The sequence below is a fragment of the Aeromonas sp. MTB genome (genome assembly GCF_056632455.1).
Genome location: NZ_CP147026.1, coordinates 287,672 through 500,000, shown reverse-complemented (window position 1 = coordinate 500,000; position 212,329 = coordinate 287,672). Strand labels below are relative to the sequence as shown.

At 59.4% G+C, this 212,329-nt stretch carries 195 protein-coding genes, 5 tRNA genes, 1 other RNA gene and 2 pseudogenes (1 of these 203 only partly in view); 96 read left to right on the top strand and 107 right to left on the bottom strand.

The window, feature by feature from the left end; all coding sequences use genetic code 11:
* The first annotated feature begins 180 nt into the window (after positions 1-180).
* Positions 181-1,377, top strand: coding sequence for an NnrS family protein (locus WBR25_RS02375; RefSeq protein WP_479749342.1), 1,197 nt, complete (start codon positions 181-183; stop codon positions 1,375-1,377).
* Between the two features lie 16 nt (positions 1,378-1,393).
* Here WBR25_RS02375 and WBR25_RS02370 read toward each other — a convergent pair whose 3' ends face one another.
* Entirely contained in the window at positions 1,394-1,963 is a 570-nt protein-coding gene (locus tag WBR25_RS02370) for a helix-turn-helix domain-containing protein (RefSeq protein WP_005356457.1), read from the bottom strand.
* 119 nt (positions 1,964-2,082) lie between these two features.
* On the opposite strand from WBR25_RS02370, the gene WBR25_RS02365 reads away from it, so the two are divergent.
* Entirely contained in the window at positions 2,083-3,258 is a 1,176-nt protein-coding gene (locus WBR25_RS02365) for a benzoate/H(+) symporter BenE family transporter (RefSeq protein ID WP_479749341.1), read from the top strand.
* A gap of 122 nt (positions 3,259-3,380) precedes the next feature.
* Positions 3,381-4,445, top strand: a complete 1,065-nt coding sequence (locus tag WBR25_RS02360) for a DUF3103 family protein (RefSeq protein ID WP_479749340.1) — start codon at positions 3,381-3,383, stop codon at positions 4,443-4,445.
* Between the two features lie 69 nt (positions 4,446-4,514).
* On the opposite strand, the gene metF is transcribed toward WBR25_RS02360, so the two are convergent.
* Positions 4,515-5,405, bottom strand: coding sequence for a methylenetetrahydrofolate reductase (gene metF, locus WBR25_RS02355; protein WP_005340191.1), 891 nt, complete (start codon positions 5,403-5,405; stop codon positions 4,515-4,517).
* Positions 5,406-5,734: 329 nt separating this feature from the next.
* Between metF and WBR25_RS02350 the strand changes: the two genes are divergently transcribed.
* A complete protein-coding gene (locus WBR25_RS02350; protein WP_479749339.1) occupies positions 5,735-6,535 on the top strand; it encodes a GNAT family N-acetyltransferase in 801 nt (266 codons plus the stop codon).
* Positions 6,536-6,608: 73 nt separating this feature from the next.
* Here the strand turns inward: WBR25_RS02350 and WBR25_RS02345 are convergent, their stop codons facing one another.
* The 3 genes from WBR25_RS02345 to WBR25_RS02335 all read right to left on the bottom strand — a co-directional run bounded on the left by WBR25_RS02345 (position 6,609) and on the right by WBR25_RS02335 (position 10,885).
* Complete coding sequence (locus WBR25_RS02345) at positions 6,609-8,078, bottom strand: ABC transporter substrate-binding protein (protein WP_479749338.1); 1,470 nt, start codon at positions 8,076-8,078, stop codon at positions 6,609-6,611.
* Positions 8,079-8,086: 8 nt separating this feature from the next.
* Complete coding sequence (locus tag WBR25_RS02340) at positions 8,087-10,066, bottom strand: HAMP domain-containing methyl-accepting chemotaxis protein (RefSeq protein WP_479749337.1); 1,980 nt, start codon at positions 10,064-10,066, stop codon at positions 8,087-8,089.
* 222 nt (positions 10,067-10,288) lie between these two features.
* On the bottom strand, positions 10,289-10,885 hold the full coding sequence (locus tag WBR25_RS02335) for an OmpW family outer membrane protein (protein ID WP_005340187.1): 597 nt from the start codon (positions 10,883-10,885) through the stop codon (positions 10,289-10,291).
* 330 nt (positions 10,886-11,215) lie between these two features.
* Between WBR25_RS02335 and WBR25_RS02330 the strand changes: the two genes are divergently transcribed.
* Positions 11,216-11,347 (top strand): hypothetical protein, encoded by a 132-nt coding sequence (locus WBR25_RS02330; protein WP_019445201.1) that lies wholly within the window; start codon positions 11,216-11,218, stop codon positions 11,345-11,347.
* Here WBR25_RS02330 and WBR25_RS02325 read toward each other — a convergent pair.
* The 9 genes from WBR25_RS02325 to WBR25_RS02285 all read right to left on the bottom strand — a co-directional run bounded on the left by WBR25_RS02325 (position 11,344) and on the right by WBR25_RS02285 (position 21,027).
* On the bottom strand, positions 11,344-13,017 hold the full coding sequence (locus tag WBR25_RS02325; RefSeq protein WP_421336077.1) for a diguanylate cyclase: 1,674 nt from the start codon (positions 13,015-13,017) through the stop codon (positions 11,344-11,346). The genes WBR25_RS02330 and WBR25_RS02325 overlap by 4 nt on opposite strands.
* A gap of 121 nt (positions 13,018-13,138) precedes the next feature.
* Positions 13,139-15,967, bottom strand: coding sequence for an excinuclease ABC subunit UvrA (uvrA, locus tag WBR25_RS02320; RefSeq protein WP_064341415.1), 2,829 nt, complete (start codon positions 15,965-15,967; stop codon positions 13,139-13,141).
* An 89-nt stretch (positions 15,968-16,056) separates the two neighbouring features.
* Positions 16,057-16,347 (bottom strand): curli-like amyloid fiber formation chaperone CsgH, encoded by a 291-nt coding sequence (gene csgH / locus WBR25_RS02315; protein ID WP_235630053.1) that lies wholly within the window; start codon positions 16,345-16,347, stop codon positions 16,057-16,059.
* 134 nt (positions 16,348-16,481) lie between these two features.
* Positions 16,482-17,933, bottom strand: a complete 1,452-nt coding sequence (locus WBR25_RS02310) for a curlin (RefSeq protein ID WP_416035289.1) — start codon at positions 17,931-17,933, stop codon at positions 16,482-16,484.
* A 34-nt stretch (positions 17,934-17,967) separates the two neighbouring features.
* Complete coding sequence (locus WBR25_RS02305) at positions 17,968-18,489, bottom strand: curlin (RefSeq protein WP_479749336.1); 522 nt, start codon at positions 18,487-18,489, stop codon at positions 17,968-17,970.
* 187 nt (positions 18,490-18,676) lie between these two features.
* The gene (locus WBR25_RS02300) at positions 18,677-19,516 is read right to left on the bottom strand and encodes a CsgG/HfaB family protein (RefSeq protein WP_005355003.1); all 840 of its coding nucleotides are present in this window, start codon (positions 19,514-19,516) and stop codon (positions 18,677-18,679) included.
* A 7-nt stretch (positions 19,517-19,523) separates the two neighbouring features.
* On the bottom strand, positions 19,524-19,925 hold the full coding sequence (locus tag WBR25_RS02295; protein WP_019445195.1) for a curli assembly protein CsgF: 402 nt from the start codon (positions 19,923-19,925) through the stop codon (positions 19,524-19,526).
* Positions 19,926-19,936: 11 nt separating this feature from the next.
* Positions 19,937-20,380: a curli production assembly/transport protein CsgE gene (locus WBR25_RS02290; RefSeq protein WP_108539376.1), complete on the bottom strand. Its 444-nt coding sequence runs from the start codon at positions 20,378-20,380 to the stop codon at positions 19,937-19,939.
* Positions 20,380-21,027: a LuxR C-terminal-related transcriptional regulator gene (locus tag WBR25_RS02285; protein ID WP_042080923.1), complete on the bottom strand. Its 648-nt coding sequence runs from the start codon at positions 21,025-21,027 to the stop codon at positions 20,380-20,382. Before WBR25_RS02285 ends, WBR25_RS02290 begins: the two co-directional genes overlap by 1 nt.
* Before the next feature lie 426 nt (positions 21,028-21,453).
* Between WBR25_RS02285 and WBR25_RS02280 the strand changes: the two genes are divergently transcribed.
* The gene (locus WBR25_RS02280) at positions 21,454-22,041 is read left to right on the top strand and encodes a single-stranded DNA-binding protein (RefSeq protein WP_005340181.1); all 588 of its coding nucleotides are present in this window, start codon (positions 21,454-21,456) and stop codon (positions 22,039-22,041) included.
* Positions 22,042-22,177: 136 nt separating this feature from the next.
* Positions 22,178-22,921 carry a substrate-binding periplasmic protein gene (locus tag WBR25_RS02275; RefSeq protein WP_236356141.1) on the top strand — a complete coding sequence of 248 codons (744 nt, stop codon included), beginning with the start codon at positions 22,178-22,180 and terminating at the stop codon, positions 22,919-22,921.
* 72 nt (positions 22,922-22,993) lie between these two features.
* Here WBR25_RS02275 and WBR25_RS02270 read toward each other — a convergent pair whose 3' ends face one another.
* Positions 22,994-23,119, bottom strand: coding sequence for a hypothetical protein (locus WBR25_RS02270; protein WP_019445191.1), 126 nt, complete (start codon positions 23,117-23,119; stop codon positions 22,994-22,996).
* 461 nt (positions 23,120-23,580) lie between these two features.
* Here WBR25_RS02270 and WBR25_RS02265 point away from each other — a divergent pair, with 461 nt between their 5' ends.
* Positions 23,581-24,483, top strand: a complete 903-nt coding sequence (locus WBR25_RS02265) for a cation diffusion facilitator family transporter (protein ID WP_479749335.1) — start codon at positions 23,581-23,583, stop codon at positions 24,481-24,483.
* 146 nt (positions 24,484-24,629) lie between these two features.
* Complete coding sequence (gene yjbD, locus WBR25_RS02260) at positions 24,630-24,914, top strand: DUF3811 domain-containing protein (RefSeq protein ID WP_005340165.1); 285 nt, start codon at positions 24,630-24,632, stop codon at positions 24,912-24,914.
* Positions 24,915-25,092: 178 nt separating this feature from the next.
* On the opposite strand, the gene WBR25_RS02255 is transcribed toward yjbD, so the two are convergent.
* A protein-coding gene (locus WBR25_RS02255) for an IS3 family transposase (protein ID WP_479749276.1) occupies positions 25,093-26,255 on the bottom strand; the annotation gives its coding sequence in 2 pieces (ribosomal slippage) (positions 25,093-26,000 and positions 26,000-26,255; 1,164 coding nt in all).
* Between the two features lie 495 nt (positions 26,256-26,750).
* Here WBR25_RS02255 and cspE point away from each other — a divergent pair.
* The 6 genes from cspE to WBR25_RS02225 all read left to right on the top strand — a co-directional run bounded on the left by cspE (position 26,751) and on the right by WBR25_RS02225 (position 32,500).
* Positions 26,751-26,963 carry a transcription antiterminator/RNA stability regulator CspE gene (cspE, locus tag WBR25_RS02250; RefSeq protein ID WP_005316548.1) on the top strand — a complete coding sequence of 71 codons (213 nt, stop codon included), beginning with the start codon at positions 26,751-26,753 and terminating at the stop codon, positions 26,961-26,963.
* 305 nt (positions 26,964-27,268) lie between these two features.
* A complete protein-coding gene (locus WBR25_RS02245) occupies positions 27,269-28,627 on the top strand; it encodes an NCS2 family permease (RefSeq protein WP_005356503.1) in 1,359 nt (452 codons plus the stop codon).
* Between the two features lie 238 nt (positions 28,628-28,865).
* The gene (gene dhaK, locus WBR25_RS02240) at positions 28,866-29,936 is read left to right on the top strand and encodes a dihydroxyacetone kinase subunit DhaK (RefSeq protein ID WP_479749334.1); all 1,071 of its coding nucleotides are present in this window, start codon (positions 28,866-28,868) and stop codon (positions 29,934-29,936) included.
* Between the two features lie 9 nt (positions 29,937-29,945).
* A complete protein-coding gene (dhaL, locus tag WBR25_RS02235; protein WP_005355013.1) occupies positions 29,946-30,575 on the top strand; it encodes a dihydroxyacetone kinase subunit DhaL in 630 nt (209 codons plus the stop codon).
* Position 30,576: 1 nt separating this feature from the next.
* Positions 30,577-31,293 (top strand): dihydroxyacetone kinase phosphoryl donor subunit DhaM, encoded by a 717-nt coding sequence (dhaM, locus tag WBR25_RS02230; RefSeq protein WP_479749333.1) that lies wholly within the window; start codon positions 30,577-30,579, stop codon positions 31,291-31,293.
* Between the two features lie 124 nt (positions 31,294-31,417).
* Complete coding sequence (locus WBR25_RS02225; protein WP_270820879.1) at positions 31,418-32,500, top strand: glycerol dehydrogenase; 1,083 nt, start codon at positions 31,418-31,420, stop codon at positions 32,498-32,500.
* 94 nt (positions 32,501-32,594) lie between these two features.
* On the opposite strand, the gene dhaR is transcribed toward WBR25_RS02225, so the two are convergent.
* The gene (gene dhaR / locus WBR25_RS02220; RefSeq protein WP_479749332.1) at positions 32,595-34,496 is read right to left on the bottom strand and encodes a dihydroxyacetone kinase operon transcriptional regulator DhaR; all 1,902 of its coding nucleotides are present in this window, start codon (positions 34,494-34,496) and stop codon (positions 32,595-32,597) included.
* A 432-nt stretch (positions 34,497-34,928) separates the two neighbouring features.
* Between dhaR and WBR25_RS02215 the strand changes: the two genes are divergently transcribed.
* Together WBR25_RS02215 and WBR25_RS02210 are read left to right on the top strand one after the other, a co-directional pair.
* The gene (locus tag WBR25_RS02215) at positions 34,929-35,345 is read left to right on the top strand and encodes a nucleotidyltransferase domain-containing protein (RefSeq protein ID WP_180993767.1); all 417 of its coding nucleotides are present in this window, start codon (positions 34,929-34,931) and stop codon (positions 35,343-35,345) included.
* A gap of 89 nt (positions 35,346-35,434) precedes the next feature.
* Positions 35,435-36,217: a hypothetical protein gene (locus tag WBR25_RS02210; protein ID WP_479749331.1), complete on the top strand. Its 783-nt coding sequence runs from the start codon at positions 35,435-35,437 to the stop codon at positions 36,215-36,217.
* A 379-nt stretch (positions 36,218-36,596) separates the two neighbouring features.
* Here WBR25_RS02210 and ydiK read toward each other — a convergent pair whose 3' ends face one another.
* Together ydiK and WBR25_RS02200 are read right to left on the bottom strand one after the other, a co-directional pair.
* Positions 36,597-37,682 carry an AI-2E family transporter YdiK gene (gene ydiK / locus WBR25_RS02205; RefSeq protein ID WP_479749330.1) on the bottom strand — a complete coding sequence of 362 codons (1,086 nt, stop codon included), beginning with the start codon at positions 37,680-37,682 and terminating at the stop codon, positions 36,597-36,599.
* Positions 37,679-39,067, bottom strand: a complete 1,389-nt coding sequence (locus tag WBR25_RS02200) for a bifunctional NUDIX hydrolase/phosphatase PAP2 family protein (RefSeq protein WP_479749329.1) — start codon at positions 39,065-39,067, stop codon at positions 37,679-37,681. Before WBR25_RS02200 ends, ydiK begins: the two co-directional genes overlap by 4 nt.
* A 185-nt stretch (positions 39,068-39,252) precedes the next feature.
* Between WBR25_RS02200 and WBR25_RS02195 the strand changes: the two genes are divergently transcribed.
* From WBR25_RS02195 to WBR25_RS02155, 9 genes are all read left to right on the top strand, one after another.
* On the top strand, positions 39,253-39,633 hold the full coding sequence (locus WBR25_RS02195; protein ID WP_005340143.1) for a hypothetical protein: 381 nt from the start codon (positions 39,253-39,255) through the stop codon (positions 39,631-39,633).
* A gap of 256 nt (positions 39,634-39,889) precedes the next feature.
* A complete protein-coding gene (gene hslR, locus WBR25_RS02190; protein WP_005340141.1) occupies positions 39,890-40,288 on the top strand; it encodes a ribosome-associated heat shock protein Hsp15 in 399 nt (132 codons plus the stop codon).
* 77 nt (positions 40,289-40,365) lie between these two features.
* Positions 40,366-41,250, top strand: coding sequence for an Hsp33 family molecular chaperone HslO (gene hslO, locus WBR25_RS02185; RefSeq protein ID WP_236320308.1), 885 nt, complete (start codon positions 40,366-40,368; stop codon positions 41,248-41,250).
* Positions 41,251-41,399: 149 nt separating this feature from the next.
* Positions 41,400-43,025, top strand: coding sequence for a phosphoenolpyruvate carboxykinase (ATP) (pckA, locus tag WBR25_RS02180; RefSeq protein WP_005340139.1), 1,626 nt, complete (start codon positions 41,400-41,402; stop codon positions 43,023-43,025).
* A gap of 193 nt (positions 43,026-43,218) precedes the next feature.
* The gene (locus tag WBR25_RS02175) at positions 43,219-43,884 is read left to right on the top strand and encodes a GntR family transcriptional regulator (RefSeq protein ID WP_005340138.1); all 666 of its coding nucleotides are present in this window, start codon (positions 43,219-43,221) and stop codon (positions 43,882-43,884) included.
* A gap of 33 nt (positions 43,885-43,917) precedes the next feature.
* Positions 43,918-45,720 carry an aminopeptidase P family protein gene (locus tag WBR25_RS02170; RefSeq protein WP_201948143.1) on the top strand — a complete coding sequence of 601 codons (1,803 nt, stop codon included), beginning with the start codon at positions 43,918-43,920 and terminating at the stop codon, positions 45,718-45,720.
* An 87-nt stretch (positions 45,721-45,807) separates the two neighbouring features.
* The gene (locus tag WBR25_RS02165; RefSeq protein WP_005356534.1) at positions 45,808-46,212 is read left to right on the top strand and encodes a nitrous oxide-stimulated promoter family protein; all 405 of its coding nucleotides are present in this window, start codon (positions 45,808-45,810) and stop codon (positions 46,210-46,212) included.
* 112 nt (positions 46,213-46,324) lie between these two features.
* Positions 46,325-46,822 carry a GNAT family N-acetyltransferase gene (locus WBR25_RS02160; RefSeq protein ID WP_043822605.1) on the top strand — a complete coding sequence of 166 codons (498 nt, stop codon included), beginning with the start codon at positions 46,325-46,327 and terminating at the stop codon, positions 46,820-46,822.
* 97 nt (positions 46,823-46,919) lie between these two features.
* Complete coding sequence (locus tag WBR25_RS02155; RefSeq protein WP_005340126.1) at positions 46,920-47,387, top strand: outer membrane lipoprotein; 468 nt, start codon at positions 46,920-46,922, stop codon at positions 47,385-47,387.
* Between the two features lie 82 nt (positions 47,388-47,469).
* Here WBR25_RS02155 and amt read toward each other — a convergent pair whose 3' ends face one another.
* A complete protein-coding gene (gene amt, locus WBR25_RS02150) occupies positions 47,470-48,897 on the bottom strand; it encodes an ammonium transporter (RefSeq protein WP_005342989.1) in 1,428 nt (475 codons plus the stop codon).
* Between the two features lie 505 nt (positions 48,898-49,402).
* Here amt and WBR25_RS02145 point away from each other — a divergent pair.
* Positions 49,403-50,326 (top strand): GGDEF domain-containing protein, encoded by a 924-nt coding sequence (locus WBR25_RS02145; RefSeq protein ID WP_439974705.1) that lies wholly within the window; start codon positions 49,403-49,405, stop codon positions 50,324-50,326.
* 91 nt (positions 50,327-50,417) lie between these two features.
* Here the strand turns inward: WBR25_RS02145 and WBR25_RS02140 are convergent, their stop codons facing one another.
* On the bottom strand, positions 50,418-51,041 hold the full coding sequence (locus WBR25_RS02140; protein WP_479749850.1) for an outer membrane beta-barrel protein: 624 nt from the start codon (positions 51,039-51,041) through the stop codon (positions 50,418-50,420).
* A gap of 251 nt (positions 51,042-51,292) precedes the next feature.
* Here WBR25_RS02140 and WBR25_RS02135 point away from each other — a divergent pair, with 251 nt between their 5' ends.
* Entirely contained in the window at positions 51,293-51,931 is a 639-nt protein-coding gene (locus WBR25_RS02135) for an exopolysaccharide biosynthesis protein (protein WP_479749328.1), read from the top strand.
* Positions 51,932-51,997: 66 nt separating this feature from the next.
* On the opposite strand, the gene WBR25_RS02130 is transcribed toward WBR25_RS02135, so the two are convergent.
* Positions 51,998-53,272 carry an amino acid permease gene (locus tag WBR25_RS02130; RefSeq protein WP_479749327.1) on the bottom strand — a complete coding sequence of 425 codons (1,275 nt, stop codon included), beginning with the start codon at positions 53,270-53,272 and terminating at the stop codon, positions 51,998-52,000.
* Between the two features lie 471 nt (positions 53,273-53,743).
* The gene (locus WBR25_RS02125) at positions 53,744-54,634 is read right to left on the bottom strand and encodes a sensor domain-containing diguanylate cyclase (RefSeq protein ID WP_479749326.1); all 891 of its coding nucleotides are present in this window, start codon (positions 54,632-54,634) and stop codon (positions 53,744-53,746) included.
* Positions 54,635-54,982: 348 nt separating this feature from the next.
* Between WBR25_RS02125 and WBR25_RS02120 the strand changes: the two genes are divergently transcribed.
* Positions 54,983-55,300, top strand: a complete 318-nt coding sequence (locus WBR25_RS02120) for a DUF6968 family protein (protein WP_144715324.1) — start codon at positions 54,983-54,985, stop codon at positions 55,298-55,300.
* 224 nt (positions 55,301-55,524) lie between these two features.
* Positions 55,525-56,100 (top strand): hypothetical protein, encoded by a 576-nt coding sequence (locus WBR25_RS02115; RefSeq protein ID WP_479749325.1) that lies wholly within the window; start codon positions 55,525-55,527, stop codon positions 56,098-56,100.
* Between the two features lie 370 nt (positions 56,101-56,470).
* On the opposite strand, the gene ppc is transcribed toward WBR25_RS02115, so the two are convergent.
* Together ppc and argE are read right to left on the bottom strand one after the other, a co-directional pair.
* On the bottom strand, positions 56,471-59,104 hold the full coding sequence (gene ppc / locus WBR25_RS02110) for a phosphoenolpyruvate carboxylase (protein WP_479749324.1): 2,634 nt from the start codon (positions 59,102-59,104) through the stop codon (positions 56,471-56,473).
* 231 nt (positions 59,105-59,335) lie between these two features.
* Positions 59,336-60,481 carry an acetylornithine deacetylase gene (argE, locus tag WBR25_RS02105; protein WP_075115852.1) on the bottom strand — a complete coding sequence of 382 codons (1,146 nt, stop codon included), beginning with the start codon at positions 60,479-60,481 and terminating at the stop codon, positions 59,336-59,338.
* Between the two features lie 271 nt (positions 60,482-60,752).
* Here argE and argC point away from each other — a divergent pair, with 271 nt between their 5' ends.
* The 5 genes from argC to argH all read left to right on the top strand — a co-directional run bounded on the left by argC (position 60,753) and on the right by argH (position 66,416).
* On the top strand, positions 60,753-61,760 hold the full coding sequence (argC, locus tag WBR25_RS02100) for an N-acetyl-gamma-glutamyl-phosphate reductase (protein ID WP_479749323.1): 1,008 nt from the start codon (positions 60,753-60,755) through the stop codon (positions 61,758-61,760).
* Positions 61,761-61,782: 22 nt separating this feature from the next.
* Positions 61,783-62,562: an acetylglutamate kinase gene (argB, locus tag WBR25_RS02095; RefSeq protein WP_040099221.1), complete on the top strand. Its 780-nt coding sequence runs from the start codon at positions 61,783-61,785 to the stop codon at positions 62,560-62,562.
* Positions 62,563-62,587: 25 nt separating this feature from the next.
* Positions 62,588-63,499 (top strand): ornithine carbamoyltransferase, encoded by a 912-nt coding sequence (locus WBR25_RS02090; RefSeq protein ID WP_058058657.1) that lies wholly within the window; start codon positions 62,588-62,590, stop codon positions 63,497-63,499.
* A gap of 84 nt (positions 63,500-63,583) precedes the next feature.
* Positions 63,584-64,819 (top strand): argininosuccinate synthase, encoded by a 1,236-nt coding sequence (locus WBR25_RS02085; RefSeq protein ID WP_033115910.1) that lies wholly within the window; start codon positions 63,584-63,586, stop codon positions 64,817-64,819.
* A 211-nt stretch (positions 64,820-65,030) separates the two neighbouring features.
* Complete coding sequence (argH, locus tag WBR25_RS02080) at positions 65,031-66,416, top strand: argininosuccinate lyase (RefSeq protein ID WP_100652573.1); 1,386 nt, start codon at positions 65,031-65,033, stop codon at positions 66,414-66,416.
* A gap of 75 nt (positions 66,417-66,491) precedes the next feature.
* Here the strand turns inward: argH and WBR25_RS02075 are convergent, their stop codons facing one another.
* From WBR25_RS02075 to plsY, 7 genes are all read right to left on the bottom strand, one after another.
* Complete coding sequence (locus WBR25_RS02075) at positions 66,492-66,947, bottom strand: hypothetical protein (protein WP_479749322.1); 456 nt, start codon at positions 66,945-66,947, stop codon at positions 66,492-66,494.
* Between the two features lie 453 nt (positions 66,948-67,400).
* On the bottom strand, positions 67,401-68,573 hold the full coding sequence (locus WBR25_RS02070) for a CD0519/CD1768 family membrane protein (RefSeq protein WP_479749321.1): 1,173 nt from the start codon (positions 68,571-68,573) through the stop codon (positions 67,401-67,403).
* A 105-nt stretch (positions 68,574-68,678) separates the two neighbouring features.
* Positions 68,679-68,754, bottom strand: a tRNA-Asn gene (locus WBR25_RS02065).
* Positions 68,755-68,762: 8 nt separating this feature from the next.
* A tRNA-Phe gene (locus WBR25_RS02060) sits at positions 68,763-68,838 on the bottom strand.
* 3 nt (positions 68,839-68,841) lie between these two features.
* Positions 68,842-68,917: transfer RNA gene (locus WBR25_RS02055), tRNA-Thr, on the bottom strand.
* Positions 68,918-68,969: 52 nt separating this feature from the next.
* A tRNA-Phe gene (locus tag WBR25_RS02050) sits at positions 68,970-69,045 on the bottom strand.
* A gap of 47 nt (positions 69,046-69,092) precedes the next feature.
* Positions 69,093-69,755 carry a glycerol-3-phosphate 1-O-acyltransferase PlsY gene (gene plsY, locus WBR25_RS02045; RefSeq protein ID WP_304520471.1) on the bottom strand — a complete coding sequence of 221 codons (663 nt, stop codon included), beginning with the start codon at positions 69,753-69,755 and terminating at the stop codon, positions 69,093-69,095.
* Positions 69,756-69,912: 157 nt separating this feature from the next.
* Between plsY and folB the strand changes: the two genes are divergently transcribed.
* The 3 genes from folB (at position 69,913) to WBR25_RS02030 (ending at position 71,408) form a co-directional block, all read left to right on the top strand.
* The gene (gene folB, locus WBR25_RS02040; protein ID WP_005356584.1) at positions 69,913-70,284 is read left to right on the top strand and encodes a dihydroneopterin aldolase; all 372 of its coding nucleotides are present in this window, start codon (positions 69,913-69,915) and stop codon (positions 70,282-70,284) included.
* Positions 70,284-70,793, top strand: coding sequence for a 2-amino-4-hydroxy-6-hydroxymethyldihydropteridine diphosphokinase (folK, locus tag WBR25_RS02035; RefSeq protein ID WP_236341138.1), 510 nt, complete (start codon positions 70,284-70,286; stop codon positions 70,791-70,793). Before folB ends, folK begins: the two co-directional genes overlap by 1 nt.
* Positions 70,794-70,919: 126 nt before the next feature.
* Positions 70,920-71,408, top strand: coding sequence for a YbaK/EbsC family protein (locus WBR25_RS02030; RefSeq protein ID WP_479749320.1), 489 nt, complete (start codon positions 70,920-70,922; stop codon positions 71,406-71,408).
* On the opposite strand, the gene mdtD is transcribed toward WBR25_RS02030, so the two are convergent.
* Together mdtD and WBR25_RS02020 are read right to left on the bottom strand one after the other, a co-directional pair.
* The gene (gene mdtD / locus WBR25_RS02025; RefSeq protein ID WP_479749319.1) at positions 71,380-72,783 is read right to left on the bottom strand and encodes a multidrug transporter subunit MdtD; all 1,404 of its coding nucleotides are present in this window, start codon (positions 72,781-72,783) and stop codon (positions 71,380-71,382) included. The genes WBR25_RS02030 and mdtD overlap by 29 nt on opposite strands.
* 11 nt (positions 72,784-72,794) lie before the next feature.
* Positions 72,795-73,403 (bottom strand): TetR/AcrR family transcriptional regulator, encoded by a 609-nt coding sequence (locus WBR25_RS02020; RefSeq protein WP_227095374.1) that lies wholly within the window; start codon positions 73,401-73,403, stop codon positions 72,795-72,797.
* Positions 73,404-73,493: 90 nt separating this feature from the next.
* On the opposite strand from WBR25_RS02020, the gene WBR25_RS02015 reads away from it, so the two are divergent.
* Both WBR25_RS02015 and WBR25_RS02010 read left to right on the top strand, forming a co-directional pair.
* Positions 73,494-74,594 (top strand): efflux RND transporter periplasmic adaptor subunit, encoded by a 1,101-nt coding sequence (locus WBR25_RS02015; RefSeq protein ID WP_479749318.1) that lies wholly within the window; start codon positions 73,494-73,496, stop codon positions 74,592-74,594.
* Positions 74,591-77,698 (top strand): efflux RND transporter permease subunit, encoded by a 3,108-nt coding sequence (locus WBR25_RS02010; RefSeq protein ID WP_479749317.1) that lies wholly within the window; start codon positions 74,591-74,593, stop codon positions 77,696-77,698. The genes WBR25_RS02015 and WBR25_RS02010 overlap by 4 nt, the downstream gene beginning before the upstream one ends.
* Here the strand turns inward: WBR25_RS02010 and WBR25_RS02005 are convergent.
* The 5 genes from WBR25_RS02005 to WBR25_RS01985 all read right to left on the bottom strand — a co-directional run bounded on the left by WBR25_RS02005 (position 77,683) and on the right by WBR25_RS01985 (position 87,332).
* Positions 77,683-78,810, bottom strand: a complete 1,128-nt coding sequence (locus WBR25_RS02005; RefSeq protein ID WP_479749316.1) for a CobW family GTP-binding protein — start codon at positions 78,808-78,810, stop codon at positions 77,683-77,685. The genes WBR25_RS02010 and WBR25_RS02005 overlap by 16 nt on opposite strands.
* A 9-nt stretch (positions 78,811-78,819) precedes the next feature.
* A complete protein-coding gene (locus WBR25_RS02000; RefSeq protein WP_479749315.1) occupies positions 78,820-80,214 on the bottom strand; it encodes a D-arabinono-1,4-lactone oxidase in 1,395 nt (464 codons plus the stop codon).
* Between the two features lie 162 nt (positions 80,215-80,376).
* Positions 80,377-81,963: an EAL domain-containing protein gene (locus WBR25_RS01995; RefSeq protein ID WP_479749314.1), complete on the bottom strand. Its 1,587-nt coding sequence runs from the start codon at positions 81,961-81,963 to the stop codon at positions 80,377-80,379.
* Positions 81,964-82,243: 280 nt separating this feature from the next.
* Positions 82,244-84,841 carry a bifunctional aconitate hydratase 2/2-methylisocitrate dehydratase gene (acnB, locus tag WBR25_RS01990; RefSeq protein WP_019444774.1) on the bottom strand — a complete coding sequence of 866 codons (2,598 nt, stop codon included), beginning with the start codon at positions 84,839-84,841 and terminating at the stop codon, positions 82,244-82,246.
* Between the two features lie 229 nt (positions 84,842-85,070).
* A complete protein-coding gene (locus WBR25_RS01985) occupies positions 85,071-87,332 on the bottom strand; it encodes a patatin-like phospholipase family protein (RefSeq protein WP_479749848.1) in 2,262 nt (753 codons plus the stop codon).
* A gap of 234 nt (positions 87,333-87,566) precedes the next feature.
* Between WBR25_RS01985 and WBR25_RS01980 the strand changes: the two genes are divergently transcribed.
* A complete protein-coding gene (locus WBR25_RS01980) occupies positions 87,567-89,477 on the top strand; it encodes a methyl-accepting chemotaxis protein (protein WP_479749313.1) in 1,911 nt (636 codons plus the stop codon).
* Positions 89,478-89,563: 86 nt separating this feature from the next.
* On the opposite strand, the gene WBR25_RS01975 is transcribed toward WBR25_RS01980, so the two are convergent.
* The 6 genes from WBR25_RS01975 to ampD form a co-directional block, all read right to left on the bottom strand.
* Entirely contained in the window at positions 89,564-90,526 is a 963-nt protein-coding gene (locus WBR25_RS01975) for a sensor domain-containing diguanylate cyclase (RefSeq protein ID WP_479749312.1), read from the bottom strand.
* Between the two features lie 124 nt (positions 90,527-90,650).
* Positions 90,651-92,078, bottom strand: coding sequence for a dihydrolipoyl dehydrogenase (gene lpdA, locus WBR25_RS01970; RefSeq protein WP_005341659.1), 1,428 nt, complete (start codon positions 92,076-92,078; stop codon positions 90,651-90,653).
* 148 nt (positions 92,079-92,226) lie between these two features.
* Complete coding sequence (gene aceF / locus WBR25_RS01965) at positions 92,227-94,116, bottom strand: pyruvate dehydrogenase complex dihydrolipoyllysine-residue acetyltransferase (RefSeq protein ID WP_236768651.1); 1,890 nt, start codon at positions 94,114-94,116, stop codon at positions 92,227-92,229.
* Between the two features lie 119 nt (positions 94,117-94,235).
* On the bottom strand, positions 94,236-96,896 hold the full coding sequence (gene aceE, locus WBR25_RS01960) for a pyruvate dehydrogenase (acetyl-transferring), homodimeric type (protein WP_346196732.1): 2,661 nt from the start codon (positions 96,894-96,896) through the stop codon (positions 94,236-94,238).
* A gap of 79 nt (positions 96,897-96,975) precedes the next feature.
* Positions 96,976-97,740: a pyruvate dehydrogenase complex transcriptional repressor PdhR gene (gene pdhR / locus WBR25_RS01955; RefSeq protein WP_005336127.1), complete on the bottom strand. Its 765-nt coding sequence runs from the start codon at positions 97,738-97,740 to the stop codon at positions 96,976-96,978.
* A gap of 278 nt (positions 97,741-98,018) precedes the next feature.
* Positions 98,019-98,594, bottom strand: a complete 576-nt coding sequence (gene ampD / locus WBR25_RS01950; protein ID WP_479749311.1) for a 1,6-anhydro-N-acetylmuramyl-L-alanine amidase AmpD — start codon at positions 98,592-98,594, stop codon at positions 98,019-98,021.
* Between the two features lie 130 nt (positions 98,595-98,724).
* Here ampD and WBR25_RS01945 point away from each other — a divergent pair, with 130 nt between their 5' ends.
* The 9 genes from WBR25_RS01945 to yacG all read left to right on the top strand — a co-directional run bounded on the left by WBR25_RS01945 (position 98,725) and on the right by yacG (position 106,527).
* The gene (locus tag WBR25_RS01945; RefSeq protein ID WP_479749310.1) at positions 98,725-99,195 is read left to right on the top strand and encodes a retropepsin-like aspartic protease family protein; all 471 of its coding nucleotides are present in this window, start codon (positions 98,725-98,727) and stop codon (positions 99,193-99,195) included.
* Between the two features lie 3 nt (positions 99,196-99,198).
* Entirely contained in the window at positions 99,199-100,074 is an 876-nt protein-coding gene (nadC, locus tag WBR25_RS01940) for a carboxylating nicotinate-nucleotide diphosphorylase (RefSeq protein WP_421300662.1), read from the top strand.
* 315 nt (positions 100,075-100,389) lie between these two features.
* The gene (locus tag WBR25_RS01935; protein WP_201990574.1) at positions 100,390-100,833 is read left to right on the top strand and encodes a pilin; all 444 of its coding nucleotides are present in this window, start codon (positions 100,390-100,392) and stop codon (positions 100,831-100,833) included.
* A gap of 3 nt (positions 100,834-100,836) precedes the next feature.
* Complete coding sequence (gene tapB, locus WBR25_RS01930) at positions 100,837-102,543, top strand: PilB family type IVa pilus assembly ATPase TapB (protein WP_005336134.1); 1,707 nt, start codon at positions 100,837-100,839, stop codon at positions 102,541-102,543.
* 216 nt (positions 102,544-102,759) lie between these two features.
* On the top strand, positions 102,760-104,001 hold the full coding sequence (locus WBR25_RS01925; protein WP_005336136.1) for a type II secretion system F family protein: 1,242 nt from the start codon (positions 102,760-102,762) through the stop codon (positions 103,999-104,001).
* A 61-nt stretch (positions 104,002-104,062) separates the two neighbouring features.
* A complete protein-coding gene (locus WBR25_RS01920; RefSeq protein WP_479749309.1) occupies positions 104,063-104,935 on the top strand; it encodes a prepilin peptidase in 873 nt (290 codons plus the stop codon).
* Between the two features lie 13 nt (positions 104,936-104,948).
* A complete protein-coding gene (gene coaE, locus WBR25_RS01915; protein ID WP_139747742.1) occupies positions 104,949-105,563 on the top strand; it encodes a dephospho-CoA kinase in 615 nt (204 codons plus the stop codon).
* Positions 105,564-105,600: 37 nt separating this feature from the next.
* Positions 105,601-106,323 carry a cell division protein ZapD gene (gene zapD, locus WBR25_RS01910; protein WP_005336141.1) on the top strand — a complete coding sequence of 241 codons (723 nt, stop codon included), beginning with the start codon at positions 105,601-105,603 and terminating at the stop codon, positions 106,321-106,323.
* A 9-nt stretch (positions 106,324-106,332) separates the two neighbouring features.
* Complete coding sequence (gene yacG, locus WBR25_RS01905) at positions 106,333-106,527, top strand: DNA gyrase inhibitor YacG (protein WP_005336142.1); 195 nt, start codon at positions 106,333-106,335, stop codon at positions 106,525-106,527.
* 76 nt (positions 106,528-106,603) lie between these two features.
* Here yacG and mutT read toward each other — a convergent pair whose 3' ends face one another.
* The 20 genes from mutT to rsmI all read right to left on the bottom strand — a co-directional run bounded on the left by mutT (position 106,604) and on the right by rsmI (position 129,506).
* Positions 106,604-107,008: an 8-oxo-dGTP diphosphatase MutT gene (gene mutT, locus WBR25_RS01900; RefSeq protein WP_040068921.1), complete on the bottom strand. Its 405-nt coding sequence runs from the start codon at positions 107,006-107,008 to the stop codon at positions 106,604-106,606.
* Positions 107,009-107,082: 74 nt separating this feature from the next.
* The gene (gene secA / locus WBR25_RS01895; RefSeq protein WP_479749308.1) at positions 107,083-109,803 is read right to left on the bottom strand and encodes a preprotein translocase subunit SecA; all 2,721 of its coding nucleotides are present in this window, start codon (positions 109,801-109,803) and stop codon (positions 107,083-107,085) included.
* Between the two features lie 59 nt (positions 109,804-109,862).
* Complete coding sequence (locus tag WBR25_RS01890; protein ID WP_005355107.1) at positions 109,863-110,768, bottom strand: M23 family metallopeptidase; 906 nt, start codon at positions 110,766-110,768, stop codon at positions 109,863-109,865.
* A gap of 140 nt (positions 110,769-110,908) precedes the next feature.
* The gene (gene lpxC / locus WBR25_RS01885; RefSeq protein ID WP_005336146.1) at positions 110,909-111,832 is read right to left on the bottom strand and encodes a UDP-3-O-acyl-N-acetylglucosamine deacetylase; all 924 of its coding nucleotides are present in this window, start codon (positions 111,830-111,832) and stop codon (positions 110,909-110,911) included.
* Between the two features lie 99 nt (positions 111,833-111,931).
* On the bottom strand, positions 111,932-113,083 hold the full coding sequence (ftsZ, locus tag WBR25_RS01880) for a cell division protein FtsZ (RefSeq protein WP_005336147.1): 1,152 nt from the start codon (positions 113,081-113,083) through the stop codon (positions 111,932-111,934).
* A gap of 39 nt (positions 113,084-113,122) precedes the next feature.
* Positions 113,123-114,382, bottom strand: coding sequence for a cell division protein FtsA (gene ftsA / locus WBR25_RS01875; protein WP_005336148.1), 1,260 nt, complete (start codon positions 114,380-114,382; stop codon positions 113,123-113,125).
* On the bottom strand, positions 114,363-115,115 hold the full coding sequence (locus WBR25_RS01870; protein ID WP_005336149.1) for a cell division protein FtsQ/DivIB: 753 nt from the start codon (positions 115,113-115,115) through the stop codon (positions 114,363-114,365). Before WBR25_RS01870 ends, ftsA begins: the two co-directional genes overlap by 20 nt.
* Before the next feature lie 97 nt (positions 115,116-115,212).
* Positions 115,213-116,667, bottom strand: a complete 1,455-nt coding sequence (gene murC / locus WBR25_RS01865) for a UDP-N-acetylmuramate--L-alanine ligase (RefSeq protein WP_005336150.1) — start codon at positions 116,665-116,667, stop codon at positions 115,213-115,215.
* 111 nt (positions 116,668-116,778) lie between these two features.
* Positions 116,779-117,861: an undecaprenyldiphospho-muramoylpentapeptide beta-N-acetylglucosaminyltransferase gene (murG, locus tag WBR25_RS01860; RefSeq protein ID WP_108612400.1), complete on the bottom strand. Its 1,083-nt coding sequence runs from the start codon at positions 117,859-117,861 to the stop codon at positions 116,779-116,781.
* Positions 117,861-119,042 (bottom strand): cell division protein FtsW, encoded by a 1,182-nt coding sequence (gene ftsW / locus WBR25_RS01855; protein ID WP_144715372.1) that lies wholly within the window; start codon positions 119,040-119,042, stop codon positions 117,861-117,863. The genes murG and ftsW overlap by 1 nt, the downstream gene beginning before the upstream one ends.
* A complete protein-coding gene (gene murD / locus WBR25_RS01850) occupies positions 119,039-120,322 on the bottom strand; it encodes a UDP-N-acetylmuramoyl-L-alanine--D-glutamate ligase (protein WP_201938614.1) in 1,284 nt (427 codons plus the stop codon). The genes ftsW and murD overlap by 4 nt, the downstream gene beginning before the upstream one ends.
* A gap of 4 nt (positions 120,323-120,326) precedes the next feature.
* Positions 120,327-121,409 carry a phospho-N-acetylmuramoyl-pentapeptide-transferase gene (mraY, locus tag WBR25_RS01845; RefSeq protein WP_005356635.1) on the bottom strand — a complete coding sequence of 361 codons (1,083 nt, stop codon included), beginning with the start codon at positions 121,407-121,409 and terminating at the stop codon, positions 120,327-120,329.
* The gene (locus tag WBR25_RS01840; protein WP_144715376.1) at positions 121,403-122,758 is read right to left on the bottom strand and encodes a UDP-N-acetylmuramoyl-tripeptide--D-alanyl-D-alanine ligase; all 1,356 of its coding nucleotides are present in this window, start codon (positions 122,756-122,758) and stop codon (positions 121,403-121,405) included. Before WBR25_RS01840 ends, mraY begins: the two co-directional genes overlap by 7 nt.
* Positions 122,755-124,287 (bottom strand): UDP-N-acetylmuramoyl-L-alanyl-D-glutamate--2,6-diaminopimelate ligase, encoded by a 1,533-nt coding sequence (gene murE, locus WBR25_RS01835; protein ID WP_479749307.1) that lies wholly within the window; start codon positions 124,285-124,287, stop codon positions 122,755-122,757. Before murE ends, WBR25_RS01840 begins: the two co-directional genes overlap by 4 nt.
* A complete protein-coding gene (locus WBR25_RS01830; RefSeq protein ID WP_005336163.1) occupies positions 124,220-125,974 on the bottom strand; it encodes a peptidoglycan glycosyltransferase FtsI in 1,755 nt (584 codons plus the stop codon). The genes murE and WBR25_RS01830 overlap by 68 nt, the downstream gene beginning before the upstream one ends.
* The gene (ftsL, locus tag WBR25_RS01825) at positions 125,971-126,285 is read right to left on the bottom strand and encodes a cell division protein FtsL (protein WP_005336166.1); all 315 of its coding nucleotides are present in this window, start codon (positions 126,283-126,285) and stop codon (positions 125,971-125,973) included. The genes WBR25_RS01830 and ftsL overlap by 4 nt, the downstream gene beginning before the upstream one ends.
* A 3-nt stretch (positions 126,286-126,288) precedes the next feature.
* A complete protein-coding gene (gene rsmH, locus WBR25_RS01820) occupies positions 126,289-127,227 on the bottom strand; it encodes a 16S rRNA (cytosine(1402)-N(4))-methyltransferase RsmH (protein WP_005336168.1) in 939 nt (312 codons plus the stop codon).
* Complete coding sequence (gene mraZ / locus WBR25_RS01815; protein ID WP_013723406.1) at positions 127,228-127,686, bottom strand: division/cell wall cluster transcriptional repressor MraZ; 459 nt, start codon at positions 127,684-127,686, stop codon at positions 127,228-127,230.
* A gap of 442 nt (positions 127,687-128,128) precedes the next feature.
* An RNA gene (gene rnpB / locus WBR25_RS01810) (RNase P RNA component class A) lies at positions 128,129-128,515 on the bottom strand.
* A 157-nt stretch (positions 128,516-128,672) separates the two neighbouring features.
* Positions 128,673-129,506, bottom strand: a complete 834-nt coding sequence (rsmI, locus tag WBR25_RS01805; RefSeq protein ID WP_479749306.1) for a 16S rRNA (cytidine(1402)-2'-O)-methyltransferase — start codon at positions 129,504-129,506, stop codon at positions 128,673-128,675.
* 199 nt (positions 129,507-129,705) lie between these two features.
* Between rsmI and WBR25_RS01800 the strand changes: the two genes are divergently transcribed.
* From WBR25_RS01800 to dolP, 4 genes are read left to right on the top strand one after another with little or no spacing between them, the layout of a single operon-like run.
* Positions 129,706-131,493: a penicillin-binding protein activator gene (locus WBR25_RS01800; protein WP_479749305.1), complete on the top strand. Its 1,788-nt coding sequence runs from the start codon at positions 129,706-129,708 to the stop codon at positions 131,491-131,493.
* Positions 131,414-131,806 carry a YraN family protein gene (locus tag WBR25_RS01795; protein ID WP_129503148.1) on the top strand — a complete coding sequence of 131 codons (393 nt, stop codon included), beginning with the start codon at positions 131,414-131,416 and terminating at the stop codon, positions 131,804-131,806. Before WBR25_RS01800 ends, WBR25_RS01795 begins: the two co-directional genes overlap by 80 nt.
* A 9-nt stretch (positions 131,807-131,815) precedes the next feature.
* Positions 131,816-132,406 (top strand): D-sedoheptulose-7-phosphate isomerase, encoded by a 591-nt coding sequence (locus WBR25_RS01790; RefSeq protein ID WP_005336275.1) that lies wholly within the window; start codon positions 131,816-131,818, stop codon positions 132,404-132,406.
* Positions 132,407-132,410: 4 nt separating this feature from the next.
* Positions 132,411-132,989, top strand: a complete 579-nt coding sequence (gene dolP, locus WBR25_RS01785; RefSeq protein WP_005336277.1) for a division/outer membrane stress-associated lipid-binding lipoprotein — start codon at positions 132,411-132,413, stop codon at positions 132,987-132,989.
* A 43-nt stretch (positions 132,990-133,032) separates the two neighbouring features.
* Here dolP and WBR25_RS01780 read toward each other — a convergent pair whose 3' ends face one another.
* The 8 genes from WBR25_RS01780 to zapE form a co-directional block, all read right to left on the bottom strand.
* On the bottom strand, positions 133,033-133,458 hold the full coding sequence (locus WBR25_RS01780) for a ClpXP protease specificity-enhancing factor (RefSeq protein ID WP_005336278.1): 426 nt from the start codon (positions 133,456-133,458) through the stop codon (positions 133,033-133,035).
* Positions 133,455-134,084, bottom strand: coding sequence for a stringent starvation protein SspA (gene sspA / locus WBR25_RS01775; RefSeq protein ID WP_005336279.1), 630 nt, complete (start codon positions 134,082-134,084; stop codon positions 133,455-133,457). The genes WBR25_RS01780 and sspA overlap by 4 nt, the downstream gene beginning before the upstream one ends.
* Before the next feature lie 87 nt (positions 134,085-134,171).
* A complete protein-coding gene (locus WBR25_RS01770; RefSeq protein ID WP_005336280.1) occupies positions 134,172-134,906 on the bottom strand; it encodes a cytochrome c1 in 735 nt (244 codons plus the stop codon).
* The gene (locus WBR25_RS01765) at positions 134,903-136,120 is read right to left on the bottom strand and encodes a cytochrome b (RefSeq protein ID WP_005336282.1); all 1,218 of its coding nucleotides are present in this window, start codon (positions 136,118-136,120) and stop codon (positions 134,903-134,905) included. Before WBR25_RS01765 ends, WBR25_RS01770 begins: the two co-directional genes overlap by 4 nt.
* A gap of 2 nt (positions 136,121-136,122) precedes the next feature.
* The gene (gene petA / locus WBR25_RS01760; protein ID WP_005336284.1) at positions 136,123-136,713 is read right to left on the bottom strand and encodes a ubiquinol-cytochrome c reductase iron-sulfur subunit; all 591 of its coding nucleotides are present in this window, start codon (positions 136,711-136,713) and stop codon (positions 136,123-136,125) included.
* A 295-nt stretch (positions 136,714-137,008) separates the two neighbouring features.
* On the bottom strand, positions 137,009-137,401 hold the full coding sequence (rpsI, locus tag WBR25_RS01755) for a 30S ribosomal protein S9 (RefSeq protein WP_005336286.1): 393 nt from the start codon (positions 137,399-137,401) through the stop codon (positions 137,009-137,011).
* A gap of 15 nt (positions 137,402-137,416) precedes the next feature.
* On the bottom strand, positions 137,417-137,845 hold the full coding sequence (gene rplM / locus WBR25_RS01750) for a 50S ribosomal protein L13 (RefSeq protein WP_005336289.1): 429 nt from the start codon (positions 137,843-137,845) through the stop codon (positions 137,417-137,419).
* A 266-nt stretch (positions 137,846-138,111) separates the two neighbouring features.
* The gene (gene zapE, locus WBR25_RS01745; protein ID WP_440001622.1) at positions 138,112-139,206 is read right to left on the bottom strand and encodes a cell division protein ZapE; all 1,095 of its coding nucleotides are present in this window, start codon (positions 139,204-139,206) and stop codon (positions 138,112-138,114) included.
* Positions 139,207-139,346: 140 nt separating this feature from the next.
* Here zapE and WBR25_RS01740 point away from each other — a divergent pair, with 140 nt between their 5' ends.
* From WBR25_RS01740 to WBR25_RS01685, 12 genes and pseudogenes are all read left to right on the top strand, one after another.
* The gene (locus tag WBR25_RS01740) at positions 139,347-139,727 is read left to right on the top strand and encodes a Z-ring associated ZapG family protein (protein WP_005356646.1); all 381 of its coding nucleotides are present in this window, start codon (positions 139,347-139,349) and stop codon (positions 139,725-139,727) included.
* A gap of 81 nt (positions 139,728-139,808) precedes the next feature.
* Positions 139,809-141,170 (top strand): Do family serine endopeptidase, encoded by a 1,362-nt coding sequence (locus WBR25_RS01735; protein WP_005336295.1) that lies wholly within the window; start codon positions 139,809-139,811, stop codon positions 141,168-141,170.
* A gap of 109 nt (positions 141,171-141,279) precedes the next feature.
* Positions 141,280-142,404 carry an outer membrane-stress sensor serine endopeptidase DegS gene (gene degS / locus WBR25_RS01730; protein WP_005336297.1) on the top strand — a complete coding sequence of 375 codons (1,125 nt, stop codon included), beginning with the start codon at positions 141,280-141,282 and terminating at the stop codon, positions 142,402-142,404.
* A 313-nt stretch (positions 142,405-142,717) separates the two neighbouring features.
* Positions 142,718-143,077: a transcriptional regulator gene (locus WBR25_RS01725; RefSeq protein ID WP_421321779.1), complete on the top strand. Its 360-nt coding sequence runs from the start codon at positions 142,718-142,720 to the stop codon at positions 143,075-143,077.
* Between the two features lie 17 nt (positions 143,078-143,094).
* A complete protein-coding gene (locus WBR25_RS01720; protein WP_005355141.1) occupies positions 143,095-143,460 on the top strand; it encodes an SFCGS family glycine-rich protein in 366 nt (121 codons plus the stop codon).
* The gene (locus WBR25_RS01715; RefSeq protein ID WP_201992401.1) at positions 143,460-143,756 is read left to right on the top strand and encodes a DUF4312 family protein; all 297 of its coding nucleotides are present in this window, start codon (positions 143,460-143,462) and stop codon (positions 143,754-143,756) included. The genes WBR25_RS01720 and WBR25_RS01715 overlap by 1 nt, the downstream gene beginning before the upstream one ends.
* A gap of 39 nt (positions 143,757-143,795) precedes the next feature.
* Positions 143,796-144,572: a DUF4311 domain-containing protein gene (locus WBR25_RS01710; protein WP_005341754.1), complete on the top strand. Its 777-nt coding sequence runs from the start codon at positions 143,796-143,798 to the stop codon at positions 144,570-144,572.
* Positions 144,573-144,583: 11 nt separating this feature from the next.
* A complete protein-coding gene (locus tag WBR25_RS01705; protein ID WP_005355144.1) occupies positions 144,584-145,234 on the top strand; it encodes a DUF4310 family protein in 651 nt (216 codons plus the stop codon).
* 42 nt (positions 145,235-145,276) lie between these two features.
* A pseudogene (locus tag WBR25_RS01700) lies at positions 145,277-146,417 on the top strand (amidohydrolase/deacetylase family metallohydrolase).
* Positions 146,401-147,516 (top strand): DgaE family pyridoxal phosphate-dependent ammonia lyase, encoded by a 1,116-nt coding sequence (locus tag WBR25_RS01695; RefSeq protein ID WP_479749304.1) that lies wholly within the window; start codon positions 146,401-146,403, stop codon positions 147,514-147,516. The pseudogene WBR25_RS01700 and the gene WBR25_RS01695 overlap by 17 nt, the downstream one beginning before the upstream one ends.
* Complete coding sequence (gene dagF, locus WBR25_RS01690; RefSeq protein ID WP_042079669.1) at positions 147,516-148,256, top strand: 2-dehydro-3-deoxy-phosphogluconate aldolase; 741 nt, start codon at positions 147,516-147,518, stop codon at positions 148,254-148,256. The genes WBR25_RS01695 and dagF overlap by 1 nt, the downstream gene beginning before the upstream one ends.
* 107 nt (positions 148,257-148,363) lie before the next feature.
* Positions 148,364-150,268, top strand: coding sequence for a BglG family transcription antiterminator (locus WBR25_RS01685; RefSeq protein WP_371166868.1), 1,905 nt, complete (start codon positions 148,364-148,366; stop codon positions 150,266-150,268).
* Between the two features lie 17 nt (positions 150,269-150,285).
* On the opposite strand, the gene npr is transcribed toward WBR25_RS01685, so the two are convergent.
* The 10 genes from npr to WBR25_RS01635 all read right to left on the bottom strand — a co-directional run bounded on the left by npr (position 150,286) and on the right by WBR25_RS01635 (position 157,102).
* Complete coding sequence (gene npr / locus WBR25_RS01680; RefSeq protein WP_005336318.1) at positions 150,286-150,558, bottom strand: PTS phosphocarrier protein NPr; 273 nt, start codon at positions 150,556-150,558, stop codon at positions 150,286-150,288.
* Between the two features lie 20 nt (positions 150,559-150,578).
* Positions 150,579-151,445: an RNase adapter RapZ gene (gene rapZ / locus WBR25_RS01675; RefSeq protein ID WP_124928328.1), complete on the bottom strand. Its 867-nt coding sequence runs from the start codon at positions 151,443-151,445 to the stop codon at positions 150,579-150,581.
* A 45-nt stretch (positions 151,446-151,490) separates the two neighbouring features.
* The gene (gene ptsN, locus WBR25_RS01670; protein ID WP_129503140.1) at positions 151,491-151,937 is read right to left on the bottom strand and encodes a PTS IIA-like nitrogen regulatory protein PtsN; all 447 of its coding nucleotides are present in this window, start codon (positions 151,935-151,937) and stop codon (positions 151,491-151,493) included.
* A gap of 2 nt (positions 151,938-151,939) precedes the next feature.
* Positions 151,940-152,227, bottom strand: a complete 288-nt coding sequence (hpf, locus tag WBR25_RS01665; RefSeq protein ID WP_005336323.1) for a ribosome hibernation promoting factor — start codon at positions 152,225-152,227, stop codon at positions 151,940-151,942.
* A gap of 20 nt (positions 152,228-152,247) precedes the next feature.
* Positions 152,248-153,687 (bottom strand): RNA polymerase factor sigma-54, encoded by a 1,440-nt coding sequence (locus WBR25_RS01660; protein WP_129503139.1) that lies wholly within the window; start codon positions 153,685-153,687, stop codon positions 152,248-152,250.
* 65 nt (positions 153,688-153,752) lie between these two features.
* Positions 153,753-154,478, bottom strand: a complete 726-nt coding sequence (gene lptB / locus WBR25_RS01655) for an LPS export ABC transporter ATP-binding protein (RefSeq protein WP_005336333.1) — start codon at positions 154,476-154,478, stop codon at positions 153,753-153,755.
* Positions 154,479-154,481: 3 nt separating this feature from the next.
* Positions 154,482-155,009 (bottom strand): lipopolysaccharide transport periplasmic protein LptA, encoded by a 528-nt coding sequence (gene lptA / locus WBR25_RS01650; protein ID WP_335812185.1) that lies wholly within the window; start codon positions 155,007-155,009, stop codon positions 154,482-154,484.
* Positions 154,996-155,556 (bottom strand): LPS export ABC transporter periplasmic protein LptC, encoded by a 561-nt coding sequence (lptC, locus tag WBR25_RS01645; RefSeq protein ID WP_005336338.1) that lies wholly within the window; start codon positions 155,554-155,556, stop codon positions 154,996-154,998. The genes lptA and lptC overlap by 14 nt, the downstream gene beginning before the upstream one ends.
* Positions 155,553-156,107 (bottom strand): 3-deoxy-manno-octulosonate-8-phosphatase KdsC, encoded by a 555-nt coding sequence (gene kdsC / locus WBR25_RS01640; protein ID WP_047438734.1) that lies wholly within the window; start codon positions 156,105-156,107, stop codon positions 155,553-155,555. The genes lptC and kdsC overlap by 4 nt, the downstream gene beginning before the upstream one ends.
* Positions 156,107-157,102, bottom strand: coding sequence for a KpsF/GutQ family sugar-phosphate isomerase (locus WBR25_RS01635; protein WP_058057518.1), 996 nt, complete (start codon positions 157,100-157,102; stop codon positions 156,107-156,109). Before WBR25_RS01635 ends, kdsC begins: the two co-directional genes overlap by 1 nt.
* A 207-nt stretch (positions 157,103-157,309) precedes the next feature.
* On the opposite strand from WBR25_RS01635, the gene mlaF reads away from it, so the two are divergent.
* From mlaF to WBR25_RS01595, 8 genes and pseudogenes are all read left to right on the top strand, one after another.
* The gene (gene mlaF, locus WBR25_RS01630; protein WP_005336343.1) at positions 157,310-158,110 is read left to right on the top strand and encodes a phospholipid ABC transporter ATP-binding protein MlaF; all 801 of its coding nucleotides are present in this window, start codon (positions 157,310-157,312) and stop codon (positions 158,108-158,110) included.
* Complete coding sequence (gene mlaE / locus WBR25_RS01625) at positions 158,110-158,889, top strand: lipid asymmetry maintenance ABC transporter permease subunit MlaE (RefSeq protein ID WP_005355158.1); 780 nt, start codon at positions 158,110-158,112, stop codon at positions 158,887-158,889. The genes mlaF and mlaE overlap by 1 nt, the downstream gene beginning before the upstream one ends.
* Positions 158,890-158,896: 7 nt before the next feature.
* Positions 158,897-159,394 (top strand): outer membrane lipid asymmetry maintenance protein MlaD, encoded by a 498-nt coding sequence (gene mlaD, locus WBR25_RS01620; RefSeq protein WP_005336348.1) that lies wholly within the window; start codon positions 158,897-158,899, stop codon positions 159,392-159,394.
* 2 nt (positions 159,395-159,396) lie between these two features.
* Positions 159,397-160,029, top strand: coding sequence for an MlaC/ttg2D family ABC transporter substrate-binding protein (locus tag WBR25_RS01615; protein ID WP_005336350.1), 633 nt, complete (start codon positions 159,397-159,399; stop codon positions 160,027-160,029).
* Positions 160,026-160,298 carry an STAS domain-containing protein gene (locus WBR25_RS01610; protein ID WP_005336352.1) on the top strand — a complete coding sequence of 91 codons (273 nt, stop codon included), beginning with the start codon at positions 160,026-160,028 and terminating at the stop codon, positions 160,296-160,298. Before WBR25_RS01615 ends, WBR25_RS01610 begins: the two co-directional genes overlap by 4 nt.
* Positions 160,298-160,555 (top strand): BolA family iron metabolism protein IbaG, encoded by a 258-nt coding sequence (ibaG, locus tag WBR25_RS01605; protein WP_005306001.1) that lies wholly within the window; start codon positions 160,298-160,300, stop codon positions 160,553-160,555. The genes WBR25_RS01610 and ibaG overlap by 1 nt, the downstream gene beginning before the upstream one ends.
* An 18-nt stretch (positions 160,556-160,573) precedes the next feature.
* Entirely contained in the window at positions 160,574-161,830 is a 1,257-nt protein-coding gene (murA, locus tag WBR25_RS01600; protein WP_479749303.1) for a UDP-N-acetylglucosamine 1-carboxyvinyltransferase, read from the top strand.
* 120 nt (positions 161,831-161,950) lie between these two features.
* Positions 161,951-163,169 (top strand): annotated as a pseudogene (locus WBR25_RS01595) (IS3 family transposase).
* Between the two features lie 72 nt (positions 163,170-163,241).
* On the opposite strand, the gene pmbA reads toward WBR25_RS01595, so the two are convergent.
* Positions 163,242-164,585, bottom strand: a complete 1,344-nt coding sequence (gene pmbA, locus WBR25_RS01590) for a metalloprotease PmbA (protein ID WP_040068810.1) — start codon at positions 164,583-164,585, stop codon at positions 163,242-163,244.
* 114 nt (positions 164,586-164,699) lie between these two features.
* On the opposite strand from pmbA, the gene yjgA reads away from it, so the two are divergent.
* Both yjgA and WBR25_RS01580 read left to right on the top strand, forming a co-directional pair.
* On the top strand, positions 164,700-165,224 hold the full coding sequence (yjgA, locus tag WBR25_RS01585) for a ribosome biogenesis factor YjgA (protein WP_479749302.1): 525 nt from the start codon (positions 164,700-164,702) through the stop codon (positions 165,222-165,224).
* A gap of 397 nt (positions 165,225-165,621) precedes the next feature.
* A complete protein-coding gene (locus WBR25_RS01580) occupies positions 165,622-166,404 on the top strand; it encodes a gamma-glutamyl-gamma-aminobutyrate hydrolase family protein (protein ID WP_479749301.1) in 783 nt (260 codons plus the stop codon).
* A gap of 12 nt (positions 166,405-166,416) precedes the next feature.
* Here the strand turns inward: WBR25_RS01580 and WBR25_RS01575 are convergent, their stop codons facing one another.
* Positions 166,417-166,800 (bottom strand): hypothetical protein, encoded by a 384-nt coding sequence (locus tag WBR25_RS01575; RefSeq protein WP_040069030.1) that lies wholly within the window; start codon positions 166,798-166,800, stop codon positions 166,417-166,419.
* Positions 166,801-166,945: 145 nt separating this feature from the next.
* Here WBR25_RS01575 and WBR25_RS01570 point away from each other — a divergent pair, with 145 nt between their 5' ends.
* Positions 166,946-168,472, top strand: a complete 1,527-nt coding sequence (locus WBR25_RS01570) for a cyclic nucleotide-binding domain-containing protein (protein WP_479749300.1) — start codon at positions 166,946-166,948, stop codon at positions 168,470-168,472.
* A 45-nt stretch (positions 168,473-168,517) separates the two neighbouring features.
* Entirely contained in the window at positions 168,518-168,916 is a 399-nt protein-coding gene (locus WBR25_RS01565; protein WP_005336367.1) for an STY0301 family protein, read from the top strand.
* 76 nt (positions 168,917-168,992) lie between these two features.
* Here the strand turns inward: WBR25_RS01565 and WBR25_RS01560 are convergent, their stop codons facing one another.
* The 6 genes from WBR25_RS01560 to lptM form a co-directional block, all read right to left on the bottom strand.
* The gene (locus tag WBR25_RS01560) at positions 168,993-169,703 is read right to left on the bottom strand and encodes an HAD-IA family hydrolase (RefSeq protein WP_445981080.1); all 711 of its coding nucleotides are present in this window, start codon (positions 169,701-169,703) and stop codon (positions 168,993-168,995) included.
* A gap of 32 nt (positions 169,704-169,735) precedes the next feature.
* Positions 169,736-170,713, bottom strand: coding sequence for a tyrosine recombinase XerC (xerC, locus tag WBR25_RS01555; RefSeq protein WP_111899803.1), 978 nt, complete (start codon positions 170,711-170,713; stop codon positions 169,736-169,738).
* On the bottom strand, positions 170,706-171,386 hold the full coding sequence (locus tag WBR25_RS01550) for a DUF484 family protein (RefSeq protein WP_043821859.1): 681 nt from the start codon (positions 171,384-171,386) through the stop codon (positions 170,706-170,708). The genes xerC and WBR25_RS01550 overlap by 8 nt, the downstream gene beginning before the upstream one ends.
* Positions 171,387-171,477: 91 nt before the next feature.
* Positions 171,478-172,308, bottom strand: coding sequence for a diaminopimelate epimerase (gene dapF, locus WBR25_RS01545; protein ID WP_339329187.1), 831 nt, complete (start codon positions 172,306-172,308; stop codon positions 171,478-171,480).
* Positions 172,309-172,472: 164 nt separating this feature from the next.
* Entirely contained in the window at positions 172,473-173,723 is a 1,251-nt protein-coding gene (gene lysA / locus WBR25_RS01540) for a diaminopimelate decarboxylase (protein ID WP_075115816.1), read from the bottom strand.
* Positions 173,724-173,755: 32 nt separating this feature from the next.
* Positions 173,756-173,932, bottom strand: a complete 177-nt coding sequence (gene lptM / locus WBR25_RS01535; protein WP_019444858.1) for an LPS translocon maturation chaperone LptM — start codon at positions 173,930-173,932, stop codon at positions 173,756-173,758.
* Between the two features lie 73 nt (positions 173,933-174,005).
* Here lptM and cyaY point away from each other — a divergent pair, with 73 nt between their 5' ends.
* A complete protein-coding gene (cyaY, locus tag WBR25_RS01530) occupies positions 174,006-174,320 on the top strand; it encodes an iron donor protein CyaY (RefSeq protein ID WP_323978103.1) in 315 nt (104 codons plus the stop codon).
* Positions 174,317-174,970 (top strand): alpha/beta hydrolase, encoded by a 654-nt coding sequence (locus WBR25_RS01525; RefSeq protein ID WP_479749299.1) that lies wholly within the window; start codon positions 174,317-174,319, stop codon positions 174,968-174,970. Before cyaY ends, WBR25_RS01525 begins: the two co-directional genes overlap by 4 nt.
* Before the next feature lie 63 nt (positions 174,971-175,033).
* On the opposite strand, the gene WBR25_RS01520 is transcribed toward WBR25_RS01525, so the two are convergent.
* On the bottom strand, positions 175,034-177,553 hold the full coding sequence (locus WBR25_RS01520; RefSeq protein WP_021231823.1) for a class I adenylate cyclase: 2,520 nt from the start codon (positions 177,551-177,553) through the stop codon (positions 175,034-175,036).
* Between the two features lie 324 nt (positions 177,554-177,877).
* On the opposite strand from WBR25_RS01520, the gene hemC reads away from it, so the two are divergent.
* The 4 genes from hemC to WBR25_RS01500 are packed head-to-tail and all read left to right on the top strand — an operon-like array spanning position 177,878 to position 181,758.
* Entirely contained in the window at positions 177,878-178,807 is a 930-nt protein-coding gene (gene hemC / locus WBR25_RS01515; protein ID WP_139740585.1) for a hydroxymethylbilane synthase, read from the top strand.
* Entirely contained in the window at positions 178,804-179,538 is a 735-nt protein-coding gene (locus WBR25_RS01510) for a uroporphyrinogen-III synthase (RefSeq protein WP_479749298.1), read from the top strand. Before hemC ends, WBR25_RS01510 begins: the two co-directional genes overlap by 4 nt.
* Positions 179,535-180,584, top strand: coding sequence for a uroporphyrinogen-III C-methyltransferase (locus tag WBR25_RS01505; protein ID WP_005336380.1), 1,050 nt, complete (start codon positions 179,535-179,537; stop codon positions 180,582-180,584). Before WBR25_RS01510 ends, WBR25_RS01505 begins: the two co-directional genes overlap by 4 nt.
* Positions 180,585-180,594: 10 nt before the next feature.
* On the top strand, positions 180,595-181,758 hold the full coding sequence (locus WBR25_RS01500; RefSeq protein ID WP_479749297.1) for a heme biosynthesis HemY N-terminal domain-containing protein: 1,164 nt from the start codon (positions 180,595-180,597) through the stop codon (positions 181,756-181,758).
* A 70-nt stretch (positions 181,759-181,828) separates the two neighbouring features.
* Here WBR25_RS01500 and WBR25_RS01495 read toward each other — a convergent pair whose 3' ends face one another.
* Both WBR25_RS01495 and glpX read right to left on the bottom strand, forming a co-directional pair.
* Entirely contained in the window at positions 181,829-182,080 is a 252-nt protein-coding gene (locus WBR25_RS01495; protein WP_005336384.1) for a YkgJ family cysteine cluster protein, read from the bottom strand.
* A gap of 134 nt (positions 182,081-182,214) precedes the next feature.
* Entirely contained in the window at positions 182,215-183,225 is a 1,011-nt protein-coding gene (glpX, locus tag WBR25_RS01490) for a class II fructose-bisphosphatase (RefSeq protein ID WP_040068786.1), read from the bottom strand.
* A gap of 221 nt (positions 183,226-183,446) precedes the next feature.
* Between glpX and WBR25_RS01485 the strand changes: the two genes are divergently transcribed.
* The 8 genes from WBR25_RS01485 to WBR25_RS01450 all read left to right on the top strand — a co-directional run bounded on the left by WBR25_RS01485 (position 183,447) and on the right by WBR25_RS01450 (position 193,813).
* Positions 183,447-184,502, top strand: coding sequence for a porin (locus WBR25_RS01485; protein ID WP_019444867.1), 1,056 nt, complete (start codon positions 183,447-183,449; stop codon positions 184,500-184,502).
* 120 nt (positions 184,503-184,622) lie between these two features.
* Entirely contained in the window at positions 184,623-185,543 is a 921-nt protein-coding gene (locus WBR25_RS01480) for an ABC transporter substrate-binding protein (protein ID WP_479749296.1), read from the top strand.
* Positions 185,544-185,576: 33 nt separating this feature from the next.
* Entirely contained in the window at positions 185,577-186,455 is an 879-nt protein-coding gene (locus WBR25_RS01475) for an EamA family transporter (protein WP_479749295.1), read from the top strand.
* 435 nt (positions 186,456-186,890) lie between these two features.
* Positions 186,891-188,357, top strand: a complete 1,467-nt coding sequence (yjeM, locus tag WBR25_RS01470; RefSeq protein ID WP_064341782.1) for a glutamate/gamma-aminobutyrate family transporter YjeM — start codon at positions 186,891-186,893, stop codon at positions 188,355-188,357.
* A gap of 260 nt (positions 188,358-188,617) precedes the next feature.
* Positions 188,618-189,529: a D-alanyl-D-alanine endopeptidase gene (pbpG, locus tag WBR25_RS01465; RefSeq protein WP_058058600.1), complete on the top strand. Its 912-nt coding sequence runs from the start codon at positions 188,618-188,620 to the stop codon at positions 189,527-189,529.
* A 223-nt stretch (positions 189,530-189,752) separates the two neighbouring features.
* A complete protein-coding gene (locus WBR25_RS01460) occupies positions 189,753-190,790 on the top strand; it encodes an acyltransferase (RefSeq protein ID WP_479749294.1) in 1,038 nt (345 codons plus the stop codon).
* A gap of 293 nt (positions 190,791-191,083) precedes the next feature.
* The gene (locus WBR25_RS01455) at positions 191,084-193,126 is read left to right on the top strand and encodes a TonB-dependent receptor (RefSeq protein WP_445983041.1); all 2,043 of its coding nucleotides are present in this window, start codon (positions 191,084-191,086) and stop codon (positions 193,124-193,126) included.
* A gap of 21 nt (positions 193,127-193,147) precedes the next feature.
* Entirely contained in the window at positions 193,148-193,813 is a 666-nt protein-coding gene (locus tag WBR25_RS01450; RefSeq protein ID WP_323918015.1) for a PepSY-associated TM helix domain-containing protein, read from the top strand.
* A 1,509-nt stretch (positions 193,814-195,322) separates the two neighbouring features.
* On the opposite strand, the gene WBR25_RS01445 is transcribed toward WBR25_RS01450, so the two are convergent.
* The 10 genes from WBR25_RS01445 to WBR25_RS01400 all read right to left on the bottom strand — a co-directional run bounded on the left by WBR25_RS01445 (position 195,323) and on the right by WBR25_RS01400 (position 203,454).
* Positions 195,323-196,207: a hypothetical protein gene (locus WBR25_RS01445; protein WP_041202406.1), complete on the bottom strand. Its 885-nt coding sequence runs from the start codon at positions 196,205-196,207 to the stop codon at positions 195,323-195,325.
* 399 nt (positions 196,208-196,606) lie between these two features.
* The gene (locus tag WBR25_RS01440) at positions 196,607-199,426 is read right to left on the bottom strand and encodes a DUF927 domain-containing protein (RefSeq protein WP_479749293.1); all 2,820 of its coding nucleotides are present in this window, start codon (positions 199,424-199,426) and stop codon (positions 196,607-196,609) included.
* Entirely contained in the window at positions 199,423-199,797 is a 375-nt protein-coding gene (locus WBR25_RS01435) for a hypothetical protein (protein WP_479749292.1), read from the bottom strand. The genes WBR25_RS01440 and WBR25_RS01435 overlap by 4 nt, the downstream gene beginning before the upstream one ends.
* A 125-nt stretch (positions 199,798-199,922) precedes the next feature.
* Entirely contained in the window at positions 199,923-200,183 is a 261-nt protein-coding gene (locus tag WBR25_RS01430) for a hypothetical protein (protein WP_088869463.1), read from the bottom strand.
* Positions 200,180-200,338 (bottom strand): hypothetical protein, encoded by a 159-nt coding sequence (locus WBR25_RS01425; protein ID WP_157161807.1) that lies wholly within the window; start codon positions 200,336-200,338, stop codon positions 200,180-200,182. The genes WBR25_RS01430 and WBR25_RS01425 overlap by 4 nt, the downstream gene beginning before the upstream one ends.
* Positions 200,335-200,502, bottom strand: coding sequence for a hypothetical protein (locus WBR25_RS01420; RefSeq protein ID WP_157161806.1), 168 nt, complete (start codon positions 200,500-200,502; stop codon positions 200,335-200,337). Before WBR25_RS01420 ends, WBR25_RS01425 begins: the two co-directional genes overlap by 4 nt.
* 417 nt (positions 200,503-200,919) lie before the next feature.
* Positions 200,920-201,438: a hypothetical protein gene (locus WBR25_RS01415; RefSeq protein WP_157161805.1), complete on the bottom strand. Its 519-nt coding sequence runs from the start codon at positions 201,436-201,438 to the stop codon at positions 200,920-200,922.
* Positions 201,439-201,450: 12 nt separating this feature from the next.
* The gene (locus tag WBR25_RS01410; RefSeq protein WP_157161804.1) at positions 201,451-201,660 is read right to left on the bottom strand and encodes a helix-turn-helix transcriptional regulator; all 210 of its coding nucleotides are present in this window, start codon (positions 201,658-201,660) and stop codon (positions 201,451-201,453) included.
* A gap of 225 nt (positions 201,661-201,885) precedes the next feature.
* Positions 201,886-203,106: a tyrosine-type recombinase/integrase gene (locus WBR25_RS01405; protein WP_374861020.1), complete on the bottom strand. Its 1,221-nt coding sequence runs from the start codon at positions 203,104-203,106 to the stop codon at positions 201,886-201,888.
* Positions 203,107-203,368: 262 nt separating this feature from the next.
* Positions 203,369-203,454, bottom strand: a tRNA-Leu gene (locus tag WBR25_RS01400).
* A gap of 143 nt (positions 203,455-203,597) precedes the next feature.
* Here WBR25_RS01400 and WBR25_RS01395 point away from each other — a divergent pair.
* Entirely contained in the window at positions 203,598-204,131 is a 534-nt protein-coding gene (locus WBR25_RS01395; protein WP_162504496.1) for an RDD family protein, read from the top strand.
* A 74-nt stretch (positions 204,132-204,205) separates the two neighbouring features.
* Here the strand turns inward: WBR25_RS01395 and lptG are convergent, their stop codons facing one another.
* Positions 204,206-205,276, bottom strand: coding sequence for an LPS export ABC transporter permease LptG (lptG, locus tag WBR25_RS01390; RefSeq protein ID WP_201902360.1), 1,071 nt, complete (start codon positions 205,274-205,276; stop codon positions 204,206-204,208).
* Between the two features lie 25 nt (positions 205,277-205,301).
* Complete coding sequence (lptF, locus tag WBR25_RS01385) at positions 205,302-206,414, bottom strand: LPS export ABC transporter permease LptF (protein WP_043821844.1); 1,113 nt, start codon at positions 206,412-206,414, stop codon at positions 205,302-205,304.
* Between the two features lie 172 nt (positions 206,415-206,586).
* Between lptF and pepA the strand changes: the two genes are divergently transcribed.
* The 3 genes from pepA (at position 206,587) to WBR25_RS01370 (ending at position 211,642) form a co-directional block, all read left to right on the top strand.
* Positions 206,587-208,095, top strand: a complete 1,509-nt coding sequence (gene pepA, locus WBR25_RS01380; protein ID WP_199428330.1) for a leucyl aminopeptidase — start codon at positions 206,587-206,589, stop codon at positions 208,093-208,095.
* 174 nt (positions 208,096-208,269) lie between these two features.
* Positions 208,270-208,725 carry a DNA polymerase III subunit chi gene (locus WBR25_RS01375; RefSeq protein WP_479749291.1) on the top strand — a complete coding sequence of 152 codons (456 nt, stop codon included), beginning with the start codon at positions 208,270-208,272 and terminating at the stop codon, positions 208,723-208,725.
* 64 nt (positions 208,726-208,789) lie between these two features.
* Positions 208,790-211,642: a valine--tRNA ligase gene (locus tag WBR25_RS01370; RefSeq protein WP_479749290.1), complete on the top strand. Its 2,853-nt coding sequence runs from the start codon at positions 208,790-208,792 to the stop codon at positions 211,640-211,642.
* Between the two features lie 67 nt (positions 211,643-211,709).
* Here the strand turns inward: WBR25_RS01370 and WBR25_RS01365 are convergent, their stop codons facing one another.
* Positions 211,710-212,329: the 3' portion of a sodium:calcium antiporter gene (locus tag WBR25_RS01365; RefSeq protein WP_069528524.1), read on the bottom strand. Its footprint extends 367 nt past the window's final position; 620 of the gene's 987 nt are visible here — the last part of the coding sequence; its start codon lies beyond the right edge, outside the window; its stop codon occupies positions 211,710-211,712.

Here is a 212,329-nt window from a genome sequence, read left to right as displayed (position 1 = left end):
GGGAGCCGCGCCGGGATGACAAGGGCTTTTTCAGCAAAAAAGCTCGTTCGCTCAGATATCAAGCAACCACCTCTTTTTTTGTTCGAAATGGCATCAATCCTGACTATTGCCGGATTTAAATTGAACATTTGAAAAGCCAATTTATAATTGCCATCTCAAATGTTCAATTGGAATGCCCTCATGCATCAAATCCTCGATAGCCATAAGGAAGAGCAAATCGTCTCGCTGTTCCGCTTGGGGTTCCGACCCTTCTTCTTGTTCGGGGCTCTGTTTGCGGCCGTAGCCATGTTGCTCTGGCTGGGGCAGCTCAACGGTTGGCTTACCTTGCCCGGGATTGCCAACCCAATCTGGTGGCATGGTCATGAGATGCTGTTTGGTTTCGGGGCAGCCATCGTCGCGGGTTTTCTGCTCACCGCGGTGCAGAACTGGACGGCCCATCCCGGTGTTCGGAGCTGGCCATTGGCAATGGTGGTGGGGGTGTGGATGTTGCCAAGGACCTTGTTACCCTGGCTGGGTGAAGAGAATATGCTTCTGATGTTGGCAGACCTGCTCTGGTTGCCGCTTTGCGCCTGGTTCCTTGCCAAGCCTATCTTGATAACCCGGCAATGGCGCAACCTCTTCTTCGTGCCCCTGTTGCTGATACTGACCTTGCTCAATGGAGCCAGCTGGTTATGGCAGGCCGATTGGACCACCGTTGAGCACCTATTGATCACCACTGTGCTGTTGTTTACCACCCTGATCGCCGTGATGGGTGGAAGGGTGATTCCGTTCTTCACCGCCCGAGCAACCGGTCAGGAGAAAGCTGCACCTCTACTCTGGCTGGAGCGGGCGGCGCTCGCGACACAGTGGCTTATCTTGCTCTGCTGGCTGTTACTCCCCACCCAATGGGTCACCAGCATATATATAGTGCCTCTCTATATAGTGGCGGCGAGTTTGCATCTGTGGCGGCAACTGCGTTGGCATATGCCATCGACCCTTGCGCATCCCCTGCTGTGGTCACTCCATCTCGCCTATTTGTTTATCCCTCTTGGCCTGCTCGCCCTTGCGGCACATAGCACGGGTCTGCCCATCACGTTGTCGATGGCCAGTCACCTGCTCAGCGCAGGCTGTATGGGCACCATGATCCTGGGCATGATTGCGCGAGTCTCCCTCGGCCATAGCGGTCGGGCCTTGCAGGTAGGACGCAGGATCACTGGCGCATTCGCCCTGGTTATCGCTGCCGCTACAATGCGGGTGGCGATTCCGCTGTTCTGGCCTGCTTATACCCTGCATGGCTGGAACCTCAGCGCGCTTGCCTGGATCGCTGCCTATGGTCTGTTTGTCTGGGTCTATACCCCGATACTGATCCGCCCCAGAGCAGATGGTCGACCGGGTTGATGACTGCGGAACATGTTCAGGGTGTTGCCACCGGATAGTGGATGAGGTTGTGGAAGATCGCCGGGGCTATGCCCAGATTGCGATAACCGTGGGGGCGATCGGCAGCAAAACGCACCGCCTCCCCTTGCTCAAATGAGCGCCACGCCCCTTCCACCAGCACCTCCATCATGCCGCTGATGACGATGACATGCTCGGTCACTCCCGGCTCATGGGGCTCGGATTCACGCTGGTAACCCGGCAACAGGGTCAGCTCAAGCAACTCGAAACCAAACCGGTTTTCATAAGGGAAGAGCGGTGCCACTTGCATGCCCTCTCCCGCTGGCTGCTGGCGAATGGCATCGGCGGTGCGATAGAGCACCTCTGCCTGCGCAGCGGGTGTAGGCTCAATAAAACTGGAAAAGGAGACTCGAAAACCGGTGGCGATCTTCCACAGCGTCGCCACTGTCGGGCTGGACTCTCCCCGCTCAATCTGCCCCAGCATCGCCTTGCTGACACCCGTTTCGCGCGCGGCGGCATCCAGGCTCCAGCCGCGCTCGCTGCGCAGCCCCTTCAGTCGAGCAGCCAGATGCTGACTCATCTCTTGCATAACTGCCTCTTTATTACTCTTGCACGATGCGCCTTGTGCGCTATAGCGCACATAGATATAGTCAAAGCTGTATTGTACGTAATAACGCACAGCGCGTCACAACGCCAAGAGGAAGAGTCATGCCCTTCGCCATCCCCCATCTGGTCGCAGGCTTTATCGCCGTGATGGTCGGCTACACCAGTTCCGTCATCCTGATCATCCAGGCCGCCACAGCGGCGGGTGCAGATACAGCTCAAGTCGCCTCCTGGCTCTGGACGCTGGGGATCGGCATGGGGGTGAGCTGCATCGGCCTCTCTCTCTATTACCGCATACCCATACTGACCGCCTGGTCCACACCGGGCGCGGCACTGCTGATCACCACGCTGGGCAACTTCACTCTGGCGGAAGCGATCGGCGCCTTTGTGATCTCGTCCCTGCTGATCACGCTGTGTGGCATCAGCGGCTGGTTCGACCGTTTGATGAAACATATCCCGGCTCCACTGGCCGCCGCCATGCTTGCTGGCGTGCTGCTCAGATTCGGATTGGATCTGTTCAAGGTCGCCCCGCAAGATCCCTTGCTGCTTGGCACCCTGCTGCTGGCCTTCCTGCTGGGTCGCCATCTCTGGCCTCGCTATACCATGGTACTGGTACTGGGAGTGGGGATGCTGATCTGCAGCGTGCGGGGGGATTTGCAAATGGGCACCCTTCACTGGCAACTCGCCAGCCCGGTCTGGACATGGCCAGCCTTCTCCCTTGATGCTCTGTTTGGTATCACGCTGCCGCTGTTCATTGTCACCATGACATCGCAAAACATGCCGGGAATTGCCATCTTGCGGGCCCATGGCTATCAGCCTGCCACCTCCTCGCTGATCAGCTGGACCGGCCTGACCGGCCTGCTGCTCGCCCCTTTTGGCGGCTATGCCTTCAATCTGGCCGCCATCACTGCCGCCATCTGCATGGGCCAAGAGGTCGACCCGGATACCAAGCGCCGCTGGCCTGCTGCGGTTTGGGCGGGTTGCTTTTATCTCGTGACCGGCTGCTTCAGCGCAACCGTCGCGGCCCTGTTTAGCGCCTTTCCGGCAGTCCTTGTCACCTGCGTCGCCGGATTGGCCCTGCTAGGCACCATCGGCAACAGCCTGCACTCTGCCTTGCAACAGGATGAAGCGCGAGAAGCTGCGCTGCTCACTTTTATCATTACTGCATCCGGGATCAGCCTGCTCGGCATCGCGGCAGCCTGCTGGGGTCTGCTGATTGGTCTGGCTATCTATCAGTTCCAATCATATCGACAAAGGAATCAATTGAACCTCAAATCGTGAACCTCTGCACACTATCCAGATAAAATGATTCACAAGTGAAACTAATTTCCCTCTAGTGGTGTCAGGGCGCCAATCTTCCCGGACATGGTGCCCTGTCAGGTTCCATGCAACGGAGTATAAAAATGAAAAATCAGGCTGTCTTGTTACTACTGGCCATACTGGGTGCTACGAGCGTCCAGGCTGCCGATGCGGATCGAGAGCTGGCTCGCCAGCTCGCACTTCAGCAGAAAAACCTGCTGCCCCTGCTGAGCAATCAGCAATACCAGAGCCCGCTTCCCACCCTGCTGCAGAAGGCCAGTCCACGGCTTAAACGGCAGGCGACCGATGCCAACCAGGCGGCCATCAGCCGGCAAGGACTGGATGGCGAGGTCAAGCAACTGATGCAGTTGCGGCTGGCCAACACCGATCAGGCCGCCGCACTGCAACAGGGGGTCGAACCGCTGGTCGCCTATGTTCCGAGCGGGGATGAGAAGAGCTGGAGCGCCATTGAAGCGTTCGACAGCGCTGGCAATCCCGTCTATCTGGATGTGGACAAGGCACCGGCCCGGCCGGTTCTGGTAGTCGAAGCCGATCCCGTCAAAGCCAAGAACGCAGGCTTGAAAGTGATGCGCAAAGCACTGACCGATGCGGATCTGCAAAGCGCGCCGCGAGCGGTGGCCAGCACGGCACCGCTCAAGACCAGTATCCTGAAAAAGATCAGATTGAAGGATGATCAGGAGCCTTGGCTGCTCGGCGCAGCCGAAGTATATGCGGTGGTCGCAGGGGTCAATCCCAGCCGGGATGAGCCTGTGGTCGATATTGTCGACATGCCCTACCTCGACTATGACAACACAGACTACACCCCCAACCAGATCCTGGTTTACTGGGATCGCTATCGCTGGGGTGCCGTCGATGTGGTGATGATGGAGCAGGATGACAACGTCAACTATAAGGAGCTGAGCGCTCTGCTGATTGAAGCTCTCAAACTCGGCTTTACCGCGGGTGGCGTGCCGGAAGCCCTGCCCTTCCTCGATCTCGGCGGTCGCATCGTCAAGGCACTGCCCGACTCCTGGATGACCAACAACGACGACTATCTGGATACCTTCTACACACTGGAGCAGGATCAGGTCTATCGCCAGTATCCGGGGGCTGCCGGTAATGCGGTTATCGATCTTGAGCCAAAAGAGATCGCCCCGACCAGACCTTGATAATCGGCTATAACGAAAAAGCCAATGAGCAACTCATTGGCTTTTTGCTTTTATCGCGGTGAGCACAGGTCAGCCCTTGGGACGAACCCCCAGGGTATGACAGATGGCATAGGTCAGCTCGGAGCGGTTCAGGGTATAGAAGTGGAAATCCTTCACCCCCTCCTGACTCAACACGCGCACCTGATCGATGGCGATGCTAGCCCCCACCAGATTGCGGGTCATCTGATCGTTATCCAGCCCCTCGAAACGCTGATGCATCCAGCGCGGGATCTTCACATTGGTGAAACCGGCAAACTTGGCCAGCGTCTGGTAGTTGGAGACCGGCAGGATCCCCGGCACGATTTCGGCATCGATACCGATGGCGGCGCAGCGATCCCGAAAGCGCAGATACGTTTCCACATCGAAGAAGAACTGGGTGATGGCGCGGTTGGCACCGGCATCAATCTTGCGCTTGAGGTTGAGCAGGTCGGATTGCGCACTCTTGGCCTCCGGGTGCCCTTCCGGATAGGCGGCAACCGAGATATCGAAGTCAGCCTCCGACTTGAGCAGGGCAACCAGATCGGTGGCATACATATCCGGCTTCTCCAACCCCTGCGGCAGGTCACCGCGCAGAGCCACGATATGACGAATGCCGCTGTTCCAGTAGTCGCGGGCGATGGTGCGCAATTCGTCGCGGCTGGCATCGATACAGGTCAGATGCGGCGCCGCAATCAGACCGGTCCGCTCCTTGATGTCCTTGATCACCTTGTGGGTGCGATCACGGGTACCGGAGTTGGCGCCATAAGTAACGGAGACGAACTTGGGTTCCAGCACTTTCAGCCGTTCGATGGACTGCCAGAGGGTATTCTCCATCCCTTCACTGTTGGGCGGAAAAAACTCGAAACTGACCGATATATCGCCATTCAAATCTGCCAAGCTCTGGTTGAGCGCCTCAACCTGACGTGCACTGTGAAATCCCATCTGCTCTTCTCCCTGTCCTGCAATCCATCTGCCTACGTCAAAACGGATGTTTGGACGTCTAAACGTCTTTATATTTATGAGCAAAACGACACAAAGTCAACAGGGATTTACCTCACATCCGATCTGACGAACTTCATATTTACAAAATTAACGGTACGTAACCGAAAAGTGCCCATCCCAAAATCGCCCCAGTCGAGTTATGATGGGGGCAGATCGTCCTGGACGTTCTGAATCTGCGTGTGATTGTTTGGCCGGAGGTTTCTCCGGCCCCTTTTCATCTATTCCCCACTCCTGCCGATAACAGAATGAGTCTTTGCAGGAGCACCATCATGGATACCCACCCCGGCTTTGCCACCGACTTGCTGTTCGATCGCTATCAGGGCGAGGTTGTTCAGCACGATCAGTTCTGGGCTGTTCGCACGCCGGATGCTCCCGACTATTACTTCGGCAACTACCTGCTGCTCCCCACCCCGCCCAGCGACCGCGACAAAGGCTGGCTGGAAGCCGCCTTTGATCAGCTGATCGGCCAGGATCCTCGAGTACGCCATCGCACCTTCCAGTGGCCACTGGCGGCCGGGCAAAACAGCCGGATCGCCGGTTTTGTCGCAACGGGATACCAATATATGGAGTGCGTGGTGCTGGCGCTGGATGAACAGAGCTGCCCACCTCCTCACGACGACATGAACAAGGTTGAGGCACGCACCTTCACTACTGCTGATTGGCCTGAGTGGCTCGACTTCGAACTCCATGAGCGGGATGAGGGACACTCGGAACAGAGCTATCTCCCCTATCTGCGATCCCGCCAGGCGCTCTATCAGGCCATGATTGCCGATGGTCTCGGGGACTGGTGGGGGATCTGGAAAGAGGAACAACTGGTCGCCAGCTGTGGCCTCTTCTTTTGCGGCACACTTGGGCGCTTCCAGTTGGTACGCACGCACCATGCGTGGCGCAATCAGGGGTTATGCCGCCAGCTGCTGAGTCAAGTGGCTCGCGCAGGATTATCCCGTGCCAAACAGCTGATCATAGTGGCTGACGAGCATTACCATGCCCAGCGCATTTACCGCTCTCTGGGGTTTGCCCCGGTAGCCCGCATCGGCAGCCTCTGCCGCTGGCCCCACGAAGCACAATAAAGCGATACATGCTGGCCGCGAGCCATAAAAAAACGGGAGGCTGATGCCTCCCGCTCTTATTGATGCAGATGACCTATTGCTGTGGCTGCTGTGGCGCCTCCAGCTCGTTGGAGAGCGCCTGCTCCACCTCATCCGACGGCGCCGATAATGGGACAGCGGCCGCTGATGCGGGCTCTGCGGGAGTCACAGCTGGTGCCACCACGGCCGGTGTTTCACTGGTCGCGGGGGCTGCTGACACCTCAGCTGTCGGTGTTGAAACCGAGGCAGGGACAACCGCATCACACTGACAATCCGCGCTCTTGGCCTTGTTGCCCTGATGAGGGGCATACCAGCTCTTCAAGCCACTTTCCAGTCGATCCGCGGCAGCCTTGGGCTCCATCTTGCCGAGCAACACAGCCTGACTCACCTCGGCCAGCTCATCTCCCAACTTGGGCGTACCACGGGAGAGGATCTGGGTCGCCACCCGAATGGTCGAGTCACACTGATCGCGCCACTCCATCATCTCTTTGGCCGCCGGATTGGTGACATCGAAGAAGTGGTTGGAGAGGGAGAAGAATCCCGGCAGCGAGTTGGTATAGAGCTCGGCAAATTGCGGCGTCGTCAGCCACTGCAGGAAGGCCATTGCCCCCTCTTTATTCTTGCTGGCCGGGTTCATCCCCATACCGATATCGGTGTGGTCGGTAAAGAAACAGCCATCACCCTGTTTGGCCACCGGCGGACGCATGACGCCAAAATCGACCTTGCCGGTGAAAGGGGCTATCTCCCAGGAGCCCGCCACATAAAATGCAGCCTTGCCCGACGTGAACAGCTCGTTGCTGGTCGCATAATCGCGGTTCTCGCCACCTTCACCGAGGTAGGAACGCCAACGAGCCAGCTCGTCGAACACCTTCACATATTGCGGGTTGTCCAACCGCTCCTGCCCGCCAATCAGTGCCAGACGGCCGTCCTCTCCCTTCCAGTAGTTGGGGCCAATGTTCTGGAACCCCAGTTCGGAGGCAACCCAGCTCTCGGAACCACTCATGGCCAGCGGCACATAGCGACCGTCGGCCTTGATCTTGTCCAGCACGGCGAAGAACTGATCGCGGGTTTGCGGCAAGGTGAGTCCCAACTCACTGAAGATCTTCTTGTTATAGAAGAAGCCATGGATCACCGAGGCCATCGGCACGCAGAAAGTCTGGGCACCGGAATCCGTCTGCCAGGGTGACTGGGCAAAACTCGGGAAGTTCTCCATCCCTGCCATTTCGGTCAGCTCGGCCAGATGGCCCGCCTTGAACAGGGCGAGCGAGTCATCAAACGGACGACAGGTAATGAGATCCCCCGCCTTACCGCCTTTCAGGCTCTCCCACAGAGTGGGCATGTAGTTGACATTTTGCACCGGATGAAAACTCACCTTGATGCCGGGATGCGCCGCTTCAAATGCCGGGATAATCTTCTGCTCCCACAACGCCTTGTCATCGGTTCGCCAGCTTTCAATCACCAGCTCGCTGGCCATCAGCTGGCCACACAACAGGAGACTCAGGGCTCCAATCCACTTTTTAGACATAAGCCCTCCTAGACCTTGAAATGTGCGATCAATTGCTGCTGTTTGGCGACCAGGTCGGCCAGCACTTCGCTGCTGCTGGCGGATTCGCGCGCCTCCCGCTCGGTCTCGTATGCCACATCGGCAATACCGGCGATATGACGAGCGACCCCCTGACTGACGGAGATCTGCTCCTGCGCGGCATGGGCCACCTGATCCGCCATCGACTTGATGGCCCCCATCCGATCGGCAATGGATTGCAACGCCACATCCATCTCGCGGGTCTGCTCGACACAGCTCTGGGTCTGCTCCTGGCTGCGCCCCATCACTTCAACCACATGCTTGCTGGAGCTCTGCAGGTTCTCAATCATCCCCTGGATCTCTTCGGTCGAAGTCTGGGTGCGATTGGCCAGCGCCCGCACCTCATCGGCCACCACCGCAAAACCGCGACCGGCATCGCCAGCACGGGCCGCTTCGATGGCGGCGTTCAATGCCAGCAGATTGGTCTGCTCGGCAATACTGCGGATCACATCGAGAATGCTGCCGATGTTGTTGCTGAATTCGCCCAGCTTGTAAGTGATGCCGACCGCCTCCTCCATGGCGCCAGCCAGCTGCTCGGTGATCCGGCGAGTGGTGGCAACTTTCTGGCGACCATTGCGCGCCTCTTCATCGGCCAAATCCACTTCCCGCTTGGTGCCATCGGTAGAGCGGGCCACCTCGGTGGCGCTCACTTCCAGCTCGGTAATGGCGGCGGCCACCTGATCGGTCTGGCTCTTCTGCTCCTGTACCCGGGACATGGCCCGTTCGCTGATCTCGGCGGCGCGGCTCGCCTCATCCACCAGATGACGGGAGCCCGCATTGATTTGAGAGAGTAGTTCACCGGTCTTGCCCGCCAGCGTATCGATGGAGCGAGAGAGGCTGCCAAATTCGCAACTGCTGCGGTAGTTGATGCGGCGGGTCATGTCACCGGCCGCCATGTAATCGAGCTCCTTGTTGATCATCTGCAACGGGCGCTGAATGCTGCGCGCAGTGGTATAGCCGATCACCAGCGCGGCAGCGGCCGACATCGCGGCAACCACCAGGATCCAGAAGCTGGCACTGCTGACCGCCGCATCGGCGTTGATCCGGCTGTCGCTGGCGATGGCACCGGCGGACTTGCCCATCTCATCGAGCAAATTGAGGCTGTTGACCAGACTGGCATCCAACTGCTGATTTTGCGTGGCCAGCGACAGCGCCAGTTGCTGAGCCTGACGCATGGTTGCCAGCAAGCCCTGAGTGCCGAGCGCCAACTCCTGCATCCGATCCAGATTGGAGACAAAGCGCGCTTTCACATCATCGGGCACCAGCACCCGCTCCAACCGCTTGCGGGCCATCTCGATGTCCTTGCTGAGTACCTTTTCCAGCTCGTTCAGGTCGGTTTTGGCATCGGCACGGCGGATATTCTTCAGATCGCGGGCAATACCTGAGGTAATAAGTTCCGCCTTGTTGCGCATGGAGCGCTTGCTGGCGGTCTGTTGCAGCAGCAGATCCGCCGCCCACTGGTAGGTATCCTCAAGGCGGATAAATTCCATCTCCAGCTTGTGGCGCTGATCTAATGCACTAACCCACTGCCGATGCTTGGCCAACACCTGATCCGCCAAGCCATAAAATTGAGTGGTAGCACTCTCGACCTGCTGGAAGCGGGCACTAGCATCCGCTACATCGGTAAATTTACCCATCTCCTGACTCAGCTGGGCGAAGCGGTTCTGCTGCTCCTTGAACTGATTGGCCAGCTGCGGCAACTGGGCGGCATCTTCACTGGTGCGGTAGACCAGCACCCAGCGGTTACTATCCTGCAGTGCCCCCTTGAGACCTGCGACAGCCACTACCAGCGGGGTTGCCCGGTCAGATACGGCAGAGAGGCCGTCATTTATACCCTTGATTTTAAAGGTACTGATCACACCAAGCAGGATCAGCAACAGCAGCATCAACACGAATCCGGCGATGATCCGCTGCACGATAGATAAGCCCATGGAGACATCCTCACTCATTGGGGGAAGGTAAAGTGAACATAGTCACTATCGGCAGGGGTGGCGAATAACTGAAATAAAGCGGCAGGTATTTAATTGATTTGTATCGGGTTGGATCACAGTACAGACAAAATCAGACAACCAAAAAAAGCCCGGCACAAGCCGGGCTGAAAGAGACGTACTTTGCTATCTTCCGCGGTCCGTTCAGAACCGCAGTCAGAATCATTAGAAGCGGTAGCCAACACCCACCATAAAGGCCATCGGGTCGACCTTGGTATTAATGGTGCCAATCGCTGTATGCACATCGGTATCGATATCCATGATCCAGGCTGAACCGTTGACAAACCAGCGGTCAGTGATCGCCATATCGATACCAACTTGTCCGGCAACCCCCCAGGAGTCATCGACTTTGACATCGGTTCCTGACAGTGCACCACGACCCTCTTCATCAAAGAAGGTGGTGTAGTTCACGCCAATACCGACATACGGGCGAACCTTGCTTTGAGCATCGCCAAAATAGTACTGACCCATCAGAGTCGGCGGCAAATGCTTGATCTTGGCAACTTCAGCGCCACCCAGTTTGACTGAATGAGAGAAGGGGGTTGCAGCCAGCAATTCGACACCCCAGTTATCAGTAATCATGTAAGAGAGAGTCAATCCCAATTGCATGTTGTCATTAATTTCCAGCTCTACAGGCGTGCTGCTTTCCTGCGGCGATACAAATGCCAAACCACCACGAACCAGAATATCACCAGCCTGATGGGCCATGGCGAAAGGAGAGGTCACTGCAGCGGCAATCATCAGAGGAAGTAATTTTTTCATCACGTAATCCCTTTTTTTGTTTTCATTTGATGCTGTAAGCCCGCTGACTATATGCCCTTGTAAATGCAAAGTTATTGACTTGGAGCAAAGGTTGCACAGAAATAAATCGATTGGTGTGACATCTTTGCGCACCATCCCAATCTCGTTGAGTCCCCAGACAACAAGCCGAAATACCTGTTTAGACAGGTTGTAACTACCCGCATCCAGCGCCAAAAGGGGCAAGCAATCCACACCTTATTGCGCGGCAGAGTGGCTATTAATTGTTGTTAATATGGGCAAATCAGCGTATTTTTTGCGCCATACAAGTTACTGGGAAGTAATGGTTTATTTATGAAAAATGAGTCGAAATGGCAAAAGGTGGGGGCCTTTCTCGCGGCCGTGTGGGGAATCGGATCCTTTCTCTTTATCCTGCTCGGTTTTATTGTCGCCCTGGCCTATCTGGTATTGGTACGGCAGGGTTAATCCGGATTGACAGAGTGCAGCAGGGTGATATGCCCCCCTTCGGCAAGCTGTTCCGGAGTCTGACCCATTCCCTCAGCAGAGAGGCTAACAGCGTAGCCACACCACCGATTTCGCCCGCCGACTTTGGCCTGGTACAGCGCCATGTCCGCCAGTTTGAAGCTATGACTCCAGAATGAATCCGGGTACTCCGGGTGCAACGGATAGCGGCAGAACCCCAGCGACACCGTCAACCAGAGTGGCGCATCCTCTCTGCCAAAGCGGTGCTGAGCGACACGCTGGCGGAGATATTCGACCCGCAGCGCCAACTCTTGCTCGTCATCCACCTGCAACAGCAACAAGAACTCCTCCCCGCCCAGCCGGATGATAGGCTCGCGCTCTCCTGTCACCACCTTGCGCAGCAGATCCGCCAACTGTTTCAGCACCAGATCCCCGATGTCATGGCCAAGGCGGTCATTGATCCGCTTGAAATGATCCAGATCCAGCAGCAATAACAGACAAGGTTTGGCCCGGTTGGCCTGCAACCAGCCATCGAGATAGCGACGATTGAAACAACGGGTCAAAGGGTCGGTGAATGCAGCCATCTCCATCTGGCTGGATTTTTCCAACAAATCATCGTGTTGCTGACTGACCTTGCTGGCCATCTCCTTGAACTTGCCGCTCAGGGTCGCCATCTCGGCGCTGCTGTCGATATAGGGGATCAAGGTGGCATCAGGCCGATCGCCAAAGCGTTGCAGCGCCGACACCAGCTGCTGCAACGGGGTGAGCACAATGCTGTTGAGCCGGTACATGGCGATCATGACGCAGATAAAACTGATAAACAGCATGCCGATAAAGGTCCAGAGCGCCCCCTCCATGACGCCACTCAAGATCTTTCTCTCCTCCTCAATCACCAGAGTCAGCACCGGCTGGTTATCGCTGTTGAGCAGTCGCACCTCTCCCCTGAGCCGGGTGAGCCCAAGGTCGATCAGGCGATACGTTATTTGCGGTTTCAGTGGTTTGAAGGTAGCGGTGACATCCAGATTGGCGTGGGAAATCGCCAGAGGCAGCGCGGTACGCTCCGATACCTGCTCGAGATAGGCCTTGTCGAGCCAACGTACAACCAGCAAGAAACCGTTGAACGGTGCCGACTCGTCACTGTTTCTGATCGGCTGCCACGAGTACATCAGCGGCCCCCACTGGGAAGCACGGATCCCGTGCAGATTGATGCCCCCGTGCGCCACCGAGCGCGCCCTTAACTGCTTTTTCAGTTCATCAAGGAAGTAGGGAAACTGATCCGGATTGATCCCCGGCGCATCGGGTAGCAGGGTGCGCGTCCAGATTTCGTAGCCGGTGAGATCCATGAAGCTCATCAGGTTGAGACTAAAATCCCGCATCGGCATATCACTGAACAGGTTGGATTCGATGTACCCCCTGCTTTTGTTGTCCATAAAACGATGGCTGTCATCCCAGATGCCCCAATCCCGACTGAATGCATCCAGAGCTGCCACATCCGCCTGCACCGCCTTGGTCACGCGCAGCAGATGCTCCTTCATTCGTTGCTCCTCAATCCGGCTGGCGGCCGGGATCTGGGCCCACGCCAGCAGGACCAGCAATAGCAGGATCGCCCCCAGCCAGATGGGGAACATGGAGTAAGCCAATTGATGATCAATCGTGCGCGGAGCCTGAGCCATAACCCGATATATCCATTACCATGATGCTGAGATGCCAAGCCTGCCCACACCTGACGAGCTTCCCCCTATGCTCCCGATTTTTATAACAAAAAGGGGCCAAAGGCCCCTCGATTATAACGGCTTATCGCGCCAATAGCGGTCGTAAAAAACGAGCTGTATGAGACTCTTTATTGGTGCAAATCTCTTCCGGCGTCCCCGTCACCAGAATGCGGCCACCACCGGCGCCGCCCTCCGGTCCCAAATCGACGATCCAGTCGGCAGTTTTTACCACATCCAGATTGTGCTCGATGATGACGATGGTATTGCCGCGATCCCGCAGCTGGTGCAGCACCTTGAGCAGTTGCTGGATATCGTGGAAATGCAGCCCGGTGGTCGGCTCATCCAGAATGTAGAGAGTCTGACCGGTATCCCGCTTGGAGAGCTCACGCGCCAGCTTGACCCGCTGCGCCTCGCCGCCCGACAAGGTAGTAGCAGACTGGCCGAGACGGATATAGGAGAGGCCCACGTCCATCAGGGTCTGCAGCTTGCGCGCCACCGCCGGCACCGGATCGAAGAACTCGCGGGCATCTTCCACTGTCATCTCGAGGATTTCGTGGATGTTCTTGCCCTTGTACTTCACCTCCAGGGTCTCGCGGTTGTAGCGCTTGCCCTTGCAGACGTCGCACGGCACGTAGACGTCCGGCAGGAAGTGCATCTCTACCTTGATGACGCCATCCCCTTGGCACGCCTCGCAGCGCCCCCCTTTCACGTTGAAAGAGAAACGGCCCGGCTGGTAGCCGCGGGAACGCGCCTCCTGAGTGCCGGAGAGCAGCTCGCGGATCGGAGTGAACAAACCGGTATAGGTGGCCGGGTTGGAGCGCGGGGTACGACCGATGGGGCTCTGGTCGATATCCACCACCTTGTCCAGATGCTCCAGCCCCTCGACGCTGCGATAGGGTGCCGGGGTGGACTCGGTCGCCTTGTTGAGCTCGCGATGAGCGATGCGGAACAGAGTGTCGTTGATCAGGGTCGACTTGCCGGAGCCGGAGACGCCGGTGACGCAGGTCATCACCCCGATGGGCAGATCCAGGTTGACGTTGCGCAGGTTGTTGCCGCTTGCCCCCTTGAGTTTCAGCCACTTGCCGGTGAGCGGCGTGCGCTCGGCCGGAATGGCGATCTGCTTGCGACCGGAGAGGTAGTCACCGGTCAGCGACTCCGGATTGTCGATAATCTGCTGGGGGGTGCCCTGCGCAACAATTTCGCCGCCATGCACACCCGCCCCCGGGCCGATATCCAGCACATGGTCGGCGAGGCGGATGGCATCCTCGTCGTGCTCCACCACGATCACCGTGTTGCCCAGATCGCGCAGATGGGTGAGGGTCTTGAGCAACCGCTCGTTGTCGCGCTGATGCAGACCGATGGAAGGCTCATCCAGCACGTACATCACCCCCACCAGACCGGCACCGATCTGGCTGGCCAGTCTAATGCGCTGCGCTTCGCCGCCTGAGAGAGTCTCGGCGCTGCGCGACAGGCTCAGATAGTTGAGACCCACGTTCACCAGGAAGCCGAGTCGCTCGACGATCTCTTTCAAAATCTTCTCGGCAATCTGGGCGCGCTGGCCGGTGAGGTTCAACCCTTCGAAGAAGGCCAGTGCATCACCGATGGACTGCTCGGCAATGGCTGGCAGGTTGCGGTTATCGACGAAGACGTGGCGCGCCTCTTCCCGCAGTCGGCTGCCACCGCAGCTGGTACAGGATTTATTGGCGATGTATTTGGAGAGCTCTTCACGCACCGAGTTGGACTCGGTTTCCCGGTAGCGCCGCTCCATGTTGTGCAGGATCCCCTCGAACGGATGCTTGCGCACCACCACATCGCCGCGATCGTTCATGTAGCGGAACTCGATCTCGGTGCGACCGGAGCCGCGCAGGATCACCTCCTGGGTCTTGACCGGCAGATCCTCCCACGGCGTCTCCAGATCGAACTTGTAGTGCTCAGAGAGGGATTTCAGCATCTGGAAGTAGTAGAAGCTGCGCTTGTCCCAGCCACGGATGGCGCCGTTGGCCAGACTGATGGCCGGATCGCCGATCACCTTGGCTGGATCGAAATATTGCTGCACCCCGAGGCCGTCACAAGTCGGGCAGGCACCGGCCGGGTTGTTGAAGGAGAAGATGCGCGGCTCCAGCTCCGACATGGAGTAGCCACACTCCGGGCAAGCGAAGTTGGCGGAGAAAGTCATGGGGGCGACCCCCTCCTCCCCGTCCATTGGCACCACCAGTACGATGCCGCCGGAGAGGGTCAGCGCCGTCTCGAACGACTCGGCCAAACGCAAGGCAAGGTCCTCGCGCACCTTGAAGCGATCCACCACCACCTCGATGGTGTGCTTCTTGTGCAACTCCAGAGTCGGAGGATCGGAGAGATCGCACACCTCGCCGTCGATACGGGCACGGATGTAGCCCTGGGCCGCCAGATTCTCCAGCAGCTTGGTGTGCTCCCCCTTGCGATCGCGCACCACCGGGGCCAGCAGCATCAGCTTGCTCCCCTCCGGTTGGGCCAGCACCTGATCCACCATCTGGCTGATGGTCTGGGCGGCGAGCGGAATGGCGTGGGTCGGACAGCGCGGCTCACCGACCCGGGCAAACAGCAGACGCAGGTAGTCGTAGATTTCGGTGATGGTACCGACGGTCGAGCGCGGGTTGTGGGAGGTGGACTTCTGCTCGATGGAGATGGCGGGCGAGAGCCCCTCGATATGGTCGACGTCCGGCTTCTCCATCAAGGAGAGGAACTGGCGGGCATAGGCGGAGAGGGACTCCACATAGCGGCGCTGCCCCTCGGCATAGAGGGTATCGAACGCCAGAGAGGATTTGCCCGAACCGGAGAGGCCAGTGACCACGATCAGCTTGTCGCGGGGCAGGGTCAGATTGATGTTCTTGAGGTTGTGGGTGCGAGCACCCCGGACCACGATCTTTTCCATCTTGTTGCACGCTCGATACAGAAACCTGAGCGAGTCAGTATGGCATAGAGACTACTGGATGAATAGACAGTCATGAGATGAAATGCGCATCATCCGGCGCACGCCATCTGCTCTTTTTTCTCCACCAGCAGCCGCTCGTTTTGCCATATCCGGGCAGTGACCTCGACCCGATAGGGGCAACGCAAACCCAGCCCTATTTTGCCAACCGCCATGACCACTCCAGCCTGCAGCGACAGATTGCGGCTCTGGCGCTGAGTCGTCCTCCCAGCGGCCCCTTCGCCATACACCAGCAACCTGAAGCTCACCTTCAAGTTGCGCTTGCTGAGCAGCGTCGGTGCAAGTGACAGCCCCTGTTCGCTCTGCACCATATTAAGGGACAAGCGGATCGACGGATCGGGTTCTATCTCGGTTTCCCTTGCAGTTGCTGGTGAAGGAACGCGATAAACCAGCATCAACCCACAGAGCAGCACCAATAAAAGAGGGGCCCGCAGGCCCCAGAATCCGGAGATAACCATCAGTTGCTACCAGCCCCTTGATAGACATAGGCATGGTTATCGCTGCCCAATACGGTCACATTGGCAGTATTGAAGCTTTCGTTTTGCACCACATCAACGGTGTTACGCCCCCCACCAACCCCAGCATTGACGTAGACATTCGCCTCGTGCTCAGCGCCGTTCTGGGTCACGGTGAGTTTGTTCTCGCTACCCAAGTAGGACTCAACCTTGGCATTGTTCAGCTCACCATCCTGGCTCACTTTGACCACAGACTCAGAGTGAGACGCATCGGCATAAGCCCAGTTGTCAGTGCCTTTCTGAGCAACAACCAGCTCGTTGTCCGAGCCCCAGGTCCATGCGCCTTTGCCTTCCCCATCACGAGCAGATGCAACCTGGTTGCCAGTTCCGTTCTGGTCGATATCGATGGTATTGCCGCTGCCTGCTTGTTGCACTGCATTGGCATAGTTGTCATTGCCTACCTGATCAATGGTGACCGCACCATCGGTACTGCTGGCTAACTGATTGACCACGGCCTTGTTGTCATCACCTGTCTGGTTGATCAAGGCATCATTGCCAGTACCTTGCTGGTCGGTCTCAATACGGTTGCGATTACCATCCTGTGTCAGGTCAGCAAACTCCCCGGTTCCAGACTGTTTGGCCAACAGGCCGTTGCCATTCCCGGCATCAGACCCTTGCTGCAAAGTCACCACTTCACCGCGGGTTCCACTTTGCTCAATAGTCGCTACGTTGGCACTATCGTATTGAGTGACGTCTGCATTGTTCAAAGAACCACTCTGAGTCACCACTGCAGATGTTCCTTCCGCCGGTGCATAGTCATAGTTACCGGTTGCCTGCAGCACCTTGGTGATATTGCGCTCTCCACGTTGTACCACTTCGGCGTTGGCTCCATCAGCCGCTGTCTGGGTCACGTCAGCCTGGTGAGCCCCCCCTTCTAGCTGCTGCACACTCGCCCGAGCGAAATCGGATATCTGGTTATTAATGACAGCCTGATTACCATCCGAGATTTGAGTGATCCTGGAGTCAGCTCCGTCACCATTATCTTGCTTGATCTTGGCGTCGTTGCGATCCCCATCCTGCACAACCCCGGCAACCGCACCGCCATTCTCAAATTGCTGAATCACATCAGCAAAGTTGTCGTTCCCCTTTGTATCGATGGAGGCTTTGGAGAGGTTAGTGTCACCTTGTTGCAAGATGTAACCCTTGTTACTGTCACCTACCTGCTGAGTATCGGCATCTGACTGGCCGGTATTCTTTTGAGTGGTAACAGCTGTGTTGTTGTTACCAGCTTGATCGATGTTAGCCTTGTTATCGACGCTTCCCACCACCTGGTTAATGGTGGCGGTATTGCCGCTCTGGGCCTGGTTCACCGTAGCCTGGTTGCCAGTAGATGCCGCCCAAGCGGTGCTGGTCGCCAGAAGAACTGCCGAGGCAATGATGGTACGTTTAAACATGATTTCCCTCTCGTGCTAATGGTTGAGCCTAGGCTCAGTTGGTTTGAACGACATTTACTTGCTGATTGGCTCCCGTCTGAATAACGGTTGCCGCCAATCCGTTACCGTTTTGCTCGATGTTGGCCTGATTGCCATCACCCAGCTGGATCGCCCGGGCCTGATTGTTTGCCCCTTGCTGACTGATCCAGGCTTCATTGCCGCTGCCTTGTTGCAGCAGCCAAATCCGGTTATTGATGCCCGCCTGATAGAGCTCGGCGCTATTGCCCTCGCCCAGTTGCGCACCATTGACCCAGTTCTCATCTCCCACTTGGGAGAGCGCCAACTCATTGGCCCAACCCTGTTGCAGCAGGCGCGCCTGATTCAGCTCCCCTTGCTGGGTGAGATGCAGTTGCTGCTCGCTACCGAGTTGCCACAACAGCGCCTGATTCCCATCGTTCTGCAGACCGGAATCCAGCTCGCTTGCCATCGCCAGCTCGTCGAAGACGGCAGGCTCTGCGGCGAGTTGCGGGGCGCCCGATATCAGCAGGAAAAAGAGAGCACTCAACAGGTGTTTCATCGCGCCATCGCCTTGTTGGAAAACGCCCACAGTATCCCTGTCAGACCAGAGGCGGCCTATCAGGCACTCCGCTGATTCGAGGATGAAAAGCGCCGCCCTGTCGCTGAGCAGAAAGTCTTAATTCGTATTCGATGGAGGCCAAAAAAATGCCCTCCACCAGGGAGGGCATTGCACGAGCGGGAAAAAATCAAAGTAGCGGGGCATTGTCTTGCAGGTACTCCTGCAGGATCGGATTGTCGATATCCCGCTGGTCGGCCAGTTGCCACAGATTGTCCCGCACACCATTGGCAATCAACCGGATCACCCCGGACTCGATAGCCGACATGACACACATCTGTACCGGTTCATTGGTGCTGAAACCGGCCTCGGCCTCCAGCAGGCGCTTGTACTCGACGAAACGGAATACCCCGGCCTGCACCTGTTGCGACAGTACTGTCTTGGAGGTGGTGACACTGTTCAGGATCCGGCCTGAACGGATATCGACGGCGCGCAGATTGACCGTCACCTGATCGACGCGGTACTCCCCGCTGGCGCCGATGCCAAAATACTTGGCCCCCGCCCCGCCGGTTCGCACATTGCTGTCATAGGCGACGATCCCCCCCTCGATCAGGATGTTGGCGGCAACCAGCGAGGGCAGTTGATTGGCATTGTTGCCGGGCACGTTTGGCTTGTTCTGGGCCGCCCGCACAATCTTGCGTTCGGTCAACAGGTTCTGCAGCCCCTCTCGCTCCAGCGGCACAAACCATTGGGAATCCCACAAAGCCGTGCTCAGCATGGCCACCCCGCCCTGGGTGACCGCCGTGGAGAAGTTGGACGCCGGTGCTGGCAGGTACTGACCGGTCTGATCGCGAAAATCGTAGACGGCCGCGACAATTTTCCCTTTTGGCTTGGGCAGACTGATCAGCTCCTTGTAAGAGACGGATCGCGGCATCAGGGTTGCCTTCTCATCGGCAACGGGCGAGCCGATATGGGTCGCACAGCCAGCCAGCGCAAGCAGGGGCACTATCAATAACAGTTGTCGTTTCATCGCGCCCTCAGTCGGCAATCAGGCCATTAACTTCGATCATGGTGGTCTGGTTGGTCACCCGGTCGGTGATCGAAACCACCAGGGTGCCATCTTCATCCACCACATTGATGGCAAAATCATCGGTCACCAGACTGCCGCTCTGGCTGCCATCCTTACCTATATCGGCCAGCAGCTGGCTGATCAGGCGGGATTGCAGGTTGGAGGTCAGGCGATCCAGCGCCGAGGTGCCGCTGCTACCGCTGCCACTGGCGGGATCCTTGTAATCATTCTGCGCATTGGCGGTGCCAAGCAGATGACTGCTGTTGAGAGGGTTACCCCCAAAGCTGGGGTTGACGGGGCGATAGACAAGCTCCGACGCATGGAGCGTTGGCGCTATCAGTGCAGCAACTAGCCATAACCGGGCACGCATGAGAAATATCCTTATAGTTCATCATGTTCCAAATCGAAGGTATCCATGAACAGGGTCGCGATCTTCTGCTGTTCGAGGGTCTGCCTGACCTGTGACCAAGCCAGTTTGGCGCTCTGCTCCTGCTGATTGCGGCCAGGAGAGAGTGCGGTTTTAAAAATCACCTTCCGGTTATGAGTGATCCAGATCAGGCTGCCCCAGCGAGCTGTCGGGCGCTCATGAATCGTCAGATTCTCTCTGGCATCCGGGTCTTCATCACTGCGCAACCGGGTAAATTCGTTATAAAAGCCCTGACCGAAACGGGTAAAAGTGCGGTCCAGCACCAGACCATCCACATCCAGCCGATCACTCTCCTGCTCCGGCTGCACCGACTCCAGCGGTGCATCAGCCTCGCCCGCCACAACGGTCGTGCAGCCCCAGAGCAGCGCGAGGCAACACGCAAGAGAGAGCGCTTTCATCAGTGAGAGTCCGGAGCATCGAGATACTCTTTGGCCCAGCTCACCGCCTGGATCCGGTTCTTCACATTCAGCTTTTTAAAGACGTTATAGAGGTGGGATTTGACGGTGTGCTCGCTGACAAACAGGCTGTCGGCGATCTCGACATTGGAGGCGCCCGTCATCAGATAACGGATGATCTCCTGCTCTCTGGCGGTCAGCAGAGTGTCGTTACGCAGCAGATAACTGTTGCCCTGGCGATAGTATTCGACCAGCTCGCACAATAGGTGGCGCGGCATCCAGTACTCGCCCAGCAGGATTTTCTGCAACCCGGCAACCAGCCGGTCGAGCGGATCCTGACGGAAAAACAGACCGCAGATCTGCGGCCACATCAGCAACAGGTCGCGATCCGTCGCAGTGGGAGCATTGAGCAGCACAGTGGTCGCCATGCCAAAGCGTTCGGAGATCGCCCGGTTCCAGCCCAATGACTGGCCAGAGCGGATATAGTCGAGATCGATGAGAAACAGCGTGCCGTCACACTGGTTATCTAGCTGATTAATCTCGTGGATTAGCTGGACGGGACGGCTCAAATGAGAGATGAGGTATGCAGCAAATGTGCTGGCCTGCACATTATTTTCAGTGACCAGTGCGATCGGGCATGCGGCTTTCATTGTGTGCTCTTCCTTGAACCTGTAAACCACCTAATCTGGCCGACTGAGTCTACCAAGGAGGTATGGGAGCACAATATTAAAAAAGTATGAGAATGGATCTCATAAATATCGTAACCATATGTTTTTAGTCGATTTAAAAACTAATTCCAATTCGCCAATCGGCCAGCATAACAGGAATATATGGCAAAAATGTGATGCTGGACGCGCCGGAAACAGCTGCAACCCAACCATCACTACAGCAGGAGCCAACAGTTACCTTTGGCACATCAAGCCGGTTAAGGATGCTGCCAATCCGCTTCGCAACTGTTACTATGACCGTCACATGCGTCTGCGGGACATTGCGCCCCGCACACAGCAACTAATCAGGTATCTAGTCGTGTTGGACCAGGTTTCGACCTGGCCGGTAAATAAGGTGGAAGAGAGATTATGGCCAGTCGAGGCATCAATAAAGTCATTCTGATCGGTAACCTCGGGCAAGACCCGGAAGTACGCTACATGCCGAGTGGCGGTGCTGTGACCAACATTACTCTGGCTACCTCTGAAACCTGGCGCGACAAGCAGACCGGTGAGCAGAAAGAGCGTACCGAATGGCACCGCGTCGTCTTCATGGGCAAGCTGGCCGAAGTGGCTGGCGAGTACCTGAAGAAGGGCTCCCAGGTCTATGTGGAAGGCAAACTGCAAACCCGCAAATGGCAGGATCAGAGCGGCCAGGAGCGCTACACCACTGAAGTGCTGGTCGACAGCTTCACTGGCGTGATGCAGATGCTGGGTGGTCGTCCGCAAGGCGGTCAGGGCATGGGCCAGAACATGGGTGGCCAATCCCAGGGTAACTGGGGTCAGCCGCAGCAGAGCATGCCTGCCCAGCAGCCGATGAATCAGCAGCGCCCGGCACCGGCTCCGCAGCAGAACATGCAGCCGCAAGGCGGTTATGGCCGTCCTGCCCAGCAGCCGCAATCTGCGCCGCCGGTATATAACGAGCCGCCGATGGATTTCGACGACGATATCCCGTTCTAAGAACAGAATATTGAAAAGGCCCTGATAACTCAGGGTCTTTTTTTATGCACTCAGCCCCGAAAGGGATAAGACGTTTTATGACAGCCTCCCCTACAGTGATGGATATCCTCCACAGGAGCGCTTTGTGAAAAGTGCGATGAAACTGCTCACCCCTTTATTGCTAATGCTGACCAGCTTGCTCTCCGGCCAGTTGCTGGCAACGCCACTCAAGGTCGGGGTCAGCTTTGCCATCCCCCCTTATGTCATCGAAGGCGAGAATCGCGGCATTGAGCTGGATCTGCTGAAAGAGGCGTTCGCTGGCAGCGACTATGAGCCCAGCTTTGAATTTCTGCCACTGGAGCGCACCTTCCGCCTGTTCGAGTCAGGAAAGCTGGATGCCATCATCAACGTCAGACCCGGTATGGTTGATCCTCACGTTCTGACCCAGCCCGTTATCACCTTCCATAACCGGATCTTCACCCTGCGCAGCACCCACATCAGTACTCTGGACGACCTGCATTCAAAACGGGTCACCGCCTTTCAACGGGCAAGGATCATTCTGGGGGGCGCGTTCGCCACCATGGCCAACCAGAATCCCCACTATGAGGAGGTAGCCAAGCAGCAGGTGCAGGTACATCAGCTAATGCGCGGCAGAGTGGATGCAGTCGTACTGGAGGAGCGGGTGTTCTACTACTACCTCGACCAGCTGATTGCCACCGCCCAGGCAGGCGAGCACTACGAGCGCAATCAGGTCAGACAAGCAGACCTCTTCCCGCCCACCGTCTATCACTTTGCCTTCCGAACGGCCGATGCCCGCAATCTGTTTGATAAGCGCCTTGAGGCGATGCGTCAGGATGGTCGTTATCACCAGATTTTCGCGGCTTACGGCGCCACACCGTGAGCCACAAACATAAAAGCCAGCCGGTAAGGGCTGGCTTTGTACTGGCTCCGAAGGAACAGCAGTAGGGGAGCGTTACTTCATTGCGCTGCCGTTTTTCAGTTCTGCTTTCTGACGTTTGGCTTCGCGTTTCTCTTTCAGTGACATCTGCGGTTTTTTCTTGGCATCTTTGCCGTTGTGATGTTCTTTGTTACTCATCATCAAACTCCAAAAATGTTACCCAGACAGTTGGTTCCTCATGGGAGCCAGCATGCCATCCGAATCATCAACTTCAGTACGCTTGGTGGGATGGTGCAAGACCATCACCAGACCCAGCATACCCTCCAGCGGCATCCGGATCCAGCCTCATTCTCGTCCAAAAAATGCCGGTCTCCGCCTCCTGAGCGGGGAGGCCAAACAACCTCGACAGGAAAGACCAAAAAAGAGTAATTCGCATTATTAAATGTTGTCACGCTTATATTAAGCCATCGTTACCTGGATACTTTCACGGATAAATATAAATCCCTCTCATTATTTATTGCCGCACAAGAGGTCACCATTTTAATAAGCATTCGCAATATCATCGGAAACATCAGGTTACAACACCGAATAGGTTATTTCCGGTCAGCCGGATATAATGCGCGCCGCACCGAAATATCCGTTTTTATTCAGGAAGCTGTGACATGAACAGAAAAACCAGAGCCGCCATGGTGTCGGTCTGCTCCAATATCAGTCTGATCATCATGAAAATGGTGGCCGGTTTCGCCAGCGGCTCGGTCAGTATCATCTCGGAGGCGATCCACTCCGCCATGGATCTGGTGGCGGCCCTGATCGCCCTGTTCGCGGTGAAAAAGTCCGATCTCCCGCCCGATGAACGCCACCCCTATGGTCACGACAAGATTGAAAATGTCTCCGGCGTCATCGAAGCACTGCTTATCTTGCTGGCCGCGGGCTGGATCATCTTCGAAGCCGTCGACAAGCTGCTCACCCCCAGCCCGATTGAAAGCATTGGCTGGGGCGTGCTGGTGATGGTGATCTCGGCGCTGGTCAACAGCGGCGTCTCAGCCTACCTCTACAAGGTGGCCCGGGAAGAAGAGTCAGTTGCATTGGCGGCCGATGCGCTCCATCTCAAGGCGGATGTGCTCACTTCAGCCGGTGTCGCCGTCGGTCTTGGCGGGATCTGGCTGGCCGGTCTGTTCGGCCATTCACTCGCCATCCTCGACCCGCTGGTCGCCATCGCGGTCGCCATCTTTATTGTCAAAGAGGCAATCAGCATGCTCAACGAGGCCTTCCAGCCGCTGATCGACCAGAGCATGAGCCCGGAAGAGCTGGCGATGACCAGCCGCATCATTACCGAATGTTGCCCTGCCGCCAGCGGTTTCCACGATCTGCGCAGCCGTCGTGCCGGTCGTCGTCGCCATATCGACTTCCACCTCACCCTGCCCCCGGAGATGAGCATCGGCGAAGCCCACGATATCTGTGATCGCATCGAACACGCCATCATGGCGCAGTTGCCCCACGCCATCGTGCTGATCCACGTCGAGCCGGAGGAGCAAGAGATGCCCTCACCGCTCGCCATAAATTGAAATGTGGCAAACAGGCGGGAAAGTGGCAGCGAAATAACGGAAAGTTGGCACAAACCCGCATTTTTACTGCCGGAAAGCCGATTGCATAAGAAGTGATCGGCACAACTGTGTTAGGGTGTCTAACCACCCTGCCGCAGGAGCGCGCCGTGAAAAAGCTGGAAATGAAAGATCTGACCGAGGCCGAAAAAGCCGAGATAGCCTTGTTATTGCAAAAGGCACAAGCCAATGCAGACCACCAGCTGACCAACGGAGAGCGGAACAAGATCCGCGAAGAGGGTCGCCTGAAAATTGTGGCCGACCGCGCCGAAGCGGCCAAGGCAGCCTCCAAGCTGGCTCGCGAGAAAGCCAAAGAGCGCGCCAAAAACCAGGTACTGCCGGAAACCTTCAGCTGGATTGATTCGGTCAGCAACAAGTTTCGCAGCAAGCGCTGATCCCCTCTTGCAAAACGCCCGCTGACACTTGGTGCCTGCGGGCGTTTGCATGTCTGGGCGATGCTCGATGAGCCAGACTTGGCGCCGCCATTGATTTGCAGCCAAGAAGCTAATCGCAGCAGCAAAGAAGTGATTTACATTGTGAGTTAGAGAGAACGCCAACTGACAATTGTAGTGGTCAACTAAATCCGGACACTTGGTTAGGCCGTTCTTCGGCTTTTGCTGGCGGTATCCCGTCATTGTGTTGATGTGGACGCCGCCAGTTGTAGTAATCCATCAGGTAATAACTGATATCCCGCTTTGCCTCCCGTACGCTCATGTATCCCGTTGCCGGCAGCCACTCTGACTTCAGGCTTCTGAACAACCGCTCCATCGGGGCGTTATCCCAGCAGTTGCCACGCCGACTCATGCTCTGGGTCATGCGATAGCGCCACAGTCGTTGCCGAAATGCCCGGCTACCATATTGGCTGCCCTGGTCAGAGTGAAACAGCACGCCTGACGGACAACCTCGTTGCTGATACGCCATCTCAAGTGCTTTGATGGCCAGCTCGGCATCTGGTTTATCTGACATCGCCCACCCCACAACCCGTCGGGTATGCAGGTCAAGCACCGCTGCCAGGTAATGCCAACGGTCACCTGCCCAGACGTAGGTGATATCGCCACACCACACCTGATTGGGTTGCTGGACATCAAATTCGCGGGCCAGCAGATTGGGAATGTCCGGTCGTTCAGACCGTGCCACCTTGTAGCGGTGTGCGCCTGGCTGTTTGGATGCCAACTCGGCTTCCTTCATCAGGTTACGTACTTTGAATCGGCCAATCTGATACCCCAGCTCCCGCATCATCGACATCAAGGCGCGGCTGCCTGCCGAGCTCCTGCTTTCTTTGAACAACCGGCGCAACTCACAGCGCTGCTGCATGCGCTCACGGTTAATCGTCCGCCTGCGGGCCAGATAATCGTAAAAACAGGAAGTGGGCACATCGAAAGCGCAACAGACCAGGGTGATAGGGGCTTGCTCCCTTAATCGGTCTATCAGCGCGTACGTGTGAACTCGTCCGCCATCAAGAGAGCAGTAGCCTTTTTTAGTATGTCCTTTTCACGTTCGAGTCGATTGATACGGGCTTCCAGCTCCTGGATTTTCTGCTGCTCAGGAGTCAGTGCTTTTCCGGTGGGGGTTGTACCACAGCGTTCGGATTGAAGCTGCTGAACCCAGCGACGAAGCACGGTTTCACCGACATCCAGTGAACGGCTGGCTTCAGGGACAGAATATCCCTGGTCGAGCACCAGGGATGCGGCTTCGAGTTTGAATTCGGCAGTAAATGAGCGACGTAATCTTGTCATTGAAAACCTCAGGTCACGGTGGCGACTGTACCACCTAAAATGGTGTCCGGGATGATTAGACCACTACAAATCCCATCTATCGCCACCTTTTCATTTTTTCTCATATTTTTTGCCAGAACTGGCTACATAGTCAGGACAAAAAAGCCGAATCCGGTTTGCTACAGGGTGATATGAGTCTGCACTGATTTTTCTATGCCGTTGAAATGCATCATGTTTACTATAAAAAATGATATTTTTGGCTGTTACAAAACATTAATATCGAGATAAAGTTTGCTTTAAAAATGAGAGCGTGTTTTAATCTTTCTCGATGGTTCGGCAGTTCAGACCTGATTATGTTAGGCAGTCATTTTAGTAAAGCAGTGATTAGCATAAGCGTTATCCTCGGATAATTCTTATCAAATAATTCTCCTTCTTTAGTGCTCCCCATACGTATTGCTGACGAAAAATCAAAAATTGCCATTTAGGTGGCATTCAACACTATTTAAGGAAATTATTATGTCTAACAAAATGACTGGTACCGTTAAGTTCTTCAACGCTGAGAAAGGTTTTGGTTTCATCTCCCCGGCTGACGGCAGCAAAGACGTGTTCGTACACTTCTCCGCTATCCAGTCCACCAGCTTCAAAACCCTGGACGAAGGTCAGCGCGTTGAGTTCACCATCGAGCAAGGCCAGAAAGGCCCGGCTGCTGCCAACGTAGTTGGTCTGTAATTCAAGCCGGAGCATACTGCTGATGGCTCATGCCAACCGCTGACAGCTCTGCAAGAATTTAAAAAAACCCGCTTCGGCGGGTTTTTTGTTTTTCCCCGCTTTTTCCTCACTGATCTCCCCTCCCCCGACAGCTTGATCCCTCCCTTACACGCTCTCACCGCTTGAGTCTTAGAATGAGCTCCGAATGGACTCAAAATGTAAAATAGTGACGAAAAAGTCCGGTTATCCGCTGTATTTGCCGCGAATTCTTGCTATTTTGCGCGCCACCAACGCAAACGATTTCCTTCACACTTTCAGGATTAGTTATGGCAAAGCAAGATATGGCCGCCCAAACAGGGACTGGCGGCTTTCTGGACTCTTATTTTTCCATTTCTGCGCGCGGCAGCAGCGTGCGTCAGGAGCTGGTCGCGGGGCTGACCACCTTCCTGGCGATGGTCTACAGCATCATAGTGGTGCCGAACATGCTGGGTGCTGCCGGCTTTGAGCAGGGCCCGGTGTTTGTGGCCACCTGTTTGATCGCCGCCTTCGGCTCCCTGCTGATGGGGCTGTGGGCCAAGCTGCCGATGGCTATCGGTTGCGCCATCTCCCTCACCGCCTTTACCGCCTTCAGTCTGGTGCTGGGTCAGGGACTGAGCATTCCGGTCGCCCTCGGCGCCATCTTCCTGATGGGTGTGCTGTTTACCCTGATCAGCGTCACCGGCGTGCGCCAGTGGATCCTGGATAACCTCCCCTCCGGCATCGCTCACGGTACCGGTATCGGTATCGGCCTGTTCCTGCTGCTGATCGCCACCAACGGCGTCGGCATGGTGATCAAGAACGAAGGGGCCGGTCTGCCGGTACAACTGGGTGAAGTAACCGCTTTCCCGGTCATCATGACGGTGCTGGGTCTGGCTGCCATCTTCGGTCTCGAGCGTCGCAAGGTGCCGGGCGGCATCCTGATGGTGATTATCGCCATCTCCATCCTCGGCCTTATCTTCGACCCGAAAGTGACCTGGCAGGGCTTCTTCGCCATGCCGAGCCTGACTGGCGAGAAGGGATCGCTGGTAGGCAGCATGGATCTGCTGGGCGCCCTCAATCCGGTAGTCATTCCGACCGTACTGGCGCTGGTGATGACCGCCGTGTTTGACGCCACCGGCACCATCCGTGCCGTGGCCGGTCAGGCTGGCCTCATCAACGAACGTGGCCACATCATCAGCGGCGGCAAGGCCCTGACTGCCGACTCCGTCAGCAGCATGGTAGCGGGCGCTGTTGGCGGTGCTCCGGCGGCCGTCTACATCGAATCTGCCGCAGGCACCGCTGCCGGTGGCAAGACCGGTCTGACCGCCGCGCTGGTCGGCGTGCTGTTCCTGCTGATGATCTTCCTCTCCCCGCTGAGCTATCTGGTACCTGCTTACGCCACCGCACCGGCCCTGATGTACGTCGGTCTGCTGATGCTGGGCAACGTCACCAAGCTGGACTTCAGCGACTCGGTCGATGCGCTCTCCGGCATGCTGTGCGCCGTCTTTATCGTGCTGACCTGCAACATCGTGACCGGCATCATGCTGGGCTTCGTGGCGCTGGTCGTTGGCCGCATCTTCGCTGCCGAGTGGAAGAAGCTGAACGTCGGCACCGTCATCATCGCCGTGGCGCTGGTGGTCTTCTATGCCGGTGGCTGGGCCATCTAACCCGTCCGCATATTCCGGTTATAGCCAAGGGCCCTGCGGGGCCCTTTTTCATGGCTGTGAGTCAGCTAACAGTTTCCCGCCCGCCAGCCCTGCCCTGTTTCAGATTGAAACATCCATCCCCCTTCTGCTGTTTCAAATCCGAACCAAATCGCCCGTCATTTTTATCCCTTTTTCTGTCGTTAGACTGGCTCCATCAACCATTTGCCCACCCGAGCGGTGGCAAGCCAAGGAGTGAGCCATGAAGAAACTGATCAATGCCGTCGATGCCGTGGTCCGTGAACAACTGATGGGGATGGCAGCCGCCCACCCCGAGCTCAAGGTACGTATCGAACCCCACTACATCACCCGCGCCGACGCCCCCGTGATGGGCAAGGTGGCGCTGGTCTCCGGCGGTGGTAGCGGCCACGAGCCGATGCACGGCGGTCTGGTGGGCAAAGGGATGCTGGATGGCGCCTGCCCCGGCGAGATTTTTACCTCCCCGACCCCGGATCAGATGTACGAGTGCGGTCAGGCCGTTGATGGCGGCGCGGGCGTGCTGTTTCTGGTGAAAAACTACACCGGTGACGTGCTCAACTTCGAGACCGCGGTCGAGCTGCTGCACGGTGACGGGGTCAAAGTGGGCTTCGCCCTGATCGATGACGATGTCGCGGTCAAAGACAGCCTATACACCGCCGGTCGCCGTGGCGTCGCCACGACCGTGCTCTGCGAGAAGCTGGTCGGTGCCGCCGCCGAGGCGGGCTACGATCTGGCGCGCTGCGAGGCGCTGGCCCGCCGCATCAACAACCAGAGCCGCACCATAGGCGTAGCAATGCATGCCTGTACCGTGCCTGCCGCAGGCAAGCCCTCCTTCACCCTGGCGGACAACGAGCTGGAGTTCGGCGTCGGTATCCACGGCGAACCGGGCATCGAACGTCGCCCCTTCACCGACCTCAATACCCTGGTGGACGACATGTTCAGCGAGCTGGCGGACAATACCCCCTATGGCCGCACCCTGCGCCACTGGGATCGCACCAGCGGCATCTGGCAGGAGGAGCACACCTTTATCGAGCCGCTCAACAAGGGCGATCGGGTTATCGCGCTGGTTAACAGCCTCGGCGGCACCCCCATCTCCGAGCTCTATGGCGTCTATGGTCGCCTCGCGACCCTGTGCGAGGAGGCGGGCATCCATCTGGTGCGCAACCTGATTGGCCCCTACTGCACCTCCCTCGACATGACCGGCATCTCCATCACATTGCTCAAGGTGGATGACGAGCTGATGACCCTGTGGGATGCCCCCGTTCACACCCCCGCCCTGCGTCGCGGCTGCTAAGGAGAACCCATGTTAAGCAAGCATCACATCGTCAACTGGCTGCTCGACTGCGAACACATTTTTACCGAGCAGCGTGACTACCTCACCGCGCTGGATACCGACATCGGCGACGGTGACCACGGCCTCAACATGCAGCGTGGCTTCGCCAAAGTGGCCGAGAAATTGCCCGCAGTGGCGGACAAGGATATCGGTCAGGTGCTGAAAACCACCGGCATGACATTGCTCTCCTCGGTCGGCGGTGCCAGCGGCCCACTCTACGGCACCTTCTTTATCCGGGCGGCAGCCAGCACCGACGCCTGCCAGAGCCTGAGCCTCAGTCAGCTGTGCAAAATGCTGAGTGACGGGGTCGAGGGCATTGTTTCTCGCGGCCGTGCCGAGCCGGGCGACAAGACCATGTGCGATGCCTGGTGGCCGGCACTGGCGGCCCTGCAACAGGCGCAGCAGCAAGAACTGCCCCTGAACGAAGCGCTGGACAAGGCGGTGGCAGCCGCCGCAGCAGGTACCGAGGCGACCATCCAGATGCAGGCCCGCAAGGGGCGCGCCAGCTATCTTGGTGAGCGCAGCATCGGCCATCAGGATGCCGGGGCCACCTCGACCCTGCTGCTGCTGACCGCCCTGCGTGACAGAGCGAGGTTGTGACATGATCGGAATCGTAGTTGTCTCTCACAGCGCCCAGCTGGCAGCTGGCTTGAAGGCGCTGGCCGACCAGCTCGGCAGTCCGGCCAGATTGCTGCTGGCGGCTGGGGTCGATGACCCCGACCACCCCATCGGCACCGATGCCATCGCGGTGATGAGTGCGATAGAAGAAGCGGATGACGGCAGCGGCGTGCTGGTGCTGATGGACTTGGGCAGCGCCCTCCTGAGTGCCGAAACCGCCCTCGAACTGCTGCCCCCGGAGCTGAGCGCGAGGGTGCGGCTCTGCCCCGCCCCGCTGGTCGAGGGTACTCTGGCCGCCGTGGTGGCGGCCGGTTCCGGCCTGACGCTGGATGAGGTGGCCGCCGAGGCGCTCGGCGCGCTGGGCCCGAAACAGGCGATGCTGCCAGCCAGCCCAGCGCAGGCAGCCACCGAGACAGTCCCCGTTGCCGACGACGGCTGGCTGCGCTGCGAGGTGGTGGTGGATAACCCCCACGGCCTGCATGTGCGCCCCGCCGCCCGACTGGTGGCCGCCCTCAAGCCATTTGCCGCTGAACTCAAGCTGCAAAAGGGGGATAAAGAGGCCAACCCCCGCAGCCTGACCCGGCTCGCCATGCTCAATGTGCGTCAGGGCGACCAGCTCACCCTGCTGGCGCGCGGCGAGGATGCCAGCGCCGCCTTGGCCTGCTTCCAGCAGCTGGCCTTTGATCGCTTCGGCGACTGACGCCACTGTTTCAAGGGCTGCACTCGCTCGCTGAGCCTGTGCAGCTTCATTCAAGACGAAGGAGTCCCCGGCACTGCCGCCCCTTCGCCCCGATTCTTAATTAGTAAAGAGAGAGGGATAGAATATGGACCGCATTATCATCAGCCCCAGCAAATACGTGCAAGGCAACGGGGCCCTCGCCAATATCGGCAACTACGTCAAAGCGCTCGGCGCCAAGCCGCTGATCCTGGCCGACGCCTTCGTCACCAAGCTGGTCGGCGATACCGTGGCCACCAGCTTCCACGGTGCCGGCATCCAGCCGGAGTTCGACTGCTTCAACGGCGAATGCTCCCGCCCCGAGATCGACCGCCTGCTGGCCCGCTGCCAGCAGGCCCCGTTTGACGTCATCATCGGCATCGGCGGCGGCAAAACGCTGGATACCGCCAAGTCGGTCGCCTTCTACCAGAAGGTGCCGGTGGTCATAGTGCCCACCATCGCCTCCACCGATGCCCCCACCAGCGCGCTGGCTGTCATCTACACCCCGGAGGGGCAGTTCAGCGAATACCTGATGATCCCGACCAACCCCAACATGGTCATCATGGATACCGGCGTGGTCTCCCGCGCCCCGGTGCGGCTCTTGGTCTCCGGCATGGGGGATGCGCTCTCCACCTACTTCGAGGCGCGCGCCAACAAGGTCTCCGGTTGCCAGACCATGGCCGGTGGTGCCTCTACGCTGGCGGCGCAGGCCATTGCCGAGCTCTGCTACAAAACCCTGCTGGCCGATGGCTACAAGGCCAAGCTGGCGGTAGAACAGGGGCTCTGCACCAAGGCGGTGGAGAACATCATCGAGGCCAACACCTATCTGAGCGGTATCGGCTTCGAGAGCAGCGGGCTGGCCGCCGCCCACGCCATCCACAACGGCCTGACCCAGCTGGCCGAGTGTCACCACCTCTACCACGGTGAGAAAGTGGCGTTCGGTACCCTGGTGCAGCTGGTGCTGGAGAATGCGCCGATGGCGGAGATCGAAACCGTGCTGGGCTTCTGCCGCTCAGTGGGCCTGCCGACCAACCTGCATATGATGGGGGTCAAGGAGCTGGATATGGCGCGCCTGATGGAGGTGGCCAAAGCCTCCACCGCCGAGGGCGAGACCATCCACAATATGCCGTTCAAGGTCACCGCCGAGGATGTGCTGGCGGCCATCGTCACCGCCCACCAGTTGGGGCTGTAATCGCGCCACTGCTGACCTTGCCATATAAAACGGCCCCGCAACTGCGGGGCCTTTTCATTTTCTGCGGGCCGATTGGCGACAGCTCGGATCGCCGTCAACCGTGATAGTCGGCGGGATCGATCTCGAGCAGTTTCAGTCGCCGCCAGAGGGTGGTGCGGCTGATGCCAAGATGTTGGGCCATCTGGCTCACCTGTCCCTTGCAGACGTGGGCGCAGCGCAAGATGGCCTGCCGCTCCAGCTCGGCCAGAGTGAGCAGCGGTTGCCCCACCACCTCATCCGCCACCCGCTGATAGCCGTGGCGAATGGCGGCGGGCAGCGCCTCGGGCGGGATCGGCCCCTGACCGGAATGAAGCAGCGCATGCTCGACGGCGCTGCGCAGCTCCCCCAGATTGCCGGGCCAGGGATAGGCGAGCAGGCAATCGAGGGCCGCCGGACTGAACTGGCGCACCGGCTCGCGCCCCTGCGCCGCCAGCTGCTGGTTGATAAGGCCCGGCAGATCCGCCGCGCGCTCTCGCAGCCCCGGCAGCCAGAGCTCGCACGCCTGCAAGGCATAGAGCAGCTGGCGGCCAAACAGCCCCTCCTGCACCAGCTGCTCCAGTAGGGCGCTGCTGGTGGCGATGATCCGCACCTTGAGCGGCAGGATACGGGCCGAATCGAAGCGCTGGATGCGACCGGTTTTGAGCAGTTGCAGCAGCGCCGCCTGCATGGGAGCGGAGAGGCACTCCACCTGCTCCAGCACCAGGGTGCCGCCGTGGGCCAGCTCGAATTTGCCCGCCCGCTCCTGCCCCGCCTCGTCGGAGCCCATCAGCTCCAGTGCCATCCGCTCGCTCGGCAGCGCCTTGCAGTTGAGGGTAATAAGCGGCCCGGCGGCCCGCTCGCTGCCAAAGTGGATCGCCTCCGCCAGCTGGGCCTTGCCCACCTCCTCCTCGCCACGCAGCAGGATCGGCCCCTGACTCTGGGCCGCCTGCCGGGCGTAGCGCAGCAGCTTGCGCATGGCGCTCGACTCCCCCACCAGTGCCGACAGCTCGGGCACCGTCTGGCGCAGCTGATGAATGGCCCGCAGCCGATCGACCGGGTGCAGCAGGGCGATAAAGCTGACCCCCTCCGGCCCCGGCAGCGGCTTGAGGCTCACCAGCGCATTGATAAATTCCCCCTCCTGCGCGCCGAGCCGCTCCAGCGTCACCTCCACATGGCTGAGCGGCGTCTGCCCCCTGATGGCCAGCTGCAACCGCTGGGGCAACAGCAGGTGCTGCTCCAGCGGCTGGCCGAGACAGAGCGCGGGATCGAGCCGCAGCCGATTGGCCGCCAGCGCGTTAAGGTAGCGCAGTCGGCCCTGCGGATCCCAGGCCAGTACGCCGTCATCCATGCCATCGAGCAGGGCGTAAAGTTCGCTGAGGTGGTGCTGGGACTCCTGCATCAGGGTCTCCATCTGCAGCAGATGGGCCAGCTCGCGCCCGGCACTGACGGTGAGCGCCAGATCGCCCGCGCTCGCCTCCTCCACCTTGCAAATCAACGCAATGATGGCGACCTGACGGCCATTGCTGTTGTAAACCGGGCTGGCGCAGCTGTGCCACGGGTGGAGGGTCTGGTTGAAGTGCTGGGGGCCGCTGACGCAGAGCGGCACTCCCTCCAGCGCCGCCAGATTGATGGCATTGGTGCCGATGCGCCCCTCGCTGAAAAAGGCACCGGGGCCAAACCCCAGCGCTGCCAACTCCGCCAGCGTGCCGGGGTGGCCGATCTGGGCCAACAGGCAGCCACTCTCGTCGGTGAGCAGCAGGGCGCAGGAGCGCCCCTCCATAAATTCGTAGAGATCCTCGAGGGCCATCTCGCCGGTGGTGAGCAGATCCCGCTTGCGCTGGCGCAGGCTCTGCAAGGTCTGCCCCTTGGCGCAGTGGGGCGGATGCCAGAGGGTGGCACTGGTCTGGTGGGCGCAGCGCAGCCAGGATGCCTGCAGATAGTCGGGCCAGGCGAGCAACGGCTGAAGGTCAGATGGCATGGTCACAGCAATATCCGGCAAGATGTGAGCCGACCATTTAACCACTCTTGCTTGCCCGATTCAGTGACCTGCCTCAGAGGGTGGCAAGCCCGCCCCCTCCCGGTCGGGTTCACCCTCGGCAAATTGCTGGCCGAGGCATTCCTTCGATCTTTTGATATATAACCCCGCTCACACTACTGACTTGTTTATGAAAAGGAGGCCGGATGGCGCTTTCCATTGCTACGCCTTATGTGTATTTTGCACGACTGAAAAGTAGAGCCAAAAGAGGATGTTGCATCAGCAAGTTCAGCTCCCCAGTTAGGCAGTTAAAATTTATGCTTTAAAATGAGATTTTCGTGGCAGTTATCCAAGTGAATCAGAGTTATATGGAAATTCTCTAGTCGGATAAGCACAGCCCTACACCTAATCACTGTTATGTACCGAGGAAAAATTATGTTTACTGCAGAAATAAATGAACTACTAGATGCTTTGGTACAAGATGTACAAGGCATTGCAAGCATATGGCTAATAGGCTCTAGGGCTAATGGCACAGCGAAACCAGAGTCTGACTGGGATTTTTTCATTTTTGGTGATTGCTCTGTATCCGAACAAATAAAAAGCAAGCCTGAGTTCCATCTAGATAACATTGACCTGCTAGTTGTCGCTAAAGATGGCACATTTGAAAAACCCTATGGCAGCAAGAAATCTGGGGACTTGAATGATTGGAAGTGGCAAATTACAACTCCAGAGACCGCAACGTACCAAAGCTCAAAGTGCGAGAATTTCGACCCAGACGGTGATGGTTTTACTGATGGAAGAACACCATTCATAACCGAAACCTTAAAAGCGGTACGAGTCAGAGGCACATAAAAACTGGGTCAAACAGTTCGATTCGCTCACTGGGACGAGCTAAAACCCGCCCCTTAACCAAACGTTATGCCTCTTGAGTTACTACGCACATGGAAAAAGTAAAAATAAAGCTTGTTACGATCGGTCACCTCCCATTGCACCTAAACCTTCAACATATTTCAGCATGGAAATCTGAGATATTTGAGCTGATCGGTGGGATTGACAATTTCGACTTACGCTGTGATTCAGATGGTTCTGACTGGGAGTTTTCTGATGAACTTTTGAGAAATCAGCTTCCTACCTGTACTGGTGCAGATTTTCTCCTAGCCATCGTCAACGTACCAATTGAAGACAACTGGTACTCTCGACGACTCGGGAATAATCAAATCGTCTTCACATTCAGCCAGATTAGAGATTTTCTTGTTTGGGAGAATATCCCGCTTGAGAACGCGATCTTTCGGGTTCTCTACGCCTACACTCTACTCTACCTCCGCTCAGGGAACAAAATACCCGAATATGGTGAAGCCCCAAGTTTCACTCACGATGAGACGCGCGGGTGCCTTTTCGACATGAATGGTATCAAATCAGATCTAGTTGAATCATGTAATAAACCTGTTGTATGTAGTGAGTGCGAAGAACGCCTAAGAAACGAGCGAGTATCTAACCAAAAAATTAATACTGTGCAGAAAGAGATAAGGAAAATTCGAAAGCATCTCTACTATAGAGTCTTCGACTTCGTTAAAGCGAAACCTGTAATTGCACTTGTTATTTCAAGTGCATTTGCAATTTTCCTTGGAGTTGCCGGATCGTTACTGGCTTCGGTCATATACGATAGTATTAAGTCTTCGCCACCAGCCAGCACAGTATGTCAATCTAGCCAGCAGACCAGCTGAATCTGACCACTGATTTATAATCATAAACTGGCTAGGGAGTCGTGATACATATTGCAAAATATATTTTCATTTCGATATCTGGTTTAATTAAATCGATATGAAAAAAACAGGCCTGTAGGTTCGATTAGCCGTCAGGCGTAATCGGACGTTCGCGTCAATCCATTTCCCCGCTATAACGGCCATCCATATTTCCCCCAGCCAGATACCGCTGATTCACGGAAACCCCAGGATAACGGCATCGCGATCGTCCGATTACGCTTCGCTAATCGAACCTACATGGGATGGTAATAAACAACAGAGCCGCCCTTATGGGCGGCTCCTGGCATCAGCGATGGATGGCTGATTCATCTTGTTACCGAATCGTCTTTTTACTGAATCGTTATTGGGCCTTGGGCGGTTCCACCGCTGCGGTCGCCGGTTGGTCATCTTCCTTGATCCAGGCATCCAGCAGGGTGTAACCCACCGCCAGCACCACGGGGCCGATAAAGAGACCGATGATCCCCATGGTCAGCAAGCCACCGATTACCCCCACCAGAATGAGGATGAGCGGCAGGTCGGCGCCACGCTTGATCAGGAAGGGGCGCAGGAAGTTGTCCATGGTGCCCGCAATCAGTGACCACACCAGCAGGAAGGTGCCCCAAGTGGTGTCGCCACTCCAGTAGAGATAGCCGATACAGGCCAGCAGCACCGGGAAGGGGCCGATCTGGGCGACGATCAGCAGGAACATCACCACCACCAGCACCATGGCGTAGGGGATACCGGCAATCAGCAGGCCGACACCGGCTACCGAGGATTGCACCAGCGCGGTCACTACGACCCCCATCGCCACGGCGCGGATCGCCTGTGAAGCGAGCACAGTGGCGTTGTCACCACGCTGACCCGCCAGCCGGTGGGCGAAGCGGCGAATGCCGGTCGCCACCACTTCACCCGAGTGATAGAGCACACCACAGATACCGACCGTCAGCAGGAAGTGGACGAACAGCAGCCCCAGATTACCGGCCTGAGAGGCAAGCCAGCGGGCGGTCTGGCCAAAATAGGGGGCCAGCTTGGCAAACAGCACCTGACCACCGCTCGCCAGAATTTGCTGCCAGAAGTCATAGAGCTTGTCGCCCACCAACGGGATCTGTTGCAGCCAGAGCAGCTCCGGCGGCGGTGACTGGCTGATATGGGTACCCAGCTCGATCAGCATGGGCGCCTTCTCCGCCACATTGGCCAGCGTCATAAAGAGCGGGATAACGAACATCAGCAGCAGCACCAGCGTCATAAAGAGGGCCGCCAGGGTGCGCTTGCCCCACAACAGGCGCTGCACCATCAGCATCAGCGGCCAGGTGGCGATGGTGATCATGGTGGCCCACACCAGCGCAGGCAGGAAGGGCTGCAACACCAGGAAACAGGAGATAATCAGGATGCTGAGAAACAGCACCCCCAGGGTTATCTTGGCCAAATCCACTTTTTTCATGTTCATAGGGTTTCCCTGTCAGGGCATCCGCCCCTGGGTCTAGAGTCTTGTTTCAAGAGAGATAGTATCCACCAGAGGCCAGCGCTCAACCAGAGCCCCAGCCCGAAAAAGAGCGCAAACTGACCAAGCAGGATAGTGAGCGAACTACTGGTCAACAGCGGCAATGCCCACGCGCCCGCCACCATCAGCAACATGCCAGCCAGCACCACGGCGCCGGTCAGCCACGGGGAATAACCGTCGCGCACCAGCGTGACCCGCCCCCCGAGCCAGAGGCCCAGCGCCGCCAGTCCGATCCCGGCCAGATGGGCCGACTGGGTCAGGCCCGCACAAACCAGTGCTGCAGCGATCAGCAAGCCCCACACGGATGAACGCTGATCCAGCCGCCAGCAGGGGCGAGCGGCCAGCAGCAAGGCACCAATCAGCAACCCCACCGCCACATCGGAGATAAAGTGCACCCCGAGCCAGACCCGCGCCAGACCTGTGGTGAGCGCCAGCAGCAAGGCCAGCGAATAGGCCAGCCCGCGCCGGGCAGGCCAGAGCCAGCCAAGCAGCGCCCCCCAGAACAGCAGGGCCGAGGCGGTATGGCCGCTCGGCATGCCAAAGCCTTGCGCGCTCTGGGTTGCCAGCAGCGGTTGCAGATGGAAGGGGCGCGGCCAGCCGATCCCCTCCTTGCTTGCCTGCACCAGCAAGCCGAGCCAGAGCATGGCGAACAGCAACTGGCGCAGCCGCGGCCACCCCAGCAGCGGGAGCAGCAAAGGTATCAGGGCAAGCTGAAAGCCGCCTGAACCAAACAGATTGCTGGCCGACAGCCACCAGACATCGGGCCCCAGCCACTGCTGCAGGCGCACCATCAGCGGGATCTCGGCCTGATGCAGCGCATTGCCCTGCATCACGAAATCGGACTGCCAGCGCACCTCGCTCTCTGGCACCTTATCCAGTCGGGATTGCAGCCAGTCGAGCTGATCCGGGAATCGGCGCTGCTCGCGGGGCAGCTGGTCGATGGCGATCAGCCGAGCGTTAAGGATCTCCCCGCCCAGATTGGGGGCCTTCAGGATGGAGACAAACGCAGTGTCTTGCTGCGCGATAATGGGTTCCAGCGTGCGGCAGGCGAAGATAAGCGCCCGCTGCCAGCGACCCAGCTCCTGCACCACCTCCCCCCGCAAGCCGGTCTCTTCATAGAGTTCGCGCAGCGCCGCCTGCTCGGGGCGCTCGTCGCCATCTATATAGCCGCCGCTCAGGCTGTAACGGGAGGAGATGCGATCCTGCACCAGCAGCAGTTGATCCTGATGGCGGATGGCGCAGGCCGCCGCCGAGGGAGCCACCGGTTCGGCGCTCAGGGGTGGCAGAGCGGCAAACAGCGCCAGCAAGAGTAAAAAGAGGGTTCTCGACATCAATTTGCTTTCCCTATGCACAATGGCGACAAGCCTCCCAGAAATCAGATAGTTGGGCAACGGTAGCGGCCGGATTGCCGCCGTTCCCGCCACGCTGGCGGTGCACGGAAGATTGCGATGAAGCAGGGCACTCCCTACTATTGGCGGCTATCTTCAATTTCATGCAGCAAACGCTGGAGCCCTCCATGAGACAGTTCGGCTTTTTCCTCGGCATCGCCATCGGTGTCATTTTGATCCTGTTCGGCAGCATCGTCATCTTCCAGGCGCTCCCTGCCGCACTGGATGTGCTGGAGATGCCAAGCCGCATCCCGTTCGTGCGCGAGGTCTACACCTGGCTGATGACCAGCGCCAACGGCCTGACCGCCCAGCTGGAGCAGAACTTCCTGGAAGCGTTCCAGACCGTGCTCAAGCTAATCCTGCTCATCACCTTCATGTGGGTCTGCGTCAAGCTGGTCAACATGGGGGTGCTGATTATCCGCGCCGGGGTTGATCTGATCCGCACCGCCATCGCCCACAGCGAAGGCCCCCACGACCAGAAGAAGCCGGATCAGCACGATCACTTCTGACTCTGACATGGTCGATGGATGTGAACGCTGCCGCCCCCAACCGGGGCGGCAGTGTTATATGCGCGGTATGAAGGCCACTCCCAGCCCCCATGGATACCCGATAAAGCAGCGGCTTTCCCTTGTGAATCAGCAAACTGCCCATATGTTGCATCACCTTGACATGGTTTGCGCCCCGCGCGGCGGCTGCCCGGTTTCTATCCCGCCCCCGTGCTCTGGTATAATCGACCACCTCTTTTCCCCGTTATGGAGCCTGTTCATGCCCAATCATGCAGAAAGTGCCCTCGAGGTTCGTCTCGACAAGTGGTTGTGGGCAGCCCGTTTCTACAAGACCCGCTCCATTGCGCGGGATCAGATAGACGGGGGCAAGGTGCACTACAATGGTCAGCGCAGCAAACCGGGCAAACAGGTGGAAGTGGGTGCACTGATCCGCTTCTGGCAGGGGCAGGACGAACGCGAAGTGCGGGTGCTGGCCTTGAGCGAGCAGCGTAAATCAGCCCCGCTGGCCCAGCAGCTCTATGAAGAGACCGCCGAGAGCCTGAAAAAACGGGCCGAGAATAGCGAGGCGCGCCGCTTCAACAGCCAGTTTGCCCCCAGCCCCGAGCGCCGCCCCGACAAACAGGAGCGACGCCAGTTGCTCAAGGTCAAACAGTACTGACCGACCCCGATTTGATACCGGGCTGGCATCAACCCCAGCCCGCCCGATTTACCTCACCGAAAAGCCAGGAACATATGATGAGCAACCAAGATCTGCTGTATCGCTATCTGTTTGAAGAGTACGAAGTGCGTGGCGAGCTGGTCCAGCTGGATCACACCTACCGCCACGTAGTGGAAGCCCAGAACTACCCGGTGCAGGTGCAAAAACTGCTGGGCGAGCTGCTGGTTGCCACCAGCCTGCTGACCGCCACCCTCAAGTTTGAAGGCTCCATTACCGTACAGCTGCAGGGCGATGGCCCGGTGCGTCTGGCCGTGATCAACGGTGACAACAACCAGCAGCTGCGCGGCGTGGCCCGCTATGAAGGCGAGCTGCCGAGCGATGGCAAGCTGCAGAGCCTGATCGGCAATGGCCAGCTGATCATCACCATCACCCCGGAGCAGGGCGAGCGCTATCAGGGCATCATCGCGCTGGATGCCGATACTCTGGCGGGCTGCCTGGAGCACTACTTCGCCCGCTCCGAACAGCTGGCCACCAAGCTGTGGATCCGCACCGGTTACCACGAAGGTGTGCCGCGCGCTGCCGGCATCATGCTGCAAGAGTTGCCTGCCCAGAGCGAGGATCACAGCAACGACTTCGATCACCTGACCCAGCTCACCAGCACCATCAAGGATGAAGAGCTGTTCGGCCTGCAGGCAGAAGAGATCCTCTACCGTCTCTACCATCAGGACAAGGTGCGGGTGTTCGATCCGCAGGCGGTCGAGTTCCGTTGCACCTGCTCCCGCGAGCGCTGCGAAGGGGCCCTGTTGCAGATAGAAAAGGAAGAGGTCATGGAGATGGTGCAGGAGCTCGGCAAGATCGACATGCACTGTGATTATTGCGGCGCCCAGTACCAATTTAATGGGATCGATGTCGAAACCCTGTTCAGCAGGGCTCCCGGCAATGATGCAAACCAGTTACACTAATTAAAGGCGGGCAAAACCCGCCTTTAACTTTAATAACAAAAAAATACCCTATTTTATAAAGTTTGATGGCGATCGCTAAACTCTACCACCTAAGTGATAGGATGACCGTCAGATAGAACCCTACCAACCTCTGAACCCAGGAGAATACAATGACAATCGTGGCAGAACCCACCCTGGCCCAACAATTAGGACTGGACCAGTACGGCATCAAAAACAGCCAAGAAATCGTTCGCAACCCCTCTTACGAGCAGCTTTTCGCGGAAGAGACACGCCCTGACCTGGAAGGGTTCGAGCGCGGTGTGGTGACCGAGCTGGGCGCCGTCAACGTAAACACCGGTATCTTCACCGGTCGCTCCCCGAAAGATAAATATATCGTCAAAGATGCCACTACCCAGGATACTGTGTGGTGGTCTGACCAGGGTAAAAACGATAACAAAGCCATTACCCCGGAAGTGTGGTCACATCTGAAAGGGCTGGTCACCAAACAGCTCTCCGGCAAGCGCCTGTTTGTGGTCGACGGTTTCTGCGGTGCCAACCCGGATACCCGCCTGGCCGTGCGCATCATCACCGAGGTGGCCTGGCAGGCACACTTCGTGAAAAACATGTTCATCCGCCCGAGCGATGAAGAGCTGAAAACCTTCAAGCCCGACTTCGTGGTGATGAACGGAGCCAAGTGCACCAACCCGAACTGGAAGGAGCAGGGTCTCAACTCCGAGAACTTCGTTGCCTTCAACATGACCGAGAAGATGCAGCTCATCGGTGGCACCTGGTACGGTGGCGAGATGAAGAAGGGCATGTTCTCCATGATGAACTACTTCCTGCCCCTGCGCGGCATTGCCTCCATGCACTGCTCCGCCAACGTGGGTCAGGACGGCGACGTCGCCATCTTCTTCGGCCTCTCCGGCACCGGCAAGACCACCCTCTCCACCGATCCCAAGCGTCAGCTGATCGGCGATGACGAGCACGGCTGGGATGACCACGGTGTGTTCAACTTCGAAGGGGGCTGCTACGCCAAGACCATCAAGCTCTCCGAAGAGGCTGAGCCGGACATCTACCACGCCATCCGTCGCGATGCGCTGCTGGAGAACGTGACCGTTGCTGCCGATGGCACCATCGACTTCGATGATGGCTCCAAGACCGAGAACACCCGCGTCTCCTACCCCATCTATCACATCGACAACATCGTCAAACCGGTCTCCAAGGCAGGTCACGCCACCAAGGTGATCTTCCTGACTGCCGACGCCTTCGGCGTGCTGCCCCCGGTCTCCAAGCTGACCAAGGAGCAGACCAAGTACCACTTCCTGTCTGGCTTCACCGCCAAACTGGCCGGTACCGAGCGCGGCATCACAGAGCCGACTCCGACCTTCTCCTCCTGCTTCGGCGCAGCCTTCCTCTCCCTGCACCCGACCAAGTACGGTCAGGAGCTGGTAAAACGGATGGAAGCGGCAGGTGCAGAGGCCTATCTGGTCAACACCGGCTGGAACGGCACCGGCAAGCGCATCTCCATCAAGGATACCCGCGCTATCATCGACGCCATCCTGGATGGCTCCATCGAGAAGGCCGAGACCAAGGTGCTGCCAATCTTCAATCTGGAGATCCCGACCGCGCTGCACGATGTGAACCCAGCGATCCTCGACCCGCGCGACACTTACGCCGACAAGGCCGAGTGGGATGCCAAGGCCGTCGATCTGGCAGGGCGCTTCATCAAGAACTTCGAGCGCTTCACCGATAACGACGAAGGCAAACGTCTGGTTGCGGCAGGCCCGCAGCTGTAACAGGCTCGCTTCGTATCAGTGACATCATGCCGGTCAGCCACGCTGACCGGCATTTTTGTTTTTGTGGAGCCCCGAACGCTGCCATCGCCCCCGTTAAAAGGGCCAAAACCTTGCCTTTGCCTGTTGTGACAGGTTAGATTCAGCCAAACTTTATACAATATACAATTCTGTAACGCCCAATCGTGACCCGACCATGACCCCACCCTACAAGACCCGAACCCAGATGGTGATGGAAAACCTCCGTGGCCGGATCCTCCGTGGGGAGTTCCCCGCTGGCGCCCCCTTGCGTCAGGATGCCATTGCCAAAGAGCTGGCCGTGAGCCGCATCCCGGTGCGCGAAGCCCTGATGCAACTGGAAGCGCAGGGGCTGGTGAAGTTCGAAGCCCATCGCGGCGCCGTGGTCACCATGCTGGACGCCTCGGCCATTGAAGAGCTCTTTTATTTGCGAGCGCTGCTGGAAGCCGATACCCTGTTTCACGCCGTCGACAAGATGACGGAAGCCACCTTCGCACAAGCGGAGGCGATCCTCGCCCAGTTTGATCACGCCCTGGAGTCAGGCACCCAGATCGAACATTGGGCAGAGTTGAACCACAGCTTTCACGCCACCCTCTATCAGGCAGCCGGTCGCCCCCAGGCACTTGAACTGATCGCCCAGATCAATCTGAGCTGTGACCGCTATGTCCGCTTCGAGCTGCTGTTTGCCAGTGACGGGGTGGACAAGGCGGAGCGTGAACACGCCCAATTGCTGGAACTGTGCCGCGCCCGGCGCAAGCACGAGGCGGTGGTGCTGCTCAGGCAGCATATCGAAGCGGCAGGTCAGTCGATCAAGCGGATCCTGGCCAGCGGCCATAAAAACTGAACACTCATATAGCAACCATCTGGCACTAACGACATGAATAATTTCGAGATAATTGAAACCCGCGTCGCCCAAGTCAGGGCCGAGCTGGCCATGCAGGAGTTGGACGCATTTATCGTCCCCCACGATGATGAGCACCTCGGCGAGTACATCCCCGCCTATGCCGAGCGGCTTGACTGGATCACCGGTTTCAACGGCTCTGCCGGGGTTGCCATCATCATGGCCCAGCGGGCAGCCCTCTTTGTCGATGGTCGCTATACGGTGCAGGCGCGGATGCAAACCCCCGCCGAACTGTTCGAATTCCTCCACCTCATTGAAAATCCCCATGTGCAGTGGCTGGCCGAACAGCTGCCGTCAGGCTCCCGGGTTGGCTTCGATGCCCGCCTGCACAGCCTGACCTGGTACAAGAATGCCAAGGCCGTGCTGGCCGACCGCGGTATCGAGCTGATCCGCGTCGAGCAGAACCCCATCGACCTGAACTGGAGCGATCGCCCGGAGCCGACCAAGAGCCCGGTCATCCTCTACAGCGAGGAGCTGGCAGGCCAGTCCAGCCAGTCCAAACGTGAACAGCTTGCGGCCGATCTGCGCAAGCGCGGGCTGGATGCCGTGCTGCTGACCCAGGCCGAGCCCATCAACTGGCTGCTCAACCTGCGTGGCCGCGACATCGACCGGCTGCCGGTGGTGCTGGGCTTTGCGGTGCTCTACGCCAACACCAGCATGGATTTCTTCGTCGATACCGACAAGATTGACTGCTTCGCCTTCACCCAACACGTGGGGCAGGATGTCTCCGTCTACCCCATCGACAAGCTGGGCGACGTGTTGCAGCGCATCGGTGAAGATCAGCAGAAGGTGCTGGCCGATCCGGACAGCGCCAACGCCTGGACCCAGCTCGTCATGGAAGAGGCGGGTGCCATTCTGGTGGCAGGGCAAGACCCCACCATGCTGCCGAAAGCGTGCAAAAACGAGATCGAGCTGACCGGTATGCGTGCCGCTCACCTGCGTGATGGCGTGGCAATGACCCGCTTCCTCGCCTGGCTGGATCGGCTGGTCGCCTCCGGCGAGTTCGAGGGGGTGGATGAAGGCACCCTGGCCGATCAGGTGGAAGCGTTCCGCCGCGAGCAGGAGCATTACGTCGAGCCGAGCTTCGATACCATCTCTGCGCTCGGCCCCAACGCCGCCATGTGCCACTACCACCACACCAATGGCACCCCGCGCGCGTTTGGCCAGGACAGCCTCTATCTGCTGGACTCCGGCGCCCAGTATATGGATGGCACCACCGACATCACCCGCACCATCAAGGTGGGTGAGGTGAGCGAAGAGCAAAAGGCGATGTTTACCCGGGTACTGCAGGGCCATATCGCGCTGGATCAGGCCCGCTTCCCCCGTGGCACCGCCGGTATCCAGCTCGACGTGCTGGCCCGCATGCCGCTGTGGCAGGCCGGTTACAACTATGACCACGGCACCGGCCACGGCGTCGGCCACTTCCTGAGCGTCCACGAAGGGCCCCAGCGCATCGCGCCGAAAGGGAGCATGGTTGCCCTGCAACCGGGCATGGTGCTCTCCAACGAGCCGGGCTACTACCGTGAAGATGGCTTCGGCATCCGCTGCGAGAACCTGGTAGTCGTGACCGAGCTGGAACAGGTTGGCGAGCTGCCGATGCTGGGCTTCGAGCGGCTGACCTACGTGCCGTTCGATACCCGCCTGATCGACCGCAGCCTGCTGAGCCCGGCCGAATTCCGCTGGATCAACGAATACCACGTTGAGGTGTTCCGCCGCCTGAGCCCGCTGCTCGAGGGCGAGGATCTCGCCTGGCTGGAGCAGGCAACCAGCCTCATCTGATGACACAGGGCCTGCGGGCCCTGTTTTTTATCCCCCCTTTTGACCTGTATCAACACCCCATGCGAGCAGGTCAGGAGAATGGCGGCCATGAAAAGTCATCATGCCAGCCCAGCCCGGGGCTCACACGCCGCAGCCAGCAAAAAGGCGAGTGACCATCCCAGACTCATGCGCGAGCAGCAGACGGTCAGCGCCATGATCCGCCTCTACTGCCAGCACCATCATCAGGATCCCCATTGCCGCCACTGTCGCCAGTTGCGGGATTTCGCCCATCAGCGCCTGCGCCGCTGCCGTTATGGCCACGGCCACAAACCCACCTGCGCCAATTGCAACATCCACTGCTACGCCCCGGCGATGCGCAAACAGATCCAGCAGGTGATGAAGTGGAGCGGCCCACGCATGTTGCTGCGCCACCCCTGGCTCACCCTCCGCCACCTGCTCGACGGCTTGCGCAAAGCGCCCAAACTGCCCCAGAGCCGCCCCCTGCCGCCATAACCGCCAATCCCTTGCATCCGGCAGGGGATGACCACTACCCTATGACTCCTTTTTTGCCGTTGACCCCAAGGTCAGCGGCGTTGCCGATCCGTTTGCTGCCAATGGAGTCCTGATGCACCACAACCCGCCCCTGCTACGCCCCGCCACCCACAATGACATGCACGCCATCTGGCAGATCGATGCCAAGGTGTTTGGCGAAGATGTCTATCCCGCCTTCTTCTTCCGTCAGGCGATGGATTTGTGGCCCGAGTTGTTGCTGGTGGCCGAATACGAGGGGCAGCTGGTGGGGTATGTGCTGGGGGGATTCGGTCAGGAGCGGTCGCAAGGCTGGGTACTCTCGCTGGCGGTACTGCCGGAGGCACGCGGTTTTGGTCTGGCCGAGCGAATGATGCGCCAGATGGAGGCCAACCAGCAGGCGCTGCAGATCAGCGAACTGCGGCTCACGGTCGATCCGGCCAATCCGGCCCAGCGCCTCTACTACCGGCTCGGTTACACATTGCAGGCGGAAATAGCCGACTATTTCGGCCCCGGAGAAGACCGTCTGCTGCTGGTTAAAACCCTCTCCGGTACAGCTGCGATTCAAGGACAAAACCGGTTACAGAACGCATAATTGGTTACATTTTGCCGATTTCATGTGTGACGGGGTTGGAGTAAAGTTCACTCATCAACCGGATTGTTCAAATTACGTGCAGCCCAGGAGGCCCACCATGTTGAAGCGTATGACCCTTATTGCCCTGCTGGCAGCGACCACCATCACCGGATGCGCCAACAGTGACGTTTACTCTGGCGATGTTTACACCAAAGACCGCGCCAAACAGGTGCAGACCGTCAGCTACGGCACCATCATCTCTACCCGCCCGGTGAAGATCCAGGCCGATGAGAACTCCCTGATTGGCACCATTGGCGGCGCCGTGGTCGGTGGCCTGCTGGGCAGCACAGTCGGTGGCGGCACCGGACGCGACATCGCAGCCGCAGGCGGCGCCATCGCCGGTGCTGCGGCAGGCAACGCCATCGGCAACAAGATGAATCAGGTCGACGGCGTCGAGCTGGAGATCAAGAAAGAGAACGGCGAAGCCATCGTGGTCGTGCAGAAAGCCAGCCCCACCTTCACCCCGGGTGCTCGCGTGCGCATGACCCAGGGCAATGGCAGCATCAACGTGGCCGTCGTGAACTAAGCGTGTGAACTCAGGCTTTGCAGCTTTAGAGTCATAAAAAAACCGCCGGTTCCGGCGGTTTTTTGTTGTCTGACGTTCGGGATTACATGCTGTAAGCCTTCTCGCCATGGGAGGTAACATCCAGCCCTTCCCGCTCGGCATCGCCGTTCACCCGCAGACCCACCAGCATGTCGACCGCCTTGAAGGCAATCGCCGCCACGGCACCGGACCAGAGCAGGGTGACACCGACCCCGATAGCCTGGATCTTCACCTGAGTCAGGATGGAGTAGCCCTCAGCAACCTGATTGGTGACATAGTCCCACACCCCGGTGCCGCCCAGATCCGGGCTGGCAAAGACGCCGGTCAGCAGGGCGCCGAGAATACCGCACACCCCGTGTACGCCAAACACGTCCAGACTGTCATCGGCTCCCAACATGCGCTTGAGACCGTGGACACCCCACAGACCCGCCACGCCACTGATAAGTCCCATCACCAGACCACCGCCCACACCGACGAAACCGGCTGCCGGGGTGATCACCACCAGACCGGACACCGCACCGGATGCCGCACCCAGCAGGGAGGGACGTCCCTTCATCACCCACTCGGCCAGCGTCCATGAGAGAGCTGCCGCAGCCGGCGCTACCCAGGTGTTGATAAAGGCGAGAGCGGCGATACCGTTGGCTTCCAGCGCGGAGCCCGCGTTGAAACCGAACCAGCCGAACCAGAGCAGGGAGGCACCGATCATGGTCATGGTCAGGCTGTGGGGGGTCATGGGATCACGACCGTAGCCCAGACGCTTGCCCACCAGATAGGCACCCACCAGACCCGCTACGGCGGCGTTGATGTGCACCACTGTGCCGCCTGCAAAGTCCAGCGCACCATGCTGGAACAGATAACCGGCCGTTGCAGTCGCCGTGGCCGCAGCCTCGGCGCTGGTATAGGCATCCGGACCCGCCCAGTACCACACCATATGAGCCAGTGGGATATAGGCGAAGGTGAACCAGATCACCGAGAAGAGCAGCACGGCGGCAAACTTGATACGCTCGGCGAACGCCCCCACGATAAGGCCGCAGGTGATGGCGGCAAAGGCCCCCTGGAACACCACATAGATCAGCTCGCTGATCCCGACACCCTTGCTGAAGGTGGCAGCGATGGAGTCAGGGGTCACCCCCTTGAGCAGCACCTTGCTGAAGGAGCCGTAGAAATTGCCCCCCTCGGTAAAGGCCAGCGAATAGCCGTAGATCACCCAGAGCACACAGATGAGGCAGAACAGGGTAAAGACCTGCATCAGCACGCTCAGCATGTTTTTGGCCCGCACCAGACCACCGTAGAAGAGGGCCAGACCGGGGATCGACATCAGGATCACCAGCGCCGCCGAGAGCAGCATCCAGGTGTTGTCACCCTTGTTGATTGTCATGGCGGCAACCGGAGCCACCGCCGCCTGTACCTGAGCGACCTCTTCGGCCCAACTTGGGGTAACCAGCAAGGCAGGCAACATCGTCAGACCCGCCATCATCCATTTTTTGACCATAGAGCACTCTCCTTCCCTGTCGTACCGGTACAAGACCGGCTCCGTTTCCCTGATTGAATCTGTGGCGAACCGCAAGGTGTTGCTGCAACCCGCCAGAATCACACCCGCGCCCGGCACGGGGATGTCTCTTGCCACTTCCTCATCACTGCATCTGCCGCCGATGACCGCAAGAGACCGTCTGACATGTAAAAAGCATAAAGCGGGCCACAAATTTAAATCCTTTTAAATCAATGTATTAGAAAGATCACGCATCATCAACGCACCAATTTGGCGCATGAGCTGCGCTAACCTGCCCAGGGTCGCCCTGTCACAGGGCAGGCGATACTTCACGCACCAGAAATGCGCAAACCCTGAGCCAGCCCACAAGCTGACGTCATCGATATCGCGCGCTGCGGGCCCGCTCGTTTACACTGACAGACCAGCCGTTTCCTGTTATCCGACCACGGCATGCCATTACACAGCCCCTTGTTTGCAAGGTGATGGCAGTCCCAATCCGAGGAACACCATGCAGTTCGATCGTCTCGACATCAGCCTCTCCCACTACCGTCATCTCGACCGGGAGCATCGCGCCCACATCGCGCTGCTGGGGATAGTGATGCTGGCCATCATGGCCCTGCATCTGTTGCTGCTGCCCCACTTTCCCTACGAGCGCTTTTACGCCGTCAGCTTTGGCTTCGAGGTGATCAACTGGCTCACCATGCTGTTCCTGTTCTGGGTGGTGCAGTGCGCCCACCTGCCCACCCACACCTACCGCATGCTCTCCTGCGGTCTGATGTTGTGGATCATGGGGGCCACCGCCGACATCATGGATGAGCTGGTGGCGCAGCCACTCTGGCTCGCCATCTATGCCGAGGATCTGCTGCGCTCCAGTGGCATCCTGCTCAGCAGCATCGGCATCCTGAGCACCATGCACCATCTCTTTCACATCAATACCCAGCTCAGACAACAGGCGCTGTTCGACGATCTGACCCGGCTGCCAAACCGGCGCTACTTTCATCAGCAGCTGTTTCTGGAACAGGGGATTTGCCACGCTCTCATCCTGCTGGATCTGGATCACTTCAAGGTGATCAATGACAACTACGGCCACGATATCGGGGATCGGGTGTTGCAGCAGTTTGGCGAGCTGTTGCAACAGCACTGCCCGCCCGGTGCGCTGGCGGCCCGTGTCGGGGGTGAAGAGTTTGCCCTGCTGCTGCCCATCGCCCACGAAGCCGAGCTGCAGCAACTGGCCAACACCCTGCTCACTGCGACCCGCACCATAGCCCCCGACCCGGCCCATACCATGACGGTCAGTCTGGGAGTGGGGATCCGCGAGCCCAAGGAACCGGCCGTCTCGCTGTTCAAACGGGTGGATCAGGCGCTTTATGGCGCCAAGGAGGCGGGCAGAAACTGCGCGGTATGGGCGATGCCGACTAACAAGGAGGCGTGAAGATCTGCCGGTTGATTGCCGATCACGGCGGAAGATTGCTGCTGAGACAGGGGCCCAAGGGCCCTTGTTTCATGTGGGAAAATCCCCCCGCCTAAAAGCGGAAGGTAAGACCGATATTGGCCTGCCACTGAGTTACCAGCTCCCCGCGCACCTTGAACACGCACTGCTCCGGGTTGCAGAGAAACTGGTTGTTGTCGTTGACCAGCGAGCCATAACCGCGCACCTCGGCCCGCAGGGCCAGATGCTCGGCGAGGCGCGGTTGCACCCCGAGCGCCAGCGACATGGAAGGAGTCACCTCGCTGTCGTAGGCGGCAAAGCGGGTCACCCCGATCCCGGCGCCGATATAGGGCGCCATCAGGTTGTCAGAGAGAGTAAGCGCACCGGCAAAGTGCAGGGTGTCCACCGTCAGGCGATCCGGCTGGTCGGGAGAGAGGGTGGTGGACTGATGGCTGTAGAGCAGCTCGATCATGCCCGGATCATCCACCTCCTTGCTGATAAAAAGACCCCAGCTACCGGAGCCCTGTCCCTGCAGTGAATCAAACGATGCAGAAAGCGGCACCGGCTGCACCACATCGTCACTCTTCTCGAAGTCGATGGCTGAGCTGTAGCCGAAAAATGGCGTCACCTGCCAACCGGATGTGGTCGCGGCCTCGCTACTCCAGGCCTGCCCCAGTGGCAGCAACAGCCCCATCATCGCTATCCCGGCTCTCTTCATCATCATCCCCTGCTCCCTGTGTGATTGTGCAGAAAGCATACCAGAGGCGTCCTAGGCCCATCCTAAACGGCGGCTGTACCGGATCACTTTCATCGCGGGATTTCCCTCTCGCCGGAACCTCCGCCGAGCCGCACCACTGGCGCCGCTATGCGCCCCTGCCACCATTCATCGACGGTTAACCTCTGCCACGTATGCTGGCGCCAAATCGGGTCATCGGGGCCCGTTATCACTACTCAAAAGGACATCAGGGAATGGTTGCCGCGCAACTCAACGACCCCAAAACTACCCTCGCGGATACCCTGCGGGCCACCGCGCATGCCATCGACGAGAGCCACATCAGCCTGCGCCAGATGCTCGCGCTGGTGGGCGAGCAGGGCATGCTGCTGTTTTGCGTCCTGCTCACCGTCCCCTTCCTGCTGCCGATCTCCATTCCCGGGGTCAGCACCCCGTTTGGCCTGTTGATCCTCTTTATCGGCATCGGCATCACCCTCAATCGGGTGCCCTGGCTGCCCGCCACGCTGATGGAGCGCCGCTTCGCCGCCGACCAGCTCAAGCCGACCCTGCACAAGGGGGCTGATCTGCTGGCCCGGGTCGATCGCGTTATCCGCCCACGCCTGCTGGTGCTGACCGGCAGCAACACGGTCAACCGCTGCAACGGCCTGCTGATCATGCTGGCCGCCCTGCTGCTGATGCTGCCCCTGGGCGCCATCCCCTTCACCAACGCCATGCCCGCCTGGGCCATCCTGCTGCTGGCCACCGGCATGTTGCAGCGGGACGGTCTGTTCGTCGCCAGCGGCTATCTGCTGGTAAGCGCAACCCTGGTCTGGTTCAGCGTGCTGGCCATCGGCTTGCTGATGGCGGGCCAGAGCGCCAGCGGCCTGCTCGGCTAACCCCGATGCACAGAAAAAGGGCGACCAGATGGTCGCCCTTTTTGATTTGTGCGGGATACCGCCCGGTCAAAGCAGATCGTAGATAAGGGCCGAGATGGCAAGCAGCCCCATCACCAACACAAAAAGGGTACTCGGCCCGCGATAACGCTTGAGTGCGGGCAAGCGATAGATGGAGCAGGCCGGCAGCAGAAACAGGATCACCGCGATCAGCGGGCCACTGACGCGCTCGATGATGTCGAGCACGTTGGGGTTCAGATAGGTGATGACGGCGGTCACCATAAACAGGATCACCGATGACACCCGGGCGATGGTTGACTCCTTGAGAGAGAGGCCCAGCCCCTGACAGGCACCGCTCACCATGCTCACCGTCCCCTCGCTCACCCCCATGGAGGTGCCGAGGAAGGATTTGGACATGGCCAGAATGGCGATGAGTGGCCCCACATAGGCGATCAGCGGGTTGGAGAACTTGTTCGCCAACGCCGACAGCACGGAGATATTGTCGGTGCGGGCCAGCGCCATCTCGGCCTGACTCAGACTCATCACGCAGCTCACCACGAAAAAGAGCACGCTGCCGCAAATCAGCATGCTGCTGCACTTGATGATCCGCTTGGTGCGCAGGTCAGCACTCTCCTGACAGCGCTTCTTCTGCGCCGCGCTGAAGGAAGAAATAATCGGCGCATGGCTGAAAGAGAACACCATCACCGGCACGATCAGCCAGAGGGATTTCCAGAACGCCGGATCACGCCAGTCCACAGACTGACTCTCGCTGAAATAGGAGAGGCTCCACTGGGGCAGCAGATAGATGGAGAGGCCAATCAGAAAGGCAACCATCGGCAGTGCCAGCACGCTGATGGCCGATACCACGATCTGTTTGCCAGCCAGCAGCACCAGATGCAGACCCAGCATCACTCCCAGCACCAGCAAGCCGCGCGGCAGCTCGGCATCCCCCAGCTGGTGAACCACGAAGCTCTGGATCGCATTGGTGATGGAGATGCTGTAGACCAGAATGATGGGGTAGAAGGCCATCAGATAGACCAGCATCAACAGCTTGCCCGCCTTGGCACCGAAGTGCTCCTCCACCACATGGGTGATATCCCCCTCCTTGTGGGAGCTGGAGAGCACAAAGCGGCTCAATGCCCGGTGGGAATAATAAGAGAGCGGAAAAGCCAGCAATAAAATAAATAGCAAAATAACCGGAGAATTACTGCCAACCGTAATAGGGAGAAATAACGTACCGGCACCGACAGCAGTGGCATATAGGCCCATGGTCCATACAGAATCGCTTTTCTCCCATTTCAATTTTGAAACAGGGTTACTCTTTTCAGCAATAGAAACACTCATTGCAATATATACCTTATTAATCTGTCATCATTATTTTTATTGGCCCGAATAACAGGCTGGAGATATTTCGTTGCATATCGCCCTGCACATGAAAAAACAACGCCGCCAGCGGCCAACAGGGCCACCGGAGAGAAACGGAGCTGCAACGCTACCATCGTTGAAATCGCTATCCGGGTCAAGGTTAATAATTCATGACTGTTTGAATCGGAATGTTTCAAAAGACAACAGGATGTATCACATTCGTCACCCAAAACCAGATTCACGCCTGTTTGATAACATACCGATAAAACCTCATGCTGTTGCCCAACAACACAAATAAGACCAGCGATCAGGCCGATAATATTAACACCTTAAGCTGTGGAATATGAGTTAAATAATATGGCCAACTTTTCTACTAATTGACAGTGATATCAGCCAATTTATTCAGGGTAAAAGAGCAGGCTATTTCCCACAGCGACCGGGGTGGCATTCTCAACCTGCCGGGCAGTGCGCCACCCGGTTGCGCCCTGCCCGCTTGGCCCGATAGAGCCACTCGTCGGCCCGGGCTAGCGCCTGATTTATCTCCTCCTCCGGCTGCACCAGGGTTGTGCCCAGACTGACCGTGATGGCGACCGGATCGGCAGGCAGCGCTTCGACGGCGGCGCGGATCTGCTCCGCCATCTGCTGCAAACCGGCTTCATCGATCCGCGGCAGCAGTATCAGAAACTCCTCGCCACCGCTGCGCACAAAGAGATCGTCCGCCCGCAACAGGGCATCGATACAACGACTGAAGCGCTGCAAGGCCCGATCTCCCTGCTGATGGCCGTAGTGATCGTTGAGCTGCTTGAAGTGATCGATGTCGAGCATGATGAGGCCGCAGGGGGCCTCCCCTGCCCGCAACGGCTGACAGTGTTCGAAGAAGAACCGGCGGTTGTAGAGGCCGGTCAGCTGGTCGGTTTCACTCTGGCGCAGCAGTCGCTGCTGCAACTCGTACTGGCGGGTGATATTGCGGGTCACCCAGGCCACCGCCCGCTTGCCGTCATAGAGGGAGGGCAGCGGCGCAATCTTGCCCTCGAAACGCTGTATCCCTTGCGGCCCGGCGGCGGCATTGATCCCCCCCACCTCGGCTGCTGAGAGCTCATACTCCACCACTCGCACCTGACCGCTCGCCAGCGACTCGGCCACCTGCGCCTTGACCCATATGGCCATCTCGGGTGGCAGCACATCGGCCAGCTGCTTGCCCGCCAGCGGATTGCCATCGTGATAGGATTGCTGCTCCATGCCGCCGATATATTCCACGTAATAGCCATCTTCACTGAGAATAAAGACGGGATCTGGCAGCTGGGCCATCACTTCATAAAGCTGGGTTACCGAAAGCGCCACGAAGACTCCTGTACTTCAACGTCAAACAGGGGGGAGATATTCTGCCTCAAGAGGACTCACTCGCCCTCATCGGCAGAACAGAAAAATCTGCGGCCACAGCCAACAATCCTTTACATCTAGCAGCCTGCCAGCCTCTCGGCCACCACAGGTGGCCAGCGCGTTGCTACTCCCGCCACTGCGCTCGCTCACGGCGGCGAAAGCCCCCTCACCCGCTCGCGCATATCCCATTGTTTCAACTCACAAGTTCATTTACGCTGGCCGTCCTGAGTCCAGTTTTCACCTCATCAGCCATCAGGGAGCCAGCCACCCGCAACCGCAGGGGCTGTACCACGGAAAAGGAATTGCCAGATGAAAAACGCCATCGTTACCGCCCGCTTCGACGCCATCAGCACCGAAGGGGAACAGCTCACCCTCAAGATCGCCATCAAGGCTCCCGAGCCGGATCCACGCTCGGCTGGCGGCGACTGGCGCTGCAAGGTGAAGCTGGCGGGGCTGAGCGACAAGACCTTTATCTACGGCATCGACAGCCTGCAGGCCCTTAGCCTCGCCATCAAGTTTGTCGAGACCGAACTGCGCGCCTTCTCCGATGCGGGCTGGCAGTTCTATCTGCCCAATTGCCCCGATCACCCCATCGACATGAGCGCCTGCTACTTCCCGGCGCTCTAGCCCAAGGTCAACTCAGGGAGCATGGGGTGCAGCCCAGCTCCCACAATATCCCTTTCATCGACAACGAGCTCATCATAGGCAAGTGCTGCCCCACAACCCGCAATGCCAAGGGTACTGTCAGAAAATTTGACAATTAAATCAATAGCATGCATCCAAAAACAATTGACAATAATTCTCATTTAATCAATGGTTGATTTCCAAATGAACCACTCTGGAGATAGTGGATGAAGCTCTGTTTGGCCACAGCATTATTGCTGTGCAGTATTTCAAGTGCCAATGCCAATACTTGCCCATTGAGTAACTGCAACACACTACACGCTGGTGAACATTACTCTATTAATGCCGATGGAAAGTATTGCATCAATTTCAACAAAGAAAACATCACGGTGGTAAACCTTTCGAGTCGATACATTGAAATAGAAGACAAAAATTCAAATCCAACTGTTATATACCCTGGTGAATTTGTTGATGTCGATACCATATCAACAATCGCAAATTCAACCAAGGTAGTTATCAGCATAGAGCACGATAGCTTTATCGTGATAAGAGATATAAATGAAAGCAAGCGTAACAAGAGAGCGGCACCCGCATTGGTATGGGCAGGCGGTGGGGCCGTTATCGGGGTGATGGGCGTCATTGCCAACAATCCTGATGCAAACATGAGAGAGATTGCTGCAGGTGCATTTGGTGGTGCCGTTACCGGTAGGTTAAGCCCCATCATGGGAAGTGGTGTCGCAGGCATGATGGCTTCAGGCAGTGCTGGCCTGGCAGCAAGCGGTGGCTGTGCCTCATGTCACTAGTGATGATAATCGTCACATTGATAGCAGCCGTTGTAGCACCCTTTCTTTTAAGCAACAACCTTGCCCATCGAATTGCACTGCTACTAATTTCAAGCGGTTCAATACTATTTAATTATCTCTCGGGTACTTTCTCAGCCTGGATATATTTAACCTTTATTGTATTTACAGTTATTTTAAAGGCTAACTATCGGTCTACTCTGGTGCGTTGTGATGATGCAATACTAGGTTGCTATATGATTTTCTACATCCAGCCATTAGTCTTGAGGCTAATCTGATACACTCCCTTTAAATGCAGTAGACGAGATAAGCTCACAAAAAAAGAGCGCATATTATGCGCTCTTTTTATTTCAGACCTGTTTGGTAATATTTATCAACCCGTATTACGCATCCCTGCGGCAATACCGGCGATGGTAACCATCAGCGCCTTGTCCAGCTCGGGGTGCAGGGTCTCCGGGTGGTTACGGGAGCGGTTGAGCAGCTCGGCTTGCAGCACGTTGAGCGGGTCTGTGTAGGGGTTACGCAGCTTGATGGACTCCTTGATCCAGGGCTGATCCTCCAGCAGATCCCCGCGCGGGCTCAGTTTCAGCACCACCTCGATGGATTCGGCGAGCTCCTGACGCAGCTGTTTGCCAAGGCCCCACAGCTCCTGCGGCACCAGACGGGTGTCGTAGTACTCGGCGAGCCAGACGTCCGCCTTGAGGAACACCATCTCCAGCATCTCGAGGCGAGTGCGGAAGAAGGGCCACTGGGCGCTCATCTCCTCCAGCACCGCCAGCTTGCCGCCGTCGATGGCCTGTTGCAGCGCCTTGTGGGCACCGAGCCAGGCCGGCAGCATCAGGCGGTTCTGGGTCCAAGCGAAGATCCACGGAATGGCGCGCAGACTCTCGACGCCGCCGTTGGGCTTGCGCTTGGAGGGACGGGAGCCGAGCGGCAGCTTGCCGAGCTCCATCTCCGGGGTAGCGGCACGGAAGTAAGGGACGAAGTCCGGATGACCGCGCACGATACTACGGTAGTGATCGCAGGAGTCGGCGGCCAGCTGTTCCATCACCTCGCGCCAGCACTCTTTCGGCTTGGGCGGTGGCAGCAGGTTCCCTTCCAGCACGGCGCTGGTGTAGAGCTCCAGACTCTTGATCGCCACTTTCGGCAGACCGAACTTGAAGCGGATCATCTCCCCCTGTTCGGTGGTACGCAGACCGCCGCGCAGGGATCCCGGCGGCTGGGAGAGGATGGCCTGATGGGCAGGCGCACCACCACGACCGACGGTACCGCCGCGGCCATGGAACAGGGTGAGGCGGATGTTGTTGGCTTCGGCCAGCCCCACCAGGGATTCCATGGCAGCGTACTGGGCCCAGCCTGCGGCCATCATGCCCGCATCCTTGGCAGAGTCGGAGTAACCGATCATCACGTACTGACGGCCCTGAATGTAGCCGCGATACCAGTCCACCGAGAGCAGACGCTCCATTACGGCGGTGCCTGCCATCAGGTCATCCTGGGTTTCAAACAGCGGGGCGACCGGCATGCGGAACTTGCAGCCCGCCTCTTTGAGCAGCAGTTGCACCGACAGCACGTCGGACGGCGCACCGGCCATGGAGATGATGTAGATACCGAACGCATCGGGGTCGTGCTTGGCGATGACCTGACAGGTTTCCAGCGTCTCGCGCACCTCGGCGCTCGGCTCCCAGTCGTGGGGAATGAGCGGGCGACGGGAGTTCAGTTCGTTGAGCAGGAAGGCCTGCTTGTCATCTTCACTCCACTCGGCGTAGTCACCCAGACCCAGATAGCGGGTCAGCTCGGAGAAGACCAGCCCATGACGCTCACCATCCTGACGGATATCGAGCTTGACCAGATGGATGCCGAAACAGGCGACCTTGCGCAGCACGTCCAGCAGCATGCCATCGGCGATGTTGCCCATGCCGCAGGCGTGCAATGAGTGGTAGCAGAGTTCCAGCGGCTCGCGCAGCTGGGCGGTGGTCTTGACCAGATCCTGGCTCTCGCTCGCCTGGCCCTGCACCTTGGCGGTGAGATGCTCCTTGGTTTCGCGCAGCGCTTCACGCAGCTCGCGCACCAGCGCACGGTAGGGCTCGGGGTGATCGCCAACGCGAGCGCGCACGGCGTCGGTACAGTCGGACATGGAGAGCTCGGAGGTGAGCTCCTTGATGTCTTTGTAGAACAGGCTCACCGCCATCCAGCGGCCAAGCTCCAGCACTTCGGCAGTCACCTTGGCGGTAACGAAGGGGTTGCCGTCTCGGTCACCGCCCATCCAGGAGGTGAACTTGACCGGCGCGGCATCCAGCGGCAACCGCACACCCAGATGGTGTTGCAGACGCTCGTCCAGATTGCGCATGAATTCGGGGATGGCAGGCCACAGGCTGTTCTCCACCACGGCAAAGCCCCACTTGGCCTCGTCGACCGGAGTCGGGCGCTGTTCGCGGATCTCGTTGGTGTGCCATGCCTGATTGATGAGCTGTTCGATGCGGTTGAGGATCTTGTCCCGCTCGCGAGGCAGCAGGTCGGAGAGCTCCAGCGCCTCGAGGCAGTCGTTGAGCTGTACGTGCTTGTGGATCAGGGTACGACGGGTCACCTCGGTGGGGTGAGCGGTCAGCACCAGATCGATATCCAGCTCGCGCACGGCCTGAATGATGGCCTCTTGTGACAGGTTGGATGCCTTGAGTTTGTCGAACATCAGCTCCAGCGGATCCGGGGTGCAGACCTGCTCTTCACAGCGACGGGAGATGGTGTGGAACTGTTCCGCCACGTTGGCCAGATTAAGGAACTGGCTGAAGGCGCGGGCCACCGGCAGCAGTTCATCATCGCTCAGGGTGCGCAGGGTATCGAGCAGACGTTCCCGGTCTGATTCATTGCCCTTGCGGGAGGACTTGGCCAATTGGCGAATGGTTTCGATCTTGTCGAGAAAGGCCTGACCCTGATGATCCTTGATGGATTTACCCAGCAGCTGACCCAGCATACCTACGTTGGCGCGTAGTGCGGCGTACTTTTCGTTCATTCCACATCCTTATCTTGTTGGTGCCTGACACCCATCCGGGGTGCTAGACGACCTCACTTATTGTTGTGCGATTACAACATATGCTCCGTCATCTTAGGGTGACAATCTACCCAGATTGTCTGCGCAAGGTCAAATAACAGGCCGATTCAGAACATGTATTTCCATCACCACTCCACAACCGGCTTGTTATGTAACTTACTTACAGTTTTTACGCCCCTTTCACCGCCGCCGCTACAGGCAAAAACGTCTGATCAGGTGTTGCAACACCGAGGTGGTCGGCTTGACGAAGGAGAGGTCGAGATACTCATCCGGCTGGTGCGCCTGGGTGATATGGCCGGGGCCCATCACTATGGTCTCGCAGCCAAGCTGCTGGATAAACGGCGCCTCGGTGCAGTAGTTGACCGACTCGGCGGCGCGACCGCTCGCCTTCTCAGCTTCGCGCACCAGCACAGAGTCGTCGGCGCAGGCGTAGGCAGGAATGGGTTCATGCAGATGTTGCAGATGCAGGCAGCCCGGCTGGTGGATCTCAATGGGCGATAGCGCCTCTTTGAGCATCCCCATCAGCTCATCCGGCCCCACCTGTGGGGTGGGTCGCAGGTCGATATGCAGCTCGCAGCAGCCGCAGATGCGGTTCGGGCTGTCGCCCCCCTGAATGTAACCGAGGTTCAGGGTTGGCTGCGGCACGGCAAAGCGGTGGTCGGCGTAGCGATCTTTCAGATCCTGCTGCAAGCGCAGCACCTGCCCCATCGCCTTGTGCATGATCTCCATGGCGTTGACGCCGTTGGCGGGATCCGAGCTGTGACCGCTCTTGCCGGTAATGCGGATCGCCTCCGACATATGCCCCTTGTGGGCCACTACAGGCACCAGCCCGGTCGGTTCGCCAATCACGGCGTAGTCGGGTTTAAGCTCCGCCGCCGCGGCGATGGCGCGGGCCCCAGCCATGGTGGTCTCTTCGTCGGCGGTAGCGAGAATGCGCAGCGGCTTGGTCAGCTTGGTGAGGTCGATATCTTTGAGCGCCTCGACGATAAAGGCGAAGAAGCCCTTCATATCGATGGTGCCGAGACCATAGAGGCGGTTGCCCTCTTCGGTCACCTTGAAGGGATCCTTGCTCCACCCCCCCTCATCGAACGGCACCGTATCTGTGTGACCCGCCAGCAGCAGACCGCCCTCCCCCTGACCGATCGTAGCCACCAGATTGAACTTGCCCGGCAGGTCGGGGAGCGCTGTTACCTCGCACTGAAAACCGAGCTGACCGAACCAGTCGGCCAGCAGCCGGATCACCGCCTCGTTGCTCTGATCCCACTTGGGATCCGTGCTGCTGATAGAGGGAATCGCAATAATATTCTTATAAAGTGAAAAAAAATCCAGATTGGCCATCAGCTCCTCCTTGCGTCCCCGGAATGTTTCTGTTAGAAAATACAAATGCAAAGTGAGTGCATGAATATTCTGTAATTTTACCTGAATATCTGGCTCATCAACAAAGGCTTCTAGTTGTAAGGGAAAGTTAATGTTCTGTCACCTGATCTATAACCGACGACACACACCCGCCTGAATTGCCCCTCCGCACTTGTGCAAAGGGGCGATCGAACACCCTTGTGCACTGCAGCGTCATGCTGTGAATCTCGAACTCTGACTTGGAATATTCAACATGCTTAACACCGTTATCGTCGGTGCTAGTGGCTACGCGGGAGCCGAACTGGCCGCACTGGTACAGAACCACCCACAACTCAAGCTGTTCGGCCTCTATGTCTCCGCCGGCAGTCAGGATGCCCACAAGCGCTTCTCTTCCCTGCATCCCCAGTGGGTCGGAGCCCTCGATCAGCCGCTGCTGCCGCTGGACGACGACGGCATGACCCGGATCCTGACCCAGGCCGATCTGGTGCTGCTAGCCACCGCCCACGAGGTGAGCGCCGAGCTCGCCCCCAAGTTTCTCGCCAAGGGGTTGCCGGTGTTCGATCTCTCCGGCGCCTTCCGGGTCAAGGATCAGGGCTTTTACGACAGCTTCTACGGCTTCACCCACGACAGCGAACAGTGGCTGGATCAGGCCGTCTATGGCCTGGCCGAGTGGAACGCCGATGCCATCGCCACCGCCCAGCTGATTGCGGTGCCGGGTTGCTACCCGACCGCATCGCTGTGCGCCCTCAAGCCGCTGCAGCAAGATGGCCTGATTGCCAAGGGGTGGCAGCCCATCATCAACGCTGTCTCCGGGGTTTCCGGCGCCGGGCGCAAGGCAGCCATCAACACCAGCTTCTGCGAAGTGAGCCTCAATCCCTACGGCACCTTCAATCACAGACACCAGCCGGAGATCAGCCACCACCTCGGCAAGGAGGTGCTGTTCCAGCCCCACCTCGGCAACTATGTGCGCGGCATCCTGGCCACCATCTATGTGCAGCTGGCGGACGGCGTGACTCCCACCCAGGTGGATCAGGCCTTCCTCAAGGCTTACGAAAGCAAGCCGCTGGTGCGCCTCACCGGCCAGATGCCATCCATTCGCGGTGTGGCAAACACCCCTTACTGCGACATCGCCTGGCAACAGCAGGGCAACATGCTGGTGGTGGTCTCTGCCATCGACAACCTGCTCAAGGGCGCCGCCTCGCAAGCCATGCAGTGCATAAATATCAAATTTGGTTTTGAACCGGCCACCGGCCTGATTTAAGGACTTAGGAAGGATCTTGAACATGGACAAACAGACGTTGGTAATCAAGCTGGGCGGCGCCCTTATCGAGAACGACGAGGCGCTGACCGCCCTGTTCGCCACCCTCAAAACCTTTCTCGACGATCAGCACCGTCCGCTGGTGCTGGTGCACGGCGGTGGCTGTCTGGTGGATGACCTGCTCAAGGGGCTGGGTCTCACCTCTACCAAGAAGAACGGCCTGCGGGTAACCCCGTTCGAGCAGATCCCCTTTATTGCCGGTGCGCTGGCAGGGACCGCCAACAAGCAGATGATGGCCAAGGCGATCGCCACCGGCATTCCAGCGGTGGGGCTCTGCCTCGCCGACGGCGGCCTCTGTCAGGTGACCCAGCTCGACCCGGATCTCGGCGCGGTCGGCGAGTGCAAGCCGGGCAACCCGGCGCTGGTAGCGGGGATCCTCGGTCAGGGCTTCCTGCCGGTGGTGAGCTCCATCGGCATCACCGCCGAGGGGCAGCTGATGAACGTCAACGCAGATCAGGCGGCCACCGCCATTGCCGAAGCGCTCGGTGCCGATCTGGTGATGCTCTCCGATGTGAGCGGGATCCTCGATGGCAAGGGCAAGCTGGTGCCCCAGCTCGACAAGCTGACCGCGCTGGATTTGATGGAGAAAGGGGTGATCACGGATGGCATGGCGGTCAAGGTAGAAGCGGCCCTGCACGCCGCCGAGACCCTCGGCAAACCGGTCTGTGTCGCCAGCTGGCGCTACCCGGATCAGCTGCTCAAGCTGCTGGCTGGCGGCGCGGTCGGCACCCAAGTCGCTATTTGATCTCCACCGGAACAAGGAACATCCGATGCAACATCTTCTGAAAGACAGTGATCTGAACAAAGCCCAGATTGAAGCGCTGATTGCGCTGGGTAAAGCGGTCAAGGCCGACCCGAAGAAGTACAGTCAGGCGCTGGCCGGCAAGAGCGTGGTCACCCTGTTCGAGAAACCCTCCCTGCGCACCCGGGTCACTTTCGACATCGGCATCGCCAAACTGGGCGGCCACAGCGTCTATCTGGATCAGCAAAACGGCGCGCTGGGCAAGCGGGAGTCGGTGAAGGATTTCGCCGCCAACCTGTCCCGCTGGTGTGATGCCATCGTCGCCCGGGTGTTCGATCACCAGACCCTGGTCGAGCTGGCAGAGCACGGCACAGTGCCGGTAGTGAACAGCCTGTGCAACCTCTACCACCCCTGTCAGGGGCTGGCCGACTTTATGACCATTGCCGAGCACTACGACGACCTGTCGAAGGTGAAGCTTGCCTACCTCGGTGATGGCAACAACGTCAGCCACTCTCTGCTGCTGCTGGGGGCGACACTGGGCACCGACGTGACCCTGATCTGCCCGAAAGGCCACGGCCCGGATACCCAGATCTTCCTGCAAGCGCAGGCGCTGGCGGCCAAGTCGGGGGCAACCATCCACATCAGTGATGACGTGGCGGATATCGAAGGGTTTGACGTGGCCTACACAGATACCTGGGTCTCCATGGGTGACAACACCCCGATGGAGCAGGTCAAAGACCTCTTTATGCCTTACCAGATCAACCAGGCCCTGCTCGACCGCACCGGCATCCAGCATGTGCTGCACTGCCAACCGGCGCACCGGGAGCTGGAGATCACCTCGCAGGTGATGGATGGCCCCGCCTCCCTCATCATGGACGAGGCCGAAAACCGGATGCATATCCAGAACGCCGTGTTGCTGACCCTGTTTGGGCATAAATAGTCAGGGCAACAAGTAACGCGGCACTCAACCTGAATCACGACCCTTTTATTGAATCATCATCGAATCATCACGGAGAGAAGTAACATGAGCGGAATCAACAAGATCGTACTGGCTTACTCGGGTGGACTGGATACCTCGGCCATCATTCCCTGGCTGAAAGAGCACTATGACGCCGAAATCATCGCCTTTGTGGCCGACGTCGGTCAGGAGCGCGACGATCTGGAAGGGATCGAGCAGAAGGCCATCGCCTCCGGCGCCACCAAGTGCATCATCAAGGATCTGCGGGAAGAGTTCGTCAAAGAGTACGTCTACCCGACCCTGAAGACCGGCGCCGTCTATGAGGGCACCTATCTGCTGGGCACCTCCATGGCCCGTCCGGTGATCGCCAAGGCGATGGTCGAAGCGGCACTGGCGGAAGGGGCTGATGCCATCTCCCACGGCTGCACCGGCAAGGGTAACGATCAGGTGCGTTTCGAAGGTGCGGTCGCTGCGCTGGCACCTCAGCTGAAAGTGATCGCCCCATGGCGGATCTGGGATATGCGCTCCCGGGAAGATCTGCTCTCCTATCTGGAGACCCGCAACATCCCCTGCAAGGCGACCCTGAAGAAGATCTACAGCCGCGACGCCAACGCCTGGCACATCTCCACCGAGGGTGGCGAGCTGGAGAGCACCTGGAACGAGCCCTCCGAAGCGGTCTGGCAGTGGACCGTACCGGCCGAACAGGCACCGGATCAGCCGGAGTACGTCAAGCTGACCGTGGCGCAGGGTGAAGTGGTGGCCGTTGATGACCAGCCGCTCAGCCCGCACCAGATCCTGATGACCCTGAACGAGCGTGCCGGCAAGCACGGCGTGGGCCGCATCGACATCACCGAAAACCGGATGGTGGGGATGAAGTCCCGCGGCTGCTACGAAACCCCGGGCGGTACCGTGATGGTCGCCGCGCTGCGCGCCGTGGAAGAGCTGGTACTGGATCGCCCGACCCGCGCCTGGCGGGAGAAGCTGGGTGCCGAGTTCTCCCATCTGGTTTATGACGGCCGCTGGTTCACCCCGCTGTGCAAAGCGATCCTCGCCTCTGCCAACGCCATCGCCGAAGATCTCGACGGTGAAGTGGTGCTGAAGATGTACAAGGGTCAGGTCACCGCGGTGCAGAAGAAGTCGCCGAACAGCCTCTACTCCGAAGACTTCGCCACCTTCGGCGCCGATGAAGTGTATGACCAGAGCCATGCCGAAGGCTTTATCCGTCTCTACACCCTGGCCAGCCGGATCCGCGCCATGAAGGAACAGCATCAGGCCATCGGTGGCGATCACACCCACGGTTAAGCAAGCGCGATAACCCGTTGATTCCGTTGAGGGGGCATGGCCCCCTCTTCTACAGGCAGAGGGCATAGCCCCTGACCCATCATCAGCGGGTGTGACAAGAGCGGCAGCGCCCCGGCCGCTTCTGTGAGATAACAGGCTCGCAGAAAAACAGGGCACGATTTCAAGCTCGACGGTGCAAAGCGCCGCCGACAACGCATTCAAGGAGAGCAGTATGGCACTTTGGGGTGGACGCTTCAGTCAGGGAGCCGATAGCCGGTTCAAGCAGTTCAACGATTCGCTGCGGTTCGATTACCGGCTGGCGGAGCAGGATATTCAGGGCTCCATGGCCTGGGCCCGCGCGCTGGTCAAGGTGGGGGTCTTGACTGCCGATGAGCAGGGCAAGTTGCAGCAGGCGATGGAGGTGCTGCTCGCCTCGGTGCAGCAGGATCCCCGGCAGATCCTGAGCTCGGACGCCGAAGATATCCACTCCTGGGTCGAGAGCCAGCTGATTGCCGCCGTCGGCGATCTCGGCAAGAAACTGCACACCGGCCGCTCGCGCAACGATCAGGTCGCCACCGACCTGAAACTCTGGTGCAAGGCGCAGGGCGAGCTGCTGCTCGGCTCCATCACTGCCCTGCAGCAGGGACTGGTCGCCTCCGCCCGTTCCAATCAGGCCGCGGTGCTGCCCGGTTACACCCACCTGCAGCGGGCCCAACCGGTCACCTACGCCCACTGGGCGCTGGCCTATGTGGAGATGCTGGAGCGGGACTACTCCCGGCTACAGGATGCCCTCAAGCGCCTCGACACCAGTCCGCTCGGCTGCGGCGCGCTGGCGGGTACTGCCTACGCCATCGACCGCGAAGCGCTGGCGCTCGACATGGGCTTTGCCGGCGCCACCCGCAACAGTCTGGATTCGGTCTCGGATCGGGATCACGTGGTGGAACTGATGCACGTGGCATCCCTCTCCATGACCCACCTGTCGCGCTTTGCCGAAGATCTCATCTTCTACAACACCGGCGAGGCAGGCTTTGTCGAGCTCTCCGATGCGGTCACCTCCGGCTCGTCGCTGATGCCACAAAAGAAAAACCCCGATGCGCTGGAGCTTATTCGCGGCAAGACCGGCCGGGTGGTAGGCGCCCAGATGGGCATGTTGATGAGCCTCAAGGCGCTGCCGCTGGCCTACAACAAGGACATGCAGGAAGACAAGGAGGGGCTGTTCGATGCCCTCGACACCTGGCACGACTGCCTCGACATGGCCGCGCTGGTGCTGATCGATCTGAAAGTGAATGGCGAGCGCACCATGGCGGCGGCGCAAGGCGGCTACGCCAACGCTACCGAGCTGGCGGACTATCTGGTAGCCAAGGGGATTCCGTTCCGTGAAGCGCACCATATCGTCGGCGAAACCGTGGTCTTTGCCATCAGCGTGGGTAAACCGCTGGAAGAGCTCTCCATCGGCGAGTTCCAGCGCTTCAGCCCGGTGATCGAGTTCGACGTCTACCCCAATCTGGAGCTGGAAGCGACCCTGGCCAAGCGGGTTACCAAAGGCGGTGTCGCCCGCGAACAGGTTGAGGCAGCCCTGACCGCAGCCGAAACCTGGCTGGCAAAACGGACGGGTTAAACCAACCTGCTTGTCATTCGAACTAGAAAGCAAAACGGCAACCTCAGGTTGCCGTTTTTTATTGCTCACCGCAGTTCAGGCGCTAGCATTGAGCAGTTTGCCAACCCCATCGCCCTTGCCATTAGGCAGGGTCTGTTTAAAGGCACCGAGCAGCTGGTCGAGGTTGAGATTGCTGGCACCGAGGGAATCCTTGAGGGTATCGAGCTCGCTTTGCAGGGCATCGAGGCGGGTGCTCTGGGTGCCGCTCGCCAGCTGGTTGCGGGCGCTGTCGATGGCAGCCGGGAGGGATTGGCCACCATTCTCCTGCCCCAGAGTCTGCATCAGCTCCCCCATAAAGTGGTTGATGGCCGAGCGGTTCTGTTCGCTATCGGCATCATTGATACCGAGTCGCTGGAACAAGCTCTGGACAGTCGGGGCAAGGCGATCCTCCTGTACGGCAGGCTGCACGGGCTGGGGTTTGCTACTGCTGACAAGCAGCTGACTGCCCAGCTTGAGGGCGATAGAGGCAAGGGGAAGCAGGCTGCTGATCATGATATCTCTCCGCGACAACGACCCTTGATGGTGTTGCCAAGAGATGTGCATAAGCGGGGCCAGCACGGCGATAAAACGCACTGCACCGGCTAATCCCTTGAATGGCTGATCTATTTATTCAACCAGCACGCAGGAGATAGCCGAGCGCAAAGGGATGTCAGGCGGCCAGTGGCTGCCGCCACGGGCGGTAGTGGCAATATGGTGGCAAAGCGTTTTGCCGCCCACCCGAGCCGCTACCCCTTCCTTTCACACCCTAATCGCCAACTCTTTGAGCCACTTGCGCTGCTGATGGCACCAACAGAGTAAAACCTGACAAAAGCACCGCAGCGATCAGGCACCGAATAACGACCTGCGGGCTTACTAATCGAGCGGTGATCCGCCCACAAGGCGTGACCAATAGAAATGAAAAGAGGCTCCAAAGAGCCTCTTTTTGTTTCCGTGTCTGAACCAGACTCAACCCAGCAGTAGATAGAGCTGGTGAGCGGCCACACCGGCGCACAGGCCGCCGATGGTGTGGGCAACGATGGCGCGGGAGGTGAGATGGCGATAGCCGAGGGCATCCAGCATGGCGGTGTGGGTGCTCAGGAAGCCACTCCAGCACATCCCCATGGCGGTAAACACCGCGACCTCGTTACCAGTGATCCACCCCTTGGCGATAAAAGGGGGCACCAGCGACATGGCGGCACCGACCGCACCGAGGGAGGTAGCCGGGAAAGCGACCAGCTCCGGCTGCTGGAAGCCAAACAGCAGGTCAAACAGCCAGCTCACCTTGGCGGCCAGCACCGGCAGCAGGGCAACCCCCTGAAACGCTTCGCCGGTATAGCCCTTGTCGCCCGGGCCAAAGGTGAGCAGCATCACGAAGGTACTGATGATCAGCACCCCGGGGATCACCGCCATCCCCAGCTCCACACCGGATTTGCCGCCATCGAGCAGAGAGTTGAGGGTCCGCAGCCAGCCGGGAGCAGCCTCTTTGGTCACCCCTACCTTGCGGCCGTCGGACGATACAGCGTCATCGTTCAGCACTTCCCCCACCAAGGGGCGGATCATCCGCTGCATCAGCCGGGTAGAGACCACCGAGCCCACCAGAGCACCCAGCAACCCAATCAGCGCCGCACTGGCAGTGGATTCACCGCTCGGCAGCTGCAAGGTGGCCATAAAGGTCACCACGATCAGCCCCATGCCAAAGGCGGTGCCGAAGTTGGTGAGCGACACCAGCTGCCAGGGGGTGAAGCCTCTGCGAAAACGGCTGTCCTTGGCGAGGCTGATCACCGCCGGGTTGTCGGAGAAGAAGGTCATCAGCGCCGCCAGCGCGGTGCGACCGGGCAAACGAAACACCGGCTTCATCAGCGGGGCCAGCAGTACCTCCAGCAGGCGGATCACCCCGAATTCGCTCAAGAGCTGGCTCAGGGCACCGGAGAGCACCGTGATCCCCATGATAAAGAGCACTGTATTGAGCAGCAGCTGGTGGGCGGTATTGAACAGGGTGTTGACCATGGCAGAGAGGCCCATCTGGCTGCCGAGGTAACCGAACAGGCTGCCAAGAATAAGCAGTACCAGCACGGGTTCCATCCAGTTCCTAATGGCGGCAAGTCGCCCCTTTGACTCTATAACTACATGATTTTCCATATCTATCCTGCGGTTCATCTGTGCGTGTGTGGTTGTTTTTATGGTTAAAAAATGGCTGCGCCAAATAGAAAAAAGCCCTTGTCTTGCGACAAGGGCTTTTTGAATTGGCTCCTCCTACTGGACTTGAACCAGTGACATACGGATTAACAGTCCGCCGTTCTACCGACTGAACTAAGGAGGAATTGTAATTGGTGCCCAGAGACGGAATCGAACCGCCGACACGGGGATTTTCAATCCCCTGCTCTACCGACTGAGCTATCTGGGCAAATGGTGCCGGCTACCGGAATCGAACTGGTGACCTACTGATTACAAGTCAGTTGCTCTACCTACTGAGCTAAGCCGGCACACTTTAAACCATTGTGCATGAACAAATTTTTTATTTCATGGCACCAAAATTGGTGCCCAGAGACGGAATCGAACCGCCGACACGGGGATTTTCAATCCCCTGCTCTACCGACTGAGCTATCTGGGCGTGGGCGCTATTAAACGGATTTTAAGGCGGATGGTCAACGGGAAATTTCACTTTTTGTCTCGTTCGTCTCTTTTTTGCGCAACATCACCCGTTTTTCCCACTTCCTCGCCACAGGCACACCCTTTTCGCCGCCAGACTCTGGGTTCTTCCCCCTTGAGCAGGCGGGAGATGTTCTCGTGATGGCGGATCAGGATGAGGCAGGAGAGCAGGGAGACTGGCAGGGTATATTCGGGTTTGAGCAGGTAGGTAAAGAGCGGCGTCAGCAGCACAGTAATGATGGAGGCCAGCGAGGAGTAGCCGCTCACCAGCAGCACCAGCAGCCAGGTGCCAATCACGGCGCCCCCCATGGTGAAACCGATGGGCATCATGGTGCCAAGAGCGGTGGCGACCCCTTTGCCACCACGAAAATGAAAGAAGATGGGGTACATATGGCCGAGGCAGGCGGCGACCCCGATAAAGCCGAGGTAAACGGGTTTGATCTGCAGATACCAGGCGAGATAGACGGGCACAGTGCCCTTGAGCACATCGAGCAGCAGCACCACCAGCGCCGCCATCCGGCCACCGAGGCGCAGCACATTGGTTGCCCCCGGATTGTGGGAGCCATGATCCCGCGGGTCGGGCAGACCGGTGCAGCGGGAGACCAGCACAGCACTGGATAGTGAACCACCCAGGTAGGCCAGAATAATCATCAAAATCGTCAGGGCCGTCATCTTGGTCGTTTTTACCACGATATGAATGGGGTATGATGCGGGCCACATACGCTGGCATGGGCCCATGCCCACCCAGAGCGCCTCGGCAAGCCTGTTGCCCGGCCAGCATCCCTGCGCTGTCATCACAGCCCATCAAGAGTAAAGAAGAAGTACAGTCATGGACAAGGTGTTTATTCGCGGACTCGAAGTTTTGACCACCATAGGTGTATATGAGTGGGAGAAGGGCATTCGCCAAAAGCTCCGTTTTGACCTCGAGATGGGGTTCGACAACCGCCCCGCGGCAGCAACCGACGACATCAATCTGGCACTGGATTATGCCGACCTCTCCAACAAGATTTGCGAGCATGTCACCGGCAAAGTCGTCGAACTGGTCGAGACCATGGCCGAGCAGGTTGCCATGCTGGTGCTCGCCGACGAGCGGGTGCAGTGGGTCAAGGTGACCCTCACCAAGCCAGGCGCCGTGCCCAATGCCGCCGGGGTCGGTGTCGAGATCCTGCGCCATCGCACTCCGGCCGCGAGCAGCAACTGATGACCACCATCTATATCAGCCTGGGCTCCAACATCGAGCGGGATCGCCATATTCGCGCCGGGCTCGATGCCCTGCACGCCGAATTTGGCGAGCTGCGGGTCTCCCGGGTATTCGAGAGCGAGGCGGTCGGCTTCAACGGCCGCCCCTTCTACAACCTGGTGGCGGCTGCCGAGACCGATCTGCCGCTGACCACCGTCTGCCAGCGACTGCGGGCCATGGAGTTCGCCCACGGTCGCGAGCCGGATGCCAAGAAGTTCGCCCCGCGCACCCTGGATCTCGACCTGCTGCTCTATGGCGATCTGGTCTGCGACACCCCGCTGGTGCTGCCGCGCGGCGAGATCCTCACCAACGCCTTCGTGCTGTGGCCGCTGGCCGAGCTGACCCCCAAACTGCGCCACCCCGTCGATGGCCGCACCATGGGCGAGCTGTGGCAAGCCTATGACAAGGCTTCCCAGCAGCTGTGCCCTATTCCCTTTCACTGGGAAGCGTGCGAATTGCAGCATCACTGATCCGCAAGGGCGCCTCACGGCGCCCTTGTTGTTTACACGGACAGGGTTGCTTATCACGGATAAGAAAGTGTCATTGGGCCTGACCCTGCGAGGCTGGCAGGATAGCGCCCACTACAGGAGAACCCCATGCCACTCGATACCATTCACCACTTCAACTGCCAGCTGCTGGCCAAACTGCCCCACCAGCGCTATGAGCATGAACCCATTCTCGACTACGCCACCGATGAAAAGGTCAAGGCGCGCCTCGGCTGGCAGGCTGAGTTCAGCAAGACCCTGTTTCTCAAGTTCAAGGATGGCCGCTTCGCCCTGCTGCTGACCCACAGGGAGGGACGGCTCGACAACAAGGCGGTCAAGGCCGCACTCGGTGCCAAGCCCTCCATCTGCACCGCCGAAGAGATGCAGGCGGAGATTGGCTGCCTGCCGGGAGCGGTCTGCCCCTTCCTGCCTCGCGCCGATATTCCGCTACTGGTGGACCCGCAACTGCTCAACCATACCGCCTTCACCTGGACTCCGGGCCACCCGGAGCAGACCTTTCTGCTGGCGACCGAGCATCTGGCCGAGGTACTGGCGCAGCTCCCCTGCGAGGTCAGCTATCTGCCCTCGCCGACGGCGTAGCCCCATCACGCGCCAGCTGGGCAAAGATCAGCGCCGCCAGCATGGAGAGCAACCCGACACAGAGGTAGGTAAGGTGGAACCCGGCCAGCCACTGGCCGTTAGCCGCTGAGGTACCCGCCGAGAAGAGCCCGAGCAGGCTGGCGGCAATCGCCACCCCCAAACTCATGGAGAGCTGCATCACCACCGAGAGCAGACCGTTGCCACTGCTGGCCAGGGTCGGACTGAGATCTTGCAGCGTGAGAGTGTTCATGGCGGAGAACTGCAGCGAGTTGATGGCGCCGAAGATCGCCAGCCAGCCCAGCAAGACCCCGTAGGGGAGCTGGTTGTCGATAAAGTAGAAGCTGGCGATCATCGCCCCCAGTAGCAGGGTGTTGCCGATCAGGATGCGGCGATAGCCCACCTTCGGAATAAGCTTGTTCACCAGCGTCTTGGTCAGCATGGCGCCAATCACGGTGGGGATCATGGTCATCCCCGCCTTGCTCGGGGAGAAACCGAGCCCCAGTTGCAGAAACAGCGGAGTGAGGAAAGGCATGGCGCCGCTGCCGAGGCGGGCAAACAGGTTGCCCCAGATGCCGATGGCAAAGGTGGTGGTCTTGAACAGGTTCAGGCTAAAGAGCGGCTGCTGTGCATTGGCGGCATAGAGCCAGTAGCTCGCCATCGCCGCCAAGCCGAAGATCAGTGCAAACAGCGCCCAACCGGTGGAGATGCTGTGCTCCCCCAGCCCCTGCAAACCGACCGACACCAGCACCATGCCAACGCTGAACATCACAAAGCCCTGCCAGTCGAACCGGGCGGTCTGCTGCCGCAGCTCCGGCATAAAGTGCCAGCTGGCGATAAAGCCGAGCAGCCCCACCGGCAGGTTGATGAGAAATACCCAGTGCCAGCTCGCCACTTCCACCAGCCAGCCACCGAGTGCCGGCCCCATCAGCGGGCCGAGCAGCCCCGGGATGGTGACAAACGACATCACCCGCAGCAGCTCGTGCTTGTCATAGACCCGCAGCACCGCCAACCGTCCCACCGGCATCAGCAGCGCACCGCCAATCCCCTGAAGTACCCGGGCGGCCACCAGCATGGAGAGCGAATTGGAGGCGGCGCAGGCGAACGAGCCGAGGGTAAAGAGCGAGATGGCAGCCAAATAGATGCGGCGGGTGCCGAATCTGTCAGCCAGCCAGCCGGAAGCCGGGATCAGCAACGCCACCGTCAACATGTAGGCGATGATCACCGACTGCATCTGCAGCGGGCTCTCTCCCAAGGTCTCGGCCATGCTGGGCAGGGCGGTGTTGAGAATGGTGCCATCCAGCGCCTGCATAAAGAAACCGACCGCTGCCAGCAGGGGCAGCCACTTGCGCTGGGCATCTGTCACTGTGTGGCTCATTGCCACCTCCATTATTTTTGCGGGGGAGCGGCGGCGGTCAGGAAGAGATCGACACAACTCAGGGTCCAGGCATCCTGCTCGGCAGCGCTCTGGGTCAACGGCAGACCCAGCTCACGGAGCATCCGCTCCTTGCCCTGCCACATCAGCAACAGCTGCAAAGCGGACTGTTCGCTGTCTTGATGGCACAGCAGGCCTTGCTGCTTCTGCTGCTCCAGCCAGTTGGACAGCATCTCGGTCACATAGAGCGGGCCCGCCTCGAAAAAAAGGGTGGCCAGCTGGGCATCGTTGCAGCTGATGCAGGTGCGAAAGATATTGATGGCATCATCGCTCAGGATCAACTTGCGAAAGCTGCGACCAAAGGCAATCAGACTCTCCCGCACATTGTTGCCACGCAACAATACCTCCGGCATCAGCTCGCTGCTGACGCACTTGCTGCCCACCGCTTCGGCAAACAGCGACTCCTTGTTGGCAAAATGGCTGTAGACCGTCTGCTTGGAGACGCCCGCTTCACTGGCCACCATGTCCATGCTGACCAGATGCAGACCATGCTGACAAAAGAGCCGTCCTGCAGCATCGAGGATCGCAGCCCGCTTCTGCTGACTACGGGGTGAAATGTTCATTTTTCCTCCACAATCAAACTGGACAGTCTAGTTTCGAAAAACTAGACTCACCGGTGTGATTTGATGTTATGTCAACCAGAGGATGATGTCATGACACTTTGCTTAATCCTGCTGGCGCTGTTACTGAGTGGCTGCAGCCCGGTCACAGAGTCAGAAGAAACACCCGCCCTGACCCGGGTGATCGCCCAGCCGCTGCAAGCCAGCGATCACTACCCGGTGCTGCACCGCTTCAACGGCCGGGTGATCGCCCCCGAGCACAGCCAGATAGGCTTCGAGCTGGCAGGGCGGATCGCCACCCTGCACAAGGGACGGGGAGAGCCGGTCACGGCTGGCGAACTGCTGGCCACACTGGATACCCGGCTGCTGGCAGTGGAAGCCAAAGAGCTGGCCGCCCGGGCAGCCCAGAACGAGGCCGAACTGATCCTTGCCCGGCAGACGCTAGAACGGCTCACTGCCCTGCGCCAGCAGCAGTTCAGCTCCCGACAGGCGCTGGATGAACAGCAAGGCAAAGTCCGCATGCTGGAGGCAAGTGCCAACCAGCTGGCCGCCGCCCTCGAAGCCAACCGGGTCAAACAGGAAAAATCACAGCTGCGCGCCCCCTTCAACGGAATCGTAGTCAGCCGCGAGCAGGCATTGGGGGCTGTGGTGGCCGCAGGCCAGCCTCTCTTCTCTCTGACCCGCAGCGGCCAGTGGGAGGCCGATATCGGCGTGCCGGTGAAACAGGCCGAGACCCTGATCGTCGGCCAACGCTACCCCCTGCAAAGCGGTGCGCAATCACTGGAGGGTCGCCTGCTTAATCTGGGGGTACAAGTGGACGGGCAGACCCACACCCGCACCGCCCGCTTCCAGCTGACCCGGGGCGGCGAACAACTGGCAGAGGGGCAACTGATCACCCTGCTGCATCAGACCCGCGAGCCTACCCGCGCCTACGAGGTACCGCTCACCGCACTGACCCAGGGATTGCGCGGCAGCTGGACCCTCTATCTGCTCAATGACGAAACGCCACCCCGAGTGGTCAGTCGGGACGTCACCCTGCTGCAGCAAGATGGCGAACGAGCCTGGATCAGTGGTGCCCTGAACGGACAAGAACAGCTGGTGACCGATGGCCTGCATAAACTGGTGCCGGGCCAGCAGGTCACCCTGACAACCAGCGTGGATCATCAGGCAGGCCATCCGGAGCCACAGTCATGATCCGCCCGTTTATCGAGAATGGCCGCCTGCTGCTGTTGACGGTCGCGCTGCTGCTGACGGCCGCCCTTGCGGCATTGCAGATCCTGCCCAGAACCGAAGATCCCCAGCTCACCAGCCGCTTTGCCAGCGTGGTTACCCACTTCCCCGGGGCCAGCGCCGAACGGGTGGAGGCGCTGGTGAGCGAGCCCATCGAGAACCGGCTGCGGGCCCAGAGCGAAATCAAGCTGATCGAGTCGAGCTCTCGCCCCGGCCTCTCCATCATCAATCTGGAGCTCAAGGATGAGGTCAGCGATGTCGAGCCCGTCTGGTCCAGAGTCCGTGACCGGCTGGCAGATCTTGCCGCCGGGCTGCCAGCCGGCGCCAGTGCCCCCAAGCTGGATGACGAGAAGGGCTATCCCTTCACCCGCTTGGTCAATGTGGTCTGGCGCGGGCCGGGCCAGCCGCAGCTGGATCGCCTCGCCCGCTACAGCGCCGAGCTGGAACGCCGGGCTCGCCAGCTGCCGGGTACCGAATACGTCGAGCGGATCGGGGCACCACAGGAGGAGATCGAGGTACGGTTCGATCCCCTCGCCCTCAGTGCCAGCGGTATGAGTGGCGAACAGCTTGCCCAGGCGCTGAGTGGTGCCGATGCCAAAGTGGCCGCCGGGGAGTTGCAAGGCAGCCACAATCGCTTTCAGGTGGAGATCCGTGGCGCCCTCGATACCCTGGAGCGGATCCGCCAGATCCCGCTGCGCACCGGCGAGCAGGGCCAGACCCTGCGCCTTGGCGATCTGGCCGAGGTAAGACGTACCCTGCACCAGCCGGAGAGCCAGCTGGCCTTTGCCAATGGTGAGCGGGCCGTGGTGGTCGGCCTGCGCATGGCACAGGATCACCGCATCGACCTCTGGTCGGCACGGGTCGACTCCATGCTGACCCAGCTGCAACAGGACTTGCCGGATAATATCGGCCTCGTCACCAGCTTCGATCAGCAGCGTTATACCGATCAGCGGCTCGACACCCTGCTCATCAACATTGTGCAGGGCTTCCTCATCATAGTGGCCGTGCTGCTGGTGACCTTGGGAGTCAAGGCCGCCATTATCGTGGCCCTGTCGCTGCCGCTTACCGTGGCGTTCTCTTTCGCCTGCATGAACCTGATCAATCTGCCCATTCACCAGATGTCGGTCACCGGTCTGGTGGTGGCGCTCGGGATCATGGTGGACAACGCCATCGTCATGGCGGATCGGGTGCAGTATCAGCGCCGCCACGGCATGGCTATGAGTGCCGCCGCACTGGAAGCCATCGGCCACCTCTGGCTGCCACTGCTGGGCTCCACCCTCACCACCATGCTCGCCTTTATGCCGATCATTCTGATGCCGGGCCCCGCAGGCGAGTTTGTCGGCGGCATCGCCTGGGCGGTGATCTGTTCGCTGCTGGGCTCCTACCTCATCGCCCACACCCTGGTGGCTGGCCTCGCAGCCCGCTGGATTGGCAGTGACCAAGGAGGACGCTGGTATCAGGATGGTTTGCACCTGCCCCGGGTGAGCGCCCGTTTCCAGCAGAGCATCGCCATGGCGCTGGCTCACCCCTGGCGTACCCTGCTGCTGGTCAGCCTGCTGCCCCTGCTAGGTTTTTGGGTGGCGGGCCGCCTCACCGAACAGTTCTTTCCCCCTGCCGACCGGGACATGATCCACATCGAGGCCAGCCTCTCCCCACAGGCGAGCCTGGCGCGCACCCGCGAGCTGGCACTGGGGATCTCCGCCGAGCTGGCCAGCCTCCCCGAGCTGGTTCGACAGGATTGGGTGGTGGGCGACAACGCACCCAGCTTCTACTACAACCTGGTACCCAGAAAACAGGGGCGGGCCGATTACGCCCAGGGGATGATCACTCTGCAGGATGCCGATGCTGCCGAGCGGCTCATTCCACAACTGCAGCAGCGGCTCGATGCAAAATTTCCCGAAGCGCAGATCCTGGTGCGCAAGCTGGAACAGGGGCCGCCTTTCAATGCCCCGGTCGAGCTGCGGCTGTTTGGCCCCGACCTTGAACAGCTGCACCGTCTGGGAGAGGAGCTGCGCAGTCTGCTCGCCAATACCCCGGCCGTGGTGCAGACCCGCGCCACCTTGCAGGCCGGGGCCCCCAAACTCTGGTTGCAGGTCGATGAGGAGGCCGCCCGACTGGCAGGCATGAGCCTGACCGATGTTGCCTCCCGGCTGGCGGGCGCACTGGATGGCAGGTTGGGCGGCACTGTGCTGGAAGGCACCGAGTCAATACCGGTACGGGTACGGCTGGCCGAGCCCTTGCGTCAGGATCCGGATGCGCTGCTCAATGTGCCGCTGTCGCTCACCGGCACCGGCCAGCAAGGGGCTGCCAATCTCACCTTGCGGGCACTGGCCACTCCCGAGTTACTGCCAAGCTGGGGGGAGATCAGCCGTCGGGATGGTGAGCGGGTCAATGTGCTGGAGGCCTATCTGGCGGTCGGCGTACTGCCGCAAACCGTGCTGGAGCAGGTAAAAGAGAGGCTGGCCGCCAAGGCGCTGGCATTGCCGCCGGGCTATCGACTGGAGTTTGGCGGGGAAGCCGCCAAGCGGGATGAATCGGTGGGCAATCTGATGGCTCACGTCAGCCTGGTCGCCGTGCTGCTGGTGGCCGTGCTGGTGCTCAGCTTCAACTCGTTCCGGCTGGCAGGCATCGTCACCCTGGTGGCGATCCAGTCGGCGGGGCTCGGGCTGCTGTGGGTCTGGCTGCTGGGTTACCCTTTCGGGTTTACGGTGATCATCGCCCTGCTAGGACTGATGGGGCTGGCCATCAACGCCGCCATCGTCATTCTGGCCGAGTTGAAGGCAGACCCGCTGGCACAGCAGGGCAATCTGCCGCAGATCCGCGATCTGGTGGCCGGTTGCAGCCGCCACATCGTCTCGACCACCATCACCACTGTGGGCGGCTTCATCCCGCTATTGCTGGGGGGCGGCGGCTTCTGGCCCCCCTTTGCCATCGCCATCGCCGGTGGCACAGCGCTGGCTACCCTGCTCTCGTTCTACTTTGTGCCGGTGGCGTTTGTGTTGTTCAACCGCCGCCGTCCTGACCCGGTACAGGAGAGCTGCAACGCGCAAGATCAGTTGTCGGGCTGACCCAGCATGGCTTTGAGCCGCTCTTCCAGGCTGGGCTCGGGGGCCTTGAGGGTATCAAGAAACAACCGCTCTATGCCCGCCTTGTCCTGACTCTTGACGATAAACACCAGTCGGGACTGGGCCTTGCCTTCCGGCCACTCCCCCAGCGCCTGCAGCGGATAGAGCTGGCCATGGACGCCGTGGATCACCACCGGCTGGCTCTCCCCTTCCAGCTGCAAGATCCCCTTGAGCCGCAGCAGGGCATCGCCATACTGCGCCTGCACCGCATCGATGGCGGCCAGCAGACGAGAGGGCTTGAGCGGCTCGCCGATACGCAAAGAGAAACTCTCGATGTTGCCGTGCTCGAAGTGGGTGGGCGCTGCTGTGCCCACCTTGGCGGCGAACGGTTGCATCTTCGGTTGCATCGGTGACGCCAGCCCCTGCCTGGGGGATTCGGTGCGCAGCCAGGCCAGCAGCTGGCGCACATCGCGACCTGCAGCTTCGTTGTAGGCGCCGAGCTTCTCCAGCACCGCTGGCGACAGTTCGCCATTGGTCACCCGCTCGATCGGGGCCGCCGGATTGAGGGCCGCCAGCTGGGCTTCGACCCGTGCCAGCTGTTCGCCATCCACCCGATCCCCCTTGCTCACCACCAGCAGATCCGCCAGCGCCACCTGTTTCACCGCCTCATACTGGGCCGCCAACTGCTGCTCGATATGGCCGGCATCCACCACGGTGACGGTGCCATCGAAGCGGTAGCGCTGGGCGATAAAGCCCTCTTCGCGCAGGGTAAATAGCACGGGGGCCGGATCTGCCAAACCGGTGGTCTCGATAATCAGCCGCTTGAACGGTTTGATCTTGCGCTGAATGGCCTTCATAAAGAGCCCCTGCAGCGCCTCCACCAGAGAGCCCTGCACCGAGCAGCAGATGCAGCCGGAGTCGAGCAGCATCACCTGCTCATCCACCTGTTGCACCAGATGGTGATCCAGCCCCACCGAGCCGAACTCGTTGATCAGCACGGCGCACTCGCCAAGCTCCGGCTGCTTGACCCAGTGGTTGAGCAGAGTTGTCTTGCCGCTGCCGAGAAAGCCAGTCAGCAGGGTCACTGGGATACGGGTATCTTGCATATCGGTCATGTCAGATCCTTACCGGTTGGCAAACAAGTCGCTGAGCCAGTGGTTTTCAAAGCGGCCGTGGGGGTCGAGCTCGGCTTTCAACGCCACGAAGTCGTTCCAGCGCGGCAGCAGGGCCGGGAAGTCGTAGAGATCCATCGCCAGATGTTTGCCGAAATGGGGAATGCCGCCGAGCGGTACCAGCAGTTGCTGCAGCTCGCGCATCTGCTCCATGGAGCCGTTGACGAAGGTGCCGTCCGCCGCCAGATAGACCAGAAAACCGATCCAGCAGACCGGCTGGCCGTAAGCAGCGCTGAGCCAGGCCTCGGAGGGGCCGGTGCAACGCAGAATAAAGGGGTAGTGCAGCACGCCCGGGTTGGCCTGCTGCCACACTTGCAGGGCCTCCAGCGCCTCGCTCATGCGATGCAGCGGCACCGCCACCTCGCAGTTGATCTGGGGGGCCGGGATCCCCTTGCAGAGAATTTGGTAGACGTTGCCCACCAGATCGGAGGCATCCTTGAAGCGGCGTACTGTCTCGAAGTGCTCACCGGCCAGCGCCTCATCCTTGGTATCTTTCGCCATCTTCTGCAAGGTGGCATCAATGGTGGCGTTCATGCGGGCGTCGATATCGCCATCCAGCAGCAGCGGCTCGCTGCCGCCAGCGCGGTAGCGGGCCACCTCGTCATCGGAGGCGGGATCCACCAGCCAGATGTGGCTCTCGCCGGTCCAGGCAAACCACCAGCTCTTCACAAAGCCGTGCTCGCGGTTGAGCCGTTCGTTGTGCTCCAGCAGGAAGGGGTAGTCGGTGGTGAACTTGGTGCAGCGCATAATGCGATTTGGCACGGTGCGCAGGGTGACGTCGAGCAGGATGCCGAGCATCCCCATCCCCATCACGAAGGCGCCGAAGCGCGGATCGGTGCGATCCACCCGGATGATGTCGCCATTGGCCAGCATCACCGTCATCGCCTCCACCACATCGCAGAGGGCAGACTGGTGCAGCCCCTGACCGTGGGTACCTGTGCTGAGGGCGCCGCCCAGGGTCTGGATGCCGATAACGCCCGGGGATGCGGGCAGCATCCGCTCCATGGCGATCAGCTCGGCATAAACGGTATCGAGCGGCGTCCCAGCCTGATAGGTCACGGTATCGGCAGTTTTCGCCAGCTGGCCGCGCAGGTGGTGCAAGTCCACCAGCAGCGCCTGACTGCCTTCGGCATAGACGCTGTGGATGGGTTCAAAAGAGAGGCCGGAGCCGATAAGGCGCAGCTTGCGCTCGGGGTGTTCCCGCAGCAGCATTTGCAACTCGTCGCGGGTTTTCGGGCGCCACACCTGATCCAGCGCCCCGAGGGGATTGGTTCTCGACCAGTTGAACAGCACCTCCCGATTACCGATCGCCTTGATGCTGTGAAATGCCTGGAACTGAACCGTCATACCGCGCCTCATCTTTTACTGACGTCAAAATGAGCGCTGATTCTACCGAAAAGCGAGCCGCAAGGCATGAAAAACAAGCCCCTGCACTCGAGGGGGGATAGGGAGAGAGCACTTCCCTACCCTGCCAGACGGGAGCGTGGCCGCCCGTCTGTCACCGATAGATCAGGTCGCATTCGGGATGCCTCGCACCCCATCTGGCTGCCGGGTCTGAGCCTCTTCCGGCAGCAGCTCCTCGCAGAACTGGCGCAGCGGCATGGGGCGGGCAAACAGGTATCCCTGTAAATAATCGACCCCTTTGGCCCTGAGGTAGTCAGCCTGACGCTCACTCTCCACCCCTTCCGCCACCAGCGCCAGACCGAGCCGGGTCGCCAGATCGATCACGTTATCCACGATATGCTCCGAGAGCGACTCGGTACCGATGCGGGCAATAAAGGATTTGTCGATCTTGAGGTAATCCACATGAAACTGCTGCAGGTAAGCCAGGCTGGAGTGGCCGGTACCAAAGTCGTCGATGGCGAGTTTGACCCCCATCTCGTCCAGCTGGCGGAACAGGGAGAGGGTCTGGGGATCGGACATCAACAGCTCCCGCTCGGTCAGCTCCAGCACCAGTACCACCTTGCCGGGAACAAAGTGACCGAGGAAGGCGCGACACTCGGCCAGCAGGGCAAAATCGTGGCAATGGGCGGCGCTGACGTTGAAGCTGATATGAAACCCATCGGGCAACTGCTCCTGAGAGCGGTTCAACCTTGTCGCCACCTGCTTCATGATATGGGTGGTCATGGGGACGATCAGTCCCGACTCCTCCGCTTGCGGGATAAAGAGATCGGGCCGGATCACCCCTTCATTGACATGCTCCCAGCGCATCAGCACCTCGGCGCCCATCATCTTGCCGTCGTGGCTGGCAATCAGCGGCTGCAGATAGGGAACAAACTCCCTGGCCCGCAGGGCCCGTCGCAACTCATCTGTTGGCGAGCCGGGCCGCCCCAGCACCCACCACATCAGCCAGGCCAGCAAAAGCGAGGAAACCGCCAGCCACGACAGCGCCACATGCCGCGCGGCCCACAGCGACTTCCAGTAGACCGGCATGGCATAACCGGCATGGATGGTGAATGGATAATGGGATGAGGTAAGGGCCTGGCTGATCCCGCGATGGAGGGTGGGCGCCTCGCTCAGATAGCGGCCAGACTCATTGAGCCAGGCCGACCCCACCTGAAGATAGAGCGCACTGGATTTTCCGCTCATGGAGAGCATGAAGCTGAGCTGGGTACTGTCGATGGCGCTCAAGGCGGCATCCTTGCCCTGCTCGGTGCGCACTACCAGCAGCGGGTGATTTTGCCGCACCCGGTTGCCACTCATCAGCAACAGCTTGCGGCCGGTGTAGATGGAGCCGTCATCGGCATCATTGGCCTCACCAAACAGCGAGGTGCAATTGATGATGCCGTTTCGCACCAGATTGACCGAACGCAGGAAGGGCTCGATGGCGACCTTCTTGCGCAGCACCAGCAGATTGTCGCGACAGGGAGCATTCACCAGAGGCAGCACAGAGCGATTGGCCTGCTCCGCATGATCCAGCATCGACTCCATCAGGGTTCTGGCCTTGTGGGCCGAGGCGCTGGATTCCGCTTTCAGCTCCTGCACATAATTGCTGTGGATGAGCCAAGCTCCCACCAGCAGCGGCAGGGTAAAGACCAGCAAGGCACCGCCGAAGCGTAACCCGGTTCGGGAGAGATCGATCCTGAACAGAAACATAAAGAACCACGCCGCAATTCGTCAGGCCTGCCAACGCAAGCACCCAGTGAACAGATATCCACTTTCCCTCGATAACGATGCCTCATCATTACCGCACATAACCGAACAACATAACCCAAAGCGTTTATAAAACGAACCACCAAACAGGTGGTTGGATCTCTCTAGCAAGGATCGTGCAAACAATCTTCAAAAAAGACCGTGAATAACACACAAATAAATAATGCCGCGTAAATACGCGGCATTATTGGCTTCTTATCGCGCAAATCGCGCAAGAACTCCGTTAAACGGCTTGCTGCAGAATCACCGCATCGGCCTTCTTGGTGTAGGAGGCGATCTCGTTGAAGTTGAGGTAGCGGTAAGTATCTGCCGCAGTGGCATCAAGCGCCTTGGCGTATTGCAGGTACTCCGCCACGGTCGGGATCTTGCCGAGGATGGCGGCAACGGCGGCCAGCTCCGCAGAGGCCAGATAGACGTTGGCACCTTTACCCAGACGGTTCGGGAAGTTACGGGTGGAGGTGGAGACCACCGAGGCCCCTTCCGCTACCCGCGCCTGGTTACCCATGCACAGGGAACAGCCCGGGATCTCGATGCGGGCACCGACGCGACCAAAAATGCCGTAGTAGCCCTCTTCAGTCAGCTGATCCTTGTCCATCTTGGTGGGCGGTGCGATCCACATGCGGGTCGGCAGCTCGCCCTGATACTTCTCGAGCAGTTTGCCGGCGGCGCGGAAGTGACCGATGTTGGTCATGCAGGAACCGATGAACACCTCGTCGATCTTGTCGCCAGCCACGTCGCTCAGCAGACGGGCATCGTCCGGATCGTTCGGCGCACAGAGGATCGGCTCCTTGATGGTGGCCAGATCGATCTCGATGATCTCGGCATACTCGGCATCCTTGTCCGCTTCCATCAGGGTCGGGTTGGCCAGCCACTCTTCCATCCCCTTGATGCGACGGGTGATGGTGCGCACGTCGCCGTAACCTTCGGAGAGCATCCATTTCAGCATCACGATGTTGGACTTCAGGTACTCGATGATCGGCTCTTTATCCAGCTTGATGGTGCAACCGGCAGCGGAACGCTCGGCGCTGGCATCTGCCAGCTCGAACGCTTGCTCTACTTTCAGGGTCGGCAGACCTTCGATCTCGAGGATGCGGCCGGAGAAGATGTTCTTCTTGCCCGCTTTCTCGACGGTCAGCAGCCCTTTCTGGATGGCGGCATAGGGGATGGCATGAACCAGATCACGCAAGGTGATGCCCGGTTGCAGCTCGCCCTTGAAGCGCACCAGCACGGATTCCGGCATGTCCAGCGGCATCACGCCGGTGGCGGCGGCGAAGGCCACCAGACCGGAGCCCGCCGGGAAGGAGATCCCGATGGGGAAACGGGTGTGGGAGTCACCACCGGTACCCACGGTATCCGGCAGCAGCATGCGGTTCAGCCAGGAGTGGATGACGCCGTCACCCGGACGCAAGCTCACGCCGCCGCGGTTCATGATGAAGTCCGGCAGGGTGTGGTGAGTCTGTACGTCGATGGGCTTCGGATAGGCCGCGGTGTGACAGAAGGACTGCATGGTCAGATCGGCGGAGAAGCCGAGGCAGGCCAGATCTTTGAGCTCGTCGCGGGTCATCGGGCCCGTGGTGTCCTGGGAGCCGACGGTGGTCATCTTGGGCTCGCAGTAGGTGCCCGGGCGAATGCCCTTCACGCCGCACGCCTTGCCCACCATCTTCTGGGCCAGGGTGAAGCCTTTACCTGTATCGGCCACCGGCTGCGGGCGACGGAATACGGTGGAGAACGGCAGACCCAGTGCCTCGCGGGCCTTGTCAGTCAGACCGCGACCGATGATCAGCGGGATACGGCCACCGGCACGCACTTCGTCGATCAGTACATCGGTTTTCAATTCAAACTGTGCCAGCACCTGTTCGGTGCCGTGTTTGCAGATCTTGCCGGCATAGGGGTAGATGTCGATTACATCGCCCATTTCCAGCTTGGAGACGTCCACTTCGATAGGCAGAGCGCCGGCATCTTCCATGGTGTTGAAGAAGATCGGGGCAATCTTGCCACCCAGACAGACACCGCCAGCGCGCTTGTTCGGCACGAACGGAATGTCGTCGCCCATAAACCAGAGCACCGAGTTGGTGGCGGATTTACGGGAAGAACCGGTACCGACCACGTCACCCACATAGGCAAGCGGGAAGCCTTTCTCTTTCAGGGCATCGATGGTCTTGATGGGGCCGACGGCGCCATCCTTGTCCGGAGTAATGCCGGGACGGGCGTTTTTCAGCATCGCCAGGGCGTGCAGCGGAATGTCCGGGCGGGACCAGGCGTCCGGTGCCGGAGAGAGGTCGTCGGTGTTGGTTTCGCCGGTCACCTTGAACACGGTGACAGTGATCTTCTCGGCCAGCTCCGGGCGGGAGAGGAACCACTCGGCATCAGCCCAGGACTGCATCACCTGTTTGGCATGGACATTGCCCGCCTTGGCCTTCTCTTCCACGTCGTGGAAAGAGTCAAACATCAGCAGGGTGTGGGAGAGCCCCTTGGCGGCAAGCGGCGCCAGAGTGGCGTGATCCAGCAGGTCGATCAGCGGCTGAATGTTGTAACCACCCTGCATGGTGCCCAGCAGCTCGACAGCTTCGGCGGCAGTCAGGATGGGAGAGTGGGCTTCGCCCTTGGCGACGGCGGTGAGGAAACCGGCTTTGACATAGGCCGCTTCATCAACACCGGGGGGAATACGGGAGGACAACAGCTCTTTCAGAAAGTCTTCTTCGCCGGCGGGCGGGTTCTTGAGAAGCGTTACCAGGGCGGCGACCTGCTCTGCATCCAGAGGTTTGGCAACCACGCCCTCGGCGGCACGTTCTGCGACGTGTTTACGGTATGTTTCAAGCACGACTAATTCCTCTTTGGTCTTTTTTTGGGGTTCGCCCACGCTCGCGGCGATCGTCCTTGCGGGACACCCCGTAGGGTGCTCCCCACTATATAAGTTTTAACGACTAATTAAAATCCAAACCCTGTTTACTTATTCACCACAAAATCGTAACCAATTAAACAGACTGGTATTTTTTGAAAATTAATTGAACGCCCTCAACCAGAGTTAACAAATTGGCATCATTTCGGCATTATTCGAACGTACTGCCCAATTGCAGATAGAAGACGTCATTGCCCCCCTCCGCCATGCCGTAGCCGAGGAACACAGGGCCGAGGAAGCTCTCCACCCCGACATAAACCGACCCGGCGGTAAACGAGCTCTCCAGACTGATATCCTCACCCTTGTTCCAGACCCCGCCCTGCTCCAGAGATCCACCCAGATAGAGCGGCATCTTGAGGGCACCGAAGTCGTTGTCCGCCACCCGATAGATGTAGCGCAGGCCACCAAACAGGCTGTAGCGACCGCTCAGCTGGTAGCGCTGGAAACCGGAGAGGCGGAACAGCCCGCCCAGATCCTGAATATGCAGCGGCACCACCTCTTCACTGCCCGAGCCCCCCCCTTCGAGGATCAGGTTGAGGCTGTGCCTGTCCCATGACCAGGGTTTGACCATCGAGAGCTGATAATTCCAGCCTTCACTGCGCCCATCTGCCGACTCGAGCCCATCCACACTGACGTGGGAGTGGCCCAGTTTCATATCCCATTTCACCCCCTGATAGGGGAAATAGCGGCTATCCAGATTGTCGTGTTCAAAGCGGACATAGGGGCCCCACGCCGTGGCATCCATCTCCAGCCCCTTGAAGTTCTTCACATCAATCGTGCCAAGTTGTCCCTCCAGCCCCATCGACAACCGGCTCCAGGGCTGGCGGTTCCAGCCCACCGCCAGATCGCCGCTGAAGAAGGAGTATTCGGAGTCGAGATAGCTTATCGAAACCATCTCGGGATCCGGATTGGGGAAAAACAGGCGGCGCAGGGTCTGGTCATAGGCCAGACTCGCCTCACCATAGAAGGTCTGGGAGGGTTCGAGCGGGGTATAGAAGTCGGTCTTGATATGTTTGGCCGTGCCCAGCGACGCCTCGGTCAGCCACTCGGCCCCCCACTCGTTGACGTTGGTGAGGGTATAGGACATGCCGACGTTGTAGTTGGAGGTGTTCTCAAAGTCATCGGTGAAACCGAACTGAAAGTTGAGGTAGCCCGGCCCCCAGTTCTTCTCGCTGGCGTCCACCAGCAGCACGTTCTCACCATCACGCTCCTCCACCTCGTAGGTGATGCGATCGAACGACTCAAGGGCATAGAGGCGGCGAATGCCCGCTTCCAGACTCTCGTTGGTCTGCACCTTGTCCGGCCGCACTTTCAGCATGGCGCGCACAGTCTCGTCGGAGAGGCGCGACTTGTTGATGATCTCCACCTTGTCGATGAAGTAGGCGGGCTGACCGCTACGCTCGGCACGGCGGCTCAGCTTCTGGTTGCGATAGGCGTTGTACTGCGCCTTGGTGAGCGACAGTTTATCGAGTTGCAACGACACCTTGTCAGCCGCCGTCTCACCGATCTTGATCCCCTCCGGCATCCGGGCAAAGTCGGCGATCCCCATATCGCCAAACTCGGGGGCGATCAGAATATCCTTCGGTCCCATCAGCGCCTTCTGCTTGTCGGTGCCCACCTGGGTCATGTAGGTGGTGAGCTGGTCGATCATCGCCAACCCTGACTTGAGGGACTCCCGGGTACGCAGCTTGGCGCTGATATCCACCGCAATCACCACGTCGGCCCCCATCGCCTTGGCGACATCCACCGGCATGTTGTTGACGCTGCCGCCGTCCGCCAGGATGTGCCCCTCCCACTCCACCGGCTTGAGGGCGCCGGGAATGGACATGGAGGCCTGCATCGCCTTGGCCAGGCTGCCGTGATCCAGCACAAAGGGGGTGACCGTCTCCATGTCGGTCGCCATGGCGCGGTAGGGAATGGGGAGATCGTCGAAGCTCGCCTGCACCGGCAGGTTGGAGGTGGCCCCCCGCAGCAGGCTGGCCATGGATTGGCCCTGGAAGAAACCGTCCGGCAGCTGGGTGGTGTCACCATTCACCCCGATGTCGGTGCGCAGCTGATACTGCTCGTTCTGCTGCTTTTTGCGCAGCGACAGCTCGTCGCGGCCAACCTTGTCCTGATACCCCTTGTTCCAGTCGATGGCCAAGGTGGTGCGCTCCACCTCCTCGGCACTGAGCCCCATGGCATACATCCCCGCCACATAAGAGCCCATGCTGGTGCCGACTATGATGTCGACCGGAATCCGTTTCTGCTCCAGCACCTTGAGGATGCCGATATGGGCAGAACCCTTGGCACCGCCGCCGCTGAGCACCACCGCAATTTTCGGGCGATCCCCCTGTGCCGCCACAGCCAGCAGCGGGCAGGCCGCCAGCATCACCAAAAGCAGACGGGTCCATCCCGCACCTAAGCTGCGCATCATATTTTCCATATTATTCAGAGGGTCAGTCACCAAGGATGGCCTCTACTATAAGGGGCCCGGCAGTTAGCGCAACCGTCAATCCGCATCCCGCCTGTGCTGCATGCCGAAAGGGCAAGCCGCCGCCCCTGTGAGCGCAAACGTAATCCGCAAATAAAGGGCTACAAGCCTCATGGGTAGCGCCGCGCTGCCGCTAATATGAGCGTCGTCAATCTCAACCTTTTGAGCACCTTTATGCTGGCAACCCTCACTCTTAAACAGAAAATACTGGCCACGGTCACCCTGGCCGTGGTCGTCTCCTGCCTGCTGGTAGGCTACTTCAGTCAACGCTCGGCCCAGCAACTGATCGAAAACCGGATGTTCGAGCAGGAGCTCCCCAACCTGACCCAGCGGATCAGCAAGGAGATTGAACAGGATCTCCACGGCATCGCCCAGGCCGCCCGCCAACTGGCCACCGACCGCTTCATCCTCGACTGGGTGGATCGGGGCATGCCCAAAGAGCAGGAGCCAATCCTCATCAACCAGCTCAAGGATGTGGCCAACCAGTATGGTCTGGTGACCGCCTCCTTCGCCGATCGCCAGAGTGCCGCCTACTACAACCAGGATGGCTTTCTGCGCAACCTGACCCCCACGCAAGACGCCTGGTTCTATGACTACACCAAGAGCCAGAAGGAGATGACCCTCAGCATCTTCCGCGAGAGCAACGGCGAGGTGAAGCTGTTCGTCAACTTCCAGCAACTCAACGGGCGCGGGCTGGCCGGCTTTGCCAAATCCCTCGACACCATGGTGACCATGGTCTCCAACTTCCGGCTGGAAGAGAGCGGCATCGTCTTTATGGTCGATGGCAGCGGCAAGGTGAAGCTGCACCCCGAGGCCAACCGCATCGAGCGTGACACGCTTGGCAACATTGCCAGCGGAGATATCGGCAGCCTGCTGGCCAAGCGTCCCTTTGCCGTCATCAACGCCGAAGTCAATGGCGAGCCCATAGTACTGGCCAGCAGCTATATCCCGCTGCTCGACTGGTATCTGGTAGCCCAGGTGCCAGAAGCCGAGATCTATGCCGAGCTGGATCAGACCCGCAACGAGATCCTGATGATCTCGCTGGTGATTGCGCTGGCCATGGGGCTGATGGGGATGCTGCTGGCAGGCTCGGTCAGCCGCCCGCTCAACGAGCTGGCCCGCCTGTTCAAGGAGCTGGGCAGCGGCGATGGGGATCTCACCCAGCGCCTGAAAGTGGAAGGACGTGACGAACTGAGTCAGGTCGCCACCGGTTTCAACAACTTCGTCGCCAAGATCCACGGCTCCATCGAGCAGGTGGCGGAGAACTCCCGCCAGCTCGCGGCCACTGCCAACGAGGTGGCCAACAAGGCGCAGCTGACCCAGCATAACTGTACTGCCCAGCGTGACCGCACCGTGCAGGTGGCCACCGCCATCCACGAAATGGGGGCCACGGTGAGCGAGATCGCCGGTAACGCTTCGCTGGCAGCCGAAGTAGCCAGACAGGCCAACGATCAGGCCGATGCGGGTGCGGTAGTGGTGGCGCAGGCGCGCCACGGCATCGTCGACCTCTCCGGCGAGATTGAGCAGGTGGCAGGGGTTATCGAGTCGCTGGCGAGCCAGACCGACTCCATCGGCAGCATCCTCGAAACCATCCGCAGCATCTCGGAGCAGACCAACCTGCTGGCACTGAACGCCGCCATCGAGGCCGCTCGCGCCGGTGAACAGGGTCGCGGTTTCGCCGTGGTGGCAGATGAAGTGCGCAATCTGGCCAATCGCTCCGCCGCCTCGACTGCTGAGATCCAGGGGATGATCAACCGCTTGCAGGAGCAGAGTGCCCGCGCCGTCAGCGCCATGGCACGGGGGCGCAACCAGAGTCTGGAGGTGGTGAGCCAGGCCGATGAGGCCAACGCCGCTCTCGGCCAGATCACCGCCCACATCACCCAGATCAACGACATGAACATCCAGGTCGCCACCGCCACCGAGGAGCAGTCGAGTGTGGTCGGCGAGATCAATCGCAACGTGGAAGACATCAACCAGCTCACCATGGAGACCGCCGATATCGCCCACCAGCTGACCGAATCGAGCCGCAGCCTGCAGCAGCTCTCCGGTCAGCTGGACAAGCTGGTTGGCAACTTCCGGCTCTAAAACCCCGACCTTGACATGAGTCATCAACAACAGAGAGCGCCGTGGCGCTCTCTGTTGTTTTGGTGGCGGCTAATCCGGCATAGCAGTCAGCCCTTGCCATCCCGTTTGCGCTGATACATCAGCTCATCCGCGCGGGTGAGCAGCTCGGCCAGGGAGACGCAGCCGTGCCCGTCATAGCAGACAATCCCGGTGCTGCAGGTCAGCGCATAGCCGCAACCACTGTGCTGATTGTGCTCGGCCAACATGGCATTGAAACGCTCATAGGCCAGTTGCGCCTGCGCCTCCATCACATTAGGCAACAGGACGGCGAACTCATCGCCGCCCATGCGGGCAAACACATCGGCGCCACGAAAAGCCTGCTTGAGCAGAGTGGCAAAGGCGATCAGGGCCCGATCCCCTTCTGCATGCCCCCACCTATCGTTGATCCCCTTGAAGCCATTGAGATCCAGATAGAGCAGCGCCAGTGGCATCTGCAAGCGACTGGCCAGCGAGAGGCTCTTCTCCGCCAACATCACGAACCCGCGCCGATTGGAGATCAGGGTCAACTCATCAATGGTGGCCAGCTGCACCGCTTCGAGCTCCCGCACCACCATCGCCGCCAGATCCTTGAGCAGCCCCACATCCTCGTCGCTCAATTCCCGCGGCACCGTATCGATGATGCAGAGCGTCCCCAGTTTGCAGCCGTTGGCGATCCTCAGTGGCTGTCCGGCATAGAAGCGGATGCCGGGCCCGCCCACCACCAGCGGATTGTCGGCAAAGCGGGGATCCTGCGAAGCATCCGGCACGATAAAGGTCTCATTACCCATGATGGCGTGGCCACAGAACGAAATGTCACGCGCGGTCTCACTAACCTCCAGCCCGATACAGGATTTGAACCACTGGCGATCTTCATCCACCAGACTCACCAGCGCGATGGGGACATTGAACACCCGTCGGGCCATGCGGGTCAGCCGGTCAAACCGCTCCTCGGCCTCGGAATCCAGCAAAGAGAGCCGCCGCAGGGTCTCCAGCCGCAATGCCTCATCGGGTGGAATAGGTGCTTCTAGCATCGTGCCTCTCTTGTCAGTGCCAAAACCTATCTTTAGCATATTGGGCTTTGCTGAAGTCGGGGCAGCAAGGAGAAAACAAAAAGCCGCTCATTCGAGCGGCTTTTTAGACAAGCGGGGAAGAAAATTACTTTTTCTTCTTGGCCTTGGCGTTCGGCAGATCGGTGATGGAGCCTTCGAACACTTCGGCAGCCAGACCCACGGACTCGTGCAGAGTCGGGTGAGCGTGGATGGTCAGCGCGATATCTTCGGCGTCCGCACCCATTTCGATGGCCAGACCGATTTCACCCAGCAGTTCACCACCGTTGGTACCCACGATGGCACCACCGATGACGCGGCCGCTCTCCTTGTCGAAGATCAGCTTGGTCATACCGTCGGAGCAGTCGGACGCGATGGCGCGGCCGGAAGCAGCCCACGGGAAGGTGGCGACTTCGAAGTTCAGGCCCTGTTGCTTGGCTTCCTTCTCGGTCAGACCAACCCATGCCATCTCTGGCTCGGTGTAGGCGATGGACGGGATCACTTTCGGGTCGAAGTAGTGCTTCTTGCCGGCGATAACTTCGGCGGCAACGTGACCTTCGTGAACACCTTTGTGTGCCAGCATCGGCTGGCCAACGATGTCACCGATGGCGTGGATGTGCGCCACGTTGGTACGCAGCTGCTTGTCCACCTCGATGAAACCGCGCTCGGTCACGGCAACGCCAGCTTTCTCGGCATCCAGCATCTTGCCATTCGGCACACGACCTACGGCAACCAGCACGTTGTCGTAACGAACCGGCTCGGCCGGAGCGTGCTTGCCTTCATAGGAGACGTACAGGCCGTCTTCGCGCGCTTCAACTGCGGTGACCTTGGTCTCCAGCATGATGTTGAATTTCTTGGCGACGCGCTTGGTGTAAATCTTGACGATGTCTTTGTCGGCAGCCGGAACCAGCTGGTCGGCAAATTCCACCACGTCGATCTCGGAACCCAGAGAGGAGTAAACGGTACCCATCTCCAGACCGATGATGCCGCCACCGATAACCAGCAGTTTGCCGGGAACGGTTTTCAGCTCCAGCGCATCGGTAGAGTCCCATACGCGGGGGTCATCGTGGGGGATGAACGGCAGCTTCACCGGACGGGAACCGGCCGCGATGATGGCGTTGTCGAAGGTCACGGTAGTCTTGCCGTCTTCCCCGGTCACTTCGAGCGTGTTCGGGCCGGTAAATTTACCCAAGCCGTTAACAACCTGAACTTTACGCATCTTGGCCATGCCAGCCAGACCGCCGGTCAGCTGGTTGATAACCTTCTCTTTCCACAGACGGATCTTGTCGATGTCGGTCTGCGGTGCACCGAAGACGATGCCGTGCTCGGCCAGCGCCTTGGCTTCTTCAATCACTTTAGCAACGTGCAGCAGCGCCTTGGAGGGGATGCAGCCCACGTTCAGGCAGACGCCACCCAGGGTGGAGTAACGCTCGACGATAATAGTATCCAGACCCAGATCGGCTGCACGGAAAGCAGCGGAATAACCGGCAGGGCCAGCACCCAGTACTACGACCTGGGTTTTGATTTCTTTACTCATCATGACCTCTTTGTCGTTCTTATATCCCCGGACAGCGCAGTCTTATACCGAAACGGGTGGCTGCAGCCGTGAAAAAAACGGGGCAAGTTTACGATCATGTTAATGAAATGAGAAGTAAAAAGGGCAGGCTCTGGGCCCGCCCTCTCACTTACAGGACCAGTCGACGAATGTCGGACAGCACGCCGTTCATGGTGGTGATGAAGCGAGCCCCATCGGCACCATCGATCACGCGGTGGTCGTAGCTCAGAGCCAGCGGCAGCATCAGGCGCGGCGCGAACTCTTTGCCGTTCCACTTCGGCTTCATCTCGGACTTGGAAACACCGAGGATGGCCACTTCCGGCGCGTTGACGATCGGGGTAAAGCTGGTACCGCCGATGCCACCCAGGCTGGAGATGGTGAAGCAACCGCCCTGCATGTCGGCAGCGGTCAGCTTGCCGGCACGGGCCTTCTTGGAGATCTCGGCCAGATCGCGAGACAGCTCCATGATGCCCTTCTTGTTAACATCGCGCACCACGGGCACAACCAGACCGTTGGGGGTATCTACCGCCACACCGATGTGGATGTATTTCTTCATGATCAGCTTGCTGCCATCTTCGGACAGGGAGCTGCAGAAGCGCGGGTGAGCTTCCAGCGCCTTGGCGGCGGCTTTCAGGATGAACACCAGCGGGGTGATCTTCACGTCAGCCTTCTGCTTCTCGAGCATCGCATTCTGCTCTTTGCGGAACGCTTCCAGCTCGGTGGTATCGGCTTCGTCGAACTGGGTGACATGAGGGATCATAACCCAGTTGCGGTGCAGGTTCGGACCGGAGATCTTCTGGATGCGGGTCAGCTCGACCTCTTCCACATCACCGAACTTGCTGAAGTCTACTTTCGGCCACGGCAGTACGCCCAGACCGTTACCACCGGCTACGCCGGCAGAGGCAGGAGCGGACTCGGCACGCTTGATGGCATCCTTCACGTAGGCTTGCACGTCTTCTTTGACGATGCGGCCCTTGCGACCGGAGGCTTTCACCTTGGCCAGGTTGACGCCGAACTCGCGCGCCAGACGGCGTACCGCCGGAGAGGCGTGTACATAAGCGTCATTGGCAACGAAATCGGTCGCAGCGGCAGCCGCCTGGGCAACCGGAGCCGGAGCAGCGGCAACAGGGGCTGCAGCGACCGGGGCGGCAGCTTGAGCAACCGGCGCGGCAGCAGGAGCAGCGCCAGCCACTTCGAAGACCATGATCAGGGAACCGGTGGAGACCTTGTCACCCGCCTTCACCTTGATCTCTTTGACCACACCGGCGAACGGCGCAGGCACTTCCATGGAGGCCTTGTCACCTTCCACGGCGATCAGGGATTGGTCGGCTTCAACCTTGTCACCCACGGCAACCATGATCTCGGTGACTTCCACTTCGTCGCCACCGATATCCGGTACGTTGACCTCTTTGGCCGCAGCGGCAACCGGGGCAGCAGCCACCGGAGCGGCAGCTTGAGCCGGAGCAGCAGCGGCAGCAGGCGCAGCGCCAGCCACTTCAAATACCATCACCAGAGAACCGGTAGAGACCTTGGCGCCGGCGGCAACCTTGATCTCGACCACGCGGCCTGCGAACGGAGCCGGTACTTCCATGGAGGCCTTGTCACCTTCCACGGCAATGATGGACTGGTCAGCTTCTACCATGTCGCCCACGGCAACCATGATTTCAGTCACGTCCACTTCGTCGTCACCGATGTCCGGTACGTGCACATCTTTGCGCACGGCAGCGGCAGGTGCGGCGGCCGGAGCAGCAGCAACCGGTGCAGCCACTTCAGCAGGGGCGGCAGCGCCTTCGGCTTCGAAGATCATGATCTGGGAACCGGTGGCGACCTTGTCGCCCACCTTGATCAGGATCTCTTTGACGATACCGGCAGACGGAGCCGGTACTTCCATGGAGGCCTTGTCGCCTTCTACCGCGATGATGGACTGGTCCAGCTCGACCTTGTCACCCACGGCCACCATGATCTCGGTGACTTCAACTTCATCGGCGCCGATATCCGGCACCATAATCTGTTTGGACATTGTGCTTTATCCTCTTGCGTCGATCCGCGTGACTGGCTGATGCCGCCACGCACATCTCGCGTTAACCGTTTTAAATCCTGGCAGGGTCGCGCCGTCATACGGCGCGACCCTTGATCCACTTACGCGTACAGCGGGTTGACCTTGTCGGCATCGATGCCGTACTTGGCGATGGCATCGGCCACAACCTGCTTGTCTACCTCGCCGCGCTTGGCCAGTTCGGTCAGGGCAGCAACCACCACGTAGAACTCGTTCACTTCGAAGTGACGACGCAGGTTGGCACGGCTGTCGGAACGGCCGTAACCGTCGGTACCCAGCACGCGGTAGTTCTCGGTCGGAACGAAGGCACGAACCTGATCGGCGAAGGACTTCATGTAGTCGGTCGCAGCGATGGTGGCTTCGGAACCCAGTACCTGAGCGATGTACGGTACGCGAGCTTCGGCAGTCGGGTGCAGCATGTTCCAGCGATCCGCGTCCTGACCGTCACGAGCCAGCTCGTTGAAGGAGGTGACGCTGAACACATCGGAACCGATGCCGTACTCGCTGGCCAGGATCTGGGCAGCCTTGCGCACGTGACCCAGGATGGAACCACAACCCAGCAGCTGAACTTTCGCCTTGGCACCGGCGATGGATTCCAGCTTGTAGATACCCTTGCGGATGCCTTCCTCGGCGCCTTCCGGCATGGCCGGCATGGCATAGTTCTCGTTCAGGGTGGTGATGTAGTAGAACACGTTCTCCGGGTTCTCACCGTACATGCGGCGCAGGCCGTCCTGTACGATCACCGCCACTTCATAGGCGTAGGACGGATCGTAGGAGATGCAGTTCGGGATGGTGTTCGCCAGGATGTGGCTGTGACCATCTTCGTGCTGCAGACCTTCGCCGTTCAGGGTAGTACGACCGGAGGTCGCACCCAGCAGGAAGCCACGGGCTTGCTGGTCACCGGCTGCCCACGCCATGTCGCCGATCCGCTGGAAGCCGAACATGGAGTAATAGATGTAGAACGGGATCATCGGGCAATCGTTGGTGCTGTAAGAGGTCGCAGCAGCCAGCCAGGAGGACATGGCGCCCAGCTCGTTGATACCGTCTTGCAGAACCTGACCCTGCTTGTCTTCCTTGTAGTAGGAGACGATGTCGCGGTCTTGCGGGGTGTACTGCTGACCGTGCGGGCTGTAGATACCGATCTGGCGGAACAGACCTTCCATACCGAAGGTACGGGCTTCGTCAGCCAGGATCGGAACGATGCGCTTGCCGATGGACTTGTCTTTCAGCATCACGTTCAGGGAACGCACGAACGCCATGGTGGTGGAGATTTCGCGCGCCTGCTCACCCAGCAGCGGACCGAAGGCATCCAGTGCCGGGATTTCCAGCTTGGTGGTACTTTCGCGCAGACGGGTCGGCACATAGCCTTTCAGGGCGGTGCGACGGTCGTGCAGGTATTTGTGCTCGGCAGAACCGGCTTCGATCTTCAGGTACGGCAGATCGGCCAGCTGCTCGTCGGCCACCGGCAGGTTGAAGCGGTCACGCAGGTGACGCACGGAGTCCAGCTCCATCTTCTTGACCTGGTGAGCGATGTTCTTGCCTTCGGCCGCTTCACCCATGCCGTAACCCTTGATGGTCTTGGCCAGAATAACGGTCGGCTTGCCCTTGGTCTGGGTCGCCTTGTTGAACGCGGCGAACAGTTTGCGAGGATCGTGACCACCGCGGTTCAGAGCGAAGATCTCCTCGTCGGTCATATCTTTGACCAGCGCGGCAGTTTCCGGATAACGGTTGAAGAAGTGCTCGCGGATGTAGCCACCGTCGCGGGACTTCATGGTCTGGTAGTCACCGTCCACGGTCTCGTTCATCAGCTGGATCAGCTTGCCGGAAGTGTCTTTCTTCAGCAGCTCATCCCACTTGCGACCCCAGATGACCTTGGTCACGTCCCAACCGGCGCCGGCGAACAGGCCTTCCAGCTCGTTGATGACCTTGCCGTTACCGACAACCGGACCATCCAGACGCTGCAGGTTGCAGTTGACCACGAACACCAGGTTGTCGAGCTTTTCACGCACGGCAACGGTCAGGGCACCCTTGGCTTCCGGCTCGTCCATCTCGCCGTCACCCAGGAAGGCGTAAACGGTCTGCTCGGAGCAATCTTTGATGCCACGGTCGGTCAGGTACTTCAGGAAGCGAGCCTGATAGATGGCGGCGATGGGGCCCAGACCCATGGAGACGGTCGGGAACTGCCAGAAGTCCGGCATCAGTTTCGGGTGCGGATAGGAGGGGATACCCTTGCCATCCACTTCCTGACGGAAGTTGTCCAGCTGCTCTTCGGTCAGACGACCTTCAGCAAAGGCGCGAGCATAGATGCCCGGAGAGATATGACCCTGGAAGTAAACCAGATCGCCACCATCCTTCTCGTTGCGAGCACGGAAGAAGTGGTTGAAGCAGACATCATAGATGGTCGCAGAAGAAGCGAAGGAAGACATGTGACCACCCAGGTCCAGGTCTTTCTTGGACGCGCGCAGCACGATCATCATGGCGTTCCAGCGGATGATGGCGCGAATGCGGCGTTCCATCTCCAGGTCACCCGGGTAGTCCGGCTCGTCGCTGGACGGGATGGTGTTGATGTAATCGCGATTTGCCTTGGCAGCCACGTCCACACCGCTTACGCGGGCTTTCTCGGCCAACTGTTCAAGGATGAACTGAGCGCGTTGCGGACCCTCTTCACGCAGCAGGGATTCCAGAGAGGCAAGCCACTCCAGCGTTTCTATCGGGTCCACATCGTTCTTCAGGATATCAGACATGGCTGGTTCCTATGTTGTTGTGATTGCACGGCATTGCACGGCGAAGGGCGCAAGCATTCGACAATAAAGCCTTGTGGGATTAGTTTTCCTGCTGACGGATCCGACGCATGGATCGCTGGATCCGGCTGTCTTCCCTCTGCATATCCAACAAGGTGTCCTCGATAAAGGCCAGATGCTCATGACAAGCTGTTCTGGCCCGCTCCGGAGCCCCCGAAAGAATAGCCTCGATCAGATTCGCGCGATGGCGACGTATCTTGGCTACCACTCCCGGGCGGCGATTCAAAATCTCGTTATTCTGCAGAATGTTCTGCTCAAGCATCGGGCTCATGGCCCGCAGCAGGTGCAGCAGCACCACGTTGTGGGACGCCTCGGCCACCGCCAGATAGAACTGGGTCACGGCTGCCGACTCGGCCACCAGCGAACCGAGTTGGCCCGCCTCTTCGATGGTGGTTTGCACCTGACGAATGCGCTCGAAATCAGACCCGGTTCCCCGCAAGGCCGCGTAGTAGGCACAGATGCCTTCCAGCGCGTGGCGAAACTCCAGCAGGTCATACTGGGCTTCCGGGTGGGTACTGAGCAGTTCGAACAGAGGATCGGCGATCCCCTTGCTCAGGGCATTCTGCACATAAGTGCCGCCGCCCTGACGGCGATAAAGCAATCCGCGCGCTTCCAGTCGCTGGATGGCTTCGCGCAAGGAGGGGCGCGATACCTGAAACTGGATGGCGAGTTCCCGCTCGGGAGGCAATTTCTGCCCCGGCTGCAGGCTGCCTTCCAGAATCATCTGTTCCAGCTCGGCGACAATGGAGTCGGCCAACTTGGGTTGCGTAATCTTGCGATAGGGCATGAGGCTACTTTGTTAAATTGGTATTACCAATTTTATGGATGGGGCGAAAATTAGCAGAGGCCTTTTGAAAAGTCCACTCAAAAGATGATCTGAGTCAAGAATCAGCCCTGCCACTTAAGAGGTAAAGCAGGGGAAACATGATTTAGCTCATAGAAAATGGTCTGACCAATATTCTTGACTGCGCTCACAAATAACATTTGCGCAACCAGAGACAAAAATGGCCTGCCAGATAGGCAAGCCATTGATTTTAAAATCCAAACTAAATTTGAATATTTACTTTAGCTGTTTAGTAAATGCCGGTAGTAATCCCATTGAAAACTGGCTCCGGGATCCGTCTTGCGCCCTGGTGCGATATCGCAATGGCCGACAATTTTTTCGTGGGTAATCGCCGGATAGCGCTCTGAGATGGCTCGGGTGAGCCCCGCCAGCGCCTGGTACTGAGCCTCGGTATAGGGGGTTTCGTCAGTCCCTTCCAGCTCGATGCCAATGGAGAAGTCATTACATGCCTCCCTCCCCTGCCAGCTCGAGACACCTGCATGCCAGGCGCGCGCGCCAAACGGTACATACTGCACCAGCTCGCCATCACGGCGGATCAGGCAGTGTGCCGAAACCCGCAGCTGATGGATACCGGCAAAATAGGGATGAGCCTCGGGGTCGAGTCGCCCCATAAAGAGATCGTCGATAAAGGGGCCACCAAACTCCCCCGGCGGCAGGCTGATGCCATGCACCACCAGCAGGGAGATATCATCCGGCGCTGCCCGTTCGTTGTGATGGGGAGAAGGCACCCGGCGCGCCTGCTGGCACCAGCCAGCGGCATCGATAGAGAAACAAGGTTGCGAAGCGAGTTGAGTCATCGGCTACTCGAGTTGGCTGATAAATGGCGAGAAAACGAAGATACCTGATAGGCAAGCCGGCACCAACTCACTGAATCAACGGGAAATGGTATGTTAGGCTGAGTCATCTTCCGCTCGATATGGATGGGGTATGCAGCACACGGCACGCTGGATGTGGTTACTGGCCTGGCTCTCTTTGATGGGCCTGCTGACCCTCTATTTTCACTCCCGCAACCAACCAAGCGTCACCGCCAGCGGCGAGCTGTTGCTGCGAGCCGACCAGAGCGGCCACTATCGTCTGGAGGGTGCCATCAACGGCCAGCCGGTGCAACTGCTGCTCGATACCGGCGCCACTCGCATCACCATCCCGCAGCAGGTTGCCGAGCGGCTCGGCCTGACCGCTCATGGCAGCAGCCAGGTCAATACCGCTGCGGGGCAGATACGGGTCAGCAACGGCACCATCGAAACGCTGGCGATGGGGCCATTGACCTTGTACGATCTGGCCATCTTTATCAATCCGGCGGCAGACGGTGACGAAGTGCTGGTTGGCATGAACGCCCTCGGTCGGCTGGAGCTGGTTCAAAAGGAGCGGCAACTGCTGCTCAGACCCTTGCAGGAATAAGGCATGTTTCAACAGGATGTCAGCCGCGCCGTGCGCGCCGCACTACTCGAAGATCTGGGCGATGCCCTCACCGCGCTGGACCAACCGGACGCCAGCGCCGATATCACCGCACAACTGATCCCGGCCGACCGGATGGCCAGCGCCCGGGTTATCACCCGTGAAGCCGGCGTATTCTGCGGCCAGCCTTGGGTGGATGAAGTCTTCCTGCAACTGAAGGCCCAGCTCGGTGGCGAAGTGAAGGTGGAGTGGAAGGTGCAGGATGGGGAAGTGCTCTCCCCCAATCAGGAGCTGTTTCGCCTCCACGGCCCTGCCCGCCTGCTACTGACCGGCGAGCGCAATGCGCTGAACTTTGTCCAGACCCTCTCCGGCGTCGCCACCCTCACCGCTCGCTATGTGGCAGAGCTGGAGGGCACCGACTGCCGTCTGCTCGACACCCGCAAGACCATACCGGGGCTGCGCACCGCCCAGAAGTACGCGGTCACCTGCGGCGGTGGCAAGAATCATCGCATCGGCCTCTACGACGCTTACCTCATCAAAGAGAACCATATCCTCGCCTGTGGCGGCATTGCCGAGGCAATTAGCGAGGCTCGTCATCTCAATCCGGGCAAACCGGTGGAGGTGGAAGTGGAATCACTGGCAGAGCTGGAACAGGCTCTGGCGGCAAAGGCCGATATCGTGATGCTCGACAACTTCGACGTGACCATGATGCGGGAAGCGGTCGCCATCAATCAGGGCCGCGCCAAGCTCGAAGTCTCCGGTAATGTGACGCTGGATACTCTGGCCGAGTTTGCCGCCACCGGTGTCGATTTTATCTCTGTCGGGGCGCTGACCAAGCATGTACGGGCGCTCGATCTCTCCATGCGCTTTATCCAGCAGTGAGATTCACCCCGCAAGCCTGAGCAAATACTCGACCTAACCGGATAAACAACTTGCAAAAGGCGCCATAGGCGCCTTTTCTTTATGCAGGATCCCTCAGCAAAGGAGTGTAATGACGGACCCGCTTTCACCCGTAACAAAGAGTCATAAGAAGCCACTTATTTTATGACTCGCATCAAGTTTTGGGTAAATGACATGAAAGTGGTTAACAAAGGCAGCAATCTCTGTTGCCACCCCTGACAGCTCGGATAAGATACTGACGTTCGGACGATTTTCTACCGACACTTCCCAGGAACCAAGGATAAAAGGACATTTGAAATGAAGAAACAATCGGGCTTTACCCTTATTGAACTGATGATCGTGGTCGCGATCGTCGCCATTCTGGCCGCGGTAGCGCTACCTGCGTATCAAACATATACAAAGCGGGCTAAATTTGCTGAAGTTGTCTCAGCTGTAGGCCCAGCAAAAACCGCAGTTGAAGTTTGTATCCAAGGCTCTTCAGCAACTGTGGATGCGAACTTAATGGCAACATGCTCCACCGCTGGTGACTCAGCAGTCAGCGGCGCATTCAACACGGCGATAGTCGCAACTGTTGATGCGGCCGCCAGTGGCGCTACTGGTGTTGTGATTACAGCTACTGGGGCCACTGCTCCTTTTGGCGCAACAAACAACGCGTTTACATTAACCGGTACAGCCAATACTACCACTCGCCAAGTAACCTGGGTTAAGGGTGGAACATGTGAAGCAGGCGGTCTCTGTTAACGCATGACCTCTAGCCCTAATAGCGGCCTGGCGTTAAGCCTGGCCGCCTCTTCACTGATCAGTGAAGAGGACTCCCAGCGCTATCTGAGCCAAGCCAAGGCTCAGCGAAAACCCTTTGTAACATTTCTGATAGAGAACGAGATCCTCGACAGCAAGGCGCTCGCCGATTTTTGCGAGCTGGAGTATGGGGTACCTCTGCTGGATCTTGCCGCCTTCGATTTGGCCGAGATCCCGCAGAAGTACCTCAATCAGAAGCTGATTGAGAAGCACCACGTCCTGCCCATCTACACCCAGGGCCACACCCTCTATATCGCCATGTCGGATCCGACCAATGTCTCGGCGTTGGAGGACTTTGGCTTCAGCTTCGGTCTTCATACCGAAGCGCTGCTGGTGGAGGAGAACAAGCTCACCGCCGCCATCGGCAAACTGCTGGAGAGCGAAAATGACGCCCTCGGCATGGAGGATATCGACGAGTCCGAGATTTCGGATCTCGAGGTCTCCGACGAAAACAGCCGGCTGGACGAGAGTGTCAATACCGCTGATGACGATGCCCCCATAGTCAAGTACATCAACAAGATCCTGATGGATGCCATCAAGCGCGGTGCCTCCGACCTGCACTTCGAGCCCTATGAGTTCAAGTATCGGGTGCGCTTTCGCATCGATGGCATTCTACATGAAATTGCTACGCCGCCGGTCAACCTCTCCAACCGCTTCTCCGCCCGCCTCAAGGTGATGGCACGACTCGATATCGCCGAGCGGCGGCTGCCACAGGATGGCCGCATCAAGCTGAAGCTGTCGCGCAACAAGTCGATGGATATGCGGGTCAACACCTTGCCCACCATGTGGGGGGAGAAGATCGTTATCCGTCTGCTCGACTCCTCGGCGGCACGCCTCAATATCGAGCAACTCGGCTTTGACGACCGGCAGAAGGCGCAATACCTGCGCGCCCTCTCCAAACCACAGGGGATGATCCTGGTGACCGGCCCCACCGGCTCGGGCAAAACGGTCTCGCTCTATACCGGCCTCAATATTCTCAACACCACCGAGGTCAATATCTCTACCGCCGAAGATCCGGTGGAGATCAACCTGCCCGGCGTCAATCAGGTGCAGGTCAATCCCAAGGCGGGGCTCACCTTTGCCAGCGCCCTGCGCTCCTTCTTGCGGCAAGACCCGGATGTGGTGATGGTGGGGGAAATTCGCGATCTCGAAACCGCCGAGATCGCCATCAAGGCGGCCCAGACCGGCCACCTGGTGCTCTCCACCCTGCATACCAACTCCGCCGCCGAGACCCTGACCCGGATGATGAACATGGGGGTGCCCGCCTTCAACATCGCCTCCTCGGTGACCCTGATCATGGCCCAGCGGTTGGCCCGTAAACTGTGCGACCACTGCAAGGCGCCGGAAGTGGTGCCGGAAGCCGAACTGCTGGAGCTGGGCTTTACGCCGCAGCAGCTGGCAGCCGGGCTGCGACTGTTCAAACCGGTCGGTTGCAAGGAGTGTTCCGGCGGCTACAAGGGGCGGGTCGGCATATACGAAATCATGCTGATGTCGGAGAACATCGCCAAATTGATTATGCAGGGGGCAAACTCCCTGCAAATCGCCGCGATCGCCCAGAAGGAAGGGATGCGTACCCTGCGCACCTCGGGACTGGAGAAGGCACGGCTCGGGGTCACCAGTCTGGCCGAGGTCAACCGGGTCACCACCAACTGATCCGTGTGACGGCACGACTCCCCGATAATTCGTTGGTAGGTTTGTAGGTTCGATTAGCGTAGCGTAATCGGACATTCGCGTAGATAAACAGAATCGTTCACCGGTTCCATTCACATCGCGCAGTCAGACATTTGCGTAGGAAAACAGGATGTACGCCACCTAACCGGGCGTTTGTATCATTAGGGCTGGCGCCCGACCCAATTGCAGGATGCAAAGATGGCAACCCTAACGAAAAAGAACAATGCCCCCAAGAAAGTCTTCGCCTTCCGCTGGCACGGGGTTAATCGCAAGGGGCAGAAGGTCTCCGGCGAGCTGCAGGCCGACAGCATCAACACCGTCAAGACCGAACTGCGCAAGCAGGGGGTCAACGTCACCAAGGTAGCCAAGAAATCCCAGGGGCTCTTCTCCAAGGGCGGCGCCAAGATTAAACCGATGGATATCGCCATCGTCTCCCGTCAGATCACCACCATGCTCTCCGCTGGCGTACCACTGGTGCAGAGCCTGCAGATTATCGCCCGCAGCCACGAGAAAGCCTCGATGCGCGAGCTGATGGGGCAGATTGCCGCCGATGTTGAGACCGGAACCCCCATGTCAGAGGCGCTGCGCCGCCATCCCCTCTACTTTGACGATCTCTACTGCGATCTGGTTGAAGCCGGTGAGCAATCCGGGGCACTGGAGACCATCTACGACCGTATCGCTACCTATCGGGAAAAGTCGGAAGCGCTCAAGTCGAAGATCAAGAAGGCGATGTTCTACCCCACCATGGTCATTCTGGTCGCCATTGTGGTCACCTCCATCCTGCTGCTGTTCGTCATTCCGCAGTTCGAGGATATCTTCAAGAGCTTCGGTGCAGAGCTGCCGGTGTTCACCCAGTTTGTTATCGGCATCTCCCGCTTTATGCAGAACTGGTGGTATGTCTTCTTTGGTGGCACGGCCCTTGGCATCTTCCTTTACGTGCGGGCCTGGCGGGCCTCCCAGAAGGTGAAAGACAATACCGACAAGTTCGTCCTCACCATTCCGGTGGTCGGGATGATCCTGCACAAGGCGGCGATGGCCCGCTTTGCCCGCACCCTGTCGACCACCTTCTCCGCCGGTATCCCGCTGGTAGATGCGCTGATTTCGGCGGCTGGCGCCTCCGGCAACTATGTCTATCGCACCGCGGTCATGGCCATCCGCAACGAGGTGGTGGCCGGTATGCAGATCAACGTTGCAATGCGCACCGTCGATCTCTTCCCCGACATGGTGATCCAGATGGTGATGATCGGTGAGGAGTCCGGCGCCATCGATGATATGCTCTCCAAGGTCGCCACCATCTTCGAACAGGAGGTGGATGACTTGGTCGATGGCCTCACCAGCCTGCTGGAACCCCTCATCATGGTGGTGCTCGGGGTGCTGGTCGGCGGCATGGTTATCGCCATGTACCTGCCCATCTTCAAGCTTGGCGACGTGGTAGGCTGATTTATCAGGGCATGGCACCACAACCATGCCCTCCCCCTCATCCAATAACTGACGGTTGGTTATGACACTTCTTCTCGAGCTGGCTCACAGCTTGCCCTGGCTCTACTTCTCGCTGGTTTTTCTCTTCTCCCTGATTATCGGCAGCTTCCTTAACGTGGTAATCCACCGCTTGCCCATCATGCTGGAGCGGGAGTGGCAGGCCGAATATCGCAGCTACTTCGCCCCCGATGAGGAGGCCACTGCGCCAGAGCGCTACAACCTGATGGTGCCGCGCTCCGCATGCCCTCACTGTGGCCACGCCATCACTGCGCTGGAGAACATCCCGCTGTTGAGCTGGCTCTGGCTCAAAGGGCGTTGCCGCGACTGTCAGGCCCCCATCTCGACCCGCTATCCGCTGGTAGAGCTGCTGACCGCCCTGCTCTCGCTGACCGTAGCCATGGTCATAACGCCGGGCTGGGGTACGTTGGCCGCTCTGTTGCTGACCTGGGTGCTGGTCGCCCTCACCTTTATCGATCTCGACAAGATGTTGCTGCCCGACCAGCTCACCCTGCCACTGCTGTGGGGCGGGCTGCTGTTCAATCTGGCAAGTGGCTTCGTGCCGCTGGCGGATGCCGTGATCGGCGCCATGGCGGGCTATCTGGTGCTCTGGAGCCTCTACTGGGCTTTCAAACTGCTCACCGGCAAAGAAGGAATGGGTTATGGCGACTTCAAGCTGCTGGCGGCACTGGGCGCCTGGCTCGGCTGGCAGGCGCTGCCCATAATTCTGCTGCTCTCATCTCTGGTCGGCGCAGTGATCGGCATCAGTCTGATCGCCTTGCAAAAACATCATCAGGGCAAGCCCATCCCCTTCGGCCCCTACCTCGCCATCGCGGGCTGGATCGCCCTGCTATGGGGCGATACCATCACCCGCTGGTATCTCTCTACCCTGCTTTGAGCAAGAGGCCCCCATGTATGTAGTTGCTATCACAGGTGGTATCGGCAGCGGCAAGACCACTATCGCCAATCAGTTTGCCGCGCTGGGTATCGAGGTGGTGGATGCCGATGTGATCGCCCGCGAAGTGGTCGAGCCGGGCACCCCGGCCCTTGCTGCCATCGCCGACCATTTTGGCCCTGATGTGATTGATCCGAGCGGTCAACTCGACCGTCGCACCCTGCGCGAGCGGGTCTTCAGCGACCCACAGGCCAAGGAGTGGCTCAATGCCCTGCTTCACCCGCTCATTCGCAGTGAAATGCTGCGCCAGTGTGCCGCGGCCAGTTCTCCTTACTGCCTGCTGGTGGTGCCGCTGCTGGTGGAGAACAAACTCACTGGCCTCGCCAACCGTGTGTTGGTGGTCGATGTGGATGAAGCCACCCAGATTGAGCGCACCTGCCGCCGGGATGGGGTATCGGCCGAGCAGGCCCGGGCCATCATCGCCGCTCAGGCGAGCCGGTCGGAGCGTCTAGCTGCGGCGGATGATGTCATCGAAAACCACACTGGCAGCGAAATGGCGATTAAAACGCGGATTTTGGCACTGCACGAGACATATCTGGCAATTGCCTCTCAACAAGGCCGCCAAGTGTGAGTACACTAGGCCGGTTTATGGCTGGCCAGGATTAGGCATGATTTACGATTTCCCCCTCAATGAAAAAAGCCGGACCTATCTTCGTCTGGAGTCCCTGTTTTCCCAGATCCGCGACAATCTGGAGAGTGAACAATCCTGGGCACATATCGCCTTCTTCAAGGGGCTGTTCGATCTGCAGGAGTTGTTGGAGCGTGGTGACCTGCGCGCCGACCTCATCAAGGATCTGGAACGTCTCGGCCAGCGTCTGAGCCACTGGGCCAGCCTGCCCGATGTCGATCTGGAGCAGATCAAACTGATGCAGCAAGAGAGCAGCCAGCTCTCTCGCAACCTGCTCAACTCGCCACGCCCGGGTGCCCGCCTGAAAGAGGATCGTCTGCTCGGCTCCATCCGCCAGCGCTTCTCCATCCCGGGTGGTCTGTGTGCCTTCGATGTGCCACAGCTGCACCACTGGCTCGGCACCCCGGCCATCACCCGTCACCAGCAGATGCAGGGCTGGCTGAGCGATATCAACCTGCTGATGAATGCCATCACCCTGCTGCTGCGCCTGTGGCGTGAATCAGGCAGCTTCAGCGAGCAGGTTGCCAGCAACGGTTTCTTCCAGGACACCGCCGAGAGCGCCGAGCTGATCCGCATCAAGCTGCCGGGCAATCTGTTCTGCTACCCGACCCTGAGCGGCCACAAGAACCGCTTCGCCCTGCGCTTTCTGCCCACCGCAGAACAGCCGATTGGCGACGTGCCATTCCAGCTCGCCTGCTGTTAAGGAGGGCTTATGGTCACCAAGGTAAAGTGTCCGACCTGTCAGAGCGAAGTGGAATGGGGCCCGCAGAGTCCGTTCCGCCCCTTCTGCAGCAAGCGCTGCCAGCTGATCGATCTCGGCGAATGGGCCGATGAAGAGAAGCGGATCCCGGGGGAGATCAACCCGGATCTGTTGCCGGAGCCGGAAGAGGGCGATCAGTGGCTGTAAGCCCCTGGTCACTCATCTCTGCAATATGAAAAAGGGCCGATTGGCCCTTTTTTCATGCTTGTTGATTGCTACCGGCTCACGCCAGCAGACCCTGTAGCCGCGCTACAATCGGGCCATTGGCATCGGGGAAGTGGTAGTTGTTCAGCTCGGCCACCGGCACCCACAGACAATCCTGCCCCTCCTTGCCGAACGGCTCACCGCTGAAACGGGTCACCTTCCATATATCCAGCAATACCTGCTTCTCGGGGTAGTCGTGCTGCAGTTCCATAAAGGGGGCACAATCCAAAACCCGAATACCGATCTCTTCCCACAGCTCCCGATCCAGCGCAGTCAGCAGATCCTCACCGGACTCCACCTTGCCACCGGGAAACTCCCAGCGATCCCCCTGATGGCGATCGGAGGAGCGTCTGGCGATGAAGATATCGCCCCGTTCATTCTCGATGACGCCAACCGCCACCCAGATCCGCTTTTTCTGTTCCATCCATTACCTCTGTTCGCTTGTTGCCACCAATAACAAGGCGGGCACTTGGCCCGCCTGTTATGGCATAGCGTCGATCAGGTCAACTGACCGTGGCAGTGCTTGTACTTCTTGCCAGAGCCGCACGGGCAGGGATCGTTGCGACCGACCTTCTGCTCGTCACGTACGAAGGTGGTGTGCCCCTCTTCGCCTGCGGCCTGTTCATCGGCCAGCTGGCTCTCGGCAGCGGCGTGGGTATAGGTGCGGGGAGCGGCTTCCGCCTGCTGGCGTTGCTGCTCTTCCATCGCTTCCACATCGCGCTCCTGCACCTGAACACGGCTCAGGATGCTGACCACGTCGCGCTTGAGGGTTTCCAGCATCTGGGTGAACAGATCGAAGGATTCGCGCTTGTACTCCTGCTTGGGGTTCTTCTGGGCGTAACCGCGCAGATGGATGCCCTGACGCAGGTGATCCATGGCCGCCAGATGCTCTTTCCACAGACCATCCAGGGTTTGCAGCATCACCGCTTTCTCGAAGTTGCGCAGCACCTCTTTGCCGACCAGCTCTTCCTTGTGGGCATAGAGCTTGGTGGCTTCGTCCAGAATGCGCTCGCGCAGCTTCTCTTCATACAGCTTGTCATCTTCCGCCAGCCACTGCTGCAATGGCAGATCCAGCGCGAAGTCTGCCTTCAGGCGCGCTTCCAGGCCCGGCACGTCCCACATTTCTTCCAGAGACTGGGGCGGAATGTACTCGTCGATCACCGCGCCGTAGACGTCGTCACGGATAACGTGAATGGTCTCGGAGATGTCGTTGGTATCCAGCAGCTCGTTGCGCTGCTCGTAGACCACCTTGCGCTGGTCGTTGGCAACGTCGTCAAACTCCAGCAGGCTCTTGCGGATGTCGAAGTTGCGACCTTCCACCTTGCGCTGGGCGTTTTCAATCGCCTTGGTGACCCACGGGTGCTCGATGGCCTCACCCTCTTCCATGCCCAGCTTCTTCATCATGCCGGTCACGCGATCGGAGGCGAAGATCCGCATCAGGGTATCTTCCATGGAGAGGTAGAAACGGGAGGAGCCCGGGTCACCCTGACGACCGGAACGACCGCGCAGCTGGTTATCGATACGACGGGATTCGTGACGCTCGGTGCCGATAATGTGCAGACCACCAGCGGCCAGCACCGCATCGTGACGCACCTGCCAGGCGGCTTTCAGCTCGGCAATCTGCTCGCTGGTCGGGTTCTCCAGCTTGGCAATCTCTGCCTGCCAGTTGCCGCCCAACACGATGTCGGTACCACGACCGGCCATGTTGGTCGCGATAGTCACCGCACCTGTCTGACCAGCCTGGGCGACGATCTCCGCTTCCATGGCGTGGAACTTGGCGTTCAGCACCTTGTGCGGGATCTTCTCCTTGGTCAGGATGCCAGAGAGCAGCTCGGAGTTCTCGATAGATACGGTACCAACCAGTACAGGCTGGCCCTTCGCCACGCACTGACGGATATCTTCGATGATGGCGGCATACTTCTCGTTGGCGGTCAGGTAGACCAGATCGCCCATGTCCTTGCGCACCATCGGCTTGTTGGTCGGGATAACCACGGTATCCAGGCCATAAATCTGCTGGAATTCAAAGGCTTCGGTATCTGCAGTACCTGTCATCCCCGCCAGCTTGTTGTAGAGACGGAAGTAATTCTGGAAGGTGATGGATGCCAGCGTCTGGTTCTCGTTCTGGATCTTCACCCCTTCCTTCGCTTCAACGGCCTGATGCAGACCATCGGACCAGCGACGACCCGGCATGGTACGGCCGGTGTGCTCGTCAACGATGACGATTTCGTCTTTCTGGACGATGTAGTCCACGTTGCGCTCGAACAGGGTGTGAGCACGCAGACCGGCATTGACGTGGTGCAGCAGACTGATGTTGGAGGCGGAGAACAGGGAGTCGTTCTCATCCAGCAGCCCCTCTTTCTTGAGCAGCTCTTCCACGAAGATCTGACCGTTTTCGGTCAGCAGGGCCTGACGGTTCTTCTCGTCCACCGTGTAGTGACCGTCGCCGGTGTACTCTTCGGTGTCTTCCTTATCCTGCTTGACCAGCAGTGGGATCAGCTTGTTGACGCGGATATAGAGCTCTGAGCTGTCTTCGGCCGGGCCGGAGATGATAAGCGGAGTACGGGCTTCATCGATAAGCACCGAGTCCACCTCATCCACCAGCGCGTAGTTGAGCGGACGCTGTACGCGCTGCTCGGGCGAGAACGCCATGTTGTCGCGCAGGTAGTCGAAACCGAATTCGTTGTTGGTACCGTAGGTGATGTCGGCGGCGTAGGCGTCACGCTTCTGGGATGCGTCCATACCGGGCACGTTGCAATGGACAGTCATGCCGAGGAAGGCGAACAGCGGACGGTTCGCTTCCGCATCACGCTTGGCCAGATAGTCGTTCACCGTCACAACGTGGACGCCACGGCCGCTCAGGGCGTTCAGGTAAGCTGGCAGGGTTGCGGTCAGGGTTTTACCTTCACCGGTTTTCATTTCCGCGATGCGATTGGAGTTCAGCACCATGCCGCCGATCAGCTGCACGTCGAAGTGACGCATGCCGAACACCCGCTTGGAGGCTTCACGCACGGTCGCGAACGCTTCCGGGAGCAACTGCTCCAGGGTCTCACCCTGCTCGATACGCTGACGATATTCAGCCGTTTTGGCCTGCAACTCGGCATCAGAGAGAGCCTCGAACTGCGGCTCCATGGCATTGATCTGTTTTACAATTTTGCGCAAAGCCTTGAGCGTTCTGTCGTTCCGGCTGCCGATAATCTTGGTAAGCAGTGTGCTAATCATGGGTACCAACTATTTCTGGTTATAAAAGCGTTCCGTCACTGGAACCTGAAGAAAAAAACCTAACCCCGTCTGGCACTGAGAAAGCGTGCGGGGTTGACCTGACGACCATCTTTCAACACTTCGTAATGCAGATGGACCCCGGTCGCGCGACCGGTGCGTCCCATCAAGGCAATCTTCTGCCCCTGATCAACCAGGGTGCCCACCTCGACCAGCAACTTGGAGTTGTGGGCATAGCGGGTGACCAGGCCATTGCCGTGATTAATCTCCACCATATTGCCAAATTCCGGATGACGGCCCGCCCAGCTGACAATGCCGGGCCCGGTGGCCAGAATCGGGGTTCCGGGTTTGCCACGGAAATCGACCCCTTTGTGCATCTTGGCACGCCCGTTGAACGGATCGACCCGTCCACCAAACCCGGACGAGACCCAAACTCGCTCCTGTTTGACTGGCGTGCCGGAAATAAAACCGGCATCGGTGATATGGTGATTCATGATGAAAGATTCAAGTACCGACAGCTGCTCTTCACGGCTGCTGAGCTGCTGGCTGAGGTGTTTCATCGAGGCTTGCAGCTCGTTGAGGCTCACTTCCAGCTCTTCATCATAAGAAGGGCCGCCCATGGGGGGCAGCTCTTTGAAATTGAACTCGTCGGGATCGAGATCGGCCTGCTCGGTCAATCGTTCGCCGAGGGCATTGAGACGGCCAAGCTGCCCCTGCATGGTACCCACCTGAGCAGCCAGCATTGCCAACTGTTCACGGGCTTCGTCACCACTCTGGTCGACGGACTGTTGCTCGGCAACGGCAAGCGCCACTTCCAGCGCCTCCATTTTCTGGTGCCAGCTCTGCCAGAGCCAACCACCACCAAGGGCCAACAGGGAGAAGAGAATACCGCCGACCCAGGCCAGACGTTGTTTGGGCAGGTGCAACTTGCGTCGCTGCTTGCCGTGGAGGATCAGGGTAATGCTCATAGAAATCAGTCTGCTCGGTCAGGTGCGGCCAAGAGCCTGCACGGGAAATAAAACCGGGAGATAATCGGTATTAAAGGATGGAGTAAACAAATGACGGAACGTCGGTGCGGAGAGAGGACCGACGTTCCGTTGCACAGCTATCAGGCCAGAACCAGACCGTTATCGTAGTAAGCGATAGGCGCTTTGTCGCCCTCACCCTCGAAGGTCACCAGTTCCCAAGCCTCCTGCTCGGCCAGCAAGGCACGCAGCAGCTTGTTGTTCAGGGCATGTCCGGTCTTGTAGGCACGGAACTCACCGATGATGCTGCGGTTACACATGTAGAGGTCACCGATCGCGTCCAGCATCTTGTGCTTGACGAACTCGTCCTCATAACGCAAACCGTCTTCGTTCAGCACCCGATAGTCGTCCAGTACCACGGCGTTTTCCAGGCTTCCGCCCAGCGCCAGGTTCTGGGAACGCAGGTACTCGATATCACGCATGAACCCGAAGGTACGGGCACGGCTGATCTCTTTCACGAAGGAGGCACCGGAGAAATCCAGTACGCAACGCTGATTGCGCCCTTCAAAGACCGGATGCTGGAAATCGATCTCGAGATCCATCTTGAAGCCGTTGCGATAGGGGTGGAATTCCGCCCACTTGTCGCCGTCTTCAACCCGGATGCTCTTCTTGATCCGCACAAACTGCTTGGCAGCATTCTGCTCACGGATCCCGACTTCCTGCAGCAGGTAGATAAAGGGATGCGCACTGCCGTCCATTACCGGGATCTCGGGCGCGTCAACCTCGACATAGAGGTTGTCGATCCCCATCCCGGCCAGCGCGGCAGAGAGGTGCTCAATGGTAGAGACACGGACACCGGCTTCGTTGACCAGAGCGGTACAGAGCACGGTATCGCGCACCTGATCGGCATTGGCTGGCAGCTCCACCACAGGATTCAGGTCGGTACGCAAGTAAACGATCCCTGTGTTCACAGGCGCCGGACGGAACGTCATGGTGACTTTCCGGCCCGAATGCAGGCCGACACCAGTCGCCTGTACACTCGTTTTCAAGGTTCTTTGTCTAATCATGGGTGTACCCTAAACAGCTTAAAATCCGGACCAGATGGTCGTTGGCAGGCCATCTTAGCACATTCCTTGAACAACAAACAAACGAGAGCCATAAGAGGCTTAGTCAGCTTGCTTGCGCAGGAACGCCGGAATATCCAGGTAATCCGGTTCACGACGAGCTTGCGGCTCGGCATTGACCACCTTGGCCGGGGCTTCATCCATCACGCGGCCTTGCATCATGTCGCTAACCAGCGGCTGACGCACCGGGCGCTCTTGCACCTGGCTGCTCTTGACCAAAGTGATGTCCGGCTTGCGCTCGGCACCGATACCGGTAGCAACCACGGTCACACGCAGTTCGTCGTGCATTTCCGGATCGATTACGGTACCCACAACTACAGTGGCGTTCTCGGAAGCGAAGGCCTTGACCGCGTTACCCACGGTTTCGAACTCTTCGATGGTCATGTCCATACCGGCGGTGATGTTGACCAGGATGCCACGGGCACCGGCCAGATCCACATCTTCCAGCAGCGGGCTGGAGATGGCTTTCTCGGCCGCTTCTTCGGCACGGTCATCACCAGAGGCGGAACCGGTACCCATCATGGCGGTACCCATTTCACGCATCACGGTACGCACGTCCGCGAAGTCGACGTTGATCAAACCCGGACGGGTGATCAGCTCGGCAATGCCCTGTACCGCGCCAAGCAGTACATCGTTGGCCGCCTTGAAGGCATCCAGCAGGGAGATACCGCGACCCAGCACCTTCAGCAACTTGTCGTTGGGGATGGTGATCAGGGAGTCGACGTTCTTGGAGAGCTCTTCGATACCGTGCGCGGCGAAGCCCATCCGCTTCTTCCCTTCAAAGGAGAACGGCTTGGTCACCACAGCAACGGTCAGGATACCCATCTCGCGGGCCACTTCGGCCACGATCGGCGCAGCACCGGTACCGGTACCACCACCCATACCGGCGGCGATGAACACCATGTCGGAACCGGTCAGCAGCTCACGCAGCGCTTCGCGATCTTCCATGGCCGCATCACGACCCACTTCCGGATTGGCGCCGGCACCCAGACCCTTGGTGATGCCACCGCCGATCTGCAGGGTAGTGTTGGCGCTGGAGTTACGCAGTGCCTGGGCATCGGTGTTGACGGTAATGAACTCAACACCCTCAATATTTTGACGAACCATGTGTTCGACAGCGTTACCGCCGCCGCCACCTACACCGATCACTTTAATGACGGCTTCGTCAGTGTGGCTATCCATAAATTCAAACATGTTGTCTCTCCGCTTTATTTGCCTGACTCAGCAAAATTCTTAGAACTCGCCACGCAGCCAGTTGCTAACCCGTTTGACCAGGCCACCGACGCTTGCCTTGGCGGCATATTCTTTGTTGCTACCTGTGGCTTGATGGGTGCGGCCATATTGCAGCAACCCGACCGCAGTCGAGTACACCGGTGCCTGCACGTAATCACTCAAACCACGTATGTTCATGGGCTCTCCCACCCGGACCTGGCTCTGGAAGATCTGCTCTGCACACTCCACAATGCCTTCAATCTGGGCAGCGCCGCCGGTCAAGACCACACCGGCTGCCAGCTGATGCTTGACCCCCTGCGCTTTCAACTCGCTTTGTACCCGCACCAGCTCATCATTCACCATGGAGAGCAACTCGGTGTAACGGGGCTCAATCACTTCAGCCAGTGTCTGCCGTTGCAGGCTGCGCGCCGGGCGACCGCCGACACTGGGTACTTCAATATTGTCTTCCTTGCTGACCAGACGACCGAGGGCGCAACCGTAGCGCACCTTGATCGCTTCCGCGTCGAGCGGCGGCGTGCCGAAGGCGTAGGCGATGTCGCTGGTCACAGTGCTGCCAGCGTACGGGATCACCTTGGTGTGGCGCAGGGCACCGCCGGTAAACAGCGACATGTCCATGGTTCCGCCACCGATGTCCACCACGCAGACACCCAGCTCTTTCTCGTCTTCGGTCAACACGGCATAGCTGGAGGCCAGCGCGGAGAAGATCAGTTGATCCACACGCAAACCGACCTTCTCCACACATTTCTCGATGTTGCGGGCCATGTCGTTATGGCAGGTGATCAGGTGAACCTTGGCTGCCATCCGCACACCGGAGAGGCCGACCGGATTCTTGATCCCTTCCTGATAATCGATGGCAAACTCCTGAGGCAGCACATGCAGCACGCGCAGCTCGTCGGAGAGGCGAACCGACTTGGCGGTGTGGATCACGTTGTCCACATCCTCCTGGGTCACCTCTTCATCGGAGATGGGCACCATACCGGTCTCGTTGCGGCAATCAATATGCTTGCCGGACAACCCCAGATAGACCGAGCTGATCTGGCAATCTGCCATCATCTCGGCCTCTTCCACCGCGCGGCGCAGTGACTTGACCACGGAGTCGAGGTCATTGACCCCGCCCTTCTCCATTCCGCGAGAAGCGTGACTGCCCATACCGATGACGTTCAGTTCACCGTCCGGCAATACTTCCCCGACCAGAACCGCCACCTTGGTTGTGCCGATATCCAGTCCGACAATCAAATTCCTATCTGCGGTGTTGGTCATGCACTTTCTCTTCGCTCTTCTTCCAGCCAACTGCCATTCCGGTATCGTATCGAAGATCCACGTAGGCGACTTGCGCACGGGGTTCGATAACCGGGAAGGCATCGATAAACCGCTGCAGCCGGAGCGCAATGTCATTGCGTCCCAGGAACAGCTTGATATTGCCATCCAGGGTCAGTTCCCAGGCATGGCGGGGGGTCAGATTCACCCCCAGCAACTTGTATCCCTTGGCAGCCAGTTGCGACTCGTACTGCCGACTCTCTTTCAACACCCGGGCGGCCTGGTCATCCGGCCCTGACAGCTGCAACAGCGGCGTCTTGACCCGATCCGGGGCACTGAATACCTTGCCCTTGGTGTTGACGAAGCGGTTGCCATTCCAGCGCGCCGCCACATCTTGTTCCGTGAGGTAGATCTTGATCTTGTTCGGCCACTTCTTTCGTACCGAGACCGAGGCCACCCATGGCAGGGCATTGAGCCGTGCCTGCAATTCGTTGACGTCCAATTCGAAGAAGTTGCGCAGCTCGGCGCCATCCAGCACGGCCATCCGCAGCTCTTCGGTTTGCAAATATTGGTGTTGCCCCTGCAGCAACAGCTCGCTCATGGGCAACCGGTTGGCATCTGTCAGCCAACCTTTAACATCCAGCGCAGTCCGGTAGCAGCCCCATATCACCAGCAGGAAAAACGCTACCCCTGCGATGAAGCCACCCTTGGTGCGCCCCTGTGCCCTTGCCTCCACCCGATCGATCCCCGTGTAACGCGCTAAACCGGCCTTTGACAGACCGGTTCGCCATTATATAGGCCCCGGCTTGGCGGTCAAAATACTCATTGGGCCCTCAGGCGCCAGATTTCATGCTATCGATGCTCAATTTCATCTCTCCGAGACGACGGGCCAGTGCCCCGACGTTCCCGGCGCCTTGAGTCAGCACCAAATCCCCCTCGCCGATCAGGTCGGCCAGCACGGCTGGCACGTCATCTGGCGTGGCGACGAAGATGGGTTCCAGGTTGCCACGCGAGCGAATGGAGCGGCACAGTGCCCGTCCATCAGCGCCCGGGATCGGCTCCTCACCGGCAGCATAAACCTCCAGCATCACCAGCACGTCTACCTTGGAGAGCACATCGGCGAAGTCCTCGTAGAGGTCGCGGGTGCGGGTATAACGGTGCGGCTGGAACACCATCACCAGACGCTTCTCGGGCCAACCGGCGCGGGCGGCGTTGATGGTGACCTTCACTTCGCTTGGGTGGTGACCGTAATCGTCCACCAGCATCGCCTTACCGCGACCGGTTTCAAACTCGCCATACTGCTGGAAGCGACGACCAACCCCTTCAAATTTGGCCAGAGCAGAGATGATGGCCTCGTCGCTAACACCGTCCTCTGTCGCGACAGCTATCGCCGCTGCGGCGTTCAATGCGTTGTGAATACCCGGCAAATTGAGGGTCACCTGCAGCTCACCGGCCTCTTTGCGGCGAACACGGAAGCAGCTGTGGTTGGTGGTCTGGACAAAATCCAGCACCTGCACATCGGCGTCGTCAGAGAGACCGTAGGTCAGGGTCGGGCGAGCAATCTCGGGCAACATGCCACGGATCACCGGATCATCGATGCAGACCACCGCCAGCCCGTAGAAGGGCAGATTGTGCAGAAACTCGATGAAGGTGGCCTTCAGCTTGGAGAAGTCACCGCCGTAGGTATCCATGTGATCCGCTTCGATGTTGGTCACGATAGAGACCATCGGCTGCAGATGCAGGAAAGAGGCGTCGCTCTCGTCCGCCTCGGCAATCAGGTAGCGGCTGCTGCCCAGGCGGGCATTGGTGCCGGCACTGTTGAGCAGGCCACCGATGACGAAGGTCGGGTCGCGGTCGGCTTCGGCATAGATGCTCGCCACCAGACTGGTGGTGGTGGTTTTGCCGTGGGTACCGGCGATGGCGATACCGTGACGGAAACGCATCAGCTCGGCCAGCATCTCGGCGCGGCGCACGACCGGGATCCGCAGTTCACGGGCAGCCAGCAGCTCCGGGTTGTCCTGCTTGATGGCGGTAGAGACCACCACCACGCTGGCACCCTCAACGTGTTCGGCACTGTGGCCGACAAAGATGTGGGCGCCCAGTCCGGCCAACCGCTCGGTCACGGCGTTGCGAGCCAGATCAGAACCCGTTACCTGATACCCTTCGTTGGCAAGCACTTCGGCGATCCCGCCCATACCGGCACCACCGATGCCGATAAAGTGGATGCGACGCACGCGGCGCATTTCGGGGATCACAGTACGCAGTTTTGCCAGTTCAACCTTGGTCATAATCGTCTCTTTAGTCTGCCGCAGGCCATGTGCCGTCAAAGCGCGGCTGCACGGCGGCATCAATACATACAGGTACAAGGCTGCCCGGTGTCACCGCTGCAACCTTGCTCATCAATCTTTACCACGCAGCCCGGTTGCGAGCTGTTTGCACTCATCTGCAACCCGCTCGGCTGCATCGGTGATGGCGACGCGTCGAGCCGCTTTCGCCATGTTAAACAGGGTCTCCCGGCGACCAGCCAACCAGGTCAAGCGTGCCGCCAGTGAGGCTGTGTTCAGCTCGGACTGGGGCAGAAACTCGGCCGCTCCGCCGTCGACCAGGGTCAGGGCGTTACGGGTCTGGTGATCATCCACCGCATGGGGCAGCGGCACGAAAATGGCAGCCACACCGGCTGCAGCCACTTCGGAAACAGTCAGCGCACCGGCACGGCAGACCACCAGGTCGGCCCAGGCGTAGGCGCTGGCCATATCCTTGATAAATTCGCTCACCTCGGCATTTATGCCGTGCTGGGCATAGGCAGCAGACACTGTCTCGGCATTGCCCTTGCCACACTGGTGACGCACTTCAATGGGCACGCCGGATGCAGCCACCGCAGCAGGTACCTGCTCGTTGAGCACCCGCGCCCCCAGACTGCCACCCACGATCAGCAGATGCAGTGGCTCATCCCCGCTGCGCAGTTGCGGATCCGGCAGGGCGACCACTTCGGGACGCACCGGATTGCCCACCACGGCGGTGCGACGGCTCGGCGCGAAGGCGCCCGGAAATGCCATCAACACCCGCCTGGCGATACGGGCCAGCAACTTGTTGGTCATGCCAGCAGCAGCATTCTGCTCATGGAGCAGCAACGGGATGCCGGAGAACCAGGCCGCCACGCCACCCGGGCCGGAAGCAAAACCGCCCATGCCGAGCACCACATCAGGACGAACGGTCTTGAGTACCTGACGCGCCTGCAGGATCGATTTGACGATGCGATAGGGCGCCACCAGCAGTCGCTTGATGCCGTTGCCACGCACCCCCTGAATATCGATGAAGGAGATGGGATAACCGTGGGCGGGCACCAGCTCCGCCTCCATTCGGTCGGCAGTGCCGAGCCAGTGGACAGTCCAGCCCTGGGCCTTCAGGCGATCGGCCACGGCCAGACCGGGGAACACATGCCCACCGGTACCACCTGCCATCACCAACAGAGTCTTGCTCACTAAACCTCCCGCACGCGCGCCTGGGCTGTCGCCTGACGCAACTCAAAATCGATTCGAATCAACATGCTCACCGCCACCGACATGATGATGAGACTGGAACCACCGTAACTTACCAGCGGCAGGGTCAAGCCCTTGGTTGGCATCATGCCGCTGGCCGCGCCGACGTTAACGAAGGTCTGGAAGCTGAACCAGATGCCGATGCCGATGGCCAGATAACCGTCATAGAGCCGGTCGGCCACCAGCGCGCGATGCCCCAGCTTGAGCGCCTTGACCGCCAGCGCAAAAATCAGGAACAGGGCGCCCAGCACCCCGACGTAACCCAGCTCTTCACCGAGGATCGCAAACACGAAGTCGGTGTGCGCTTCCGGCAAGTACTCCATCTTCTGGATGGAGTTGCCAAGCCCTTCGCCAAACCAGCTGCCACGGCCAAACGCCATCAGCGACTGGGTCAACTGGTAGCCGCTGCCGAACGGATCGGCCCAGGGATCCATAAAGGAGGTCACCCGCCGCATCCGGTAGGGCTCGACGATGATCAGCATCACCACAGAGCCGAGACCCGCGCCGATCAGGGTCAAAAACTGTCCCAGTCGGGCACCGGCCAGAAACAGCATGCCGAACGAGGTGACGAACATCACCACGGTGGAACCCAGGTCAGGCTGCAACAGCAGCAAGACCGCCAGCACCCCGAACACCGCCAGCGGTTTCAGGAAGCCGATCCAGGCTTCGCGCACTTCACTCTGGCGCCGCACCAGATAACCGGCCAGATAGACAAACAGCGCCAGCTTGCCAAACTCGGCAGGTTGCAGGTTGAAGGGGCCGAGCGGCAACCAGCGCACCGCACCGTTGACGTTGCGGCCCACCAGCAGCACCAGCACCAGCATCAAGATCGCCAGCAGCAGCATGGGGCCGTTGTGCTGTTGCCAGCGCGCCATCGGCACCTGCAACACAAACCAGGAGATACCGAGCGCCATCACCAGAAACAGGGCGTGACGCTTCACAAACATGAAGGGGTCATCCCCCAGCGCAATCCCCTCGGGGATCGACGCCGAGGCCACGATGACCACCCCGACCGCCATCAGGGAGAGTGCCAGCAGTACCAGCTGCCGATCGTAGAGACCGGCAGGACGCGCCGGTAACAACCAGCGCTGGAACAGACCTGCTGCTGCGCGAAGGGCGTTCATAGTGCCAGCACCATCTCGGTGAAGCGATCGCCGCGCACCTCGAACGACTTGAACTGATCGAGGCTGGCACAGGCTGGCGCCAGCAGCACCCAGTCACCGGGCTTGGCATCGGCCGCCGCTTTGGCAACCGCTGCGGCCAGGTCGGCCACCCGTTCGGTCTGCTCGCCTAGAGCCAGCAGCACCTCGGCATCCTGACCGAAGCAGTACATGTGATCGATCTGGTTACCCAGCAGCGCCTGTATCGGGCCAAAATCCTGTCCCTTGCCCTGACCACCGGCCAGCAACAGCAGGCGCCCCTTGACCGACTCGCGCACACCGGCAACGGCAGCCAGCGTGGCTCCCACGTTGGTGGCCTTGGAGTCGTTGATCCAGCGCACCCCGTTCACCTCCCGCACGAAGCGGGCACGGTGTGGCAAGCCTTCAAAGCGACGCAGCACGGTAAGCTGAGCCGCACGAGGAATGCCGACCGCATCACACAGCGCCATGGCGGCCAGCGCGTTGGCCTGATTGTGGGCACCGACGATCTTCATCTCGTCTACCGCCAACAGTGGTTCACCGTGCAACGTCAACCAGTAGCGGCCATCCAGCAGGCAACGGCCATAGCCATTGCAATCGAGACCAAAGCTCTGCCACACCTGACCCACATCGGGCAGGGTCTGGGCATCGTCACGATTGACCAGAATGTGTTTGGAGTGCTGATGGATCTCCATCTTGGCGGCGCGATAGTCGGCCATGCCCTGATAGCGATCCATGTGATCTTCTGAGAGGTTCAGCACCACGGATGCAGCAGCACGCAAACTGTGAGTAGTTTCCAGCTGGAAGCTGGAGAGCTCCAGCACGCAGAGATCCATCGGCAGCTTGAGCAGCTCCAGCGCAGGCGTGCCGATATTGCCGCCCACACCGACATTGAGGCCGGCTTCGGCAATCATCTCGCCCACCAGGGTAGTGACGGTGCTCTTGCCGTTGGAGCCGGTAATGGCGATGACCGGGGTCTGGGTCTCGCGCACAAACAGCTCGATATCACCGACGATCTGCACGCCACACTCGGCAGCCGCTTTCAGTTCGGGGGTCGCCAGCGCGATACCCGGGCTCGCGACGATCATGTGCGCCTGCTTGAGCAGCGCCTCGTCGAGCCCGTGGATCAGCTCCACCTCCGGCGGCAGTTGATCCTTGCCGGGCGGGTTGGCGCGGGTATCCATCACCAGTGGCGTCACGCCACGGCCGAGGAAGTAATCGACACAGGAGAGTCCGGTTTTGCCCAATCCGATGATGATGACCATGGCCTTACCTCACCTTCAGGGTGGCAAGACCCAGCAGCACCAGCACGAGGGTGATGATCCAGAAGCGCACGATGACGCGCGGCTCCGGCCAGCCCTTCTTCTCGTAGTGGTGATGGATCGGCGCCATGCGGAAGATCCGCACGCCGCGCAGCTTGTATGAACCCACCTGCAGGATCACCGAGACGGTCTCCATCACAAAGACACCGCCCATGATCACCAGCAGGAACTCCTGACGGACCAACACGGCGATGGTGCCGAGCGCGCCGCCCAGCGCCAGGGAACCAACGTCCCCCATGAATACTTGCGCCGGATAGGTGTTGAACCAGAGGAACCCCAGACCCGCCCCGACGATGGCGGTACAGACGATCACCAGCTCGGAGGTATAGGGCACGTAGGGAATGTGCAGGTAGCTGGCAAAGTTGACGTTACCGGTAGCCCAGGCGATCAGGGCAAAGCCCCCCGCCACCATCACGGTCGGCATGATGGCCAGGCCGTCGAGACCGTCGGTCAGGTTGACCGCATTGGAGGTACCGACGATGACAAAGTAGGTCAGCACGATAAACATCAGGCCAAGCTGCGGCATCACATCCTTGAGGAAAGGCACTACCAGCTGAGTCTGTCCCTCATGGGTTGCGGTCGCATAGAGGAACACAGCCACCGCCAGCGCTACCGCGGATTGCCAGAAATACTTCCAGCGCGCGATCAGGCCGTCGGTATTCTTGCGCACCACCTTGAGGTAGTCGTCGGCAAAGCCGATGGCGCCATAGGCACCCAGCACAAACAGCACCAGCCAGACATAGGGGTTGTCGAGGCGGCACCAAAGCAGCACAGACGTGAAAATCGCAGCAATGATCATCAGGCCACCCATGGTCGGGGTACCCCGCTTGCTGAGGTGGGACTCGGGACCGTCGTTGCGGATCACTTGACCGAATTTCAGGATCTGCAGGCGACGGATCAGGCGTGGCCCCATCCAGAGGGCAACCCCCAGTCCGGTAATGATCGACAGGATGGCGCGAAACGTCAGGTAGGAGAAGACGTTGAAGAAGGTGAAGTGCGGGGTGAGCAGTTCGGCCAGCCAGACTAGCATGTGGCTGACTCCTGACGGTCTTTGACCATCTCGACGATATCTTCCATGCGGGAGCCACGTGCCCCCTTGACCAGAATCGAAATTTCCTGATGTGTATTTATCATTTGCGCAAGCACTTCAAACAACGACGCCTTGTTATCGAAATGTCGGCCAACCGCGGCATCTGCGGTGTGGCGACTCTCTTCCCCCACTGTCAGCACGGCATCCAGACCACGCTCGCGGGCATGACGGCCAACCCGGGCGTGTTGCTCGGCAGACTCCTCACCCAGTTCCCGCATATCACCGAACACCAGCACCTTGAAACCACCCATGGCGGTCAGGGCATCGATGCCCGCCAGCACGGACTCCACGCTGGCATTGTAGGTATCATCCACCAAGGTCAGACCGCCCCAGCGCTGCACGCAGAAGCGCCCCTTGACCGGTGCCATCTGTTCCAGCCCCGCCTTGACAGAGTCGAGGGATGCGCCGAGGGCCAGACAGCCCGAGGCGGCAGCCAACGCATTGGCCACGTTGTGGCGACCCGGGATCGCCAGAGTCAGGCTCAGCTCGCCTTGCGGGGTCACCATCACGAACTCGGCGCAGCCTTGTTCGTTGAGTACAAGGTTGCGCGCATGGAACGGCTGGCTCTGATCTTCGATGGAGAAGGCGCACTGAATGCCGCGTTCCCGCCACTTCGGCCAGAATTCGTTGTCGGCATTGACGATGGCGGTGCCGCCTTCGCTCAGCCCCTCAAAGATTTCGCTCTTGGCGTGAAACACGCCTTCCAGCGAGCCGAAGCCCTCCAGATGGGCCGCCGCCACGTTGTTGATGATGGCGGCATCGGGTTTGGCCAGCGAGGTAGTCCAGGCGATCTCGCCCGGATGGTTGGCCCCCAGCTCCATCACCGCAAACTTGTGCTTCGGCTCGAGGCGCAGCAGGGTGAGCGGCACGCCCACCTCGTTGTTGAAGTTGCCAGCGGTGGCCAGTACTTCCCCTTCGTTGCGCAGGATGGCGGTTGCCATCTCCTTCACCGTGGTCTTGCCGCAGCTGCCGGTAATGGCCAGCACTTTCGGATTGATGCGCTCACGCACCAGTTTGCCGAGACGGCCCAGTCCCTTCAGACTGTCGGTCACCACCAGCTGGGTGATTGCCAGCGGCAGTTCGCGCTCGACCAGCAGGGCAGAGGCCCCTGCCTGAACGGCCTGCTCGCAAAAATCGTGGGCATCGAAGCGCTCGCCGCGCAGGGCAACGAACAGGGCACCCGCGCCCAGAGTGCGGGTGTCGGTACTAACGACGGTGATCTCGCCATCGTTACCAATCAGACGGGCATCGAGTACCTGCGCCAGCTCGGCAAGCCTGAGGGTCATCATTTGAATGACTCCAATAATGTGTGCAAGGCGGCCGCGACGGTTTCCCGGTCGCTGTAGTGCCGCTTGTCGGTTCCAATGATCTGATAATCCTCGTGACCCTTACCGGCCACCAGGATGATGTCCTGTTTGCTCGCCTGACCGATGGCCAGCGAAATCGCCTTGACCCGGTCGTGCTCCACCTGCACCGCAGCAGGATCGCGAAGACCCGCCACCATGTCGGCCATGATCCGGGCCGGCTCCTCGGTACGGGGATTGTCGTCGGTCAGGATCACGCGATCCGCATACTGCTCGGCCATAGCGGCCATCATGGGGCGCTTGCCGCGATCGCGGTCGCCACCACAACCGACCAGACACCAGAGCTGCCCTGTGCAGTGCACCCGCAGGGCCTGCAATGCCTTCTCCAGCGCATCCGGGGTGTGGGCGTAATCGACCACCGCCAGCGGCGTATCACCACCGCCGAAACACTCCATGCGACCGGTCACCGGCTGCAACTGAGGCGCTGTCGCCAGCAGCTCGTTGAAGTCGTAACCGAGCACCAGCATCACACCCATCGCGGCCAGCACATTGCTGACGTTGAAGCGCCCGAGCAAGGGGGCGGATAATACACCATTCCCCCAGCTGGAGTTAATCTGCGCGCGAAAACCTTGCTGGTGAAAATCGAGCTGCTGCGCCGTTAATTGACGGCCAGAATGGTGTTCAATCGGGCCATCCACACTGAAGGCCACCGCTGCCGGGTATTTTTCGAGCCACTTGGCACCCAACTCGTCATCACGGTTGATCACCGCATTCGACTCATCGACCAGCTGCAACAGCTGCTCCTTGGCGGCGCCATAGGCCTCCATGGTGCCGTGGTAGTCGAGGTGATCCCGGCTCAGGTTGGTAAAAACAGCGGCGGCAAACGGCAGCGCGGCGACGCGATGCTGCACCAGACCGTGGCTTGAAACCTCCATCGCTACCAGGTCCGCGCCCTGATCTTGCAGCGCAGCCAGATTGGCTTGCACCTGCACGGCGCTGCCGGTGGTATTTTCCGCTTCGATCAAATTGCCGAACAGGCCGTTGCCGATGGTGCCCATCACACCCGCCTTGCCACCCAGCAGGGTGCGCCAGTTGGCGACCAGCAGCGCCGTAGTGCTCTTGCCGTTGGTGCCGGTGATCCCGACCAGTTGCAGCTTGTTCGCTGGCTGGTCGTAGAAGGTACCTGCGAGTGCTGAGAGGTGAGCAGGCAGATCCCGCATCCCGATACAGGGAACCGGAGTCGATGGTGGGATAAATTCACCATCCTCCTCAAACACAACAGCGGTCGCTCCCTGAGCCACCGCCTGTTCGATAAACCGTCTGCCATCCACCTGATGACCACGAATGGCCACGAAGAGCGAGCCGGGGCCAACCCGCCGACTATCCAGCTGGATATCGGTCAGGGTGAGCGCCGGCGCCTGGATACCGAAGGGGCGCAGTAATGCATCAAGTGCGCGGGACAAGAGAAGCCTCCGTACGGGCAAGTTTGGTGGGCACCGCTGGCGGCACCGCATCGGGACGAATATTGAAGAGCTGCAGCACCCCGCCCATGGCCTCTGCAAACGGTGGAGTCGCCACGGCGCCGCCATAGTAGGCGCTGCCTTTTGGCTCGTTGATCACCACCACCATGACGAAACGGGGATCACTGGCGGGTGCGAAACCGGCAAACCAGGCCATGTAATCCTTGCCATAGCCACCGGCGACGGCGACCTTGGCGGTACCACTCTTGCCACCGACCCGATAGCCCGGGATCTTGGCTTTTGGAATGGCGTTGTCGACCACATACTCCAGCGCCTGCAACATGGCAGCGGCGTTGTTGTGATCGATAACCTGCTCACCCTTGGGCGGCGTAGTCACCTTGACGATGGAGAGCGGCACCCGTTTGCCCTTGTTGGCCAGGGTGGCGTAGGCGGAAGCCAGCTGCAGCGGGGTGACTCGCAGACCATAACCGAACGAGAGGGTTGCCCGCTCGATATCGGACCAGCGACGACGCTGGGGCAACATGCCGCTACTCTCGCCCATCAGCCCGCTGCCGGTATCCATGCCGAAACCGAACATGCTGAGGGTGTTGATCATCTCTTGCGCCGGCATCCGCAGCGCGATGCGCGACATACCAATGTTGGAGGAGTAACGCAGGATATCGTAGAGGTTGGTCGCCTTGTGGATACTGACGTCCTTGATCTGCTTGGCACCGATAAAGAGCGGACCACCGGGAATGAAATCTTTCCAGCTGGTGACACCTGCCTGCAAAGCACTGAGCAAAATCAATGGCTTGACGGTCGAACCCGGCTCATAAGTATCGGTTACCACCCGGTTGCGTACCCGGAAGCTCTGATACTGGCCACGGTTGTTCGGGTTATAGGAGGGGGTGTTGACCATGGCGAGTACTTCACCTGTCTTGATATCCAGCATCACCATGGAGCCGGAGGTCGCCTTGTTCTCGTCGGTTGCCCGCTTGAGGGCACGGTAGGCCAATGCCTGCACCCGCTGATCGATACTGAGCTGCAGATCGTTGGCGTTCTTGCCCTCTTTGACGATGCCAAGCCGCTCGATGACGCGCCCCTGACGATCCTTGCGCACCCTCATTTCGCCGGGTGTCGCCGTCAGCCATTCGTTGTAGCTGCGCTCGATCCCTTCAATACCGCTGCCATCGATGTTGGTCACCCCCACCAGATGGGCACTGATTTCGCCAGTCGGATAGAAGCGGCGCGCTTCGGGGCGCAGATAGACGCCACCCAGCTTGAGCCCCTTGATATATTCCGCCACCGCAGGAGTAACCTGACGCTGCAGATAGACGAAACGCTTGCTGGGGTTGGCGATACGGTGTTTGAGGGTATTGATGTCGAGCTTGAGCACGGCGGAGAGCGCCAGCCAGGCTCGCTCGTTATTGATGGCGCCGGATTCGTGCACGGTCTTGGGATCGGCCCAGACCGCCTCGACCGGTACCGATACTGCCAGTTGCTCACCGTTGCGATCGGTGATCATGCCGCGCACCGCCTGGGTAGAGGTGGTACGCAGGGAACGCATGTCCCCTTCCTGACGCAGACGATCCGGATTGATCACCTGGATCCAGGCCAGACGCAGGATCAGACCCACAAACGCGATGCCGATAAACACCGCAAGCGTGCGAAAGCGCCACGGATAGATCGATGGCGCTTTGACATTCGCTTTGGCAGCTTTGGCTGTAGCCTTGCGTTTCATGGTTGGGTAATTACCTTCTCGGTGGTCACCAGCGGACGACCCATCTGCAACTTGTCCATCGCCAGACTCGCCACCCGGGAGTGTTCAGCCAGGGTGCCCTGTTCCAGCAACAGGTGGCGCCATTCGATATTGAGGCGATCCTCTTCCGCCATCAGATCGTTCTGCTTGGCCGTCAGACCACGGGTCATATTGGTCACCAGGATCACGGCAAACGCAGTCACCAGCACGGCGACCGACAGAAAAATCTGCAGCTTGTGCCGCCAGAGATCGGCAACGATCTCCTTGGCCAGATGAACACGCACTTCGCTCATCGCTTACTCCGCCAGCCGTTCGGCAACCCGCAGCACCGAGCTGCGTGACCGGCTGTTTTCAGATACTTCATGATCAGAAGGCTTGAGTGCCTTGCCGACCGACTTCAATTTGCGACCGCCAGCCAGCTGGGCCTCGGTCAACGGAATGCCGTAAGGCACTTCCGGCCCCTTCTCGTGTTTGCGAATAAAGTGCTTCACCAAGCGGTCTTCCAGTGAATGGAAGCTGATCACCGACAGACGGCCATGTGGTGCCAGCACTTCCAGTGCACCGTTGAGCGCGGTTTCGATCTCGTCCAGCTCGCTGTTGATATATATGCGAATGGCCTGGAAGCTGCGGGTTGCAGCATGCTTGCCCTTCTCCTTGCTCGGATTGACCCGGGCAATCATCTCCGCCAGTTGGCGGGTACGCACATAAGGCTCGGTCACACGGTCATGCACGATGGCGCGGGCGATCTTCTTGGCAAAACGCTCCTCACCGAAGGTCTTCAGCACCCAGGCGATGTCATCCACATCGGCCTTGGCCAGCCACTCGGCGGCGCTCTGACCGGAGGTGGGGTCCATCCGCATATCGAGCGGACCATCTTTCATAAAGCTGAAGCCGCGCTCGGCATCATCCAGCTGGGGTGAAGAGACCCCCAGATCCAGCAGGAAGCCATCCACCTTGCCCAGCAAACCGCGCTCATCCAGATAGGAGGCGATGCCGGAGAAGGGGCCGTGCACGATTTCGAAACGGGGATCCTGGATCTTGGCGGCCTCGGCAATCGCTTGGGGATCGCGGTCGATGGCGATCAGGCGGCCATTGGGGCCAAGGTGCTGCAGGATCAGACGAGAATGACCACCACGGCCAAAAGTACCGTCGACGTAGACACCGTCCGGCTTGATGGCCAGACCTTCAACGGCTTCGTGCAGCAGCACTGTGATGTGTTCAGCGGCTTGGGTCATTTATAAAGAGAAATCCTGTAGTCGTGGTGAGCTTGCCCAATCGTCCCCGGGCAGACCCAAGATGTCGTCATTGACCTGTTGTTGCCAGCGGGCTTCATCCCACAGCTCAAACTTGTTGAGCTGGCCCACCAGCATGATTTTCTTGTCCAGCCCCGCATGGTTGCGCAGTGGCTGACTGAGCAGCAGACGGCCATTGCCATCCAGCTCGCATTCGGTTGCATGTCCCAGCAGCAGTCGCTGCAAACGGCGCTCTTGCGGATTCATGCTGGAGAGAGTCTTGAGCTTGCGCTCGACCTCTTCCCATTCATTCAGGGGATAAAGCAGCAGACAGGGATGGGCAATATCGATGGTGCAGACCAGCTGGCCGTCGCTTTCATCGCGCAGCCAATCACGAAATTTGGTCGGAATTGCCAGCCGCCCTTTACTGTCCAGGCTGATGGCATGAGCGCCACGCAACAAATTGCAGTCCCTGAAGGTGAGTGAGCAGGCAGATTGCCCCTCTAAAAACCACTTTGATCCACTTTTCCCCACCTTGAAGTTTAAGGACGTGCAGGGGGCTTTTCAAGCAAGGAGATGGGACAGAGGGAACATATTGACGCAGCAATTGCATACCGCGGATTGAGTGGGTTGATTTTCCACAAGTTATTTGGCGTTAAACTCTGGTGATTAATTGAAATAAGTGAATGAACTGAGAACACACACAATATGCGGGTGCGAACAACCATCCTGGGTTCTATCACCATCTATCGCTGCCATCGTGCCAAATACGAAACTATTCGATTGATTTAAAACATATAATTTCATTCAAAATGACAAGGCTGAAAATATCCTGTCACCGAAGCCATATTTTCTCATGCATAAAAAAGAGCCCCGCGATAAATCGCGGGACTCTTCGCAATGAGGTCGGAGTCGGCCTGTAAGCCGGGTTCTGTACCGGGTTGCCCCGGGTAGCAATCATTCCTCTAGGCCAGCAATCGCTCGCTGGCTCAAGCAACCTACCCGCCCCCAACGCGGGCCGCGCCAATAGGGGCCTATTTGGTCTTGCTTCGGGTGGAGTTTACCGTGCCACGAACTGTTACCAGTCGCGCGGTGCGCTCTTACCGCACCCTTTCACCCTTACCTGATCCCTTGCGGGCCATCGGCGGTCTGCTCTCTGTTGCACTGGTCGTAGGCTCACGCCCCCCAGGCGTTACCTGGCACCCTGCCCTGTGAAGCCCGGACTTTCCTCCCCTCCGCCCGTCAGTCCCGAGGGACACAACGACGAAGCAGCGATTGCCCAGCCAACTCCGAGGCGCGGATTATAGCCTTGCGATACGCACGGGGTAAACCGGCAATTCCCGTTTACAGCCATTTATCGCGCTTTGGCCCCCGTTTACAGGCTGACTGATTGTCGATACAAGGGATTGCTCAGGTCAAAAAACAGTCTGCCGGCCTATTCCACCGACTCAATAGTGCTCGAGACCGTATTTATAGAGGGCATTCTTCTTCACGCCGTGGATCTCGGCGGTCAGGGCGGCCGCTTTTTTCAGTGGCAGTTCGGTCACCAGCAGACCCAGAGTACGGATCGCCTCGGCTGGCAGATTCTCTTCCTCTTTGGAGGCGCCAGCCACGACCAGCACGATCTCGCCGCGGCAGCGGTTGTCATCCTCGCCCAGCCAGGTCAGCATTTCGGAGGCTGGCAGACCGTGAATCGACTCAAAGGTCTTGGTCAGCTCGCGACACACCACCACCTGACGCTCGCCGAGAATGCGAGCAATCGCTTCCACTGCATCCTGCACACGGCGCGGGGATTCGTAGAACACCAGCGAGCGGGTGTCTTCGATAACGGCTTGCAGGCGATCATCGCGCCCCTTGCTCTTGGCGGGCAGGAAGCCCTCAAAGGCAAATCGATCGGTGGGCAGACCGGCCGCGCTCAGAGCGGTGATGGCAGCACAGGGACCGGGCAGCGGCACCACCTTGACCCCGGCTTCACGACAGCGGGTGACCAAGTGATAACCGGGGTCGCTGATGAGCGGGGTGCCGGCATCGGAGACCAGCGCAACACTCTTGCCCTCTTTGATCCGGCCGATCAGCACATCGGCTTTCTGCTGCTCGTTATGATCGTGCAGGGCGAAGGTCGGCACCGAGATTTGGTAGTGGCTGAGCAGGATACCGGTATGACGGGTATCTTCGGCTGCCACCAGATCGACACTGCGTAAAATGTCCAATGCACGCTGGGTGATGTCCGCCAGATTGCCGATCGGAGTGGGGACTATATACAGGGTTGGGATGTCACTCATGGGATCTCCGAGTGCCCCGACAATTGTGTCGCCATATTGGCCCGTTTACACTATGGGGAACTTCAACACTGGTCGGGGAATGAACTTGAACCGGGTTACAAAGCAGCTAAGTGTATCACGACTCTTCGGCATCATACTCGCGGCAGTACTGCTCGCCGCCTGTGCGTCGGAGCCCAATCAACCGTCAGGGCAGTCAGGCATGCCCTCTGCGTTCTCCAATCTGACCAAGAATGCCCAGTGGTATCTTGAGCAGGTGGACCCCGCCAAACCGGCCGAGTCCTTTACCTGGCAGATGCTGGCGGCACGCAGCTATCTGGCGCTGGGCCAGGCCAAACCGGCCTCGGCACTGTTCCAGCAATTGCAGAAGCAGGCCAAGGATCCCGTTCAGAAGGCGCAGTTGCAACTGCTGCAAGCCCATCTGTTGCTGGCGCAAGGCCACGCCAATCAGGCGCTGATCCTGTTGGAAGGCAAACCCGAGGTGGTGCTGGATGCCGATACCCAGAAGGATTGGTATCGCCAGCGCGTAGTGCTGCAGCTCGACATCAACAACAAGTTTGGCGCAGCCAAATCGTTGATTGCACTGGAGCCCTACCTCAATCAGAGCGAGCAGGCGACCAACCATCAGCAGATTTGGTCGTTGCTCAAAAGCATGACCCCCTCCACCCTGCAAGCGCTGGAAGAGGCCCAAGCACCTGACGTGACCACCGGCTGGTTGCGACTGGCGGCACTGGTCAACGAGTTTGGCGCCCAGCCAAACCTGCTGGCCCGTCAGCTGGCAGGCTGGAAGCGCGACTTCCCCAACCATCCGGCTCAGAAGGATATGCCGGCAGGATTGGGCGATCTCGCCGCAACTGCCAGCACCTCGGTGCAACAGATCGCTGTGCTGCTGCCCCTCTCCGGCAATCTGGAGCCGCAGGGCGCCGCCATCCGTAATGGTATGCTGATGTCTTATAAGGAAAATCAGGGGCAATTCACCCTGAACTTCTACGACACCCAGAGCAAGTCGACCGGCGACCTTTATAAGCAGGCGATTCAGGAAGGGGCAGACATGATCATCGGCCCGCTGCTGAAAGATCGGGTCGAGGAGCTGCTCAAGGCCAATCCGACCGTACCGGTACTGGCGCTCAACGAGCTGGACAAGCCGGTCGTCAACGACACCACCTACTACTTCTCCCTCTCTGCCGCCGCAGATGCCGCGCAGGCAGCCCAGTACCTTTACACCCAGGGCTACCGCAAACCGCTGCTGATCGCCGCCCAGGGTCGGATCGGTTACAGCAGTATCAAGGCGTTCGAGCAGAGCTGGGCCACCCTGAGCCAGGATAAGCCGGTCGTTGCCACCTTCGGTGCCCGCAACGAAGTACAGGGAATGGTCAAGAATGCCCTGAGCGGCCGCTCTACCGCCCGTGCTGGCGAGGTAATGCAACTCTCTGATGCCGCACCGCGCAGCATCGATGCCGTATATGTGGTGGCCAACAGCCTGGAAACCCGGATGATCAAGCCCTACGTGGATGTCTCGGTCAATCCGATGGGCAGCCTGCCCATCTACACCAGCTCCCGTGGCTACGACAGCGCCGCAACCGAGGTCGCCTCCGAGCTCAACGGCATGCATATCGCCGATATGCCGCTGCTGCTGGGCGGCTACGAGAAACAGCGCGAGCAGATCGCCCTGCTCTGGCCGCAGACTCAGGGTGACCTGCTGCGTCTGTTTGCCATGGGCTACGATGCCGTCAGTCTGGCTGAGAACCTGCAGCAGATGCGCAAGGTGGGTGGCATGCAGCAGGCCGGCATGAGCGGTCAGCTGAGCGTGGATGCCCAGGGCAATATCGTGCGGATGCTGAGCTGGGGTACTTACCAGAACGGCAAACTGGTCGACGAGAACGCCGTTCAGCAACTGGAGGAGCCCTCCAATGAAGGAACTATGGAAACGGATACGCCAGCAGTTGCCGAGCCTGTTCCCCTCACCAACGAGCAAGGGACAGCACTTTGAACACGTCGCTGAACGCTGGTTGCAGGCCCGGGGCCTGCAACCGGTAGCTCGCAACTACCGCTGTCGTGGCGGTGAAATAGATCTCATCATGCACCAGGGCCAGACCCTGGTGTTTGTTGAGGTGCGCTACCGGGCCACCGGCAGCCATGGCGGGGCCGCCAGCTCGGTCACCCGCAGCAAACAGCACAAGATCATGCTGGCAGCGCGCCACTATTTGAAGCAACATGCCATCAACGAGGCCAATCAGGCCTGCCGATTCGATGTGATTGCGTTCGAGGGCGACCAGCCAGCCTGGATCCAGAACGCATTTTAAGAGGACCCTATGACTGACCGCATCAAAGAAAACTACACCGAAAGCATCCAGACCAAGATAGCCGCCGCCGAGGCGTTGCCGGATGCCATCCATACTGCAGCCCAGATGATCACCATCTGCCTGCTCAATGGCCACAAGGTGCTGGCATGCGGTAACGGTCCTTCTGCCGCACTGGCGCAACTGTTCATCTCCGAGCTGGTCAACTGCTACGAGACCCAGCGCCCCTCCCTGCCCGGCATGGCCCTGACCCCGGACATGGCGACCATCAGTGCCATCGCCACCGACCACGGTTTTGAAGAGGTCTACGCCAAGCAGATCCGCGCGCTGGGCCAACCTGGCGACATTCTGGTGGTCATCACCACTTCCGGCCACAGCCGCAGCCTGATCAAGGCCGCCGAGGCCGCCCTCTCCCGCGACATGACCATAGTGGTGCTGAGCGGGGGTGACGGTGGCGAAATGGCAGGTCTGCTCGGCCCGAACGATGTGGAGATCCGTGTTCCCTCCGCCCGTCGCCCTCGCATTCTGGAAGTGAACCTGTTGACCCTGCACTGCCTGTGTGATCTCATCGACCAGACACTTTTCCCGCAACAGGAAGATTGAAACCATGAAAAAGCACACTATCCTGCTCGGTCTGCTGGTTAGCACCCTGCTGCTGCAAGGCTGCGCAGCCCTGGTTGTTGGCGGCGCAGCAGGGACTGCCAAGGCCTCTGGCGATCGCCGAACGCTGGGCGCGCAGTGGGATGACCAGACCATAGAGCTGAAAGCGGCCAATCTGCTGGCCGACAACAAACCCCTCAGTGCAGCCAGCAAGATCAGCGTCTACAGCAACAATGGTCGCGTTCTGCTGGTCGGCCAGACACCTTCTGACGTTTACAAGATTGAGGCAGGCAAAATTGTCAGTCGCATCGAAGGGGTGCGCCACGTCTACAACGAATTGCGCATCGGCCAACCTGCCAGTTTCACCACCCGCAGCAATGACTCCTGGATCACCTCCAAGGTGAAAGCCGACATGTTCGGCACCAAGAACTTCGACAGCACCAAGGTCAAGGTGGTCACCGAGAACGGCGAGGTGTTCCTGATTGGTCTGGTGACTCGTCAGGAGGGAGAGCAGGCAGTCAACATCGCCCGCCATGTCACCGGCGTGAAGCGCGTGATCAAGGCCTTCGAGTTCGCCCAGAACTAAGCTCGACCGCACATAAAAAAACGCAGCCAATCGGCTGCGTTTTTTATTTGATCACCTTCAGGGTCGGACGACCGCTTGGACGCGGCGGTTCCGGCTCAGGCTCCACCGGCGCTTCGGCCTGCTCCAGCCATATGTCGTAACCCGGCTCAGGCGGGAACATGGTGCCCACGCCGTTCTCCCGGGCATGAATAGCCAGTACGGCTGCCATCGGGATGTAAACCTGCTGGGAGACCCCGCCAAAGCGGGCACTGAAGCTGATAGCCTCGTTATCCATGTGAAATTGCATCACGGCTCGGGGCGCGATATTCAGTACAATTTGCCCGTCCTGAGCAAATTGCATCGGCACCATCACATGGGGAATGTTGACGTTGACCACCAGATGAGGGGTCAGATCGTTGTCCAGCAACCAGTCAAAGAACGCCCGTAACAAGTACGGGCGGCTCGGTGTCATTGTCGGTTCCATGCTCATACGCCAGCACGGATCTCGCGTTCGGCTTCGGTCAGGGAAGCCTGGAAGGACTCACGCTCGAACAGACGAACCATGTAGGCCTTCAGCTCTTTGGCACCACGACCGGTCAGGTCGATGCCAAGGCTCGGCAGACGCCACAGCAGCGGTGCCATGTAGCAATCCACCAGACCGAACTCTTCGCTCATGAAATAGGGCATTTCACCGAAGATCGGCGCGATGGCCAGCAGGTTGTCACGCAGTTCGTTGCGTGCCGCTTCAGCATCGGTACCGGCCATGATCTTGTCGGCCAATGAGTACCAGTCCAGCTCGATGCGGTGCATCATCAGACGGCTGTTACCACGGGCAACCGGGTAAACAGGCATCAGGGGCGGATGCGGGAAGCGCTCGTCCAGATACTCCATGATGATGCGCGAGGTGTAGAGTGCCAGCTCACGATCAACCAGGGTCGGTACAGAGTTGTACGGGTTCAGCTCGGCCAGCTCATCCGGCAGATTGGCTGGATCAACCTGGCAGATATCCACGCTAACACCCTTCTCCGCCAGGACAATACGCACCTGATGGCTGAACATATCGTTGGCACCGGAAAACAGCGTCATTACCGAACGCTTATTGGCAGCTACAGCCATTGAACCCTCCCGTCATTAAAAAGCAGAAACGGCAATGAAGCATCTTGGTCTTCATTGCCGTGCATTATATTACCCGTATCTGGTCGCTTAGTGAACGTCGCGCCAGAATTCCTTCTTCAACAGCACAGTGAAGATGAAGAAGATCACGATGAATCCAAGCACCCAGAAGCCCATGCGTTCACGCTCCTGTTGTACCGGTTCAGCCGAGTAGACCAAGAAGTTTACCAGATCCAGTACCGTCTGATCATACTCTTCGTCATCCATTTCACCATTACCGTCAGATTTGATGCTGACAACCTGCTGGGTTTCCACTCCGTCGACCGTGTGAGTAGCGAACTCGGCACGGGGGGTTCCCTGCAACGGCTCCAGCACATGGGGCATGCCCACGGACGGGAACACGGCGTTGTTCACCCCGAACGGACGGGTCTCATCCACGTAGAAGGAACGCAGATAGGTGTAGATCCAGTCTGCACCGCGCACCCGGGCAACCAGTGTCAGATCGGGGGGCGGCGCACCAAACCACTTGGCGGCATCCTTCTCTGACATTGCGCTCTTCATCAGATCACCGACCTTTGCACCGGTGAAAATCAGGTTCTCTTTCATCAAATCTTCGGGGATCCCGAGATCTTCTGCGACCCGGTTATAGCGCTGATACTGGGTAGAGTGGCATCCGGCGCAATAGTTCATGAAGGTGGCCGCGCCGCGTTGCAGCGATGCCTTGTCACTCAGATCGTAATTGGCTTTGTCCAGATGAACAGCTCCGCCACTTGCAAATACCAGAGATGGCAGCAGGGTCAGCACTGCAAATATTATTCTTTTCATTTAAATGTCACCCTCTCCGGCAGCGGCTTGGTGCTTTCATTCTTGCTATAGAAGAACAGCAGGACGAAGAACCCGAAATATCCCAGTGAACAGATCTGGGCAACCAGCGTCAACGTCGGCGTCGATGGCAGCACCCCCAACACCCCCAGGATGATGAAGCAGACCACAAACTGGGCAATGTTCAGCTTGTGCAGCATGCTGCGATAACGCACCGAGCGCACCTTGCAGCGATCCAGCCACGGCAGCAAGAACAGCACCACGATGGAGAGACCCATCATGATGACGCCAAGCAGCTTGTCCGGCACCGCCCGCAAAATGGCGTAAAACGGCGTGAAGTACCACACAGGCGCGATGTGCTCCGGGGTTTTCAGGCCGTTGGCCACTTCAAAGTTCGGCTTCTCGAGGAAGTAACCCCACATATCCGGTTTGAAGAAGATGATGGCGCAGAAGAAGAACAGGAAGCCTGCCACACCGATCATATCCTTGACGGTGAAGTAAGGGTGGAACGCCACCGCATCCAGCGGCCAGCCGTTTTCGTCCTTGTGCTTCTTGATGTCGATACCGTCCGGGTTGTTGGATCCTACTTCGTGCAGCGCCAGAATGTGCATGGCAACCAGCATCACCAGCACCAGCGGCAACGCAATGACGTGCAGCGCAAAGAAGCGGTTAAGGGTCGCACCAGAGATCACGTAGTCACCGCGGATCCACAGGGTCAGATCGTCACCGATGACCGGAATGGCGCCAAACAGCGAGATGATGACCTGAGCACCCCAGAATGACATCTGGCCCCAGGGCAACAAGTAGCCCATAAAGGCTTCCGCCATCAGCACCAGGAAGATCAGCATGCCGAAGATCCACAGCAGTTCACGAGGCTTCTGATAAGAGCCATAGATCATGCCGCGGAACATGTGCATGTAGACCACGATGAAGAATGCAGACGCACCGGTTGAGTGCATGTAACGCAGCAACCAGCCGTACTCCACATCGCGCATGATGTACTCCACGGAGGCAAACGCACCTTCCGCGGAGGGGTTGTAGTTCATGGTCAGCCAGATACCGGTGATGATCTGGTTGACCAGCACCAGCATGGCCAGCGAGCCGAAGAAGTACCAGAAGTTCAGATTCTTCGGTGCCGGATACTTGGCCATGTGGTCGTTGTACATGGCCGTGAGCGGGAATCGATAATCGATCCAGCCCATCAGTTTACTCAACATGGTCAGGCCTCCTTGCCATCGGCACCGACCTGGATGGTGGTGTCATTAATGAATTGATAGGGCGGAATGACCAGGTTCAGCGGTGCAGGCACCCCCTGGAACACACGGCCGGCCATGTCGAACTTGGAGCCATGGCACGGGCAGAAGAAGCCGGACGTAACGCCCTGCACCTGCTCGCCAAAGCTGTCAGGCAGATAGGAAGGTGAACACCCCAAGTGGGTGCAAATACCGACCGCGACAAAAATTTCGGGCTTAATCGATCTGTACCCGTTATGGGCATAGTCAGGCTGCTGCGGCTCTTCAGATGAGGGATCCCGCAGCTTGTCATCATGCGCGGCCAAGGCATCCAGCGTCTGTTTGGTGCGTTTCACCACCCAGACAGGCTTGCCTCGCCACTCGACACGGATGAGCTGACCCGGTTCCAACTTGCTGATATCGACTTCAACCGGCGCACCGGCTGCTTTGGCCTTGGCGCTCGGATTCCATGACTTTATAAACGGCACTGCGGTAAACGCAGCTCCTACCCCACCAACGGCAACCGTTGACCAGGTAAGAAATCTGCGGCGACCGGTATCAACTGGCGCATTGCTCATCCAAAAACTCTCCCATGTGGACTCCGCACATTCTTATAGTGTCCCTGTTCCCCATTTTTCCCGTGACAACAGCGGCGGAAGCTGGATTTACAATTGCCACAGAAAACAGGGGAAATTTTAAAGAAAAGATAACAACTTGACAAGAAAGAGCGATGAGCAATGAAAACAATAAAGAAACAATTTTTTGTCTTTTGTGACGCGTGGTTAGCATTGATGTCGGTAATATTACCAATAAAAAAAGCCTGGCGGTTGCCAGGCTTTTTTGACACTCGAAAGAGTTAGTACCAAAAGCGAATTAACGCTTGGAGTACTGCGGACGCTTACGAGCTTTGTGCAGACCAACTTTCTTACGCTCAACCTTACGGGCATCACGAGTAACAAAGCCAGCTTTACGCAGTTCGGAACGCAGGGTTTCGTCGTACTGCATCAGAGCACGAGTGATACCGTGGCGGATCGCACCAGCTTGACCGGAGATGCCACCACCATTAACGGTGATGTACAGGTCCAGTTTCTCGGTCATCTCAACCAGTTCCAGCGGCTGACGAACTACCATGCGGGCAGTCGGACGGCCGAAGTACTGCTCCAGGGAGCGCTGGTTGATTACGATCTTGCCGCTACCCGCTTTGATAAATACGCGAGCAGTGGAGCTTTTGCGACGGCCGGTACCGTAGTATTGATTTTCTGCCATGTTGCCAGTTCCCGATTAGATATCCAGTACTTGAGGTTGCTGAGCAGCATGAGCATGCTCGGCGCCTGCGTAAACTTTCAGTTTACGGAACATGGCACGGCCCAGAGGACCTTTCGGCAGCATGCCTTTGACGGCTGCTTCGATTACCATTTCCGGTTTACGCTGAATCAGCTTGTCGAAGCTGATTGACTTGATACCACCCGGGAAACCGGAGTGAGCGTGGTACATTTTGTCGGTAAATTTCTTACCGGTTACGTGTACCTTCTCAGCGTTTACAACGATGATGTAATCACCGGTGTCAACGTGCGGAGTGTACTCAGCTTTGTGCTTACCACGCAGACGAGCAGCGATCTCGGTTGCGATACGACCCAGAGTTTTACCTTCTGCGTCCACAATGTACCAGTCACGTTTTACGGTTTCTGGCTTGGCAACGAAAGTTTTCATTAAGTTAAACCCAATTACCTGTTACAGACCCAATTGCTTATGGGGGCTCTCCCACAAACAACAAACGATGGCCTACCTGTACCCCTTCGAATACAAGTAAAGCTTAAAGTGTTGCTGTCTTATCGACAGCTGTAACGTGGGCCGGGCGATTATAAGTGAAGTTGCCTTAAATATCACCTGCTAATTTCACTGCCATGAAACCAGCAAATGTCGCCCGGCCCTACCTGCCGCAGATGCCCATCCGACTGGCAGGCGCGGTATTGTGACTAAGGAAGGTGCACTCTGGCAAGGTATTCGTGCGATTGCATTTCCTGAAGCCGCGAAAGACAGCGTTTGAATTCGAAATTCAGCAGCCCTTCGCCGTAGAGTTCTGCCATGGGAACAGCCGCCGACATGATGAGTTTGACGTGCCGTTCGTAGAACTCATCGACCATGGCAATGAAGCGGCGAGCCGCGTCATCCGTGCCTGTGCCCATTGGTTGCACATTGGCCAGCAGAACGGTATGGAACAGCCTGGCCAGCTCGATATAGTCGTTCTGGGAGCGGGGAGTACAACAAAGTTGCTCAAATTCCATATAGAGCACCCCTTCCCCCATCCCGAGCGACGCCAGCTGACGATGATTGACCTCGAACGTCCCCTCGCAAGCCGTGTGCCCACCGGTTAATTGCTGAAAATAGTGGTCAAGATTGGCTTTTGCCTGCAAGTCCAGCGGGCAGTGATAAATCTCCGCTTGTTCCAGCGTACGCAGGCGATAGTCGATACCGCCATCCACGTTAAGTACCTCGCAATGACGCTCGATAAGCTCGATAGCTGGCAGAAAACGGGCTCGCTGCAGCCCGTTGCGATAAAGATCCTGCGGCGGAATATTCGAAGTGGCGACCAGCACAACACCGTGACCAAACAGCTCCTGGAACAGCGTACCCAGCAACATGGCGTCGGTGATGTCTGAGACAAAAAATTCGTCGAAACAGATGATGTCTGTTTCACTGGCAAGCTTGCTGGCCACCAGCTTGAGGGGGTCGGACTGCCCGCTCAGCCCCTGCAGCTCATCGTGAATGCGGTGCATGAAGCGGTGGAAATGGCTGCGCATCTTGCGCGTCCCCGGCAGGCTGTCGAAAAAAGTATCCATCAGCCAGGTCTTGCCTCGGCCCACTCCGCCCCACATATAGATACCGAGGACAGGCTCCGGCGGCTTGGGCTTTTGCAGCCAACCCAGCAGCCCTCGAGATCTGGTCGGAGTCGGGCGCCGTAGCAAATCCTGATACAGTCGCTCCAGCCTGCTAATGGCCATCCCCTGCGCGGGGTCGGCCACAAAGCCGGGGCGCAGCAGATCCTGCTGGTATTTTTGCTGCGGTGTCATCCTTGAGCGCCTCTCCAAGTCCCTGAATCGAGGACAAAATGGTATCACGGCCTCAGGACGCACGGTATAGTGCCATCAAGGCATGGCGGTTATGACGACCGCATAAACCCACTCTGTTTTAGCTGTAACAAGGAGCATCTATGAGTCTGTTAACTGGGATCCTGCTGGCTGTCGCGGCCTTGATTATCGGTATCGTTCTCGGCCGTTTTTCGGTGCGTAGCCGCGATGCTGGCCGTCTGGAACAGGAACTGAAGAAGGCCCACAAGGAGCTCGAGAGTTATCAGGGCCAGATCAACACCCACTTCGCCGACAGTGCCGCCCTGATGGAGCAACTGGCCGAGCAGTATCAGACCCTCTATCGCCACATGGCCGAGCAGAGCAAATTCCTAGCCAAGGCGCAGGAACCGCTGTTCCGCGAGTCATTGGTAGAAGAAGCCCCTGCCAATGTGGCAGAAGAGCCGGGTGTTCCGCCTCGCGACTATGCTGGCGCCTCTTCCGGACTGCTCAAGCAACCAAACTAGTTCCTCGCGGAACTAATTGGCCAGTCCCGTGGTCTGACCTTGACGATTGCAATGCAACTTTTTCTGGGAGCTGTTTTTCATATGCGTAAACCTCTTTCCATGCTCAGTGTGCTAGCCCTCAGTGTCGGTATCGCCATGTCTGCGGCCCCTGCTCAGGCTGCACTGCCTTCCCTGTTAGGTTCAAATCAGGAGATGCCAAGCCTGGCGCCTGTTCTTGAACAGGTCACCCCGGCGGTGGTCAATATCTCGGTTTCTGGCAAAAAAATTACCCGTCAGCGTCTGCCGGAACAGTTCAAGTTCTTCTTCGGCCCCAACATGCCCGATGAACAGGTGAGCGAGCAGCCGTTTCAGGCGCTCGGCTCCGGTGTCATCGTCGATGCCAAGAAGGGTTACGTGATCACCAACGCCCACGTGGTGCACGAGGCGGACGAGATCAAGGTCAATCTGAAGGATGGTCGTGAGTACGCGGCCAAGAAGATCGGTGAAGACAAGCAGTCCGACATCGCCCTGCTGCAAATCAAGGCCGAGGATCTGGTGCAGATCAAGTTTGCCGACTCCGACGAGCTGCGGGTGGGTGACTATGCGCTGGCCATCGGCAACCCGTTTGGGCTGGGTCAGACCGTCACCTCCGGTATCGTCAGCGCACTGGGTCGCAGCGGCCTCAACATCGAGAATCTGGAGAACTTCATCCAGACCGATGCGGCCATCAACTCCGGTAACTCCGGCGGTGCCCTGCTCAACCTGCGTGGCGAGCTGATCGGTATCAACACCGCGATTCTGGGCCCGAACGGCGGCAACATTGGCATCGGCTTTGCCATCCCTTCCAACATGGTGCGGGATCTGACCGAGCAGATCGTCAAGTACGGTGAAGTGCGTCGCGGCCAGCTGGGTATTACCGGCACCGAGCTCACCTCTGACATCGCCAAAACCTTCGGTTACAACAAGAAGGATGGTGCCTTCGTCAATCAGGTCATGCCTGATTCGGCGGCCGACAAGGCGGGCATCAAGGCTGGCGATATCATCGTCAGCATCGATGGCAAACCGGTTCGCTCCTTCGGCGAACTGCGCGCCAAGATTGCCACCATGGGCGCTGGCAAGCAGGTCGAGCTGGGACTGATCCGCGATGGCAAGTCGCAAACTGCCAAAGTGACCCTGAAGCAGGCCGATGACAGCGAAGTACGCGCCAGCGCGCTACATCCGGCACTGGAAGGGGCCAAGCTGAGCACCACTACCGACCCGGTCTCCGGTGTTGCGGTGGCCGATATTGATCCTCGCTCTCCGGCAGCTGCTTCCGGCCTGCAGAAGGGTGACATCATCATCGGGGTCAACCGCCTGCGCATCAACACCCTGGGCGAGCTGACCAAGGCGCTCAAGAACAAGCCTGACGTGCTGGCACTCAACATCCAGCGCGGCGACTCCTCGCTCTATCTGGTGATCCGCTAACGCTCAAGTTGTTCGCCAACCCCTCCATCACCCGCGGTCTTCACCGCGGGTGATTTTTATCCATCGATAGTGTTATTCTCTGCGCGCAGCCTGTACGGATGAGAATGACATGAAAATCCCCCCTTTAGTCAGTTACTTGGGCAAGTCTGTCGGTTTTGGATTGACCGTCGCGGCGCTGCTGTTGCTGCTGTTTCCCCATTTTCGCGGTGGTGCCCAACTGCCCGGCATCATCACCAATGCCCGTGAACTGAGTTTCTCCTATGCCGCCCATCGGGCAGGCCCCGCCGTCGTCAACATCTACACCCGCAGCTTTGCCCCCAATCAGGGCAATCAGGGAGAACTGCGCCCGCAAGGGCTGGGTTCTGGCGTCATCATGAACCAGCGCGGCTATGTACTGACCAACTACCACGTCATCGCCGATGCCGACCAGATCATCGTCGCGTTGCAGGATGGCCGCGTCTTCAGTGCCGAGCTGGTCGGCACCGACCAGCTCACCGACCTCGCCGTGCTCTATATCGAGTCAGACAACCTGCCGGTGATCCCGCAGGATCCCGAGCGACTGCCAGAAGTGGGGGATGTGGTGCTCGCCATCGGCAACCCCTACAACGTCGGCCAGACCATCACCCAGGGCATCATAAGTGCGACCGGCCGTACCGGCCTCTCCAGTATGGGGCCCGACAGCAATGGCCGTCAGGATCTGCTGCAGACCGATGCCGCCATCAACGAGGGCAACTCGGGCGGCGCGCTGGTCAACGGTCGTGGCGATCTGGTGGGTATCAACACCGCCACCTATCACCTCAACGGCAATCAGGAGAGCTACGGCATCAGCTTCGCCATCCCCTACCGGCTGGCCAAACGGATCATGGATGAGCTGATCGCCAACGGCCGGGTGATCCGCGGCTACCTCGGGATCTCCAGTGTCGAGATCAACCCCATAGTCGCGCGGATGATGAACCTCGGCGACCTGCGTGGTCTGGTGGTGGAAAGTCTGGATCCCAACGGCCCGGCGGCCAAAGGCGGCCTGCAGCGAGGGGATGTGCTGCTCAAGATCAACGGAGAGGCCATTAGTGGCGTACGCAGCGCCATGGACAAGATTGTCGAGAGCCGCCCCGGCACCAAGCTGACCATCTCGGTATTCCGCTCCGGCAAGCCGCTGGAAGTGGTGGTCACCATAGAGGAAGACCTGCGCTATCAGCAGAGAACGGCCAGCTCGAGCGCCGCATCGGCCAGCTAGCGTCACTCCTTGTTATGAGAAGGGCGGGAAACCGCCCTTTTCCATATCTACCCTCTCGGCAACGTCTCTACCGTGAGATGACTCACAGTTTCCCGCAACGCTTGCCCTGCCCCTGCCCCCCGATTTGTGCGCTACCGATCACACAAAACCGGTCCCAATAAGCACTCTTTTTGTCTTTTTAGTATCCAAACGCTCACTTCGGGGCCATTTCCTCAGGAATTTCCGCTTCGAATCGGAAAAACACTGCCTCCTCCAGATCGACGCGCAGGCTTAGGGTAACTCCATACCTTCTGCCAGCCTTGGAGAGCAGACATTGCAAACAGAGACTCACGACCAGAACCTGACCCCGAACAGCCCGGAGTTGCTGCGCCAGACCGATCATATCCTCGCGCGCATTTATCCCCTGCTGGCCGAACAGGGCATCATCCCCAACGAGGTGCAACGGCAGATGCTGGCCTCCCATGTCAAAGCCATGGTGTGGCGCTCCCACAGCGGCGAGCCCCTGCCAGAAGTTGACCTCAGCCTGTTTGAAGAGATCTCCCCCCTCTCACTGCGTCTCGCCGAACAGGTCGTCAGCTGGCTGGATCAGCTTGCTTATGAGGAGGCACACCTCTTGTCCGTCCATTTTGAAGTCGCCAAAGAAAACGAACTCAGCTCGGTGCAGAACCCGTAACTCAAGGAGAAATCGATATGACAGCCATCAAACTCGTGATTGGAGACCGTCTCGGCAAGGGTCAGAAAGTGGGCGCAGGCGCGGAAGCTGCCGGGGCCAACGTGACCATCATCCCAGGCATGGCCGCTGACATGAAGCTCGGCGATGTGATGAACAAGGAGCAGGCGGATCTCGGCATCTCCTTCTGCGGCAGCGGCGGCGCAGGGGCCATCACCGCCCAGACCAAATACGGCTACAAGTGCCGTTACGGCATGCGCTCTGTTGAAGAGGGCGTCACCGCCATCAACGAAGGATGCGTGGTGCTGGGCTTCGGTTTCATGGACAAGGAAGAGCTGGGCCAGAAGCTGGTCGAAGCCTTCGCCAAGAAGCACGGACGCGCCTGATGAAAGAGAACTTCACCACCCAGGTCATCGTCAACGGCAAGGGGACGACCCGCCAGCAGGCGTTTGCCTCCGCCCTCAGCCAGGTGCAACCCACACTGCTCAAGGACAACCAGCAGGTACTGCTGCGCATTGAGCCGGTCGATGTACAGGTGCTCAAAGCCGAGGAGTCGGTCCGGGTGGAGAAGTTCCTGTTCTTCTTCCTGCCGCGCCAGCGCTGCGAATACCGCGTCCAGCTGGAGATCACGGTTCAGGTCACCAGTCTGGATGTCGCCAAGGTGACGTTCACCCAGGTGTGATGCCTGCGCAGGCACAACCCCACAAGAAGGATACGTTGGATGTTTCTAATCATTTTTATCAAGTCACTCATCATTGGCGGCCTGGTTGGCGTCGGGGTGGGGGCCGGCGCGGCGCGGATGTTCCACGCCCCGACCGTACAGGGCATGGGTGCCTTCCGCACTCTGGGCGAACTTAACTCCTGCGAGGGGGATCCCGCTTCCCACTTCTCGTTTGGTCTGGGCTTCTTCTTCAACGCCTGGGCCTCGACCGTGGCGGCAGGCGCCTTCACCCAGGATGTGGATCACCGCATCATCCCGCACTGGGCCACGGCGGCACTGCTGTTCAAAAATCGGGATCTCGCCACCACTCTGCACGACCCGAAAAAGATGGCCATCGCCGGCGGCATCATAGGTGCCATCGTGGTTGCCTTCCTCAACAGCACGGCCGCAGCCGTCCCGGCCGCCCTGCAGGTCACTGCGGTCAAGGTGCTGGTACCGGCCGCCAACCTGCTGGTCAACACCGTCATGCCGGTGATCTTCTGGCTGGCCGCCATCGAGGCGGGCAAAAAATCCGGTTTCTGGGCCACCATCTTCGGCGGTCTGGCACAGCTCATCATGGGCAATGCGGTACCGGGCCTAGTGCTCGGCATCCTGATCGGCAAGGGTGTGGAAGAGAGCGGCTGGAACCATGTCACCAAGGTGATGATGGCAGCCATCGTGCTGCTGTTCGTGCTGAGCGGCTTCTTCCGCGGCTTCGACATGAAACTGATTGAATCCTTCCATATGGGTGTCCCCCTGTGGCTGGAAAACGTCCATAACCTGCTGAGCGGCAAATAAGGGGTCACACCATGGATGAGAAACTGAAAAACAACTTCTGGTACGCCGACTGGTCATTCCCTATCTTCGTCGGCCTGCTCTCGGCCGGGGTCTTTGCCGGTACCCACATGTTCTATCTGTACGGGGTTGGAGCCTTCAACGAGGTAGCCTTCGTCGCCATGCTGAAAGCGGGAATGGACACGGGTGCCTACGGCGCAGTAGCCGCGTTCGGTGCCAGCTTCCTGTTCGCCCGCATCATCGAGGGATCCCTGGTGGGGATCCTGGATATCGGCGGCGCTATCCAGACCGGGGTCGGACTGGGCGTTCCCGCCCTGCTGCTGGGAGCCGGCATCGTCTATCCGGTGGAGAACTTCGGTGCCTCGCTGGCAACCGGCATGGGGATTGGTCTGGCCATCGGCTACGTCATCATTCTGGCGCGCAAGTTCACCATCAACCAGAGCAACTCCACTTACGGTGCTGACGTGATGATGGGAGCTGGCAATAGCTCTGGCCGCTTTCTCGGTCCCCTCATCATCCTCTCCGCCATGGGCGCTTCCATCCCCATCGGTATAGGTTCCCTGCTGGGTGCCCTGCTGTTCTACGTGTGGGGCAAGCCCATCACCGGCGGTGCCATTCTGGGGGCCATGCTGCTGGGTACCTTCTTCCCGGTCGCCCTTGTGTAAGTACCAGCCGCCCTGCGGGGCGGCTCGCCAGAGGTTATCAGCATGTACGACATCATCATCAAAGCGGGGCGCCAGGGAGATGGCCAGCTCGTCGATATCGCCATCCGGGAGGGCAAAATCGCCGCCATCGGCTCCCTACCGAAGACGGCAACGGCGCGGCAGACACTGGATCTCGCCGGCCGGGTGCATGTGAGCGCCGGCTGGATCGACGGCCACACCCACTGCTACCCCGCCTCCCCCATCTATCACGATGAGCCGGACAAGGTGGGCGTAGAGTCTGGCGTCACCACCGTCATCGACGCGGGCAGCACCGGAGCCGACGATGTGGATGGCTTCCAGCAGATCGCTGCGGGCTGCAAGACCCGGGTGCATGCCCTGCTCAACATCTCCCGCATCGGTCTGCTACGCCAGAACGAGCTGGCGGATAGCCGGGACCTCGATATGGATCTCGCCTCGGCAGCCATTCGTCGCCACCCCGACTTTATCGTCGGCATCAAGGCGCGGATGAGCGGTAGCGTGGTAGGTGAGAACGGCCTGCAACCGCTGCGCATGGCCAAGGCGCTGCAACAGGCTCACGGCCAGCTGCCGCTGATGGTGCACGTGGGTAACACACCGCCGGATCTGGACGAGATAGTCGCTCTGCTGGGGGATGGCGATCTGCTGACCCACTGCTTCAACGGCAAACCGAACCGCATCCTGACTCCGGCTGGCGAGCTGCGGGTCGCGGTGCGCGAGGCGATGAAACGGGGCCTGTTGCTCGACATCGGCCACGGCGGCGCCAGCTTCAGCTTCGAGGTGGCGGAGCTGGCTATCCGACAGGGGATCCTGCCCCGCACCATCAGCTCCGACATCTACTGCAAGAACCGCATCAAGGGGCCGGTCTACAGTCTGGCTCACGTGATGTCGAAGTTTCTCGCCATCGGCATGACGCTGGAGCAGGTGATCGCCTGCGTCACCCATCAGGCCGCCGATGCCCTGCGCCTTTCCGGCAAGGGGCGGCTCGAGGTGGGCGCCGATGCCGATCTGACCCTGTTCGAGGTCACCAGCGGCCCGACCCTGTTTATGGATACCGAAGCCCAGTCCCGCTGCGGTGACCAACAACTGCAGCCTCTCGCCGCCCTGGTCGGTGGCGAACTGGTTCTGACTCACTATGGGGAAATCACACCATGCCTTCTGTTTATGAGAAATATCAGCTCAAACCTGTGATCAACGCCTCCGGGCGCATGACCATTCTCGGCGTCTCCACCCCCGAGCAGGAGGTGGTCGATGCGGTCAATTTTGGCCTGGGCCACTACTTCGAGGTGAAGGATCTGGTCAACAAGACCGGCGCCTATCTGGCTGGTTTACTGGATGTGGAAGATGCGGTGGTGGTCTCCTGTGCCAGCGCCGGCATCGCCCAGTCAGTCGCCGCCATGATAGTGCGCGGCGATCCCTACCGCCTCGAGCAACTGCATGCCCACCCTCATGACGTGCCGAGCGAAATCGTGCTGCCCAAGGGGCACAGCGTCAACTTTGGCGCCCCCGTCGGTACCATGGTCAATCTGGGTGGCGGCAAGGTAGTGGAAGCCGGTTACGCCAACGAGTGCTCCCCCGCCCAACTGGCCGCTGCCATCAATGCCAACACAGCAGCCATCCTCTATATCAAGTCCCACCACTGCGTGCAGAAGAGCATTCTGTCGGTGGCCGAGGCCGCCGAGGTCGCCAAGGCCCACGGGCTCCCGCTCATTGTCGATGCGGCTGCCGAAGAGGATCTGCGCCTCTACTACAACCAGGGTGCTGACCTGGTCATCTACAGCGGCGCCAAGGCCATTGAAGGGCCCACCAGCGGGCTGGTGCTCGGCAAGCGTCAGTACGTAGAGTGGGTCAAACAGCAGGCCAATGGCATCGGTCGCGCCATGAAGGTGGGCAAGGAGGGTATCCTCGGCCTGACCCACGCCATCGAGCGCTATCTGGCCAAAGAGAAAGAGAGCGGCGCCGCCATGGTCGCCAAGATGAGCCCCTTCATCGAGCGCCTCAACCAGCTGCCCGGCGTCACCGCCAAGGTGGCATGGGACAGCGCAGGACGCGACATTGCCCGCACCGATATCGCCTTCGACCACCAGCAGATCGGCATGACCACAGTGCAGGTCGTCACCCGTCTGCAACAGGGCACGCCTGCCATCTACTGCCGCGGCTACAAGGCCAACGAGGGGCACATCGAGATCGATGTGCGCAGCGTCTCCGTGCCCCAGCTCGACCAAATCCACTCTGCCATTGCCAACCTCGTTCAGGAGAATCGCTGATGTCCCTTACCCCCAACTACTACCGTGATCGGGTCTGTCTCAACGTGCTGGCTGGTTCCAAAGAGAATGCCGTCGAGGTGTACGACGCAGCCGAAGGCCACGTGCTGGTCGGTGTGCTCTCCAAAAACTACCCGGATATTCCCTCCGCAGTTGCCGATATGAAGGAGTACGCCAAGCTTATCGACAACGCACTCTCCATCGGACTGGGCGCTGGCGATCCACGCCAGTCCGCCATGGTGGCCGAGCTGGCCTGCCAACTGCAGCCCCAGCACGTCAACCAGGTGTTCACCGGTGTCGGCGCCAGCAGGGCGCTGCTCGGTCAGTCACAAACGCTGGTCAACGGCCTGATCTCCCCCACCGGCATGCCGGGCATGGTGAAGATCTCCACCGGTCCACTCAGCGCCGGGCAGCCGGATGGCATCGTGCCCATCGATACCGCCATTGCCCTGCTCAAGGACATGGGCGGCAGCTCGGTCAAGTTCTTCCCCATGGGCGGGCTGGCCTGCCGCGACGAGTATCAGGCAGTAGCCGAGGCTTGTGCCCGCAACAACTTCTGGCTGGAGCCCACCGGTGGCATCGATCTGGAGAACTTCGAGGAGATAGTGCGGATTGCGCTGGACGCCGGAGTCGAGAAGGTGATCCCGCACGTCTACAGCTCCATCATCGACAGCGCGAGCGGGCACACTCGCCCCGAGGATGTGCGGACTCTGCTGGCCATAGTGAAACGACTGTTGGCCTGATGGCAGTCACGGGCGCCGGTTCAATCACTGACCGGTGCCTGGCTTGTTGATGACCCACTTGTTAACATCGACCCTTTATCTCGCAACAGGAGTCTTGCATACCCCCTATGATCAAGCTGCCACACCCCAGGCTCCATCAACTGCTGCTCCAGCTCCACGCCGAACCGCTGCCACAGGAGGAGCTGGCTCGCCGCCTCAATGTCTCCACCCGCACGGTGCGCACCGATGTGGCGACCCTCAACGAACTGATTGCCACGCACGGCGCTCACCTGATCCACCAGCGTGGCAGCGGCTACCAGCTGAAAATCTACAATCAGGGACTGTTCGAGGCTCTGCTGGCGGCCCAGGGTCAGGATAGCGGCCTGCCACGCACCAGCCGGGAGCGGGTGCTGCACCTGCAGATCCTGCTATTGACGGCAGAGCAGGGGATCAAGCTCGATGAGCTGGCTGATACCTGGTATCTGAGCCGGGCGGCACTGCAGGGGGATATGACGGAAGTCCGCGAGCAGCTCAGCCACTTCAGGCTCAGCGTTGAGAGCAAACCCCGCCTGGGGATGCGCATTCAGGGGGAGGAGACGGCGATCCGGGCCTGCCTGACCCAGCTGCTCTATCAGGAGTTGCTGCACAACAACCAGTTGCAAACCCTGCTACCCAACCTCTGCCCCAGCAAGACGATGGAGGTAGTGGGCAATCACATCCATGCCCAGCTTGCCCGACATCAGCTGCGTCTCGCTGACGAGAGCTTGCAGCAGCTCACCATCTACTGCGCCGTTGCCCTGCTGCGTCAGGCATCCGGTCACGAGTTGCGCCACTTCGCCAGCGAGGATCTGACTCTGCCGCTGCTGGCAGTATCTCGCGATATATATGCGGTATTGCCAACCTTGACGCCCCCCGTAGAGGACGAGATCGCCGGTCTCGCCATCCAGATCCAGGCGCGCCTGATTGCCGATACTCCCCAGCTCAGCCCGGCAATGGCCGCCGAGAGCGAACAGCTGGTTGAGCATCTGCTGACCTACATTCATCAACACTACCCTTACGACCTGCGAGGCGACCAACAGCTGCGGGCCGACCTGCAAACCCATATCAGCGCCATGCTGCTACGGGTCAAATACCAGATTGGCAACCACAACCCGCTGGCCGATCACATCAAGCAGTACTACCCCCTCGCCTACGACATCACGCTGGCGGCCATTTCGGAGTGGATCAAGCAGACCCCCTACCGACTGACCCACCACGAGATCGGCTATCTGGTGATCCATATCGGGGTCGGGCTGGAGCGCCATTACGATATCGGCTATACCCGCCGCCCGCAGGCGCTATTGCTTTGCGATGCGGGCAACGCCACCTTCCGGGTGCTGGAAGCACGTATCAAGCGAGAGTATCCCCAGTTGCAGCTGACCACACTTGAATCGGTGCGGGATTACGAAGGTCTAGTGCAGATCGCGCAGGACTTTGTCATCAGTACCGTCAAGGTGAACGAAAAAAACGCCCCCGTGGTACTCGTTGCCCCCTTCCCGACCCAATACCAGCTGGAGCAGCTTGGCAAGCTGGTGCTGATCGACCGCACCCGCCCCTACATGCTCGACAAATATTTCGATGCCGACCACTTCATGGTGGTCAAAGAACCCCTTACCCAGGCCGAACTGTTTGCCCGTATCTGTGATCAGCTGGAGGCGGAAGATCTGGTGGAGAGCGGCTTCAGAGCCTCACTGCAGGAGCGGGAGCGGATCGTCTCCACCATGCTGGGAGAAGGGATCGCCCTGCCCCACTCTCTCGGTCTGCTGGCGCGCCGCACTCTGGTGTACACCGTACTGGCACCGCAGGGGATCGACTGGGGCAACGGGGAAATCGCGACGCTCATCTTCGTGCTGGCCATCAGCAAAGCCGATTACGAGGAGGCGATGGGTCTCTACGACCTGTTTCTGGCACTGATGAACGAAAAAGCCAGCAGGAATCTGCTGGCTTGTCGCGATTTTGCCAGCTTCAAAGCGCTGGCGCGTACCGGTTCATAACATATAACGAGGAGTGACTACTCCTCATTGAAGCCGGAGGTGAACAGCTCCACCACGGCGGCCAGGGCCTCGACCTCTTCGGGGCCCTCAACCTGTACTTCCACCTGCCGCCCTTGCGCGGAATCCAGCATCAGCAGGCCGATGATGCTGTCAGCATCGGCCTCCACACCATCTTCATTGCGCAGCAGCACGTGAGCATCGAAACCCTGCACCAGCTCGAACAGCATCATGGCTGGTCTGGCATGAATACCCAGCTTGTTTTTCACTTCAACCGAGGCGGAAACAGTCATCGGGTCGTCCTATTGGTCCGTCAGGATTGGGGGGCACTCTTGTCTAGAGTGCGGTGGCGGATCTGCACGTTCTTGCCAAGCAAACGGAATGCACTGGCCAGTCGCTCTGCAATAAAGACCGAGCGGTGCTGACCGCCGGTGCAACCGATGCCGACCGTGAGGTAGCTGCGATTGTTGCGCTCCAGATGGGGCAACCAGGTCACCAGCATGTTCTCGATCTGCTGGGTAAACAGCATCACGTCAGCCTGCGCCGAGAGGTAGTTGGCGACCGGCTCATCCTTGCCGGTGAAGGGCTTGAGCTCGGGGATCCAGTGTGGATTGGGCAGGAAGCGAGCATCGAACACGAAGTCGGCATCCTTGGGAATGCCATACTTGAAGCCGAACGACTCGAACACCAGCACCAGCTCGTTCTCTTTCTTGCCGAGTACCCGGGTCTTGATGAGCTCGCTCAGGTCGTGAATGCTGAGGGTGGTGGTGTCGATGCGCAGGTCAGCGGTCGAGGAGAGTGGCGCCAGCAGGTGGGTCTCCTGACGTATTGCCTCATCCAGCGACAGCTTGTTGCGTGAGAGGGGGTGCAAGCGGCGGCTCTCGCCATAGCGCTTGAGCAGAGTGCCATTGTCAGCGTCGAAGAAAAAGCTGGAGAACTCTACCCGCCCCTCATTGCGCACCTGTGCCAGCAGATTTTCCAGTTTCTCCGGATCGCTCGGCAGGTTGCGCACATCGATGCTGACCGCCAGTTTGTCATACTGGCTCTCCACCGACACAATCAGCTGGGGCAGCAGATTGACCGGCAGGTTGTCCACACAGTAGTAACCCAGATCTTCCAGCACTCGCAGGGCTACCGTTTTACCGGAGCCCGAACGTCCACTTACCACGATTAACTGCATCTTGTTCCCTCACGCCAAAACGGGTGTCTCATCCTTGGCCTGCTGTCAGGCCGAGATCATGATCTGATAGAGCTCTTCGTCGCTGGTTGCCTGACGCAACTGGCGGCAAACCGCCTTGTCACCCAGCTTGGAAGCCATCAGAGAAAGGGTCTTGAGATGCTGCTTGCACTCGCTTTCCGGCACCAGCAAGGCAAACAGCAGGTCAACCGGTTGATTGTCGATGGAGTCGAAAGGAATAGGGTCGGCAAAGGTCATCAGGATCGCGGTTGGCGGGAACTCATCGTCAATGCGACCGTGGGGGATTGCAATACCGGCACCGATCCCAGTACTACCCATTTTTTCGCGGGCCAGCAAGCATTCGAACAGCGCCTGGCGGGAGGTGCCAAGGCGCTCGGCGGCCAGCTCGCTGATGATTTCGAGGGCGCGTTTCTTGCTGGTACAAGGGACTGCACTCTTGGTGCAGTCCCGACTCAGTATGTGTTCAAGTTGCATGGTTATTTTTTATTTAACTTATCTTTGTGCTTGATGATCTGCCTGTCCAGCTTGTCGAGCAAGGTGTCTATCGCAGCATACATATCGGCATGTTCAGAGTTGGCAAACACTTCGCCACCGCTGACGTGCAATTTGGCTTCCGCTATCTGGTTCAGTTTTTCCACGCTAAGCACCACATGAACATTGTTGATGTGGTCGAAGTGACGCTCGAGTTTGGCAAATTTGTTATTCACATAATCACGCAGAGCTTCGGTGATCTCGACATGGTGTCCGGTCAGGTTAATTTGCATAACATCATCCTTTTGTTTGCCTAAACCAGGCGTTTGCGCTGATTGGAAGGTGGGATAAACAAGGATTCGCGATACTTAGCGATCGTGCGTCTCGCCACCATAATACCCTGTTCGGCCAGCAAATCCGCGATCTTGCTATCACTTAACGGCTTGGCAGGATTCTCTGCCGTGACCAGCTTCTTGATGAGCGCGCGAATTGCGGTCGATGAGCACTCTCCTCCTCCTTCGGTGTTCACATGGCTGGAGAAAAAAAACTTCAATTCGAAGATACCACGGGGGGTATGCATGTACTTCTGGGTCGTCACCCGGGAGATGGTCGACTCATGCATCTCTACCGCTTCGGCGATGTCATTGAGCACCATCGGCTTCATCGCCTCTTCACCATACTCGAAAAAGCCCTGTTGCTGCTCGACAATGCAACTGGCCACTTTCAGCAGGGTGTCATTGCGACTTTCCAGGCTCTTGATGAACCACTTGGCTTCCTGCAAATGGGAGCGGATAAACTGGGTGTCGGTGCTGCTGCGGGCGTTGCGGGCCATGGCGGCATAGGTCTCGTTGACCCGGATGCGGGGGGCAGAGTCGGGATTGAGCTCGACCACCCACTTGCTGCCCTTCTTGACCACGGAGACGTCGGGGATCACGTACTGGGAGTCGCTCTGGATGATGCCATTGCCGGGGCGCGGCTCCAGCAGCTGGATCAGATCCAGCACCTCCTTGAGGTCGCTCTCTTTGAGTTTTGTCTTGCGGGCGAGGGTGCGGTAATCCCGGTTGCCGAGCAGCTCCATGTGCTCGAGGATCACCTCCTTGGCCTCGTTGAGCCAGGGGGTCTGCGGGTCATACTGATCCAGCTGGATCAGCAAACACTCCTGCACAGAACGGGCAGCAATGCCGACCGGATCGAAGTGCTGCACCCGCTTGAGTACCGCCTCGACCTCATCGAGTTCCACCTCTACGTCATCGCTGGTGACGGCAGCCTGAATATCCTCCAGCGCAACGGTCAGATAACCGGATTCGTCGATGGCATCGATGATGGCGAGCGCGATGGCGGCATCCACATCGCTGAACGGTGTGAGCCGCATCTGCCACAACAGATAATCCTGCAGGTTTTCGGTGGTCTCTCCCTGATAGACGCTATCTTCCCCATCGTGGATGGGGCCCGCGCTCTGGGCGGTGCCGGCAGAGTAAACCTCGTCCCAGGTGGTATCCACCGGCAACTCATCCGGCATCTGCTCTTGGGCCATGGCATCGCTGGAATCCAGCTGGCTGGCATCGACCGGCGCTTCCGGACTGGTCTCTTGCGTCTCGCTCTCTTCCTGCTCCAGCAGAGGGTTGTTTTCGAGCGCTTGCTGAATTTCCTGCTGAAGTTCCAGAGTGGAGAGCTGGAGCAGACGAATCGCTTGTTGTAATTGCGGCGTCATGGTCAGGGACTGACCGAGACGCAACTGTAATGTCGGCTTCATCTACGTCGGGATATCCTTATGTTCAGCGAGGCACTCGTCAAAGGAAATGAAGGCATGCCCCCTTACTATAGACTGAATTGATCGCCCAAATAGACGCGCTTGACCTGCTCATCGGCAAGGATGTCAGCCGGTGCACCTTCGGCAATCATCTTGCCGTGGCTGACGATATAGGCCTTCTCACATACGTCCAGAGTCTCTCTGACGTTGTGGTCGGTAATCAAGACGCCAAGGCCTCTATCTTTCAGATGCTGAATGATCTTCTTGATGTCTATCACAGAAATCGGGTCAACCCCTGCAAAGGGTTCATCCAGCAGAATAAAACGCGGCTCGGCCGCCAGCGCACGGGCGATCTCGACCCGACGGCGCTCACCGCCGGAGAGGCTCTGACCCAGGTTGTCGCGAATGTGGGTGATATTGAACTCTTCCAGCAGTTGCTGAACCTTGTCCTCACGCTCCTCACGGCTCAACCCTTTGCGGGTCTGCATCACCCCCATCAGGTTGTCGAACACCGACAGGCGACGGAAAATGGAGGCCTCCTGCGGCAGGTAACCGATACCGTTGCGGGCCCGCACATGCATGGGCTGCAGGCTGATGTCCTGATCGTCGATGGTGATGAGACCGGCATCGCGCTGTACCAGCCCCACGATCATGTAGAAGGAGGTGGTCTTGCCCGCCCCGTTGGGGCCGAGCAGGCCGACAATCTGGCCAGTGCCCACTTCAAGGCTGACGTCACTTACCACCATGCGGCGCTTGTAGCTCTTCTGCAGGCCCACTGCTTTTAACACTGCCATGGCTTATTTTTCCTGCTTCTTCTGGTCGGCGGGCTTGTCGAAATTCTCTACCTGATCCGGCAGGAACACGGTTTTGACCCGCTGGCTCGGGCTCTTGCTCTCGGCGATCATCTTCTGTTTGACGATGTCGTAGCGGATCAGATCGCCATTGACCTGGCTATCTTCCTGCTTGAGCTGACCGTTGCCGGTGATGGTCACCAGCCGGTTCTTCAGCTCGTAGCGGATAGTGTTGCCGTGGGCATTGACCGGCTTGCCGTTATCCAGGATCTGGAAGAAGGTGGCGGGCTTGCCGTAGGCAGTCATCACCTCGGCCCCTTTCTCGCCGGAACGGGTCACTACCACCTTGTCAGCCTTGATCCGGATGGTGCCCTGATTGATGGTGACATCCTCTTCGAAGGTGATGCGGTTGTCCTGCATCTCGGCCACCTGTTTGACGGCATCGACGTAGACCTTCTCGGCAAAGTCGGACTCTTTGGCTGTCACCGCACCACACAACAACAGGGCTGCGAGGGCCAGATTAGCGTTTTTCATTGAAATAGATGGCATGGCCTTGATCCAGTAACTCAAAATATTTGCGGTCCAGATGGCCCTTGAGGCCAACCCCTTGGGTCTGGAAATCCCGACCCAGAATGTTCACTTCCCGGTTGCTGCGCACATCCTGTGTCACCAGATCCAGCTCCAGATAGGGGGTATCCAGTGTGGAGATGAAAGAGGTGGGCAGCAGACCATCCAGATGCACCTTGTCCCGCAGGATGACGTTGTCGCCGGTGTTGAGCACGCCGGTTTCGGCGGTCACCTTCCACTCGGCGGCACCCTGATCGTCATACATGTAGACCACCGGCTTGTCGAAGGTGGCCTGCTCGAGGATTTGATAATACTCGGCGTAGGTCGACTCCAGCCGCTCGGTGCGCTTGCCGTTGATATCAAAACGGGTGGTCACCAGATCTTTGGCGACAAAATCCGGCTGATAGTTTTCGATTTTGACGGCGCTCTCAGGCACCAGCTCAACCTTGCCCAACTGCCAGGCAACCAGCGCGACCAGAAACAGCAGGGCAAACAACAGGGTCTGTCTGCTCATACCGAGGCCTCGGGCTGATAATCGTCGTGGCCCTGCGCCTGCAAAATGAGGTCACACACCTCGCGCACCGCGCCCATGCCACCGCCAAGCCGAGTCACCATATCGGCACGGCTCAGCACCAGCGGATGGGCATCGGCCACCGCGATACCCAAGCCACAGGCGGCCATCACCGGCAGATCGATGGTGTCATCGCCCATATAGGCGGCCTGTTCAGCAGTCAGCCCCAGCTTGGCCAGCAGCGCTTCGAAGTGAGGCAGCTTTTTATCAGCCCCCTGCACCACATGAGCCACCCCCAGGCTTTTCATCCGATCGCTGACGATACGGGAGTTGCGCCCGGTGATGATGGCGATCTCGATCCCGGCATTGAGCAGTGCTCGCATGCCCGCACCATCGCGGGTGCAGAAGGTTTTCAGCTCTTCGCCGTTGTTTCCCATGTAGATGAGGCCGTTGGAGAGCACCCCGTCCACATCGCACACCAGCAGGCGGATTTGCGCCGCCTTGTCGAACTGGCTGCGCGTCACCGGACCATAGAGGGTCGGTACGTTTTGCATCAAATGACTCCGGCTTTCAGCAGGTCGTGCATGTTGAAGGCGCCGAGCGGGCGTTTCTCTTCATCCACTACCAGTAATCCGTTGATTTTTCTCGTTTCCATCAGCTTGACCGCTTCCGCAGCCATCATCTCTGGACCTACGGTAACACAGTTGGCCGTCATCACACGGCTGATGGGGGTGTGATGGATATCGATCTGCTGGTCAAGAATGCGGCGTAGATCGCCATCGGTAAAGAGCCCGGCCAGCAGGCCATTGCCATCGACCACAGCCGTCATACCGAGCCCCTTGCGGCTCACTTCCAGCAGCGCCTGGCTGATGGTGGCATCTATCCCCACCCGGGGCAACAGCTCGCCGCTGTGCATCAGATCGCCGACCCGCAGCAACAGACGCTTGCCGAGCGACCCGCCCGGGTGAGAGAGGGCGAAGTCATCGGCGGTAAAACCACGCGCTTCCAGCAGGGCGACCGCTAGGGCATCGCCCATCACCAGGGTTGCCGTGGTGCTGGAAGTGGGTGCCAGACCCAGCGGGCAGGCCTCTTTCTCCACCTTGATACACAGGTGCACGTTGGCCTCTTTGGCCATGGTGGAGGCCGGATTACCGGTCATGCAGATGAGCGGAATGCCGCGGCGCTTGAGTACCGGCAGCAGGGCCAGGATTTCGTCGCTCTCGCCGGAGTTGGAGATAGCGATGATAAGGTCGCCACTGGAGATCATCCCCAGATCGCCGTGACTCGCTTCTCCCGGGTGAAGGAAGAAGGCCGGTGTGCCGGTGCTGGCGAGGGTGGCGGCGATCTTGCTGCCGATATGGCCCGATTTGCCCATGCCGGTGACCACTATCTTGCCACCGCAGCGCAGCACCATTTCGCACGCCTTGTCGAAGGCGTCATTCAGATACTGATAGAGTCCATCAATGGCTTGCTTTTCTGTGTCCAGCACCGCGCGGGCACTGCGACGAAAATCGAACAGTTCAGACACTTTCTCAGGCTTTACAGACATAAAGACACAGCTCCGGGCCGAAATTAGCTGCGGGATTATAAAAAAGTCTGCCCGGATAAGCGAATCGGATGGCAAGTCCCGCTCTCAATGACGCACTTTGTTACAGAAAACTGTCGTGCAAATGGGCTGGCAGCCTGTTCAATAGTTGTTCCTTGCTGTTGCTTAGACCTAGACTACCCCATAAAATTCGCACCTCATTTACACCGGATGGACAATTGTTTGAACAATGACCTGATCACCATCTCCGATCTGACTTTCAGTCACGGAGATCGGCTGTTGTATGACGGGATCAACCTGACCATTCCTCGTGGCAAGGTGACCGCCGTCATGGGCCCGAGCGGCATCGGTAAAACCACCCTGCTGCGGCTGATCGGTGGCCAGCTCAAGCCGGAGTCCGGTCACATTCTGTTTGACGGGGAAGATATCCCCACCCTCTCCCGTTCGCGCCTCTATGAAGTGCGCAAGCGGATGAGCATGCTGTTCCAGAGCGGCGCCCTGTTTACCGGCATGACGGTCTACGACAACGTGGCCTTCCCGCTGCGGGAGCACTCCGGCCTGCCGGAGGAGCTGATCCACACCATCGTCATGATGAAGCTGCAGGCGGTGGGCTTGCGCGGCGCAGCAAAACTGATGCCCTCCGAGCTCTCCGGCGGCATGGCGCGCCGGGCGGCGCTGGCACGGGCCATCGCCCTTGACCCCGACCTCATCATGTATGACGAGCCGTTCGTCGGGCAGGACCCCATCACCATGGCGGTGCTGGTCAAGCTGATCAAGGAGCTGAACGATGCCCTCGGTATCACCTCCGTCATCGTCACCCACGACGTGAAAGAGGTGCTGAGCATCGCCGATTACGCCTACATCATTGCCAATCGCAAGGTGGTGGCGCACGGTACGCCGGATCAGCTGCGCGAGGAGCACAATCCCGAAGTCGAGCAGTTCCTCAAAGGATTGCCCGATGGTCCTGTTCCGTTTCATTTTCCGGCAGGCGATCTGCTACAGGATCTCTGATGTTGATAAGTCAAATAAGCAAGCTGGGGCGGGTCGGAGTGCGGTTTATCAGCTCCGTCGGTCGCGCCACCATCATGTTGTTCCATGCGCTGGCGGGCAAACCCGAACCGCGCAAGCACTTCCCGCTGCTGATCCAGCAGTTGTATGTGGTGGGCGTACAGTCGGTGGCCATCATTCTGGTCTCCGGCCTGTTCATCGGCATGGTGCTCTCGCTGCAGGGTTACAACGTATTGAAGGATTTCGGCGCCGAGCAGAGCCTGGGTCCGCTGGTCTCCCTCTCCCTGCTGCGGGAGCTGGGTCCTGTGGTCACGGCGCTGCTGTTTGCCGGCCGTGCCGGTTCGGCCCTGACCGCTGAAATTGGCCTGATGAAGGCCACCGAGCAACTTTCAAGCCTCGAGATGATGGCGGTCGACCCGCTGCGCCGGGTGGTCGCCCCCCGCTTCTGGGCTGGCGTCATCAGCATGCCGCTGCTGGCCTTTATGTTCAGCCTGATCGGCATCTTCGGCGGCAAGCTGGTCGGTGTGGACTGGCTCGGCGTGGACGAAGGGGGCTTCTGGTCTGCCATGCAGGCCTCCGTCGACTGGCATGAAGACATCATGCAGGGCGCCATCAAGAGCCTGATTTTCGCCCTGGTGGTCACCTGGATTGCGCTCTTTAACGGCTATGATGCCAAGCCGACCTCGGCCGGGATCAGTCAGGCCACGACCCGAACTGTGGTCCACTCATCCCTCGCCGTGCTAGGCCTGGATTTTATACTCACTGCAGTCATGTTTGGATAAGGTAAAGATGAAGTTCAGCAAAGTAGAATTCCTGGTCGGCACCTTCATGCTGGCTGGCATCGGTGCCATTCTGGCACTGGCCCTGCAAGTGGCCGGTTTGAGCTTCAAACCGGAAGGAGAAACCTATACCCTGCGCGCGCATTTCGATAATATCGGCGGCCTGAAAGTCCGTTCGCCGGTCAAGGTCGGTGGCGTGGTGGTTGGTCGGGTCAGCGACATCGTACTGGACCCGAAAACCCAGGTGCCCGAAGTGACCCTGATGATGCAAAAGAGCGCTGGCGAGTTCGCCGATACCAGTTCCCTCTCCATCCTCACCTCCGGTCTGCTCGGCGAGCAGTACATCGGTCTGGCCCCCGGCTTCAGCGATGAGGAGATGGGCACCGAGATGCTCAAGGATGGCGACCTGATTGAAGACACCAAATCCGCCATCGTACTGGAAGATCTGATTGGCAAGTTCCTCTACAGCCAATCCTCCGACAGCAAATCAGACAGCAAGAAGGAGTAATCATGTTCAAGAAAATCGCCCTGCTGCTGGGCCTGATGACCAGCATGCTCTTTTCCCTGTCTGCCCAGGCCGCAGTCGATGCCACCGACCCCAACGCGTTGGTGGATCAGGCTGCCAAGCAGACCTTTGCCCGCCTGAAGGCCGATCAGGCCCAGGTGAAAAGCAATCCGGATCACCTGCGGGTGATCATCCGCGAAGAGCTGCTGCCCTATGTGGACAACCGCTTCGCCGCCTACAAGGTGCTTGGCAACCAGATTAAAGAGACTACCGAAGCGCAGCGCAATGCCTTCGTCGAGGTGTTCACCGAGTACATGGTGAGCTCCTACGCCGATGCGCTGGCCCATTTTGACAAGCAGACCGTCAAGGTCGAGCCGGGCAAAGCTCCCAGCGGCAACATCACCGCCGTCAACGTCAGCGTGAAAGAGGCCGGCAAGCCGGACATCTTCCTCGAGTTCAAGCTGCGCAAGAACAACAAGACCGGCGAGTGGAAAGCCTTCGACATGGTGGCAGAGGGGATCAGCCTGCTCTCCGCCAAACAGAGCGAGCTGGGCGGTTTGATCCGCCAGAACGGCATCGATGCGGTGATCGCCCAGTTGCGCGAACACAACGCCAAGCCGCTGGTACTCAAACCATGACTCTCAGCGGTGAGCTGCAGGCGCCACAGGTCAATGACCTGTGGCAACGCCGCGCCGAATGGTGGCAGGACGACCAGCTTGAGCTCGGCGGCGTCACCACCCTCGACTCTGCCGGACTGGCCCTGCTGGTCAAATGGGCCAAAGCCGTATTAGCGCGAGGCGCCACACCGCAACTGGTGGGCGCCTCCAGTGATTTCTATACCCTGGCCAACCTCTACGGGGTGGCCGGGCTGTTTCAGTCAACCCCGCTCACAACTGAGGACGCATAATGCAAGTCTCTGAAATTGAAGCGATACTCCTTGAGGCTCTGCCATTGTCCGAAGTCCATGTCAAAGGGGACGGTAGTCACTACCAAGTGATCGCCGTTGGTGACATGTTTGACGGCATGAGCCGGGTCAAGAAGCAGCAGGCCATCTATGCCCCGCTGATGGACAAGATCGCCAGCAACGCCATTCACGCCCTCTCCATCAAGGCGTTCACCGACGCCGAGTGGAAACGCGAACGTAAATTCCTATTGCCCTCCTGATTTGGTAACGAAGTAAAAATGGACAAATTCAAAATCGATGGTCGTTGTACTCTCAACGGCGAAGTGACCATCTCCGGCGCCAAAAACGCCGCGCTGCCGATCCTGTTCGCGACCCTGCTCTGTGATGAAGAGGTACACCTCTCCAACGTGCCGCGCCTGAAAGATGTGGGCACCACCATCAAGCTGCTGGAAATGCTGGGCGCGACCACCAAGGTCAACGGCAACGTCACCGTGCTGACCGGTGCGGTGAACAACCATGTCGCTCCCTACGAGCTGGTGAAGACCATGCGCGCCTCCATTCTGGCGCTGGGTCCGATGGCCGCCCGTTTCGGCGCTGCTGATGTCTCCCTGCCCGGCGGCTGCGCCATCGGTGCCCGTCCGGTCAACCTGCACGTCCACGGCCTGGAGCTGATGGGCGCCAAGATCACCATCGAAGATGGTTACATCAAGGCCCGTGTCGATGGTCGCCTGAAAGGCGCCCACATCCTTATGGATATGGTCTCCGTCACCGGTACCGAAAACCTGATGATGGCTGCGACCCTGGCAGATGGCCGCACCGTGATCGAGAACGCCGCGCGCGAGCCGGAAGTAGTCGATCTGGCCAACTTCCTCAATACTCTGGGCGCCAAGATCCAGGGCGCGGGCACCGATACCCTGACCATCGACGGTGTCGAGCGTCTGCACGGCGGCAACTACAGCGTGCAGCCTGATCGCATCGAAACCGGTACCTTCCTGGTGGGTGCAGCGGTCACCGGCGGCAAGATCACCTGCCGCAAGACCGACCCGACTCTGCTGGAAGCGGTACTGGTCAAGCTGGAAGAGGCTGGCGCCCTGATTGAGAAGGGTGAAGACTGGATCACCCTCGACATGACTGGCCGCACCCTCAAACCGGTCACCATCAAGACTGCCCCCTACCCGGCCTTCCCGACCGACATGCAGGCACAGTTCACTGTGCTGAACGCCGTCGCCAAAGGCACCGGCATGGTCACCGAGACCATCTTCGAGAACCGCTTCATGCACGTTCCCGAACTGGTACGGATGGGTGCAGACATCGAACTGCAGGGCAACGTGGCCATCTGCCGTGACACCGAGCAACTCAAGGGTGCCCAGGTGATGGCGACCGATCTGCGCGCCTCCGCCAGTCTGGTGCTGGCCGGCTTCGTCGCCGAAGGCTCCACCATCGTCGACCGTATCTATCACATCGACCGTGGCTACGAAGACATCGAGCAGAAGCTGCAGGGTCTGGGCGGCCGCATCGAACGCATCAAGGGCTGATAACCTCCTGATCGCTGGCCGATAAAAAGGCCCCCTCGCGTTGGCGAGGGGGCCTTTTTCATGGTTTTGTCCCGTCCTGAATAGGGTTTACACCTTTCCCCCCAATAAATGGAGAATCCGATGGGACAAGGTGTGAAACGGACACAGCGCGATTACTCGCTGACTTTTAAACTGGCACTGGTCGAGCAGATTGAAAAAGGCGAGCTCACCTACAAACAGGCTCAGGTGCGTTATGGCATTCAGGGCCGCTCCACCGTTCTGGTATGGTTGCGTAAACATGGTCGGCAAGATTGGAGCCAGGGGCTTCTGTGCGCGCCGGCAGGAGCATCACCATGCCTGACCCCGACAACCAGACGCCAGAACAGCGCATCAAGGAACTCGAGCAGCAGCTGGTGCTGATGAGTCAGAAGGCCCAGTTCTTTGAGGCCGTCGTCGATGTACTGAAGAATGACTACGGTGTCTCCATCGTAAAAAAGCGACCCGGCAAGTCCTCTCGCAGCGGCAAGTCGAGAGGCTGAGCATTGTCAGGGCTTGCCTGTTTCTGGGGATAAGCCGGCAGGCTTACTACAAGCGCAATCGGGTTGCCGACGAGCGCCATGCACAAGGGCTACAGGTGGTGCGCTTTGTGCGTCAGGTTCGACTGCGACAACCGCGGGTCGGCACTCGCAAGCTGCATTATCTGCTCCAGGGTCAGGATGATGGCGGGCTCAAGGTCGGGCGTGACAGGCTGTTTCAGATATTGGCCGAGCACCGCCTGCTGGTGCTGCCCAGGCGGGCGTATCACAAGACCACCCACAGTTTTCACCGTTTCTACCGTCATCCCAACTTGCTCAAGGCGGGGCCAGAGCAGGTTACGCCGGTGGCCCCGGAGCAGGTCTGGGTCGCTGACATCACCTATCTGCCAGCCAGGAGCGGGCCGCTGTACCTGAGCCTGGTGACGGATGCCTACTCACGCAAGATAGTGGGCCATCACGTGCACGAAGGAATGCACGCGGAGTCGGTTGCGATGGCGTTCAAGAAAGCACTGAAGCAACGGCGTGGCGGCGGTGAACTTATCCATCACTCGGACCGCGGCGTGCAGTATTGCTCGGGACTGTATCAGTCATTACATGAACGGTACGGGGTGAAATGCTCGATGACGGATGGGTATGACTGTTACCAGAATGCGTTGGCGGAGCGGGTGAACGGGATTTTGAAAGGAGAGTTATTGTTGCAAAGCCCGCAGGATTTGACGCAAGCGCGGGAAATGGTGCGTGAAGCGGTGGATATTTACAACGCGGAGCGGCCGCATCATGCGTTGAAATACAGAACCCCCGATGCGGTACATAGAGGGTCCTGAGTAGAGAAATGCTAGTTGAAAATGTGTAAACCTATTTCAGGACTAGACATTTCGGTTCTGTTGAAACCGGGATCAGTGACCCGCCAGCTTCATATTCTCTACCAGCACCGAGCCGGTCTTGAGACTGGAGCGCTCATCCTCATCACGGCCCACCGCCACGATATGGCTGAACATCTCGGCCAGATTGCCGGCGATGGTAATCTCCTCGACCGGATAGGCTATCTCGCCATTCTCGACCCAGAAACCGGCAGCGCCGCGGGAGTAGTCACCATTGACGATATTGACCCCCTGCCCCATCAGCTCGGTCACCAGCAGACCTGTACCCATCTCTTTCAGCATGCCTTGAAAATCCTGGCCGGTATTGGAGACCTGCCAGTTGTGGATGCCACCGGCGTGCCCCGTGGTGGTCAGCCCCAGCTTGCGCGCAGAGTAGGAAGTCAGCAGCCAGCTCATCAGCTCGCCGTTACGGATGATATCCATGTCGCGGGTACGCACCCCTTCGCCATCGAACGGGGTACTGGCGAGCCCGCCCAGCAGGTGGGGGAACTCCTGAATGGTGAGCCACTCGGGCAGGATCTGCTTGCCCAATTTGTCGAGCAGGAAGCTCGACTTGCGATAGAGGTTGCCGCCGCTGATGGCCATCACCAGGTGGCCCCACAGGCCGGAGGCAGTATCGGGGTGGAACAGCACAGGCGCGTGACGGGTAGAGATCTTGCGGGCGCCGAGGCGGGAGACGGTACGCTCCACTGCCTCATCGGCGATGCGTTGCGGGCTCCAAAGTCCGTCGAGGGTACGGCTGGAGGAGTAGCCGTAATCCCGTTGCATGTCGCCATCCTGCTCACCGATCAGCACACAGCTTAGTGAGTTGCGCGACGCCGCGTAGCCTTTGACGAAGCCGTGGCTGTTGCCATAGACCTTGATGCCGAGATGGCTGGAGAAACCGGCACCGTCGGAGTGTTTGATACGGGCATCGCGACCAAGCGCCAGCCGCTCGCACTCGATGGCCAGTTCGATCCCGCGCTGGGGATCCAGTTCGATTTGGTGGCACAGTTGCAGATCGGGGGCATCCCAGGCCAGCAGTTCGGCGTCCGCCAGACCGGCGCAATCATCGGCCGAGGTGTGGCGGGCAATCTCGATGGCCGCTTCAACGGCGGCTCGAATGGCGGGTTTGCTCAGATCTGTGGTCGAGGAGGAACCCTTGCAACCATCGCGATAGACGGCGATGCCGAGGGCACCATCTTTATTGAATTCAATGCTTTCCAGTTCACAACCCCGGGTGTTCACCGACAACCCGGTCTGCTTGCTGATGGAGACTTCGGCCAGCGAGGCGCCCAGTCCTTTGGCTATCTCCAGGGCTTCGGCAACCACGGCCTCGAGATGGGCTTGATCCTGGCGGATTTGGTCTTGCTGATCCATAACTCACATCTGTATGAAAGAAGGAAAGGGGGGTAAGCATATCAGACCCCTGCGCCCAGCGGGAGAAGCTGGTAACATATCCACCAAACGTGAATGACAGGAATCAAGAGACCGATGAGTCAATATCAAGACGACAACGAGTTCGAAGACTGGGGCCCCAGCAAGAGCCAGCTCAAGCGCGATGCCGAAGCATTGCAGAAAATGGGGGAAGAGATCGTCTCCCTCAGCCACAGCGAGCTGGAAAAAATCCCGTTGGATGAAGAGCTTGCAGAAGCTGTCGAGCTGGGTCGCAAACTCAAGCCGAAGAAGGATGAGTCCTTCCGTCGCCATCTGCAGTTTATCGGCCGCCTGATGCGCAGCCGCGATATCGAGCCGATTGCCGAAGCGCTCTCCATCATCAAGAACCGTCACTCCACCGTGAATGCCCGCTTGCATCGCCTGGAGCAGTGGCGCGAGCGCCTGATCATCGAAGGTGACAGCGCCCTCAACGAACTGATGTCCCAGTTCCACGAGCTGGATCGCCAGAAGCTGCGCCAGCTGATCCGTTCCGCCAACAAGGAGCGGGAACTGAACAAGCCGCCGGTCGCCTACCGCGAGATGTACCAGTATCTGCGCGGCGAGATCGAAGACCTGCTGTGATCCCCGAAACACGCCTCCCCTTGCGGAGGCGTGCTTCTATTGATGCCTTTTTCTCTCCACATCCCCCCGCCATCCCTGCGCGTTTAATATATCCACCATTTTGCTACCCCAGCCATAACGGCCCATCTCAACAACCCTGTTAAATCGCCGCTTCAGAGCAGACCAAAACAGACGCGTTAACAATTTGGTATCATTTTGTTTGACATATTGAACGGCCTTGGCAGACTGAAGAGAGGATCCAGGCTGTCGCTGCCCAGGCTGACCAACGATTCTGCCACCCGGCCCGACGCGGGATCCCATGACCATGCCTTGAGGCATGCCCTTGCCCTAGCGGTTTGCAAGGGCCTGCCCAAGGCGCAGGATGAGACTTCAAAGCCAAGGATAATCAAGGTGCCCTATGCCAAATCCCCAGCCTCCCGCCACCCGTAAACCTGTCGTGCTGATGACCATGGGCGCCCAGCCCCGCAACGGCCACGCCTATCAGGTGATGACCCACAAATACATCATGCCGTTGGTGGAGATAAGCGGCTGCGTCCCGCTGCTGGTGCCCACCTGCTGCGGCACCACCGATCTGGAGCAGTATCTGGATCTGGCTGACGGCATCTATCTGAGCGGCGCCGGCTCCAACATCGATCCGGCCCTCTACGGTCAGGAGAACCTCACGCCGGAGAAACAGCAGGACAGGGATCGCGACCTGTTCGATCTGCCCCTCATCAAGGGGGCGCTCGCCCGTGGCTTGCCGATCCTCGGTATCTGCCGCGGAATGCAGGAGATCAACGTGGCGCTGGGGGGAGACATCCATCAGAAGGTCTATAACGAGCCGGGTTATGACGATCACCGGGAGGATGCCGACGATCCGGTCGACGAGCAGTACGGGCCGAGCCATCAGATCAAACTGCTGCCGGGCAGCTGGTTTGCCGAACTGATGGGGGAAGAACAGATTCCGGTCAACTCCCTGCATGGACAGGGCATCAACCGGTTGGGGAAGGGTCTGGAGCCGTTGGCCCACGCAGAAGATGGGCTGATCGAGGCACTTCATGCCCCCGCACTGTCACCCTTTTTGCTGGCAGTGCAGTGGCATCCGGAGTGGAAAGCCAATGAAAATCCCCACTCCATCAAGATCTTTCAAGCCTTTGGCGATGCCTGCCGCCAGCGCTGTGCATTGATGGCAACGAGTTAATCCCTCATCGATTCAGTCGCCAAACCCGCGCGCCTTGAGTTTGGGCAGTCCGCCCCGTTCGGGGCGCAGGGTACGGCAGATATCCATCCCCTTGAGCCCGCGCTGGATATGGTCAGGCGAATGGCCAAACACCATACCGTTGCTGCGGTAGAGATTGTTGTCATCCAGCTCGAACTTCTCGCCACCGATCAGCAACTGCTCGCGGCCATTGACCGTGTCACCCCGCTTGATTGGCACCTTCATGTCACTCAACACCTCGCCGGTGGCACACCCCTCACGCCAGCGCGCCTCGCTGGAGAAGGGGGTAATGGCTATTTCACGCCAGGAGCCATCCCGGAATTCGACCCGATACTTCTCGGCCAGCAGGTCGCAGCCCGCCAATGGCAACAGGGCCATCAAACAGATGATTTTCTTTGAAAATTTCACTCAATCGCACTCCTTTGCCCGGTTCTGCACAGGATAAATAAATTGCCGCCCCAACGCACCATTTCCCCTCGCCGCAGCAGCTATGCTGGAAATAAAACCACAATAAGGTGCTGCTATGGCTGGCGAAAACCTCACCGCGCTACCGACGCTGATCTGGATTGGCGAACACCCGTTCTGGACCCTGCTCACCCTCTCCCTGATTCTGCTCCACTTCTGGCGCCGTCCGGGACAGCGACGGGAGCTGCTCTCCGAGCTCAGTTTCGTGATGATTAGCGCGGTGGTGATCCTGCTGATCCAGCTGGAAGGGGGCTGGTTCAAACTGCCGCTGCCCCATCAATTGCTGATCGAGATCTCCACCCTGCTGGCTGGCCTGATACTGGTCAAGATATGGGGGATCCTGCTGTTCGAATTTCTGCTCCCCCTCTGCCATGTGCGGATCCCGCGGATCATCGCCGATATCGTCATCACCATCGGCTATATCGGCTGGGGTCTGTTTCGCCTCTACGCCTCCGGTATGGCGCTCGGAGAGATTGTCACTACCTCGGCGGTGATCACCGCGGTCATCGCCTTCGCCATGCAGGACACCCTGGGCAACCTGCTGGCCGGGGTCTCCATTCAGCTCGACAACTCCATCGCCATCGGTGACTGGCTGCAAGTCGACACCACCCAGGGCCGGGTGGTGGAGATCAACTGGCGTGCCACCACCATCGAAACCCGCAACTGGGAGACAGTCGTCATCCCCAACAGCCATCTGCTCAAACAGCGCTTCACCGTGCTCGGGCGCCGCCGTGGCGAACCCTTGCAGTGGCGGCGCTGGGTCTGGTTCGATCTGACCCTGGATACCCTGCCGACCCAGATCATCGCGCTGATCGAGAAATCCCTGCGGGAGACCAAGCTCCCCTGCGTTGCCAAGCACCCGCAACCGGACTGCCTGTTGATGAACGTCGAAGGAGGGATTGCCCGCTATGCGGTGCGCTACTGGCTGACCGATCTGGCTCGCGACGATCCGACCGACTCCATGGTGCGCAGCCTGATCGATGCCGCCCTGCGCCGCAACGATCGCCGCCTCACCCCGCCGATCTTCAACGTCTTTATGGCCAAGGAGAAGCAGCATCTGGATGCTCGCCACAAGCGCCACACTGCCGAACGAACCGATACCCTGCGCAAGCTGCCGCTGTTTGCCATGTTGCAGGAGAACGAGCTGCTCCAGCTGGCCGATCAGGTGAAGTTCGCCCCCTTCGTCAGCGGCGACATCATGCTGGAGCAGGGAGATGTCTCCAGCTGGCTGTTCGTGCTGGTCAAAGGGGAAGCCGAGATGGTGGTCAATGTCGAGGGGCGAGAACTGAAGCTTGGTACGCTCAACGCGGGAGACTTTTTTGGCGAACTGAGCCTGCTCACCGGCGAGCCCAGCTCCTTCACGGTACGGGCGGTGGCCACCGTCGAAACCTATCGCATCAATCAGGCAATGTTTCAGGAGTTGGTGATGCAGCGCGAGGCGCTGGTCGAGCCCCTCTACCGGGTGCTGAGCGACCGCCAGCAGGAGCAGCAGGCGCTGCTGGAGCGGGAGGCGGAAGCCATGAAGCAACCACCACAACAGCTTGATCTGCTTGATAAACTGATGAAGCTGTTCGGCGGAAGATGACGTAGCATGGCATCGTATTGAGGACGTGAAGAGAGAACCGCAGCCATGTTACTGACCACCCTGGCCCTTGCCGCCAGCCTGCAATTTGATTGTCCCGCCACCATCGAGACTCGCCAGCAGCTGCTGACCCCGCAGCAGGGCTGGCAGGCGTTCACCCGCAATGACGATGGCAAACCGGACGAAACCCTCAGTCACCGGCTCGATAATCTGGCCCTGTTCGACGGAGATCCTGCCGAGCTGGCACAACTCAAACCGGATAATGGCGACAGCGACGAGATCCACTACTGGAGCCAGCTCGATAGCAGCCTGCGCCCCCTCTATCTGGTCTGCCGCTATCAGAACAGCGCCATCACCCTGCAGCAGGCGCTGCCCGTCGGCATCAGTTACTGCCGCGTCAACCAGCGCGACCGCTACACCCTGCTCGGGTTGGTTTGCCGCAAATAGCGGGCGTAATCCCTTGCCATATATCGCTATTCGCTGACAGCCATTACCGCCTGAGCCGGGCCATCCGCCAGCGCCATCAGAGCAGCAGCTCGGCCAGATCCTCCAGAGCCGTCAGCTCCACGTCCGGCAACAGTTGCAGCTGTTGCCACGGTTGCTGCCGTTCGTTGAGCCAGGCGGCGCGAAAGCCGTGCAAACGGGCCCCCAGTACATCGGTCTCGGGATGATCCCCCACATGGAGGATCCGCTCTGCTGGTAGCTTGAGGGTGCTGCGGGTCTGCTCAAACATATCCGGTGCCGGTTTCATTCTGGCGCCCGCCCCCGCCTTGCAGACCAGCGTGAAGTAGCAATCCAGCCCAGCCTGAACCAGATCCAGATTACCGTTGGTGATCACCACCAGCGGGTAGCGTTCGGCCAGTCTGGCCAGCAGCTGATGAGTGGACTCGCTCACCTCGATCTTCGAGCGCTCTGCCAGAAACGCAGCAAAGACCTGCTCCGCCTCACGGCTGGCCTGCTGGTCGGCCATCCCCCCCTCGACCATGGCGGCGCGGATGGTCTGCTGGCGCGCCAGACTGACATCGTGGCGCAGCTCGGGGGAACCGTTCAGCACACTGCGCTTGAGTTCCAGCCAGCGCGGCTTGTCGAGCATGGCGGTGGCCAGATATTCGCTGCGCAGATGGCTCAGCATCCACTGCTCGGCGCGCACGATGGCGGGGCCGTTGTCATAGAGGGTGTCATCGAGGTCAAACGAGATGGCAGCAACCGGCTGCCAGCGGCGATAGAAGTGCATGGACTCTCCTCTGCAACGGGGCTCAGGGCCCGTTATTCATCATCCTGCGCATCCGGGTCACGCTTGGCCCTGGGGTGGGCGCTGTCGTAAACCTTGGCCAGATGCTGGAAGTCGAGGTGGGTATAGATCTGGGTGGTGGAGAGATCGGCATGACCCAGCAGCTCCTGCACCGCCCGCAGATCGCCGGAGGACTCCAGCATATGGGTGGCGAAGCTGTGGCGCAGCTTGTGGGGGTGGACATGGGCGTTGAGCGCCTGCTTGTTGCCCCAGCCATCGAGACGGGCCTGCACCGAGCGGGCCGACAGCCGCTGCTTGCGGCTGGAGACAAACAGCGCCTCACTCTCGTCCCCGGCCAGCAACGGCCGCACCTTGAGCCACTTCTGCAGCCACTCCACCGCCATCCGGCCGATGGGCAGCACCCGCTCCCGCGAGCCCTTGCCGGTCACCTTGAGCTGGCGGTCGTCGAGCTTCAGATCCACCAGATTGATCCCCACCAGCTCGGCCAGACGCAGACCTGAGGAGTACATCAGCTCCATGATGGCGCGATCCCGCACCGCCAGCGGATCCTGCTCGTCGGTGATGTTGAGCAGCTGGTGCATCTCGTCCACATCGAGGTTTTTCGGCAGCGGCCGCCCCTGTTTGGGGGTGACGATGCCACGGGCCGGATTGGCTGTCAGCCGACCCTGTCGCACCTGCCAGTCGCAAAAGCTGCGCAGGGCAGAGACCTTGGTGGAAAGGGAACGAGGAGCAAGGCCCCCCTTGTGCATCCGGGTCACCAGAGTGCGTACCTGACTCGCCTCGAGCCGACCCCAGTCAGTGAGCCCCAGGGCCACCAGCTCGGCGGTCATCGCCTCCAGATGGGCTTGATAGTTATTGCGGGTATGAGGGCTGAGCTGACGCTCGACCCTCAGGTATTCGATAAAGGCCGCCAGCTCGTCCGCCAGTTCCGCAGGCAGTGGCGGTGCGACGACGGGAGCTTTGGCGGGCGCCCTGGCCGGTGTTCTAGCCATGAGTCAACTCGGGCAGACGCAGTTGCAGCAGGCGCCCCAGTTGGCCCAGCAGCAGGGTGTCGTTGTGGGGAGTAAAGTGGCCGGGATCCGAGCTGGCGAAGGCCAGCACACCGAGATCGCCGAGCCGCATCAGGGCCACCGAGTTGACCAGCACATCATGGCCAAACAGCGCTTGCTTCTCGCTCTGGCTCAGGCGGCCAAAGTAGTAATCCTGCCCCGGCAAACGCTGACCCAGCAGGGATTCAAGCTGCTTGCCCTGCGCCAGAAAACGCTGCTCTGGCCCGCTCAGGGTAAACTTCTTGGGATTGAGCCAGAGCCGCAGCCCGGTCAGGCGCAGCCGCTGGACAAAGGCCTTGCCCATCACGGCACTCACCTCGAACAGGGTCTGGCAACCGTACAGCTCGCCGTAGAGATCGGCATAGACCCGGAAGATCCGCTCGTTCTCGCTGGCGATCCCCATCAATTCGGTGATCTCCTGCTCCAGCTGTTCGATCCGCTCGCGCTGACGCTCCAGCTGGCGCTCGACCAGCGAGACCGACCCTTTGCGTTCATGGGGAATGCGGATCCGGTCCAGCACGGCGGCATGGCGTTGGAAAAACTCGGGATAACGGGCCAGGTACTCCAGCACAGTGGCTTCATCCACCGATTGCTCCTGCCGTTTGAGTTCGCTCATAAATTGGTTGATCCATCAGAGAAATGGGGCTCGCTGCCCCGACATCATGGGCAAAGGGGGCCAACGCCCCCCGTACCTGAACCTTTATCGGCTAAACCTCTATCTGGCCGTCAAACACATGCTCGGCGGGACCTGTCATATAGACCGGCTGGCCCGGCCCCTTCCAGGCGATGGTCAGCTTGCCGCCCGGCAGACTGACGGTGACCCGCTCCTTGAGCTTGCCCTGACTGATGCCAATCACCGCCGCCGCACAGGCACCGGTGCCGCAGGCCAGGGTCTCGCCACAGCCCCGCTCGAATACACGCAGCTTGATCTCGGTGGCATTGACCATCTCCATGAAGCCAACGTTGACCCGCTCGGGAAAACGCTCGTGGCGCTCCATGATGGCACCCAGCGTTTCGACCGGCGCATCGGCGACCGAAGGCACTTCGATGACGCAGTGGGGATTGCCCATGGAGACCACGCCACACATCACGGTATGCTCCTGCGCCCGCAGCAGATAGGTTCTCTCTGCCTTCTGGGCCCGGAACGGGATCTTGCCCGGCTCAAACTGGGGAACCCCCATGTTGACCGTGACCTGATTCTCCCCCTCCAACTGCAACACGATGCGACCCCGGGCGGTACTGACCGCGATGCGATCCCGGTTTATCAGCCCCTTGAGACGCACGAAACGGGCAAAACAGCGGGCACCGTTGCCACACTGCTCCACTTCGCTGCCATCGGCATTGAAAATGCGATAGTGAAAGTCGAGTTCAGGGTCATAGGGCGGCTCCACCAGCAGCAGCTGGTCAAAGCCGATCCCGAAGTGGCGATCTGCCAGCTTCTTGATGACGTCATTGCTGAAAAATACCTTCTGGGTGACGCCATCCACCACCATGAAGTCGTTGCCCAAGCCATGCATCTTGGAAAAATCTATCAACATCGTGCATTCCTGTGCTGTTAGGGCTGTAAAAATTCACCGAACCAAGGGTCGCCAAGCGCCATAAAGTCGTTGTCCAAAGCCCCATGCACCGTGGAACAATCTATCCACATCGTGCATTCCTGTGCTGTCAGGGCTGTAAAATTCTGTCATCTCTATCTACTGCATCAGGGCAGCAGGTGCTCACCACGCCAGAGATCGGCCAACTGCTCACGCTCGCGGATCAGGTGCGCCTCGGCACCATCCACCAGCACTTCGGCTGCACGCGGACGGGTGTTGTAGTTGGATGACATGGTAAAGCCGTAGGCACCGGCCGAACGCACCGCCAGCAGCGACCCCTCGGCAATCGCCAGGGTGCGCTCCTTGCCGAGGAAGTCACCGGTCTCGCACACCGGGCCCACCACGTCATAGAGCGCGGGAGCATGACCGGCACGGCTATCCACCTCGATGATGTTCATCCAGGCGCCGTAGAGAGAGGGGCGCAGCATGTCGTTCATGCCGGCATCGATCAGCGCGAAGTTGCGGGTCTCGCCCGGTTTCAGGTACTCGACCCGGGTCAGCAGCACGCCGGCATTGGCGACGATGGCACGGCCCGGCTCGAACAGCAGGGTCAGATCCCGGCCCGCCAGCTTCTGCTTCAGCGCTTCGGCATACTCGGTCGGATGGGGTGGCTGCTCGGAACCGTAGTTGACCCCAAGGCCGCCGCCCACGTCCAGATGATGGATATGAATCCCTTCCGCCGCCAGACCGTCGATCAGCCGCAGCAACTTGTCAGCCGCTTCCATAAAGGGATTTAATTCAGTGAGTTGCGAGCCGATATGGCAATCCACCCCGACGATCTCGATGTTCGCCATCGCGGCCGCCTTGCGATAGATGGCTGGCGCCAGCTCGATGGGGATGCCGAACTTGTTCTGTTTGAGGCCAGTGGAAATATAGGGGTGAGTACCGGCATCGATATCCGGATTGACCCGCACCGAGACGCGAGCCTTCTTGCCCATGCTGCCCGCCACCCGATTGAGGCGCTCCAGCTCGGCTTCCGACTCCAGATTGAAGCAGAGGATCTCTTTATCCAGCGCAAGGCGCATCTCCGCTTCGCTCTTGGCCACGCCGGAGAAGACCACCTTGGCCGGATCACCGCCCGCCGCCAGTACCCGCGACAGCTCGCCACCGGAGACGATGTCAAACCCCGAGCCCAGTCGGGCCAGCAGGTTGAGCAGCGCCAGGTTGGAGTTGGCCTTCACCGCATAGCAGATCAGATGGGGAATATCGCCAGCGGCCTTGTCGAAGGCGTGCCAGTGGCGCTCGAGGGTCGCACGGGAGTAGACGTAAAGCGGGGTACCGTACTGCTCGGCAAGCTGTTGCAGCGAGGTTTGCTCGGCCTGAAGCTGGCCGGCGGCGTCGTAGTTAAAGTGATCCAAGGGGGCGGTTCCTTCCTAGAATGGGTGCGGCATTAGTGCGGCGCGGCCTCGGTGGCAGCCTCAGTGGTCGCAGGCGGTGCTGCTTGCGGTGTACTCTGGCTCTGTGGCTGCTCGGGGGGCGGCATATAGAGCGGCCCCTTCAGACCGCACGCGGCCAACCCGAGGGACAGAAGAGTGGCAAGCAGACACTTGGTGAACTGAGTGATCATAATGGTTCGCTGCGAAAAAATTTTTGGCCCTCTATAATCGCACTCACATTGTTAAAAGCAACAGGATAAACCGATGAAGGATCACGAGTATCACGCCCTGACAGACGCCTTTTTCCAATATGTGGAAGACACGCTCGACGAGGGGTATCCGGATATCGACTGCGAACGCAGCGGCGGCGTATTGACCCTCTCTTTCGAGAACAAGACCAAGGTCATCATCAACAAGCAGGAGCCACTGCACCAGATTTGGGTCGCCACCCGCGAGAACGGCTTCCACTTCGAACTGCAGGGTGACACCTGGATCGACAACCGCTTCGGCCACGAGCTCAAGACGCTGCTGAGCCAATCCTGCACCGCCCAGGCGGGCGAAGAGGTGGTGTTCCCATGATTGACCTGCACCCGCAGGGCGCCCGTCATGCGGTGATCTGGCTGCATGGGCTGGGTGATTCCGGCGCCGGTCTCGCCCCGCTGGTGGACGCGCTGGACCTGCCCGCCGAGCTACCGGTGCGTCACCTGCTGCCGGATGCCCCCGAGCGCCCCATCACCATCAACATGGGCTACAAGATGCGCGGCTGGTACGACATCAGGAGCTTCGAGGATCCCGACGAGCGGGCCGTGGAGTCCCATGTCCGTGAATCAGCCGACCAGATTGCCGCATTGCTCGATCAGCTGGTGGCCGACGGGTTTGCCCCCGAGCATATCGTGCTGGCGGGCTTCTCTCAGGGCGGGGTGATTGCCTCCTTCACCGCGCTGCGCTATCAGGCAACGCTGGCGGGCCTGCTCTGCATGTCCACCTATCTGGCAGCCCCCGACAAATTGCTCGGCGAGATGAGCGAGGCCGCTCGCACCCTGCCCATCAGCTACATGCACGGCATCTACGACGATGTGGTGAGCCTGTCGCTCGGTTGGGATGCCAAGAACCGGCTGGAAAGCGCCGGACTCGCCCCCGAGTGGCACGAGTACCCGATGCGCCACGAGATCTGCAGTCCGCAGCTCGGCGACATTCGCAGCTGGCTGCTGGCTCGTCTCGGCGCCTGAACAACCGCAAAAGCAAACGGCCTGCATCTGCAGGCCGTTTTTATGGCGATTCCAACTGACGGATCAACCCACTTCCCGAGCGGGCGGCACCTGTTCGCGCAGAGTGCCCTGACTGCGATAGGGGATCACATCCAGCTCGCCATTCACTTGTACTATCTCGTAGTACTGGGGCAGGTTGAAGTTGATAAACTGCCCATCATCGCTGAACCGCTCGTGATTGGAGGTGTAGAAGCGGTTGACCCCCGCCACCAGCTCATCCTTGTTGCCAGCAAAGTGCTGGTAGATCTCCACCCGGTTCGCCTCATCGAGGATATAGATGTTGGTGCCCGCATCCCGGGTATCGAAGAAGAACTGCACCAAGCCTTCGCTGGCGTAGGCATCGACGATGCTCGGCAGATGCTGGCTGTGGGTCTTGTCGAGCCGCAGCGGCAGATGATCCAGCTTGTTGTGGGAGATGTGACGGTAAAAATCGATGGCGTTTTCCAGCTTCTTCACCGACACCCCGCGCCGCTCGAAGAAGATGCCGTACTTCTCGCGGCCAAGGGCCATGGTCTTGACCAGCTGTTGCTTGTCGCGTGCAAGGCGCAGGTCGATACACTCCGCCACCAGGGTCTGGAAGCGGGAGCGCACCAGAGAGCGGAAGTGCTGGCTGTAGCAGAACACCTCGATCATCTCGGGGGCGGCAGCATCCTGATGCATCTTGCCGAGGATGGTGGTGAGGGCATCGACCACGGCTTCATCCCCCTGGAAGTGCAGGGTTCGGATCTCGCTCCAGGAGTTGCGGTAGACCAGATCCACAGATCCCACCAGACACTCCTGATTGCGGCCGAACGAAAAGACATCCACTGTGTTGGCGTCAAACTCGATCACCTGACCGACCCAGTGACTGGTCGGGTCCATCTCCAGATTGAGGAAGATGGAGAGCTGACGGATCTCGCACGGCCGGCTGAGGGCCAGGTTGGTGGCCAGCGGGTACTTCTCGGGGAAGCAGCCGGAGAGATCGCGGCAGAACTGGTGCAGATTGTCGATGTGCAGATCCGAGCCCTGATTGAACAGGTGCACCCGCGACTGGGGGGTCAGCAGATCGTTGAAGTAGGCCCAGGAGACCAGCTTGCTGATGTAGCCGTTGAACTCCAGCGGCGCGCGGCCAATGATGTCCACCGGCTCCAGCGAATGCTTGTAGAGATACCAGCCGGCGCGGTTGAGGCGACCGTGAGGCACCTGCACGAAGCTGAGATCCGGCTCGCTCAGATCCGGCGCGATCTTGAGGTTGATGCGCTGCACCTTGCCCGGCAGACTCTCGAACGCGGCGTAGAGCTTGCGCGACAGAATGCCGATATCTTCCGGGTTGATCGACTCGCTGATGTTGTTGCGGCGGGCGAACTGGATCAGGTTGCGGTAGCTCTGCATCAGGGCTTCCAGCAGCTCGGCGTGAGCGATCTTCACCTCTTCGATCTTCCACTCGTGGCGATGATCGAGCTGATAGAGCTTGTCCTGACTCCAGCCCCAGTAGGAAACCAGCTGGCTCATCTGCTCACGGCGCCACTCGGGGGAGTGATCATCCTTGGGATGGCTGAGACCGTCGCACACCTTGAGGTAGAAGCAGCGGCGCACCAGATCGAGCCGCGCCATGTCGCCGATGGACTTCAGGTAGTTGGTCACCTTGTCCAGCATCAGACAGTAGTTGTCGAGCCGGTAGTGCATCCCCTCGTTGTGCTGGAACCAGTCGCGACCAATCATCGATAGCAGGCGGGTGTTGGGATACTCGTGGGAGTAGGCTTCCATCAGCACCGACTTGAGCACCGCCTTGTAGGGGGAGTCGATCCCCTTGTAGAGCTGCCACAGGGCGGAGCCGAAATACTCTTCGGCCGGAATACGGTCAAAACTGCCCAGATCGAGCCAGTCATCCTGCTTGAGCTTGCCGCTCTCGAACAGCTCGTTCACATACTCATCGTAGTGATCATCACACTCGGTGGGCACCAGATACCAGATCAAGCGTTTGCCCGCGATACGCATGGCACTGCGGTAGAACTCGTCGAGCAGCAGCAGGTGCTGGGCACTGCCGCAGCTCTCCCCCTGCATCTGGGCATCGTTGGTCTGGCGGAACTTGTCTTCCGGGATCAGGAAGAAGTTGAGATCGACCCCGCGCTGTTCGGCCCACTTGGAGAGTTGCTGGCACTTCAGCTCCAGCAGATCGAGCCGCTCCTGCGACAAACCGGCCACGTGGCAGACCCAGATATCGAGATCGGAGTGACAGCACTGACCGATGGAGGAGGTGCTGCCCATGGAGTAGAGCCCCTGAATGGCCCGATCATGGGTGGCAAGGCCGCTCTGACAGTTGGCGTTGCGGCAGAGGTCATCGATAAAGGCTTGCTGCTCGGCGGTGGCGCTGAAGCTCCAGATGCCATGAGGGACATCACCGGAGACATAACCGGGCAGCAGGGGATGATTGAAGTGCAGCATGACAGGCAGCAGTTGAAATACCTGCTGCCCATAGCGACTCATGAGGCCTAACGCCCGTTGCGTCTTGAGACGGGTAATGTCGTCATAACGCGCAACCAGCGTATCGATGTGTTCCTGCAATGCCCTGCCTATCACCTAAGTGAAAATGACGCACCAAAAAGGGGGATACGTCAAAAAAGTGTGATCATGTTAACAATGCAAACAGCGGTGGTAAACAAGCCTTCAGCTAAACGCCAGATTATTTCTGGTATGACCACATCAAGTATCAGGGGAAATCATTAAATTCCAATACATTCAATGAATTAATCAACACCTCTTGCTTAATGAAAATCATTTTCAGCATGCATTTTTGAGCTTGGCCCCGCTTTTGCCGGCTCCGCCATGAAAGCCCGGGCAAAGGGTGGTAATATCGATTTCCTTCTAAAAATGAAACAACTGATTGATATGGCAGCCCGAACCCTGAAAATTGCCACTCGCAAGAGCCCGCTGGCCCTGTGGCAGGCCAACTTTGTCAAAGACCGGCTCGAAGCCCTGCACCCGCAGTTGCAGGTCGAACTGGTGCCCATGAGCACTCAGGGTGACAAGATCCTCGATACCCCGCTGGCCAAAGTGGGCGGCAAGGGATTGTTCGTCAAGGAGCTGGAGACCGCCATGCTGGAAGGGCGGGCCGATATCGCTGTTCACTCCATGAAAGATGTGCCGGTGGAGTTCCCCGAGGGGCTCGGCCTGCACACCATCTGCGAGCGGGAAGATCCCCGCGACGCCTTCGTCTCCAATCGTTTCAAGGCCATTGCCGAACTGCCGCAAGGGGCCGTTGTCGGCACCTCCAGCCTGCGTCGCCAGTGCCAGCTGCGCGCCGCCCGCCCCGACCTGGTGATCCGCGACCTGCGTGGCAACGTCAACACTCGCCTCGCCAAGCTGGATGCCGGTGAGTACGACGCCATCATCCTCGCCGCCGCCGGTCTGAAACGACTGGAGATGGCGCACCGCATCACCGCCTTTATCGAGCCGGAGCAGAGCCTGCCCGCCAACGGTCAGGGCGCTGTCGGCATCGAATGCCGCCTCGACGACGTTGAGCTGCACGCTCTGCTAGCGCCGCTGGAGCACGCCGAGACCCGCGCCCGGGTGCTGACCGAGCGCGCCATGAACCGCGCCCTGCAAGGGGGATGTCAGGTGCCTATCGGAGCCTACGCACTGGTCGAAGGCGAGCAGATCTGGCTGCGCGGTCTGGTGGGTAGCCCGGATGGCAGCCAGGTGATCCGTGACGAGATCCGTGGCCCGCTGGCCGATGGTGAGGCCCTCGGCGAGCAACTGGCCCAGCGCCTGCTGGCCGCCGGTGCCGACGAGATCCTCGCCGAGGTCTACCGCGCATGACCCCGCTGGTGGTGCGTCCGGCCGCCCAGGCCGCCGAGCTGGTGCAGTTGCTGCGCCAGCACGGCCATGCACCACTCTGCTGCTCGCTGCTGGAAACCGTGGCGGGCAGCGAACTCCCTCTCCTGCCCGACCTGCTGCGCAGTGCTGACGCGGTTATCGCCGTCAGCATCCATGCCGTTCATTTTGCACACGATTTTCTGTTGCAAACTGGTCAGACCTGGCCACATATTGAGTACTTTGCAGTGGGTCAGGCCAGCGCAGATGCGTTTGCCACCATCGGCATCACGGCAAGCTGCCCGGATGACCCGCGCAGCGAAGGACTGCTGGCCCTGCCCGCCCTGCAGCAGGTAGCAGGCAAACGGGTACTGATCCTGCGCGGCAATGGCGGGCGGGATCTCATCGCCAGCACACTGGCCTCACGCGGTGCTCTGGTGCACTATTGTGCGGCCTATGAGCGCCACTACCCCGAGCTGGACGGGAACACATTAACCCGCCACTGGCAGGCAGCGGGGCTGGACAGCCTGCTCATTACCAGTGGTGAACTGTTGCAACGCCTGCTGGATCTGGTTCCCACCAGCCAGCAGCCCTGGCTTTTTGACCGCCTGCTGGTGGTCCCCAGCCCGCGCGTGGCCGAGATGGCCCACTCCGCGGGCTTTATCCATATCACGATTGCCCAAGGTGCATCCAACCAGGCCCTGACGGCCGCACTGGAACTGAGGAAGATGGAATGACAGAACAACAAGAATCCCAGGTCAAACCCCAGCCGACCGCTGCGGTCAATGGCAGCAAGAGCCGCTCCGGTGCCGTACTGGGAGGGGTTGCTATCCTGCTGGCCCTTGGCCTGACCGGCGGTCTCTATCTGCACGGTCACAAGAATGCGGTAGCCCAGCAGGCCGAACTGGCCCAGCTCAAGCAGCAGCTGGCGAGCGCCCTGAGCAAGATCGACCAGACCAGCAGCAAGGATGCCGAGCAGCTGGCCGCGCTGGATCAAACCCAGCAGCGGCTGCAAGGGGAGATGCAGGGCCTGCAGAATCGGGTACTGGATCTCAACGACAAGCGCCCCAACGACTGGATGCTGGCCGAATCCGAATATCTGGTACGAATGGCGGGCCGCAAGCTGTGGCTGGAGCATGACCTCGTCTCCGCCATCACCTTGCTCGGCAATGCCGACGAGCGGATCGCCGCCCTCAACGACCCCAGCCTGATGCCGATCCGCAAGGCGCTGGCCGAGGATATCGCCAAGCTCAAGGGGATGCCGCGCATCGACCGCGAGGGGCTGACCCTCAAGCTAGCTGCGCTCTCCGACCAGATCGAGCTGCTGCCCCTCTCCACCGTCAGCATGCCGGAAGCCAAGGCCGAGCCGGATCAGGCGGTCAGCACCAATCCCGACGAGTGGGAGAGCAACCTGAAGAAGAACTGGGTCAAGTTCACCGAGAACTTCGTCACCATCCGTCGCCGCGATGGCGCGGTCGAGGCGCTGCTCTCGCCGCAACAGGAGATCTTCCTGCGTGAAAACCTCAAGACCAAGCTGTTGCAGGCCCAGCTCTCCGTCTATCGCGAGCAGCAGGCCCTCTACGAAGACAGCCTGGACAAGGCCCAGCGCTGGCTGACCCAATATTTCGACACCGACAACAGCGCCACCCGCTACATGCAGGGCGAGATCGACAAGCTCAAAGGTGAGCAGATCCAGATCGACTATCCGGCCCAGTTCAAGACCCAGGCCATGCTGGAGCAGGTGCTGACCGAACGCCTGCAACGCATTCTGGCCAGCAGCTGAGGAGGGCACCATGATCCGTATAATCATTCTGGTTGCCGTGATGGTCGCAGGGCTGATCTTTGGCCCGCAAGCCTCCGGTAACAAGGGCTATGTGCTGATTGCCCTTGGCAATTACACCATCGAATCCTCCGTCACCAGTGCGGTGATCCTGGCCGTGCTGTTCTACGGCGCCCTGCTGATCGTCGAGTGGCTGCTGGGCCGGGTATTCGGCCTGCGCCGCAAGACCCTCGGCTGGTACGGCTCGCGCCGCCGCCGCAAGGCCAATCAACAGACCGTCGCCGCCACCCTGGCAATGGCCGAAGGGCACTACAGTCAGGCTGAAAAGCTGATGATCAAGGGGGCCAGCAACAGCGACACCCCGCTGCTCAACTACCTGAGCGCCGCCAAGGCGGCACAGGCCCGTGGTGACGACGCCCGCCGGGATCAATACCTGCAAAAAGCGCAGGAGGAGAATCCCAAGGCCGAGCTGGCGCTCACCCTGACCCAGACCCAATTGCAAATCGAGCAGGGCCAGTACGATACCGCGCTGGCGATGCTAGAGTCGGTCTACGCCCTCAACCCGCGCCACGCCATGGTGCTGGATCAGCTGCGTCAGGTGCATCTGGCCCGTCAGGACTGGAGTGCCCTGTGCGACCTGATCCCGGCGCTGCACAAGGTGGGCAAGCTGACCCCGAAACAGGAAGAAGATCTGCTGCAACAGGCCTGGTGTGGTCGTCTGCAACAGGCTGCCGGCAGCCTCGAGACCCTCAAGGCGGTATGGCAGGATCTGCCGCGCAAGCTGCGCCTCGAGCCGGAACTGCTGGCCTGCTACGGCGATCTGCTGCGCCAGCTGGGCGCCGATGGCGAGGCCGCCACCCTGTGGCAGGAGGCACTGCGAAAACAGCCGATGCCGCAGTTGCTGGCTCGCCTGCCCAAGCTGAAACTCGACAGCTACCAGCCGCTGCTGGCACTGCTGCAAAAACAGCAGGGGCAACCGGAGGTGGACACCGCACTGGCCCAGATCTATCTGCTGGCAGGTCAACTGGACGACGCCCAGAAGCTGCTGGAGCAGGAGGTGGAGCGGGCGCCGAGCGCCGCCGCTTATCACGCTCTCGGCCAGCTGATGGACAAACGCCGCCTTACCAACAAGGCCAACGAGTACTATCGTCAGGCACTGGAGCTGGCGGGGATCTGATCCCCGGCAAACAGAAACGCGAGAGGCCGCATGATGCGGCCTCTTTTTTTATCTCTTCGCCCTGCCCTCGTCAGGTGGTGAGCCGCTCCAGCTCGCCGATCAGCCAGATGGCCTCGGCGCGATGGCTGCCGCACACATCCATCATGGGGCGAAAACCGCCGCACACCGCCGGCCGCTCCGGTTGACCGAAGATCTTGCAGCCAAGGGCGCTATCGAGCTGGATACAGGGGACGCCAGCCGGTTTGCCATCTGGCATACCGGGAATGGCACTGCTGATACTGGGGGCGATGCAACAGGCAGCGCAGCCGCTACGACACTCCATAGACTCCACTCCTTTGGGACGGTCTGAGCCACCATAGCCGAAGCGGCGGCACAAACGTAGCTGGCGCACAAGAAAAAGCCCGACCGCACGGGCGATCGGGCTTCAGACAACACAGCCGGTTCAGCGAGCCATCATCACAGGATGATATCGCGTACCACGCTGTCTTTGCGTTCCAGGTAATGGATCGACTTGATACGGCGAATGGTGCGGGATTTACCACGGATCAACAGAGTCTCGGTGGTCGCCATCACGCCATCGCTGGTGATGCCGTCCAGCAGATCACCCTTGGTGATGCCGGTGGCGGAGAAGATGACGTTGTCATTCTTCGCCATGTCTTCCAGCTTGAGCACCTTGTTGACATCGATGCCCAGCGCTTCGCAGCGGGCAATTTCCTGCTCGCCCAGCGCACGCACTTCCGGGCTGTCGCCCTTGACGCGGTGACGCGGCACCAGACGGGCCTGCATGTCGCCATCCAGCGCACGGATCACCGCCGCGGAGATCACCCCTTCCGGTGCGCCGCCGATGCCATACAGCATGTCGACTTCGCTGTCCGGCAGACAGGTGAGGATGGAGGCGGCAACGTCACCATCAGGAATGGCGAACACCCGCACGCCCAGACCCTGCATCTCCTTGATTGCCTTGTCATGACGCGGCTTGGCCAGGGTAATGACGGTCAGACGGGAGAGCGGCTTGCCCAGCGCCTTGGCCACGGCCTTGAGGTTCAGCTCGAGAGCCTGATCCAGGTCGATGGCGCCTTTGGCCTTGGGCCCGACGATCAGCTTTTCCATGTACATATCAGGCGCTTTCAGGAAAGAACCCTTGTCGCCCACCGCCAGCACGGCCAGCGCGTTGGCCTGACCCATGGCAGTCATGCGGGTACCCTCGATGGGATCGACCGCGATATCCACCGCGTCGCCGTGTCCGGTACCGACCTTCTCGCCGATATAGAGCATCGGCGCTTCATCAATTTCACCTTCGCCGATCACAATCTCACCATCGATCTCGATCTGGTTGAGAATGTGGCGCATGGCCGCTACGGCCGCCCCATCAGCGATATTCTTGTCACCACGTCCGAGCCACTTGTAGCCAGCCAGTGCAGCCGCTTCCGTCACTCGGGAAAACTCGATTGCCAGTTCACGTCTCATCGCATATCCAACCTATGGAGCTCGAAAACGGGCGGCATTCTACCACAAGGGCAAACCTTTGCGCACAAAAGTAGCCGCTGCGAGCAAGAATGTAGCCAATTCATCCAATTGCAACCCAATTGCCATCGACTCTTCATCCAACTGTCACCCCGCTGTCATCCCCGCTGCCTAGCATGACCCCGTTTTCAAAACAAAAGCTTGCAACACCACAAGGGATTACGATGAAAAAGCTGACTGTAGTGGCACTGGCTCTCACCGCAGCCTTCCAGGCTCAAGCCGTTGAAGTGTACAAAAATGACACCTCCATGCTGGATCTCTATGGCCGTATCTACGCTGGCCACTTCTTTGGTGACAAGAAGGAACTGGATGCCAGCGGCAAACCGAAAAGCGAATACAGCGACAAACAGGGTGCCAACCAGTTTGTCCGTTTCGGCGCCAAGGCCGAGACCCAGATCCAGAGCGGCCTGAAGGCGCTGGCTCAGTACGAAGTACAGATGTATATCAATGACAGCGAGAAGACCATCAGCGAGAACTCCGACAACCTGCGCACCCGTCTGGCGTTCGCCGGTGTCGGCGCTGACTGGGGCACCGTGACCTTCGGTCGCCAGAAAGGGGCCCCGGGTTTCCTGGCCGACTGGACTGATGTCTCCCTCTCCGACGGCTACGGCAACGAAGCGCTGGGCGCCAAGACCGATACCTTCGCCACCAACCGCGCCGGTTCCGTACTGAAATACTCCGGCCTGTTCAATGGCTTCCAGCTCGACACCAGCTACAAGTTCGACGGTGGTGACACCGAAGAGACCACCAGCAAGGATAGCGACGCCGCCTACGGTGCTGCCGTGGCCTATACCTTCCCGTTCAACCTGTCACTGGGTACCGCCTACAACGTCGGTATCCGCGACAAGAGCGGTGAAGAAGATGCCAAGCTGTGGCTGATCTCCGCCAAGTTCGACAACAAGGCCGCCTACGCCGCCCTGAGCTATGCGGATGGCAGCGACTTCCTGGCGACCGGCACCGATCACACCGGTTGGGAAGCCGCGCTGGGCTACAACTTCGAGAACGGCTTCGGTCTGATGGCCCTGTGGAACAAACAGGAGCAGGACAAGGCTGGCATCAAGAAAGACAACGTGGATTACTACACCCTGGGTGCCCAGTACAAATTCAACAAGAACCTGCGGGTGATTGGCGAGTACCGTATCAACAATCTGGACAGCAAGGAGAGCGGCAAGCTCAACGTCAAGGATGACTTCCAGCTGGCTGCCCGCTACGACTTCTAATCGAGGTTTTGCGGATCCCCAAAGCGCGATGGCTTGCCATCGCGCTTTTTGCTGGGCGTCGCTCACGATCGGAGAAAGTGGCCTAGGCTCAACAGTAGATGTATCGCCGGAGAGATGATCATGGTCAGGCTGCTTTTCGTCCTGCTGTTGCTGCTGGCTCTTCCCGCTCACGCCCTCTCTATCGCCATGGTGCTGTGGCGCGGTGAAACCGCAGCCGAAGCGGGCTTTCGGGCAGAGCTGACCCGCCTTGGCTATCAGGCCACCATCACCACCTATAACGCCGATCAGGATCGTACGGCGCTGGCAACCATGCTGCGCCAGCAGATGCTGCCGAAACTGGCCGAATACGACTACATCTACACCTTTGGCACCACCGCCACCACCATGACCAAGAGTCTGGTGGCAAACCGCAAGCCACTGATCTTCAACGTGGTATCCGATCCGGTCGGGGCAGACATCCTCTCGGAAGACAAAGCCCAGAACAGCATGGTGGCCGGGGTAAGCAACATGGTGCCGATGGCACTGCAACTGGCTAACGCCAGCGAGCATCTGGCCACCGGCAAACGGCTGCTGCTACCCTTCAACCCCCGTGAGCAGAACACCCTGCTGGTGGCCGATATGTTGCTCAATGAAGCGAAACGCTATCAGTGGCAGATGGTCACTTGGCGAATGGCCCCTGACCCACGGCGGCTGGACAACGAACTGAAGCGGCTGCAACAGGATGCCAAAAACGACATCGTCTTTCTGGCCGCAGACAGCTATCTGCTCTCCATCGCCCCCCGTTTGCTGAATGCACTCAACGAAGCTGCCATCCCTACCATCTGCAGCGCCGAGCTGTTCGTCGAACACGGCTGCAGCGTTGGCACCATCAGCAGCTACGAGGCGCTGGGCAAGATGGCCGCCGGGATCATCCATCGCCATCAGCAGGGAACAGAGTTGCAGGATATTCCGCTGCAGACCGACCCCCATCCCAAACTGGTGCTGGGGCAGCTGGGTAACGCCACCACGCAGGAGGAGAGCCCCGCAAAGCCGAAGCCTTGATAAAGATCTCGGCCAATCAGGCTCCGGGCGGGTATGCTGTTGACCCCCATCGCCCGAGAGTCCTTTCCCATGAGCACCACCGTCTTTTTTGCCGTTCTGCTGGCAGCCCTGCTTCACGCCAGCTGGAATGCGCTGGTCAAAATTGGCGAAGAGCGGCTGGTGGGCGTGTCACTGGTGGCGATCTTCTCAGGGCTTATCGCCGCCGTGGCGCTGCTGCCCATGGGGCTTCCCTCTGCTGCCGAGCTGCCCTGGCTCGGCCTCTCAGTCCTACTCCATATCGGTTACTGCCTGTTTCTCAGCCATGCCTACAATCAGGGCGATTTTGGCCAGATCTATCCGCTGGCCCGTGGCAGTGCCCCGCTGCTCGCCATGGCGTTAAGTGCCCTGCTGCTGCGGGACTACCCCGGTTACGGCGGCATCATCGGCGCCTGCGTGCTGATCATGGGGGTCTTGCTGATGGCCTGGCGAGGTGGGCAGCAGCGCCTTGACAGCAAGGCAGTTCGGGCAGCACTGATCACGGCCATGTTCACGGCGACCTATACCCTCTCGGATGGAGCCGGCGCCCGCGCAGGGGGTGAACCGGTACGCTACACCCTCTGGCTCTTTGCCTGTACCGGGCTGGCGATGCTGCTGGTGTTGCTCGTCCACCAAAAGCGCAACGCATGGCGCCAGATCCGCCAATATGCACTGGTTGGCGCCACCGGAGGTGCCATGTCACTGCTCGCCTACGGGATTGTTATCTGGGCAATGACCCAAGCCCCCATTGGCGTGGTCGCAGCGCTGCGCGAAAGCAGTGTGCTGTTTGCCATGCTGCTCTCGGTCTGGCTGCTGAAAGAGCCGCTCGGGCGCATGCGGCTGACGGCGGCGGCCATTATCACTGGCGGCGTGCTGCTGACCCGGCTGGGAGGATAAGCGCTGTCGCCATTGGTGCGTATTTATCAGGCAGGATGGCGTAATTCACTCCGCCAAATATGCCGAATACCAATAATGGAAATAAGTCTCGGCCCGGGCGTAAATGTTTACATCCGTAACGTATCAATTAACTGGCAGGTCTGTTTATTTCAACCTCAGCTTCATTCGGGAAACTTACCTGCCCAGCAGCATTAATGATAAAATCGTTCACAGTTAATTTTCGGCAACGCTGACCAATACCGCGCATGGCACAGACCATGCCGCTCCGCCCATACATTCATTGACCGCCTGACGGGTAAGCCAGCCCGGTCAGAGATGACCCGATCGCGCCCGCCACAGCAGGATGGCATGGCGCTACCGCGTTATTAATGGGGCCAGTTTCGTCTGTTTAATTTTTGATTATTTTAAATCCAGCACCATCAGGGAGTTTTTAATATGTCGGCAAAAAAGCTGAAGTTGGGCGCCTTTATATTGATGATATTAACATCGGTATTTGGCGTCACTAATATCGGGATCGGTTTTTACCGAATGGGATATGCCGCCATTCCGATGTTCGTGATCGGCGGTCTGTTTTTCTTCATCCCGTTCATTTTGATGATGATCGAATTCGGCACCGGCTTTCGCAAAGAGGCGGGCGGCATCTTTACCTGGATGCGCCACTCGGTCTCGACCCGATTCGCCTTTATCGGTCTGACCATGTGGTTCGCCTCTTACGTCATCTGGATGTTTGGCAAGGCGCTCTCCATGTGGGTGCCCCTCTCCTTCATGCTGTTTGGCCGCGACATCACCGTCATCCCGGTCACCCTGGGCACCGGCATCGACTTTGGCCCCTTTATTCTGGGTGTGGTCGCCATCGCGCTGGTTGCCACCGTCACCAAGCTCATCACTCTGGGCAGCGCCCGCTTCGCCAAAGTCGCGGCCATCGGCGGCCTCTCCGTAGTGGCGCTCAACGTGTTGCTGCTGGTCGGCGGCGTCTTCACCTTCGCGGTGAGCGGCATGACTCTGCAGGAGCCCTTCACCCAGGCATCGCTGACTGCCTCTCCCAATGCCGCTTTCAACGACATCATCCCCTTCCTCGGCTTTATGGTGTTCGCCATCTTCGCCTACGGCGGGGTCGAGGCGATGGCCGGAGTGGCTGACGAGCTGGAAGATCCCGAGCGTGACCTCAAGCGCGGCATCTTCCTCTCCGGCGCCTTCATCGTACTCTGCTACATCATCGGCTTTCTGGCGGTCGGCTCAATCATGCGCTGGAGCGACTTCCCGGCCGAGGGGATCACCTCTCTCTCCGCCCTCTTCATCATCATGCTGGAGCTGGGGCGCCATCTCGGTGGCGAGTGGCTTGGACAGGTGCTCATGCGCTTTGCCGGATTGGGCATGTTCCTGAGCTATCTGGGTGCCTTTATCGCCCTCTCCTACGCGCCACTGCGCCAGTTCATCACCGGCACCCCGAGTTACTTCTGGCCGGAGCGTTTCCAGCGCGAGAACGAGAATGGCGTGCGCATTGAAGCCCTCAAGGTGCAAGCCTGGGTGGTCTGTCTGTTCATTGCCGCCAAGTCCATCTTTACCCTGATCAACCCGGAAGGGGCCGCCGCCCTCTATGAGCTGATCATCACCATGACCAACGTCGGCATGACCCTGCCCTACATGTTCCTCATCTACGCCTGGTATCGCTATCGCAACAACCCGGCGCTGGGCAAGGACCTGATCTTCTTCAAGAGCGCGGGCTCGGTACTGCTTGCCACCATCATCAGCCTGATCCTGGTCGCCTTCGGCAACGTCTTTACCGTGGTCGCCCCCTTTATCTCCGGCGATATCTCCACCGGCGTCTGGACCATCATTGGCCCACTGCTGTTCGTGGTGATCGCCATGCGCTTCAAGATCAAGCAGGAAGATGCCCACTAAACGGTAGGCAATGCTCCATGCCAATCGGGGCCGTTCTGGTCCCGATTTTTTTTAGCGCCGGCTTCCGCTCGCCATCACGGCCAGCCCATAGTTTCAATGCAAAAAAAGACTCCATAGAGACCTCTTTTACGAACTCCTCGCCGTCAGAGCACGCTCAACGCCGTAAATTATCAATATCAAGGTGAGAATGATTGTGAAGCGCCAGTTCACGACATATAACTTAGCGAGATATCCCTGTATTTCGTCCGGTAGAGCTGATCATGATGATGCGTTCCCTCCTTCCCCTGTTGCTTGGCGCAATAATGCTGCCGGCCACTATGGACAGTGCCCATGCCAACCCCTTTTCCGCCAGCAGCAAGAGCAGCAGCGGCTTTCTCGAGCGACGGGATGTGCCCAACCTCAGCTCGGCTGCCTTCGTGGTGGCCAACCACAGAACCGGCGAGGTGATCTCCGAGCGCAACGGCAACCGGGTAATGCCCATCGCCTCCCTCACCAAGCTGATGACGGCGCTGGTGGTGCTGGATGCCAACCTGCGCCTCAACGAAATGCTCACCGTGACCAATGCCGACATCGACCGCATCAAGGGAACCGGCTCGCGCCTAGCCATAGGTTCCAGGCTCAGTCGCGCCGAAATGCTCCATATCGCCCTGATGTCCTCTGAAAACCGCGCCGCCTCGGCGCTGGCCCGCCACTATCCCGGCGGCCAGCGTGCCTTTGTCGAGGCGATGAACGCCAAAGCCCGCATGCTGGGGATGTGGAATACCCGCTACGCTGACAGCACAGGGCTCAACCCGCGCAATGTCTCCACCGCGCAGGATCTCGCCAAACTCGCCGCCGCAGCAGCCTCCTATCCGCTGATCCGCCAGTACTCCACCGACGAGCAGAGTTATGTGCGCACCAACAAGCGCCAGCTGCACTACCTCAACTCCAACCGGCTGATCCGCGAAGGGCAATGGGAGTTCACCCTCTCCAAGACCGGCTATATCCGCGAAGCGGGCCGCTGTCTGGTGCTGGGCACCAAGGTCAATCGTGAGCCGGTGATCATGGTGCTGCTCAATGCCGAGACCACCAACGATCGGGTCGCCGATGCCAAGCGGATCAAAACCTGGCTGGAGAGCTCGGGCAGAACCACCCTTGCAGCCAACCAGAGCAGCATGCTGACTCACCAGTAAGCTCGAGATCCCCAACCAAGCGAGGCACCTGCCTCGCTTTTTTTATCTGCATGAGCGCGCCCAAAAAATGGGATCCAGTTCCCGTTACAGGTAACACCTTCCGCCATCCCGTTACAAAACGTAACTACTCAACAGCGTGATTCACACTAATAGAATCAATTGGTTGTAACCTGGCAGCAAGAATTTTAGCGTGCCATCACAACCCCTGTAACGACGAGCCACCATGCGTATTTCCAGTATCGAGTGCGGGCGGGTACTGGCCATTCTGGCCGTGATGACCATTCACGTATCCCCCTTCGCCAATCCGTTCAATCCCGCCCTGTGGGGAAGTGGATCCTGGCTCTGGCTGAGCGGCACCATCAACCAGTTATGCCGCTTTGCCGTGCCGCTGTTTTTCCTCTGTGCCGGTTACTTTCTGCAGCCGAGACTGAGCCGCGAAGCGCCACTGACCGTTGCCTGGCGCTACTGCCACCCCTTGCTGCTGCTCTGGCTGGTATGGAGTCTGGTCTACCTGCTGGTGCCGTTCAATCCGCTGGATGCCGTGCAGCAAGGCTATCTGGCCTCCCTGCGCGGGCAGTGGCAATTCCAGCTCGGCGACCCCCTCAATGGCTGGCTGGTGGGCGGCATGATCCACCTCTGGTTCCTGCCAGCCCTGGTGATGGCGGTGGCCCTGCTGGCACTCTGCTATCGGCTTGGCAGACCATCGCTCGCCCTCTGGCTGGGTCTTGGCCTTTACCTGCTGGCGCTGCTGGGGGGCTCCTATGCCAAGCCGCTGCTGGGCACCGAGTGGCCACTACTCACCCGTAACGGCCCCTTCTTCTCCCTGCTGTTTGTGGCGCTCGGGGCCCTGCTGCGCCAGCGTCAGTGGCAGCCCGATGCCCGCACCGGCTGGCAACTGCTGCTGGCGGGCGTGGCGCTCTATGGCTGTGAAGCCTGGGCGCTGCAGCACTTCGCCGCAGTGCCGCTCACCCGCCACGACTTCCTGCTTGGCTCCCTTCCCTGGGCTATCGGTCTGTTTGGACTACTGCTGGCCAACCCCGAGTGGGGCAAGGGCAGCTGGCTTGAGCGCCAGGCCCCCAAAGTGCTCGGGATCTACTGCCTGCACATGATGCTGGTGGTCTGGCTCTTCGTATTCGGCCCGCAGGGCGCATCCATCCTGTGGGAGATCACCAAGGTGCCGCTGCTGCTGGGATCATCTCTGCTGGCCTATCGCCTGCTGGCGGCCCTGCCACTCGCCCATCGACTGCTGCGTACCCACTGAACCCTCCATCCGGCCCGTCCTATCGGGCCGGATGCCTCTTCACGTTTTGTCCCTTTCTCTTCCGCTACGCCCTTTTTCCCTCGCTTCGTTCTAGCGGTTTGCTGCAATGGCTCTGCTTTTCAGCCGAGCTCCCCCGACCGCACAACCCTCCTCCAATGCCCCTATCCATTTTCACCTTGCCAGACAAATGAAAATCAATATCATTGGCATCCCGTTTTGACGGGTCAGGCTAATTATAATTAAATCAATATGTTCGAGCCGTCAGGTCGACATCCAAAGAGTCAATATTGAATATGCAGCACCCTCACTTTCGCAGAACGCTGGTCTCGCTGGCACTGCTGGGCACCGGCTTCACTGCCCAGGCCACCGATGAAACCATGACTGTGGTTGGCAAACGCTCCCAGCATCAGGAAGTTGCCACCGCTACCCGGACCAATACGCCAGCCAAGCTGGTGCCCCAGACCATCGACAGCGTCAAGGTCAGCGAGCTGACCGCCTTCGGCCAACCGACGCTGAGTGAAGCCCTGAGCGGCATTCCCGGGGTCAACGCCAGCGGTGATACCCGCTTCGACGGGGTCAATATCCGCGGCTTCAGCGCCAGCAACGACTTCTATCTCGACGGATTCCGCGACGACATGCAGTACACCCGGGATCTCGGCAACATCGAGCGGGTGGAAGTGCTCAAGGGCCCGGCTGCCGTGCTCTACGGCCGCGGTAGCACGGGGGGCATCGTCAACCGGGTCAGCAAAAAGCCGCAAAAAGGGCAGGAGTCCAGCGTCACCGCCCGGGTCGGCAGCTTTGACAGTCAGCGACTGGCCGCCGACCTCAATGGCGAGGCGAGTGAGCAGGTGCAACTGCGCCTCAACATGGCGCAAGAGGACAAAGATAGCTTCCGCAACGGCGTGAAGAGCAAGCGCACCCTGCTGGCTCCCTCCGCCAACTGGGAGATCAGCGACAACCTCAACTGGCTGGTGCAGTACGAGCGCAACGAACATGACCGCACCCCGGATCGCGGCATTCCCGGGGTCAATGGCCGTCCGGCCGATGTGCCGAGGGAGTATGTTTACAGCGATACCAGCCGCGACTTCATTGATGACGTGGCACAATCCACCCGCTCCCGCCTCTCCTGGGATATCAACGATCAGTGGCAGTTGCGCCAGCAGCTCGGTTACTCCACCCTCGACAGCCAGTTTGACAACACCTATGTCACCAGCGTCAAAGGGGATCAGGTGACCCGCTCCCGCTGGCAGCAGGATCTGAAAGCGAAGAACCTGATTAGCAACACCGAGGCAGAAGGTCTGTTCCAGACCGGCCCGGTGGAACATCGCCTGCTGGTCGGCTTCGAGCAGAACTGGCAGGAGCGCACACCCAAGCTCTACCAGAACGCCACCGCCATCCCGTCTGGCAATCTCTACGACCCAGGCTCACTGCCTACCTACAATGGTGCCATGAAGCTCTCCAGCGACGCCAAACACAAGGTGCGCGGCAATGGCCTCTATCTGCAGGATCAGCTCAGCCTGGGTGACTGGCATCTGGTTGGCGGGCTGCGCCGTGACGACTTCACCGTCACCAGTCGCCGCTACGACCTCAACAAGGAGGAGAGCGTCTCGGTCAACAGCCTGAGCCCGCGCCTCGGTCTGGTGTGGAACCCCCTCGAGGATCACGCCTTCTACACCTCCTACAGCAAGACCTTCACTCCGGTGGGAGGCGAGCTGATCGGCATCACCCCGGGTGACAAGAACAACGGGCTGGAACCCCAGCACACCCGCCTCTACGAAGGTGGTGTGAAGAGTGACTGGCTGAACGGCAAGCTGGCGACCACTCTCTCCCTCTATCGACTGGAGATGTACAACAAGCGCACCAAGGACCCGCTGGATCCCACCAAGGTTATCCTTACCGGCCTGCAACGTACCGAAGGGATCGAGCTGAGCGCCCGTGCCGAGCTGACCGACGAGATCTATCTGCGTGGCGGCTTCGCCATTCAGGATGCGGAGCAGGTCAAGGCGGATGCGGATCTGCAGGGCAAGCGCCCGATGAACGTCTCCCGTCAGAATGGCCAGTTCTATCTCGGCTACAAGAGTGGCGAGCAGGGCTGGTTCGGTGAAACCGGCGTGACGGCGGTGGGCGATCGCTTCGCCGACAACGCCAACACCACCACACTGCCCGGTTACGCCCGCTTCGATGCGCGCGCCGGTTATCGCTGGCAGCAGTGGGAAGCCGAGCTGAGCGCCGAGAACCTGACCGACCACGAGTACTTCGTCAGCGCCACCAGTGCCACCCAGATCATGCCGGGCACACCCCGCCAGCTGAGCCTGACCGGTACCTACCGTTTCTGATCTCTGTGACAACCACCCCGACTGGCCAGCCCTTGCTGGCCAGTTTTTTATGAAGCAACCACGATGAAACGCAGAAGAGTTCCCCTTCACAACAACAAATGGGTACGCCGCCTCCATGCCTGGGCCGGTTTTTTTACCCTCGCCCTGATGCTGATGTACGGCATCACCGGCCTCTGGCTGCAACACCGTGCCGTGTTGCCCATCCCCGGCCCCCACACCGACAAATCGAGTGAAGAGATAGTGCTGGAGGCGCCGCTCGCCAGCCCGGAGCAGCTGAAAAGCCTGCTGCAACAGCGCTATCCCGATACCTTTGCCGACGGGCGAACTATGATCACCCCGGCCCAGACCCTGCCCACCCCGAACGGCCCGCTCACCCTGCCCGCCAAGTGGGAGATGCGCGGCGTCACCCTCAGCCAGAGCGTGGCCGCCAGCTATGTCGAGGGCACCCTGCTGGTTCGCACCGATCTGCAGCAAGCCAACTTTGCCGCCAGCCTCAACCGGCTGCACCGCGGCATGGGCACCGGCCTCGGCTGGCAGCTGTTTGGCGATATCGCCGCCCTGGCCCTGCTGCTGCTCGCCCTCACCAGCCTGTTTATGTGGACCAAGCTGCACGGTACACCCAGAGCCATCATCGCGCTGACGCTCGCTGGCAGCCTCGGTACCCTGCTGTTTGCCCTGCTGGGATAGCACGGCAACCATGTTCTGATGCAGCAAGGTTTGGAAAAAAACGCAATAGATACAGACCGCTGGCGGTGATGCCGGCGGCCACATCAAGAAAAGGAAATAACGGAGAGCGGCAAAAGAGAAGGGATACCAAGAGGTAACGGGAAGTACTGCCTGCTCAGCAGCAACGCACCAAAGCGCAGGAACGCCAAAAAACAAAAGGCCATCATTGCTGATGGCCTTTTGTCATGAATTTTATGGTCGGGGTCTCTATCGAATCAGGCGTATAACTCATTGTTTTTGATGATTAAACAAATCAAGCCATTGTCTTTATACCCCCATAAATACCCCCATCTCTCTCACTCTGGGTACCCTGTCGCGGATAACTTCAATTGCTCACTTCCGTCTGCCCATCGACAGCTTTCCTCGTCATGCCCATTGCTTTTCGTTTTTGGCTGGATTGCGCAATTTGCGCAGTTCCCTAACCAGCTCAATCCACCGCAATCCCTTGTGCTGCTTAGGCTGCCAGCTAATTAGCAACAGTTTTGCGCAGCCCGCAGTTGTTATTCGTTTTTGGATGAATTGCGCAATTTGCGCAGAATGGAGATCAGCAAGATGCCATCCAGATGAGAGGGGTTGCCCTGGTCGGCTGGGGGTGTGGTTTGTAGCTGGTTCAGCTATGTTGTAGCCGTTGTGGTTCGAGGGTAGAGCTTAGAAGCGGGAATGCCCGTTTTCATCTGACTCGTATGCCGGTTTAACTGCGGAGTTTGCGGCCAGTAGTGGCGAGGGGTGTGGCGGTTTACTGCCGATTTGGGTGCGGAGTTACTGTCATGGTTACCCGGACACTGTCCGAGAAACCGTGACTCGGTGGCTACCTGGTTAATCGGCTTGAGTCTCAGCCAATTGGCGTAACCGTGCCCAGGCCGTAGCGGCCCAACGCTTCATGGCATAACGTCTCGAGGTGATCCGCTTTCGCTCCAGCGCTGCCAACCGTGCGTTCTCACGTGCGACCAGCTCCGCATCTATCTCGGCGAGCCTCTTTGCCTGCCTCCTGTCCAGCTCGGCCCGTACCTCCTCACTCATCAGGATGCGACCGTGAGGCCAAGGTAGCGGCAGATACCCCTGCGCGTAGGTTGTCAGCCTCTCGAACAGATATGTTTCGAACGGGTGCGGCGGCGGAAATATCGGTGCCATCCTAAGTTCGGTCTCTGGCCTTCCCTGAGACGATGGCGAAGCGGCCTCTTGAATGGGGGCAGGCTCCTTTGATTTGGTCATGGTATTTCCTCAATCGCACATGCTGGCAGGCGTCTGGGTTGGCGTACCGGTTGGTGGGACATCATACACAAACCAAGTCAGCAGCAGCGCGGCTTTCAGCGTACCGGTCGGCGTACCGGTCGGCGTACCTCCTGCCACGCAGACATGACGGAGTTGGTTTTCGTCTGCCCACACTTGCTCCTGTTGGTAAGTGTGCCTTGCTAGCTGGGCAAAACTGCCCGGGTTTCTGGGTAAAACTACCCGGATTCACGGGCAGAGCTAGCCGATCAGGTTATCTAGGATCCGCTCTGCCTCGGGGGCGTCGTCCCGCTCACTGCCCATCAGATAGCGCAGAGTTGCCCGCGCCTCTTCCCTGTTTCTCGGTCGCAGTTCAGCCAGCAGACCAAACACAAACCAATCGCGGGCGTGTGCCTCTATGCTGTTCTCGTAATAGCCTTGCGTGTCGCACGCATGGCGCAGCCGGTACAGTTCGTTCCAATAGGCCAGCTCATGAAGGCAGTCGCTCAGGGTGTGCGGCATCAATTCCGGCACTGCCTTGAACCGCTCCGCGACCTGTTCAGGCGGCAGTTGCCAACTGTCTTGCTCCAGCCCTCTCAGTACCTCCTGACAAAACGCCTCCGCCTGGGTGTCGTCCCACAGCGCATCCCCGAACCGCCCGATGGCTTCGGATTCATTGGCTCGCCGTTCAATGGAGCGCTCGGCCAGTCCATCCAGATTGGCAAAGCCGATGCTGCCAAGGCCCGCGAGCATGTGACCCGCCTTCGCCACCAGCCATTTGCCGTAACGCTGCTCCAGCTCGCCGGGCGGGGTGGTGATCCGCCCTGCCGCCTCCTTGGCCTGGGCAATGCGTACCGGGTCGCCCGTCCCTATCACTTGACGTAGCCAGAGTAGGGCGTCGATCTCCTTATCCCCGGTCACCACTTCCTGCTGCGGTAGCTCTGGCACCGCTGGCAGTGTCTCCCCGCTGCTTTGTAGTGGCGGCAAGGTGAACATGGCCCGGTGTCTTGGGTTGTCGGTGAACAACCCCGATCTGCTGACGATAGCTTTCACCGTTCCCAGAGAGAGGCCAGCCAGAGAAGCCACCTCACTCAATGAATGGGTGCGGCGCAGGGTGATCACCTGCTCGCGTTGTTCGTTGGTCAATCTCAATGCAACCCCCTGTTGCGGAAAAAGTGTGATCTTGATCGGCTGTTCGCTCTGTATATATAAAAAAAATGGTGGGAACAGTGGGAACGTGGGAACAAAGCCCGCTAACCCGCGCCGTTGCTGGGTTTCTCTGTTCCCACCAAGGCTAGGAGGTAGTGGGAACAGGTGGGAACAACCTCAACACATGGCCTTTTTGTTCCCACTGTTCCCACCTTGTTCCCACCAAAAACATGACTAGGTGGGAACAGCTCTATCCCTTGGTACATAAGGCTTACAGGCTCATTGGGTAGCCTTGTTCCCACTGTTCCCACCATTTTTGTTTTGTTCTTCACGCGCGCATGAGGCTGGAAAGAAAAGGGCCACACTCGGTAGCCCTCCACTTCCTTCTGGATGGCGTTACTCGTCCTCTTGCCCCTCCGCATCATCGGCTAATACACGCTCGGTCAGCAGATACACCCACGCCGACCCACTCATCCCCGGCAGCCTTGCCTTGCGCTGTAGTCGCTTCTTGTCCTTGCCGGTCAGCAGATAGCCTGCTTCCAGGCACAAGAGCGCAGAGCGCTTGGGGTCGCGCCCCTTTGTGATCTCTGCCCAGCCAGGTGGCAACACGAAGAAGCTCACGCCATCCGATTCCACCTTGCGATAGCCAACCATGTTGGCCGGTCGGTGATTGGTATCGAACCAGTCGGCGAAGCGGGTGTACTGGTGCGCCGTCACGAACTTGCGTACCTGAGCCAAGATGGCGGCCTCCTCGTGGTTGCCAAGGTGGCCCCGTTCCGCCAGCCATGCTTTGAGGCAGACCCGCACCGCTCGCAGCGCCTCCCCCTCGGGCCAGCCGGTTACCCCTAGCCGGGTTGCCAGCTCACCGGCAGCGGCCACCAGCGCGAACCGGTTGATAGCTCGGCCAACCTGATTACCTGCTCCCTGCGGGGTCAGCTCGGCGGCAATGCGCTTAATCTCGGCCCTCATCCGCTCGCTGTGCGCTCCCAGCTCCCCGGCCAATGCCTCGGCATAGGTTCGGAAGGCGCTGCCGTGCTGGTGGTCGCAGTGGGCCTTGAGTGTGTCGGCGAAGGTACGTCCGCCCTCCATGCCGTGAAGCCACTCGAACGCCCCATGGTAGCCGGTGTCGCTCGGGATTTGGATGGTGCGCACTTCCATCCCCGCTTGAGTGCGCTGGCCTGCGCTGGCAGCGTGATCTTCAAGGCTCAATTCCCCAGTGGAGAGGAACAGCAGTCGCCACGCCTTGCGCTCCCGTAGCTCCCCATCCTGCTTGCTGCGGCCCTTGCCCTGTCCATTCGCCAGCATATAGGCCACCTGCCCCGCCTCGCGCCCGTCCAGCTCCCCCAGCTCATCCAGGCAGAGCAGGGCATCATTGCGCCGGCTGGCTATCCCCTCGATGGCGTTGCCGGTTGCCCGCCATGTTTGGCTGTAGCGATCAGGGTTGCCGTAGACGCTGGCGGCGGCCTTCATGATGGTGGTTTTGCCGTCTGTGCTCTCACCCTTGAGGTGAAAGCCTCCCCCCTCCATGCCTACCAGAGAGAGAAGGGGAGCAGCAAAGGCCAGGGACAGGGCAAAGCAGAGGCGGGAGTTACCCACCGCCAGCGCCGCAACCCCCTGTTGCCACTCGCCCAAGGTGCCGCGCTCGACAAAGTCGCTGGCTGCGTAGCCAGTTGTTTGCAGGATCACCCCATCGGCGTCAGGCCCTATTGACCCTTGAGGCAGTACATAGGCCCGCCCATGCCAGCCGGTGCGTTCCACACAAGTGATCCGCTTATCGGGCCGACAGGCCATCAGGTAAGCGGCCAGCTTGCGCTTGTGGCCCAGACTGATGAACGGTAGGCCCGCATCCAGCAGGGCGGCGAATACATCATCACCATTTCTCGGCACCAGGGAGCGCGACGGCATAGCCCATTGATGAACCCGCCCTGCGCTATCTTGCCACTCGAGCAGGCGGCCATAGCCTCGCCCGTGTTCGTCACTGGTTTCAGCCAGTACCCGCACCGGGCTGGATATGGGCACCAGCTCTTGCCGGGCATCGTCTCCCCGTCCCACCTGTTCCCAGACACAGAGGCGATCACCCCGGATCTCGAACCCTATCGGCAGGTCTTGCCCTTTCTCTGTCTCGTCATCGCGAACCGGGTGAAGCGGTACCACTTCGGCCTGCCAGGGAGCCCCTTCCTTCTGGTGGGCGTCTTGGTCTTGGGGTTGGTTGGGGGTAGGTGTGGCGCTGGCGCTCATGATGGCCTCTTTGGTTGCGGTCAGCCCGTGGGCTTGGTGGTAGTCGTTCCAGTCACCGGCAACCGATGGCAGGGCCACCAGCCCGCCCACGGTTGCGGCGGCGTGCTCGGCCTTGGCCTTACCAGGGTTGCCCTTGGTGCCTTCGTCATTGTCGCCACAGAGCAGGAGCCGGGCCTCTGGGTGCTGGCGGCGGGCAATCTGGGCAATGGCCAGCAGGTTGCCGGCATCCATGGCGCAATAGACTGTCGCTCCAGTTGCCGCTTGGACAGACAGCCCCGAGGCATATCCCTCCACCACGGCCACCAGCTCCCCGCCATCGATACGGTGGAAAGCCCCGGCCTTCTGGCCGCCAGGCAGGTAACGCTTGTCCCCCTCGGTGTTGATGAGCTGAACGTTAACCAGCCCCCCCGCCTCATCCCACAGGGGCACCACCAGCGAACCGGGTTGGTATGTCAGTTCGCCCACTGCGATGACCCGCTGAGTGAGCGGCATGGGCAAGCCTGACAGCGCCTTACGTTCCAGATATGGGCTGATCCCTTGCTTGATGTCTGCCGAGATGCTGGTAGCCCTTCTGGCGGCCTTGCGCCGTTGTTGCTCCGCCTGCTTGTGCTCTTGCTCCGCCCTGGCCTGTTGTTGCTGGTGGAGCTGCTCACGCGCGGCATGGTCAAGACCGCTATCCGATAAGCCCACCAGCGGGGCGATCAGCTCGGCGGCCTCTTTGGGCTGCCTGCCGGTCACCTTGCCCACCAGATCCAGTCCATCCCCATTCCCGCACTGGCTACAAATCCAGGTGCCGCGACCTCCTTTGTCATCCAATCGGAATCGGTCTTTGCCACCACAGGCAGGGCAGGGGCCATGTTTGCCACGGCGCGGGATGTCGATACCTACAGCAGCCAGCAGATCGGGCCAGTGGCCAGCAGCCGCCGCAACTACGTCAGAAACAAATCGGGGGCTTGCGCCCCCTGTTGTTTTCATCATTGTGTGGCCCTCCGCTCGCGCTCTCTCGCCAGCTCCACCATGGGGTCCTTGCCCTCATCCAGCATCTGCCGCACATCGGCACAAAAGGCACGGTTCATTTCGTCCAGCACCAGACTACCCAGCGGCGTTAACTCATCGCCAGCCAACATATGGCGCAGCATCATCAAGGCATCATCACGTCCTTGCTTACCACCGGCATGTTCCAAGTGGGCGCCCACGATTTGGTTGCTGATCGCTATGGTCAGCACCTCCTCACCCATCGGCAGACGCACCCCCAGGTGCGTGAAGCTATCGCCACGCACCGCCAGATATGCCCGTGCCACCGCCTTCACCAACTTATCGATCTCGGTCATGGTAACCCCCTGTTGCATGGTGTTCACCTGGCTGTTTCTGAGCCTTGGATGCCCGCTTGAACAGTTCTCGCAATACCGAGGGACGCAGAGGGTTGCGTGATAACTCACCCCAGATCCGGCTGCGTAGCGCCGCAATAAGACAGCTACTCATTACCTGACCCTCCCGCCAGTACGGCAACCAGTGCCCTGAATGCCCGCTCATCCAATCCAGCCTTCAGCTCACGGGCCTGCTTGGCGGTGACAGCAACGGCAGCCCCTTTGGCCTGCTCAATGAAGCGATCCCGATCGCGCCTCCAGTCAAAGGCGCTCAGGCTGCCAGCCTGTGAGCGCTTTCCTGTTCGCGGGTTAATTGGGCCTGTAAAGGTGGGGGGCGTGGTACTGCTTGCCCATGCGAAATATCTCATGCGGCCACCTCCTGGCAGATACCCACTTCTGCCCGCATCTCCCCCAGCAAGACGCAGAATTGAGCCCTTTCTTGGCGACTCAGGTCTGTCTGCTCCAGGATGTCGGCAAGCTGTTCAAGTAGCGCATTCATCTTGGGTTGATTGGTCGGGTTCATGCGGCGGCCCTCCCAGTCGGAGTGCGGGACAGGAACACCAGAGGCAGGCCAGCCAGAGCAATACGGGCTTGGGCTTCGGTGTCAGCAACGGCGGTAACGGTGCGGATACGGCGCAGGTCTGCCAGTCGGCAGGCGCTCGAGGCGATCAGGAAGGTGAAGATCATGGTATGAATCCTTGGTTTTGATAGACCAAGGCGGATCGGGTAGCCGCAAAGCAGTGCCAAACCAAGGAAGGCACAGTGGGGGCGTTTTCTTTGGCTCCCGACCCATGCCCCCAAAACTGGATAGATCCCCGGCAGGGAGCCGGAGACGGGGGAAGAGGTGCGAATTGTCCTTGGTTTAGTCACAGCCTGCGGGTGCTTAATCCGCCAGCCACGCCGCCACTTGCTTAAGGTGACGACAGGGAAGATCGTACCGTGTCGCACAGTATCAGGCAACCCCGTCCGGCTGAATTTGGGCAAGGCTTCGCCCTGGGCAGTTCGCCCCATGGGTTTCATCATCATGGTGATCCTTAGCGGAGAGAGTCTAGCAGGAGGGTCGTTGCGACCAAGTCGAATGCCAGAATGGCAAGGAGGATGACATCAAGCATAGCTGGCCTCCTCCTCTACCATGCCGGGGTAGCGTTCGAGCAACGGAGTCAACCAATCCTGCGCAAGACACAGGCCATTCTTTGACAGTTTCTCACCCACCCATGAAGCAAGTTTGACCGCATCTTCATAGCAAGCAAGGCTGTAAATTGTGAAGCCCCCCTCACCACCACGGACACCAATACGGGCATATTTTTGCCATGCGCGCACCAGAAGATCATCGGAATAACACTTGCCACTGCGATACGTCATCGAGAGCAGGCCGTTACTCGCGGTCATGCGATAACGCCGCAACTCAATTCCAAGGCGCCGCTCCCAGGCGCAGGGGTAATTACGCCCACTGATGAGACGGGCCAGATCCAAGATCTCCAGCTCACTTAGACCCACCGGATTAGCCAACATGTGGATTGCAGCGGATACTTCCTTCCCAACCGCTTTGGGCATAGAATTGGCAGTGATTTCAATAAATGCTTTAGCTGTGCCGTTCTCGGTGCGGCTATTTTTTTTGTCCATTTTTTCAATTCCTTATGCTGCTTTGCCTTGAGAGCTGATCCACGCGTGGACCTCCTCACAGCGCCAGGCTGTGACACGCGGCCCCAATTTGATGGGCTTGGGGAATTTGCCATCTCCAACCATCCGCCAAAGCGTTGACTTGCTGAACGGCAATGGACCCACCTTGCTCGCAGTGGTCACAAGTTGAGCCTCTCGAATAAACCCTGTTTCCGGTATTGCCATATGCGTTCTCCTGAAATGAAAAAACCCGGCGCAATGGCCGGGTTTGATGGGTATAAAACAACTATCGGGGATTAGGGGGTGTGTTCTGGGCTTAAGTTCCTCCAACGAAAAAACCCGGCACAATGGCCGGGTCTGGAAATGAAAAGGCCCAATCTCGAAAGACTGGGCCATGATGGGGAAATCCTAACGTTGGCAGATTAATAAATCAAGAGGTTTGTTGGCGTGTCACTGACTCCCACTAGCAACCCTCTGGAAATTCACCGGACGCACATTCCCTCCCTGCTGGGATTCGTAGAAATCAGCCAGCCACTGCAAGAGCTTGCGACGATCATCCAGGTACTCGGCTCGATGGTAGGCAGCCCGCACCTTATTGCGTTCAGCGTGGGCAAGCTGGCGCTCTATAACATCCGGATCAAAGCCCTCTTCGTTCAGGGTGGTAGATGCCAGCGCCCGGAAGCCATGAGGAGTGGCAATGCCAGCATACCCCATCCGCCCCATGGCATAGCTTAGAGTGTTCTCACTCATGGGCTTGGTCAGGTTGCGCTCGCTCGGGAATAACAGATCACAGTGACCGGTGACTTGGTGGAGCTCATCAAGGACGGCCAGCGCCTGCCTGGATAGTGGGACAATATGCTCTGATCGCATCTTCATCCGCTCAGCGGGGATCCGCCACTCTGCCCGCTCCAGGTCGAATTCATCCCAGCGGGCAAAGCGAACTTCACCCGGACGGGTCATGGTCAGCATTAGCAGATGAAAGGCAAGGCGAGTCGCAGGGTTCAGGGGTTCAACAGCAAGACGGCGGTAAAACTCTGGCAGTTCCGCCCTGGGCAATGCTGGCCGGTGTTCTTTCTTCGCGGCCTTAAGTGCCCCTTTCAGGTCTTGGGCTGGGTTGTAGCTGGCTCGGCCTGTCTGGATGGCGTAACGCATGACAGCACTGATCCGCTGTAGCACTCGCCCAGCCGTCTCAGTAGCCCCCCGCTTTTCCACTTTCCGCAAGGCATCCAACATCATGGGTGCCGTCAACTCAGCAACAGGAACAAGCCCAAGATCTGGGAAAGCATCCATCTCCAAGGACTCGATAACCCGGGTGGCATGGCCTGGACTCCAGAGAGCAAGTTGGCTTTGGTGCCATTCACGAGCCAGCACTTCAAAACTGTTTTCACTGGCCAGCCGGTTGGCCGCCTTGCTTTGTTTGCGAAGCAGGCCAGGATCAACCCCCTCGGCAAGTAAGCGACGGGCATCATCCCTCTTTGTCCGCGCTTCTTTGAGTGACACCTCAGGATACACCCCCAAGGCAAGCATCTTCTCTTTGCCGCCATAGCGATACTTGAGCCGCCAATATTTACCAGACTGGTTAACCAGCAGGAACAGCCCCTTCTCATCAGAGAATTTCTGAGGCTTGCCAGTGTATTTGGCCTGCCGGGCGGTGATATCGGATAGCGGCATGGGGTATCTCCCGTCTCTGCTTGGGGGTACTTACACACGCTGGGGACAATAAGTGGACACTCAGCAAACCAGTCATGGTGCTAGCCGATGGCCATATGGGGGTAGTTTTTACCCCCCATCTGAACCACTACCCCCAGAGATACCCCCGAATAATGGGGTATGTTATGAGGCTATATGATACGACAAGGAACAACAAAAAACCCGCATAGCCTTAAGCTATGCGGGTTTCTGGTCTGCCGTGGTACGGCATGAAACTGTAATATGGTGCCCGGGGTCGGACTCGAACCGACACGGTTATTCACCGGCGGATTTTGAATCCGCTGCGTCTACCGATTTCGCCACCCGGGCAACTGCGAGGGATTATACGAATGGCGCGATGCCATGCAAGGTGTTTTTCGATTGAACACTCCCGTTTGTTCATTTATTCAACGCCTTGCCGATGCGGGGCCAGTTACATAGAATGCCGCCATCATCTTAATGGAATAAAAACGATGGCCAAGCCTAAAAAAGTCCAACAAAAATCCCCCTCTCCCGCCACTCAGCCATACCCGTCAGCGGGTCTGATGCGTCGCCTCGGCGCCCTCATCTATGATGCGCTGGTGGTAACTTCGCTGCTGATCATCGCCGGCTTTATCGGCATGGGTGTCGCCAAGCTGTTGCTGGTCACCGGCATGGCCAGCGTACCCGCGGGTGAAGATACCGTCTGGTTGCTGACCCGCCACCACCTGAGCCTGATCTACACCCTGTGGCTCGCCTTCGTCATCTGTGGTTTCTACACCTGGTTCTGGACCCGCGCTGGCCAGACCGTCGGCATGCGCGCCTGGCGGCTGCGCATTCAGAACGAAGATGGCAGCCATATCCGTATTACCCAGGCGCTGATCCGTCTCGCCACCGCCGCCTTTGGTCTGGGCAACCTGATGTGCCTGTTCAACCGCCAGCGTCCGCGGGCGTTCCAGGATATCTGGGCCGAGTGCGAAGTGATTGTGCTGAGCAAAGAGGCAAATCTGGAATTGTTGAACAAGTAATCCCGGATCAATGCAGCAACGAAAGAGGGCACCAACAGGTGCCCTCTTTGCATTTCCTCATAATCCCGTGCGGATTACTGCTTGCGGCTGAGGATGTAGAAGGAGATGCCGCCAAACAGCAAGCTGGGCGCGATAGCCGCCAGAATCGGCGGTACCGCATAGACCAGACTGATGGGGCCAAACACCCGATCACTCACGTAGACGGCGAAGCCGGTCATGATCCCCATCAGCATCCGCGCCCCCATGCTCACCGAGCGTAGCGGGCCAAAGATGAAGGAGGAGGCCAGCAGGATCATCGCCACCACCGAGAGTGGTGACAGCAATTTGCGCCACATCTCCAGCTTGTAGCGACCGGCATCCTGCTTGTTGGCATCGAGATAGCCGATGTAGTCGAGCAGACCGGAGACCGAGAGGTTCTCGGGGTCGATACTCACCACCCCCAGCTGCTTGGGCGTCAGCTCCGAGCTCCATTCCATCTTGTCATGCTGCTCGCTGCGGATCTGCGCGGAATCGTCGAAGCGGGTAACCTGGGTCTGCTTGAGCAGCCAGTGGTGACGCTCGAACACCCCCTCCTGCGCCTGCACCACGTCGATCAGCTTGCGCTCGGGGGTGAAGCGATAGAGGGTGATGCCGGTGAGTGCACCATCGTTACGCACCCCGTTGATATTGACGAAGTTGTTGCCATCACGAGCCCACACTCCGTAGGCTGAAACCGTCAGACGACCTTCGGACAGCGCGCCCGCCTTGATGTCATCTGCCATCCGCTTGGCGATGGGGGCCACATATTCCCCCATCAACCCCACCATGATCATCAGCGGGATCGCCGTCTTGAGCGCCGCCATTACAATACTGATCTTGGAGCGACCCGCAGCCTGCATCACCACCAGCTCGGAGCTGGTCGCCAGCTGACCCAGACCAATCAGGCCACCCAGCAGCGCGGCCAGCGGGAAGAAGAGCACCGCCTCCTTGGGCATGGAGAGCAGCACATAGTAGAGGGCATTGATCATGTCGTAGTTGCCGTCACCGACCGACTTGAGCTGCTCCACATACTTGATGAGCGCCGCAAGGCCAACGAGCGTGATTTCACACAGCAGGATCGACATAAAGATGACCCGACCGATATACCTATCGAGAATGCCAAACATCAGCAGAAGTTCCTATGTTGCAGCATCATGCTGATTTTCTGTTGAAATAGCGCCCTTTCACCCCGTTCCACCAGCTGGTGCCCTGCAGATTGAGGGGCAGGCCGATAAACAGCAGGTAACCGAGCGGCACCAGGAACATCCCCGGCCAGTAGGGCAGCCGGCCGCTGTCGATGGCCGAACGGGCGGCACTGAGCAGCAGGAAGTAGGAGAGATAGAGCATGATGGCCGGCAGCAGCTTGGCGTAGCGCCCCTGACGGGGATTGACCCGCGCCAGCGGTACCACCAGCAGGGTCAGCACCGGAATGGAGAGGGGCAGCGAGATACGCCACTGCAATTCCGCCATCATGGCGTTGTCCTGGGTACCGAACAGTTCCATGGTCGGCTTGGCCGCCGCCTTGCGGTTGGAACGCTCCATCTCTTGCTGGCGGATCACCAGACCATATTCGCGAAAATCGGAGATCTGGAACTGCTTGCCGGAGAAGTTCCCCTCGTAGCGGGAGCCATCCATCAGGGTCAGCCACTGCAGGCCGTTCTCATCGACCGTCACCACCCCTTCGGTCGCCACCACCACCGAGGGAGGATTGTTCCCCTCCGCCCGCTGCAGCACGAAGATCTTTTGCAGTTTTGAGCCGTTGTCGTTCAAATCCTGGATATAGGCAACCAGACGCCCCTTGTCGAGCTCCATAAAGCGGCCCGCCTGCAGGAAGGAGATACCCGGGTCCGCCTTGAACTCGTCGATCACCTGATACTCGCGCTCCTTGGCCTGCGGGGCGATCCAGCCGGTGTTGAACGCCGCAACCACCGCCGTCAGCAAGGCCAGCAACATGGCGCTGCGCATCACGAAACGGTGGCTGAAGCCGACCGCATGCATCACCGTCATCTCGCTTTCGGCGTAGAGGCGACCATGGGCAAACAAAATGGCTAAAAAGAGACTGATAGGCAGCATCAACAACGCCATATTGGGCAAGTTGAGCAGCAGCAGGGTGGAGACCAGACGTGTCGGCACCTCGCCATCGGCGGCGTCACCGATGATCTTGATAAATTGTTGGCTGACAAAGATAAGCAGCAATACGAATAACACTGCCAGCTGGGTTTTCAGGGTTTCCCTGAACAAATATCGGAAAACGATCACAGTCATTCCCAAGTAAACTTGTGTTTTTAGTCGAATGCCTGAAAAATAGGGCCGTATATTGGATTTTTACCAGTTTGAACTGCGGAGCCTGTGGCTGTTCGCTCCGCCTCTGATACCCCAACAAGCACCGCATTATTCAATAAAAGGTGCCTTTTGTCTTTAGGATGTAGGAGATTCCATGGAGTTCAGTGTAAAGAGTGGCAGTCCAGAGAAGCAACGGAGCGCCTGCGTCGTAGTCGGCGTATTTGAGCCTCGTCGCCTCTCTCCGGTTGCCGAACAACTGGACAAGATCAGCGATGGCTATATCAGTTCGCTGCTGCGCCGTGGCGACCTGGAAGGGAAACCAGGCCAGATGCTGCTGCTGCATCAAGTACCGGGCGTGCTCAGCGAGCGCGTACTGCTGGTCGGATGCGGCAAGGAGCGGGAACTCGACGAACGCCAGTACAAGCAGATCATCAACAAGACCATCACCACCCTGAACGAAACCGGCTCCATGGAAGCGGTTTGCTTCCTCACCGAGCTGCACGTCAAGGGTCGGGATACCTATTGGAAGGTGCGCCAGGCGGTAGAAACCACCAAGGCGGGCCTCTACAGCTTCGATCAGTTCAAGACCAACAAGGCCGAGCCACGTCGCCCACTGCGCAAGCTGGTATTCAACGTGCCGACGCGTCGGGAACTGACCATTGGTGAAAAAGCCATCGCTCACGGTCTGGCCGTGGCCAAGGGTGTGCGGGTCTGCCGCGACGTGGCGAACATGCCGCCCAACGTCTGCAACCCGGCCTATCTGGCCTCCCAGGCCCGTCGTCTGGCCGATGCCTACGAGAACATCACCACCAAGGTGGTGGGCGAGCAGGAGATGGCCGAGCTCGGCATGAACTCCTATCTGGCGGTGGCCCGCGGCTCCGACAACGAAGCCATGATGGCCATCATCGAATACAAGGGTCATCCGGATGCCAAGCCCATCGTGCTGGTCGGCAAGGGTCTGACCTTTGACTCCGGCGGCATCTCCATCAAGCCGGCCGATGGCATGGACGAGATGAAGTACGACATGGGTGGCGCCGCCTCTGTGCTCGGTACCATGCATGCGCTGGCCCAGTTGCAACTGCCGATCAACGTCATCGGCGTGCTGGCAGGCTGCGAGAACATGCCGGGTGGCAACGCCTATCGCCCGGGTGACATCCTCACCTCCATGTCCGGCCAGACCATCGAAGTGCTCAACACCGATGCGGAAGGTCGACTGGTGCTGTGTGATGCACTGACCTATGTGGACCGCTTCGATCCGGAAACCGTGATCGACGTGGCGACTCTGACCGGTGCCTGCGTCATCGCGCTGGGTCACCACACCTCGGGTCTGCTGGCCAACCACAACCCGCTGGCCCACGAGCTGCTCAACGCCTCCGAACAGGCGGGTGATCGCGCCTGGCGTCTGCCGCTGTTTGACGAGTATCAGGAGCAGATCGACAGCCCGTTCGCCGACATGGCCAACATCGGTGGTCGTCCGGCCGGCACCATCACCGCGGCCGCCTTCCTGTCACGCTTCACCAAGAAGTACAACTGGGCCCACCTGGATATCGCCGGGACCGCCTGGAAGAGTGGCAAGGATAAAGGCTCCACCGGTCGTCCGGTGCCCCTGCTGACCCAGTTCCTGCTGAACCGGGCTGGCGTGGATATCGAAGAGAAAGAGTAACTCTCCGGCCCCTGCCGATGACAGCATCGGAAGGGTTGGCGTTACCCTGAACCACAAGGAAGAGGCCCGCCTCTTCCTTGTTTCATTCTTGAATCAGTGAGCTGCGGACGGGAAACACCCCGCAAGCCTCATGAGGCGGTCAACAGTCCGTCACCGCAAAACGGGATCAACCTGATGAGCCAAGTGACCTTTTACCTGATGAGCGAACAGGATGACGCGCAGGCCTCTGCGGTCGAGCGACTGGCCTGCACTCTTGCAGCCGAGTCGTGGGGCGCGGGCCATATCTACCTGTTCTGCGACGATGAGGCTCAGGCTCAGCGCCTGGACGAGCTGTTGTGGCAACTGCCGCCGCAGCGCTTCGTGCCGCACCAGCTGCAAGGCGAAAGCGGCATGGCCCCGGTGGAGATCGGCTATCAGCCACCGAAACGACGCTACGCCCGCCTCATCAATCTGGCCACTGCGACACCTTTGTTTGCAGGACACTTCGCTCAAGTGGTAGATTTTGTCCCCACTGACGAAACACAAAAGCAGCAAGCCCGCGAGCGCTACAAGCACTATCGCCAGGCAGGCCATACCCTCGAAATGAGGGATCAGCCCGTCCTTGCCGCACCGGATCCGGCGCAGCCCTGACTGCAACCAATTGATCCATAAAGAATCAACACCAGACTCCATCCATCCAGATTACGGCGAGACCATGGAAAAGACTTTTAATCACAACGCCATCGAACAGGCGCTCTATCAGCACTGGGAAGCCCAGGGTTACTTCAAGCCCCACGGCGACACCAGCAAAGACTCCTTCTGCATCATGATCCCGCCGCCGAACGTCACCGGCAGCCTGCACATGGGTCACGCCTTCCAGCAAACCCTGATGGATACCCTGATCCGCTACAACCGCATGCAGGGCAAAAACACCCTGTGGCAGGCAGGTACCGACCACGCCGGTATCGCCACCCAGATGGTGGTTGAGCGCAAGATCGCCGCAGAAGAGGGCAAGACTCGCCACGATTACGGCCGTGATGCCTTCATCGACAAGATTTGGCAGTGGAAGGAAGAGTCCGGTGGCACCATCACCCGCCAGATGCGCCGTCTGGGCGACTCCGTGGATTGGGAGCGCGAGCGCTTCACCATGGATGAGGGTCTCTCCGCCGCCGTGCAGGAAGTGTTTGTTCGTCTCTACGAAGATGGCCTGATGTACCGCGGCAAGCGTCTGGTGAACTGGGATCCGAAACTCAACACCGCCATCTCCGATCTGGAAGTGGAGAACCGCGAGATCAAGGGCCACATGTGGCACCTTCGCTATCCGCTGGCCAACGGCGCCAAGACCGCCGAAGGCAAGGATTACCTGATCGTCGCCACCACCCGTCCGGAGACCATGCTGGGCGATACCGCCGTGGCCGTGAACCCGGAAGACCCGCGCTACAAGGCGCTGATCGGCCAGCACATCCTGCTGCCGCTGGTGAACCGTCTGATCCCCATCGTTGCCGACGAACACGCCGACATGGAGAAGGGCACCGGTTGCGTGAAGATCACCCCTGCTCACGACTTCAACGATAACGAAGTGGGCAAGCGCCACAGCCTGCCGATGATCAACATCTTCACTCTGGACGCCCACGTGCGTGCCGAGGCCGAAGTGGTCGATACCAACGGCAACCCGAGCACCGCCTATGACGCAACCCTGCCGGCCGAGTTCGCCGGTCTGGAGCGCTTCGCCGCCCGCAAGGCGATTCTGGCCAAGCTGGAAGAGCTGGGTCTGCTGGACGAGATCAAGGATCACATACTGCAACAGCCGTACGGCGATCGCGGTGGCGTGCCCATCGAGCCGATGCTGACCGACCAGTGGTACGTACGCGTGGCTCCGATGGCCAAGACCGCCATCGAAGCGGTAGAAGATGGCCGCATCCAGTTCGTACCGAAGCAGTACGAAAACATGTACTTCTCCTGGATGCGCGACATTCAGGACTGGTGCGTCTCCCGTCAGCTGTGGTGGGGTCACCGCATCCCGGCATGGTATGACGACGCCGGCAATGTCTACGTTGGCCGCAGCGAAGACGAAGTACGTGCCAAGCACAGCATCCCGGCCGTAACCGTACTGCGTCAGGACGAAGACGTGCTCGATACCTGGTTCAGCTCCGCCCTGTGGACCTTCTCCACCCTGGGCTGGCCGAACAACACCGAGGCACTCAAGACCTTCCACCCGACCGACGTGCTGATGAGCGGCTTCGACATCATCTTCTTCTGGATTGCCCGGATGATCATGATGACCATGCACTTCATCAAGGACGAAAACGGCCAGCCGCAAGTCCCGTTCAAGACCGTCTACATCACCGGTCTTATCCGTGACGAAGAGGGCCAGAAGATGTCCAAGTCCAAGGGCAACGTGCTGGACCCCCTCGACATGATCGACGGTATCTCGCTGGAGGATCTGCTGGAGAAGCGCACCGGCAACATGATGCAGCCGCAGATGGCCGAGAAGATCGCCAAGCGTACCGCCAAGCAGTTCCCGGAAGGGATCGATGCCCACGGTACCGATGCCCTGCGCTTCACTCTGGCTGCGCTGGCCTCTACCGGTCGTGACATCAACTGGGACATGAAGCGCCTGGATGGCTACAACAACTTCTGCAACAAGCTGTGGAACGCCTCCCGCTATGTGCTGATGAACACCGAAGATCAGGATTGCGGCTTCAACGGCGGCGAGATGCAGTTCAGTCTGGCGGATCGCTGGATCCAGTCCCAGCTGCAAGTGGCCATCCGTGACTTCCGTACCGCCCTCGATACCTACCGCTTCGACATCGCGGCTGGCGTGCTGTACGAATTTATCTGGAACCAGTTCTGTGACTGGTATCTGGAGCTGACCAAGCCGGTACTGACCAAGGGTTCCGAGGCCGAGCAGCGCGCTGCCCGCCACACCCTCGTCAGCGTCCTCGAGACCCTGCTGCGTCTGGCACACCCGATCATCCCGTTCATCACCGAGACCATCTGGAAATCGGTCGCTCCGCTGGCCGGTGTACACGCCGACACCATCATGATTCAGGCCTTCCCGGAGTTCGACGCTGCCAAGGTGGACGAAGCCGCGATGGCGGATCAGGAGTGGGTGAAGGAGTTCATCGTCAGTATCCGCAACATCCGTGCCGAGATGAACGTGGCGCCGAGCGTGCCCCTCAACGTGCTGCTCCAGTGCGATGCCAAGGATGCCCAGCGCGCCGCTGACAACGAGGCCTTCCTCAAGTCGCTGGCCCGTCTGGAGTCCATCCGCATTCTGGCGGACGGTGAAACCGCCCCGCTGTCAGTGAAGAAGCTGATCGGTGCCACCGAGCTGATGATCCCGATGGCCGGTCTCATCGACAAGGATGCCGAACTGGCCCGTCTGGCCAAAGAGGTTGCCCGTCTGGTGGGCGAGTGCGGCCGTATCGAAGGCAAACTCGGCAACGAAGCCTTCGTCGCCAAGGCACCGGAAGCGGTCATCGCCAAAGAACGCGAGAAGCTGGAAGATTACCGTCTCCAGCTGACCAAGCTGGAAGCCCAGCAGGCCGAAATCGCCGCGCTGTAAGCACCGCCCCTACCGATACAACAAAGCCCCCTGCCAAGGGGGCTTTTTCATATCCGCGCTTCCCGTTTCAGCTCACCAGCAACCAGCCGCAAAAACCGAGATAGAGCAGGCCGACCAGTGCCAACCGTTCGGCGGTCATCACCCCCTTTCTGAACCCCCACCAGAGCAACCCCACCGCCAGCAACGTCACCAGCGAGGAGGCCATCATGGCGCCATCCAGCAGCCAGGGGGTAAAGATCAAGCAGAACGCCTTGGGGATAGTGCCCTGGATCATCATGGCCCCGGAGATATTGGCCAGCGCCAGCCGATTCTTGCCCTGCCGCACCCAGATCAGCACGTTCATCAGCTCCGGCATCTCGGTCGCCACCGGACTCAACAGCAGGGCCGCCAGCACCGGCGAGAGGCTAAAAAGCTCGCCCATGCTCTCCAGCTGATGGACAAACAGCTGGGCCGCCAGCGCCACCACCACCAGTGCAGCCAGTGTCTGCAGCAGCACCTTGCCAAGGGGCGGGATCCCGGCATTTGGAGCCAGCTTGAGGGGCTCCGGCAGCTCGACCTCATGGCTGTCGCTTTGTTTCAGCTCGCGCCTTACATAGACGAGGTAGACCAGCACGAACAGCGGAGCCAACCAGCTCTTGCCGGTAAAGGCGACCAGCCCCAGCGCGGTCGCCACCAGAAAGATGCCGA

What these genes read in the sequence shown, in the direction of transcription:
- WBR25_RS02245 (WP_005356503.1), top strand. Translation starts at nt 27,269, where the DNA reads ATGGCAAAGCAAGATATGGCCGCCCAAACAGGGACTGGCGGCTTTCTG.
- WBR25_RS02005 (WP_479749316.1), bottom strand. Translation starts at nt 78,810, where the DNA reads ATGACCGATATGCAAGATACCCGTATCCCAGTGACCCTGCTGACTGGC.
- dhaL (WP_005355013.1), top strand. Translation starts at nt 29,946, where the DNA reads ATGTTAAGCAAGCATCACATCGTCAACTGGCTGCTCGACTGCGAACAC.
- WBR25_RS01370 (WP_479749290.1), top strand. Translation starts at nt 208,790, where the DNA reads ATGGAAAAGACTTTTAATCACAACGCCATCGAACAGGCGCTCTATCAG.
- ptsN (WP_129503140.1), bottom strand. Translation starts at nt 151,937, where the DNA reads ATGCAACTTGAACACATACTGAGTCGGGACTGCACCAAGAGTGCAGTC.
- argC (WP_479749323.1), top strand. Translation starts at nt 60,753, where the DNA reads ATGCTTAACACCGTTATCGTCGGTGCTAGTGGCTACGCGGGAGCCGAA.
- WBR25_RS02135 (WP_479749328.1), top strand. Translation starts at nt 51,293, where the DNA reads ATGGTTGCCGCGCAACTCAACGACCCCAAAACTACCCTCGCGGATACC.
- rpsI (WP_005336286.1), bottom strand. Translation starts at nt 137,401, where the DNA reads ATGGCAGAAAATCAATACTACGGTACCGGCCGTCGCAAAAGCTCCACT.
- pbpG (WP_058058600.1), top strand. Translation starts at nt 188,618, where the DNA reads ATGATGATGCGTTCCCTCCTTCCCCTGTTGCTTGGCGCAATAATGCTG.
- hemC (WP_139740585.1), top strand. Translation starts at nt 177,878, where the DNA reads ATGGCAGCCCGAACCCTGAAAATTGCCACTCGCAAGAGCCCGCTGGCC.
- lptG (WP_201902360.1), bottom strand. Translation starts at nt 205,276, where the DNA reads ATGTTTGGCATTCTCGATAGGTATATCGGTCGGGTCATCTTTATGTCG.
- WBR25_RS01920 (WP_479749309.1), top strand. Translation starts at nt 104,063, where the DNA reads ATGACACTTCTTCTCGAGCTGGCTCACAGCTTGCCCTGGCTCTACTTC.
- WBR25_RS01795 (WP_129503148.1), top strand. Translation starts at nt 131,414, where the DNA reads ATGAAGGAACTATGGAAACGGATACGCCAGCAGTTGCCGAGCCTGTTC.
- hslR (WP_005340141.1), top strand. Translation starts at nt 39,890, where the DNA reads ATGCCCAATCATGCAGAAAGTGCCCTCGAGGTTCGTCTCGACAAGTGG.
- WBR25_RS01575 (WP_040069030.1), bottom strand. Translation starts at nt 166,800, where the DNA reads ATGGCCCTGTTGCCATTGGCGGGCTGCGACCTGCTGGCCGAGAAGTAT.
- WBR25_RS01550 (WP_043821859.1), bottom strand. Translation starts at nt 171,386, where the DNA reads ATGAGCGAACTCAAACGGCAGGAGCAATCGGTGGATGAAGCCACTGTG.
- WBR25_RS01440 (WP_479749293.1), bottom strand. Translation starts at nt 199,426, where the DNA reads ATGATGAAAACAACAGGGGGCGCAAGCCCCCGATTTGTTTCTGACGTA.
- WBR25_RS01405 (WP_374861020.1), bottom strand. Translation starts at nt 203,106, where the DNA reads ATGCCGCTATCCGATATCACCGCCCGGCAGGCCAAATACACTGGCAAG.
- murE (WP_479749307.1), bottom strand. Translation starts at nt 124,287, where the DNA reads ATGCGGTGCCGCCAGCGGTGCCCACCAAACTTGCCCGTACGGAGGCTT.
- WBR25_RS02285 (WP_042080923.1), bottom strand. Translation starts at nt 21,027, where the DNA reads ATGAAAGCCGCATGCCCGATCGCACTGGTCACTGAAAATAATGTGCAG.
- lpdA (WP_005341659.1), bottom strand. Translation starts at nt 92,078, where the DNA reads ATGAGTAAAGAAATCAAAACCCAGGTCGTAGTACTGGGTGCTGGCCCT.
- WBR25_RS02265 (WP_479749335.1), top strand. Translation starts at nt 23,581, where the DNA reads ATGAACAGAAAAACCAGAGCCGCCATGGTGTCGGTCTGCTCCAATATC.
- pepA (WP_199428330.1), top strand. Translation starts at nt 206,587, where the DNA reads ATGGAGTTCAGTGTAAAGAGTGGCAGTCCAGAGAAGCAACGGAGCGCC.
- uvrA (WP_064341415.1), bottom strand. Translation starts at nt 15,967, where the DNA reads ATGGAAAAGATCGTGGTCCGGGGTGCTCGCACCCACAACCTCAAGAAC.
- WBR25_RS01500 (WP_479749297.1), top strand. Translation starts at nt 180,595, where the DNA reads ATGATCCGTATAATCATTCTGGTTGCCGTGATGGTCGCAGGGCTGATC.
- WBR25_RS01710 (WP_005341754.1), top strand. Translation starts at nt 143,796, where the DNA reads ATGTTTCTAATCATTTTTATCAAGTCACTCATCATTGGCGGCCTGGTT.
- rsmI (WP_479749306.1), bottom strand. Translation starts at nt 129,506, where the DNA reads ATGAGTGACATCCCAACCCTGTATATAGTCCCCACTCCGATCGGCAAT.
- WBR25_RS02085 (WP_033115910.1), top strand. Translation starts at nt 63,584, where the DNA reads ATGAGCGGAATCAACAAGATCGTACTGGCTTACTCGGGTGGACTGGAT.
- lptB (WP_005336333.1), bottom strand. Translation starts at nt 154,478, where the DNA reads ATGGCAGTGTTAAAAGCAGTGGGCCTGCAGAAGAGCTACAAGCGCCGC.
- lptC (WP_005336338.1), bottom strand. Translation starts at nt 155,556, where the DNA reads ATGAGCAGACAGACCCTGTTGTTTGCCCTGCTGTTTCTGGTCGCGCTG.
- murA (WP_479749303.1), top strand. Translation starts at nt 160,574, where the DNA reads ATGGACAAATTCAAAATCGATGGTCGTTGTACTCTCAACGGCGAAGTG.
- WBR25_RS01705 (WP_005355144.1), top strand. Translation starts at nt 144,584, where the DNA reads ATGGATGAGAAACTGAAAAACAACTTCTGGTACGCCGACTGGTCATTC.
- dhaR (WP_479749332.1), bottom strand. Translation starts at nt 34,496, where the DNA reads ATGCCATCTGACCTTCAGCCGTTGCTCGCCTGGCCCGACTATCTGCAG.
- WBR25_RS01715 (WP_201992401.1), top strand. Translation starts at nt 143,460, where the DNA reads ATGAAAGAGAACTTCACCACCCAGGTCATCGTCAACGGCAAGGGGACG.
- coaE (WP_139747742.1), top strand. Translation starts at nt 104,949, where the DNA reads ATGTATGTAGTTGCTATCACAGGTGGTATCGGCAGCGGCAAGACCACT.
- mlaD (WP_005336348.1), top strand. Translation starts at nt 158,897, where the DNA reads ATGAAGTTCAGCAAAGTAGAATTCCTGGTCGGCACCTTCATGCTGGCT.
- WBR25_RS02300 (WP_005355003.1), bottom strand. Translation starts at nt 19,516, where the DNA reads ATGAAACGACAACTGTTATTGATAGTGCCCCTGCTTGCGCTGGCTGGC.
- WBR25_RS01975 (WP_479749312.1), bottom strand. Translation starts at nt 90,526, where the DNA reads ATGCTAGAAGCACCTATTCCACCCGATGAGGCATTGCGGCTGGAGACC.
- WBR25_RS02130 (WP_479749327.1), bottom strand. Translation starts at nt 53,272, where the DNA reads ATGAGTGTTTCTATTGCTGAAAAGAGTAACCCTGTTTCAAAATTGAAA.
- WBR25_RS02155 (WP_005340126.1), top strand. Translation starts at nt 46,920, where the DNA reads ATGTTGAAGCGTATGACCCTTATTGCCCTGCTGGCAGCGACCACCATC.
- WBR25_RS01570 (WP_479749300.1), top strand. Translation starts at nt 166,946, where the DNA reads ATGGCTGGCGAAAACCTCACCGCGCTACCGACGCTGATCTGGATTGGC.
- WBR25_RS01980 (WP_479749313.1), top strand. Translation starts at nt 87,567, where the DNA reads ATGCTGGCAACCCTCACTCTTAAACAGAAAATACTGGCCACGGTCACC.
- dhaM (WP_479749333.1), top strand. Translation starts at nt 30,577, where the DNA reads ATGATCGGAATCGTAGTTGTCTCTCACAGCGCCCAGCTGGCAGCTGGC.
- WBR25_RS02165 (WP_005356534.1), top strand. Translation starts at nt 45,808, where the DNA reads ATGAAAAGTCATCATGCCAGCCCAGCCCGGGGCTCACACGCCGCAGCC.
- ampD (WP_479749311.1), bottom strand. Translation starts at nt 98,594, where the DNA reads ATGACTCAACTCGCTTCGCAACCTTGTTTCTCTATCGATGCCGCTGGC.
- WBR25_RS01830 (WP_005336163.1), bottom strand. Translation starts at nt 125,974, where the DNA reads ATGAAACGCAAGGCTACAGCCAAAGCTGCCAAAGCGAATGTCAAAGCG.
- WBR25_RS01765 (WP_005336282.1), bottom strand. Translation starts at nt 136,120, where the DNA reads ATGTTGAGTAAACTGATGGGCTGGATCGATTATCGATTCCCGCTCACG.
- ftsA (WP_005336148.1), bottom strand. Translation starts at nt 114,382, where the DNA reads ATGACCAACACCGCAGATAGGAATTTGATTGTCGGACTGGATATCGGC.
- WBR25_RS02140 (WP_479749850.1), bottom strand. Translation starts at nt 51,041, where the DNA reads ATGAAGAGAGCCGGGATAGCGATGATGGGGCTGTTGCTGCCACTGGGG.
- cyaY (WP_323978103.1), top strand. Translation starts at nt 174,006, where the DNA reads ATGAAGGATCACGAGTATCACGCCCTGACAGACGCCTTTTTCCAATAT.
- dagF (WP_042079669.1), top strand. Translation starts at nt 147,516, where the DNA reads ATGTCCCTTACCCCCAACTACTACCGTGATCGGGTCTGTCTCAACGTG.
- rapZ (WP_124928328.1), bottom strand. Translation starts at nt 151,445, where the DNA reads ATGCAGTTAATCGTGGTAAGTGGACGTTCGGGCTCCGGTAAAACGGTA.
- WBR25_RS02170 (WP_201948143.1), top strand. Translation starts at nt 43,918, where the DNA reads ATGAATAATTTCGAGATAATTGAAACCCGCGTCGCCCAAGTCAGGGCC.
- yacG (WP_005336142.1), top strand. Translation starts at nt 106,333, where the DNA reads ATGGTCACCAAGGTAAAGTGTCCGACCTGTCAGAGCGAAGTGGAATGG.
- WBR25_RS02015 (WP_479749318.1), top strand. Translation starts at nt 73,494, where the DNA reads ATGACACTTTGCTTAATCCTGCTGGCGCTGTTACTGAGTGGCTGCAGC.
- WBR25_RS01560 (WP_445981080.1), bottom strand. Translation starts at nt 169,703, where the DNA reads ATGCACTTCTATCGCCGCTGGCAGCCGGTTGCTGCCATCTCGTTTGAC.
- WBR25_RS01685 (WP_371166868.1), top strand. Translation starts at nt 148,364, where the DNA reads ATGATCAAGCTGCCACACCCCAGGCTCCATCAACTGCTGCTCCAGCTC.
- lptF (WP_043821844.1), bottom strand. Translation starts at nt 206,414, where the DNA reads ATGACTGTGATCGTTTTCCGATATTTGTTCAGGGAAACCCTGAAAACC.
- WBR25_RS02115 (WP_479749325.1), top strand. Translation starts at nt 55,525, where the DNA reads ATGAAGCTCTGTTTGGCCACAGCATTATTGCTGTGCAGTATTTCAAGT.
- lpxC (WP_005336146.1), bottom strand. Translation starts at nt 111,832, where the DNA reads ATGATTAGACAAAGAACCTTGAAAACGAGTGTACAGGCGACTGGTGTC.
- WBR25_RS02275 (WP_236356141.1), top strand. Translation starts at nt 22,178, where the DNA reads ATGAAACTGCTCACCCCTTTATTGCTAATGCTGACCAGCTTGCTCTCC.
- WBR25_RS02305 (WP_479749336.1), bottom strand. Translation starts at nt 18,489, where the DNA reads ATGAAACACCTGTTGAGTGCTCTCTTTTTCCTGCTGATATCGGGCGCC.
- WBR25_RS01430 (WP_088869463.1), bottom strand. Translation starts at nt 200,183, where the DNA reads ATGAGATATTTCGCATGGGCAAGCAGTACCACGCCCCCCACCTTTACA.
- kdsC (WP_047438734.1), bottom strand. Translation starts at nt 156,107, where the DNA reads ATGCAAAACGTACCGACCCTCTATGGTCCGGTGACGCGCAGCCAGTTC.
- npr (WP_005336318.1), bottom strand. Translation starts at nt 150,558, where the DNA reads ATGACTGTTTCCGCCTCGGTTGAAGTGAAAAACAAGCTGGGTATTCAT.
- rsmH (WP_005336168.1), bottom strand. Translation starts at nt 127,227, where the DNA reads ATGACCCAAGCCGCTGAACACATCACAGTGCTGCTGCACGAAGCCGTT.
- WBR25_RS01415 (WP_157161805.1), bottom strand. Translation starts at nt 201,438, where the DNA reads ATGGACAAAAAAAATAGCCGCACCGAGAACGGCACAGCTAAAGCATTT.
- WBR25_RS01565 (WP_005336367.1), top strand. Translation starts at nt 168,518, where the DNA reads ATGTTACTGACCACCCTGGCCCTTGCCGCCAGCCTGCAATTTGATTGT.
- WBR25_RS02310 (WP_416035289.1), bottom strand. Translation starts at nt 17,933, where the DNA reads ATGTTTAAACGTACCATCATTGCCTCGGCAGTTCTTCTGGCGACCAGC.
- sspA (WP_005336279.1), bottom strand. Translation starts at nt 134,084, where the DNA reads ATGGCTGTAGCTGCCAATAAGCGTTCGGTAATGACGCTGTTTTCCGGT.
- mdtD (WP_479749319.1), bottom strand. Translation starts at nt 72,783, where the DNA reads ATGAGCCACACAGTGACAGATGCCCAGCGCAAGTGGCTGCCCCTGCTG.
- WBR25_RS01395 (WP_162504496.1), top strand. Translation starts at nt 203,598, where the DNA reads ATGGCCAAGCCTAAAAAAGTCCAACAAAAATCCCCCTCTCCCGCCACT.
- glpX (WP_040068786.1), bottom strand. Translation starts at nt 183,225, where the DNA reads ATGAGACGTGAACTGGCAATCGAGTTTTCCCGAGTGACGGAAGCGGCT.
- argH (WP_100652573.1), top strand. Translation starts at nt 65,031, where the DNA reads ATGGCACTTTGGGGTGGACGCTTCAGTCAGGGAGCCGATAGCCGGTTC.
- folB (WP_005356584.1), top strand. Translation starts at nt 69,913, where the DNA reads ATGGACAAGGTGTTTATTCGCGGACTCGAAGTTTTGACCACCATAGGT.
- WBR25_RS01695 (WP_479749304.1), top strand. Translation starts at nt 146,401, where the DNA reads ATGCCTTCTGTTTATGAGAAATATCAGCTCAAACCTGTGATCAACGCC.
- WBR25_RS01615 (WP_005336350.1), top strand. Translation starts at nt 159,397, where the DNA reads ATGTTCAAGAAAATCGCCCTGCTGCTGGGCCTGATGACCAGCATGCTC.
- WBR25_RS02340 (WP_479749337.1), bottom strand. Translation starts at nt 10,066, where the DNA reads ATGGGCTTATCTATCGTGCAGCGGATCATCGCCGGATTCGTGTTGATG.
- secA (WP_479749308.1), bottom strand. Translation starts at nt 109,803, where the DNA reads ATGATTAGCACACTGCTTACCAAGATTATCGGCAGCCGGAACGACAGA.
- WBR25_RS01720 (WP_005355141.1), top strand. Translation starts at nt 143,095, where the DNA reads ATGACAGCCATCAAACTCGTGATTGGAGACCGTCTCGGCAAGGGTCAG.
- lptA (WP_335812185.1), bottom strand. Translation starts at nt 155,009, where the DNA reads ATGAAAAACGCTAATCTGGCCCTCGCAGCCCTGTTGTTGTGTGGTGCG.
- WBR25_RS01525 (WP_479749299.1), top strand. Translation starts at nt 174,317, where the DNA reads ATGATTGACCTGCACCCGCAGGGCGCCCGTCATGCGGTGATCTGGCTG.
- WBR25_RS02270 (WP_019445191.1), bottom strand. Translation starts at nt 23,119, where the DNA reads ATGATGAGTAACAAAGAACATCACAACGGCAAAGATGCCAAGAAAAAA.
- WBR25_RS02215 (WP_180993767.1), top strand. Translation starts at nt 34,929, where the DNA reads ATGTTTACTGCAGAAATAAATGAACTACTAGATGCTTTGGTACAAGAT.
- WBR25_RS01890 (WP_005355107.1), bottom strand. Translation starts at nt 110,768, where the DNA reads ATGAGCATTACCCTGATCCTCCACGGCAAGCAGCGACGCAAGTTGCAC.
- WBR25_RS02020 (WP_227095374.1), bottom strand. Translation starts at nt 73,403, where the DNA reads ATGAACATTTCACCCCGTAGTCAGCAGAAGCGGGCTGCGATCCTCGAT.
- WBR25_RS02375 (WP_479749342.1), top strand. Translation starts at nt 181, where the DNA reads ATGCATCAAATCCTCGATAGCCATAAGGAAGAGCAAATCGTCTCGCTG.
- WBR25_RS01995 (WP_479749314.1), bottom strand. Translation starts at nt 81,963, where the DNA reads ATGTTTCTGTTCAGGATCGATCTCTCCCGAACCGGGTTACGCTTCGGC.
- WBR25_RS01770 (WP_005336280.1), bottom strand. Translation starts at nt 134,906, where the DNA reads ATGAAAAGAATAATATTTGCAGTGCTGACCCTGCTGCCATCTCTGGTA.
- ppc (WP_479749324.1), bottom strand. Translation starts at nt 59,104, where the DNA reads ATGAACGAAAAGTACGCCGCACTACGCGCCAACGTAGGTATGCTGGGT.
- dhaK (WP_479749334.1), top strand. Translation starts at nt 28,866, where the DNA reads ATGAAGAAACTGATCAATGCCGTCGATGCCGTGGTCCGTGAACAACTG.
- WBR25_RS01800 (WP_479749305.1), top strand. Translation starts at nt 129,706, where the DNA reads ATGCCCTCTGCGTTCTCCAATCTGACCAAGAATGCCCAGTGGTATCTT.
- WBR25_RS02120 (WP_144715324.1), top strand. Translation starts at nt 54,983, where the DNA reads ATGAAAAACGCCATCGTTACCGCCCGCTTCGACGCCATCAGCACCGAA.
- WBR25_RS02345 (WP_479749338.1), bottom strand. Translation starts at nt 8,078, where the DNA reads ATGTCTAAAAAGTGGATTGGAGCCCTGAGTCTCCTGTTGTGTGGCCAG.
- WBR25_RS02175 (WP_005340138.1), top strand. Translation starts at nt 43,219, where the DNA reads ATGACCCCACCCTACAAGACCCGAACCCAGATGGTGATGGAAAACCTC.
- nadC (WP_421300662.1), top strand. Translation starts at nt 99,199, where the DNA reads ATGTTTCAACAGGATGTCAGCCGCGCCGTGCGCGCCGCACTACTCGAA.
- murC (WP_005336150.1), bottom strand. Translation starts at nt 116,667, where the DNA reads ATGACCAAGGTTGAACTGGCAAAACTGCGTACTGTGATCCCCGAAATG.
- rplM (WP_005336289.1), bottom strand. Translation starts at nt 137,845, where the DNA reads ATGAAAACTTTCGTTGCCAAGCCAGAAACCGTAAAACGTGACTGGTAC.
- WBR25_RS01840 (WP_144715376.1), bottom strand. Translation starts at nt 122,758, where the DNA reads ATGATGACCCTCAGGCTTGCCGAGCTGGCGCAGGTACTCGATGCCCGT.
- pckA (WP_005340139.1), top strand. Translation starts at nt 41,400, where the DNA reads ATGACAATCGTGGCAGAACCCACCCTGGCCCAACAATTAGGACTGGAC.
- mlaE (WP_005355158.1), top strand. Translation starts at nt 158,110, where the DNA reads ATGTTGATAAGTCAAATAAGCAAGCTGGGGCGGGTCGGAGTGCGGTTT.
- plsY (WP_304520471.1), bottom strand. Translation starts at nt 69,755, where the DNA reads ATGACGGCCCTGACGATTTTGATGATTATTCTGGCCTACCTGGGTGGT.
- WBR25_RS02160 (WP_043822605.1), top strand. Translation starts at nt 46,325, where the DNA reads ATGCACCACAACCCGCCCCTGCTACGCCCCGCCACCCACAATGACATG.
- WBR25_RS01455 (WP_445983041.1), top strand. Translation starts at nt 191,084, where the DNA reads ATGCAGCACCCTCACTTTCGCAGAACGCTGGTCTCGCTGGCACTGCTG.
- WBR25_RS02370 (WP_005356457.1), bottom strand. Translation starts at nt 1,963, where the DNA reads ATGCAAGAGATGAGTCAGCATCTGGCTGCTCGACTGAAGGGGCTGCGC.
- WBR25_RS02075 (WP_479749322.1), bottom strand. Translation starts at nt 66,947, where the DNA reads ATGATCAGCAGCCTGCTTCCCCTTGCCTCTATCGCCCTCAAGCTGGGC.
- WBR25_RS02070 (WP_479749321.1), bottom strand. Translation starts at nt 68,573, where the DNA reads ATGGAAAATCATGTAGTTATAGAGTCAAAGGGGCGACTTGCCGCCATT.
- cspE (WP_005316548.1), top strand. Translation starts at nt 26,751, where the DNA reads ATGTCTAACAAAATGACTGGTACCGTTAAGTTCTTCAACGCTGAGAAA.
- WBR25_RS01610 (WP_005336352.1), top strand. Translation starts at nt 160,026, where the DNA reads ATGACTCTCAGCGGTGAGCTGCAGGCGCCACAGGTCAATGACCTGTGG.
- ftsL (WP_005336166.1), bottom strand. Translation starts at nt 126,285, where the DNA reads ATGAGCGAAGTGCGTGTTCATCTGGCCAAGGAGATCGTTGCCGATCTC.
- WBR25_RS01945 (WP_479749310.1), top strand. Translation starts at nt 98,725, where the DNA reads ATGCAGCACACGGCACGCTGGATGTGGTTACTGGCCTGGCTCTCTTTG.
- WBR25_RS01510 (WP_479749298.1), top strand. Translation starts at nt 178,804, where the DNA reads ATGACCCCGCTGGTGGTGCGTCCGGCCGCCCAGGCCGCCGAGCTGGTG.
- amt (WP_005342989.1), bottom strand. Translation starts at nt 48,897, where the DNA reads ATGGTCAAAAAATGGATGATGGCGGGTCTGACGATGTTGCCTGCCTTG.
- WBR25_RS01985 (WP_479749848.1), bottom strand. Translation starts at nt 87,332, where the DNA reads ATGCGCAGCTTAGGTGCGGGATGGACCCGTCTGCTTTTGGTGATGCTG.
- WBR25_RS02195 (WP_005340143.1), top strand. Translation starts at nt 39,253, where the DNA reads ATGAGACAGTTCGGCTTTTTCCTCGGCATCGCCATCGGTGTCATTTTG.
- WBR25_RS01480 (WP_479749296.1), top strand. Translation starts at nt 184,623, where the DNA reads ATGGTCAGGCTGCTTTTCGTCCTGCTGTTGCTGCTGGCTCTTCCCGCT.
- zapD (WP_005336141.1), top strand. Translation starts at nt 105,601, where the DNA reads ATGATTTACGATTTCCCCCTCAATGAAAAAAGCCGGACCTATCTTCGT.
- WBR25_RS02290 (WP_108539376.1), bottom strand. Translation starts at nt 20,380, where the DNA reads ATGAAAGCGCTCTCTCTTGCGTGTTGCCTCGCGCTGCTCTGGGGCTGC.
- WBR25_RS01780 (WP_005336278.1), bottom strand. Translation starts at nt 133,458, where the DNA reads ATGAGCATGGAACCGACAATGACACCGAGCCGCCCGTACTTGTTACGG.
- WBR25_RS02335 (WP_005340187.1), bottom strand. Translation starts at nt 10,885, where the DNA reads ATGAAAAAATTACTTCCTCTGATGATTGCCGCTGCAGTGACCTCTCCT.
- tapB (WP_005336134.1), top strand. Translation starts at nt 100,837, where the DNA reads ATGACCTCTAGCCCTAATAGCGGCCTGGCGTTAAGCCTGGCCGCCTCT.
- petA (WP_005336284.1), bottom strand. Translation starts at nt 136,713, where the DNA reads ATGAGCAATGCGCCAGTTGATACCGGTCGCCGCAGATTTCTTACCTGG.
- WBR25_RS01925 (WP_005336136.1), top strand. Translation starts at nt 102,760, where the DNA reads ATGGCAACCCTAACGAAAAAGAACAATGCCCCCAAGAAAGTCTTCGCC.
- WBR25_RS01485 (WP_019444867.1), top strand. Translation starts at nt 183,447, where the DNA reads ATGAAAAAGCTGACTGTAGTGGCACTGGCTCTCACCGCAGCCTTCCAG.
- metF (WP_005340191.1), bottom strand. Translation starts at nt 5,405, where the DNA reads ATGGGATTTCACAGTGCACGTCAGGTTGAGGCGCTCAACCAGAGCTTG.
- WBR25_RS02030 (WP_479749320.1), top strand. Translation starts at nt 70,920, where the DNA reads ATGCCACTCGATACCATTCACCACTTCAACTGCCAGCTGCTGGCCAAA.
- dapF (WP_339329187.1), bottom strand. Translation starts at nt 172,308, where the DNA reads ATGTTGATAGATTTTTCCAAGATGCATGGCTTGGGCAACGACTTCATG.
- WBR25_RS01660 (WP_129503139.1), bottom strand. Translation starts at nt 153,687, where the DNA reads ATGAAGCCGACATTACAGTTGCGTCTCGGTCAGTCCCTGACCATGACG.
- mutT (WP_040068921.1), bottom strand. Translation starts at nt 107,008, where the DNA reads ATGGAACAGAAAAAGCGGATCTGGGTGGCGGTTGGCGTCATCGAGAAT.
- WBR25_RS01735 (WP_005336295.1), top strand. Translation starts at nt 139,809, where the DNA reads ATGCGTAAACCTCTTTCCATGCTCAGTGTGCTAGCCCTCAGTGTCGGT.
- WBR25_RS01790 (WP_005336275.1), top strand. Translation starts at nt 131,816, where the DNA reads ATGACTGACCGCATCAAAGAAAACTACACCGAAAGCATCCAGACCAAG.
- WBR25_RS01425 (WP_157161807.1), bottom strand. Translation starts at nt 200,338, where the DNA reads ATGAACCCGACCAATCAACCCAAGATGAATGCGCTACTTGAACAGCTT.
- WBR25_RS02295 (WP_019445195.1), bottom strand. Translation starts at nt 19,925, where the DNA reads ATGCGTGCCCGGTTATGGCTAGTTGCTGCACTGATAGCGCCAACGCTC.
- WBR25_RS01375 (WP_479749291.1), top strand. Translation starts at nt 208,270, where the DNA reads ATGAGCCAAGTGACCTTTTACCTGATGAGCGAACAGGATGACGCGCAG.
- WBR25_RS01505 (WP_005336380.1), top strand. Translation starts at nt 179,535, where the DNA reads ATGACAGAACAACAAGAATCCCAGGTCAAACCCCAGCCGACCGCTGCG.
- aceF (WP_236768651.1), bottom strand. Translation starts at nt 94,116, where the DNA reads ATGTCCAAACAGATTATGGTGCCGGATATCGGCGCCGATGAAGTTGAA.
- WBR25_RS01935 (WP_201990574.1), top strand. Translation starts at nt 100,390, where the DNA reads ATGAAGAAACAATCGGGCTTTACCCTTATTGAACTGATGATCGTGGTC.
- ibaG (WP_005306001.1), top strand. Translation starts at nt 160,298, where the DNA reads ATGCAAGTCTCTGAAATTGAAGCGATACTCCTTGAGGCTCTGCCATTG.
- WBR25_RS02365 (WP_479749341.1), top strand. Translation starts at nt 2,083, where the DNA reads ATGCCCTTCGCCATCCCCCATCTGGTCGCAGGCTTTATCGCCGTGATG.
- WBR25_RS02000 (WP_479749315.1), bottom strand. Translation starts at nt 80,214, where the DNA reads ATGACGGTTCAGTTCCAGGCATTTCACAGCATCAAGGCGATCGGTAAT.
- murD (WP_201938614.1), bottom strand. Translation starts at nt 120,322, where the DNA reads ATGGTCATCATCATCGGATTGGGCAAAACCGGACTCTCCTGTGTCGAT.
- WBR25_RS02350 (WP_479749339.1), top strand. Translation starts at nt 5,735, where the DNA reads ATGGATACCCACCCCGGCTTTGCCACCGACTTGCTGTTCGATCGCTAT.
- WBR25_RS01740 (WP_005356646.1), top strand. Translation starts at nt 139,347, where the DNA reads ATGAGTCTGTTAACTGGGATCCTGCTGGCTGTCGCGGCCTTGATTATC.
- WBR25_RS02010 (WP_479749317.1), top strand. Translation starts at nt 74,591, where the DNA reads ATGATCCGCCCGTTTATCGAGAATGGCCGCCTGCTGCTGTTGACGGTC.
- WBR25_RS02210 (WP_479749331.1), top strand. Translation starts at nt 35,435, where the DNA reads ATGGAAAAAGTAAAAATAAAGCTTGTTACGATCGGTCACCTCCCATTG.
- hslO (WP_236320308.1), top strand. Translation starts at nt 40,366, where the DNA reads ATGAGCAACCAAGATCTGCTGTATCGCTATCTGTTTGAAGAGTACGAA.
- WBR25_RS02225 (WP_270820879.1), top strand. Translation starts at nt 31,418, where the DNA reads ATGGACCGCATTATCATCAGCCCCAGCAAATACGTGCAAGGCAACGGG.
- ftsZ (WP_005336147.1), bottom strand. Translation starts at nt 113,083, where the DNA reads ATGTTTGAATTTATGGATAGCCACACTGACGAAGCCGTCATTAAAGTG.
- WBR25_RS01580 (WP_479749301.1), top strand. Translation starts at nt 165,622, where the DNA reads ATGCCAAATCCCCAGCCTCCCGCCACCCGTAAACCTGTCGTGCTGATG.
- WBR25_RS02200 (WP_479749329.1), bottom strand. Translation starts at nt 39,067, where the DNA reads ATGTCGAGAACCCTCTTTTTACTCTTGCTGGCGCTGTTTGCCGCTCTG.
- yjgA (WP_479749302.1), top strand. Translation starts at nt 164,700, where the DNA reads ATGAGTCAATATCAAGACGACAACGAGTTCGAAGACTGGGGCCCCAGC.
- WBR25_RS02325 (WP_421336077.1), bottom strand. Translation starts at nt 13,017, where the DNA reads ATGGCTCAGGCTCCGCGCACGATTGATCATCAATTGGCTTACTCCATG.
- WBR25_RS01460 (WP_479749294.1), top strand. Translation starts at nt 189,753, where the DNA reads ATGCGTATTTCCAGTATCGAGTGCGGGCGGGTACTGGCCATTCTGGCC.
- ydiK (WP_479749330.1), bottom strand. Translation starts at nt 37,682, where the DNA reads ATGAACATGAAAAAAGTGGATTTGGCCAAGATAACCCTGGGGGTGCTG.
- hpf (WP_005336323.1), bottom strand. Translation starts at nt 152,227, where the DNA reads ATGCAAATTAACCTGACCGGACACCATGTCGAGATCACCGAAGCTCTG.
- xerC (WP_111899803.1), bottom strand. Translation starts at nt 170,713, where the DNA reads ATGGCTAGAACACCGGCCAGGGCGCCCGCCAAAGCTCCCGTCGTCGCA.
- pmbA (WP_040068810.1), bottom strand. Translation starts at nt 164,585, where the DNA reads ATGGATCAGCAAGACCAAATCCGCCAGGATCAAGCCCATCTCGAGGCC.
- WBR25_RS02360 (WP_479749340.1), top strand. Translation starts at nt 3,381, where the DNA reads ATGAAAAATCAGGCTGTCTTGTTACTACTGGCCATACTGGGTGCTACG.
- mlaF (WP_005336343.1), top strand. Translation starts at nt 157,310, where the DNA reads ATGGACAATTGTTTGAACAATGACCTGATCACCATCTCCGATCTGACT.
- ftsW (WP_144715372.1), bottom strand. Translation starts at nt 119,042, where the DNA reads ATGAACGCCCTTCGCGCAGCAGCAGGTCTGTTCCAGCGCTGGTTGTTA.
- degS (WP_005336297.1), top strand. Translation starts at nt 141,280, where the DNA reads ATGAAAATCCCCCCTTTAGTCAGTTACTTGGGCAAGTCTGTCGGTTTT.
- zapE (WP_440001622.1), bottom strand. Translation starts at nt 139,206, where the DNA reads ATGACACCGCAGCAAAAATACCAGCAGGATCTGCTGCGCCCCGGCTTT.
- dolP (WP_005336277.1), top strand. Translation starts at nt 132,411, where the DNA reads ATGAAAAAGCACACTATCCTGCTCGGTCTGCTGGTTAGCACCCTGCTG.
- yjeM (WP_064341782.1), top strand. Translation starts at nt 186,891, where the DNA reads ATGTCGGCAAAAAAGCTGAAGTTGGGCGCCTTTATATTGATGATATTA.
- argE (WP_075115852.1), bottom strand. Translation starts at nt 60,481, where the DNA reads ATGGCCAATCTGGATTTTTTTTCACTTTATAAGAATATTATTGCGATT.
- lptM (WP_019444858.1), bottom strand. Translation starts at nt 173,932, where the DNA reads ATGATCACTCAGTTCACCAAGTGTCTGCTTGCCACTCTTCTGTCCCTC.
- WBR25_RS01635 (WP_058057518.1), bottom strand. Translation starts at nt 157,102, where the DNA reads ATGTCTGTAAAGCCTGAGAAAGTGTCTGAACTGTTCGATTTTCGTCGC.
- WBR25_RS02145 (WP_439974705.1), top strand. Translation starts at nt 49,403, where the DNA reads ATGCAGTTCGATCGTCTCGACATCAGCCTCTCCCACTACCGTCATCTC.
- WBR25_RS02280 (WP_005340181.1), top strand. Translation starts at nt 21,454, where the DNA reads ATGGCCAGTCGAGGCATCAATAAAGTCATTCTGATCGGTAACCTCGGG.
- mraY (WP_005356635.1), bottom strand. Translation starts at nt 121,409, where the DNA reads ATGCTAGTCTGGCTGGCCGAACTGCTCACCCCGCACTTCACCTTCTTC.
- WBR25_RS01495 (WP_005336384.1), bottom strand. Translation starts at nt 182,080, where the DNA reads ATGGAGTGTCGTAGCGGCTGCGCTGCCTGTTGCATCGCCCCCAGTATC.
- WBR25_RS02330 (WP_019445201.1), top strand. Translation starts at nt 11,216, where the DNA reads ATGAAAAATGAGTCGAAATGGCAAAAGGTGGGGGCCTTTCTCGCGGCC.
- WBR25_RS01410 (WP_157161804.1), bottom strand. Translation starts at nt 201,660, where the DNA reads ATGGCAATACCGGAAACAGGGTTTATTCGAGAGGCTCAACTTGTGACC.
- WBR25_RS01420 (WP_157161806.1), bottom strand. Translation starts at nt 200,502, where the DNA reads ATGATCTTCACCTTCCTGATCGCCTCGAGCGCCTGCCGACTGGCAGAC.
- WBR25_RS01475 (WP_479749295.1), top strand. Translation starts at nt 185,577, where the DNA reads ATGCTGTTGACCCCCATCGCCCGAGAGTCCTTTCCCATGAGCACCACC.
- folK (WP_236341138.1), top strand. Translation starts at nt 70,284, where the DNA reads ATGACCACCATCTATATCAGCCTGGGCTCCAACATCGAGCGGGATCGC.
- aceE (WP_346196732.1), bottom strand. Translation starts at nt 96,896, where the DNA reads ATGTCTGATATCCTGAAGAACGATGTGGACCCGATAGAAACGCTGGAG.
- WBR25_RS01435 (WP_479749292.1), bottom strand. Translation starts at nt 199,797, where the DNA reads ATGCAACAGGGGGTTACCATGACCGAGATCGATAAGTTGGTGAAGGCG.
- argB (WP_040099221.1), top strand. Translation starts at nt 61,783, where the DNA reads ATGGACAAACAGACGTTGGTAATCAAGCTGGGCGGCGCCCTTATCGAG.
- pdhR (WP_005336127.1), bottom strand. Translation starts at nt 97,740, where the DNA reads ATGCCCTATCGCAAGATTACGCAACCCAAGTTGGCCGACTCCATTGTC.
- WBR25_RS02090 (WP_058058657.1), top strand. Translation starts at nt 62,588, where the DNA reads ATGCAACATCTTCTGAAAGACAGTGATCTGAACAAAGCCCAGATTGAA.